Here is a 230,686-nt window from a genome sequence, read left to right as displayed (position 1 = left end):
AAAACAGTTACAGACCAAACACGATCAGGATGCGCGTATCCAGGAGGCTTATGAGAAGGTTCCTGCTCTCCGTGAAATTGATCATCAGATAAGTTCTATCAGTGTCGCCCGCGGGCGTCAGCTGTTATCCGGAGACAGTGATGCACTTAACGGCTTAAAGGAAGACATCCGCCGTTTATCAGACAAGCGTATCATGCTGCTTGTGGAGAACGGGTTTCCAAAGGATTACCTTCTCCCCCGGTATACCTGCCCCGACTGTCAGGATACGGGATTTGCAGATAATCATAAATGTCACTGTTTTAAGCAGGCAGTCATTGATATGCTGTACACCCAGTCTAATTTAAAAGAAGTATTAAGCAGAGAGAACTTCTCTAATTTTTCCTATGCTTATTATTCGGATAAACTGGTCAATCCTTCCACCGGACTGTCTTCTCTGGCAACCATGCGTCAAAATATGGCTGAATGCCAGGAATTTATCCGATCTTTTGATGTAGATTTTAAAAATTTATTCTTCTACGGGGATACCGGTGTGGGAAAAACCTTCCTCTCACACTGTATTGCAAAGGAACTGATCGACACAGCACATTCTGTAATCTATTTTTCAGCATTTGAGCTTTTTGATGTATTTGCAAAAAGTACGTTTGAAAAGGAAGAAGAAGCACAGAATATCCATCCCTATATCTTTGACTGTGATCTGCTGATCATAGACGACCTGGGTACGGAGCTGACCAATACTTTTGTCTCATCCCAGCTGTTTCTTTGTATTAACGAACGGCTTAACCGCAAAAAGTCAACGATTATTTCTACAAACCTGCCCATTAATACATTTGCAGATACTTATTCGGAACGTGTATTTTCCAGGATTACCAGTAATTATATGATGATGAAACTCTTCGGGGACGATATCCGTATACAAAAAAAATTATTCCGGGGAAAGCCTTGACCTATGAAAACTTTGTGATACACTATATGCGTAAGACAATTTCACTGAAATGTGATAAATAACGGAGGAAATATCATGCAATCAACAGAAGAACGCAATCTTGAAACCATTCCTGTCGGCTCACTTGGCATTATTCCATTAGAAAGCTGTAAGACACTGGGAGAAAAAATTAATGCTTATCTGGTAGAATGGAGAAGGGAACGCGATCACGAACATAAGAAGACTATTGCTTTTGAAGGTTATCAGAGGGAGAACTACATTATTGACACCAAAATTCCACGTTTTGGATCCGGCGAAGCTAAGGGAATTATCAAAGAGTCCGTTCGTGGTGATGATTTATATATTTTAGTAGATGTATGCAACTACAGTCTGACCTATTCTCTGTGCGGCCATACCAACCACATGTCCCCGGATGATCATTTTCAGGACTTAAAGCGCATTATTGCAGCCGTGGCTGGAAAATCCAGGCGTATCTGCGTTATTATGCCTTTCCTATATGAAAGCCGCCAGCATAAGCGTAACGGACGTGAATCACTGGACTGCGCTCTTGCTTTAAAGGAACTGGTCCGTATGGGTGTGGATAATATCATTACTTTTGACGCTCATGATCCCCGGGTTCAGAATGCGATCCCGCTGAAAGGTTTCGAAACCGTACAACCCGTTTATCAGTTTATTAAGGGCCTCTTCCGTGCCCAGCCGGGACTTAAGATTAATAAGGACTCAATGATGATTATAAGCCCGGATGAAGGCGGTATGGGACGTGCTGTCTATATGGCAAATGTTCTGGGATTAGATATGGGTATGTTCTATAAGCGAAGAGATTATACCAAGATCGTAAACGGAACGAATCCGATTGTTGAGCATGAATTCCTTGGCGCGAATGTTGAGGGAAAAGATATGGTAATCATTGATGACATGATTTCCTCCGGTGACAGTATATTAGAAGTAGCTGCAGAATTAAAAAGAAGAAAAGCCAACCGAATTTTCCTGTGCTCTACCTTTGGTCTGTTTACAAATGGACTGTCCAAATTTGATAAGGCATATGAAAATGGTCTTTTCGATCATCTTCTTACAACAAACCTTGTATATCAGACTCCGGAACTTTTACAGAAAAAATACTATGTAAACTGTGATCTGAGTAAATACCTTGCGTATATTATAGACACACTGAATCACGATGCATCGATCAGCAGTCTGTTAAATCCGATTGGACGAATCCAGAACTTTCTGGAAAAACATAACAAGTAATAAATTACAAAAATAAATATAACATATTCACACAAGGAGGTAGTATTATGCAGGCAATATTTGATGAAAGTTTAGTAACAGGCAATGAATTAATTGATGAACAGCACAAAGAACTGATTGGTAAAATCAACGATCTTGTTAAAAGCTGCGAAACAGGGAAAGAAAAAACCACAGCGGTTAAAATGCTGGATTATCTCTCAGATTATACGGATTTCCATTTCAGTGCAGAAGAAAAACTTCAGGAAGAAATCGGATATCCACAGATCAGCGAACATAAAGAACAGCATAAAGCATTCATCCAGGCAATTAAAGAACTGTACGAAATGCTTCAGGAAGAAGAAGGACCTACACCTGCATTTGTTGCAGCTGTGGATAAGAATGTTACCGAATGGCTGTTTAAACATATCAAAGGATTTGATAAAGCAGTTGCGGAGTATGCCAGAAATAACTAATATGAATTTGCAAAGTGTCTGTTAAGCTTGTATATAGCGGATACTTTGTTTTTGAAAAACGAGAATGTGAGTAGATATACAGTCAAAAAATGGGACTTGTTGGGGAGAATCCAATAGTCCCATTTTTTTTGCTATCCAGAGACTCCCTGCAAGTTAATTATATTTGGGTTTAGATGAGTAATGACGCTTTGTAAATGATAGGTAGTGTACGGAAAAGAGAAGGGGGCGAGCCAGGACATTGATTTGGAAGGCTTACCGCAGAACTGGCATTTTCTAACCTTCCCAGAGCCCTTTTTGGCGGCACGCGGGAATTCGCTCCGAAATCCTGATGCATTTCGCAGCTCACTGCCCGCTTAGTATCCGATGGGAGCCAGTCGAATACTATCCGCCAAAAAGCACTCTGGGAAGGTAAGTAAATACTCAGCTCTGCTATACGCCTTCCAAATCAATGTCCTGGCTCGCCCCCTCCTCTTTCCGAGATAGCATTCGTTGATACAAAGCTGGTTTTCTCAGCGTGGTGGGACCCTGGGGTTGTGGCATGCTGAACAATATTGGCGTTAAGCAACTGATCTTGAGAACGGGATTTGTTTTATATTCTGCAATCAGAAAAAGGAATAGACTTTCATCTTCTATTATGCATAAACTGTCAAAATATACCGCTCTACATACAATAAAGAACATCCATCTACACCCAGGGAATCTATCATGCTGAGAACGAGTAACATAAAGCAACTGAACTTATCACAGTGATTTGTTTCTTCATTCCAGAAAAAGTAGCAAACTTTCATCTCCTTTTACGCTTAAATAGCCGAAACATACTACGCTACATCCAATAAAGAACAGCCTGCCACAGCCCAGGGGTCCGACCATGCTGAGAAATTCAGCTTTGTGGCGGTAACATGAATCTCGGAAAGATGGGAGTGGGAAACTTGTATGGACGGAGGAAGCGTAGAGCAGAGCTGAGTATTTACTTACCTTTCCGGAGTGTTTTTTGGCGGATAGTATTCGACTGGCTCCCATCGGATACTAAGCGGGTACTGAACCGAGAAATGCATCAGGATTTCTCGGTGAATACCCGCGTGCCGCCAAAAAGCACTTCGGAAAGGTTAGAAAATACCAGTTCTGCGGCCAGCTGACGGAGTCCATACAAGTTTCCCACTCCCATCTTTCCGTTGCACTATCTCCATCTACAAAGCGTCCCCTTCCTCAGCGAAACCCCAATTTATTTTTGAACAAAGCATTCTTCTCTTCTTATCTCTTCCAGAATTGCTCCCTCTCTTTTATGGCAGGTAAATAACAATACCTGGCTATCACTCTTATAAAGCCATTTAAGGGTTCTTTTCAGCCGCTGTTCATCGTACATTACAAATGCATCATCAAATATCAGCGGCATTTTCTCGCCGCTTAGAAAAAGCTGAGCTGCAGCCATTCTAAGAGCAAAGTAAATCTGATCCATCGTTCCCCTGCTGACCTGTTCCAGATACAATAGTTTTTGAGGCGTATTAATTCGTACCTGCATATTAGCATCCAGATAGATGCTGGTGTAATTTCCTCCGGTTACCTCTTTTAAGATATCTGAAGCCGTATGGTTCAGCTTTCTTGCCGATTCCTTATATATCTCTCTGGAAATGTCCTGTATGGTTGATATGGCAATCTCCAGAGCCTCTATATCGTTTTGGATCCGATTGCTGTCTGCTTTCTCTGCCAGAATGTCCGCCTGGTTTTCTTTGAGATTTTCAAGCAAGACCCTCTTTTCATGCAATTCTTCCTGTATCCTTTCCAGATTCCAAACCATTTTCTGAGAGGCTTTGGACGCTCCGCTGCCGGACTGGCGGCTTTCCTGCTCCCTGTTTCTGGAATAACGATTTGTATACCAGCAATAAGCAAATAACAATACAGCGGCGATTCCCAATGCCATTTTCAGCCATAACGGTTTAAGCAGAATCCCCATCAGCACTGCAATACCTGCCGCAGTGAACAAGCAGATCTGCCGGATTTTCAGCATTTTGATTTCTTCCCTGTTTCTGGCCTCCATGCGGGCTCTTTTTTCCTGTTCCGCGAGCCCTTCTCTTGCCTCCATGCTTCGTAATTCCTGAAGTTTTATAGTACCGTCTTCCTGCTGTTTTTGCAGCCCACGGATCTCCTGTTCTACATAATCCAGTTTAATCTGCACCTGTTCCAGACGTTCACTGCGGACTTCATCCTGCTGCTTCTTTTTTACTGCGCATTCCCGCTGCTTATCTTTTAATGTTTCAATTGCTTTGACAACATTAATTTCATCATCTCCGGCGCTTTCAAAATTTGCCATATAATTTCGAAGCTCTGCCGCCAGCCCCTCATCCGTTTTACTGGAATTCTGACGAATAAATATGGTATTTCGAAATGCAGTTTCATTCAGCCCTTCCATCAGCATTTGAAGGTCTCCATGTATAATATCCAGCTCTTCCCCGTCGGACTCACAGATCAGCAGAGCCTTTTTTTCTAATTTATTAAAATTTCTTTCTATACGGAAGATCTTTCCACCGCTTTCAAACCGCATTGCACCGGCAAAATACCCCGGATTATCCCACGGCTGGCGTATGGTGTATTCATCATTCCTGGCAGCTCTCCCACGCATTTTATCAATGCCAAACAGCATTCCCCTGATAAATGCATGGATCGTGCTTTTTCCCATTTCATTTTCCCCGTAGATGATATTAATCCCCTCATGGAAAGTAATTATCTGATCCCTGAACTTTCCAAAATTTCTGATCTGCAATTCCAGAATCCGCATCATCTCACCTCGTTGTCTCTAACATCGCCTGTATTCCATAGTAAAGAGCCATGCTTTGTACTTCATCCATAGAATCTGTATTCAGGCGCTGAATATATCGTCCTACTACACTGTCAGCGTATTTCTTCCCTAATTTCGCAAAGTCGTATGCCGGTTTTGACATATCGGCGACTTCCACTATATTTCCCAGTTTTTCATAACTTTTCAGCTCATACTGAATGTCCGGATCCCGATATCCGGTAATGATTATTTTATAAATATTGTGCCCGCCCAATTTTTTCATATATGCTTGAATTTTTTCCTGCAGGGAATAATCCGTCTGCGTTTCATCTGTCTCTACCTTTAAATGAATATATTCCCTGACCGCACTTGGTATAAATCTGGCTGTAAGTGTACGTTTCCTGTATTCGCCTATCATATACCCGTGGGGCCCCGTATCATTTTTATCCAGAGGTTCCAAAGCTCCTGAGTATGCCATTCTATTTGCTTCCAGTATCTGCGGCTTATGTATATGTCCCAGGGCTACGTAATCAAATCCGGCCTGGCACAACTGCCTTTTATTAATTGGGATATGCTTTTCATCCCCGCCATGTGCCAGCAGAATCGTACACACTCCGTCATCCTCCGGTACCAGTTCATCATATAAAGCATTTGTAATTTCTCTGGTATGATAACTCAGGCCATAGACAGTGGTATTCAGATCTGGAAAATGAATCCTCTGACAATCCTGGTTTTCCAGACAAATGACGTTTTCATTCCACTTAAAACCATGGTAAAACGAATCAGGCTTCAAATAGTCATGATTTCCAATAATAAATACAACTCTTGTCTCGGTAAGGGTGGAGAAAAGATAGTTAACCTCCTTTAATTCTTTTAATAAAGGCTGTCTGTGAAAAAGGTCTCCTGCAATCAGAAGCAGGTCCGCCTGCTCTGCTTTTGCTATTCTGATAATATTACGGAAGCTGTCCCAGATCTCAGTCTTACGTTCTTCACTCCATGGATATCCCACATCCGGAACAGCACCCAGATGCACATCTGCGATATGGATAAATTTCATCCAAATTCCTCCTTTCCTATATGGAAAAGACCCTGTTGCTCCATACAGGGTCTTTTCCAATTTATTGCCGTACCAGAGCCTGTCAGACAGCGTTTTTCTTACACGCTCTAAGCCAGTGCAAGTGCCTGTTCCAAATCAGCAATGATGTCCTGGACATTCTCGATGCCCACTGAGAAACGGATCATTCCCGGTGATACACCGGCATCTTTTAACTGCTGGTCATTCATCTGTCTGTGGGTATGACTTGCAGGATGAAGAACACTGGTTCTGGCATCTGCCACGTGGGTTACGATTGCAGCCAGCTTTAAGCCATCCATAAATCTTACCGCTGCCTCTCTGCCGCCTTCCAGTTCAAAAGAGATAACGCCACAGGTTCCATTTGGCATATATTTTTTTGCAACATCATAATACTTGTCGCCGGGTAGTCCTGCATAATTTACATGAGATACTTTCTCATGGGCATTCAGATACTCTGCAACTTTCTGTGCATTATAACAATGTCTCTCCACGCGAAGAGGCAGGGTCTCTAAACCAACGTTTAACAGGAAACTGTTCATTGGTGCCGGAATGGATCCCAGATCCCGCATTACCTGTGATGTTGCCTTCATTATGTATGCACCTTTTCCAAATTTCTGTGCATAGATCACGCCGTGATAAGATTCATCCGGTGTTGTGAGACCATGATATTTGTCGCCATATGCATTCCAGTCAAAATTACCACTGTCAACAATGGCTCCGCCTACCTGCATTGCATGTCCATCCATATACTTTGTTGTAGAATGGGTAATGATATCTGCTCCCCATTCAAAAGGACGGCAGTTAACCGGTGTAGCAAATGTATTATCTACAATCAAAGGAACCTGATGTTCGTGTGCAAGTTTTGCAAATTTCTCAATATCCAGTACAACAAGTGCTGGATTCGCAATCGTTTCAGCAAATACAACTTTTGTATTCGGCTGAAATGCCTTACAAAGTTCTTCATAAGAGGAATCCGGATCTACAAAGGTGCACTCAATCCCCAGCTTTTTCATTGTAACGCCAAAGAGATTATAAGTTCCGCCGTAAATTGTGGAGGATGCAACAATATGATCTCCCGCTTCACAAATATTAAAAACTGCATAAAAATTTGCTGCTTGTCCGGAAGATGTCAGCATAGCGGCTGCGCCGCCTTCCAGATCACAAATCTTAGAAGCCACGGTATCATTGGTAGGATTTTGTAATCTGGTATAAAAATATCCCTCTTCTTCCAGTGCAAATAATCTGCCCATTTCTTCTGTTGAATCATACTTAAAAGTAGTACTCTGAACAATAGGAAGCACCCTCGGCTCCCCTTTTTTCGGTTTCCATCCAGACTGGATGCATTTAGTCTCAATTCTATAATCGCTGTTCATTCCAGGCTCTCCTATCTCTAATATAGTCGTATTATCTGTATTTTGTATAGTATAGCATATCTGGTTGAAAATAGAAATCCTGATTTTATAAAAATTGGGGGTGCTGCGGATGACCTTTTGCAGATAAAGCATGTGAACGGAACCATCCTCTTGCTCACCTAGCCCCATATATAATACATCACAACCTGCGCAGCCCCAGCCAAAAGCATTACACTGACGGGATTCATCTTAAACTTCCGCAAAAGGATTACTGCAGCGGTGAAAATCACTACCGCCTGTACTTTTAGATCGGAGAAATGAACAGAGAAACCGGCATCTCCCCAGAAAGACAAAACCAGTATAGCAAACCCTGCCGATGCAATCATGGCAACAACAGCTGGTCTTAAACTCCCTAAAATGCCCTGAAGAACTGCCATTTCACGATATTTAAAATAAACATATGCCAAGAGGGATACAATAATACAAGATGGCAGAATACAACCGATTGTAGCTACCACTGCCCCCTGGATACCTCCAATCTGCAAGCCCACGAAAGTCGCGGAATTGATTGCAATCGGTCCGGGCGTCATCTGGGATATGGTAATTAAATCTGTAAATTCTTTTACCGTAAGCCAATTGTGAATATCTACAACCTGATTTTGAATTAAGGGCATCGCCGCATAACCGCCCCCTATACTGAACATTCCAATTTGCACAAAGCTTAGAAATAGCTGTAAGTAGATCATTTGACCGCTCCCTTCTTTATGTTATACACCGCTCTGATTACACCAATTACTCCACAGATCAGAATAATCAGAATCACATTGATATTTAACAGATAGGATGCGGCAAAGGCAGCTACCATGATGAATATAGAGAGTACATTTTTTTCTTTTACAAGGTTTCCACCCATTTCAATTACCACATCAGCAATTACCGCAGCAACACCTGCCTGCATTCCGGTCAGAACCAGGTTCACAATTAAATTATTCCGAAAGGCTTCATAGAATATGGAAATCACAGATAATATCGCAAATGGCGGGAGCACAGTACCAATGATCGATACGGCTGCTCCCGCTGCTCCCGCTACCCGGTATCCTACAATAATAGCTCCATTTACTGCAATTGCTCCCGGCGCCGACTGGGCTATTGCAGTTAAATCCAGCATCTCCTGCTCATTAATCCAATGATAACCGTCCACAAATTTCTTTTTCATTAATGTGACAATTACATATCCCCCTCCAAATGTAAATGCACTCAGATAAAGCATAGACAAAAACAATTTTAACAAAATTTTCTTTTTCCCCATTTGTAAAATATCCTCCTTTTCATCATTGTTACTATAACGTAATTTACCATAATAGTAAAATAACGATATCTGATGAAAAGTATATGATTTTATAATACATTTCTACGGGAACCTTCAGGACCGCTCTATACTGTACAAAAGCTGTATCATACCAAATCCGGCAATAAATGCCGCAATACAAAAAATAAATTCTATTCCCTGGGGCACTCCCGGAAATACTTCTGCCACAGATCCTGCCACGAAGCCCAGAATAATCAGATAAGTTGCCTGAGTATGGTTTTTCATGGCATTTTCCAGCAATTTCGTAGTAAGTATAATTCCCAGAATAATACCGCTTCCAAGAGGAATTAAAAAAGCAAGATTAAAATCTCCAATAGCCATCATTGTTTTATCATAGATTCCCATCAGCAGAAGCAGATAGGATACGCTGATTCCAGGGAGGACTAATGCCACCGCTGCCACAATACCCGCTGCTGCCAGCAGCAGAACCCCCGGCATCCCCTCTCCGGTTCCCATTTGAAAAAAATCAGCTGGAAGAAGTTCAAACAACAGCACTGCAGCCAGACCAGCTGCGGGATATAAAAATACCTTCCAGGATATACTGCGTACCTCTGCTTTTTGGTATATCATAGGCACACCGCCTGCAACTACTCCGATAAAAAAATACAATAACAGCATGGGATAAGATTCGATCAGATGAAGTAATGGCTTGGCAAGCAGGATCATTCCCACTCCCGCACCAAGAGAAAAGGTTACAAGAAAAATCAGACTGTTTTTTATATCTTTAAAAAATGAACTGACAGATTCAATTAATTTATCATAAATCCCCAGGATCATGGCCATAGAACCACCGCTCACTCCCGGTACAAGCATGGTGCCTCCTACACAGAGACCTTTCAGGGCTGTCGTTAACATTATCTTTGACATAGCTTACTCCTACACATCTTTCTTTTTACTTATAATTTATTCGAAAAACGTGAATATATACATATGCCCGACAGCTCTATTGTTAAAACACGCTCTGGAGCGGCGGGCATTCACTGTGAAAGCCTGATGCATTTCCCAGTACAGTACCCGCTTAGAAACTGTGCTCTTTAGATATCGTTATTTAAAAATATGAATCGTTCCTTTATCATTCAGATTCTTTAAGAGGGAAAGCGTTATTGGCAATCCAAATAACCCAAATACTCCTAAGATCTGTGCCCCGACAAACATAGACATCAAAGTCACCAGTGGATGGAGCCCTACCTGGCTTCCTACAATCTTCGGTTCCAGAATGTTACGGATTACTGTAACTACCAGATACACGCACAGCAGCCCAATCGCCATTGTGTAATCTCCCTGTATTGCCGTCAGTACTGTCCAGGGAATCATAATTCCGCCGGTCCCCAGTACCGGAAGAATATCAAAGATCGATATTAAAAACGCAATGAGAATCGCATTGTCTATCCGCAGTATTGTAAGTCCAATGGAAAGTTCAATAAAAGTAATACACATAATCAGCGCATAAGAACGAATGCATTTAAACAGGGTATTTATAACATAATCCTTTACCTCTAATGCCAGTTTTCTTGGTTTCTCTTTTAATTGTCTTAACAGAAATCCCATAACCTTATCATAGTCAATGGTCAGAAAGAAGGTGGAAATTACAGTAAATAGTACACGTATTAAAAAACCCGGAAGCGTCGATGCATAGTTGGAAATTGCTCCGATTACTTTCATAGACAGACTTGAAATACTCTCTCCAAGTGACTTCACCAGATTCCCGGTAACTTCTTCCAGTGTGGAAATCATGGTTGGATCCAGCCTGGAAAGGGATTTCTCCAGGGAATCAATCAGATCCATTAAAGAAGGTTCAATGTCCCTGGCATAAATCTGCGGAATGTAAAAAAATAACTGCTGGATCGATGTAAACAGCCGTACTCCCAGAAGCGTAAACAGAACACCAATTACTGCATAAAACAATATAACAAGCAGAATTGCCGCTAATGTTTTATTAACCCTGCACTTCCGGTTAAGGAAATTTATTGGTTTTTTAAGTATAAATGCAAATACGAATGCCATTAGAAAGGGGGCTATATAAGACAAACCATACTTAAGCGCAACAACTACAATTGCCCCGATGATGAAACAATATATAAAATTAACAATAAATCTTTTTCTTTTTTCTATATCCATAGATTATAGATCCTTCCTCAGCTGCTTATTTTATCCGAAAATACCTGGGAGCCAGCCGGTAAACCAAAACAAGAGCCACAGCTATATAGCATATGGTAAATGCCAATACTGCCATTGTGAAACCTGTTCCGCCCGCCTCTATTTTAAGGCACATAAAACATATAAAATACATTACATTGTTAATTACCGTAAAAAATGGATTTTTAATATCCAGCCCCGTAGAATAAGGCTGAAATACATAGTACAGGAATAAATGATGTACTGTAAATAAAACTGCCAGAAGCATGATCGATACGGAAAAGGCCAGCAGATCTAGCGAAAATATACTGGTTCCACACAAAATACAAAAAATAACTGCCACTGCACTTAATGCCACACCTACAATGAGATTATACAGCGATATCCGAATCAGACGTATCTTAAAATTCTGTAGAATCGTTCCCGGCTTCCGGTAATATCCATAACGGAGCAGACTGATATCACAATTATAAAACATTGCTCTGCAGGATTTATCCCCAACTGACATACAATACATGATAAAAACAAAGCTGGGAAGTAAAACACCCAGATTCTCACTTAATTTGACAGCAGTGTTTTTATCACTTATATATAGGAAGATTCCCCCGACAAGTATAATGGCTGTTATAGCAAGCCTGAAATATATTGGTTTCACTAACTGCCTGCGATGTCTTGCAAAGAAAATTGCATTCATATATGCATATCCTTTAAGCCTCTGGAATTTAGCTACCTCTTCCCGGCTGGTTTTCAGATCTTTTTCTTTCATTTCTACTTCGGCAAATGAAGACTGCTTTGCCTGCTTCATGGCATTCGAAAACAAATACTTCAGTTCTATCGATCGTTTCAGCTTCTCTGCGTAGGCTTTATACCCCCACATAATATAATAAAAACTGACTGCGCCAAGGATAACAGCGATCAGCACGCTGACCGGATGGATGATAACCGGAGCCACTGTATGAGGCATGTTCAGGAAAAACGGAAGGTACGCTGCCGTCAGGGATAAAATAATAACTCCCCAGGCAAATCCCATATTTCTGGATAGTACAAAACCTTTTTTATCGTAGAGATATACCTGTAAAGCTTCCCCCATCATGCGGAAAGATACAAGCAGCAGCCACAGCCCCACCCCCTGAAGTATACTGCCACCTGCCATGCGGGCTGCTAAAATCAAAAATGGAAGGTAATACACGAAAAAGGGAACATATTTTGAAAGTAATGTAGCCTGCACATACCTTCCTGCATCCATCTGCATGTATTTTATACAAGTGATTTTCTGTCTTGTAACCGAAAAAACCTGGCTGTCCTGTAACGATCCCAGAATACAATTTGTAAAGAACAAAATATGCACCATCCACAGGAACCGCTCTGCCGGAGTCAATATCTGATTCTTCCCCATAAAAAGGAATGGTAATCCAATCATTACCGCTAAATAAAGACCCTTACCAACAAATTCCACAACCTGCATCAGGACTGCAATGATTACTGTCAGCACTTTTTTAGCAGAATCCATACCATAGGCATTGTCTGGAATCAGCTTTCCGATTACCCAGAGCCGCTTCAAATAATATAGAAAAACATTTACCTGCATCACAGTTTTCAAATGAAAAATGGTCTTGAATGTCTTAATCATGATCCTCCTCATCCTTTAATAACTCTATGATCCGGGTTTCAAAATCTTTACTTTTCAGCATCTCATGATCCAGCTGCTGCAATTTTCCTTCGCTCAGGACTACAAGTTCATCGCAAAGATCAGTTGCCAGCTGCAATATATGAGTAGAAAAAATAATGATGTGATCCTTCTTAATCTCACGCAGCAATTTCTTAATCTCAAGTGCGACCACTACATCAAAAGAGGTCAGCGGCTCATCCAGAAGAATTACAGGCGGCCTTGCGATAATAAAACACAGCATTTGTAATTTATTCTTCATCCCATGAGAATATCCTTTAATCAGCCTGTTTCTGTCTTCCGGATCTATTTTCACCATATCAAAATATGTATCAATCGTCATTGCGGGATCTGCTCTGTCCTGGTTAATCTCAATATAAAATTTCAGAAATTCATATCCGGTGAGAAAATCCGGCAAAACCGGTGTGGAAAATACATAACCGATATGATCTTCGGCTAATGATTCCAGCTGTCCGTCCTCCCTGTATATATTTGCTGTGCCGCTATCCGGTGAAATTTCATCGCTCAAACAGTTAAACAACGTTGTTTTTCCCGCTCCATTTCTTCCAAGCAATCCATAAATTTTCCCTTTTTCAAACCGAAAAGTACATCCTTTCAGAACCTCTTTTTCTCCAAACGATTTCCTGATCTGCTCTAACTGAAGTTCCATGCGCCCTCCTTTTCCTATCCCTCTTAGTTACTTAAATTTGGTCAAATGATAGCATGAATTAGCATTTGCTTCAACAAAATTTCCTATGTTTATAGTTTTTTAATAACTACCACAAAAAAACCGGGTGCTGCAGTTACCTGCCCACCCGGTTATCTAGTTTTTAATTGGATTGCTCTAATAATTCATCCGCAACATTTCTGGCATAATCTTCACATGCGCCGCAGCATAGGGAAACATTCGTTTCATCCTGAATTTCTTCAAAACTCGTTGCGTTTTTCGCAACTGCTTCCTCCATCTCCCCTACGGTTACGTTATAACAATTACATACTACTTTATCTTTTTTCATGAGAATATCTCCTTTATTAACTTATTAATATCAATAACTATTATCGATATATTTAATATAATATATTTTTTTTAAAATGTCCAGAGATTTCATCTATTCTTTCTAGCAAATTCTGGACTTGAGAAATTTATTTATATCTTCCAAGCTAATATCATGAATCGATCTAACCGGCTGTGGTATTGTATGCTCCACATTCGAATGATAGGCTGCCCGTTCCATCTGCCTGTGCGCATATGCATATCTGCAGATTTGCCCATAATCTACATACACCAGATAAGGGGAAAATTGAGATATTTCGCCATCTTTCTTCTGAATATACTTTTTTAATATGTTCTTTTATGATAAAATAAGAAATAACATTTTTGTTAAATTTTACAATTAAGCATTCTATATACAAGGCAGGTAAAAGTCATGAAAAGAAATAAAATACTAATAGTTGATGATATGGAAATAAACCGCGCCATTTTGTGTGAGCTCTTCCACAAAGATTATGACGTAATGGAGGCAGAAAACGGACTGACTGCGCTGAATCTGCTCCATCAGCATCAGGACAGTATTGCTATCATTCTGCTTGACATCATCATGCCTGTCATGGATGGATTTCAGGTAATGGAACATCTGCAGTCTGAAGGAATTATGAAGAAAATCCCGGTTATCCTGATCACTGCTGATACTTACCAGGAAAATGAAATAAAGGCACTGAACCTTGGTGCTTCTGATATAATATTAAAACCGTTTAATGCACATATTGTTAAAAAGCGCGTTGAAAACAGTATTGAACTATACCGGCACAAAAATCATCTGGAAGATCTTGTGGAGCATCAGACAAAAAAACTAACGGAAACCAATGATTTTATAATCGATGCCCTGAGTACTGTAATTGAATACCGCAGCATGGAATCCGGCCATCATATCCGGCGTATCCGGGTGTTAACCAAAACTCTGGCTGCCTGTGTACAGCGTATGTTCCCGGAATATATGCTGACTCCCAGGCTGATTGATACCATAGCCAGCGCTTCCGCCATGCATGACATCGGTAAAATTGCTATTCCTGATTCTATTCTTTTAAAGCCGGGCAGGCTGACTCCGGAAGAATTTGAAATCATGAAAACCCACACTACGAAAGGCTGTGAAATTCTTCAGACCTTTCAGCGAATGGATGATAAAGTTTATTTGCATTACTGCTATGATATCTGCCGCTACCACCATGAACGCTGGGACGGAAAAGGCTACCCCGATGGACTCAAAGGTGATGAAATCCCAGTCTGCGCCCAGATTGTATCCATAGCAGATGTATACGATGCACTGACCAGTGACCGCGTATACAAGCCTGCTTTTTCCCATGAGGAAGCTGTTCAAATGATATTACACGGTGAATGCGGCATCTTTTCTGCTCAGCTGATTAATTGTTTTGAACAGGTATCCGTCATTTTCAAAGAAATTAGCACCACTTACAAGGACGGCACCATACAGGATAATATTTCGGTATCTTTTCTTCCTGACATGGCTGACCTTCCCGGTACCGATATAAAAGATCCTACTATGATTGCCAAAGAATTACAGGAAGCTTCTACTGCATTGCAAAAAGAAACCCTGGAACGGGACGCCTTAATTAATGCTATCCCCGGAGGTGTGGCAAAAGTCGCTGTAGATGATGATTTTCGTATTCTGCTTGCTTCCGAAGGATTTTATAAATTGACCGGTTATACCAGAAACGAATACCACTCTGCACCGATTGAAGGAAAAGGAATCCGCCTGATTCTGGAGGAAGATATCCCGGATCTTACATTCTCCATTAAAAAGCAAATGAATGAGGGCTCCCCCATTTCTGTTCAATACCGGATTCGAAAAAAAGATGGAGGCATTGCCTGGATTGATGTCCATGGCTCTGCAGTTGAAATAGAAGACGGTTATGCTATCGTGCAGGCTGTTTTTATAGATCAGACTCTTTCAAAAAAAACGGAAAATATGCTTTTAATGAACGAAGAGCGATATCGTATCATCGTAGAACAGGCACAGGATATTATTTTTGAATGGGATATGGTGAACAGTTCCATGTATCACTCACCGGCATTTGAGAAAAAATTCAAATACGACCTTCCAATCCACAATTTCTGGAATACCATATGTACAACGGATATTGTATATGAAGACGATAAAAAACCATTTCAGGATTTTAGAGAAATACTGGCAAGCGGACAGGCTCATGCTGAACTGGAAATCCGGATAAAGATAAATTCAGGTGAATATATCTGGTGCAGAATCAAAGCTAACGTTATTTACGACCAGAACCACCATCCCATTCGAACCATTGCAACCATATCTGACGTAGATGATTATAAAAAGGAAAATGCACTGTTGGAAAATATGGCGCAAAAAGATTTGCTGACGGGCATCTACAATAAACTTACCACAGAAAAATTAATACAGGATTATCTGGCCTCAGACGGAAAGGGTTCATATCATGCTTTGTTTATTATAGATATCGACAATTTTAAAACTGTCAATGATACTTTCGGACATACCGTAGGAGATACTGTTCTTCAAATGATCAGTTCATGCCTCAGAACAAATTTCCGGACGGAAGATATTATAGGACGTGCAGGAGGCGATGAGTTTGTAGTATTCTTAAAAAATGTGCATTCTGCCTCCTTAATCTATGAAAAGGCGGAATTGCTTCAAAATGCCCTGCAGAATTTTTCCTTTTCCGCTAAAAACACCTTTCCAATTTCTATCAGCATTGGAATATCACTTTATCCACAAGACGGGTGCAAATATTCAGAGTTATTCACAACGGCGGATAAAGCACTGTATCGTTCCAAACGAAATGGAAAGAATTGTTATACTTTTTATAATGAAACATAAATATTTCTATAAGCTCAGACCTGTTATGGGATTAACTAAAAAGAGGCTGTCGGTTAATAATCTATTTAACCGGCAGTCCCTTCTCTCTTCTGAAGAACATTCTATATATCCCCGTTTTTATAAACAATCTTTCCATCAATAATCGTGTACAGCGTCTGCGTAAATATTTCCAGCGGATTCCCCGAAAAAATAACAATATCTGCATCCTTCCCCGGCTTCAGACTGCCTACCCGGTCTCCTGCTCCACAGATTCTTGCCGGATTAATCGTAATCGCCTTTAGTCCTTCTTCCATCGGCAGTCCCTGCTTGACCGAAAGCCCTGCACATAAGGGGAGGTAACGGATCATAGAAACCGGATGATCTGTTGTAATTGCAATCTGAACGCCTCTCTCCTGCAGGATTTTATCTGTTTTAAAGCTTAAATTTTCTATTTCTATTTTTGATTTGGACGTCAGATCGGGACCTACGATACAGGGATATCCGGATTCAACTATTTTTTCAGTTATCAGATGTCCTTCTGTACAATGATCCAGGGTTAAATCCAATTCATATTCTTTTGCAATACGAATTGCCGTCAGGATATCATCCGCCCTGTGCACATGTGCTTTTAACGGAATTTCTTTTCGAAAAACAGGCACCCAGGCTTCCATTTGGAAATCTTCCTCCTCTAATTCTTCTGACTCTTTTTTCAGAAAATACTGCCTTGCCTTAAATAGAGTTTCTCTCAAAAGAGAAGCAATCCCCATCCTGGTAGCAGGACATACATCCTTGTCCCCATAGTTTGTCTTGGGATTCTCACCAAACGCAATCTTCATTGCCGCTGGTGCCCGGATTATCATATCATCGATACAACGCCCATGTGTCTTGATAAATGCAAATTGACCACCTACTACATTGGAGCTGCCCGGTCCTGCCATAACAGACGTAATTCCTGCCATAATTGCCTCATGAAATGCCGGATCTAATGGATCAATTGCATCAATCGCACGAAGAGTAGGGGTGATGGGGTCCGTCATCTCGTTGCTGTCATCTCCAATCATCCCATGCTTTTCTTCCGTTATTCCAATATGACAATGCGATTCAATAATGCCGGGCAGTACCCAGCCGCCGCCTGCATCTATAATCTCATCCTCTCCGCAGAATGGAAATAAATCCTCCATACTTCCAACTTCCGCAATTTTACTGTCCTTTGTACGGACGTAACCATTTTCATATGTCTGCCCATCCATCGTATGGACTTTTCCTTTTATGATTAACAAATAATATCCCTCTTTCTAGTACCAATGCTTTTATGAAATAATGTACGTAATATATATTCTTTTGCTATTATTTGTCGTTATTCAAAAATTATCCATTTTTTTAGCAGGGTGCTGATTTGCACCCTGCTAAACGTTAATGTGATATAATACGATATTCACTTTTTATTTCATAGAAATCACTTAAGTATACACTCATTCCCAGCATCATCATGTGATAGCTGCTTTTTAAGTCCTTAAAAACGCATTATCCGCAGAAGACATAGCTTTTTTACCATTGTATTGGAGCTGGTATTTACCCAGAATGTGGGGAACTGGCATGGGCTCCGTCCCCTTCTCTTTCCGTACACTACCTGCATCTACAAAGCGTCATTACTCAGCAAAACCTCAATTTAAGAAACTGTTCGCTGTACTACTATTACTCCAAATGATAAACTTCTTCCATTCCCGACCAGAATTCCTCTTCTTTCCTATCCTCAAGAGGCTGCATCAACGGCTTCACCAGATCCCACCACTTTTGCGTTGCCGGATCGGCTGCAACTTTTTCCATATCAGCATCAAAGTTTTCTCCCACATATTCATAATATGCAAACATGTAGTCCCCTCTTTGATAAATAGAATAGTTCTGAATGTTGCATGCCTTCAAAATTTCATTTACTCCCGGAAGCGGATTTGCATGATATGCTTTGTATTGTTCCAGACCCTCCGGTTTTATTTTAATCATTTCACCAATTCTTTTCATATTTGCTGTCCCTTTCCATAACGGTTAAACAAGATTACACTTTACCCGTATATTTTCTGTGCTTCATCAAACAAAGCTTTTATGTTTGCCGGAGGCACATCAGGCATGATTGCTTCGTGGCTGGGGGAAATAATCAAACCCGTCGGAAAGATGGTCCGTAATTCTTTCACTTTACTGCGTACTTCTTCCGGTGTTCCGTTGACCAACAGATCCTGAGTATCTACACCACCGCAGAAAGAGACTTTTCCTTCAAATTTTTCTTTCAGGTTTTCCGGCTGCATTCCGGCTGCAAGTGCCTGAATGGGATGTACAATATCTACACCTGCTTCAATTAAATCAGGAATTACATCAGCGATAGAACCGCAGGAATGGTAAATGACTTTTAATCCATAGCTATGTGCCTGCTCTACCAGTTTTTTACATCCGGGTATGATAAATTCTTTGACCATTGCCGGTGAAAGCATCAGTCCGCGCTGGCTTCCCATATCATTTCCGATCAGTACTGCATTTAGTTTTCCCTTTGTCGCTTCATAGAAAATTTCATTTGCTTTCAGGTAAAAATCCACGATTTTATCATTTACCGCTTCGTAAACTTCCGGATTGGCAATCATATTCATAAGTGCTGTTTCCATTCCAAAGGACGCACATGCATCCTGAAAATGAGCTGACCACATCATGCCCAGTACTACTTTTCCCTCCGGTGCAAGTTCTACTCTGCGTCTGCACTCTTCCACATCAATATATTTTGCCGGATCCGGCCACTCAAAGAAATCCAGGTCTTCCAGGTCTTCTGCATCTTTAAAACATCCGTCTGCTGTTAAGGTACGGTCTTCGGAATCTACATTTCCATCCATATACCAGTCAAACGCTGCGTATATTGCACTTGCCGTAGGGGATTGATAAGAAACCTCCACTGCATAGAAGTCATCTCCCACCGCCAGTTTTAATTCATGCATATCTTTTACACCATAATATTCGAATAACGCCGGCTGTGCAAAAATATCCGGCATTCCAAGCCATGCCGCCGGTCTGTCTACCGGCTTTCTGTCTACCGTTGCATAAAAACGTTCTAAACTGTTCATCCTTCATTCCTCCTGAATTATACTCTCTGCGTCATAAATCGTAATTCTGCTTTAGAGCGTGTTTGATTGCTTTCTGACAGCCCTTATTATGCCTGGCTTCTTTTCTGGATGCTGTTGATAATAACTGCACCAAAGATTACAAGCCCTTTAATAACACTCTGCATATATGCATTTACACCTAATAATACCATACCATTGCTTAAGATACCAACAAATAGCAAACCTATAATGGTTCCTCCAAGCTTTCCTTCGCCGCCCATCATATTTGTTCCGCCAATGATCGCACCTGCGATGGTATCCATTTCCCAACCGTTTGCACAAGTCGGATCTCCGGAACGGACTTTCGATGTCAACAGCACGCCTGCAACACCGCAAAGCATGGATGAAATAACGAAAACCATTGTTTTTACTTTTTCAACGTTAATACCGGAAAGTCTTGCTGACTCCTGGTTTCCGCCAATGGCATAAATAGATCTTCCAAATGCAGTATATTTCATAATGTATATAAACACTGCATAAAAGATAATCATATAAACAACCAGATAAGGAACCGGACCAATGGAACCGGATGCAATTTTTCCAAAGGAATCCGGAAGTCCGGCTACCGGATAGCCTCCGGTAATAGTTTGTGCAAGACCTCTGAATGCCTGCATCAGTGCCAGTGTTACCAGGAATGAATGCAGTTTTAGCTTTGCGGTCACCCCACCGGAAATAAATCCTAATACCCCTGCCACCAAAATGGTAAGAATAATCGCAATGGGAATAGGTAATCCGGCATTCATCATCATTGCTGCACATACGGAAGCAAATGCTACGATGGAGCCAACACTTAAATCTATATTACCGGTTATAATAATCATGGTCATACCGATTGCTACTATAGACTGTATGGATATCTGTTTTACTATTGTCATTAAATTTGCCGTGGTTAAAAACTTGTCGCTGGCAACCGCCATAATAATACACATCAATATCAAAACAAAATACATAATATATTTCATTAAAAATGCTTTTATATCAAAACTTTTTGCTTTCGCATTCATCTTCCTATCCTCCTGAATTCTCCGTTAGACTGCTTTCTGGCTGGTGGCATAATCAAGCAGAACCTCTTGTGTCAAATCTTTATTTACTAACTCTCCTGTAACTTTCCCAGCCGCTAGTACCATAATGCGATTGGATACCTGCAGTACCTCCGGGAGATCAGAGGAAATCATGATGATTCCGATTCCCTGTTCCGCCAGTTCATTGATCAGCGCATAAATCTGGTTTTTGCTGCCAATGTCTATTCCTCGTGTGGGTTCGTCCATAATCAGAATCTTAGGCTCGGTAGCCAGCCATTTTGCAATAACAACCTTCTGCTGGTTTCCACCGCTCAAATCCATGGCTCTTTGATTTCCGTCACGGCACTTGATACTCAGGGATTTGATATATCCATTCATCAAGTCTACCTCTTTGTGTAAATCCAGCCCAATTCTCTTTTTTAATTTATCCAGTATGGTCATACCTACATTGGTATGCAGATCCATGTTCAGAATCAGTCCTTCTTCTTTTCTGTCTTCTGTAACAAATCCAATACCGGCTTTTTTAGCGTCTCCTGGAGATTTAATATGTATTTCTTTTCCTTCCATGAAAATTTCACCGGAATCCTTGGGGTCTGCACCGAATAATGCTCTGACAAACTCTGTTCTCCCCGCCCCTGCAAGGCCGGCAATGCCCAGAATCTCCCCTCTGTGAAGTTTCATGTTTACATTGCTGAATCTCTTTCCGGAAGAAAAATTCCTGACTTCCAGCAAGACTTCTTTGGTTGCACAATTAGCCTGTTCCGTAACAGTCATGTTCTTGCCAACCATGTTTTCAATAATCACATTTTTCGGAGCATCCTCTATATCTAAAGTTTTAATATATTTTCCATCCCTGTATACCGATATCCTGTCACAGATAACCGGCAATTCTTCCAGTCTGTGGGAGACGTAGATAATACTGATGCCTTTTTCCCGCAGCCCTTTTACAACCTTAAACATATTTTCAATATCATTATCCGACAAAGAGGCTGTGGGTTCATCCATAATCAGCACCTTTATCTCGTTGGAGAGTGCCTTCGCAATCTCAACCATCTGCTTTTGTGCCACACTCAATGTCCCTACTACAGCATCCGGCTTGATATTACACTCTAATAAATCTAAAATTTTCTGAGCCTCATCATTTATTTTTTTCCAATCAATTTGATTCACAGGACCGATTTTCTTTTTTATTAATTTACCCATGTAAATATTTTCCGCCACGGATACGGTATTTATCAAGCTAAATTCCTGATAAACAGCACTGATGCCTAATGCACGCGCTTCAAATGTGGATTTTACATTGATTTCACTGCCATCCAGATAAATTTTCCCTTCATCCTTTGAATAAGCGCCTGTAATAATTTTAATCAATGTGCTTTTCCCTGCCCCGTTTGCACCTACCAGAGCATGCACCTCTCCCTTTCTGAGTTCCAGACCGGCATTCTCTAAAGCGGTGATTCCGCCGAACTTTTTCGTAACGCCTTCTGCCTTTAATATAATGTCAGACACTTCCTTCACCTTCGCCTTCTTTTATTCTGCTTGTTAACCTGCTCCTCATGTTATCTCTGAAGCGAGTTTGAAAATTGCTTTCATCACGGTGTGATTCCTCTTTGTGATACATCCATTCCACAAAGCCAGGCATTGCTGATTGATGAAATTAATTTTCAAACAGGCTCATGACAGTCTATTCTTATTTTACTAAATCCTTATGTTCATCAATATACGTCTGGATTTCATCTGCATTGTCTTTGGTATACGTTTTCAAAGGCACCAGAGTCTCTTTGTCTATAGTCTCACCCTTTGCCGCTTTTACTGCATTTTCAACCGCTTTATATCCAATATCGTAAGGCATCTGTGTTGTGACTGCCTGTAATTTCACAGCTTCACTTTGCATATCTTTTGCAAGATCAACACTCATGTCTGTTCCCATTACAACTACTTCTGCATTTCCTGCGTTCTGGAGCGCTGCCACACATCCCAGGAGTGAAGTCTGGTTCCATGCCCAGATTAACTGCACATCCGGATTTGCGGTTAAGATCTGTTCTGTAATATCAAGACCTTCTTCCTGAAGTTCTGCATCCTGTTCTGCAACTACCTCCAGGCCTGCTGCATCTTTGATAGCATCCTTGAAACCTTTACATCGCTCAACACCAACTTCATAACTGCTGTTTCCGATGATTGCCATCTTACATCCATCCGGGAAATTTTTCTCTACATATTCCTTTACATACTCTCCTGTTTTTCCGCCCAGATCATAATTGGAGACCCCTACAAACCCTTCCGTATCTGTATTTACCGTAGTGTTCCAGTTTACTACCGGAATGGAAGCATCCTTAGCACTTTCAACCGCTGCAACCGATGCATCTACGGAAAGCGGTGAGATCACCAGTGCATCTACCTGCTGTGCCACATAAGTTGCCACATTATCGGATTCTTTGGAAACTTCATTGTCGGAACTTACGATACTGAATTTAACGCCAAGATCTTTTGCTGCTGCTTCCTGACCTGCGATAACTTCCGCAAACCATTCACCAGATGTATTCATAATAACAGAACCAATGGTCAGATCACCGTTTGCAGCTGTTTCTCCTCCGGCTTCGCCTGCACCTTCTGTGCCAGCTGCAGTATCTCCTGCCGCTTCTGTGGATGCTGCCTGACTTGAACCGGTAGCTGCTGCCTCTGTTGTACTCTTTTCCGATGCTCCACATCCTGCCAGCATTCCTGCTACCATTGCTGCACAAATTAATCCGCTTAAAAATTTCTTCTTCATTTGATATCCTCCAATTTGTTGTTTTGCTGTTTGCTACACTCATAATATAAAACAATCCCACGAAAAAATTAATTCAATTTTTTCATGGGATTGGTCGAAATTTTCACATATGGTTTATTTTTTTATTTCTAATTGGATAATTCCAGGTCTTCTCCATCCATAGGATCCTGATAACTTCCGATATTTTCTTTTGTAATTGTCTGGATCGGATCTTTATACCACGGCCTTAATTCTTCTCCGTTTGCTATATCAATGGCACAGTAAATACTATATGCACCTTCATATACCGGAGGCTGTGTTATTAGACCATAGATTTTTCCATCTTTCACCGCCTGCAGATATTCCTGGTCTTCCCCTACTCCAATCAGGACGACATCGGTTTTATCAATGGATTCAAGCGCCGCCCGGGCTCCTAATGCCATATTGCTGTCGTGGCAGAAGATTCCTTTTATATCAGGATTTTTTCGCATTAAATCAATAGTTACCAGCATTGCTTTCTCCCGGTTCCAGCTGCCGTTTCCAATGCCGATAATTTCAAACTGGGGGTGGGAATTCATCTGCTCCACAAATGTCTGGGTTCTGTATACCTGGGGATCGCTTCCCGGTGCTCCTTCAATAATTGCTATTTTTCCGCCATCTTCAAGAGCGGTAACCATCAGGTCTGCTGCCAGGGCTGCTTCTTCCGAGCTGCTGGCTCCAATGTAAGTACTGATATATTCCGAGGACATTGCATCCACTTTCATATTCAGATTAATTACGGGTATTTCCTCAGCTTTAGCCTTTTTGAGTGAAGTAAGCATTGATTTTGCATTTACGGGACAAAGTATAATTACGTCTACCTTCTGGTGGATAAACTCATCCATTTGTTCCGTCTGTATTTGTTCATTCCACTTTGCATTCCGGATATCCAGCGAGGCACCTTTTTGATCTGCAACACGGATCATAGCCTTGCTGACTGTCTTTAAATAGGCAGAATCTTCTGATGCAAGAGTGGCTCCTATCACTATTTTTGACTTCTCAGATAACTGTTTCTCTGTATCAGGATCAATATCCGTACCGGTACCTGCCCCCTCTGTTATGCCAAGCTTTCGTGTTTCGCTTTCCATTTGGGAGGAACTGTTTTCAATCTCCGCATTCTGATTAAAACTGCTGCATCCGGTAATTAAGAATAACAGGCAGATTACAAGGGATATGATAAGTTTTTTCATTTTCTCTGCCTCCTTTTAGCCAATGGTTTCTTCTATAACAGGCAATACCAGTTCCGCAGTTGTTCCTTCTCCAAGGACGCTGGTATAGCGCAGCCCATACTCTTTCCCAAAATAGAGCTGTATACGCTCATTTACGTTTTTTACTCCTATACCGGATCCGCTGCTGTTTTCAAATTTGGAATCTTTCGTCAGTATGGCCCGGCAGGTTTCTTCATTCATCCCATTTCCATCGTCCTGTATGCGGATACAGAGCTTTTCTTTCTCCCGATAAGCCAGAATATCAATCCTGCCTTTTCCTCTTTTTTTCTTAATTCCATGATATATACTGTTCTCTACAATAGGCTGCACAATTAACTTAATGGTTTTGCAATACCTGACCTCATCTTTTATTTCTATATGATAGGTAAATTTATCCGTATACCGCATACTCTGGATGACCAGATAATTGCGCACATGTTCCATTTCATCTTCTATCCGGATGAATTCATTTCCTTTATTTAATGAGATGCGGAATAACTTCGCCAGCGCTTCCGTCATAGGAACTACATCCGAATTCTTTGCCTCTGCCATCCATATAATGGAATCCAGTGTATTGTAAAGAAAATGAGGATTGATCTGCGCCTGTAATGCCTGGAGTTCGTATTTGCGCTTCTCCTCCTGTTCATTTACAACCTCACCCATGAGATTTTCAATACGGTCAAGCATCTTGTTAAAGCTTTTGGATAATGCACCTGTTTCGTTGTGATTCAGAACCTCAGCCCGCTCAGTTAAATGCCCTTCATCCGCCAGATCAATATGCCCTTTTAATCGAAGAATTGGATTTACTACTCCTTTAAGAATTCTGCTGAGTGCAACGCCCAGAATCACCATAACCAGCACAATTGCGGCAATAACGATTCCAAGGGTATCGTACATGGACTCTTTCAGCTTTCCGGTTGACGTAATGGAAAGCACTTTCCAGTCCGCCTTCTCAAAAGTGGCTGCAACCACCTGATATTCTTCCTGATCTATACGGGCAATAAAGTTGTCCTTTGCCGAGCTGTTCAGCTTTTCAAGCAGCTGGGGTGTAACCTTGTCATAATTCATAGGATATACAATCTGTCCCTGATCATTTAAAATACACAGCGCTCCTTCACCATTTGCATAGAAGGATTCAAATATTTCGGCGATTTTATTCAGATTTAAATCGATCAGAATCACTCCTAAAAAACTGCCGTCTTCGTAACTGCTGATTCTCCTGCTCAAAGAAATCGTCTGTTCCGTATTGTCTTTCAGAAATTCATGCCGCATAGGCCCAGTAATTACAGAAGTATTGGGTGTCTCTATTGCTTTCTGGTACCAGGGATAAGAATCATAATCCTGTACCACAGACCAAAATTCATAAATGCTCTTATGTAACAGGAGACTCTTTTTTCCAAAAATCATAAGAGACGTCACATCGGTTCGGCTGTTCAGGGAAGAGTTAAATACCTTGGAACTCATTTCGTAATCCTGCATACTCTTGGCATTGGTCAGATTGCTGTACCCCTCGGCATTGTCTTTTTCTGCAATCAGATAATTCTGAAGATAATAGTTATAGTTAGCCTCATTTGCTATGGATGCTATTTCATCAAAATAATTTTCCAGACGTTTGTTGGCATTTTGAAGCAGCTGCCTGGAATAAGTCACATTATCCGACTCAATTTTCTTTGTAAATATAAACAAAAACATCCCTATGAAAATCAGCATAAAGAAGATCACGACTACAAAAACCTGCAGTAATGTTTTATTCTTTATCCCCATGTAATCATAGCGATGTTTTATTTTCTTAATCATTGTTGTTTTCTCCTGCAAGACACATGCCTCCTGGAATATTTGCAATTCAGCTGTTAGAATTATCAGATTTTACCTGTGTTTACTCCGAAAATCAGAGGGCGACATACCGCAATACTTTTTAAAAGATACACTAAAATAATGTGGATTGGAAAATCCGGTCTCATAAGCAATCTCATACGTCTTTTTATCGGTATTGCGAATCAGTTCCATTGCTTTTTCCATGCGGATATTGGTAAGGTACTCCACAAAATTTATCTTTGCTTCTTTTTTGAACAGCCCGCTTAGATATCCGGTACTGACAGATACGTGTTCCGCAACAGTGCTGAGGGATAATTCCTCTTCCCCATAATGGCTGCCAATATAATCTTTGGCATTTTGGATAATCATCTGACCGCTGTTGGACTGGAGCTGCTGCAGTTCCCGGGATACTTTAATGGAAAAAGACAGCAGTTTTTTTAGAATCTCTTCGGAAGATGACATGTCCTCGAGCTCATTGTAAAGAGCAAAGCCTTCTCCCCACACATCCTTGGAGACCTGCCGTACACCGGACAATTCTTTTAAAAGGGATGTTATCATCTCTATAAATACCATTTTTATATTGGAACTGGAGAGATTTTTTGAACAAAGCAGGTCATCATAAATTCCCGCCATAGATTTCTCTATATCTTCCTTTTGTAAAAATTTAATGCTGTAGATCAAATCCTTAATTCCCTCAAAAGGATAAAAAAAAGCCTTCTCGATGTAATCAAGATCGCTGATATCATACACCTTGTTGGCGCCCAGTGAATATTTACAATCCAGTGCCGTACTGGCTTCGTGGTAAGAGTGGTACAGATCTTTTAGTTTCCTTACCTCTGACCCCAGCGCACAAGTGGTATTCACCTTCAGAACAGCAGTTACGGCCTTTTGAATAACCTGAAGCGTACTGTATGCAATAAAATGTCCGTCATCTCCAAAAGAATCCAGGTTAAATACAATGATAACCTTATTGTTATTATCATCAAAAATACAATGCTGACTGCCGATACAGTCCTGGGTAATATTCTTTTCTGTAAATACGAATAACTCAATATCGGAATTCTCTGCTTTTGTCAGATCTGCCTCAACAATTCCTACCATGTATTGCTGGGAATCAAGCGGAATCTCAAGAGACCTGATACGGTCTTCTAAATGATCCGACTGTCCATATTGGGTACAGACCATGGTATACAAAAATTTTTCCTGAAGAGCAGGCATACTTTGATGAATCTGTAATTTCATTTTTGCTATATACTGCTTTTGGGATGCCTCAATGTTCAGCTTTTTACAGATTTCTTTCATTTTTGAATAGAGCGTGGATGCCCCAACCGGCTTTAATATATAATTTTTCACTCCCAGATCTACGGATTGTTTGGCATATTCAAAATCTTCATGCCCGGTCAATACTACTACGTGTATATCTGGAAATTCTTCACTTAATGCCTTCGACAATTCCAATCCGTCCATAAAAGGCATGACAATATCCGTAAGCACCAGATGTATCTGATGCTTACGGCATATTTCAAGGGCTTCCAGGCCATCCTCCGCCTGGTAAATAGTTGTAAATCCAATAGAATCCCAGTCTATAATCGTACTTATTGCATTTCTCACCAGCGGTTCATCATCTACGATTAATAATGTATACATGCTATACGCCTCAAATTCTGTTTATTTCTGCACCAAATCCTCTGCTGCCACGTCTTCTATCTGTCCGTCCGGGTCTTCCACTGCTTCCGGCGCTTCTTCCGACGATCCGTCCGGATATTCCACTGCTTCCGGTGTTTCTTCCGTCGATCCGTCCTGGTCTTCCATTGCTTCCGGTGTTTCTTTCGTCGATCCGTCTGGGTCTCCCATTGCTTCCGGCACTTCTTCCGTCTGTTCGCTCAGGTCTTCTATCTCCTCCGGGGTTTCGGGTGCTTCTGTATTTTCCTGGGCTTCCACTTCATTCTGAAGATTTACACCGGTAAATTCATCACGGAATTTCTTCTTCAAACTGATACTCAGAACATAAATTACTGCCCCAACCAGTCCCACGCTGCCGGCATTGCCAATATTAAAAATAAAAAAAGCGATACCTGCATATCCTACAAGATCCGTTCCTGCATATTTATAATATGCTCTCTTCCGGTCTTCCGAAATCCCATCCAGCTCATGTAACAGCCTTGGCTCTACCACATCCAGCAGAACCCAGTAAATAACCAGAAAAATAGCAATTGCTCCATAAAATACGATCTGGGATACTTGCTTGCTAAATCCTACGTAGAGTAAAAATGCTACCATCGCAAGCAGCAGGACGATAGAAGCGATCGTAATTTTCTTCCTTATTTTTCTTCTTTCTTCTTTTTGCATGATTCTTCTCCTTTTTATAACATATAGAGAATATTATACATGATGTAGGAAGAAAAATATAGGACTTTTACAAAAAAGTCTGAGAAACAAAAAACATATATAAATCAAAAAGAAATCCGTCAGGAAGAACCGGATTTCTTTTTATAACTTTTTAAGCAAACTGATTCAAGTCGGCATCGTAATAGTAATCGATGTTTTCTAATTTTTTGATCAGTTCTTCTTCTTTTATGCTCAGGCTCTTACACATTTCTTCCAGAGACGGATAAAAGTCTCTTAGTTGTGTATTCACGTAGCTTAATAGTATAAATGGGTCATTTGGAATCATTTCGTACCTCTACTTGATTACTTCACCGGTCACTTTTACATGTGCAGCCAGCTGGTCATTTTCAACATCCAGCACGATAGTGTCTTCTGCGCCTACGCTGCCGGAGAGAATTAACTTCGCCGCCAGTGTCTCTACGTTCTTCTGTAAGAATCGTTTTAATGGCCTTGCCCCGTAGATTGGGTCATAACCGCCTTCTATAATATATTCTTTCGCATCATCTGTCAACTCCAGGCGGATTTCCTGGTCTGCCAGACGTTTGTTCAGATCCGCCATCATAAGGGTTACAATGCTTCCAATATCAGCTTTTGTCAGGGGCTTAAACATAATGATCTCATCCAGCCGGTTTAAGAATTCCGGACGGAAATGATTGCGCAGGTCATTCATTACCATCTCTTCGCTTTGCTCATTAACTTCGCCCTGTTCATTAATCCCTTCCAGAAGATAAGCCGAACCAATATTTGATGTCATTATTAATATGGTATTTTTGAAATCAACTGTTCTTCCCTGGGAATCGGTAATACGTCCATCATCCAGTACCTGGAGTAATACGTTGAACACATCTGGATGTGCCTTTTCAATTTCATCAAACAAGACTACCGAGTACGGTTTCCTGCGCACTGCTTCTGTCAGCTGCCCGCCCTCTTCGTATCCTACATATCCCGGAGGCGCTCCGATTAATCTGGAAACGGAGTATTTCTCCATATATTCACTCATATCGATTCGCACCATGTTCTGCTCATCGTCAAACAGGCTTGCCGCAAGGGCTTTTGCAAGTTCTGTCTTACCTACACCGGTAGGTCCCAGGAATAAGAAGGAACCAATCGGTTTTGTGGGATCCTTAATTCCTGCTTTTGAACGGATAATGGCATCGGTTACTTTGTTTACTCCGTCATCCTGTCCGATCACTCTGTGATGCAGTTCTTCATCCAGATTCAGGATCTTGCTTCGCTCACCTTCTGTCAGCTTAGCTACCGGGATTCCGGTCCATCTGGATATAATTCTGGCGATCTCCTCATCCGTAACGCTTTCACGAACCAATGCAAGCTCCTGGCTCTTTACCCGTTCTTCCTCAATACTTAACTGTTCCTGCAATTTTGGCAGTTCCCCATACTGCAGTTCAGCCGCACGATTCAGGTTATAATCCCGTTTCGCCATTTCAATTTCTTTGTTCAGATTTTCAATCTGCTCACGCAGTCCGGATAAATTTTCCACCGAATGCTTTTCATTATCCCACTGGGCTTTTTTGCTGCTGAAATTATCCCGCAGTTCCGCCAGTTCTTTTTGCAGGTTCTCTAAACGGTCCTGACTTAATTTATCTGTCTCCTTTTTCAATGCAGCTTCTTCAATTTCCATCTGCATAATTTTTCTTTGAAGCTCATCCAGCTCTGCAGGCATGGAATCCAGTTCCGTCTTAATCAAAGCACAGGCTTCATCTACCAGGTCAATGGCTTTATCCGGTAAAAAACGGTCAGATATATACCGGTGGGACAATGTTGCTGCAGCGACTAAAGAACTGTCTGTAATTTTTACTCCGTGGAAAACCTCGTAGCGCTCTTTTAATCCCCTTAAAATTGAAATGGTATCTTCTACTGTTGGCTCATCTACCATTACCGGCTGGAAACGGCGTTCCAGTGCCGCATCCTTTTCAATATACTTGCGGTATTCATCCAAAGTGGTCGCACCGATACAGTGCAGTTCTCCTCTTGCCAGCATTGGTTTTAACATGTTTCCGGCATCCATTGCACCATCAGCCTTACCGGCACCCACAATCAGATGAAGTTCATCGATAAACAGGATGATCTGTCCTTCACTTTTCTTCACTTCCTCCAGTACGGCTTTTAAACGCTCTTCAAACTCCCCGCGGTACTTGGCACCTGCAACAAGAGCTCCCATATCCAGAGAGAAGATCTTCTTATCCTTTAATCCTTCCGGAACATCCCCCCGGACGATACGCTGTGCCAGTCCTTCCACAACTGCAGTTTTACCAACACCAGGTTCTCCGATCAGCACCGGATTGTTTTTTGTCTTACGGGACAGGATACGGACTACATTCCGGATCTCACTGTCACGCCCGATTACCGGGTCCAGCTTCTGGTCTCTGGCTTTCTCTACCAGATCCTGACCGTATTTATTCAAGGTATCATAAGTTGCTTCCGGGTTATCACTGACAACTCTCTGGTTACCCCTTACCGTTGACAATGCCTGAAGGAAACGGTCTCTTGTAATCCCGTATTCCTTAAACAGCGCCTTCACGCTATCATTGGGATGTTTCAGCAATGCAAGGAACAAATGCTCCACGGATACATACTCATCTCCCATGGCTTTTGCTTCATCTTCCGCACTAATCAGGACCTTATTCAATTTCTGTCCGATAAAAAGCTGTCCGCCGGAAACTTTTGGACGCTTATTCAAAGCATTTTCCAGATTTCCAGCAAAATGTTCCTTGTTAATTTCCATCTTCTCAATTAATTTGAGAATCAGACTGTCTTCCTGATTTAATAAACTATATAGTAAGTGTTCCTGCTCTATTTCCTGATTTCCATATTCATAAGCCACTTTTTCCAGGTCATTAACTGCCTGTAAAGATTTCTGCGTAAATTTATTAATGTTCATAATCAAACCTCCTCATCACATTCATTTGCAGACAGCTGAATTTCTTTGTTTCTGTCTGTTCTATAACTACTATAACATACATTTTCAAAATTGCAAGTACTTTTTTAAATATTTATGAAGTATTTTTTGAAAAACGGTAAATGCTAAAAAGAGAAATTGAAGACTACGAATATGGGAGGTTTTAAAATGTATCCTGATAAAATCTATTATGAACCGGATGTACTGAATTATCCTCTGGGTCAGGAGTTAAAAGACAAATATGCTGCTGTACCCTGGATCGAAATAGAAAGCCACAATAAAATTGACGAACTGCGCAGTAATGAAAATTCACAGTTCGCCAATATGAAACGCCATTTAATTATCGGAACCAGAAAAACCCATAAATATGTACCGAACCAAAAAGTCTCAGATTACCTGGTCCCCTATACTTCGTCCGGCTGCAGTGCCATGTGTCTGTACTGTTATCTGGTCTGTAATTATAATAAATGCTCGTATCTGAGACTTTTTGTAAACCGGGAAAAAATGATGGAACGACTGATAAAATCCGCTTCTTCCTCTGAACAGGAATTAACCTTTGAGATTGGAAGCAACAGCGATCTTGTCCTTGAAAATACCATAACCAATAACCTGGAGTGGACCATACCCGCATTTACCGCTCAGCCAAGAGGGTATCTGACCTTTCCAACAAAGTTTGATATGGTGGATCCTCTTCTTGACCTGCCCCATAAAGGCAGGGTAATCTTCCGTATGAGCCTGAACCCCCAGGAGATTATCAGCAAAATTGAGATTGGTACTTCTTCATTAAAGCGCCGGGTCCAGGCACTAAATAAAATGTGTGATGCCGGTTATAAAGTAGGAATATTGTTTGCTCCTATTATACTCGTTGACGACTGGAAAAAAATATACACAGAGTTTTTTACACAGCTTGCCGATACGCTTTCGGATAAAGTGAAAAAAGAAGCTTTTATCGAAATTATTTTTATGACTTACAGTTTTGTTCACCGTGCAATCAATGCCGAAGCATTTCCAAGCTCACCTGATTTGTACAGTAAAGAAAACATGACCGGCAGAGGCAGAGGAAAGTACTGTTATCAGACATCTCTTCGAACGGAAGGTGAAAGTTTCCTAAGGGAACAGATTGCAGATACGTTGGGAGATATGCCGATTTTGTATGTGGTTTAGATCCAGATAGCCCTCTGCAATAATATCTTTATATATTGAAAACTCAAATCCTAAAATCCAAAAAGCTTATGCTGCATTGCACAGCATAAGCTTTTCTTTACTTCTCCAGATAATCTCTAATCAATATCATAAATACACTTGCCGTCCACGTAAATCCGGAATCCCTTAGTCCATGCCCGTCAATGGCGCTGTAATTTTCAAAAAATCCTTCAGATGCACACATATCGCAAAACCGCCGTGCGTTTAATACTGCCTCTTCTTTTCGCCCGTTTGCCATTAATGCTTCGGTCATGATATAGGCAGTTGGCGGCCATATTGCCCCCCTCCAGTATCCGTCTTCTACAAAGTAAGGACTGTCAACAGGCTCCGACGCTATACCGTAGTCCGTTATAAAGTTCTTTTCTTTCAGAAGTTCTTCCAGCATTCTTTCCCGTATCTCAGCGGGGAGTTTTTCTCCCAGAATAAGGGGAACATACAGAAGAAGGGAATCACATTCCACTGTTTTATTATCCGGTACTTTGATTGCCTTCATGTGATTATTTTCTACAAAAAGCGCTAACATCTTTTGCAGCAGTTCCTCACTTTTTTTCTTCCAGACGTCTGCTTCCTCAATGAGTCCCAGCTCTAGTGCAGTATCTGCAAGAAAATCCAGTTGGATTATCAGCCATGCCGATAGGTCTGGTGCTTTTACAGGTACTCCCAGGCGAAAAGCTGTGCTGTTGTCCCACCCGGAATCATTTCCATGATGATAGACAGGAATACCGTCTATATTCCCTCTGTAATCAAACCACCACCGAGTAAAACGTACAACCGAATCATATATTTTCCTAAGAATATCCATACCGGGTCTTTGGATTTTGAACATTCTTTTTAAGATAAATCCCTGTACCGGAGGCTTTACAAAGGTACATACATATGCTCTTGCATGAAACGCGTCGGGGTAGGATCCGTCCTTTTCCTGCATTTCAGCAATCGCCAGAAATTGGTCATACGCAAGGACCGGATCTTTGTCCATCATGGCAAGGGCATTAAATGTATAATCCCAGCTCCAAACCATATTCATTTTATTTTTCGTCATTAACATAACCGGATATTTTACATATCCTTCCGGCCTCACTACACTGTGCCAGCTAATGTAGGCAGCCAACTCCATGGAATCTTTGTATTTTTCAATGCCCGTGTGAAAATGTTTTTTAAAATCTTCGAATGCAGTTTCTACATTCTGCAGATTTTGTTCATAAGTAAGATTCTGTGGTTTGCGGTAACTTAACCCCGCCAGTGTCAATTTTATTTCGAATTCACCCGTTTTATCGGGATGAATGAGTACTTTTATATTTTCACATCTTGTTACCTCTTCGGACCACACGGAATCATCACTGATACTTCCCCTGATCATTTCTATGATAACAGATGCATCATTTCCCGCTATTTCCCAGCTTCCTGTTTCATGGTGCATCACACGGTCACACATCAAACCGAACATTTTCGTTTTTGTGATCATAATATCCGTACTGCCCTTTAAATGTACCGTATCTTCATTTTGAAAACAAATTTGATAGCCCTGTCCACCGGCGCTTACCTTTAACTGGACAGGTGTAGCTTCTATGTCTCCTGCAACCGGCACTCCCTCCTGATTCAGCATCACAATAGGGTATGTCTCCTGTTCATTAAACATGCCATAGAGAATTCGCAGAGCCAGATGATCCTGATAAACACCTTCCCCATCTCTTGGATAAGAAAATGCAAGGTAAGATCCATAGCAGCTGAATGGTACTGTATTGATATCGAAATTCATAAGTTGTCTCTCCTGATTTGTATTATTTTTCGTGTTCTTGCCCATGGTGTGATCATCCCTTTACACCGGATGCCGCTATACTTTCCTGCACCTGTTCCTGCGCAAATGCATAGAGTATAATTCCCGGAAGCACAACTACCGTGAGTGCAGCAAAGAGCTTGGTGTAATCATAGGAAAATGCTTCATTGAAAAACTGCAGTGCCAGGGGTAATGTCCTGTTTAAATCCGAAGAAGTAAGCAATGAGGCATAAAAATACTCATTCCAATTATTTAAAAACATCAATATTCCTGCTGTAGCCAGTCCACTTTTAGCCAGCGGCAGATTAATTTTCCAGAATATTCTAAAGAATCCGGCTCCCTCAATTGCCGCTGCTTCATCCAGGGACTTGGGTATTGACATGAATGTAGATTTTAAAATAAACATGGACATAGCAAGTCCTGCCGATAGGTACACCAGGGCTACTCCCCATATGTTGTCGTATAGGTTTAAGTTCATGATCAAGGAAAAGATTGGCTGTGCCTTCGACTGCGCCGGTACCAATAAGGTGATGGTAAACAATGCAAATATAAAATTTCTCCCGGGGAATTTATATTTCGCGATTACATATCCTCCCATGGCAAAAATAATAAGGGATAATCCGGTGGAGGTAATGCAGATCAACAGTGAATTCAGGGCATACCTTAAAAAATTATATTTTTCAAATAAATAGGCAAATGCATCAAAGCTGATACTGGTGGGTAGTGAAAAGGGACTCCCCAGGATCTGTGCATTTGTTTTAAATGCAGACATGATAACCCATATAATCGGAAACACAGAAACGATGATTGTAAAAATCAATATTCCATATTCAAATATCTTAACGAGAACTTTTTTTACCTGTTTCATGATGTCCCTCCTTAATATGCGCTTTCGTTCATGCGAAATGCTTTGTTTACCAGCGCCAGAATTAAAAGTCCCAATATGAACATGACTACACCGTTGGCATTGGCATATCCATATTTCATATCACTGATGGATTTTACTAATATTATAGGAAGATTCATTGTATCATCCCCCGGACCTCCCGCCGTTGTCAGGGCGATCTGTTCATACATCGCAATTCGCGATGTGATGGAACAGATGATTCCTGTGCCTATGGCATTGCGGCAAAGCGGCAGGTGGATTCTTGTAATGATCTGCCATTTCGCAGCACCGTCTACTCGTGCGGCCTCATTCAATTCCTCCGGAATCGCCATAAGGTCATTTAATACAACCAGGGTTACGATTACCGCATAAAACAGCCAGGTTAATGTAACTGCCCAAAATGCATATGGTGACTGATAAAACCACTGAACCCCAAATTCAGGATCAAATTTACGAATGATATTATTTAATATACCCATATCGTTATTAAAGATAAACTTATAGATCAATGCCCATGCTGCTGCCGATATTACATTTGGAATCATAAACACCGTTCTTGTTACCTTCCACCCAAAAGGTTTCTGGAAAAGAATAAATGCTACCAGAACACCAAATCCCACGTGCAGTGTTCCTGCTATAATTGACCAGAACAACAGGTTTTTTAGTGCAATTAGAAACGTATCACTGCCGATCATCTGCTTGTAATTATCCAGTCCTGCAAATACAGGGCTATTAAAACCATCCCACTTCGTAAAGGAAGTTACAAACACCGTTACTATGGGAGAAAGATAAAAAAATAAAAATATAAGAATTGAAGGTAATAAAAATAAATAAATCCATTTATAATTTCTTTTTTCCAATTTACTGACCTGTGCTTTTTTCATTGGACGCTTCTCCTTCTTCCCTGGTTTCACAATGCAGCCTACTTCGCTTCTTCAGCCTTTTTCGTTAATTCCTGACAAAACTGTTCCGGTGTTAAGGAATTATCCGCTAATTTAGGCAGTAGTTTTCCAAATTCAATATCTGCAACAGAGGATGGCATAACATCATAGAGGGATACTGCATACTTTGTATTGTCGGTAATACTTGCAGAAAGCTGGGATAAGATCGGCGTTTCTTCCTGTTTTTTCTGGAAATCCTCTGAATATGTAATGGAAGGTGCCACTCCTCCTTCTGCCAGCATTAATGCTTCAATCTCTTCCTGGGAATCCCGGAATTCCAAAAATGCACATGCCAGTTCTTTTTCTTCCTCTGATGCTGTATTTGCTACCCAGAATTCTCCATAGATCCTTGGATTTACCAGCGCAACATCACCCGGATAAATAGTTGCCTTCACATTTTTACCGTCAAACCCGTTACTCCACTTGTCTTTGGATGCTTCCTCAAATTCGGAGGACATCCAGGAACCATTACAGATTATAGAAGCATTGTTACTCATAAATGCATTTGCCGCATCAGCATACGCAGCGCCAATAGAATTCGAAGCCGCATTGGTCTGGAACAGTTTCTGCAATTCTGTTACTGCATTTACAATAGCCAGATCTGTATAATCATACAGTTTATCATCTGCATACTTCTGGATTAATTCTATGCCGCCTTCCTGGCTGGCTACCAGAGCAGAAAGCAGCAGTCCAGTTGTCCATCCATTATCTGCAGTCTGGAACGCGAATTTATGATCTCCCAGTGATGCCAGAAATTCTTCCATAGACATATCCTTTATATCTTTCTCTCCCTGGTATGAGCTGCTGTTATAAAATAATCCTACCGGCTTCAGAACTGCGATAGGCATGCAGACTACTTTCCCATCCACAGTACAATAATCAATGGACTCCGGTACCAGATTCTTTTTAGTATCCGGATGACTGTTCAAAAATTCACTTAAATCATAGGCCATGTCGTTGGCAACCGCTACATCTTTGAACCACTGCACATCAATTCCGCCAGATCCCGCTGAATGTACCAGCGCCGGAAGTTTCTTTTGCTGTGCCAGCTGTTTGATCTTCTCTGCATAAGATGCCTGCGGCACTTCTTCTATGTTAATCTTATATTTGCCTTCATATTTTTTATTAAACCGTTCCACTTCCGGCAGAAAAAACTTAGCACCTACATTTTCACCTGCCAGATAGGTTGGAATGGTGACTTCCACCACATCATCCGAAGAAGTTTTACTTTCCTGTAAATCCCCTGAATCGCCCGATGTACCTGTACTTCCACCACATCCGGACATTCCTAAAACCAGAACTGCTGCAGTCATTACCGAGATTACTTTTTTGAATTTCATACCTTTTCCTCCTTAAATTGATTCTTTCATGCAATTACTTTACAGTTACATTTTTACAAAAACGTTTTTGTAAATATTTATTTAAAAAGCAGGTCTTTAACCTACTTTAAAAATCTACCATCAATCATTTGCATACACACCGACAGCATAGTAATCCTGATCCGTCAAAAATGCTGCTTAAATCCTTTGTTTAAAGCCTTCTGACACTTTCACGCTCCAAGAGGGAATGGGGTACAATTACCGTTTTTTCTGTGGCATTCCCTTTTAAAATTCGATCCAGTAATTTCCCTGCTTCATATCCTTTCTGCATTACATTCTGATCGATTGTGGTAATTCTGGGCTCCACGTATCTACCGAAACTGATCCCATCATAGCCGGTAACCGAAAAATCTTCCGGAACTCTGTATCCGCAATCACGAATTGCCCTTGCAACTCCAAAAGCAGTGATATCACTCATACAGATAAATACTGATCCTGCATCTTGCCCCTTCTTTAATAACAATTCTTTGGTTTTTTCATATGCCTGGGTCTCAATAAAATTTGAATCGAGCACCGGAACGTCTTTTATGTTTATATTATTTTTCTTGAGTGCTTTACAAAATCCGCGATACCGCAGTTTGGCTACCATTGCCTGCTTTCTGCCGTAAACCAGAATCAGTTTTCTATGATTTCTGTCTATCACATACTGGGTTATTTCCTCGAATGCTCTTTCATCATCCGTGATCACGCTTCCAATCTGTTCTCCCTCCACCCGGATATCTACCGTGACACAAGGTATCTTGGAATCGCAAATGTTTTCCACATACTTATCTGTAACTTTTAAGCCAAATAATAACGCTCCAGATAAACTAAATTCCCTGCAGAACTCTTCAAAACCTTTTACCTTTTGATCCTCTGAGCTGATTGCATATGTTGCAATGGATAACTGATGCCTGTTCATATAAGTATATGCCCCTTTAATCAGCGCCATTGTAAAGTCATCCGTCTGCTTCTCATCCAATAACCCGGAAGCAATCATAGCCACGTTTTTATTATTTTTAGAAGAAAGGTTCTTGGCACTTACATTTGGTGTATAACCCAGATCTGCTGAAATTTCTTTAATTTTTTTCCTTGTCTTCTCGCTGACATCCGTATATCCATTTAAAGCTCTTGATACTGTGCCAACGGAGACTCCTGCCATTTTTGCCACATCCTTAATTGATGCTGCCATAATATCACCCTCCGCTTTCTTTCCCGAAAACGTTTTTGTTAATTCTGACTTAAGAATACGCTTTATAAATATAAAAGTCAATCTTTTTCTTATTTTTCTCTAATATACACAATATTTAGATGTGGATTTTGTACATATCTGACAGACTGGCTCATCTTTTGTTATCGAATCATCTGTCTATATTATAATTGTAAAAGTAGTTCCCTTACTTTCCATGCTCTCCGCCTGAATCTTTCCATGATGGTTTTCCACGATCGTCTGTGCAATAGAAAGACCCAGTCCGTATCCGCCTTGTTTTCTGGCTCTTGACTTATCTGCACGGTAAAATCGTTCAAATATATGATCCAGATCATCCTTTGGAATCACATCACCGGTATTGTTGACCTTCAGATAAATTTTTTCCTGTTTCTTTTCCAGGATCACACTGATTCTGCTATTTTTTTTCGCATATTTACATGCGTTGTCCAGTAAAATAGCAATCAGCTGTTTGATCTGCCCTTCATCACCTACGATATGAATGCCAGGTGTAATTTCTTCATTCAGCTCCACCCCTCGTTCGTATGCCAGCGATTCAAATGGCAGAATGCAGCTCCAGAGTGTATTGCTTAAATCAAATTCAGCAAATACTTTTGGGGTCTGTGACATATCTGAGCGAGCCAGAAAAAGCAGGTCGTTTAACAATTCTTTCATCCGGGACGCTTCCGTCTTTGTATTTTCCAGCCATCGCTCCTGATCCTTAATCCTGTCCTCACGGTGAGCCGATAAAATATTCAAATTCGCCAGGATTACCGTGAGCGGAGTTTTTAATTCATGGGATGCATCTGCAATGAACTGTCTCTGCTGCTGCCAGGCTTTTTCTACCGGGGTCAGCGCCCACTTTGCCAGAAACAGGCTGATCAGAAAAAATGCCGCAAGACCGCCCACTAAAATCAGCGCCGACACCAGTAATAAATTCCTCATGCCATTGATTTCCCTGCTGCAGTCTACAAATGCAATTTTCTCGCTCTCATCGTCCTGCCTCCGCTCATAGCGAAGTTCCTGGTTAATCAGGAAGCCCCTTTCATGCCCGTCTCTTTTGGCCGCTTCTACAGCTTCCCTGGCGGAATCCTCTGTAATACGGATACCGCTGTCATTGATATCTGCAATCTCACCGTTCTCATTTAGCTCTACTACAAATACAGGACCCATATTCATTGGTCCTTCTTTTCTTCCCGGTACGAAATCCACCCTGGGTTTCAGATTTCCTCCTTTATCCTCTAAGGCATGACTTAAAGCCTGACGGCTGTCTTTTTGATATTTCTGGTAATTTGTAAAGCAGATAACCACCAGGACCCCCACTAATATCAAAGTAACAAAAGACATATTTATAAAAATAAACTTCTTCCGCAGTTTTTTTATCATTCCCTTTGTTCCTCCAGACGGTATCCCACCTTACGTACGGTACCAATGCCCACTTTTGATCCCAGAAAACACATCTTTTTCCGTAAGAAAGAGATATATGCCTCCACATTATTATCCTCCACGTCCGATTCCGTTCCCCAGACTTTCGTAATGAGAATCTCCTTGGATGTAATAATTTTGGGGTTTGAAATCAGAATTTTCATAATTTCAAACTCTTTATATCCAAGATGTATCGATTTCCCATTACACCACAGATCATTGGCAGAGAGCACCAGCGTCAGATCCGAAAAACAGATTTCCTCCAGCAATACTTCTCCCTGCCGTCTTGACAGCGCCCTAATCCGGGCAAGCAGTTCTTCCGGAACAAACGGCTTTGTCATATAATCATCCGCGCCTCTGTCAAGTCCCGTAATCTTATCCCTCACATCATCCCGGGCAGTCAGCATAATAACCGGAGTTGCTATTTTTTTCACCCGCATCTCCTTTACAATCTCAAAACCATTTATTCCCGGAAGCATAACATCTAAGACAATAACATCATACTGTCCGCAAAGTGCGTATGCAAGACCATCATTTCCATCATAGACCACATCAGTAATATATTTCGCTTCTTCCATAATCTGTCCCAGCGCTTCTGCCAGACGGACTTCATCTTCTACAATCAGTATTCGCAAATTCAGTTCCTCACTTTCCATCACGTACATTACAATAATTATATAATGTTTCTGGAGTTCCTGCAAATAATTATAGAAGGAGAGACTGAAAATAGTCTGAAGTTAATTCATATCCCGGCTAACTTTAATCCCATGAAGCTAATCCACAGCCTGTACCCTGGACAGCTTCATGAGTCAGCCAATTCGTCAGATTCCATATTTTAAGAATAAATCATTTCTGACAGCATCATTTTCTGCTGCAAGTTTCATCAGTTCCAGATCGGCATCTCTGATCAAGATCCGGTATAACTGGTTCAATCTGTTTATACCTCTTTTTTCACCCAGGGCTTCTCCCCTTGCTTCCCCTCTTGCTTCTAATTCTTTCAACGCTGTACACATATTATATCCTCCTTGCTCTGTTTTAAATTTTCTTTTATTGCTGCCCGTTATTTTCTGTTCACCCAGAAAGAGAAACACCATATCATAAGTATCCCCATCCAGATTTGTAAATTTATCTCTGTTCATATTAACAAAAGATCTCAGTTTTTCTTCATCTCCGGCAAATCTCAGTATTTCGAATACCTCTTTCAGCCCTGTCCTGAAGTTTTCCGGATTTACATTTCCGGCATGTACCAGGTTGATATGATAATCCTGCAATAAGTGTCCGAACTTCTGCAGTTTGTCCGGTATATCAAGCATCTGATGCAGATCTCTGTTCTGATCCCAGTTTTCCTCTCCATAATAGAATACCATTGAGTAAACGGGACAAATCTTTTCCCCCTTCTTTATTCCGGATAAAAACTCACTTCCAGACTTTAAATCCCGCATTCCCTGATGGTCTTTCCTATAGTTCTTTACTTGTTCACTATAGTCTAATGCATCATACAGCATTCCTCTTACAGGCATAGCAAAATGAATCTTATCCTGAACTTCACATGCCAGCACCGCAGTCCTCCCACAAATTCTGGCTTCGAATACCACATCACGGAATCTGCCTTCTGCCTTTTTTTTCCCCGGCTGTCGGGAACCAGCAATGCCGACTCCCCATTTAACTGCCTTAATTCTCCTGGTCTTAAAATTTGTTCCCCATCGAATAATGCTCCATTATACAAATCACAAAAAACAACAGGGTCTGATAAAAAACTTTTGGTGGTTATATCTCTTTTCCTGGACATCCTTCCTCCTTTTGCACCATATCGCAAATGCAAAAAGAAGCTTTCTGATATCAGCACAATTTATACCTTTGGAATACAAGACCGGAAAATGATTGAAAATTTATTCCTGTCATCTGCATGCTCCGCTTTACGATATATTGACTAAAAAATGCCACACAAAAAGAAACATTCTGATAATACATATGCGATTATCTTAAATAAATTGGAAATTAGCCGAATCGGCTGTTAGATTTGATAATTTATAGTAACATAAAGTATTTAAAAAATCAACTGCAAAAATAACAGCCGGCAAATTATTTGCCAGCTGCTATAAAAATCTCAGTTTTCTACAGGTTATCAAGTTTAAAACTGCGGTAAATATTGCTTGTTCGCTTCAAACATCTCATCTACCATGTTCTGGATTTCATCCATGCTCAATACAGATGCTGTTAACGGATCAAATAAGATTGCATGATAAACAGCCCGCTTATCCCCATTTATACAGCCCTTGATTGCCAATTCTTCACTTCTTGCAGAAGTGTTGGTCATTACCGCCAGCTGATCCGGAAGATTTCCTACCGGATGTATGGTAAAGCCATCCGGTCCTACCGTCACAGGTACTTCCACACAGCACCCATCCGGGAGATTTTCTATATATTTTTCATTTCTGACATTCCCGTTAAAGTGAAAAACAGTTCCATCTCCAAATAATGAATTAAAGATGCAGGCTGCATACTCCTGCCCCCGTTCCAGCTCCACCTCGTCCTTCTCAAGCCATTCCTGAATGTCCTTTTTCCATTCATTCTGTCTTCTGAAATATTCATTCAGGATATATGCATGTGCTCCGGGATTCCAGCCTGTGGAATGTGTACAGTATTTTTCAATCAGATCGGGACGCTTCCGAAACCAGGGATAATATTCTGAATTATGGCCGCTGCTCTCTGTGGGGTAATAATCCAGATGTAAATACAGCTGGTTTCTCACCTGTTCTTCATTGTATATTTCATCTTTTTCCACTGCTTTCTTAATAAGTGGATAAGCATCTTCACCCTTCCACTCATATTTCAGATAAAATGCCTGATGATTAATTCCGGCACATAGATAGTCCACGTCTTCCATATCCGCACCGATCCAGTCAGCCAGCATTTTGGCTGTATGCTGCACACTGTGGCACAGACCTGTTATCTTCACATTGGTCATTTCCTGCAGATAACGACAGTTAAGTGCCATAGGATTCGTATAATTCAGTACATAGGCATCGGGACAAATCCGTTCTATATCCCGGCAGATATCCAGAAGTACAGGAGCAGAACGCAAAAAGCGGAATATGCCAGCCGGCCCCCTGGTATCGCCTACACAGATATCAACTCCATATTTTTTAGGAATCTCGATGTCTGTACGGAAAATATCCGGTCCCGCAGTAAGGACTGTGATAACCACTCCGTCTGCTCCTTTTAAAGCTTCCTCCCGGTCCGTGGTTGCAATTATGGATGCCGGATAATTACCGGCTGCTTTTATTTTATCGCATGCTTTTTTAATAAATCCAAGCTTTTCTTCATCAATATCCATCAGGCAGATACATGCATCCTTAAATGCATCATAAGTTAGAACATCTTTAACCAGCTCCCTGGTAAAATCAAAGCTGCCTGCTCCGATAAACGTTATTTTCTTCATAAATTATCCCAGTCTCCTTTATTTTAATGTGATAAATGCATCAAGTCCTGTGGGCTGGTCAGGATTTCTTCCCAAAAGAATGGATTTCTCATATGCTGCCATCTGGCATACATAAATAAATGGAATTCCCCATGCTTCAAATCGTTCAATCCCTTTCAGGCAGATATTTGCATTTACGCCAAATTCATTGCCTTCATATTGTGATACTGTTACAATCGTTCCTCCATGGGATTTCAGATCTTCAATCATGTCTCTTTGCAGTTTATCTTCATTTGGCTGTACCAGTATCACTGTCAATGTCTGCTCACCGTTTAAAACCATAGGACCATGGCGGTAATCCAGCAAATGGAAGCACTGTCCCGGAAGCATGGATATTTCAGTAAATGCAAGTGCTCCTTCCTCTGCAATTCCTATAGGCGCTCCGTCAGCCAGAACAATGGCATTACTCCATTCCTTTTTGGAAATATCATCCAATACTCCACGGCAGGCCTCTTTATATGCCTCATTGTTGTCAACTGCAGCTTTTACAGAAGATAATAATCCTTCATCTTCATTATAAAATGCGGTAAGCATCAGCATTGCAGTATATAAATTGGTAACGGTTCTCGTCTGGCATACACTTTTGTCATAGCACCAGTCCATGGTAATGTCCAGTTCGCTGTAAGGCATAATATCGTTATCATCCTTCATAGACAACGAGATTACAGGATTACCGTAATGTTCCTTGATATACTGCACGTCCCTTACAATTTCCGTTGTCTGCCCGGATCTTGACAGGGTTACGATGATACTGTCTTTGATGCATGCTTCATAATACCCCGGATTCACCAGATAGTCTCCGCCGGCTATGGCGTTGGCACCGCTTCCTTCACAGGCGCAAATCAGCTGCTGGCCGGATTTTGCAAGCATATAGCTTGATCCGCAGCCAAAGAAAACAAATTTTCTGGACGGATGTTCCGAGAAGAACTTTTTGATCTCAGCTTTTTTTTCCATCATATAATCATAAGTTTTATTAAGTGCAATATGCTGTTCCATAATTTCCTGTTCTGTTAAATACATTTTAATCTCCTCCGATTATCTATTCTCATAATATTTTGCCAGCAGTAACGCGCCCTCTGCCGGTGTCCTTTTAGGTGGTACAAGGGTAATATCAAGTGGTTTCAGATATCGTTCAAAGGGCTTTAATATCAGATCCTCCGTTTTAAATAAACCACCGGAATAGGATACTTTACACCCTTTTCCCATCTTCAGTTTTTCATGCACGCTTCTTACAATCAGCATCAGTTCATGTGCGGCATGTTCATATAAACGAACCGCTTCCATATCTCCTTCCATTGCGGCATCCTTCAGGCATACCTGCAAAGATGCAACTCTGTCCCGGTAAGGAATATAATCCGCTTCCAGGATACCGATCAGATCATAATCATGATCCAATTGAAACTTCTCTTTCATGATCTCATATAAAGCACCTTTTCGAAAACGTCCGTCAGCTTCCTTTGAAAAACATTCCATTGCCTTTCTGCCCAGCCAGTAACAGGATCCCTCATCTGAAAAGAACTCGCTCCAGCCTCCGGCTTTAGCACTTTCCCCATTTGGGTTTTTACCAAAGGCAATCGAACCTGTTCCAGCCACAATATTGATTCCGGACTCCATTTCCAGGCTTCCTGCCCAGCCTGCCTCTACATCATTTACCGTTTTTATCCGATATTTTCCAAGCCTTTCTTTCAGGGATTTTAAGATAACCTCATCCTTATTCCGGTGTTCACCATATAAGGGCATCCCAAAACAGGTATGGAATTCATCATTCTTTGCTATCTGCAGGGGGCGAATCAGATTTTCGATTCCTTCATCCAGAAGGTCAATTAACCCTCCTTCCCCGATCTGCATATAAGAAGCACTCCCTCTTAATGTGCGTGAGAGTATTTTATGATTTTCGTCAGCCAGCAGAAACTCCGTCTTTGTACCGCCTCCGTCAATGCCAATATAATATTTCATCGGATCAACCTCCTGCCTTGCTATTCTTCGTTTAATTCCAGTTCGATTACGGTATCCGGCGTGGGATCCACCGTGAAAGAAAAGCAATCCGGGGTTCCATAATTTACGAATTCACAATCCGGGAATTCCTTTGCAACCCATGGAGTCAATAGCAGCATTTCATATCCGTCAGACAATCTCCTTGCCTTTTTTATCTTGCCCTTCACTCCCGGCAGGCAGATAGCCCCTATGCTTTCTTCCATAATATGTGCATACAATTTATTTCCGTTTTGTGTATATCGTCCCCATTCAGGCTTTTCAAATTCTGACATCCGGCAGCCGTAAATACTCTCCGAATTGTCTTTCATCCATTCTCCGACTTCTTCCAGTATTTCCACTTGTTTCTTCGGAATTTCACCCATTGCATCAGGTGATATATTCACAATCATATTTCCGTTTTTACTGGTACACTCTACAAGCTTCTTAATTATCTGGGCCGAGTTCTTATAATGCTTGTCATTGGGTGTATATCCCCAGTTATTATTCAGTGTAAAACATGCTTCCCATGGAATTTCTCTACCCGACGGTGTCCGCAGCCCATAAGGGGGAATAATCATCTCAGGGCAGGCAAAATCTCCTGAAAAAATATTGGGTTCGTCCGTCATTACTGAGCCATAGCTCTCCCCATTTGCCTCCAGTCTGCCATTCATGATGATCTCCGGCTGAAGCTGTCTAACCATCTGAACCAGTTTTGTCCCCTTCCATTCTTCTCCCATGTGCCCTTCATAAGAGAAATCAAACCAAAGCAAATCTATCTTTCCATAGTTTGTCATCAGCTCTCTGACCTGGTTGTGCATATAAGTAAGATAATTATCAAAATGATGTTCTTTGCCCTTATAGGACTCATTTGCCCTGTCAGGATGATACATGTCACCATATGCAGGGTAATCCGGATGATGCCAGTCTAAAAGTGAATAGTAAAAACCAATCTTCAATCCTTCTGCCCGAAAGGCGTCCACAAATTCTCTTACCAGATCCCTGCCGCACTTTGTATTGGTGCTCTTATATTCTGTATATGCGCTGTCAAAGAGACAAAAACCTTCATGGTGCTTGGTAGTCAGTACCGCATATTTCATTCCTGCCACCTTGGCAAGTTTTGCCCACTTTACCGGGTCATACCGTTTCGGATTCCATTCATCAAAATATTTCTGATATACACTCTGGGTAATCTGCTCATCACTGTGAACCCATTCTCCTCTTCCGGGTATTGCATATAACCCCCAGTGTATGAACATTCCGAATCTATCCTGCATAAACCATTTAGTCCGTTCTTCTCTTTCTTCTATAAGTCCCATTGTTCCTCCTTAGCCTTTCACTGCTCCCGCTGTCAGAGATTTTACAAACGTCTCAGACAAACAGCAGAATATAATAATTGTCGGTACCACAGCCACGATAATAGCCGAGAACATACCATTTAAGTTTTTTGAATACGCTGTTGTAAACTGTCCCAGCAAAGCAGGAATTGTCATTTTATCCTTGCTCTTTAGCAGAATCGATGCAAAGTAAAATTCATTCCAGTTATTTAAAAAAGCCATGATACCTGCAGTCGCAAGTCCCGGTTTTGCAATTGGAACAATAATCTTAAAAAAGGTTCCCACATAACCGCATCCGTCCATTTTGGCAGCCTCTTCCATTTCCTTAGGAATGGTAAGAAAATAGCTTCTGATGATGAAAAAGGTAATTGCAATCCCAAGTCCTGAATATACGAAGATTACCCCCAGCCTGGAATCCTTCAATCCCATATTATTCAGCAGCTGGTAAATAGGAAAACTGATCGAGATCTGCGGAATAAATAAAGTTGTAGTAAACATTGCCGTAATTGCGCCTTTTAATTTAAACTGCATTCTGGCGGAAATATAAGCTGACATTCCGACTACCGTAATACTGATCAGTGTAGAAATAACGGTTATCAAAAAGCTGTTGAAAAAGTAGGTCTGTATATTTAGCTGTGTAAAAATAGTAATATAACCATCAAATATCCACTCTGTGGGCAGTGACAGACCTCCCGGATTTCGTTTAAAGGAGGATATAAACACCCAGAGAATCGGGTAAATGGAAATAAACAATACTACTGCAATGATAAAATATGTTCCAATGGAGCCCAGCAGATTCTTGATCTGAAATGGCTGTTTGCTTTTTTTGTTCATCTTCTCTCCTCCTTTCTAATCAACCTCACTGGTTCGAAATGCCCTGTTAATCAACCCTACCAGAACAATTCCCATGATAAACTGTATAACACCTGCCGTATTTCCTCTGGCAAAATTCAGCTTTGTACTTCCAAGTGCTGTCTTGTAAATATAATAACTTAAACTATATGTAGCATTATCCGGACCGCCGCCACTGATTAAAGCAATTTCATTGTAGAGCACTAACCCATAGTTTGCTGCCATGATAGCGACAGTACCAAGCATTGGGCGAAGCAGAGGCAATGTAATTTTAAGATCGATCTGGGTCTTGGATGCTCCGTCTACCCTGGCCGCTTCAAATAAGGAAGAGTCAATAGAAAAGATCTGAGTCAGCAATAGGAGGCAGGATGACCCGCCAAACAGGATAAATGCAAAGGTTACACCCCAGAATGCATACTTTTCATTCGCCAGAACACTGATATTAGATCCGGGACTGATCCAGTTGCAGATCTCTGTAATAATACCTCTGGATGGACTGTAGATATTCAGAAAGATTAAGCCGATTGCTGCTGTTGAAATGATATTCGGTATAATAAATGCATTTCTTGTAAACCGCCATCCTTTAGGCTTTCTGGCGAGAACCAGCGCTACCAGAAGAGTGAACGGAATCTGTACTACCATGGTAAGCACTACCCATTTTAAGGTATTAATCAGTGCTACCTTAAAGTTTGTATCCACGGTAAATAGTTTAATATAGTTGTCAAATAAGTGTCCCCAACCTAAAAATTCCGGATTGGTAAAATTCTTGTAATTCCATTTTGAAAAGGATGTAACAAAAATATTAACCAGCGGATATGCATATATGACTGCAAACAACAGGACACCCGGAAGCAAAAAGGCTAATATAAAGCCGTTCTTTTTTGTAAAAATAGATTTTCTTTTCTGCATGCTGTTCCCACCTTTATTCTGGTTTTCAATGCTTTAGGATGGGCTGCTGTACAATCATGACTGACCGTACAACAGCCCATTTACCTATTTCATTATTCTGCCGCTGCTAAGAAATCATTTAATTCCCCAACTACGCCGTCTACTGTTTTAGAATCATCTTTTAATCCTGCATATTTTGCCTGGATTTCGCCTTCTGCATCACCAAAGTTATTGCCAAGTCCAAGTGCCTGATAATCTGCACTCTGGCACAGCTGGCAAGCTTCTACTAAAAGTTTTGCTTCCGGAGCTGTTACTTTATTCAACAATGCATCATAATCTACTTTTGTGCTTGGTGCCATACCGATACCTTTTTCGATAATTCTGCTTGCTACTTCAGGGCTAGTCATGTATTTGATGAAATCGATACATGCTTTCGTCTGTACTTCGTCTAACTTATTAGAAACTACAAATCCGCATCCGCCTGACATGAGGGCTGCTTTTTTACCTGCTTCGTCTGTAGGGAATACTGCCGGTTTGATATTTTCTGCACCAGCTTCACAGTCTACAGATCCGCCTGCATCCCATACACCGTTGAATAACATTGCTGTTTTGCCTGCAAAGAAGTCTGAACGGTAAGCTTCGTCATCATCTCCGCCAGGTCCGAAGTTTGCTGCATCAATTTTCTGAAGTGCATTTTTCTGGATGAAATCCAATGATCCTTTAAATGCCTCATTATCAAAACTCTCTACGCTCTTTCCTTCTGCATAGAAGGTTCTGGAATCTTCACTTCTCTGTAAATTACTTGCTAACAGAATATTTGTAGGCCATCCTGCATTTAATCCGAATGGAGTAGTTCCTTTATCCACTAATTTGTCAACTGCCGTGTTAAAGTCATCCCAGGTCTGCCATTTATCCGGTGTATCCGCGCCTGCATCATTAAATAATTTTTCATTATACCAGAAGCCCACTCCTTCAATCTGTTCACGAACGGAATAGATCTTGCCGTCTTCTGTCAGGTTCTGATCATAGCAGACACCTACGCCATCTTTAAAATCCTGGTTCTCATCTAAGTATGGTTTCAAATCCAGAATCATATCTGCTCCGGCAGCTACCTCTGTAATATCCCAGCCTCCGAAATCTGCTATGTCGTAGAAGTTTCCGGCACTGATATCATTCAAAGCGGTATTGTAGATTCCTTCTGCGCCTGATTCATCTGCTTTTATAACAAAGTTATATTCATTTTTATGCGCATCCGCAAATTCCTGGTAGATAGCTCTCATCTCAGCTGCTGCTGCCCATTCTGATTCGCTCTGGTAATATCCATGAGTAAAGGTAATTGTAGGAAGATCAGCATTTGTTCCTGCTTCCTTAGTCTCTCCGGTGGTTTCTGCAGTCGTTTCTGCAGCACTGTCCTTTGTTGCTTCCTCAGTTGTTTCAGCCGCCTTAGACTCTGTCTCTGCCTTTGTCTCTTCTGCTTTTGTTGTTGTTCCTGTCTCTCCTGAACCTCCGCAGCCTGCCAATATCATGGATGCTCCCATTGCCCCAGCCAGCGTCACCGCCATAACCTTTTTCAATTTCATACTAATATCCTCCTTATGCTATATAAATATTTTTATTTGTTTCTGTTTTCTTGATAATCATAATTTACCATTTTTTTTAATGCATTTGAATAAGCATAACTCTCTAATTACATCAATTTTTTTACCTGAAAATTGCTGATTTTTTTAAAATGATGAATTTTTTACTTTATCCTATACGTTTGAGAAAGGCAGTCAAAAAATCGTAATTTTTAAAGAATCCCCGCTGCATAATGCAGCGGGGATTCTTCCTGTTATTTCTGAATTTTTGCCTTGCCAGATAATCCTTTTCCTTTTAACAGCTTCTTATAATCTGCTAATTTTGACTTTGGAACTTTTACAGTCAGCTTTGCATTTGTTTTCTTAAATGCATTCTTGCCTACACTGTTAAGTCCGGTAGTTTTTAAGGTAAGCGTTTTTAATTGGGAAGCGCCATAAAATGCATAAGAACCAATTGTTTTTACATTCGAACCAATGGTTACCTTTGTAAGCTTTGTGTTCTTTTTGAATGCATTTTTTGCAACTGCTGTTACTTTGTAAGTATCATTCCCGATCTTAACCTTAGAAGGTACACTAAATGAGCTGTATGTCTTCTTTACAGGAGCCATAAAAGTTACGGTTCTGTTCTTTGCCGAAGCATCCGTTACTTTATATTTGCCTTTTCCTGATGTGTAGGTCTTTCCTTCTGCTGCCTTGATTGCAAAAGTTTTGTTGATGGTACCATAATATTTACCCTTGCCCGTAATCGTAACAGATGCAGTTCCAGGATTTATATTATTTTTGTAAGATACGGTATAATCAGTATTTTTCTTTAATGTATTCTTACCGTAAGTTACTTTTACAGATGGTTTTAATGCTTTGCCTGTATGTGTTTTTGATGATGCAAGGCTTACTTTTGCCTTGGAAATTTTTGTACCCGGTACTGTTATCGTACAAGTTGCCTTATGTCCGTTTACGGTAGCTGCAGTGATTCTGGCTGTTCCTGCATTAACTGCTTTTACGACTCCATTCTCAACTGTTGCAACATACGTATTGTCAGACGTCCATTTAACGGTCTTATTATCCGCATTGGAAGGCTGTACTACAGCGGAAAGTGTAAGGGTTTTATTCAGTTTTACACTTGCTGTTTTCTTGTTCAGTGAAACACCGGTTGGTAGATTCTGTGGCTGTGCTTTGACTGTGATCACACATACAGCCGTTTTTCCATTGACTGATGTTGCTGTAATCTTAGCAGTTCCGGCTGCAATACCTTTTACCCATCCATTTGCGACAGTTGCCACTTCAGTTTTGTCTGATTTCCAGGTAATTGTCTTATCTGCTGCATTTGCCGGCAGTACAGAAGCAGTTAACTGAATCTGATCTCCTACTGTAAATTCAGCTGATGGAATGTTTAAGCGCACTTCTGTCGGGAGAATTACTTCAGGCTCCTCTTTTTCCTTTACGTTAATGACGCAGACTGCTGTCTTTCCATTTGCAGTTGCTGCTGTAATACGTGCCTCTCCTGCCGCTAACGCTTTTACCCTGCCATTTTCAACAGTAACGGTTCCCGGTTTATCAGAGCTCCAGGTAACAGCCTTATTAGTTGCATTGTCTGGCTTCACAACGGCATTTAATAAGAGTTCTCCTCCAACTGTTAATTCAGCTGCTGTCTTATCCAGCGTTACGCTTTCTGCCTCTACATCAGATGTCTTTGTACCGGTAACCAGAACATCCACCGTGGTGGTTGCTTCAGCCGCTGCTTCCTTTACAGCCTTAGAATCTGTTTCTTTTACTTTTAATGTTAAAGTTACAACTGTATCATTTTCCGGTCTGGTGATGCTGCCATCAATACCAATTACGTCCGGATTGCTGGAATTACTGATTACGATATCAAATCCAGTAATGACCGGGATAGATACTTTTGTATCTTCTGCTTTTACAGGTGCAATTACTTTAATATTTTCGGCAAGCTCATTTGCGGAAGGTTTCTGTGCCACTTCAAAAATATTGATTTCTGCCGCGGAACCATATCCTCCTTTTGATGCCTTATCATCGTTGCCGTCTACCTGCAGCTTGATCGCCGTAGCTTCAACTGCGTCAAATTCAGCATATTTTACATCTGCATTTGCTGCCCATACGCCCTTTGCAACCTGTTTTTCATTTCCTTCCGGATCGGTGATAATCAGAACATAATTATAAATTGTTCCGTTAGATGCTCCGGTTCTTGGTGTATAAGCAAATTTGTTAATTGTTTTTGTTCCGTTTAAGTCAATTTTAATCCAGTGAGGATGTAATTCAGGTTTATCGGTCCAGCTTGTATGCCACATTGTGTCCTGCTTACCGTCCAGTACGTTGGAAGCAGGTCCTTCTCCACCTGATTTTGACTGTTCGCTGTTGGCTGTAGCCGTCATTCCTGTACGGTCTAATTTTACGGAAGCCGCATAATTAACGGTAACAGTTGCGATACCCTTTGCCTGGTAAGCAGACTGGGCGATAATCTGAGCTACACCTGCTTTATGAGCTGTAACGGTACCGTTTGATGCAACCGTTGCAACATTTTCATTTGTGGAAGTCCAGGTAATGCTGCTGTCAGACGGGTCTTCCGGTGCTATGGATGCTTCCAGTTTCGCAGAATCCCCTGCACTAAGAGACAACTCTGTTTTGTTTAAGTTTACTTCCGTTACTTTTCGGTCAATTACATTTACTTCGCATTCTTTATAAACACTGCCAGAAATAGCTGCACGTAATACGGTTTTTCCTTCTTTTAGTCCGGTTACGGTTCCTTTGTTGTCTACAGAAGCAATCTCAGGATCGGCGATTGTCCATGTTAACTGTTTATTTCCTGCATTCTGCGGCAATACCGTTGCCTTTACAACTGCTGTCCGGTTACGGATTACATCAACTTTATCAGTTGATAATTCCACACTTGTTGCCGGCACTTTTTCATCGCCTGTTACAATATTGAATTCCACAATACCATTGTGGCTGACCGTAATCACCCATTCATCGGTTGTGCCTTCTTTTTGTGCAACCGTATATTTGTATGGTCTTACATAATTATCTTCTGCAAAACTTCTGTCTGCCGGAGATTCTGTTACAAAGTTTACTTTCGGTTCTACTGCATTTTTAACGGTAATAACGGTGTCACGAAGCTGTGTATCCAGCCCTGTTCCATTCTTCATGCGCTCACACATCTGCCATACATAATTATAGCAGCCCTGATCGCTTAATCCTCCGGGGATTGTACCATCCCAGAGTTCTGTTTTATCCAGGCGGTAGTTGCTTAAGTATACATTTAAAGATCCCGGATTTTCTTTTATAATACCAAATACATGGGGTTCGCCGGCTATCTTTACACTTTCAGCTCCATTGATTGCGGTTGTAAATTCTGTGTACTGGCTTACGTTTTTGTCTTCTGAGGAATTCATCCAGTACCAGGTATCTCCATAGGTTTCACAGTATGCGGTTCCTTCTGATTTCTGAACCGGGTATACCGTATCAAGTGCAGACTTCAGTCCTGCTTTGCCAAGATTTTCCCTTACTACCAGATCATAGCCTGACAGTTCTTCTTCCGGACAATTTGATGGTACATAAGGTACGATTCCATATTGTCCTGTGCTTGGATACAGATTTGAATAAGTAGTATTATAATTAAAGTTATTCCAGTTTTCTGCCCCTACAACAATTGCTTTTGTTCTTTCCAGCATCTCTTCTTTTGTAGGAATTTTTACTTCTTTGCTTACCAGTTTCTCCAGGAACGGAATCATGGAATACTGATATGTGGGTGTACGCATGCCTTTTGTAGCATTTGAATACCACTGTGCTTCTGATTTAAAGCAGGTTGCACCCTGGCTTACTGCACGCACAACGTCCTGCGTATACATATTTTCCGGCCATGTCAGACACTGTTTCCATGCATCTCCGCCGCTGCCTGCATCAAAGAGTGCACCGTTGCTGTCTAACTGCCAATGCCACCAGTCGGAGGCGATTCCCCAGTTCTCGCAGTAGTCTGTCATCCACAGGCCCTTAAACAGAGCATCTGTATTTGCTGCCTCACTGCCGTAAGACTCTTTTGTCATCAGAGAGATATACTCTTTGTATTCCCGCATAAGACCGGACAGTTTTTCATCCTGAGTCAGCCAGTCATACAACACACCGTTTGTACCAAAAATATTGGTATCGGTCCACATCATGCATACGCCGTGGGATACCCCTAAACGGATCATATCCATAACATAGCTGCGGTTGTCACCTGCAAAACGGTTATACATCTCGGCTGCATTAAATCCAACCAGGTATTCATTGTTCGTTGCCAGCTCATTCCAGAACGATAATGGAATGGTTGTATTTACATTTGTTTCTCCATTTGCAATCTGAACTGCACATGGAATCTTATTTTCATTACATAATTCAACATTCTTTTTAATCCAATCCCTTACTGCATCTGTGCTGTTTAAGCTTCTCTCTGCAATTAACAGGATTACTGTATTATCCTTCAATTCATCAGGAACGGTATTATACAGCATTACCGGACTGTCGACACGTTCATCCCCATAGTAGTTCTTGTTTGCGTCTAAGCCGTCTTTTTTTGGTGCATCATCACTCCAATAGTAATTCTCCAGATACATCGGATGGTCATTGCTGACCTCAAATCGGATTTCACCTCTTTGAAGCTCACCAACCGTTACGGATAATTCACCTTTTGCGCCCGATTTTGTTTCTGCAACAATAGTTGTGGTTCCATCCTTAACCCCTGTAACAATGCCTGTTGGATCAATAACTGCAATTTCCGGATCCTGAGATGTATATTTTACAATGCGGTCGGTAGCATTTTCCGGTACGAAAGCAGTGCTTACCGTTGCTTCTTCACCTACTGAAATGCTTGTTTTATCCATTGACAGATTTAAGGAAACTGCGTCTACTAATTCCGGTTCTTCATAGTTTTTATTCTGGGTCAGAGCTTTCATGACTTCCATGTAGTCATTTTCTGTATACCCGATACGCCAGATCCTGGTATCCTGGCTTCCAACCTGAAGAGACACTGTTCCATCAGGAGCCAAAACGGTCTTGCCTGTAGTATTTGCCTGCAGTGCACTGTACCAGATTCTAAATTTCCCACCAGTAGGGCTGTCTGACTGATTATCATAATAGAAGGTAGAACGGTAAATCTGGAAATCATCCCAGGTACCTGATTTTCCTGCCCTTAATACCGGCTGTGTTCCTGCCTGCTCCCAGTTGACACCATCTCTTGACTTGGTCAGGTATAATACGGATCCATCGGGATTAGATGTAGAGAAGCACTGGGACAGTCCCCAATATTCCTGTAGCTCAGGGATATACTGAATATCCTGATGCCATGGCCAAAGCTGTCTGCCATTCTCATCTTTTCCAAGGAAATTATTCACTTTTTGTGGTTCAGACCAGTTTATTCCATCCTCAGACCATCTCATTTCGATGAACTTTCCAGACTGGTTGTATCCCGCATCACCCGAGTTCTGTGCCCACATTGTATATATGCCGCGGAAATCGTCATAGGTAAATGTTGGGGAAAGCATACCATAACGGTCTTTTTCGCTGATTGCAGGAATGAAATCCTTATCTCCTGTTTCCATTCTTACTACAGTATCAGCTGTTGTGGCAATATTGCCGTCTTTGTCGTAAGGAACTCCCCAGTTAATTCCATCATAAGATATTCTCAGACGAATCTGACAGTTCTGATCTTTTAATTCGTCATCAGTACCGCCGCCGTCATCTGCCCAGTTCCAGTATGCAAGTAAACGGTCATTGACAGAGTCGTATAACAGATCTGCATCACAGTTATGAAATCTGGTTGATGGCGGTTCCGGTTCAATTGGATTGGAGATTCCTTCCGGTTCTACCCATGTCTGTCCATCTTCAGATGCTACGATATATGGATTTTCATACTGTGAAGTAATCATTGTGTTTGGTGTGTAAATCATCCAGTATTTATAACCGTTCCACGGTTGGTCAAATACCTGGATATCAGGATGTGTCACCTGTCCGCCAATGTGCTTTAAGCTTCCATCGTCGTTTTTATTGGAATCCAGATCCTGGAAATGAGTTGGCATATCTAAATAAACTTCTGCATTTTCAAATGCATTTGCTTCATATGGTTTTGGTTCTGTATTGAAATTATAACCCATTACCTGTAATTCAGCGATATGGTTTGTTGTACCTTTGTTGGAACCAGACATATACACACGGACATATTGTCCCATGGTTCCTGCCGGAACTTCGAATGATTTTCCACTCTGGGTTTCTCCATAAGTGTCATCACTGCCTGCACCAAGTCCGTGTTTGTCTGCTTTATCTGAATTATAAATAAAAGTTGGATTACTAAAGTCTGCGTTTTCGGAAACTGCAATTACAGTACCATTATATACTCTGCCATCTGCCCAGTATCTAAACATATTGATCTGGGTAAGTTCATAAACATTCCCTAAATCTACCTGCAGATAACGGGAAGTATTATCCCCATCCTGTCCGAAATCACAATAGTTAGAATCTGATGTAGGTCCAATGATTCCATCTACAGCCATTGATCCCGGTCTGCTGGAATTTACTTCAGAGTCTGAGTTATCCGCTGTTTTCTTAACAGTAACAGTTTTATTTAAAGCCACATTAGACGGTTCCGGATAAGCCATTTCAAAGCTGGCATCTGCCCAGTTTCCCCAGTCATTATAAGGCTCTTTAACCATTTTAGCTTCCAGTTTTAGTTCTTTATTCTCTGATGTTATAGCAACATTAACTTCCTGAGCCTCATCAGATGCATCAACTACTCCGCTGTCAAATACTACGACATCATCCAGATATACTTTAAACTGGATATCACAGCCTTCTCCGTCTACATATTCCATTGCTGAATAATCAACGCCTGCCAGGGTGTGGAAAGAAGTGTAGCCTTTGTCTTCCAGATCATAAACGATAGAAGAATCCGTCTGAACTCCAATTCCTTTATCAAAAGACTTCTCTGCTCCGTTTACCAATAATTTCATCTGCTGCTGTAAATGATTCAGGTCCTTTGTGGGAGTGTCTTTTTCTCCTGTTGCACCTACTGCATTTGCAGCACTCTTCCAATCCATATCAGACAAGTACATTGTTTTTGTCTTTACTACGGTATTTTCCTGGATACCCTCAACTGTAACCGTAATATCGTCCTGGATATTTGCAATTGTATATACACCGAGCTCATCTTTTCCCAAAGCTGCACCGCCGTTTGCTTTAACAATCGGTACGGATTCATTATAAGCTTCGTCTATAATAAGCTTAAAACTGACAGAACCATTATAGTCTACCGTTGTACTTCCTTCACTCTGAATCTCAACACTGTATCCCTGTGGGTTTTCCGGGAATTTTACTTCATACTGTGCTTTATGTACGCCTTCAATGGTGATTACCTGATCTTCAGTAATGTTCTCAATGGTATAAACACTGTCAGCTGCCTCCAGACTTACTCCATTTGCTTTTACCGCACTGGTTGCACTGTAACCATTATCGGAGTCAATCAGTACCTGAAAACGGAAAGAACCGCCTTCTTCCACTGTCGTCGGGTCATTTTCATAAGGTATTACCTGATATCCATTTCCCTGTGGAATTGTCACCTGATAAGAATTCACATCCGGATTCTCTGTATGGGGAGTTCCCCAGACCTGCAATTCATTGATGTGGTTTGTAGTACCGTTTTGGCTGCCAAATACATATACGCGTACTGCCTGTGCCTTTGTACCGTCCGGTACTGGGAATTCATGTCCGGAGGCAGTCTCTGCGTAGCGTTCATCTCCTCCTGCCCCAAATCCATGTACATTTGACCTGTCTGAATTATATATGACTGCTTCATCTGTGAAATCGCCGCTCTCAGATGTGGTAATTACTGTTGCATCGTAAGTTCTGCTGTCTTTCCAGTATCTCCACATATTGACTCTGCTTAAATCATACAGACCTCCAAGGTCCACCTGCATATACAGGGCTGCTTTATCGCCGTCTTTACCGAAATCGCAATAGTTGTACTCTCCTGTATCGTCAATAATACCATCTACCGCCATGGTAGCTGGTCTTTGGGGATTTCGATAATCCTCCGGCAGTTCTGTTCCATCGCTCTTATGTAATGTAACTGTTTTTTCCAGCGCCGCATTTTCTTCTGTTGCAGTCTCAGCAGCTTGTACATCAATCGGAATCTGCACTGCTGTTAATATCATACACAATGTCAGAATCCACGCCATAATACGTTTCATTGATATTAATCTTTTACTGTTCATTTTGTTACCTCCCAATCTTTTTCATGTTAGCGGGTTGTCGCGTTTAAGAAAAACACCTCCCTTTCTTTTATCTCCTGTAAAATGTAAAATTTTTCCGCTCTACCCTATTTCAAAATCCTATCATGCGGCCTAATTTATTACAATAAACAAAGCTATCCATTTCTTTCATTTTTTTTACTGCGACACCCACATTTTTAAATATTTTTAAAATTATTGCTATTTTTTGACTAATCATCATAAAATGATTTGATTCTGGTAAAAAAAACTATAGAGATTCTTATGACTTTGTTTTAATATTTACAGACTTGCTATAGCTTCCATATACTTTTTTACCTTTATATACTTTGTAAGCCTTTACTTTGTATGAATATACTTTTCCTTTTTTGACCTTCTTATCCGTAAAGTATAGTTTCTTTGCATTTACCTGCGCAGCCTTTACCCATGTTTTCCCTTTCTTTTTCATAACAACATATCCGGATGCGCCAGACACTTTGTTCCATTTTACCACTACATTATTTTTAGAAGCTTTTGCCTTTGCGGTCACCGTTTGCGGCACAACTTTTTTAGTGGCTGTTTTGTATTTACTATAGGTCGTCTTTCCATTTACTTTCTTAAAAGCTTTTACTTCAAATACATATTTCTTACCGGGAGTACCTTTCTTATAAGTATAAGTGATTATGCGGTTGTTCTTAATGGTCTTCTCCGTACTCCACTTTTTGCCTGTCTTTACACGGATTACATATCCGTCCGCATCTGCTACCGTTTTCCAGGATAATTTAATCTCTTTTGATTTATAGGATACTGCTTTTACGGCAACCTTAACTGCCGCTACTTTCTTTGCTGACTCTGCTGCCAGCTTATCTGCATCTATTTTTAAATTTTTAATTGCATTTGTTAATGCTGATACCAGATCATTTACCTGCTGCTGTGTGGCATCTGTTTTGTTTGATAACTCCTGAGCTTTTACTATTGCATTTTGCAGGGCTTTGTAGGATTCATCCGTATAGTTTCCTTGTCTGATCCCTTTTGCCTCAGCTATTTTTGCATTTAATGCCGTTTTGGATACCACCGCCGGTTTTTCTTTTAATCTGGCTATTGCACTTTCTAACCTGCTTAACTGTGCATTTACTTCCTCCTGTGTGGCATCTGTTTTGTTCCATACCGCCTGGGATTTTCCGATCTCTTCCTGAAGAGCTTTGTAGGATTCATCCGTATAGTTCCCCTGTCTGATCCCTTTAGCTTCTGCTATTTTGGAATTTAACTTTGCTTTATCAACCTGGGGTACTTCTGCCGTGTTCGTGTCAATTGTCAGATCTACCCAGCCATTTCCGGATACAGTAATCATAGCCGTACCTGCAGCGGCATCATATTCCACAACCGGTTCCTGATACTGATCCTTTAAGCCATTAGTTACATTTACCTCCGGCTCACTTTCCAGTCCAACCAGTTCAAAGGTTGTATCTCTGAAGGTATCATCGTCCGGATTTGGAATATACTCATCCCGTATCCAGTCCTGAAGTTTGGTATTGTGGTCCGTATCCCAGCGGTCCGTCACCGTGGTGCCGTATCCTTCCCAGATACTGTCTTTATCCACACGATAATTGTTCAGTTTAATCTGAAGCTCACCATCCTGATCATCCAGGATCACATAAGTATGCGGTGTCATTGTAATATCTACGGATTTATTACCTTCTAACGGAAGTTTTGCATTTTGCACCCCATCCACATTCACATTACTGTTGTATAAATACCAGGTATCATTCAATAGCTGTCCAAATGCCGTACCGGTATACTGTTCCGGATATTTTTCTTCAAAATATGCTTTTTTCGCATCTTTATTCGCAAGCTGTGCACTGGATTGATTCAATATCTCAATATCGCCGAATACTGCTTTTACAGTTTTTTCATCTACTGCCTCCGGGACTGCAGGTATTAATCCATATCGACCCGTAGTCTGGGTTGGCAGTGTGGCATCTTCCCAGTTCAAACCTTTTTGCAGTAAGTTTCCTGCACTCTTTAAAGAACTTAATTTTCCATAGAACACTGCTTTTGTATCAGCAAGCACTTCCTCTTTACCTGGTGCCGGATTCTTAATCGCATAGCGCATGAACTCTGCAATTACATTTTCAAAGCAAGGTGAATTCTGGTTATAAGAACCATATACATACGCCGGGTGCTCAAAGTTGTAGACACATCCGCCATTTGTATAGATACTCATCATTTCGATACCAAGCAGTGCTTCCGGTTCGGTTGCAACCGGTCTTGCTTCTTCCCCACCCGGATTATAAGAATACTGACCATCAAATAATTTACCAAATCCTTTTTCATACCATTTCCAGGTATCAGCCAGACCGCCCCATTGTGCACAAATTCCGGTTAGCCAGAGGCCCTGCATATAGCTGGCTGTTCCTGCATTGGAGTTAGTACCGGCAGGCGTGTTCTTCCAGGTGAAAATAAAATTATTACCGTAAAGTTTCAATGCTTCATTAAATTTCTCATTTGCTATTACATTTTCAATAACACCCTCCTGGTGCTCGCTCCATACAAAATATCCGCCGTTTTCAGCTGCAACCCGCAGATAATCGGCACCCATAGTAGCAACCTTATTGTAGTCAGTCCAATAATTTTCAGTGGACATAATTCCTTTTAACACACTGTGCTGTTTGAACATCCGGTCAATCCACTCAGCATCCAGATTCGCTGTTCCCGTCCAGTAATTCTGCTGGCCTGCCGTAGCTACCACCATCATTACCGGGATGTTATTTTCCTGGGCAATTGCCAGCTGCTGCTCATAAAACGCTTTTGCCGTGTGGGAATCACTTTCATTTAAGCCAATCTTGCCACCCAGATGAATTTCAATGACTGCGTTTTCTTTTAAATCTTCCGGAACCTGTTTCCAGCGTGAAACCAGATCATCTCCCCAATCCAGGGTACTTCCTGATTCACTGTAAGACTTTCCGTACAGCGGCATAATAAGCAGAGGATTTTCATTATTTACCTCTATTCTTTTTTCCACTTCCGGTCTGCTTCCCGTTAATTTGTACATGGCATCTGCATAGTTTGCAGATGTATATCCTATATCCCAGTGAGACTGGCCTTCCGCCAATGCAGCATACCAGATATGGAATGTTCCGTTTCCTTTTGCCCCACCTGGCTCATACCAGAAAGTAGAACGGTATATCTGTCCTGCATCCCAGGTCCCGGGTGCCCCTACTGTAATTAAAGCTTTTTCAGATACCGGCTCCCAATGAATACCATCTTTGGATTTCGAGAAACGCAGGGAAGAATTATCCGGTCCGCTTCCTGCCGGAAATGCCTGCTGAAGTGCCCAATATTCCTGAAATTCCTCTACCCACTGGATATCCTGGTGCCATGGATACATCTGCAGCCCGTCTTCATTTACTCCAAGAAAATTCTCCACGTAAGTCTTATCCGACCAATTGCTGATCCCGTCTTGGGATGTCCGATACCATACTTTGTTATTCTGTTTGTTTTCATATCCTACATCTCCGGCATCATTTGCCCACATTTTGTAGATTTTTTCTGTTTTATCATATACTACGGTTGGAGAAAGGTCTGAATATCTTTCGCCTTCTGTGGCAATGGCGCAGCCGTGATCCGTTGGTCCAGTCTTCAAAACACCAGTTTCGTCTTCCACTCCCCAGTTAATCCCATCATAAGAAACACGGTATCTGATTTCAGAACGATGTGTTTTACCATTAACCGCCTCATCCTGTGCCCATTCCCAGTACATAATCAACCGGTCATTTACCGGGTCATATACAATATCGGTATCACAGTTATGTTCATTTTGATTTTCTATTTCACTGTCATAGCGCGGCTGTACAGGGTTCCGGGCAGGAAACTCCCAGTTTACGCCATCGTTGGATGCAGCTATACAGGGATTTTCAAAATAGGAACTTCCCGGTTTATTCGGTGTATATGCCATCCAGTATTTATACCCATTCCACGGCTCATCAAACACCGTAACATCCGGGTGGGTTACCTGATCATTCGTGCCCGGTCCCTGTAGCTTCAGCGGATTAACTGCATTTGGGAAAATCTTGCTGTCATCCGGCTTTTCCGGTAAGATTTCATCTCCAAATACGTAAGCATTCACCTTTAATTCTACAATGTGATTTGTTACGCCTGATGTCCCATTAACACCATATGTATAAACTCTGATATACCTTGCTTTTGTATTTTCCGGTACCGGAAATATCTTGCCACTTTCTGTTTCTGCATAGAGCATATCACTTCCTGCTCCCAGGTGATGTATTTCTCCCGTCGTATCCGAGTTATAGATAACTGCTGCATTTTCAAAGTTCTCATCCTCAGATACTACAATTGCAGTAGCTGCATAAGTTCTGCCATCTTTCCAGTATCTCCACAGTTGTATATCGGACAGTAAATAGCTCCCTTTTAAATCTACCTCCATATAGAGTGACTCCCTTACGGCTCCGCTATTTGCCTGATCTCCAAAATCAAAATAACTGGAGCTGTCAATAACACCGTCAACGGCCTTAGAACTGTTAACTGATGAATCCGGATTAACAGGAGCCTCCGAATTATCTGATGTCTTTCGTGCCACTACCGTTTTTTTGAATGCAACATTTTCGGGTTCCGGCAGTGTCTGATAAAATTTTGCATCTGCCCAATTGGCGTGATCAGACCAAGTTTCCGTTACTTTATCCGCGTATAATGTTAAAGTTTTGGCTGTATCGGGTATGTTAACAGAAATCTTAACCGCATTCGAAAGCGGATCCAGTACACCGGTTTCTGATACAATCTTGTCATCAATTTTCACCCTGAATTTTACGTCGCAGACTTCCCCCGGAATGTTTTCTTTCTGGCTGTAGTCTACACCCACGTAAGTTTCAAACTTTGTATATCCCTTTCCCTCCAGATCGTACACAATGGTGGAATCTGTCTGTGTTCCAATCCCCTTGTCAAATTCTGTTACCGTTCCATCCACTTTTAGCGTAATTTTTCCGCCGCCAAAGGACTTATCCTTTCTGGTAGGCAGCTCGCTATCTACTGTATGATTTTCTGACTTCCATTGCAGGTCTGACAGATACACAATCCGGTTTGCTGGATCCTGGGCATCTTCCAGAATTTCAGTTACCCTTGCCTTTCCGTTCCTATCTGACGCTTTCTTTGTCCCTTGCGTCTGTATTTCTTTCATGTGTGTTTCTTCTGCCGGTTCTTCTTTTGTCTGTACTTCTTCTGTCTGCGCATCTTCTGTCTGCATTTCTTCTGTCTGCGCATCTTCTGTCTGCATTTCTTCTGTCTGTACTTCTTTTGTCTGCGCATCTTCTGTCTGCATTTCTTTTGTCTGTACTTCTTCTGTCTGTACAATACCGCTGTCTTTTGTATCTTCCATCAAAACCTCTGCTGTCTCTTCCCCGGTTAACTTCTGCTCCCTTTCTTCGGTTGTCTGCTCCTGGTTCCGGATAGCCTGTTCCTCTGTCAAATACCCCGTTTGCCCTTTCACTAATCTGGTTCCTGTGCCGCTTTCTGCCGCAGCGCTCAATGGTGAAGCGAGACACATACAGGATGCGGTTAAAAGTGCCACTAGTTTTTTTGCCCTAAACTTCATATAAATCCTCCTCCTTATAACTCTTTTATTAATTATAAATTGAGGAGGTAGTTAAATGAATGCGATTATCTGCCCCCTTTCATCACATTTTTGACCACTCCCACCGCAAGATATTACAAATTACTAATTTTTTACTTTTTTCATCGAATTTTTGCCTGAAATTACCATATAATACGTTTTTTTAATTTTTAATTGCATTTGACTAAATGACGGATATAATAAAGATGTAAAGAATTCACATACCTGTAACATGGACGTTCTATCATTATGACTGATCCATACGAAAGGAACATGTGAATATGAAAATTTTAAAAAGAACCCTGATTTTTATGCTTTGCCTTTTCTTAACTGCCGCACTGCTTGCCGGATATGCATTTAAGATAGAACCCTTTATGGTGTTCACCCATTACTATGACCTGAATGCTCCCGACAGAAAGATCACACAAGTTATCCGTGTGGTACAGTTATCCGATATCCAGGTAAACGCCTCTTATACAGAAAATAAACTTGAAGAACTTGTGGACAAGGTTAATGATCTTTCACCGGATGTCATTGTCTTTACCGGGGACTTGTTTGATAACTTTTCAAAATATAAGGCTGTAGATGCCGTTACTTCGGCACTGTCAGCCCTGAATGCGTCATATGGTAAATATGCTGTCTGGGGAAATCGTGACTATGGCGGCGGTGCCTCCCGGGTTTATGCAGATATTATGTCGAATTCCGGCTTTACACTGCTGAAAAATGAAGGTATCACCGTAACTACCACAAAGGGGCATGAATTATTCATCGGCGGTCTGGACGATGCCCTGCTTGGATTTCCAGATATATCTACTACTTTGCGCTACATGGAAGATGATCCTGATTATCGGATCATTTTGCTGCACGAACCGGATATTGCAGACCGTTTTGAGGCTGGCTCTGCCAATCTGCTTCTGGCGGGGCACAGTCACGGCGGCCAGGTAAAACTACCATTTATCAAAAGCCCGGTTACATCACTTGCTGAAAAATATACATCCGGATTTTATGATATCGATAACAATATGAAACTCTATGTAAATACCGGTATTGGGACTTCTCATATTCCGGCACGATTTATGGTGCCTCCCGAAATTGCGGTATTCAATATTGGACTATAAAGCTTGCGCTATCAGGAGGATAATTATGAAAATATTAATCGCAGAAGACGAAAAAGATATGCAGAAGATCATGAAACTCTATCTTACCGGAGCAGGTCATGAAGTTGCTGCCGTTTCCGATGGACGGGAGGCTTTTGATCTATTGTGCAAAGAAAAATTCGACCTTTTGATTTCTGACTGGATGATGCCTGTCATGGACGGGATTGCCCTGTGCAAGGCTGTGCGTGAATATCATATGCCCATAAGAATTATAATGCTCACAGCGAAGGGGGAGATTTCTGACGAAATTGCAGGTCTGACTTATGGTGCAGACGACTATATACGCAAACCTTTTGAGCCAAAGATCCTGCTCCTTCGGATTGAAAAACTTTTTCAGCTGGGAAAACTGCTTACCTGCGGCAGCCTTACCTTAAATCCGGACACCAGAATCGTAAAAATACGGCAGGAAGAAATAAAACTAACCAAAAAAGAATACGAACTCCTTTACACCTTTTTCCTGAACCAGGGCATGATTCTATCCAGAGAACAATTACTTTCCAGCGTTTGGGGAATGGACTATTATGGCGATGAACGCACCCTGGATACCCATATACGGAGACTTCGCAATAAAATAGGAGAAAAGTATATCACTACCCACATCGGTATCGGATACATGTTGGAGAATCAAAATGAGTAAACTTGCCAAAAAATTTCTATTGAGTATTTCAGCCGTTTTAATTGTCGTTGTATTAATATCAGTCGTTGTAAATTCACAGTTTATCGGAAGATATTATATCTATGAAAGAAAGTCAGAAATCAATGAAATTTGTAATACACTTATGCAAAATGCAGAATCATTAGACGAAGCCATTGCCGCACTGGAAGAATCCAGGGATGTAGTAATTGCCCGCGTAGACAATACCTCTGATATTGATGTATTAAATGAACGCCTCCGCAATGCGTTTCTGGATAAAGGTCTGGGGCTGGACCGTTACTGGCTTTGGGATCAGGATTACCTGAATACAATGGCAAACGGGAGACAACTGCGCATCTACAACCAATCCAAGCTGCATTACAGTATACTTGTAGAATACTTGAATTTAGAGGAAACCTTTGCAGGAGTAGCTATCATCATTCCAAATATCAGCGAGATCGTCTCATTGATCAATGGCATTACCTTATGTATCTTTTTAGCCGCAGTAATTATTATGATGATTCTTATCTATTTTCTGGTTAAGAAAATTACTACTCCCCTTTCAGAGATCAGCGCACTGACAAAGGATATTTCCAACCAGAATTTCAGTCAGATAGAAATCAGGACAAACGATGAGCTGGAAGACCTTGCCAGCAGCATCAATGACATGAGCTGCAAACTAAAAGAATCCCAGGAAGCTCTGATTGAAAAAAACCGACAGATGGAAGCTCTACTTGGCAATGTATCCCATGATCTGAAGACACCGGTGGCCCTGATTAAAGCTTATACCTGCGGCATTAAAGACGGCATTGATGACGGCACTTTCTTGGACACGGTTATCCGCCAGAATGAAAAAATGGAAAGGCTCATTGAAGGACTTCTTGATTTATCCCGCATCCGGCAAAAAGACTATCCCAAAGAATCTGTAGAGATCAGCAGTATGCTCACCGGAATGATCGAAGAATATCAGCTGGAGTTAGAAAACAAGCAGCTCACTCTGCAAGCAGACATCCTGCCGGATGTAGTTATCACTGCAAGTCTGGAAGGAATTACTGCCATATTTTCCAATCTGATCTCTAATGCGGTAAAATATACTTCCAACAGCCATATAAACATACGGTTATATGAGGAATACGGCAGGATTATTTTTCAGACCTCCAACGGTGTAGCCCACAACCACAATATTCTTTTGGAAAGAATCTGGGATCCGTTCTATGTTGCCGAGAAATCCCGGAATAAAGAGCTGTCCGGTACCGGACTTGGACTTTCCATTGTAAGTGCAGCTGCCCAGAAACAGGGTTTTGCATATAACTGCCAGATTGATGATGGGGTAATTACTTTCACGATACGCTTTTAATGCTAAGTTATTTGTAATTTATTTGAATCTAAAAAAGTGCTCTCTTGTCCATAAAGAGAGCACTTTTTATTAAGACACCCTAAGACATATCTGCTATAATAAAAAATCATGACCATCACGAAAGGGGGCATTACTATGAGTGATAAAAACGATATTGTTGTGGAGATTGTATCCTACATTGAATCCCATCTGCAGGAAAAAATCCATCTTGACGATATTTCACAGAATATGAACTATTCAAAATACTATCTGAACCGCATATTTTCCAGTGTGGTAGGCTGCACCATGCATAAATATATCCAGAGACGCAGACTGACAGAAGCTGCCAGACTTTTAGCAGAGACCGACATTCCCATTGCAGAGATTTCCTGTAAAGCGGGTTATGATTCCCAACAGGCTTTTACACTGGCGTTCCGGCAATTATATCAATGTACTCCCCAGACCTGCCGGAGCCTTCACATTTTTACACCCAGGCAGGAGCGATTTGAGCTTTTCCAGGAATTTTGTCCGGCAATTCAGGTATTCGCAGACAATTCTGCAAAAGGATACAATACCATTACCAGCTTTTGTATACAACTGTCTGAAGTCAGGGGGATTGCAGCATGATTATACCTTATGTAGTTGAACAGACCAGTCGCGGTGAACGCAGTTTTGACATTTACTCCCGCCTGCTGGATGACCGGATTATTTTTCTGGGTGAAGAAGTCACCGATGCTTCTGCCAGTCTGGTTACCAGTCAGCTTCTGTATCTGGAAGGCCAGGATCCGGGTAAGGATATCCAGTTATACATTAACAGTCCGGGTGGTTCCGTATCTGCAGGATTTGCAATTTACGATACCATGAATTATATCAAATGCGATGTTTCCACCATCTGTATCGGAATGGCTGCAAGCTTTGGAGCATTTTTATTGGCAGGCGGTGCAAAGGGCAAGCGTTTTGCCTTGCCAAATTCAGAAATTATGATTCACCAGCCTTCCTCCGGCGGCATAAAAGGCCAGACCAGTGACATTAAAATTCTTTCTGACTATTTGCAGAAGAGTAAGCAGCGTCTTAACCGGATTCTGGCTGAAAATTCGGGCCGCACTATAGAAGAAATTGAGCGTGATACAGACCGGGATAATTTTATGAGTGCTGAAGAGGCAAAAGCCTACGGACTGATTGATCATATATACGTCAATCGGGTTTCAGAAATATAAATAAAATGTGAAGAAAATCATAAGATTACTCTTAAAGTCTTGATTTTGGGCAATGATAAGAATAAGATCTTATTAAAACCAGAATTATACCAAAGGAGATTGAAATATGCCAGGATTTACTTTACATTACTTATTTGGAGTGGATACTTATCGGTTGCTTTCCCCGGGCATCCTGCAAAATACCATTCATGCTCATACCGCTGCATACTGTCTTGGACTTCAGGGACCGGATATTTTTTTCTACTATCCTGCAGCCTACCTAAGAAAAGAAAATATCGGTTCCCTCATGCATGAAGAACACGCAAGAGAACTTTTTCAAACAATGTTAGATTATAGAGAACATCTGAAAGAAGAAGAAGAGAAAAATATCATTACTGCCTATTTAGCAGGATTTCTGGGGCATTACACACTGGACGGCCTGTTTCATCCCTACGTGTATGCCCGTACAGAATATCAGGTTGGAAGGAAAAACGGCAACCAGTATTATGCAAAACATTTTGAACTGGAATCCTGCTTTGATATTTTATATCTGGAGAAGAGAAAAGGGCTGCAGCCGGGTCAGTTTTACCAATCCCGTACCATCGCCCTTTCAGCCGCTGAACAATCTGCCATATCAGCATTGATCAGCCAGGTTGCACGAAAGGTCTACAAACAGAACTATTCTTCCAGAAATATCTCCCATGCCATATCCTGTATGCGGATGGGCACTTCTCTTCTGCATGATTCAACAGGTCTTAAAAAGAAGTTCTGGCATTGGTTTGAGACCCATATTTTTGGATATGAATGGTTCTCTCCAATGATTCAGACACCCCATGAGATGGATCCCGCCAAAGTGCTGAATGAACAGAAGGAAGACTGGGAAAATCCCTGGAACACCAGTCTGATTTCTCAGGATTCCGTGGAAGATCTATTAAATAAAGCCGTCAGTGCATACCATAAAACACTGATTCTGCTGGAACACAAAATCAGCAGCATACCAGGCAGTCAGGAACGTCTGCTTGCAAATATCGGGAACCGCTCATTCCACAGTGGACTGGAAAATACCTGATAGATGATCATTTCAGCTTAAATTTGGCTTTTGCTGATTGCTGATTAAGGACGTCTTGTGGATTGTGGATGGGAATTGTGTACAAAAGGAAGGGGGTCCGGCTTGCTATAGTGCAGTCACCGGATCTTCTGTCATTGTTCCCCTTACAGAATTCGCTTTTTCCAGATTAATTCAGATTAACTTTATGATACTTCTTATACTGCTCCACCAGTTCCCCGATACTGCTCTGATCCGTAAAATCAACTGCTTTCCCGTAAGTAGCTATAAATTCTCTGTCCTCTGATGTTTTCTCATTTTCCGGTTTCTTAACTATCATGTTATTCATCATTTTCATCATCAATTTATGTACTGACGTCAATTTACTATAATCCATATATCCGCGAAAATGATACAGCTTAGCCTGCTTCATCAGCTCTTTCGGTAATGCTTTCTCCATCCCCTCCCGAATATGTTTTACATTTTCTTCAACTTTTGTATTTGCAAGACCGCAGGTAAATAAAATGATATTTTTCCCTTTAATCCTCTCATAATTTTTTCCAATCAGGGAAATCCCTGCAATACCACCTGCATAAATTCCTCCACCGTAAATGACCGTATCATATTCCATCATTTTTTCTGGTGCTATCTTCCTTCTTTCAAATAAATCAGCACCCAAAGCTTCTGCAATCCATTCTGCATATTTTTTTGCTGCTCCATATTTTGACTGATAAATTACTACAACCTCACTCATAGTTAACCTCCTCCTATTTGCTATCTATCCTCTACGAGTATATGTTACTTTACTTAAAAAAGCATCAAATGCTAAATCCAGCATCTTTCTTATCTCTACATCATCCAACTGCACTGACCCCGTAACCAGCATGGAAGAAATTCCATGGGTATAAATCAGCATATTCATATGTAATGCTTTTGCACACTCCGGCGTAATATCAAATTCCTCTGCAATTCTATCCGTAACCTTTTTATTGCTGCGCTTTTCATATATATCCTCAAAACTGTTCAAATTGTCCTGTTTCATCATAAATAGCAGCCAAAACAGATGGGGTTCTTTTCTGGCAAATTTAATCTGGCAATATCCTACACTCCTGAAGAATTCCTTCGGATCAGCATTTCTGGCAATAAAGTCTCCATAAAAAACCACTGCCTTATGAAACAAATCCTTTTTTAATTCCTCCATATTCTTATAATAACTGTAGATCGGCTGAACCGAACAACCTATCCGCTCAGCTATCTCCTTTGTAATTACACGTTCAAATCCCTGCTCTCTTGTTAATGTAAAAGCAGTATCCAGTATCATTTCTTTTGTTATTCTCTGTTTTGGCATTTTTTCCTCCTGTGTGCCAGTCATACACTATCTATGTGTAATATAATAATATTTATATAATATACTTTATATAAATATTATTATATATTTTTCCTTGCATTCTGTCAACAAATTTTACCTTACCTGCTGATTATTTTAATAAAAAATGCAGAAGCAGAACTTGAAAATTTCCAAATTCTTCTTCTGCGTATCCTTTTATTCACTCCGGTATAATCTGATCTTTGACGCTAATTCCCTTGCTGCCACACTGCTGGATGCACTCCCTGCATAGACTCTGTTCATTTGATCCATCATCAATTCCTCTATAATTGTATCCACGATTAGTGGGTGTTTTAATTCCACAGCTATTTTTTTAAACTCTTCCAGTTCTGCTTCATCAGCTTGTTTAAACGTAATAATCTGATCTTCTTCATCCCCCTCCACCATTGCTTCCACATCAGACTCTACAGGCTTCAAGTCTTGAAAAGTTTGCCTAATCACAGGAAATCCTTCCCCTAACTCTAGACTCTGCATTTTTTTCGACAGCAAAGTCCTGATAAATTCTTTTGCTTCATCCATATGCTCAGATGCTGCATGAATACCTACCATGTCATAAGGTGTATATAGTGACTTTATCGTTTTTACCTGAGCTTCATATTTACCCTGAAAAGTTACAGGTAATGATAAATCCATAACGCTTTTCATCTCCTCTATGGCAACTCTGTATTTTCCAGTATTAGAGGGAAATCCTAACCGAAACATATTTTTATCTTCTTCTCTCCCCTCTTCCCTGCTCTTTGCACCTGTCTTACGTACCAGCTTCATTACTACATTTATATATTGTTCAAGGTCTTGTTCCCCAAATGAAGCAGCCTTGAGATCGTTATAATACATATAGAAAATATTTTGTGCAATTTTTTCATAAATATCACTTTCTATAATTTGATCTGCATCCGAACGATTCAGATATTTTTCCAGACTGTCTAAAGATTCCATTTGCCTGATTGCATCTTCATTACCAATTAAAAGAGGCACCCCAAATCTGGATGAAATGGAAAATATTCTGCCCTTATTATCTTTTTGCAAGCTTAAATTATCCAGTAACCCTAATTCTCCTTCCATTTCATCTGCTATAACAGACAAATCCAAAAGCGCACCCTTTGCTACATAAGCATCGGCCGGAAGTCCGTCAAGTATAATCAAATCCGGCCCTTTTTCACCCGCCAAGACTTCTGTATTTATAATTCTTATCGTATCTGACAGGGTCGTACGATCTTTGGTTTCTCCATAATCCTGGTATTCTATTTTCACATCCGGATTCTTCTTTTCAAATTCAGTAATCGCCTGCTGTATTGTATTACTTTTTGCCAATCCCGCCATTTTAAGTATTGTGGGATCTTCCTTTCGCTGCTTCTTGTCATAGTTATAGTATTTTAAAGATGCATTACCAGATTTCTGAAACATCACATAAAAGCTACTATTATCCCCTATTTCAAAAGAAACCGTCTCCTGATCTAACTTAAGAGCCGGCATTTCATCCCCTTCTATGATTGTTTCCACGATACTGCCGTCAGCCATAATATGATGAATCCCCTCATCATTCAAAAAGAAAAAATCTTGCCCGCCGCCTTCCTTCAGATAACTGCGTCCCGCCAATTCTCCAACCTTTATTTCATTTTTCTTTTCCCCTGTTTCTATATCATATAAACAAAATCCCGTTCCTGTATCATTAACGGATAGAAATAGCTCGGGACATACACCAATATTTTTCGTTACATTCACTCCTAATTCCCACTTATCAAACCTTCTGATCTTTTCTCCTTCCCGATCGTATAAAACTGCTCCTTTTTCTGAATTATAAGAAATAATGATCCTCCCATCTTCCAGACTTTTTATCCCGTTAGGATATACAGGTTGCTGCTCTGATCCGTCTTTCTTAAGATCCGCAATAAAAACTTCTTCTATCGTATTGCCCTGCTGTTTAGCAATATGAGGTAAATAATCATCATCAAAGTAAAGCATATAAATATTTCCATCCAAACCGCTCTCAATAATTCTTGGTTCATATGTTACATTTTTAAAAAACTCTGTCAATCCGCTTTCACTTTTCTTTTTCCAGCTATGGTCTTTCAATAATTCATAAATATGATAATCACCAGATTCTTTCTCCCTGGAGTACAGATACATTTGGCTTTTCTTCACTTTCACAAATGATATTGCCTTCTCCCTATCCTGATCAAATGGCAGTTCAATATCGTCCTCCATGTACCCCTTACCATTAAATTTCTCACTGACTTTCTTTTGACTGCATCCTGTTCCAATAATCATGAATAAGAAAACTAAAATTGCCATCAAACAAATTTTTTTCATATGTGCGCCCCTTCCTTTCGTGTTCAAATCTATACTAACACGAATATCTCGAAGAAACTTCTAAAATGCCATGGACTTCTTTATAATTTATTAAAGATTACTCCGCTCAGCTGTGCTATAATAATTAAAATTTATACCATATTAAGGAGTGTTGTCATGCGTATTCTACTAATTGAAGATGATAAAGATCTTTGTAATCTTATACAGCTCCACTTTTTACAGGCACAATATGAAGCAGATATCTGCTACAACGGCGATGACGCTTTATTTCACATACAAAATACTTATTATGATATCCTTGTACTTGACCGAATGATCCCCGAAATAGATGGACTTTCCCTATTGAAAATTATACGGGGACAAAATATCCAGACTCCCGTTATCATAATTACCGCACTGGAAAAGCTGCAGGATAAGATCTGCGGTCTGGACGCAGGCGCTGATGATTATATAACAAAACCATTTGAAATATCCGAATTGATGGCGCGTATCCGGGCTATATCAAGGCGTCCGGGAATTCTTCACTCCGCTGTAACCCTGAACTATAAAGATCTTGTTCTGGATGTAGAAAAACAAACTCTATCATCCGCGTCACTATCTGTCTCCCTGTCCCACAAGGAAACCCGCCTATTGGAAGTTTTTATAAAAAATGCTGAATTAACTCTCCAACGGGATTATTTGCTTAATTCTGTCTGGGGGGCTGATTCCGATGTGGACGAAAGTAATTTAGATAATTACATCTATTTTCTAAGAAAAAGATTATCTAAAATAGAAGCAGAAACCAGTATTAAAACCATGCACGGAATCGGGTATTATTTGGCATCCACAAAATAGCACCTCCGACAGATCCGGGTTGATTGAACCATTATGCATACTCTAAAGTTTACGAAAGGATCTGACTGACATATGATATTTCCTAATGTTCAAAAAAAATTAACTATCCTGTATGTACTGACTTCCGGAATTATTCTTACTGCGGCGCTTGCCATAACAGCTGTATTATATACAAAATTCCTATATCAAAAACAGACAGAGACTTTTCAGGCAAATATTTTTCATGTAGTCTCCACTTTACAGAACGGTTCTGCTGTTTCAGATTCCTGGCTGGACGAACTAAGTTACCGTGAAAATCTGCTGATTCATATTGAAGAAAATGGAACACCTCTGCTTTATAATACCTCTGACAAGTTACACGCAGGTCAGAAAACTCTGATTCAGACTGCCAAAGATTATATCAGAGAAAATTATCTTACCTCTATAACAGGCTCTTCCTATCAAAGTCCATTGTTTAAGGTGACCGGAGCTGGTCAAGGTACTTTCCTTTGTGCCTACATTTCCTTATCTAACAATCGTCATTATCAGGATATTTATCTGTTAAATGATATATCTCATTTAAAATCAGATGGCTTTACACTCCTATTTTATTTACTGCTAATTGAATTTGTGAGCTGTATTTGCCTGTTCTACCTTGGACACCGGTTCGTCCGCCTTGCTCTGACGCCTGTGCGCGAGAATCAAAAACTACAAAATGACTTTATAGCCGCTGCTTCCCATGAACTTCGTTCACCCGTAATGCTAATTCAAAATGCTGCTTCATCTGCACAGCAGTTCCACGATCAAACAGACTACTTTCATAATCTTATTCAACAGGAATGTATGAGAATGTCTTCTCTAATTCAGGATCTTTTAACCCTTACCATTTCACCGTCTGATACAGAAGAAGTCTTCATAGAATATGACCCTGATACATTGCTTCTGGAAATCTATGAAAAGTATCTGACTCTGTGTAAAGCCAAAAACCTTCACCTTCGCTTGGAATCTGCCGATTATCTCACTGACAGTCCCACAAGTATCCCCGGATATCTATCCCAGGTTATTCGTATATTTCTCGACAATGCAATAGCCTACTCACCAAGTGGAGAGACTGTTACATTACAGATGTCCGTTAACAAAAATGACATTTACTTTTCAGTTATTGATCATGGCTGCGGTATCGCAGATGAAGATAAAAAGAAGGTCTGCCAGAGATTCTATCAGGGTGACATATCACGTAGCAGCAAAGAACATTTTGGGCTTGGTTTAAGTATTGCACAAAAATATACCACCTCCCTGAGGGGCAAAATTTTATTAGAAGATACCCCCGGAGGCGGATGTACTTTTATTCTAAAATGCTCCTACACTATCTCTCCGTAATACTAATTGATTCTATCGCCACACTGCCGCCCCGCACTACTTCAATTGCAGAAAATTCTTTTGCAGCAAGCTTAACCAGATCGTTATTGCGCTCCTCCGTCTGTACACATTCCAGTACCAGACGGTCTTTGTTCATATCTACTGCCTTGACGCCAAAGACTTCCGCCATACGAAAGGCTTCATTTTTATCCTGTTCACCTGCCGTGTGGATTTTCAGATACATCAGTTCCTTCATATGAATCGGAACATTTGTAAAATCAACAACTTTTATAACTTCTACACATCTGTTCAGCTGTTTCTTAATCTGCTCAAAGGTAGCATCATCACTGTCCACACAGATTGTCATTCTGGACACTGTATTATCTTCCGTCTCTCCCACCGTCAAACTATGCAGATTATAAGATTTTCCGGAAAACAGTCCTGATATCCTAGCCAGCACACCCACATCATTTTCCACATATAACGATATCCATCTTTTCTTCATTTAACTATTCCTCCTTTAACATTCCATTACCATATCGTGAATTGCATTTCCACCCGGCACCATAGGCAATACCAGTTCATCCCGTTCAATAATAAATTCGATGATCGTCGGACTGTTCTGGTTCCTCTCAGCCTCTATAAATGCAGCCTCTATTTCATTTTCATCAAATACACGGATTCCTTTCGCTCCATAACTGTCAGCCAGTTTTACAAAATCCGGAGAGTATACAGGACATCCGTTGGTCTTACAGCCTTCACAGCTGCTTCCACAGCTTCTTCTTCGTTTCATGCAGGTACTTGCATAGCGTTTATCGTAAAATAACTGCTGCCACTGTCTTACCATTCCCAGGTAACTATTGTTAAAAATACAGATTGTAAGCGGTATTTCACAGGTTACGGCTGTTGCCAATTCCTGAATATTCATCTGCACACCACCATCTCCCGATACACAGATTACCTGTCTCTTCGGATTTCCCAGTTTTGCCCCTATTGCTGCCGGCAGGCCATATCCCATAGTCCCTAGTCCGCCGGACGTTAAAAGCCTGGTCTGTTGGTTCATTTCCAGAAACTGTGTTACCCACATCTGGTGCTGCCCAACATCTGTTACAATAATCCCGTCTTTTCCCCGTTTATTAATAACCTCAATGATTTTATCCGGTGAAAGTCCTTTGTGAGTACTTCTGGCAATCGGAAATTCCGCTTTCCATTCCCTGATTCGTCCTATCCACTCTGTTCTTTCACAATCCTCTGCCTTTTCCAGCATTGCTTCCATTGCCAGTTTCGCATCCGCTACAATTGGAACATCTACATGAATATTTCTGGATATGGAAGCCGCCTCAATATCTACATGGATTATCGTTGCTTCCGGTGCAAATTCACTGATTTTTCCCGTGATCCGGTCGTTAAACCTGGTTCCTATGGAGAACAGCAGGTCGCACTCGCTAATTGCCATATTCGAAGCATAAGAACCATGCATTCCAATATTCCCAATATAATAATCATGATCCGTAGGTATTGCCCCCTTTCCCATAATCGTAGTAATTACCGGAACATGAACCTTCTCCACCAATTCTTCCAATGCGCCTTGCGCACCTGCAATTGGAACACCGCCACCAATTAAGAACACAGGGCGTCTGGCGCTCTTTAACATCTCCAGAGCCTTTTTAATCTGACCTTTGTGTACAGATAAATTAGGCTTATATCCCCTGATAGAAACAGGTTCATCAAAGCAGTCTTCAAATATCTCATTTTGAATATCCTTTGGGAAATCAACAACTACCGGTCCCGGTTTTCCTGTTCTGGCAATATAAAAAGCTTCTTTTATGATCCGTACCAGATCTTTTCTCTCCCTGACTGTAACCGCATATTTGCAGATACTTCTGGTAATTCCAACGATATCTACTTCCTGAAAAGCATCATTTCCAATTAAGTGGGTCGGCACCTGGCCGGTAAAGCATACCAGCGGTACACTGTCATAATTAGCCGTTGCAATCCCGGTAACCAGATTTGTTGCCCCCGGACCGCTGGTAACAAGGCAAACTCCAACTTTCCCCGTAGATCTGGCATAACCATCTGCAGCATGGATCAGCCCCTGCTCATGTCTCGGAAGAATTACTTCTATGTCTCTCTGATCATAAAGGGCATCAAAAATATCAATTGCATAACCGCCCGGATAACCAAATAACATATCAACCCCTTCCCGTTTTAATGCTTCAATAAAAGCCTGCGTTCCTTTTCTTTCCATTGCATTTCCTCCTTTACAAATTCCATTGATACATTCCGGCAATAAAAAAGCCCTAAGCTAATAAAATTAGCTTAGGGCGAATACGCTGTGATCCGTGTTACCACCTAAATTCAAAGAATAATCTTTGCACTCTGCCAGTACGGATAATCCTCCATCTGACATGATAACTTCTCATTTCAGTACGGAAAAATCGATACTGCTTTCCCTGTAACGGAGGAAAATTCCGTTGAAGCCTACTTAGGTAATCCTGTTCAGTTCACTGCTCAAAGGCTACTTCCATACTTCCTTGTTAAAGATTCGCACCAACCATCTTTTCTCTGGAACTCAGTGAGTATGTACTCCTCCTCATCATTGCATTTGTCATTTTATATTATATGCATTTCTGATATTTTTTATTATAACTGGGATACTCGCTGATTGTCAATACTTTTTTTCAGACAGTTTTCTTTCTCACCCTACTCAAACATCGCGACTGCATTCTGCAGTTCTGCAATAATTTCAATATGCTGTGGACACTGAGCCTCACATGCTCCGCATTGCAGGCAATCCGATGCCTTGTTTCCGCCGCCTGTTACAAAACCGTATTCATTTTTTGCATCCTGCAGGTTCTTAAATGTCGCATTTTTATTCATTGCCTTAAAAATCTCCGGTATCGGAATCTGTTGTGGACAGACTTCCATGCAGTACTGGCAGTTTGTACATGGAATCAGCGGCATATTTTTCAGCTTCGCTGTGACTTCATCAATCACCTTCTGATCTTCCGTTGTGATTTTCTCAAACTCAGCCATAAAGCTTAAATTATCTTCCATCTGCTCCATATTTGACATTCCGCTTAATACCGTAATAACGCCTTCCAGAGAAGCCGCAAAACGCAGCGCCCAGGATGCTACGGAATGTTCCGGTCTTGCTTCTTTAAATATTTCGTCCAACTCAGGAGTCAGTGATGCCAGTGTTCCTCCCTTAACCGGCTCCATAATGATTACCGGTTTGTTATGTTTTCTTGCCACTTCATAACATTTCTTTGCCTGAATAATGCTGTCGTCCCAATCACAATAATTGATCTGAAGCTGTACAAATTCTGCATCCGGATGTTTTTGTAATATTTCATCCAGACAATCTGCCGTATCATGAAAAGAAAATCCATAATGTTTGATCAGGCCTTTTTCTTTCTGCTCTTTTACAAACTCCCATGCTTCATATTCTTCATACTTTACGGCCTTATTCCGATCAATTGCATGTAAAAGGTAAAAATCAAAATAACCTGCTCCGGTACGTTCTAACTGGGTGTTAAAGATTTTAGCTACATCTTCTTTTGCATTTACCAGCCATACCGGGAGCTTCGTAGCCAGCTGATAGCTGTCCCTGGGATATCTGCTGGTTAAGGATGCTTTTACTGCTTCTTCTGAATGTCCGTCCAGGTATGGATATGCGGTATCAAAATATGTAAATCCCTTTTCCATATACAGATCAACCATTTTTTTAGTCTGTTCCACATCAATCGTGTTGTCTTCCAACATTGGCAGGCGCATCATCCCAAACCCCAATTTCTTAATCTCAGATCCTAAAAATTTTTCACTCATTACATAATCCTCCTTTATATTTGATATACAGTGTCTTATTATTCTGCTTCATAGATGCATTGATATATTTCTTTTAGCGGTACCCCCTGCTGCATCGCCAGTTTTTTAGCACTTTCATACTCCGGATAAATTCTTTCTTCTGCTCCTGCAGTCACCTTTTTTACTTCCAGTTCTCCATATCTCGTAGGAATAACCTCTTTTGCTCTAGGCAAAACAGTTCGGCTCTCTAATCTTTTACGTAAGCCGATAGTAGTGGTATGCAAAAATATAATCTCTTCTATTTTCTTCATATCTTCCGGAACACAAATTGCAGTCATGCGGTATGCCGGTCTGTTCTTCTTCATATATATTGGTGTAAAAAACACATCCAATGCTCCCTGTTCAAAAAGCCGTTCCATAACATATCCCAGGAATTCTCCTGTGCAGTCATCCAGATTCGTTTCCAGGACTAGTACCTGATCATCTTTATCCTGAAATCTCCCATCCACATTCACGATCTCACCCAGGCTGACCTTTAGAAGATTTGGTATTTCAAGATCCTTCGTACCGGCACCCCAACCGATTTTTTGGACATTCATTTCCGGCATATTTCCATAAGAAGATGCCAGTTCTGCTATGATTGCAGCCCCGGTGGGTGTCACAAGCTCGGTATTAATGTCAATCTGCCTGGTAATCGCATCGCTGGCTGCAAAAATTTCAGATACTGCCGGAACGGGAACCGCAAGTTTCCCATGCTGGCAATGAATAAACCCGCTGCCATCCTGAATAATAGATGCACACACCATATCCGGTCTGAGCATATCAATTAAAATCGCAGTTCCTACAATATCCACAATGGAGTCTACTGCCCCAACTTCATGAAAATGGACTTCTTCCAGTTTCCTGTTATGTACTTTCGCTTCTGCTTTTGCCACCCGTAAAAAAATGCGTTTCGACAGATCCTTTGCGCCTGACGTAATTCCGCTTTCTTCTATGATACGATTAATATCCATTAAGTTCCGATGTTCATGATGATGCCCCTGTGGATGGTGCTGATGTTCATGAATTTCATGACCTTCACGAACTTCATGTTCCAAATGTACTTTTACATAATTACCCGTTATTCCGTTTTTTACCGCCTTATTAAAACTTATTTTATATCCATCCACATGGAGCTTTTCCAGTTCTTGCAAAAATACCTGTCTGTCTAATCCCAGATCCAGGAGCGCTCCAAGAGTCATATCTCCGCTTATTCCCGAAAAACAGTCGAAAAATAAGATTCTTTTCTTCTGCATCTATTCTTTTCCTCCCAGACTATTTATACTGTGCGCCATATAACCCGCACCAAATCCGTTGTCAATATTTACCACGCTGATTCCACTGGCACAGCTGTTCAGCATTGCCAGGAGAGGGGCAACACCGCCGAAATTTGCTCCGTATCCAACAGAAGTAGGCACCGCAATAACAGGCTTATCCGTCAGCCCGCCTACAACAGAAGCCAGCGCCCCTTCCATTCCGGCTACAGCGATCACTACATTTGCCCTGGCAAGAACATCCAGTTTCGACAAAAGCCTGTGTATTCCGGCAACACCTACATCATAGATTTCTTCTACATGATTCCCCAGAAAACGTGCTGTTATGGCTGCCTCTTTGGCAACCGGAAGATCGGATGTTCCGGCACATGCCACTACCACCACGCCTTTATTCATAGAAACAGCTTCCCTATTATATTGGATAATCCTGGCTTCTTCATCATATTCCATATCCGGGCATACTATTTTAACTGCCTCATACTTTTCCGCTGAGCATCTCGTCCCCAGGATATTTCCGACCTGATGTGCGATCATATTTTCCACGATTCCTGCTATCTGCTCACTGGTTTTTCCCTCGCAGTAAATAACCTCAGATACTCCAGTCCTGATCTTTCTCTGATAATCAATCATTGCATACCCAAGGTCATCAACAGTTTCTTCTTTCATCCGTTTTTCTGCTTCGGCAACTGAAATTTCATGTGCATTTAACTTTTCTAATATTTCCTTTACTTCCACGTTCACACCAACTTTCCAACCCGCATGTATCCGAACTGTAGCTATACAGACTTTATACTGCTTTTCCTCTTACAAATCAAAACTTCCGCTGCGGAATCCTTCCAGATCCAGCGTTACATAATCAAATCCGCATGCCTTAACCTTGTTCACAAAGTCCTTATGTTCCAGAAGGCATTTAAAATCCTCTTTTGCAACTTCAACCCGTGCAATCCTGTCATGTACCCGTATTCTGCCTGAATCTATCCCCAGCTCCTTAAGACAGCGTTCCGCATCCTCCGCCTGTTTTAATTTTTCCGCTGTCAACTGCGTACCATAAGGAAAACGCGAAGCCAGACAGGCATTAGACGGTTTATTCCAGGTGATAATCCCCAGTTCTCTGCTTACATTCCTGATATCCTGTTTTGTAAATCCACACTCATAAAGCAGGGAACAGATCCCCAGCTCTTGGGCTGCTGCTGCACCAGGCCGATATACCTTAGCATCATCCAGATTCTTCCCATCCAATACAACTTCATACCCCTGGGTTTTAGCCATTTCGATAATCTTCGACATTAAGTTCTTTTTACAATAATAACATCTCTTCTTATCATTCCCGGCAAATTCAGGCACCGTGAATACATCCATTGCAAGAATTTCATACTGCACATCTTTGTCTTTTAACAGCTGAACCGCTTCCTGATAATCAGCTTGAGCCAGCATAGCTCCACTGCATAATACAGCAAGCACATTTTCTTTTCCTAACGTTTCTCTTGCTACAGACATCAAAAAATTAGAGTCCACTCCGCCTGAATATGCAATTGCTACTTTCTTTAATTCTTTCAGCCTTTTCTTTAATAATTCCAGTTTATCCATGTATGCCTTTCCGATACTTGTAACCCGATCTGTATATTCATTCTATTGTATCATATTTGCGGGTTTCAGACCATATTTACATAATATTTGCACAACTCTGTTTTATATAGAGTAGCACTTAAAGTTTGCTTTAAGTCAAGTACTTTTTCACTTAACCTTTCACTTAACGTTTTCCGTTCATTCTTTTCATTTTATCTATTTGCACCGCTACGAATAACGCATTCTCTTTCGCTTCCTGTAAAGATGTAAGGAGCCTGTCACATGCGGTTATAATGTCGTCATCCTGCCTTGGTGTATTGATTATCTCCCGGATATTGGTATCGGGGTTCATTGTCAGGGCTTTTAGCATTCTTAATATAGAAGACAGAGAATAATTTGCACAGCGGAGAGAACGTATTATTTTTAACCGCTGCAAATCTTCCGATGTATACACCCGATATCCATTTTCCAGCCGTTTAACAGAAAACAGCCCATTTAGTTCCCAATTTCTAAGGGTATCAATTGTAACGTGAAGATAATCAGCCGTCTCTTTTCTTGTAAATAAAATATCCTTTTCATCCGAATCTGCACCTAAACTGGATAATAACTTTTGTGTAATCTGTATTGCCTCTTCCGCATTTTTTATCTCTGTTTCCACCTGTTTCATATAAATTCGGGTTAATTCCGCTGCTTTTTCATAATCTCCAGCCGCAGATATCTTAATGATTTCCACCGCCTTTTTACGCAGCCCATTCTGCAGTACCTCTGCCTGAAGAGCCGCCCTTGCTAACTTCAGCTGTTCCACATGCAGATCCGTGAATACCCGATACCCATTACTTAACCTTTGCGGTTTGGGGATCAGACTGCATTTCTCGTATAATCGTACCGTATTCACATGTATTCCAAACATTCTGGCGATATCGGCAGTCTTGTATGTGTTCAAATTTCTATACCTCCATTCTGTCATCTTAAATTTGGGTTAGCTGAGGAAGGGACGCTTTGTAGATGTAGGTAGTATGCGGAAAGATGGGTGTGGGAAACTGGCATGGCCTCCGTCAGCTGGCCGCAGAACTGGTATTTTCTAACCTTTCCGAAGCGCTTTTTGGCGGCACGCGGGTATTCACCGAGAAATCCTGATGCATTTCTCGGTTCAGTACCCGCTTAGTATCCGATGGGAGCCAGTCGAATACTATCCGCCAAAAAACACTTCGGAAAGGTAAGTAAATACTCAGCTCTGCTCTACGCTTCCTCCGCCCATACCAGTTTCCCACACCCATCTTTCCGAGATTCAGTTTACTGTCACAAAGCTGGTTTTCTCAGCAGATTGGAACCCCTGGGCTGTGGCAGGATGTTCTGTATTGGATGCTGCGCTATGTTTCGACTGTTTGTGTAAAAGAAGATGGAAGTTTAATGCATCAGGATTTCGGAGCGAATGCCCGCGTGCCGCCAAAAAGTGCTCCGGGAAGGTTAGAAAATGCCAGTTCTGTGGTAAGCCTTCCAAACCAATGTCCCGGTCCGCCACCTTCTCTTTCCCTACAATACCTACATCTACAAAGCGTGATTAATCAGCTAGACCCCATATCACAAACCTGCAGGGATGGATCTCATCTTCCACAAAGTGTGAAGCACATCTGCCAGTAAGCAATTTTATCCCCCCTTAGGATTCCCAGTGTAGCGGAGAAACACCAGAAAAGCAAGCTTTATTGTTCTTCCCGGTCACGATCACGGCAGCTATCTGATTTTGGTATTTCAGACCAGGTGGTACGGTATGATTTAGACAAAATGATTCCGGTTGCAGAAGACGGATGCTTCATTACTTCTTCCGGCGTCCCCTGAACAACTATCCGTCCGCCATAATATCCGCCTTCGGGGCCAAGGTCGATCACCCAGTCAGATGCAAGAATCACTTCCGGATTATGTTCAACCACAATTACACTGCTGCCCATCTGAACCAATCGCTGAAATACTACAATCAGACGGTTTGCATCCTGCGGGTGCAGTCCACAGGTAGGTTCATCAAACAGATACAATACACTTTCACCGGTCTGCTTTGCCAATTCTCTTGCCAGTTTTAACCGCTGGGCTTCTCCACCGGAGAGCGTAGTTGCTGATTGCCCAAGCCCAAGGTATCCCAGGCCTACATCCTGCAGTACTATCAGTTTCTTCATTATTTCTTTTTCCTGCTCAAACAAGGCTGCGGCTTCATCAATACTAAGCTCCAGAACCTGCGCAATACTAAGTCCCCTGTACTTTACATTTAATACCTGCTTTTGATATCTATTTCCCCTGCAAACCGGACAGACTACTTCAACATCCGGAAGAAAATTCATGGAAATTGACAACTTTCCGGCACCCTGACAATTTTCACACCGCCCGCCGGGTACATTATAGGAAAAATGTTTTGCCTGTAATCCTCTATTTTGTTTCCTTGCAATTGCAGCATATAAATTCCGGATATCCGAAAAAATATCGGTATAAGTAGCCGCATTAGAACGCGGAGAACGTCCGATTGATGTCTGTCCAATGGTAATCACATTTTCTAAATGCTCTAGACCGCTGACGTTACTCTTCTGTTTTCTTTTTGGCTGATGGGCATATGCTTCTGCCGCTTCTGCCAGTTCTCCAAAGATCAGGCTGGATTTACCTGCACCTGAAACACCTGTTACCGTAATAAATTTCCCCAGAGGAATTTCTACATTCAAATCTTTCAGGTTATTTGTATTTGCATTTTTAATCACTACATATTTCCCATTTCCGGGAGATTTTAGAGATACCCGGTTATAACCTGTACCGCTTAAATATTTTCCGGTAACCGATTGTGAACAGTTCTTAAGATCTGACACATTTCCGGCCGCAACAATCTGCCCGCCTTCTCTTCCTGCACCAGGTCCAAAATCAATGATATGATCTGCAGCCTGTATAATATCAAGGTCATGTTCGATAACGATCACAGTATTGCCCATATCCCGAAGCCTGTTCAGTGCATCAATGATTTTAGAAGTATCCCGGCTGTGAAGCCCGGTGGATGGTTCGTCTAACACATAAAGGACTCCTGTTAAACTGCTTCCCAGAATAGAGGCAAGCTTGATTCTCTGGGCTTCCCCTGCTGAAAGGGATACACTGGGCTGGTTCAGGGACAGATATCCGGCGCCCACTTCTATTATACGCTCTATGCGGTGCAGCAAGTTATCCAGAACCTGCCCGACAACCGCTCTGGCATCCGCTCTTTCATCCGCACTAAGATCCCGGTCAAGCTGCTTCAGCCAGTCTGCAGTATCCGTAAGCGGCATTGAAAGTGCCTCTATAATATTTACACCGGCAACCCTTACATCCAGAATCTCCTTCCGGAAACGGATGCCGCCGCACTCCGGACACTCCTGTTGTATTAAGAACTTTTCAATGCGCTGCTTCGCACTATATGAATTCTTTTCCTCATAGCGGCGCATCAGATTCGTAATGACTCCCTCATAGCGTCCCTCAGGAACCGTTTTCGGAGGTTTTATGTCTGGAAAATGCCGTGTAAACTGTTTGCTTAATGCACCGTAAAGAAGTAAATCCATTGCAGTTTCGCTATACTCAGAGATGGGAGCAGACAGGTTAAATTCAAATCCATAATATTGGGCTGCATTCGCAATTGATGCCCCGTATCGGTCAATATATACCTGATCCCAGCCATGGATGGCAAACTCTTTTATACTCTTTGACCGGTCAATTAAAAGATTAATATCCGGTATGCTTACAATACCGATTCCTTTACATGCAGGACATGCTCCTGACGGCTTATTAAAGGAAAAATGGCTTGCCGTAAGTTCTGGGATTCCTTTTCCACAGTGAGGGCAGGGCATCATCTGCTCATACATTTCCGCAGATTCTTCCGCCTGATCCGGAAGCTCTGCATAGATAGCCCCCGTTTCTTCCCCATAATTTGGGGTAATGGTTTTACCGCAGTGTTTACAGTTTCTTTCCCCTAATTTTGAAAACAGTACTCTCAGATATGGGGAAATCTCCGTAACCGTACCAACAGTCGAGCGCGGGTTACGGTTCGTATTTTTCTGATTAATGGAAATTGCAGGAGATAAGCCTTCAATTTTATCCACCATAGGTTTTGATCCAATCTCCATGGTCATCCCCATAGACTCCATATATTGTCTTTGGCATTCCCTCTGCAGAGTTTCCATTGCCAGTGTTGATTTACCACTGCCGGATAATCCCGTAAAAACAACCAGCTTATTTTTGGGTATTTCAAGGCTGATATTTTTTAAATTATTCTGTCGCGCACCTTTAATCCTGATATTCATATAATCTGCTCCTTTCGCATTCACCTGTTCAAAACATCGGTCATGCTTTTTATACCACATATCAAAACCCTGGTGTTATAGTGTAGGGTTCTAATTCGTTCAATGAAGCAAAAGAACGAGTCATTCTGACATAAAATAAGAGACAGCCCGGCTGGTTTCCCAAGCCGTCTGTCTCTGCTGATTATTAGAACTGCTACATCTGTTTCAGAATAAATTTTTTACCCTCCGGTATCAAAATCTCTTCTTTTAAATCATACACCACATTGCTGATTACATACTCGCCGTCATTTACATAGACCTCAATCAGATTCCGGTCCACAAGGATATTCAGTCTGGCATTTTCTTTCAGTATTGGTGTTTCAAAGGCAAGCCTGCAGTCACGGATGTCTTCATAGACTTTCTCCCGGTTTGTGCATATTTTATTACCCTTCCTGTATATTTCATAGCCTCCCAGGGATATGGATTCCCCGTCATCCAGCTCAATTTTTAACTGGTACGGTTTTCCCTCCTCTACTTCTCCAACCTCAGGGATTTCCTTTACAAATGCTTTTTCCACATTTGGATGCATCCGGAAATATATATGACCGTTCCTGCGTTCCACTACCCGGGGTGTACACATCATTCCGATCCAGGGCTTTACCTCCGCAACCGGTTTGGGCATTCTCATCCATCCAACGACTACTCTGCGCCCCTCTTCATCTACCGTACTCTGGGGTGCATAGAGATCAAGTCCATAATCTGCAAACTGATACTCCTCTGCCATCGTAAGGATACCTGTCTGCTCATCAAAATCTGCTGCTGCACAGATAGCATGGTTCTGTTCTTTTGCGCCGTCTTTCAGAAAACCCATCGGCGAAAAACAAACTACCCAGCCTTCATCTGTCTTATACAGATCCGGACATTCCCACATCCATCCGAAATTATCTGCTTTAGACGTATAGCTGTTCAGATACTCCCAGTTTTCTTTATCACTGCTTCTGTAAAACAGCAGAATTCCTTTTTTTTCATCCAGGGTGCTTCCAAGAACCATATAATAATGATCCCCGCTTTTCCATACCTTAGGGTCTCTTGTATGAGTACGGTGCCCAAGAGATGCATCCATGATCGGCGGAATAATCAGTTTCTTATCTTTATTATTATCAAAGTGTATCCCATCCTCTGACGTGATCATCAGCTGGGAAGACTCAAACTGTTCATTTACGCAGTGATGGATATCTTCTTTTGTTATTTCCTCATACCGCACACCCGTATAATAAATATAAAGCTTTCCATCCTCCTGGACTGCACTTCCGGAAAAACAGCCGTTGCTGTCCCAGTATTTGCTTGGATAAAGGGCTATTTCCTGATGTGTCCAGGTTACAAGGTCATCACTTACCGCATGCCCCCAGTGCATGGTTGCCCAAGCGGGTGCATAGGGAAAATACTGATAAAACAAATGATATTTCCCTTTATAATAGATAAAGCCATTGGGATCATTGATCCAGTTTCCCGGCGCCTTTAAATGTAATTTATGTTCTGTCATATTTATACCTCCTGCATATCGCAGGCCTGCCTGCGATACTGCCTTAACAAGTAGTTTGATAGTGCTTTTCTTCAAACTTACCTTCCTATTTTAAATAATTCTCTTCCGTCTGCTTATCAAAGAAATGAAATTTTGTAGGTTCCAATACAAAAGTAATCTTTTCTCCAATACCGCTGACTTCGTATTTAGAAACCCGTGCAACAGAGGTAATGCCCCCAAAGCTAAAATAAAGATTGTTTTCATTTCCCATAACTTCTTTGTTTTCTACAACAGAAGTCTGTTTATCTGATTTGTAAATTTCCAGGTTGTGCGGATCCAGCTTTATATCCTCACCGCGAATTCCTAAAATCATTTCTCCCTGGCGCCCGTTTAGTTTCTTCAGGACACCTTCGGGGAGTGTAATCTTATTTTTATCTTTGAATTCCACGCTGCTGCCACTTACGGTAACCTCATAGAAATTCATTTGGGGAGAGCCGATAAATCCCGCTACAAATTTATTTACCGGATGCTCATACAATTCCATAGGTGCACCTACCTGCTGAATTAAGCCATCCTTCATGATGACTATACGGTCCGCCATAGTCATAGCCTCTATCTGGTCATGGGTCACATAGATGGTGGTGGTTCCCAGTGTCCGGTGAAGCTTGCTGATTTCATTTCTCATACTCACACGCAGTTTGGCATCCAGATTGGAAAGGGGCTCATCCATGAGAAATACCTTCTGATTCTTCACAATTGCCCTTCCAAGAGCAACCCGCTGCCTCTGTCCGCCGGAGAGATTCTTTGGCTTTCTGTATCGGTACTCTTCCAGCCCCAGAATATCAATTGCCCAGTTCACTTTCCTGTTGATCTCATCTGCGGGCACTTTCATATTTTTTAATCCGTATCCTATATTCTTCTCTACTGTCATATGTGGATAAAGAGCATAATTCTGGAATACCATAGCGATTCCACGATCTCTTGGCGCTGTTTCATTCACCTTTTTTCCATCGATAAACAGTTCTCCCCTGGAGATATCCTCAAATCCGGCAATCATCCGAAGTGTAGTAGATTTTCCACAGCCGGAAGGTCCGACAAATGCTATAAATTCTTTTTCTTTAATTTCCAGATTAAAATCTGTAACCGCATTTTTATCCGTACTTGCATATTTTTTACTAATATTTTTAAATTCTATAAAGCTCATACTATCATCCTTCCTTCGTGCCTGTGTGTGTAACTCCTTCTACAATCTGCTTGGAGAAACAGGCATATATAATAATGACCGGTATCGTAATCAGGGTTATGACTGCCAGCGTCTGCCCCATGGTTGTATTTTCATTGGCAGTAATGGAATTCAGCCCAATCTGTGCAGTAAGCAGGTCACTGGACGTAAATACCAGTGATGGCCAGAGGTAGTCATTCCAAACATTCAGAAATGTAAAAACACTGACTGTAGCCACAACTGTTTTTGACATAGGCAGAACCATTGTAAAGAAATATTTCACCGGACTGCATAAGTCCAGCTGCGCTGCTTCATATACATCATCCGGCAGGCTTAGAAAAACCTGGCGGAACAGGAAAATATTAAATGGATTTACGATCATGGGGAGTATATATCCGATCACTGTATTTAGCAGCCCCGTTTTTGCAATAATTAAAAAGTGGATCGTAATAATTGTCTCGGTGGGAATAATCATCAGCATCATAATCACCAATACCCAGCGTTCCCGAAACGGAAAATCTATTTTCGCCAGAGCATACCCTGCAAGGCCATTTACGATAATCCCCAATATGATCAGAACCGCAGCATAAAACAGGGTGTTTCCCATGTACCTCAGAAAAGCCGTATTTGTGATAATCGTTATATAGTTATCAAAAAAGCTGCTGCTTAATGCGGGCGGAATAAATGCCGACATGGCATTCATGTCTGCCGCAATGGCTGCATCCGGCTTGAAAGAATTAGCAAGCATCCATACCACCGGAAATAAGAAGAAAATAGATAAAATAAGCATCAGGATAACCAAAACCCAGTTAATTGATTTTTGTTTTTTTGTTAACATGTTTTTCCTCCTTATCCCGCGTCAAAATTGTCTGAACAATGGTCAGAATGACCACAAAAATCACAAATACAATTGCCATGGTGGATGCCAGCCCCATTTCCCAGTTAACCGTACCAGTCTCATAAATATCATAGACCAGCGTATACGTAGAATGGGATGGCCCGCCTCCTGTCATTACCATTGGCTGAACAATCATTTTAAAAGCACCGATGGTAATGGTGATGAATACAAATACACAAATGGGTTTCAGTTCCGGCAGCGTAATATCCCTGAATTTCTGCCATCCGCTGGCATGATCCATCTCTGCTGCTTCGTAAAGTCCCGGATTAATTGCCTGAAGTCCTCCCAGAAAAATGATCATCTGATATCCCACACCCTGCCAGATACTCATAAAAGCAATGGAGGGAAGTGCCTGCTTATCACTGTAAATAAAGGGCTGTGCAGATATACCCAGGTTCGCAAGCACCGTATTTAAAATGCCTTCCGGATTATAGATCTGCATCCACAATGTAGAAACAACCGCAAGAGACATAACAACCGGTATAAAAAATGCAACCTTAAAATACTTTTTACAATGTGTAACTTTGTTAATCAGCAGCGCCAGAATAAGCGCTCCGCCTCCCTGGAGAGGCACGATAATAAACACAAACTTTACGGTATTAAGAAACGCCTTAAGAAACAGTTCATCCTTAAAAATCGTAATATAATTTTCCAGGCCCACAAAATGTGTAAGATCCGGATTCAATGCAAAATAATCGGTAAAACTGAAAACCAGTGTCAGCAGCATAGGAAGAAACAAAAAGATGGTAAGCAGTACGAGGGCCGGTCCAAAGAATGCCATTCCTAAAAGCGAATTAGATTTTTTTCTCCTCATTATTCTCTTGTATAACGCTTTAACTTGGCGTTAATCCTTTCTATAGATTTATCCAGTTCCGCTTTTGCATCCTTTCCATTCAGTGCAGCTCCTTCCAGAACCTGCTGAAAAGAAGTACTTACCTGCGGATATACCGGTGTCTTGGGTCTTGGATGTCCATATTTATTCAGCTGCTCATATAGAGCCTTGTAATTCTCATCTTCCGAAAAAAGAGAAATCTGCTCAAATGCCCCATAAGTGGATGGCAGCCCTTTTGTCTGTTCATGGAGAAGAATGCCGCTGTCTACACCACTCATCCATTTTACCAGCTCGGTTGCTCCTTCCAGATCATGGGTGGAAGCAGATGCTGCATATGCCCAGGAGCCTGTGGGCGTATATCTTCCTCCATCCCAGTTTTCTCCCACAATATAAGGCGCCACTCCCAGTTTGATATCCGGATAGTTCTCATAGACGGTATTTACTTCCCATGCACCGTCAAACTTAAACGCTGCACGCCCTGTTTCAAACAGCTTATCAATTGGCGTTTTTGACATATAGCCATTCTCTACAATTCCCCGGAAGAAATCCACGGCTTCCACATTTTTATCGGAATTGAAAATACCAGCCACGCCCAGTCCATCCTCACTTACAAAGTCTCCTTCATTGGCCCAAAAGAACGGCGCATAATAATAAATACTCGCTTCTCCAACCGGAAACGTCATATCCAGACAGTATCCGTTCTTTTCTTTCATAACCGGATCGAGCTTTTCACAGATCTCCATAAACTCATTCCAGGTCCAGGGATCATCAGCGGAAGGAATATTTATTCCGGCATTTTCCAGAATATCCTTGTTGTAATACAGACCTACACTGGATTCCATGGCTCCCAGTGTGTACAGCTTATCGTTATAGGTTCCCTGCTCAAGTATCGAATCCAGATAGACCGCCCTTTCTTCCTCTGACAGCTCCGCCAGGGGCTGGATTATACCATTTGCCGCATAAGCCGCCACATTGGGTCCGTCTACCGTAAGCACATCCGGAAGTCCGCCGGACATAACAGATGCATTTACCTTGTCAGAATATCCCCCTCCGCTGTCATTTCTGGGAATGAATTCAATATCTGCAAAATATTTTCCATCATACTTTTCATTAAATCTTTTCACGGACTCCGCATAGGCATCCCCTTCCGGCGTGTCCTCAATTGTATGTACCCATATGGAAAGATAGCTTTCTCCTTCCTCATATCCGGCAATATCGCCCGGCTTTACCTCTTTTTGCCGGCACCCTGCCAGGCAGCTTGCGGCAAGGAAAAATAGTGCCGCATATTTCCATGACTTTCTCATGTGCTCCTCCTTTACTTCAAAACCTATGCTTCTAAATCTTTGCTACTAAATCTTTGCTACTAAATCTTTGCTACTAAATCTTTGCTTTGTAACCGGTAATGTTACCGGTTAAGTTACCGGTTACTTTTATTATCTAAAGAGTATCACAACTCTATATTTGCGTCAATTCCTTTTTCTATTTTTGTGAATACTGTCTTTATTTCAAGGCAGTATTTTGTAATAAATTCACAAAAATAACCGGTTACTTTCACTCATTGCCAATTTGACATTGCCTGCAGAACATATTTTTGTTATACTTATCTGAAAAATACTTTTACCTGGCTGATTGGAACGGTCTTACAAGTGTATTATTTTTAGACATGCCCGGATAGTTCATAAAATCAGAACCTTGACAAAGGAGTTTCTATGGGGAAAAAAAACAAAGTAACTTTTAATGATATTGCAAATTATACTAACTTTTCAAAAACAACCATTTCCAGGTATTTTAACAACCCGGACTCACTGACTGAAGAAAACCAGAAAATAATTGCAGACGCTCTGTTAGCTCTGGATTATAAAGAAAATAAGGTGGCGCGGATCCTGGCAAGCGGGAGTACCGAGTTTGTAGGCATTATTATTCCAAACCTGTATCTTCACTACTATTCTGAGATGCTGAACCAGATTCTTTCATCTTATCAGGAATATGGCTATAAATTTCTTGTATTTGTTGGAAATGATGATGCGGAAGTTGAACGCAATTATATCAAAGAATTGATGGCATACCAGATTGAGGGACTGATTATCTTAAGCCATACTATCCCATCCAGAGAACTGTCAGAATACCACATCCCGATTGTGGCAATTGAGCGTGAAGACCAGTATATTTCCAGCATTAATACAGATAACTATATGGGAGCTGTCCAGGCAACCAGCCTGCTGATTAAAAATAACTGCAATGTCTTAATCCATATTAACAGCGATGTACCCAGCTATATTCCGGCATACGGAAGGATTAAGGGATTCCAGGATATCTGCAAAGAAGGAAAAATGCTGAATGAGATTATCTACTGCGATCTGGGATCTACTTTCGAAGCAAGCAATGCGAAGCTTACAGAAATTTATGAAGACCTTGAAAAACGATACCCCAATCAAAAAAAGGGCATTTTTATGCCCAACGATACCCATGCCAATGTTCTGCTCAATATTATTATCCGGAAGAAAGGCTCCCTGGGCAATGACTACCGGATTGTGGGGTTTGATGATTCTCCCATTTCCAAAGAAGCCATTATCCCCATTACAACGGTAGGCCAGCAAATCAGCCTGCTTGCCGAGGAAGCTGTTAAACTGCTGGTATCCCAGATGTCCGAACGTAAAAAACGGCGCCCGAACATTTCCACGGAACCCGTACACAAAAAAATCCCTCCTGTGCTTGTACGGAGAGATACTACTGATCATGACATCTTATAGTACCTGCAACGCACACTTTTAGCTGCAAAAAAAGGAGCCACTATTGTAGTGATAGATACTTACCAAAAATCACAGCATATCACAACCTACGGTTGTGTTGCTGTGATTTTTTGAAAAAGTTTAGAATTTATAACCCTCATGGGTTCCAATTATGCTAAGAAAACCAGTTCTGCCCCCAACCGGCAGAGCTGCTATTCTATTATTTCATAGCTTCACTTACAACTGCAGCTTCTGCCTGTGCTCTCTGTATATCATCCGCCTTTTCCAATCCTTCTACTGTGATATTGCGGTTCACTTTAGCATCATAGGTATCGGCTCTCATGATTTCGCCCAGGTCTATTCCCACCGTCTCTTTCATGGACTCAAAAAGCTTTGCCATAACTGCGGGAACATTTCCGGCTACTGAATCAACTCCGCTTCCTTCTCCTCCTCCAATAATAGTAATCTTATCAATCTGGCTCAGAGGTTCTGCAATTTTACCAGCAATTTCCGGAAGTACCTGAATCAGCATCTGTGCCATAGCCGCATTGTTATACTTCTGATAAGCTTCCGCACGTTTTTCCATCGCCTCTGCTTCCGCAAGTCCTTTTGCCCGAATTGCTTCCGCCTCTGCTTCACCGACCCTTTGAATACCCTGCGCTTCCTGCTCCTTAGAATATCTGTCCGCTTCCGCCTTTGATTTCTGTGCTTCTGCTTCCTTTTGAACTTCAAATTTCTTTGCTTCTGCTTCTTTTTGACGTTCAAATAATTCGGCTTCTGCTTTCTGCTGACGTTCATATCTGTCCGCTTCCGCTTTTTTCCTGATCTGGGCATCCAGTGACTGTTCCATAACTTCTGCTTCTTTTTGCTTCAGAAGAATGATCTTCTCTTCCTTCGCAATATCCGCATCTGCCGCTGTAACACCAATTGTTTTCCTCTGCTGCTCTTTCTGAATCTCATAAGCGGCATCTGCTTCTGCACGCTTCGTATCTGCATTTTTCTGAAGTGCCGATTTCTGTATGTCCAGTTCATTATTTTTAATGGCAATTTCCCTGTCAGAATTGATCTTCGCATCATTTGCCTGTTTGTCGGCTTCGGCCTTTGCCACTGCTATTTCTTTTTCTGCTTCTGCTTTTGCAATGGCTGCTTTTTTCTTAATCTGTGAAATATTATCAATACCAAGGTCATCGATAACCCCATTATTATCCGTAAAATTCTGCACATTGAAGCTTACAATGTCAAGTCCCATGGCTGCCAGATCCGGTTCCGCATTTTCTTTTACCAGATTTGCAAACTTTTGCCGGTCACCAACCATTTCTTCCAGCCTCATTCTGCCTACAATCTCACGCATATTTCCTTCCAGAACTTCTCTTGCCACCTGGGCTATGTACTGCGTGTTCTGATTCAGGAAGTTCTCCGCTGCCAGCCCCAGACGCTGATTTTCGCTGCTGATTTTAACATTTACGGCAGCATCTACCTGGATATTAATATAATCTGCGGTAGGTACGGAACTGGAAGTTTTAACATCGATTGGTATCAGTTTTAAGCTTAATTTATCAAGTCGTTCCAGCACCGGAATCTTAATACTTGCTTTTCCTATTATAATCTTTTTACGAAGTCCGGAAATAATAAATGCGGTATCCGGCGGAGCTTTTACATATCCTGTTACCAACACTAAAATAAGTAAAACTAATACCACAATCAAACCAATGAAAATCCCAATGTTGTCCATAATCATATTCATATTTTTTCTCCTTTATCCTATTTGCTATGAATCATTATTAGTTTGAAATGCTCTTTTTCATTGCAACTTTTCACCTCCTTATTCATGCTCAGAGCACTTCCGGAAATTTGAGTATGCTGCATTTTATGGTTCGGGGTAAAGAAAAAGACCCCTATTGCAACAACTCATGCTACAATAAAAGTCTCGCACATTTCATTCGATACGGATGTTTTACATCGACCTGACGATTTCGAATCACCTTACGGTGTTGGCTACTCCCTTTTATTAAGATCAATATAACACCATTTCCATATATTGTCAATAATTTAACAAGGAATTTTTCCTCTTTAAAGTGTACCTCTAAATGCCCCATTATCTTCTTAAGGAACGGATATATTCTTTTGCTGCTTTATCAACCTGCAGTGATTCTGTTATTTTCTGAAGCGCCTTATTATAGGTCCAGTTATCCAATTCATTCTCTTTCAGATATTCCATAACCTGTATGGGAAACTTCACATAGTAAATGGAAATTGCCCAGGCGACAGCCATTCTGACGTAATATCCTTCATGCTTAATGGCATCAAATGCTGATAATGCCCCTTTCAGATATGCTTCCTCTACAAAATAATCTAAAAGCATGACAATCCCAAACCGTAGCTCATATTCATTTTGGCTTCTCAGATACTTTTCCAGAAACAACCTCATTTCTTCTCTGTATTCTTTCGTTATCTTGAGGCCGGCGCAAAAACTGTCACATACTGACCAGTTATCTATCTTACCCACAAAACAATCAATTCTGGGTAAAAGTTCTAAAAGGTCCATACGGGCATAGCCTATCACCATTCCCTGAAGCATTATCTCTTCATAGCTGTCGTCAAGTGCTTCCTCCAGATAAGCCCTCCAATCCTCTTTTACAATCGTCTTTGCGATTTTCCGAAGAATTGGCAGGCGGACACCATATACATTTTCCACTCCCGGCATAAGCCTCATGGTAAAATCTCTGAATTTATCCTCAGATAACATTTGCAGCTGTTCCTTTATCCATACGTTTGATACCATATTTACTCCTCTCATCCTCCGTAAAATTTTACTACCAGAATTGCCCATCCTATGATATATTATTTTTATTGTACTACACAGGAGGAAATCTAAATTATGAAGAAAAAATATCACAACCTGCTCTTTCGAATCTCATATTACATGGAATTATTTCTGGCTGTTTTAATCACCGCTGCTATTCTTATTCTAAGCCTTCATTTAATACCGGATGTAGTCCATATGGCTACGAATGCTCAGTTTGACAACTTTAATAAATTTCTTTCCACCGCCCTGAGTCTGGTGGTCGGAATCGAATTTGTGAAAATGCTTTGTAAACATACGCCCGAAACACTGATTGAAGTACTGATGTTTGCCACTGCCCGGCAGATGGTTGTAGAACATATGTCTTTATTTGAAACGATTGTCGGTATTGTCGCTATCGGTGTACTCTTTTTTATTAAAAAGTTTCTGCTCACTAATTTTGATACCGGAAAGGATCAACCGGACTCTTCCGTTACCAACCACACGAATCAGAATCCGGAATAATCATATATCATTGATACAAAACAACTCCAGAATGGACTTTCGAACATTCTGGAAATTGTTCTATCATTCCTGGAGTTGTACGTTTTATTGTATACTTTATTGTATTAATGATTGCTTTCCTTCCAATTCTTATTAGGATATATCAATGGTAATTTACAATAATCCTAATTTTTGCAGTCCATACCAGATCCCGTCTTCATTCACGGCTTTGGTCACAAAATCAGCTGCCTTCTTCAGTGGTTCTATTGCATTTCCCATGGCTATGCCACAACCTGCCGCATGAATCATTTCCATATCATTCATGCTGTCTCCAAATGCGATCACATCATCCCATCCCAATTGATAATGAGTAAGAAGGGCCTCGATTCCAACAGCCTTGGATGTATTTTTATCCACAATATCTGCACCTACATTTCCCGAAAACATAGGGAATTTTAACAATGGAAATGCCTTTTCTAATTTCTGAACCTGCTCCAGTGTGCCAAACACAGCCAGCGCATGCAGGGACGCATCTAATAATTTTCCGGGATCTCCAAATTTTCTGTCACAGCTTCCAAATACCTGAACTTCTCTTTCAATCACACGCTCTTTGTTCACAAAATAGCCGATATCACCCAGGTTATAACCGATACAGATATGATGCTCTTCTGCAAATTCCAGGAGTTCTTTCACAATACTTTTCTCCATGAAATGCTCATATATCTTTTCATTTCCGATCGTTACCTTCAGTCCGTTAGCATGAACAATTGCATCCGGATGGACCAGTTCCGCCAGGGGACGGCTGAATTCATTTTCCATGTCCCTTCCGGAAGCAAGCACGATAATATGTCCCTCTGCTCTCAGATGATCCAAAGCCTTCATCGCAGATTCCGGTATACTATATGTTGCATGATCTAAAAGAGTCATATCCATATCAAAACAAACTAATTTTTTCATATTTATACCCATTGCATATTGCAGGCTTACCTGCAATACTTCCATTCTTTTTTCTTTCAACTATTTTCGGCGCAGATTCCATGTGAAGCGGGGTGTGCAGATGGCGGAATGATTTTAAGATACATTCTAATGTGTCTGATTACACTTCTCCCAGTCTGACATCTCTCACTTTGCTTACATCTGTATCTCTGATTTTTTTACGCAATGGCAGAATACATGCCGGGGAAACGGACAATTCATCAATTCCCATGCTTAAAAAAGTCTCTGTCAATTCCATATCCGCACCTAACTCACCGCAAATGCCGATCCAGATTCCATTTTTATGGGCATTGTCTGCTGCCATTTTAATCAGGCGGAGCAGCGCTTTGTGATGTGGGTAATAAAATTTATCCAGATTCGCATTCTGTCTGTCTACTGCGGTCGTATACTGTGTGAGATCATTGGTTCCCACACTGAAGAAATCCACCTCCCTAGCCAGTTCATCACTGATAATCGCTGCTGCCGGTGTCTCGATCATAATTCCAAGCTGTGTATCTTTATTATACGGGATCCCTGCTTCATCCAGTTCTGCTTTCACTTCTGCAACAATCTCTTTGATTTCCAGGACTTCTTCTACTGCTACGATCATTGGGAACATAATAGCAATATTGCCAAATGCCGATGCACGGAAAAGAGCACGAAGCTGCGTTTTAAAAATATCATGCTGTGTAAGGCAGATACGGATTGCCCGGTACCCAAGTGCCGGATTCTCTTCTTTCGGAAGATTAAAATAATCAATCTGCTTGTCCGCCCCGATATCCAGGGTCCGGATAACAACCATCTTCCCCGCCATGGTCTCCGCTACATATCGATATACTTTAAACTGTTCTTCTTCCGTAGGGTAATTATCACTCTCCAGATACAAGAATTCGCTTCTGAACAATCCGATGCCGCCTGCATCATTTTGCATCACAGCACCAATGTCAGATGCATTGCCGATGTTAGCATATACTTTAATCTTCTGACCGTCCAGCGTAATATTCTCTTCGCCTTTTAGCTGCTGCAAAAGCTCCTGTTTACCTTGATATTCTTTCTGCTTTTCCTGATATTTCGTAAGCGTCTCTTCATCCGGGTCAACATAAATGAGACCTTCTGCTCCGTCTACGATTCCCAGTTTTCCTTCATATTCTTCTGACAAACCGCTCCCTGCTCCGATAATTGCAGGAATATTCATGGTTCTGGCAAGAATCGCGGTATGGGAGTTGGTAGATCCACCCTGGGTAATAAAGGATAGCACTTTATCTTTTTCCAGCTGCACCGTTTCACTGGGAGCCAGATCGTCTGCTGCTAATATTACCGGCTTATCCGTCACCAGCCCGCTGTTCTCATTTCCGGAAAGGATAGAGACTACACGTTCCGAGATGTCTTTTACATCGGCAGCACGGCCTCTCATATACTCATCATCCATAGATGCAAACATCTGTGAAAAATTATCTCCGGTTGCAGCTACGGCATATTCTGCATTCACCTGCTGCGTTGTAATCATATTGGTAATAGCTTCCACATAGTCTAAATCATCCAGCATCATCTGATGTACCTGGAAAATCATTGCATTCCCTTCGCCCACTTCCTGGACTGCCTTGTCATACAGTTCACCCAGCTGTTCAATTGCTTTATCCTTCGCAGATTCAAAACGCTGGATTTCGGAACTTGTATCTTCCACTCTCTTACGCTGAACCTGTCCCTCTGCTCTTTTATAAAAGGCTATCTCACCGATGGCAATGCCGCCAAAAACGCCTTTTCCCTGCAATGTTACCATAAACATGACCTCCCTTATTCTTCAGACACCATCATTTTAATGTTTATTTTCAAAAATGTGGTATCGATACCTATGCCACCATATTAACATATTTAAACTGATTAATCCATAAAAACCTAAACCGGGGCCAAGTTTTCAAAGGATTACACAAAAATAGGATAAAAGGGGATATTTTTTCTGCTTTTCCGCATACTAATTGAAAAGCAAACTATACTTTTCATATAAAAATCAGGAGGAATCCCTATGAAAGATAACAAAACGAACAATGAAATTATCGATGATTATGACTATCTGGGCAATTCCGCTTCTTCCATGGACTGTACCGGTCTGATCCCCTCCGCTCCTCAGAGCAAGGCTGAATTGGATTCTTATGAAGAAGTTTATCATTTCGAACCGCCAAAAATGAAAGCCAGACATGAAGAAAAAGACTCACTGGAATAATTCCTGAGTCTTTTTCTAATATAAGCTATCCAAATACCCTTGCAAGGGTTGAAATCACCGCCTGCAGGTCTGTAATTGCTTTATTTAATTTATCAAAATCTATCTTATCCATATTTTCTGCTGCCTGAGTCACTACCTGATCACTATTATCCGCCAAACGGCTAATTTTATCTATCATGGATGGAATATCTGCATCAGTCAGCTGACGCGATATTTCATCCAGATTCCCGGATGCTGTTTCCACTTTATTTATAATCGTCTTTACTCTGGGTGCCGCAACTGCAATAAAAAGAATCACTGCCGCCAGAAAAAAAGCCAGAGTTGCCGCAATGAAACGCAGGTAAGTCCTTTGCCTCCTAAGGCAGTTTTTTTCTACTTCTAGTGCAGTTAATATCTCCCTGTTTGTTTTCTCCTCCACTGCAAACCTCCCCGACAGTTTCCTTTAAAATAATTTATGCGGGATTCAAAAACAAAATGCCCAATTTATAATTTCTTCTTTCTTGTAAGAAATACACCGCTTGTCAGTGCCGTAAAAGGGGCTACCGTAACCAATCCAAAGCTCCCTACAATGGTATCCAGTATCTCGGATGATACATATTTATAGTTTAAAATATTGTCTATGGGGGTTCCCTGGGCCATAAACACCATCAATAATGCTACACAGCCGCCTGAGTAAGCCAAAAGCAGCGTAGTTGTCATGGTTCCCATGGCTGCTCTTCCTACTGCCATTCCTGACTGCATTGCTTCTTTCCATCCGATATCCGGCTTTTTCTGGATTACTTCATTAACGGCAGATGTGATATCTACCGCCAGATCCATAACCGCTCCTGACGACCCGATGAAGATACTTGCCATAAATATCTGAGTAAGATTCAGATTCTCGTACCCACTGTATAAGAGGCTCTCTGAATTAGGCATAATAGCACCATGGATTTTAAAAGCATCTGTAAAAATCAGTCCCATTATACAGGTAGTTATAATGCCCAGGAAGGAACCGCTGACCGCTGCAAAAGCCTTCCGGTCAAATCCATAAACCAGCGTGATAATAATAAACGTCAGTGACAGCACAATGACCAGTCCCACCATTACCGGCTGCATACCTTTTAGATACATAGGAACCAGTAATTTCCATATCATCAATATTGTAAGTCCAAAAGATAATACTGCCCGAATTCCTGTCTTACCTGCAAATATAATTAATAGCACCACAAAGCATCCGGCTAGTATCAGTTCCTTATTCAGTCGATAGTGGTCTATCAGGTTTACGGAAAGAATTTCATCTCCTTTGTGGCTGATTACCACAAGCGCCTTATCCCCGGGACGAAAAATTTTATCTGCTTCCAGAGAGCCGTTCAGCATATTAAAGCCCTCTGCCTCTAATCCTTTAAATTCTCCTCCCAGAAAACGGACCGTACATCTTTGTTCTCCTGATTTGATCAGTCCGGTACTGATTATTTTACTGTCATCGGTATTCAGAACTTCCGCCGCACAGCGCTCTGTCCCTTTATAAATGACTGCATCTTCAAATCCGGTAGGTAAAAAAAACAGTACTGCCATCAGCGCCAGACAGAATATGACCGGCAGCTGGTAGCAAACTGTTTCTCGGGTAAACTTCAGTTTTCGCATTTTGGGAAACAATTACTTAACTCCTGTAAGCTGTGCGAGATTTTTAAATATATCTGTGTTATCATAATACCCTTCGAATTTTTCCTGCCCTGCTCCTTGTGCATATACCGGTACCGGAAGTCCTGTATGTGCATAAGATGCAAAATTAATACCTGATTTATTATTAAGAATATGTGTAATGGTTACCGATAATGGCTCATAAGTTCCATATAAAATATATTCTTCCTGAGACATCCCATCCTTCTTTGCCGTTCCTGTTTCCAGTGTTCTCTTATAAGCATCTTCCAGGCGGGAATATTCATAATCTGTTAAAACCAGTTTGGAATCTTCTGTTGCATCAGCATCATCTTTTGCCATTAAGCCAAAGTTTGCTTTTATATCTTTTAACACTTCCTTAAACTCTGTTTTATTTTCTTTGTATTTTGCAACATAGTCAGAGTCGAATTTCGCATAGGATATTTTCTGGTTTGTCAGGTTTGTCAGATAAGTATCGTAATCTGTTCCTGCATATCCGATTGTTAATCCACCGGTTTCATGGTCACCGGTTACCAGAATGAGTGTATCGTCCGGATGTTTCTTATAAAATTCTACTGCTGCTTCCACCGAGTCACTTAAGGCTTCTGTATCGTTGATGGCAGATCCTGCATCATTTGCATGACATGCCCAGTCAATCTTACCACCTTCAACCATTATAAAGAATCCAGTATCATTGTTCAGAACGTCAATTCCTTTCTGCACATAGTCTTTTAATGAAAGTTCGTCTTTTACTGCATCCAGGTCATAAGACATTGCATCTGCATCTGCCAGATGTTCTGCTATTACAAGTGATTTTCCATCTTCTGCTTTTAACTTCTTTACTTCTTCCTGGGTTTTAATTACCTTATAACCTGCGTCTTCTGCCAGTTTATAAGCATCTGTCTGATCTTCTTTTTCTCCTGTCGGGTCAAGCAGTGCCCCTCCTGCAAAATAATCAAAGTTACTGTCTACCAGCTCTTTTGCAATATCATAATAGTTGTTTCTGGAAGCCTGATGAGCATAAAAAGCTGCCGGAGTAGCATGGTTTAAATTAACCGTCGTCACAATACCTACCTTATAATCTTTTTGCTTTTTTAATTTTTCAGAAATCGCCTCAAACTTCTTTGTCATGGTTGTATCCATGTTAATGGTTCCGCTGTAGGTTTTATTTCCCGTGGAAATAGAAGTAGCTGTTGACGCAGAATCCGGAGCAAAAGAAGTGCTGTCATAGGTCTGTGCTGTCCCAGCTACCGGAAAATTCATAAATGACAATGCTTTTGCCTCAATTTCGCCTTTATTTTCTGTCGTTCCCAGATAATCTGCCGTTGCCTGGATTTGAGGATAACTCATACCATCGCCTATAAATAAGAAAATGTACTTTGGTGTCTTAATCTCTGCATTCTCTGCTGCCTTACTGTCTGCTTTCGTTTCAGATTCAGCTGCCTTTGTCTCTTTCTCTGTCTGTGCCGTTGTTTCGGTAGCATGTCCTGTTACCGAAGGAACTGCCGTAATTGTTGGGACTGCCAATGCCATAGCTAACATCACTGCACTGATTTTCTTCAATTTCATAATCTTTTTCTCCTCTTTTTGCTTGATTATTTACTTACATGAATAATCTATCAGAGAAGTGTAAGGAGCGGTTTTGTGCCTTGTAAAGAATTGGTAAAAATAAAGCGGGCTTTGTAAAATTGATTTAACAGTGTTTATACTGCGGCAAAGAGTTTGTTAAGGATTACTATTACGAATAGATTGGGGGGGAAGTGAGAAAGGGACGCTTTGTAGATAGATGCCGTGCGTGGAAAGAGAAGGGGGTGGACCATGACAGGCGTTTGGAAGGCTTACTGCAATGTTTAAAAATTCATTACCGCAGATCCTGTTCGTAATGATATATTTGTGATAGAATAAAAATTATTGTACCATAGGAGGATCAGGAAATGTATTTTTATATGCCAACAAAAATTTATTGTGAAAGTAATTGTGTCTGGAACCATGCTAAGGATTTGTCAACCCTCGGCAAAAAAGCTCTTATTGTAACCGGAAGACGCTCTTCAAAAGAAAACGGATCCCTGGCTGATATTCAGGATGCTCTCTCAAAGGAAGGAATATCTTATGAGATATTTGACCGTATTGAAGAAAATCCTTCCATTGAAACCGTTATGGAAGCACGGGACTTCGGAAATGAGTCTGGTGCTGACTTTGTCATTGGAATAGGCGGCGGTTCACCGCTGGACGCAGCCAAAGCTATTTCCCTTATGATGAAACAAATAGATAAAACAGAAGATTATCTGTATGAGAAAGGCTCAGATGATGCTTATCCCGTGGTATCTGTTCCTACTACATGTGGTACGGGATCAGAAGCGACTCCTTATGCCATACTAACCATTCACAGGAAGCGGACAAAATCCAGCATATCTCATCGTATCTTCCCGGTTTTGGCTCTGTGCGATCCTAACTATTTAAAGAACCTTCCACCTACCGTACTTGCATCTACATCAATCGATGCTTTGGGACATTTTATGGAAAGCTATATCAATAACAATGCAACTTTCTACAGTAAAATGCTCTGTAAAGAAGGGATGCATCTCTGGTCTTCTGTTAAAGATGTCCTTCTGGGTAAGCCGGCATGTGATGCTGACTATGAATCACTGTTAAATGCTTCTACACTTGCAGGCATGGCAATTACCCATACCGGAACTTCACTTCCCCACGGACTCAGTTACTATCCAACCTATGAGACAGGCGTACCTCACGGAAAAGCCGTTGGCTCCTTCCTCCCTGCTTACTTAAGGGCTGCAAAGAGTTATCAAAGCGAAATCCTGTCACTTTTAAATTTCCCGGACACAGACGCATTTACTTCTTATGTCAATCAAGTTTTAGGCAGCGTTATGATCAGCGATGACCTCAAAAAAGCCGCCGTGAATGGCATGTTATCCAATCAGGGGAAACTGGCAAATTGCCCATTTCCTGTAGACGAAGATGTTATGTGGGGGATGTTTGAGTAAATCATACTTATGTATATCTATGGTATATTATTACTTACTATTACGAATAGATAAAATAAAACGACAAGTATTCTGTGTGTACCGAATGCTTGCCTTTTTATTTTTATATATTCAGCCATGTTCCTACCCTTTCGTAAGATTGTCGGGAGTAAGCTTGTATCTTTGACATCCCCTACTTTCCCTTCCTTCCCTTACCCACAGCAATCCACACCAGATGAATCAGAAATCCCCCCAGTATAATTGCTGCCATATAAACCACAATCACAAGTGTATTTGGCAAAAAACCTTTCAGATCTCGAAATACAACCTGGGAAAATTGCCTGTATGGATTGATATAAAACATGTCGATCTCATTTGTGAACAGTTTCGATACTACTGTATTGATTATTTCAGCAATAACTGCAGTGATGACGAATATTTTTATAACGCCAAAATAGTCACGCACTGTCAATTTTGAAGAATATCGAATTCCTGTGTAAATGCCCAGTGTAATTAATGCCAGATGCCAGCAGATGGAGTGCAGTGTCAGTATGAAAAGGGGATAGCACATGCCGGAGGTGTCTGCAAATGCAAATATGCCTCCCAACAGATTGATATCCATTAAAAAATGGATGTATGCTTTTTTATTTTTGAGAAAGGGCAGAATCAGGCATAAATACATAGGCAGGCTGCATAACTGAAACGGGAAATACCGCCAGCTGTAGCTTCCAGCATTTATTACGGTTATCAGCAAAATCTGTTTGATGCACTCTGAAATGAAGAAACAGACACCAAACCAGAAGATGATTTTGCAGCTTTGATCAAACTTCTTCTTTATCTGCATTCTATCACCCCGCCTTATATCTTCCATCCCTTAATTCTATTAATCGGTTGACAAGATTATTATACTCTCTATCTGATTCCTGGTCTACGTCATGAATCGACAATATTTTTAACAATTCCGTAAAAAAAGAGCAAAGACGGAAAATCATCTTTGCTCTAAAACGTTCCTCATACACTATTAAGATAAATTACAAGAGGCTCTCTTTCACTTAAATCCTCTTTTTACGAAATATCATCACAGCTCCACCTAAAAATACAATGCTTAATCCTGCTGTAACTCCCACCGCTGCCATTGCATCTGCAATCTGGTATTCTGAAACAAGCATTCCTACATTATTTGAAATCAGGAGTATCGGATTATATTTTTGTAGAACCGGCAGCATATTTAACATAAATAAGATTACAACAACTGCACCTACCCCCATAAGGCTGGTATAACTGTTCTTGCCTACTGTAGAAATCAGGAGCAGGAGTGTCAGCAGAAATATACCAAACAGCCATAAACACAAAACTGCAAACCAAAGATGATAAATATCATTCTGTTGAAATAAATACTCCGTATATCCATACGTTGTGACAAAACAAAGCGCCAGGCATATCGTCCAGATGAACGCCGCGGATGTGAATTTTGCCATAATGACAGCATTTCTGGAAAGGCCTTTGGTAAGGATATTGATCAATGTTCCTTTCGACAGTTCACTGGATAGAATCCCGCTGAATACCAATATCAGAGCAATGAGTCCCATAGAGGTATTATTTTTGAAAAACTGCATATACGAATCCATTGCCGTTGGATCCGGCATTGTAATCTTCATGCCTTCAACAGCAAAATTTTCTAACAGCAGCGGTGTCAGTTTCGCAGTCAGGGGATTCATCATTCCAAATATAAAAAATACGATTATGAGGATGAAAAGACGATAGGTTCTAAGCTGCTCCAACCACTCTTTTTTCAGAAAAGCTATATATCCTTTCATTTCACCACCTCCATAAATAAGGTTTCCAGATTTGGTTCCTGCACCTCGTATTTCAGAACCTGTATCTGCTCTTTTAAAATCAGGGCTAATATTTGAAATCCACTCTTCTGCACATCCTGTACCCGAATTGTTAAGGATAGACGGGACCGGTTAACATCCGTGATTCCTTCTGTCAGCCTAAGCATGCCCTGAACCTTTTTGGCATCTTCCTCATTCATTAATTCCAGAATCATTTCATCTCTCTTATGGCCGGATTTTAATTCTTCCAGACCTCCGCAAAGAGCCAGCTCTCCGTCATGCAAAACTGCAACCCGGTCACAGATGCGCTCTACATCAGATAAAATATGTGTGGAGAACACCACCGTCATCTGGGATTTAACTACCGATAATATATCCAGTATTTCTTTTCTCCCAACGGGGTCCAATGCCGACGTAGGTTCATCACACAGCAGCAGTTTAGGGTCATTTAATAATGCCTGCGCAATTCCCAGACGCTGTTTCATTCCCCTGGAATAACCGCCGATTTTCTGCTTTACATCTTTTAATCCTACGATTTCCAATAATTCCCCGCTCTTCTCCAGAATCTTCTTGGCCGGCATTCCTGACACTTCGCCGCAGAGTTTCAGATATTCTTTTGCCCTCATATAATTATAAAACTCCGGTACATCAGGCAGATAACCGATCATGCGGTTTGTTTTTGTTTCTCCATAGGAAACCCGGTTTGGCTATCCGTATCTCTCCTGCATCCGGCTGCAGCAGTCCCAGAATCATTTTCATTGTGGTTGTTTTCCCGGCACCATTTTCCCCAAGGAATCCAAACACACTATGCTCGGGTACCTGAAAGCTGAGATCCCTAATGACTGCATGGCCGTTAAAACTTTTCTTTAAGTTTTTAACCTCTAAAATGTCCATTATTCTTCACCTCTGCCTATGGTAAAATACAATATTGGTCCGATAAACTGAACAATTAGTACAACAACTGCCCATATGACCTTATTTCCAAAACGGTAGTGGGGATGTCGCAGCACATGGATAAGCGCTGTGATTGCCAGTGCCAGCTCTGCTATAATTACCGGTATCAAAAACGGCAGAAACTCCATTAATTCTTTCATGTTATTCTCCTCCTGACCGGAGCATTCCTGATACGGCTCCGGATATCGCGTAAAGATAAACTAGTTACGATTGTTTTAAAAGCTTTAATCTCAGCTGATGAACAATATGTTTAAATTCATCTGTTTCAAAAAGAGGTGCAAGCCGGGGATTCTTTTCTACTGATTCCATCAGACTGTCCTTTACTACAGACTCACACCTTGGCATATTCGTACCCAGCCCCAGCATATCAAACCAATTTTCCATCTGATCAAAATACTTGTTTCCCTGAAGCTTCAGCGGAAATATATCTCCGGTGAAAATATCCGTGTATTTCTGAAGCATAACCAGTGCTTTCTGCTCCTGTCCATGGGATGCATATGCTTCTGCAGCCAGAAGATACATCGGTGCCAGACCTCCCGGGTGCATCTCCAGAAGCCCCATTGATTCTGCAATCTGAGTAAAACTATGCATCCACATATCCACCTTTTCTTCACGGTCTGCATATTCGATTATCAGATTTCCAAATCCTGCAAGCGCCAGCAGAATATTCTGATATATCATCGTTTGAAGTACTTCTATTGCCTTATCCTTCTTCCCCAGGCGGTCCAATGCAGATGCCAGGATGACTTCCGGTGAAGCCTTTGGCCGGTTGCAGTCTTCTAATAAAATCATTGCTGCACTTGGGTTATCTAAGTACAATTCACAGCCTGCCTCCATATAAACAGATACTCCGAGCAGATACTCATCATTGGTTTCTTCTCTTACATGAATCATAAGATCTCTTACCATTACCAGTACCTCCTGGCTTTTTTCCGGTGAGTCCGCCAACATATTATGATTGACCAGCAAACTCCCCATCTCCACCAGAAGGGCAGGGCAGGCATAGTATTTTTTAATAATCTTTTCACACTCTGCTAACACTTTATCAAATGGCTTTTCTGAAAAATCCTTGCATAACTTTACATACAATCTGCGTATATCCTCCTTCACCATCTGGGGTTTATAGTCAATCAGGTCATCTATACTAATATTAAAATAAGCGGCTAAAAGGGGAAGTAATGTAATATCCGGATAACTCTGTCCGGTTTCCCATTTTGATATGGCTGCTTTTGACACGCCCAAATATCCTGCAAGCTCATCCTGGGTGATTCCTTTTTCCTTTCTTTTCCCAACCAGGATAGACGCGATATTAATTTCTCTCATAAAAATCACCTCCATACACGTAGTATAATGGAGGTGATTCAAAATTACAATGGATATGAAGTTGTCAAATTTTTCATTAGTCAACCATTAGTTGACTCCCGATAGCCAAACTCCCGTGATAACTGTTCCCTTACTCCCAAAACCTTTTCCGCCAGCTCGTCAATTCTGGCATCTGTCATTTTTATGGCTGGTGCCGAAATACTAAATGCATTCTTAACTTTTCCCCGGTAGTCGAAAATGCAGGCCGCAATACAGCGCACACCGATTTCATTTTCCTCATTATCCAGGGCATATCCCCGTTCACGGATTTTCTTTAATTCATCCATGAGATCTTCTAATGAAATAATGGTATATTCTGTCTTCTTTTCAATGATACTGTTTTCCCATATAAACTTCACTTCCTCTTCCGGAAGCTGTGCTAAAATGGCTTTTCCCACCCCGGAGGAATACATTGGCCTGGATAACCCTATCTGAGATGCCATCCGGATCGCACTGTCATTCCGTATGATAGGTGTCACCTTGTCTATATATACGACCTCGCAGCCTCTGCACTCTACCAGATGCACCGTCTCCCTGCACTCATTTGCCAGCTTCTCCAGATAAGGGTGTGCAATTGTCACCTCGTCCATGCCGGCAAGGGCCCTGCTGGATATTTCCATTAATTTATAAGTAAGGCGGTATTTATTATTCTCATCCTGGGCTACGTATCCCATGCAAATCAAAGACAACAACAATCTGTGGACCGTACTCTTATGAAGTCCGATACGGGTACTCAAATCAACCAGTCCAATTGGCCCCGTTCCGGCTAACGTTTCCAGCACCATAAATATTCGGTCCGCTGACTGTATAGGGTTTTTCTGTTCTTCACTCATGATATCCTCCATTCGCTGCAGGCATACTGCAGATACTATCAATGTTTATATTAAATCTTTACTTCAAGATTCAGACTTTATGGACTACTTGAGCGTGTCTTAAAATTCATTTCATCAATAAGCACTCCCTAAAAAACGGATCGTACCTCTTGATAAAATCAATTTTAAAACACGCTCTAATATATTTTAACATTAATGATATGGGTTCGCAATATAAAAGTTATTTACCTATTGACATTTCAAGTGATTCTGGCTAAAATTATTTTAACGGTTTTATTTTGTAAAACTATGTTTTACATTATGAAACATTGAAGTTTAAATAGAAAATATATGATAAATTTAGCAAGGGGGATTACAAGATGTTATGTGAGAATTTTTCTGAAGTAAAAAAAGATTTTGATTTACTGGCACTGGGTGAGCTGCTGCTGAGACTTTCGCCGCTTGGAAATGAACGCCTTTCCAGAGGTGATACGTTTTTAAAACAAATGGGAGGCGCAGAATTAAATGTGGTTTCAGGGGCATCTCTTCTGGGGCTTCGAACAGGAATTATATCAAAGCTCCCCTCAAACACCATTGGTTCCTTTGCTAAGAATCACGTGCGTTTCTGCGGAGTCAGTGATGATTATCTGACTTATGACGAAAGCAGAGATGCCAGACTTGGTATTTATTATTATGAATACGGAGCATACCCACGCAAGCCCGGTATTGTTTACGACAGGATGAACACCTCTATAAATAAAATTTCCATTGATGATTATCCGGATTCTTTATATCAGTCCACCCGTTGCTTTCACACCAGCGGGATCACTCTGGCACTTAGCGAAGGTACCTGCCGTACTGCCATTGAAATGATGAAGCGGTTCAAAGCAGCCGGCTCTCTGATCTCTTTTGATGTGAATTTCCGTGCCAACCTGTGGAGTGGTTCCCAGGCCAGAGACTGTATAGAACAGATCCTGCCATACGTTGATATATTCTTTTGTTCGGAGGATACTGCCAAGCTTACATTTTTAAAAGAAGGTTCCATCAGGGATATTATGAAATCCTTTACCAGGGACTATCCAATTTCCATCGTCGCATCTACCCAGCGTATTGTACACAGTCCGAAAATTCACACTTTTGGGTCTGTGATCTATAACGCTAAGGAGGATGCATATTACGAAGAAAAACCTTATGAAAACATTGAGGTTGTAGACAGAATTGGCAGTGGCGATGCGTATATCTCCGGTGTACTTTATGGACTTTTAGCCCACAGCTTCGACTGCCGGGCTGCTCTTGAATACGGAAATGCTACCAGCTCCACCAAAAATACGATTCCAGGCGATCTTCCATCTTCTGACCTGGCTGAGATAGAACGAATTATTCAGGGACATCATTCCTCCATCCAGACGGAAATGGATCGCTAGAGCGTATTCGAAACACCCTGTTCCGGAAGCCATTTTCCCTTCCAGGCGTACAAGATTACTCCGAGCATGGCAAAGACCCAGGAAACCGGATATCCCCAGAGTACTGTTTCCAGATCCGGATAAAATAAAACCATGATATTTACCCACAACATCCTGATTCCTACCATACTTCCTACCATCAGAAGCATAGATGTTACTGCTTTGCCTGCTCCCCGAAACACGCCTGTCATTACCTGTGCTACGGTCAGTGTTACGTAAAAAGGTGCCACCGTCCGCAGCATCAGGTAACCATTCTGGTTTACCGCTACATCTGATGAAAATACCCGAAGGGGAATTTGCCCGAATAACAACAGCAGTATTGTGACAGCCACGGTGTATGTGAGACCGATCATCAGCGTATTTGCTGCACCTTTTTTCACACGTTCCCGTTTACCGGCGCCTACATTCTGCCCGGTAAAGGTCATTGCCGCCATTCCAAAGCTCATGATTGGAAGTATTACAAAACCATCTATTTTCATATAAGAACTGCAGCCTGCCATTGCATCTGCTCCGAAGCTGTTAATATTCGCCTGAACAACTACATTGGAGAAAGATATAATGGCATTTTGTATACCACTAGGAATTCCCATCATTAACACGCGTTTCAGCATGATTCTGCTGATACCAAGTTTCTTCAGATGCAGGCGGTAGATATCATCATCCCGCATTAAAGCACGAACAACCATAAATGCAGATACAACCTGGGATATAACAGTTGCCCAAGCAGTTCCTGCAACTCCCATATGAAATACCACTACAAAAATAATATCCAGGATAATATTGACTACCGATGAAACACACAAATAATATAAGGGACGTTTTGAATCCCCCACACCTCTTAAAATACCCGCCCCCATATTGTAAAGTATGTTAAATACGGAACCACAGAAGAAAATGCGCAGATATGTGATTGATTTGTCCATGACCTCCTGCGGGGTTCCCATAGCAACTAATATCTGAGGGGATAAAACGACTCCCACTCCGGTCAGAACGATTCCGCCAATGATACTGATGGTAATAGAAGTATGTACGGCCTCCTGCATTCCCTTTTCCGCCCTTGCCCCATAGTACTGGGAGATTACTACTCCGGCACCCGTTGCGATTCCCATAAATAATCCCACAATTAAATTGATTAAAGAATTGCTGGAACCAACTGCTGCAAGCGCTTCTTTCCCAATGAAATTCCCCGCGATGATAGAATCCACTGTATTATATAACTGCTGAAACAGATTCCCAATTAGAAGCGGAATGGAAAACAGAAGAATTCCTTTTATAATTTTTCCCTCTGTCATATCTTGTTTACTGGATTTTATTGCACTTTTCAATTTTCAAACTCCCTTCCCATAAAAAAACTACCGCGTAAGCAGCAGTTTTTCGCCATTTTATCTAGGAAACATTTATCTTTTCACCAAGGTCTTCAGTAGTAAGCAGACCATTTACCAAAATAAAATGCTCCGGCATTCTGCCTTCTGTCATCCATTTCAATTCCAGCCCCAGCAAATCTTTTGTTGTCTTACCCACATCCCCTCCCAGAGATTCTATAGAATAGCGCATTTGACCGGGCTTACAGCAAGGTTCCCCTTTTAAGCGGAGGCATTCTTTGCAGTAATCACAGTTCCCTGCTGAAAGACTTTTACTTCCCGGGTATTTATCTTCCAGGCTGTGCATCATTATTGACAGTTTCTTTTTTTCGCTGCTCAATTCATTCTTTAGGAACCCTTTTAATGTTTCCTGGGTATGGGAACACTTTGTCTCCTCTTCCGGTATGATGATTCTGGTACCAATTACATATAGATAATTAAATTTATTCCAGTAATCTTTCACATCAAAGTCGTATGGGGGACATGACCACTTTTTCCCGTAGTCCGGACAGGCCTTGCAGCATTCTAAAAACTTTTCAATGTCCACATAATCCCTCAGATATTCCTGTACCGTTATCCTGTTGGACAACTGCTCCGTCGTATAATTCATCTTCCATCCTCCCTTTCACTGCTATATCATGGGTGGTTAAATTCCCGGACATTTCCTGCCTGCTATTTTATACCCGGGGATTCCTTACCTGGTTATTTACTTTTCAATTCCTGATAAAGTCGCGCTATAGGAAGTCCCACAACGTTGTTATAATCTCCGTCAATTTTTTTAATATAGATTGCCGCCCGGCCCTGAATACCATAAGCGCCCGCTTTATCCATTGGTTCTCCGGTTGCAATATAAGCTTTGATTTCCTCATCTGTCATTGGGTACATAATTACATCGGTTCTTTCTGAAAACGTTGTAACCTTTCTTGTCCCGGACTGTATTTCAATCAGGGTAACGCCGGTATATACCTGATGGGTATTTCCCTGCAGAGTCTTAAGCATTTCCTCTGCCGCTGTTACATCTTGCGGCTTTCCCAGAATTCTGCCACTAACAGCCACTATGGTATCTGCACCAATGATGACTGTGTCTTCTTCTATCTGTGCTGCCACTGCTTCTGCTTTCATTGCGGAGAGTTCCTCAACAATTTCATCCGGCATGGATTTATCTGTAATCTCATCCGTATCACTTGTAATAACCGTAAACTGATACCCGGCCTGAGCCAGCAGTTCCTTCCGTCTGGGAGAAGCAGATGCCAAAATTATGTTCTTCATAATAACTCCTGTCTGCTGCCCTGCAGCTTAAAAATTAATACCATTCCAGCCCCAGTCCTTAATTCCTTCATAAGTTATATAAGTTCTTTCTGCCGGAATCTGCAATTCCTCTGACAGCAAATTACAAATAGCCTCTGTCATTTTCTCACAGTAATCTCTCTCCACCTGTCCAAAAACTTCCACCTTTACATAAGCTGTGGCTGCCTCCTGATTTCCTTTAAAATACATCTGGCAATTATCCTCCAGATCAACCATCAGCCAGCTTTCCGTCTTTCCCGGAATGATTTCAATAATTTTACCAAACTTACTTTTTAATGTCTCCGACTGCGCCTCTGTCATGGAAACGGATACTCTTGTTTTTATATATGGCATAATAATACCCTCCTTTTCTATACAATAAATCAAGTATGCAATAATCTCATTATATACGATTATCCCTGCACTGCAACAGAAAATCTTTCATTTTTAGGAAAATTTCCTCCCGGTTGTCTTTGGTTACTTCTAAAAGAACCACCTTTTTATGCTGTTTAATCTGATCCAGCCAAGTACCTTCAAATCCTTTTCTCACTACACCGGTAACCGGTGTCTGTAAATTCAGTATCTCCAGTATTTTCTCTTTGAACTTCTCTGCCATGCCCTCGAAACGTCCGCACTCATCCATTATAATACAATCTGCATCTGGCCTGACGCTTCCCAGAATTTCTATACCCAGCCGTTCAATCACCCTGGTTCTTATCCGGGGGATCCCATCCTGAAACTGTACAATCACATTTTCTTCTTTCCATACCTGCGGCCCGGATGCCGGAACCATATACAGTGACCGGTTCTGATCTTCCCGGTTGTCACCAAAACAAGTGATGAATCCACCATATGCCACTCCTGATTCTTCCAACGCACGCCTGATAATCGTCGTTTTCCCTACCTGAATATCTCCTGTTAAAAACAAATGACACCTATTTTCCATGTACACAATACCTCACAGCATCGGGATTGGCATCTTCCAGCTGAATCAATCTCTTTGCATTTTCTACATATTTCATCATTAAATGCGTCAGATATGCCTCATCCAGCGGAAAGTCGGGTATCTCTTCTGCTGAAGATAAACTTTTTCCCTGGCCATGCCAATAAACACGCTGTATATTCCGAAAAGTTATCTGGAGCTGCTTTATATACTGATGCAAAATCACTCTCTTTGGTTCATCGATTTCCCCTGACTGTACTATGAAAATCATCTGTTCCGCTTCCGCAGACATTTTCCACATTATGTCCAGCATTTTACGATAGAAATCCACATTTACTTCTTCCACCGGTTTCGCCAGATACTGTTTCACCTGATCCGCAACCAGGTAAAAATGGGTCAGGGCTTCGCTGGTTACCCCATAATCTATTACACGCTGTGTACTGATATCCAGAATTGACAGATAGGAATTCTGAATCCGGAAAAGTTCCCGGACATTCCCTCTGAATTGTCCTTTTAAACTGGTTGGAAATAAGAAACGGTTGACCAGCAGTACAATGAACACTGCCAATATCAGATAGGCGATACGCAGTTCCACTGCGGTAGCCCCGTTCATCGTAATCGAAGCCATAAAAAGTGCAAAACTGGTAGAGAACACAGCCTGTATACGGGTTCCCGGAGTAGTACAGTACATCAGTGTTACCATCAGTGTTGCAAATATAAAATGCCATACGATACCCGAAAAATAAGATACGGTAAAAAACACAAGAATACAACCCAGGAATGTGCCAATCAATCGGTTCTTAACCCGATAGGCACTATCTTCATACATTGGCTGTATCATTAAAAAAGCATTAAGCGGAATCCAGTAGGCATGATTAATATTCGTCAGCTGACTGATTAAGAAACTAACCATGATTACAATAGACAACCGCAATGCAAATCTTACCTCAAAAGCATCCAGACGCATTTTCTGCCTGTGTTTCTGAAAAATATAAAAATCTTTTGGAAGCTTCCAGGATTTTCGAAAAGAAGGCTTTTCATTTCTGGCTGCACCATCCAGAATGAGCACCAGCAAGTGTAAAAAGTTCCGAAAAAAAATATAGAAAAAACCATCTGTCTGATTCTCACCAACCTCATTTAACAGGTTGCTGGCCTCCTGAATCAGTGTTTCATTATCCTCTTTGTTAAAAGAGTTCTGAACCTTATCAAGGTAATCTGCCAGCCGGCAGAGGATTCCATCATACTCTTCCCGGTGTTTCCCGCATTCCTCTTCATAATTTGAAATAAAATACGCCGACCTCTGGAATAAAAGGGCAAACATATAATGCAGTTTGCTCTCCCCCTGCATCTCAAATGCCAATTGCCGCCCATCGTATGCGAGCTTATGCAAAGAACTCTGAATATCCAATATTTCCTTCTGCATATGTTCATCCTGGCTTCCTTTGGTTATCAATCGAAACTGACATGCCAGCAGGTCCATACCCTTTCTCGCTGCCCGGTAATCCTGCGGCCTTCGGTGAAGCAAAGAATAGAGAGCCAGTGCACCGCTTAAAACGGTCAATGAGTAAAGCATTACTCCAAGTAATGGCAGGATCCCGTCCCAGCCTACCGGTGCCAGCTGTAAAAATACAAATGCCATGGCATATGTAAAATATCCCTTCTGGTTAAACTGTGTCGTCTGGAGATAAACGAGAAGAAAGGGTACTACAAAATTCAATATGATACACAGGGGTATATTTAAGGTCGCAAAAAATGCCAGGATACACAGAAGAAACATCTCCAAAACAAGCCCGCATACGCCCCTTATTGAAAAATTCTTTTGCCGCCGGATCTGAAACGCAGTAGTCAGAAAAGACACAATGATGGAATATCTCGTTCCAAATAAAAAGATAACGGAATAAAAAAGAAATAAAAAAAATAAGATAACAGGCAGAGCTGTATCCCATTTTTTCTTAAACAAAAAAATATTATTTTTCATTGCTGAAAACATTATAATCACTCCACTTCAAATACTTATTATACTCCTGTATTTGAAAAAGCGCTATAGGGAATATGCTTAAGCAAAGGGTTGATCTAATCTGTTTTCATACGCATTATTTTCCCGAAGCATCTTATTCCACATGATATGATCTACTCCGGTTTTACAAAGAAACTGATAAAATCTGCATTGAGATTTCGTAAGCTTATAGGGTTTTTCCAATCTTTGTACTGTTTCTTTGTGTAATGTTCCTGTCTCCTGGAAATAACTTCCCAGCTTTTCCAGATTCTTAAATAATTTGCGATTCATAAAATCAGGCACCATGGACGTACCTGCCGCACCACATCTGGCTGCAGTTCCAAGATATTTCATATGCAGCCTTTTCGCCTGTTGTTTCATACAGCGTCTGGCATAATCAGCATGGGCTGAACCTGCAAATCCCATTTGTACGATGCATCCCAGAGATTTATTCTCTGTATTCTGTACATTTAGTTTCTCAAATAGTTTCATTACCGGTCCCGGCATTGCATGTACATAAAGGGGCATTACAATCAAGACTGTGTCAAATTTTTTTATTTTCTCTGCAATTACTTCCGGATTTTCTTTTTGTATACAGCTCACCATGGGTATTTCTTTCATGCCCTTTACGAACTGCGTTATAAATATTCCTGTATTTCCTTTTTCTCCATGAGGAGAACCATTTATAATGAGAAGTTTCATCTTATCTGCCCTCCTTATATTCGGAAATCATGCCAATACATTTAATTTTCCAGTGAAATTGGACGCAGACTCTTTTGAAATATTCAATGAACAGCTTCCGATCCTCAATTGATGTAAACGTATCCTGATAATAGATTTCTATTACAGGCGTTTTATCATATCTGGCAACATGCATTGCTTCGCCGGAAGTATATTCAATATAAGGAAGAACGGAAACTATCATACGGTCCAGCAGCGTTTTCAAATTGCCGCTGGCAAAACCGCAGGACTCTTTTAACAAAAAAACTGCCCGGTCTGCTCTAAAAAAAGCATGATAAAAATCATCCAGATCCTTTTGTACACATCTTCCCGGGGTTTTCAGCCAGCAGGCCCAGCAGCCAAGGCAATCCCTGATCATAACCCTGTTAAGATCCAGTATATAGGTATCTGATTCCTTTCCCTTTGCCGGTGTGTGGAAATCATCCCACTCCTGGCAATCTTTAATTATAACTGTTTTCATTATATTTTCACCTGAGCTCATCTGAGCTTTCCAATCTTAATGATACAGTTACTATAATGCTGGTGGTTACCACCAGGTCAATACTTTATAAATTTATAATTGTATTAATTTATGGTTTTATGAATTTATGTTTTATGAATTTATCGGAATCCAGCACTCACAATAATTTCTGGGATTCAGACTTCCCACAACACAGATTCTCGTCCTGATATATACAACCCCTTTCATCTCCAGTTGATTCTCACAAGCCCATCCATTAACCAAATGATACATTCTTCCCATGGTATCATAATCATCCATACCTGATTCTACCACTGTATAAATGCTCTTTCCGGATATCAGGTATTGTTTCTCAGGGTCCTTTTTCCCCTCTGCCGGTTTTATAATCCTCATTTTGGATTCTTTGTATCCATTTTCATCAAAAGTAACTTCCCTGATCATATTGCTGATAATATCTTCTCTTTTTAAATCAATATTTGGAACTACATGCTCCGTATAATCGGAAAATGCAGACATGTAATCAATCGAATCCACAATTTCGTATAAAGGCAGTTCACAAATGCCGTATTGATGAAGATGTCCGGATAAATTCTTTATAAACAACTGATCCTGTGCCAACCGTTCTTCCATTAACTTCAAGCGCTCTATCTCTTCTTTTAGCTGACATTGCTTCCTGGAAAAAATCTCATGAACCTGTGAAATATCATCCTGATTAATCAGTTCCTTAATCTCTCCGATGGCAAAGCCATGTTTCTTGTAATAATCAATAGCCATCAAGCGGAAAATATCCAGGATCGTAAATTCCCGATAACTGCTTTTTCTGTCTTTATTAGGACAGATCAGCCCCTGTTTTTCATAATACCGAAGTGTCTCTCTCGTGATTCCCAGGCTGTTATAGAGTACTCCCGGGTTATAAACATGGCCGATCCGTTCCATTTCGGGCTGGTCAATTGCAGTAAAACTTTGCTCGATCAATTTTTTTCTGTCCATGAATACCTCCTGTGACGATTCCAATAGGTCAATGATATTACTACTGTATCACAGGTTATCCGTAATTCCAAGACATGGTGTCATTTACTTATATACACTCTTTCATCACTTCATAGCTTCCATTTCGCAGAATTTTGTCCAAATATCCTGCCACGGCATCTTCAAACCCTTTGATATCCGTCAGATCTTCACCCCAGAATTTCGTATTTCTGCAAACTGCATTTGCCAGCATTTTTGCGTTGTCGTTACGATGTTCATAAAAGAACTCCAGTACTTCCCTGTCATCCCGGATCAGATATCTGTCTTCTCCTCTGACTGCTTGCAAACCATTTTCGGTCAGATGACTGCCACGATAGAACGCGATGTAAAATGCGAAGGATGCTGTAATGCATACAGGCAGCTTCCCGAACTTTTCTACATATCCTTTCAGGGATGGCATGACTCTGGCCTTCCACTTGGATGTAGAGTTCAGGGATATATCCAGAAGTGCATGGTCCACAAAAGGATTATTAAATCTTTCTGTTACAGCTGCTGCAAATTCTTCCAGTTCTTTTTGTGGAAGTGATAACGTTGGTATAATTTCATCATAAATAGTCTGATTCATAAATTTACAAATGGTCTGGTCATTCATACAATCCCGTACAATATTCTGTCCTGCCAGGTATGCCCCCAGAACCATTGAAGTATGAGCACCGTTTAAGATACGCACTTTACGCTGTTTGTATGGTTTATGGTCATCGCAGATAATGACGGGAAGCCCTGCCTTTTCAAACGGGAGTTCTTCTTTCAGGCTCTGTGGCCCTTCAATGACCCAGAAACCAAATACTTCTCCCGTGTCGATTAAGTTATCTTCATAGCCCATTTCTTCACACAGCGCCTGTGCTTCATTTTTGGGATAACCAGTTACGATACGGTCTACCAATGTGGAACAGAATATGTTTTCAGACTTGATCCACTGGGTAAATGTTTCCCCAAGATTCCACTGGTCTGCATACTGAAGGACGCACTTCTCCAGTTCTTTTCCGTTATTATCAATCAATTCACAAGATAAGATGATGAAACCTTTTCCTTTTTCCGTCCCGTAATTCAGAAAACGCTGGTATAAGAACTGTGTTAGCTTTCCCGGATAGCTGGATGCGGGACTGTCGGTAAACCGGCAGGCCGGATCATAGACGATCCCTGCTTCTGTAGTATTGCATGTGATAAAGCGCAGATCAGGATTCTTGGCACATTCCAGTACCGCATCAAACTCTTCATAGGAATTCAGACATCTGCTGACACAGGAAATCACTCTTTTATCATTTACTTTCTGACCATTTTCAAATCCACGCAGAAACAGGGTGTATAATCCTTCCTGCTCATTTATTCTTTCCGAAAGCCATGGAGATGAAATTGGTTGGCAAAGTACTACTTTTGACTGAAACCCTGCTTTTTCATTCATCATATCAATCCAGTAATCCACAAAAGCACGCATAAAATTGCCTTCGCCAAATTGTAAAACTCTTTCCGGCGCCTGCTCCAGCAGATACCCCTCATACCCCTGTTCTTTTAGTACCTCATAGCTTAATTTTTTCATATTTTATATCCAACCCTTCCTAATTATAATTTAATAAACATGCTATTTATAATTGAATACACATCAATTTTGCTTACGTTGTATCTGTACTGCCGGTTCATCCTGCTTATCATTACAGGGTAACACCCTGTTTAAATATTGCCATATCGTGAAATCCTGCTTTTTCCGACTTTACCTGTTTTCCGGAAGCTACATCCAATACATAGCAGAATAATTCTTCAGCCATTTCATCCAATGTCTTCCCTTCTGCCAATTTGCCGCAGTTAAAGTCGATCCAGTTGTCCTTTCTGGTACTCAGATCTGTGTTGCTCGATATTTTTACCGTCGGTACCGGCGATGCAAACGGAGTTCCTCTACCGGTAGTAAACAGAACAATGTGCGCGCCGCCTGCCGCCAGTGCCGTAGACGCTACCAGATCATTTCCCGGAGCACTGAGCAGGTTCAGCCCTTTTTCTTCCACTGTCTCACCATATGCCAGAACTCCCGTAACCGCTGCTTTTCCACTCTTTTGTGTACAGCCCAGGGATTTATCTTCTAAAGTGGAAATTCCTCCTTTTTTATTTCCTGGAGAAGGATTTTCATAAATTGTCTGATTGTGGCTGGTGAAATAATTCTTAAAGTCATTGATCAGATCTACTGTCTGATGAAATAACTGCTGATTCTTACAGCGGTTCATCAGAAGTGTTTCCGCACCGAACATCTCCGGCACCTCTGTTAAGATCGTGGTTCCTCCTTTTGCAATCAGCATATCGGAAAAAGCCCCAACTACCGGGTTTGCTGTAATTCCGGACAAGCCATCCGAACCACCGCATTTCATACCTATGACCAGTTCCCCGGCATCTATTTTTTCTCTGCTGTCACGTCCGGCATATTCTGCTATTTCTTCTATTAATGACAGCGACTCCTGGATTTCATCTTCACAGTCCTGAGCCACCAGAAACCGCACTCTGTCCTTATCAAACTCTCCAATATATTTCTTCAGTTCATCAATATTGGAATTTTCGCATCCAAGTCCAAGAACCAGGACCCCTCCTGCATTTGGATGATTAACCAGATCAGCCAGAATTTTTCTGGTGTTTTCCTGATCTTCTCCCATTTGGGAACAGCCGTAAGGGTGCGGAAAAGCAGCAACCGCATCAATGGTTCCCTGTACATATTTCTGGGCTTTTTGTTCAATTGCATTCGCCACATTATTTACACAGCCTACCGTTGGGATAATCCAGATTTCATTTCTGATTCCAACTTTTCCGTTTTTACGCCTATACCCCTCAAAACTGGCACCTGTTCCGACCGGCATATCTGTTGGTACTTTTTCATAGGTATATTCCAGCAGTTCACCCAGCCCGGTCTGAATGTTATGAGTATGTACCCATGCGCCCGCTTCAATTGCATCCTTTGCTATACCAATTGGACTTCCATACTTTATCACCCTGCTACCTTTGCTCATCTGTTTCAGTGCAAATTTATGACCTTGCATGATATCCTCATTTAGAATCACTTCTACCCCATCTATGATGCAAGCCATCCCTTTCTTGAGGGGTTTTAATGCAACAGCTACCGTGTCACTCTGATGAATTCTGATATAATCCTGCATAATACCTTCCTTTCCTTCACTGTTTCTGACTTTTCTTATTCTTCATCCTAATTCCATGTCTTAATGATGTAAGTACTTACATTTAACTTACATCAAATAAACTTTTGTGTCAACAACATTTTTTATTTTTTAAAATATATCTTGATTTTATAGTATTAAACTATTATAATGACTTTAATTCCATTTTGTAAGCATTTACATTATTCTCAGGAAATCGAGGTAGCCCAGATGAACATCTATGATATTTCAAAAAAAGCCGGTGTATCCATTGCTACCGTATCCCGCGTGTTAAATGGAAACGAGAAAGTCAGTGCAAATACCCGTCAAAAAGTCTTAAGAGTAATGGAAGAGGAAAGTTACAGTCCAAATGCCTTTGCAAGGGGGCTGGGTCTCAATACCATGAAAACTATTGGTATTCTCTGTGCAGATTCTTCTGATGCCTATCTTGCAAGTGCCGTTTATTATCTGGAACAGGAACTTCGGCGTTTCGGCTATGATGCACTGCTGTGCTGCACCGGATATGACCTGGATCAGAAAAAGAAATATCTTGAGATATTGCTTTCCAAGCGGGTAGATGCCATTATTTTAGCAGGCTCTACTTTTGTAGAACAGGCAGATAAAAACAATGAATATCTCCGCTTTGCTGCCAGAAAAGTCCCGCTTATTCTGCTAAACGGACATTTAGATGCTCCCGGAATTTACAGTTCCCTCTGTGACGATACCGCAGCAGTTGCGGGTGCCACAGAGAGGTTCCTGGTCAGCGGAAGGAATAAGCTGCTCTTTCTCTACCGGTCCCAATCTTACAGTGGACGTCGAAAGCTGGCGGGTTTTCTAAGCGCACATAGCAAAAGAAACATACACGTGGAAAATTCACAAATGATCTGCTTTAACGGTTCCATACAGGATATCAAAGAACGGCTGCTCACTCATTATGCAAACTGTTTTCCATTTAACGCCGTAATCACCTCCGATGATGAACTTGCTATCGGCGTGCTGAAATTTGCTAAAGCTGCAGGACTTTCCATTCCCCGGGATCTGTCTATCATTGGATATAACAATTCAAAAATTGGAATCTGCTGTGATCCGGAACTGACTACGATTGACAATAAACTGGAGTTTTCTTGCAATCATGCGGTCTCTGTTTTAATGAGCGTTTTAGATGGCAAGAAAGTACCTGCTAAAACGGTCATTACCGCTGAAATCATTTTGCGGCAATCCACAGATGATCACTTTTAATTCAAACCCTTAAGGAGGATTTTAACTATGAAACAATTTATGGACAAAGAATTTTTACTTTCAACACCCACTGCCAGCAGACTTTTTCATGAATATGCAGATACTTGTCCTGTGCTGGATTATCATTGCCACATTAACCCCAGGGAAATAGCAGAAGATAAACAATTTTCCAACATAACAGAAGTATGGCTGGGCGGAGATCATTATAAGTGGCGCCAAATGCGTTCCAATGGAATTGATGAATACTACATAACAGGCGACGCATCTCCCCGGGAAAAATTCCAGAAGTGGGCGGAAACGTTGGAAAAAGCAATTGGCAATCCTCTTTACCACTGGAGTCATCTGGAACTTCAGCGCTATTTTGGATATACCGGCATCTTAAACCGGGATACGGCAGAAGAAGTCTGGAATCTCTGCAATCAGAAATTACAGGATCCTTCTATGTCCGTCCGTAATATTATTAAAATGTCGAATGTAACTCTGATCTGTACAACGGATGATCCCATTGATACGCTGGAATGGCATAAGATGATCAAAGAAGACAGCAGTTTTGATGTTGCAGTCCTTCCGGCATGGCGCCCGGATAAGGCTATGAACATAGAAAAAGCAGACTTTACAGAATATCTTGCTAAACTTGCAACAGCAAGCGGCACACAAATTAAAGATTTTGCTTCCCTGAAGGATGCGCTCAGAAACCGGATGGATTTCTTCCATAATAATGGCTGTCTGGTATCTGACCACGCTTTGGAATTTGTTTACTACAGCCCGGCTGATGAATCCGAGATAGAAGCCATCCTGAAAAAGAGACTTTCCGGAAATACCGTTACAAGAGAGGAAGAATTAAAGTTTAAAACGGCATTTATGCTTTTTGCAGGACGGGAATATCATCGCCTTGGGTGGGCTATGCAATTGCATTTTGGATGCAAAAGAGATAACAACTCCTTAAGCTTTCGCAAGCTTGGACCGGATACCGGATATGACTGCATTAACAACTATGCTCCTTCTGCTTTGGCTGCGGATTACCTTAATGCCCTCATCTGCACAGACCAGCTTCCAAAAACGATCCTGTACTCCCTGAATCCAAATGATAATGCCTATATTGACGCTATCCTGGGATGCTTTCAGGACTCTTGTGCTATTGGGAAAATGCAGCATGGCAGTGCATGGTGGTTCAATGATCACAAACAGGGCATGACCGACCAGATGATTTCCCTTGCAAATCTTGGATTGTTAAGCAACTTTATTGGGATGCTTACGGATTCCCGCAGCTTTTTATCCTACACCCGTCATGAATATTTCCGCCGCATCCTGTGTGATCTGATTGGAGGCTGGGTAGAAAATGGAGAATATCCGGAAGATTATCAGGCATTAGGAGAAATCGTTAAGGGGATTTCATATAATAATGCAGTGCGGTATTTTGGATTTGATTTAGAAAATACACAGGAATCATAACTTAATTTACAGAAATTTTCCCGGGCGGCGAACAAAATCATTTGACTTAAAGTATGCTTTAAGTATTATAATTTATTTAACACAGCTTCTGTGCCCGCCTGGCAAATCATAATTCTGGTGCGCATCTGGAAGCAATAACGTTATCAGGAGGTAATCTATGGGAAAATCCAAGGTATATTTTACAAACTTACATACCAGAAACAATGACAATCTACAGCAAAAACTTGCACGTCTGATTAAAAAGGCAGGCATTGGCGATATTGATTTTAACAAAAAATATGCGGCAATTAAAATTCATTTCGGCGAGCCGGGGAATCTGGCTTATCTACGTCCAAACTACGCAAAGACCGTAGTGGATGTGATTAAGGAACTGGGTGGTAAACCGTTTCTCACAGACTGCAATACCCTTTATGTGGGGGGACGCAAAAATGCCCTGGACCATATCCAGAGCGCTTATGAAAACGGATTTTCTCCTTTTTCCACCGGATGCCATATCTTAATCGGTGACGGATTAAAGGGAACAGACGAGACCCTGGTTCCTGTAGAGGGCGGCGAATATGTGAAGGAAGCAAAAATCGGGCATGCTATTATGGATGCGGATATTTTCATCACACTGACACATTTTAAAGGCCATGAAGCTACCGGCTTCGGCGGAACTTTGAAAAATATAGGGATGGGATGCGGATCCCGTGCCGGTAAAATGGAAATGCACAGTGCCGGCAAACCATTTATTAAAACAGATGAATGTATCGGATGCGGCATGTGCAGCAAGATCTGTGCTCACGATGCAGCCGTTGTCACAGATAAAAAGGCTTCCATTAACCATGATAAATGTGTAGGATGCGGCAGATGTATCGGTGTCTGTCCCCAGGATGCCGTTAAAGCAGCCTCAGATGAATCCAACGATATTTTAAACCGTAAAATCGCAGAATACAGTAAAGCAGTGGTAAGCAAAAGACCGCAGTTCCACATCAGTCTTGTCATGGATGTTTCACCGTATTGTGACTGTCACGGCGAAAATGACATACCAATCGTTCCGGACGTGGGCATGTTCGCTTCTTTTGATCCGGTTGCACTGGATGTTGCCTGCGCAGATGCAGTAAATAAACAGCCTGTAATTCCCGGAAGCCTTTTGGATAAAAGCACAGACCACTCTCATGACCACTTTCATGCCGTTAGCCCGGATACTGACTGGAAAGTTGGTATTGAGCATGCCGTTAAGATTGGGCTTGGGAATAAAGAATATGAATTAATTGAATTAAAATAAAAGTAGGCACAGGGTATGATAAGTACCCCCCATTGCACCAACGGCAGATATCAGGATTTAAGCAGCAAGATAAATTAGAAATATGACACCCTGTTCCAGTCTGTCAAAGCGCTGTTCCCTCGGAAAAACAGCGCTTTTATTTATTTACATAATTTATTATCTAATCCACCATATGATCCCCATTCCAATCAGCACAATGCCCAGAATCCTGCCTATAAGAATACTCTTCTTTACGCCTGTCAGCTGTATCGTCTGAGGCGTACAGAAGGGAAACAGGGTTATGGCTGCCCCCAGAATTACAATCATCAGGCAGACGACCCATTCCCCCAGAATAAACGATGCAAAAGTACAAAGGATCATAGGTACAAATATCAATACCAGAAACAGTTTTTCATACTTCTTCGCAAAGCTTAGAAAATTTTCGCAATCCTCTTTACACTTTTCACCACAAAAAGTACAGGTAAGCCCATCTATTTTTTCAATAACAGCATTTTCTATCCCTTCGGGAATTTTTTTATTGCAGTACATACACTTCATAGTTCAAACCACTCCTTTTTCAAAGAACTTTTCCGTTATGTACTTAGAATAGCTCATACTTCCGCTGATTGCAATCCCCTGTTTACTTTTGAGTTGGTGTGGTATCAGGATTCATCTGGATTCTGTCTGATTCACTGACACCGCCACATCCAAATGGTACAAATGAATACCTCTGTGTCCAGGTAGTCTCCTGGGTGATATCGGGATTTACAATCTTATCCTCATATCCATAAATTCCTTTAAAGGTATTTGGTCCAACATAATTATTCTCACCCTTCATGTGATGATGGGGTCCAAGCAGATTCCGGTTCGTTCCAAGAAGCAGTACTTCTACCTGATTCTCTCCATCCACAAGCATCTCTGTAAGATCTGTCTCATAGGGTTCCATATATAGCAGTTTGTCTTTGCCATTGCAGCTGACTTTTACTGCTGCAGCGTCTACCCTGTTCAGACAAATCCACTGATGCATACCTGCTTTCTTTTTAATGGTTGTTCTGAACTTAAGATTTCCCCTGTAAAACCACAGACCCTGGGGGGTCACATCTGCGCTTCCATTTAATTTTCGATAGTCTGACAGTATAAATCTTTCCGGGTCTGCGGTCCAATGTGTTGCTTGTCGCCAGTACCGTCCCTGGATATCTACTGAAAAATCTCCTTTTATATATATCGCCTCCGGTTCCACGGGATAATAAAAACGATTTACCTCTGTCTCAAACAGCCCTTCTACATCCTTTATATTATTCCCGGGCAAATAATATCTCAGAGTAATGGTATTCCAGCCCTCTGTCACATATTCGCCCAGTTCATATTCGTGGATTTTACGGTCCAGATACCAGCCTCCCCGACAGCTTGTAATGGATGCTTCATTACACCAGATACCGGTACAATCATCATCCTCTAAAGCTGCTATAAGTGGTGACTTGTTGCTTCTTCCATTAAAAAATCGATATTTGATATAGATCTCCCGGGCGTTTTCTCTGTTAATATGCTGATACAGCAGCGGATGCATTTGTACCACCTGCATCTCTTCGGAATAATGCTGTCCATCCAAGGAAAAGGACGCATAGTCCAGTGTCAGGGTATTCTCTCTGTCAGGTTCCCAGGTACCATCCAGCCGGTTCATAGATATTTCCTGATCTTCCTGACAGCTGCCTATTCCATCCTGTAATTCCATCAATACTGATTGATACCCGCAAAGCTTCAGTGATACCAGCGTCTCATCTTCTCCCCGGACAACAGCAAGCTGCGTTTTCTCTCCGGTTTCCGGATTCACTGTAAATGCGCTGCACTGACCTGCAACCTGTACGGTCAGTTCCCTGCTGCTGTCAACATATCGGTTCCACACATATACATAATCAGAAACATTCCGTTTTACAGCCACATGGAGACCATGGGCAAGATAGAAACCATTCTTCTCCAATACGGCTATCTTACGCTTATAATGAAGGGCTGCAAAACATTTCTGCCAAAAATTTCTGCTGTTCTGAATGACATAGCACTCATGTATCCAGCTGCCTTCCCCCTGTAATCCCGGAACCTGGCTGGTAAATAAGACAGTCCCACCGTTTTCATGAAATTTCTGAAGAAGTTTCCAGGTATATTCCTCTAAGATTTCTGCCTTTGGAACAATCACATATCGATATGCACAATTTCCGATTAAAAATCTGTCACCTTCTACACTTCCACAGTCATGGATTACCTCCTCATCTCCCAGGTCAAATCCCACCTGTATATCAAGCAGATTCTCCAAAAGTTTTCGATAAGAGGCTGCATATTCTTCCTCTATGGCGTTTTGTTTCCCGTGATATAAATACATGGTTTTCAGCGGTGTGAGTACCACCAAATCTTCTGTCCATATCCCCTTTCCCATATAGGCACCAATCCCCTCCATCCACTTTGCCACGTGATAAAATTCCTCCCACCATGGTTCCTGGTAAGAGTAAAATGCAGGATAATCCCTTTTTCGGATTCCTTTGATAGAATGAGGACCAATATGCAGAACCGGGACATTAATTCCTGCCGCTGCCTGCCAGCCCCAGATATGACACATCTGCTCAAAGCTAATATTCCATCCTGCACAGCCAAAAGTTTCTGAAAGTACTTTTTTTCTGCCATACTGCTTTGCTGCACTGGTTACCTGTTTTGTCAGAAGAACAGGCGTAATCCGCCTCCCTAAATGGTCAATCCCAGGCATCTGCATGTATTTATATTTCGGCATGACCCCTGCTGTACTGCTCATCTGATGTATAAAGCTGTCTTCCCCTGGAAAATGCCCGGTAAATATAACTCCATTTTTTTCACACCAGTCATAGATCTGACCTGCAAAATTCTGCTGCATCATCTCCTGTACGGTATCCCAGTAATCTTTTCTGTATTGGTCCGTAAAATCTGTATTCTCTTCAAAAAGATACATATTCCTTAAGAAGGAATACCCATTGCGCTTCTGGAAATATGCTTCCAGCTCCTCACTGTAAGGCAGTCCCTGAAAACTATACTGTGGCTCGTCTGTAAAGAATCCGGGAACAACCGTTCCAAAATACTCTCCCAGTTCCTTTTTATATCGTTCATGTGTTACCTCTATGAACTTTTTTGTCACTTTCTCAGACAGTAGATCTACATAGTCCGGTTCTGTCATATAACAGAAGAACAGCTCACTTTCCGATTCTTCTGCCGGTTCATAACCCTCAATTGATTTACGGAAGGATGCAAGGAAATGACTTTTCACAACCTCTTCTCTATTTCTTGTTGCTGCTAAATACTTTGCCTGGTATTCGACGCCGCATCCATTGACAAGTCCCCCTGCAAATCCGCTGGGCCAACCATCCTCATCATAAATCCAGGCTTCCATCTGTAGCTGCTTTGCTTTTTCAGCTGCTGTTCGGCAGGCACGGAACCATTCGTCAGATAGATATGGTGTAATAAGACCCGCTCGGGAATGCATAAAAAATCCTTTTAGACCCTGATCATAAAACTCCTGGATTCTCTGGCAGATGCTTTCATCATCCATTTCCTCATTCCATGCCCAGAAGCTTAAGGGAGCATAAGCGTTTAAATCCAGTTCCGGTAATTGTTGTCGTTCCATTCTTTTTCCTCCTTGTGTCTTATTCCTTAACTGCTCCGCCGGTGAGCCCTGCCACAATCTGATTTGAGAACAGGAAGTAAAGCACCACTACAGGAACAAGGGTAATTACAACGGCGGCAAATGCATAATTCCAGTTTTTCAGAAAACTCTCCATATATTTATAAACACCCAGGGTAAGCGTTCTCACATTTGCCTTACCCAAAAATACCAGCGGCATATAAAAATCGTTCCAAATCGTAACCGAGTTAATTAGTGCAATGGTTGCCAGCACTGGTTTACAAATCGGCAGTATAATTCTCCAATAGATTGTAAATTCTCCTGCTCCGTCCAGTCTGGCTGACTCCTCCAACGCCTCCGGTATGGTGCTGAAAAATTTGGAAAAGACAAACACGGGAAAGGACATTCCTGCACCGTACAGCAATATTAATCCCAACAGATTATTTAAGAGACCAAGACTTCGCAAAATAATAAACAGTGGAAGAAGCCCCAGTTGTATAGGAAACATCAGGCCAAGCATAAAATAGGTCTGTACTGCACCTTTCATTTTAAATTTATAACGTGAAAGACCGTATGCGGTCATAGAAGCCAGAAAAATTAATAGGGAAATTCCACCCACGGTTAATATGATACTATTCATGAAATATCTCAAAAAATGATCCTGCGTCAATACCCTTTTGAAGCTATCCAACGTAAATTCCGCAGGTATACCAAAAGTATTTTTAATCAGTTCCCCTTTTGACTTAAAAGAATTTAAAACTGTAATTCCAATAACTAAAATTGTGCTTAATGTTACAATAAAGAGCATTACGGAAAAGATGCCTCTGACCGTTTTTTCTCCTGCTGACCGGATAATTTTCTTTTCTTTATTCATTTTCCACCTCCTAATACTCGTATTCTACTTTAGACAGCAGCCTATTCTGAATCATGGATACTGTGAAAATGATGAAGAACATGACCACACTGATTGCTGATCCAAATCCCATATTCGACTGACCATTCAATGCACTGCCGAAGGTGTAACGGTAAAATACCATATTTACAAAATCCAGGGAATTATTTACTCCTCCGGTAGCACCACCCAGGATATATGGAAGGTCAAAAATACCCAGTGCCCAGATTGTACTCATTATGATATTCGTAGCACAGGACGGAATGGACAGTGGTATCACAATTTTATACAGACGCTGCCAGTCATTACATCCATCAATCATGCTTGCCTCAATAACAGAGTCCGGAATATCCTGCATGTTCGCATAGAATATCATCATACCGGTACCGATCCCCTGCCACATAATTACGATTACCATCAAGGTAAACGCAAGTTTGGGGTTGCCAAACCAACTGCTTTTTTCAAGCCCCACAGAAGTCAGCATTTTATTCATAAAGCCGATATTAGGATCAAATAGTATAGTAGCAAAGAAACTGACTATGGTTGTACTGATTACATAGGGAAGAAACAGCATGAAACGATAGTATTTATGGCCTTTGATTTTAATGTATAAAAGATATGCAAGTCCAAACTGGATGGGTGTTATAATAACCAGAACTACAACCATATATTTGATATTATTTTTCAGAGCGTGAAAGAAAGTAGGTGAAATCCGGGAGTCCGTAAGAAGTACCCGAAAGTTTTCCAGTCCGGTAAACTTCATTTCCCCTAGCCCTGACCATTCATGTAAGCTGATAAACATAGCAAAAAATATTGGTACAATGATGAATACCGTATACATAATAAATCCCGGGGCTATGAATCCAATATACGGTCTTTTTTTCCTAATTTTATTCTTCATATTTATACCCATTGCATATTACAGGCTTACCTGCAATACTGCCACAAAAAACAGGTGAAAGAATCACAGTGTGGCTGCCTTTCCGTTTTAAAATTTTCTTTCACCGTTCCTCCTAAAAAGGATGCCCAAAGAATGATTCTTGGACATCCTCGAGAGCGTGTTGCAAATTGCTTTCTGACCGCTGCGCGTCACAGTTTGTGGGAGATTTGTCCCGAAGGAAGGGCACGCAGCGGGCTACGTAACCTGAATCGGGGACAAATATGCCGCAAAGCGGGGCGCTTTTTAAGTGATATTACTGCATGACTTCTCCAAGATTATCCAACAATTCCTGGACCGTCATAGCTTTCGATGCTACTTTTACGGAATCTTCCTCCCATACACTGGTAGCAGATGCACCCTCTTTATTATATTTTGACAAATTTGACTGCCAACTGGTAAACGTTTCATCACAATCAGAAATTTCTTTAGCCACTTCATTAGAAGATTCAATTTTAGGGCTTCCGGAAACACTTCCCAGGGTTTGTACCCAATTGGTCTGCGCTTCCAGAGTAGCACAGTAGTTTAAGAATGCCATTGCGGCCTCTTTATTTTCTGTGCCGCTGTATGCAGAGAATCCATTAGCAAAGGTTCCTACCATACCTGAGGTGCCTTCTTCACTTGGAATCTGGAATGCTCCCAGATTTAAATCCGGATTATTTTCCTGAAAAGACGTGGTACTCCAGGAGCCTCCCACAAACATTGCTGCTTCTCCCGTAGTAAATGCCAGACTGGAACCATCATCATCTACTCCCAGCCATCCGTCTCCAAAATAGCCCTTGTCTGCCCATTCAAGCATTTTATTCAGAATATTCCCGAACCGTTCATCATTTGCTTTTGAACTGTAATCAGCTAATCCTCTGGTGTATTCCGGTTCTAAAGCAGATCCCATTGGCTCTACAAAAAACAGGAGCGGCCAACTTGTCATACCGGATAAGGAAATTGGGATTTTACCGCCCTCATCCAGGGCAGCCAGCAATTTTTCATATTCGCTGAATGTTTTCGGTACCTCTAAGCCAAGTTCATTGAAGATATCCTTATTGTAATAACAGGTTCTGGTATCAAATGTCATCCACGGTACGGAATAACGCTTACCGCCTATGGTTGCCAGGCCATAAGAAGATTCCTCCAGATCACCCATGTCAACAGCATCTGTAATATCCATAATTGCTCCCTGGGACACATATTCTGCCATCTGGGCCGTAGCTGTTCCATTTGTCCAGAAAATATCCGGTGCCTCACCTGCCTGAATTGACGTAGCCAGCAGGCTGTAATACTGATCGCTGGGTTTCACCTCATATTCTACCTCAACATCCGGATACTTCTCATTAAAGCCCTCAATCAACTGGTCTAAGGCATTTTCAAAATCCGTACTGTGTTCCCAGATAATAAGCTTCCCTGAAATATCAGCTCCTGCACTTTTCTCTGTATCTGCACTTTGTCCTGTTTCCGTATTCGCCTCTGTTTCTGTTCCTTTCTCTGTCTGTCCCTGTTCCACTGTTTCTGCTGCCAAAGTCTCCTTAGCAGTCTCCTGTACTTTTTCTGTTTCACCCTTACCGCAACCACCAAGCATGGTTCCAATCAGCGCTGCACTGAGCAGTCCGCATAAAATTTTTCTGTACTTCATTTTCTATCCCTCCATTTTTTTGTGCTCCGGAACTTTTGATAATTCTATTATAAATTTTTATACAAAATAAGACAATGAACATTCTTTTTCAAAAAGTTCATTGTCTTATCCCTCTTTTAACACAGTTGTTTATTTTCGTACAAAAAAATTCACAATCTCACACTGGATTCACTTTTTTAAACCATTTCTGTATTCACGGATCGTAATACCCGTAATTTTCTTGAACAAACGGATCATATAATTCACATTATGAAACCCGGTAAGCTCCGAAATTGCCTCCAGAGAATAGGACCCGCTATGAAGATACTCTTTAACTTCTCCTATTCGTTTCTCATTGATATAGTTTATAAAGGTAGTGCCTGTATACTTTTTAAACATCTGGCAGAAATAGTTAACACTCATATAAAACCGCCCTGACACCTCAGCCAGCGTCATCTGCTCTTTAAAATGTTCATCGATATATCTTAAAACTTTAGGAAAATCATCTGATTGATCCAATTTTTTTAAAATTGCTGTTATAAATCTGCCTATATGATCTATGGTAATATTCTTAAGAACCTTCATGCTGTATACGTCATATAATTCCTGATAGCTTAGATCATATTCCATGAATGCCTCTTTTTCCCCTTCTAAATGATAAAATTTTATCACATCACTTAACAAAACATGGAAGCTTTTCAGTATTGTTTCCTTTATACTCTCCGGCAATACTTTACGTATCCTGCACTGTACCAGATAGTCTTCCAGTTGTTCAATGAACCTTCTCATCCCATCCTCACTTATCAGACTTTCTATATCCAGCTGCAGATCCAGATAACACTTCTCTGATGGAATATCTGCAAATATTTCCCGTTTATCATAGAAACGGTATTCAAGATTTTTAAGCGCTGTCTCATAATTTTCCTTCATCTGTCTTTGGTCATCAAACAGCCCGCTGATTCCCATAGCCAAGGACCGGTTCACATATAGCCTGGTATTCTGCTCCAACCTGTAATAGACACCGGATACCCTTTCCAGCCGGTTGCTATCCTCCATATCCTTCATAAATTGGAAGATTAGAAACATCCTGCCCTGACGATCCCGCAAAAGAGTGGCACATTTCGTCTGAGCTACCGCATCGTCCAGGACCTGAAACAGCATGTCCTCATCCAGATTCTGCGTTTTCTCTCTGCCGGAATCATCATATTCTTCCCAAAGCTTCAATGCCGCAATCTGATACATTACCTCCTCGCAAGAAGGTTCTCTATCCGGCCATATCCCAGGTTTTTCCTTTTGGGACAAAGACACTGCCGGAGCTTCACTGCCGGTCTCACTCTGTTTCTTTTTATAGATTTCCCGAAGCTCATTGACCAGAATATCCTCACATACCTCCTGCTTGAGCATGTATTTATCCGCGCCCAGATCCATGGCATCCCGTACATATTCAAAGTTTTCATGGCAGCTTATAATAACAATGCCGCAGTTATAATTACATGCCTTTAGCGCTTTGATATATTCCAGTCCACTCATCTGTGCCATCTCAATATCAGTCAGAACGATATCCACTTCATCCCGTTCCATATATGCCAAAGCTTCCTTCGCCGTTGCAAAAGTACCTTTTACCTCAATATCCTCGTATCCTTCCAGATAAGTCTTTATTCCTAAACGAACCAGTACCTCATCATCAACAATCATTACTTTCATTTCTGAATCCCCCCTGCTTCTCAACCGGCAGCAGATAGCTGACCTTGGTTCCTTTTCCAATCACACTCTCGATCGTCATACCAAAAGGTTCTCCATACTCTAGTTTAAGCATCTGCTGTACATTTTCCAGTCCGATTCTCGTGTGCCTGGTATCCGGATCTCTTTTTTCCTTTAATTGCCCTACCTCAAATCCCACTCCATTATCTGTAATTTCCACATGCAGATACTTATCCTGATAAACCCTGATGCAAATCATTCCAATTTTTTCTGATTGATTCAATCCATGAATAATTGCATTTTCTACAATTGGCTGTAATAGAAATCTTTTTATCTGCAGATCCATGGTATCTTCATCCGCCCGGATCATCAAGTCGAAATTTAAAAATCGGGCTTTTTGTATGTTGGCATAATTTTGCAGAAGCTCCATTTCATCCCTGATCGTATTATTTTCATCTGTCCTTTTTGACATATTCATAAAGATCTGAATCAATGATTCTATCATCTGTCTTATATTTTCCTGCTTGTTAATCACCGCAATCCATTTAATTGTGTTCAGTGAATTATAGATAAAATGAGGACTCATCTGCATCATCAGCGCCTGCATTTTGAACTCATTTTTTTCTTTTTCCTCTTCTTTTACATCCTCCATGAGGTGTTTCACTTCCTGAACCATGGTATTAAAATGATCTGTCAGCTTTTTCATCTCACCTGTTTCATGACTGTCCAACTGAATATTCAAATCACCTCTGGCAAACTGGTCCACTCCATAGGTAAGATTATTTACCGGAAGAAAAATCTGTTTTTTCAGTATCCTGAAAATTAATACCATAAACAGCAGTATCACGCACAATGACCCCCAGAACACACTGGCAATGCCCTGAAATTCCTGTAGAATCGTACTTTGGGGCATAACACTTAAAACTACGTATTTTGTATCATAGGATGTTCGGAACACCAGCAAACTTTTTTCACCTGCTATTTTCTCAGTGGTATGATTGTTCTTTTTGATACTTTTCTTATAAATCTGCGCTATTTCTCCTACCATATTCGGATCTTCTTCCGGCGACCAGACGAGTGTTCCATCTGTCAGCATAAGAAAATTTCGGGACCCACTTAGAAAATCCGTCCTTTTAAATATATTTTTCATCAAAGCTCCACTCATATAGAACCAAAGGACTCCTGCTTCTTCTTTGTCTTCGTTATAAAGCACTCTTCCTGCTATTAGTATTTCCCGTCCACGTCCGGAATAGGGGTGCACATTTTCCATGGGCAGCCAGACAAACCTCCCATTTCCCGCAGATACCTTTTCATGATATTTTTCACAGACTGCTTCCTGTTCGATAAATTTTTTACCTGTCACATACGTTTGATCCGGCCCTTCCCATATGGCAGTCAGAAGACCACTGTTTGTATTAATCAGATTATCCAGCACTTTATGTACCCTTTCCCTGGCAAATACATTATCTTCATTTTCATATCCATTGTAGTAAACCGACATCGACAGGTTTTGATACCCGGAGCAGATGTCATCCAACTGCTCCTGCATGGAATATAAATTATTTGTCTGATTTTCAATGGACATTTTATAAGCATAGTTGGAAATAGTTCTATAAAAAATGATGAAAAGCAATAGAAACGGGATAATAACCAGACATAGAAAGCTGATTGTAATCCGGTTTCTTATAGATAAGTTACGAAACCTCCCCATTCAGAAACCCCCTTTTGACAGCATTATTTCTTTCAATATAACTTGAATCTTCAATAATTACAAGAGAATATATGACTGTCTTCGGTGAAATTTCTAAAGCTATCCGACTTGTTTAATCGGGTGAGCTGAGTAAAGAACGCTTTGCGAATGGGGATTGTGTACTCTATGCTTTTTGCATCGCATTTTGCGGGAAATCCAGTCTGTTCACCCGGTCCATAGCTTCTCCTATCTGCCTGGTAGTAAACCCTTCGCCATGAACTTCATTAGATTCCATTACGATTAAAAACGATTTCGGATCTGCAGCTTTTACGGCTTTCTGAACAAAATACATTTCTTTATTATTGCAGGCACATAAGACGACCTGGCGCTCATCCTGCTTGTAGCCTCCCATTGCATTCATAATAGTAGAACCTCTGCCGCAGCACTCTTCTATCACCTCTGTAACCTCTTTTCCATGGTCGGTAACGACGATTGCCAGCTTTCCGGCATTGATTCCGTACATTACTTTGTCTACAGCCAGGGCAAAGATGAAGTTAATGATCATACCATAGATAATTCCATCTACATCTTTGAAAATAATACCGCCTGCCAATATAATTCCCACATCAGTTAAAAATGCAATTCTTCCAAGAGGCAGATAGGGCTTCAAAGCTTTCACCGCCATGATAATGAAGTCCGCACCTCCCGTAGAAGAGTTTGCCATATAAATAATTGCATATCCAAAACCACCGAAAACTCCGGTGCAGATAGCTGCCAAAAGCCTGCTTCCCTGATATACAGGCAGTAAAGGACCAATAAAATCGATCATCAGTGAAGAAATGACCATACAACGCAGTGACCGGAAGAAAAATCCTTTTCCCAGTAAACGGTAACAGATCAATGCAACCGGAATATTCAGTACTATCGTAGTTGCTCCAACCGGCAGATCAAACAGACGGTATAATATAATGGATATACCGGAAAATCCGGTCATTGGAAAGTTCGCGTGTAATGCAAAATTGTAGATGCCTATAGCGATTAAAAGACTTCCCAAAAGTTCGATCCCTATAGTTTTAAAAGTTGATTTTGTGAAAATTTTCTCTCTCATTTCAGAAACCCTCCTAAATTTAATATAATTTACAACGAAAAAAAGCCATTGCGAAATATAATAATATAATTCGCAATGGCTCTTGTCTATTACACAATATCATAGGATTCCGGATCTGTCAACACCAAAACCCAATCTCCATGACCCTCTCCTTTAAAAGGAGGATGAAATTCCATTTGCTTTTGATTCATCTTTTCATTCATCAATTGTCCTGCAAAACTGTATACCCCAGTTTCCGGATCCATCCAGTAGGTATCTAAATTATTAGGATAGGCAGATAAATCCAGCGTAAAAGGTTTCCCCAGATAAGAATAGCAGATTATAAAATCTTTTCCGGCAAATACACTGACTCTCTCGTACTTTTCTCCCTGACCGGATACCAGAAGATGACTCGCGGGAACACCATTTTGATAATCCACCTGTTCCATCAGATTTTTCAAATGCTTCATCTGGGAAGATCCTGCGTTATGTATTGCTTCTTTCCATTCCTGTTTCACCCCGAATGCCCCTTCTCCGTCTTTTTTTGTATAGAACTGCATAATGCTGTTATCCCCGTAAGTGTGCCCAAATGCACCTTCTAATACAGACCAGTAAGCGTATCTGCGGACATCCCAGGACTGCCAGTATCCCTGGGTTTTATCATGTAACCCCTGCAGTACCTGTTCATAAGACGGCTCTCCGTCAATGGTCGGTTTTATTGGAATCAGGCTATGGTCACGTTTTACATATTTCCAATTGTCTTCCCCGTAATTATCCGGGTTCTTTCCATTATCATCCCAGGACTGCATCACAAGCTGGTCATATCTGCGGTGCCCCGACTGGAACATATTAAAATCCAGCCATTCTTCTTTGTGAAACCAAATGGAGGATGAAGTCCTTCCAAAGGGATGAAACGCTACAAGCTGTCCCTTACACCCCTGTTTCAGTCTTGAACCAATTCTGCAGAATACTTCCGGCGCTGCTTCCCCTTTCACATCTCCTCCTACCAGCCAGATAATATTGGGTCTGCTGCCAAATCGATCAATTAAAAAGTCCAGGTAGGCATCAGCATTTTCCAGGTTCAGATAGCCTCTTGCCACATTTCCTCCCCATGCAGGAAGCAATGCCATATACAGGCCAAGTTCCTCCGCCATATCAACCATTGCTTCTGTTCTTTTCCAGTAATTCCCCTCCAGATCGCAGACTGCGAAATCTTCATTTACAAGGGCATTACTTCCATCAATGTTCTTCTGCGGCCACTCATGAATCAAAGTGGTCTGGATTACGTTATATCCCTTTTCTTTACGGTTTCTCAGATATCTCCAGGCTTCCTCCTCCGTTAAGTGGCTGAACATCAGCCAGGCTGTATCTCCAAGCCAAAAAAAAGGTGATTCGCCATTTGCCAGATATCTTCCGTTGCTGCTTACGCATAAGGTCCCTTTATCCCAGGGTTTCTTATTATCAATCATAGCTTTTCTCCTGCTTCTTCATTTTTATCGCACATTATAATTATTAATAGTATATCAGACAACTTTGTAAAGTTCTAATAATTTTGTTAGTATTCCGTTACGGTTTCTATTATACTAATTAGAAAACACTACCTGAATTAGCCGCAATTCACACCCGGCTTTGCGGCATAGGAGGCTGCCATGTATATTATGAGCTACTCAAAAGACGAGACACAATCCCTCTATTTAGCTTCCAGCGAAGATATGTTTCACTGGAAAGATTTAAATAACGGAGCACCTGTCCTGGATCTGAAAGACCAGGGTAAAATTATCCGGGACCCTTATTGGTTTACGGATAATCAGGGACTTTTCCATGTACTTTTCACAGATAACTGGAACAGCACGACCATCGGCCATGCCGTATCACGGGATCTGCACAGCTTTGAAATGGAAAGCTTTATTCCTGTCATGGGAGATAACAGCGACGTTGCCAACTGCTGGGCTCCTGAAGTATTTATGGACCATGAAACCAACGAATACGTACTGATCTGGTCATCCAGTTTTTATTCCAGGAACACAGACAAACGTATCTCGAATCGAATTTTCAGCTGCCGCACAGTTGATTTTAAAAGCTTTAGCAAACCGCGCAAATTTTTTGATCCCGGACATCAGGTCATTGATGCTACGGTTACTTTCAAAAACGGAATCTATTATATGGCTTTTAAAGACGAACGGGGACATAACAGTCCCGACTCTCCCTACTGCGCCATACGTACTGCTATTTCTACCAAAGCAAACGGACCTTATTACAATATATCTGCCCTGCTGACACCCTGGCGAAGCGAAGGTCCGATCCTGGTTCAGCATAATTCTGATTTTTATATGTTCTACGATTCCTTTGGTGACCAATGTTACCGGGGGATCAGAAGCAGCGACTTTGAGAACTGGACTGATATTTCAGACCAGATGGAATTCCCCGAAAATTGTAAACACGTATGCATTCGTGAATACAAAATGTAAAATGCAAAGCCTATCCTTTTTAAGGGCAGGCTTTTTGTCTGTTATTTTTATACATGCTGGGCGTTACCCGGTAAGTTTCTTTAAATTGCCTGGAAAAGTAGGAGAAGTTGTAGTACCCTGTCTCCACTGCCACTGCTCCTACCGGAAGGTTGGTATTATCGAACAGCCTTTTGGCTTCTTTTAGTCGCAGCATATTAATATATTGGTTCAGGGATATTCCGTTTTCCCTTTTAAATATGTGTGAAAGATAGGTAGGATTGAAATAAAGAGCGGCTGCGACATCATCTCTTTTAAAATCTTCGGAAAGATGTTCCATTACATATGCCTCTACCTTTTTTATCATTGCAGCATTCATCTATCGGATACACTCCATTATATCGGATACTTTGACCACATTTCCTGTCTTCATAGCCTGCTCCATAGCAGCCATAACCGCCAGCGTATGTATTCCTTCCTGTAAATCCGGCTTGGGTGTTATGCCCCTGTTCATATCTGATGCAAAATGTTCCATGTAATTCTGATATTCACCTGCATGGTGGCTTTCATTTTCAAACCGGAAATAATATCCATGCTTATCTGCGAATTCCTGCAATTTAGCTGTTTTTTGAACCGGCTCGAAATTAGTGTAATATTTCAGCTTCGGATAGCCTGCCCGGCTGATTCCTTTGGAGCCGCGGATGGTGCAGCTGATGGATTGCTCTACGGCGCTTCCAAGCGTTGGTGCAGCATAGGCTCCGGTTACACTGGCAAATCTGCCGTCTTTGTTTTTTAAGATAAACTTTAACGTATCGGGCACATCAAGACCATAGGATCTGGTATTCTCACTGACTACACCCAAACCATACACCTCTTCGATTTCCGGCAGATACCACACCGCAAGATCTACTGCATGTATCATAAAATTATACATCCAGGAAAATCCCTGCTGATGGCTCCAGGCACGTTCCAGAAACCATCTGGAATCGCTGATGTAGTGGGTTTCAATTGTCTCCACTTCTCCGTGTTTTCCGGCTTCATAGTCCCTTCTCTGCCGCAGAGCCGGCTCAAAATACCGGGAACTCTGTCCCACAAATACAGCCTTGTTCGTCTCTTTTTGTACCCGGATCAATTCTTTTGCTTCATCCAGATTAATCATCAAAGGTTTGGTACAGATAACATGCTTTCCGGCTAACAGAGCCATTTTAATATGTCTTGCATGCAGCTGGTCCGGCGTATAGATTCCGATAACATCAATCTTCGGATCTTTTAGCATCTCTTCATAACTGGTGGTGTATTTATCAATTCCAAACTCCTGACAACGCTCTTTGCACAACTCTTCATTTAAATCACAGATATTTCCCAGTTCCCACATCTTGCTGTTTAATACTGCGGATATGACACTTCTGCCTTCGCCTAATCCTAAGACACCCATTGTAAATATATGATCCATGTTCCAACCCTCCTGTTTGCTTTTTCTTAGCATAACAAAACATGGGGATAATTGCTTGTAACATGTTTGAAAATTCTTGCACTATCTTTGGATTTATGTACAAAATGAATTTTTGATTTTTGCTTTCTCTATTAAAATATAAGTCTTATATCTAATAGGATTTGCAATAGAATGACTGTATCCCAATATTATAGTTCCATATTTGAACTAGTCGAATAATTCTTCATATATTAAGTTGCTTTATAATCACTATTTTTAAATCCCTTAAATACTACTATACATATTATATTTTATAAGTTATAATATATATGCTGTTGACTCTTTCCAGCAGGAAGGAGGTGCTCCTATGCAATACATATTAAGCTTTTTAATATCCGTGATAGCAGGTATTATTTGCTACTATATTTGCAAATGGTTAGATGGAAATAACAGCAACAGCTAACTAAAAAATCCCTCGCAGAAAGGACCTGCGGGGGATTTCTTTGTGCAACTACGCACATACATATTAGCTTTTTAACTGATTTTATCATAGCGCAGATAAACAGATTTGTCAACCCTCCGTTTTACATTTTACTTTACCGTAATCTTACATTTTGCACTCTTACCATTGCTGCTTTTAACGGTAATGGTTGTTGTCCCATTCTTTTTTGCCTTTACCAGACCCTTGGAAGTGACTTTTGCTACTTTTTTGTTGGAACTGGTCCATTCCAGCTTTTCTGTTGCAGTAACCGGATATCTTACGGCTTTCAGAGCGAGGGATTTTCCTTTTGGGATCTTCAGCTTCTTATCCAGCTTGATGCTCTTCGTGACTACTTTCCCGGTCTGTACTTTGACATTCAGTTTCACCTTACCGCATAAAGTACTTGTTACGGTGATATAAGTACTTCCCTTTTTCTTTCCGGTGATAGATAATTTACCTTTTTTCACCTTTACGGATACCAGTTTTTTATTACCGGACTTGGCTGACCGTATCTTCTCACCAGCCGGGGAAGAAGAGCTTATCTTTACTGCAGTGGTTGTTTTTTTCACCTGTAAGGTGATGGCTCTGGCATTTAATTTAATTACAGGCGCCTTTACTGTTATAGTACAGCTTGCTTTCTTTCCTCCGTCTGCAGTACATACAGTAACCACTGCTGTTCCCGGTTTTCCTGCCAGGATTATACCGTTCCCGTTCACAGAAGCTACCGACTTATTGGATGAAGTCCAGGAAACTGCCTTGTTGGATGCATTGGAAGGAGTGATAACTGCCGTCAGCGTCACTTTTGATTTTACCTTCATGGTGAATACTTTTTTATTTAGCTGCACTCCCTGCACGGAGATCTTCTCAGGTACCGGAACTTCCTTCTTTGGCTCCAGCTTCGCAATTGCATTTTTAAGCGCTGCCGCGGCCTGGTCTGTTTCACTTTGGGAAGCATCTGCTTTATTCATTACCGCTTCTGCTTTCGCCAGAGCTTCCTTCATCACTTTTACAGAAGCTTCTGTATACTTGGCAGTGTCTGTCTTCTTTGCATTTTGAATCAGTTCTTTCAACGCTGTCTTATCTGCTGCCTCTTTAACGCTGATATAGACGACTGCCTTGATATTCTTATAGGCAGGATCCAGTTCTTCTTCGGCAGTCATATTGAAGAGCAGCGTCCCATCGAAAGCCACATTTATACTTTTGACTACGGTATGGCGGCAAGGGTCAAACAGTCCTCCGGCACCGGGTTTGCCTGCATGTGGGTCCGGATATGGACGCGCATGGTAGACAAGTGCCAGGTTCCCATATTCATCCAGAACCACGGAATTATGTCCTCCGCCGACGTGCCGGCCTCCTCCGATGGATCCGTCTGCCGTATCATAGGAACTGAGTACCGGATAATTAATATTGGTCCAGCTGTCCGGATTCATGATGTCACTGCCTTTATCCGCCATCATCAGACCAAGGGTGTAAAATTTATCAACCGTAGCCGCCGAATAGCTGATATAAACTTTATCTCCATAAGAGAACAGATACGGTCCTTCTACGACTAACTGGTCATTTCCCTCCGGATTATTTACTGTAATGGAACCTTCATAGACGCCGTACTCCCAGGGCCACTGACCGGATTTAATTAACTGCGGACTTCCCTCGGGCTGAGGAATCACACCTTCACCGCCCTTTGCCTTTATGACATAAAGATTTGCAGCACTTGGTATTATATAGTACCCCTGTCCCCCTTCATCTTCATAATAAGAGACATCAAAGGATGCATTTGCCGGAGCCGGGAGGTTCATTTCGATTGGCGTCCCCCACTGGTCAGCATTCAGCATTCCGCCGTTCTTCATCTGCTCTGCGCTTCCCTCGTAAGGAATAAGTATGGACCTGCTGCACCATCCCCAATCGGTGTCATTTTTAATTCCTGCAGTACCAAAATCATGTGCTCCTACGATACAATACCATTTTCCATTGATTTTATGGAATTCAGGCGCCCAGATAAAGGAACCCCATCGATCACCAATTTTTGATTCCATAATGTAATGCTCATTAGCTGTTTTCAGTCCTTCTATTGTCTTTGCACGCCGGATATCCAGCTTTCTGTAGGAATTATTACGTGCATCACTTTCGTTATTCCAGTTCATGTTTTTCTCATAATAGGAACCGGTTGAATAGTAATAACCGTCATCTTCATTATAAAAGATATGGGGATCGGCACGTTCCTCAATAAATGGATATGCATAGGAATCCTGCTGTACTTCTCCGGATATTTCATAGGTTCCTGCCTGTCCGTTTGCGATCTTATCCAGATCCTGCTGATTCCATTTTACCCCCAGGTTCTTAGTGCTTCCATCGCTGTAGTCTGCGGTCACCGTTTCCGGCAGTGTTACCTTGTCTCCGGTATTTGCCCGGATAACAACGGACTCAACTCCTGTATTGCGGATGGTTTCGTATTTCTTTGTGAATGCCTTATATTCTTCCCTGTCTGCTTCAAATATGGCAGACTGTTCCATCACTGCATTTTCCGGAACTGCTGCAGACAGCGCTGCCTTTTCATAGTCTGCTTCTTCTGTTATGACAGGTGTGGATCCTGCATTCAGATTACTCAGCATACTTACATAAGAAGTGCCCTGCTCATCCTTCCAGAATATTTTATAGCATTCTGACATGGAATCATAAACCACATCCGGATCCTGTACTTCCTTACCTTCCGTATTCAGAACCAGATACCTTTCGTTTTCAAAGCTTGTGGTTTCCCTGGTATCCCAGATATAAATTCCATCCTTCTTATTATTTCCCGATGCTGCTGCCCCCAGACTTCCGTCTTGATAGCGGAACAATACCGGTGAACCCATCTGATTGTCCGGATTTGTTTTCTGGTCTTTATCCCATTTTACATATAATACCGCCTTGCCTTTATTCAATGGCATAAACTCATCGGAAACCTGATCCCGCGCTGCCAGGAATAATGCATCGGAACGTCTGCTGTCGGATGCAGCCAGAAGATCTCCTTCTCCTGTATAAAGGTTCCCGCCCTTTACTACGTAGCTTAAAATCTGCCCTCCTTCTGCCATAACTGTCGCCTGTTTTGTGATCACGGTATCCCCAATCACAGCTTTTACCATAATCTCCTTGTTTTCCTGATCTCCGGCGGGGCGGTGAACAGTACCGTCTGCATCGATTACGCCCTTTGGTTCACTTGACCAGATGACTGCCTCTCCATTTACTTCCGTCTGCATATTGCAGGAGATATACTTAGGAATACTCAGTGCGGTCCGGTAACGCCCTGCTGCTGCATCTTTCTCAGATGCTATTGTCAGTTCATATACGGATTCTTCTGCGTACGCACCGCTGCTGATCACTGCTGTCAGCGTCACCGTCGTTTCATCCTTTTGGAAGTGTACCGTTCCGTTTTCTTCTACTACAGCAGGCTGGCCGGATTTCCATTTAACGGTGCATTCTCCTGCCTGAACAGGAAGGTCCAGGTTCCCGGTCACAGATAATCCATTCCCTATTTTCAAGGATGCCCTTGCCTCTTTTACTTGTTTAACCGGCAGGGAATTCTGATATAAATCTGAAACTTCTGACATATTGAATTCTCTGCTGTAGATTCTCAGGTCACAGAAATTTCCTGCGAAGGTATCATCTGCATACTCCGATGCCCCAATATATGCCGACAGTTTTTCTCCGAAGTCAGCTACTGTCTTGTTATGGATTTCTGATGTTCCTACTTTCTTTCCATTCAAATATCCGGTTATCCGGTCTTTTGTAATTGTCACCGTATAGTAAGCCCACTGGTTCATATAATCCAAAGTACTGATACTGTTCTGGCTGGAGTTATTGATTCCCACCTCTGTAGTCCATGGATTCGCCGTGCTGCCGGCAGCCGGATCTGTAAATACCGCCTTATAATAACCATCCGTATTACAGGGATTCAAAATAAAATAATCCGCCGGATAAATTCCTGTCTTCTTTTTTCCGCTAAAGGAAAATACAGCTGTATTCATTTTCGTATTCTTATTTTTGATCCACATGGAGATGGTTGTACTGTTTTGTCCGTCAAACAGCCCTACCGGCAGTGTCACATAATTTTTATCGGACTTTGCTCCCCCATCAAGGCACAGTACACCATCTGTAAAATGTGTTCCTTTACCACCCATCACGGCATCTTTTTGTTTGCCGGAAGCATCTTTACCGTCATCTTCCAGTTTGTAATGCGCCAGCAGGTCTTTGCTGATATCTAATTCCGGATCATCTCCTCCCAGCTCTTTAGCACTTAAAACCCGGTTATAAACTTTGACATTATCAAAGGATCCCTTAAAATAAGGATCGTTACTATAAAAAGATTTGCCCAGATATGCCAGCAGATTCGATCCCAGATCACTGACAGAACGCACGTAATCCCGTTTGTCAGCCAGAACACCATCAATATACAGCGACATGCTGTGACCGTTCATTACGATTGCAACCTTACTCCCCTTGCCCTGGTAAGAACCATTGGTCTGAACATCCCGCTCTTTCCCGTTACCCTGAGTGGTTATGGCATTTCGGATATTCCCGGGTTTGGTTCGGAGGAACATATACTTGCTGCTGTCCTGTCCCACGCCGAATGTAAAGAAGAAGTTACTTGTGATCTCCGGCTTTACATCCATTTCTATCGTCATTTCATCGCAACCGTCAAAAAGCCCTCTGGGGAATTCTGCATAGGTTCCGCTGCTGCCGTCCAGATATAATACATGCCCTTTTTCAGCATCCTTTTTGAAAACTGCATTACCATATGTCTTGCCGTGGTTTCCATTTCCGGAAACATCAGTAATTGTGCCATCTGATTTTTCTTCAAAATTATATTCCAAAACTGGCTCTTCCTGTTGTCCCATGTTTGATTTTACAATCCACTTTTCCTGCAAGGCATCGAATTCTTCCTGCGTTACCGGAATCACAGTCCCGTGCTTTGCGCCGGTAGGCATCAGATAGGTGTCATCCTTCATGAGATGCAGACTGTTTTCTGCACCAATATCCTCTGAAATAAAAGGTATATAGCCTCTTTTTGCCCCTCCATATTCATCAACCAGGGCACACCATTTATTTTCATTCAGAAATCGGAACATTGTAGGACCTTCATAATAGCCTTTGTAACTTTCCAGCTCTGTGTTCTTTATTTTTTTAAATACAGATCCTCTGTTTTTTTCTCCATCCCCATAGCTGAGTAACTGATCCGCAGATTCCAGCGTAACATATGCCTCCCTGTCATCCTTAATCAGGCGGTAATATTTCTGCCCCACCTTTAAAATGGAAGCATCTATATTGCCATTGGGGTCATCCGAATAAACTTCAGGTTCGGTGAATGTATAAAAGTCCCTGGTCTTTGCAACATAAATTCTGCTCTTTTCATACTGGTCTGTTTTCACGGAACTGGACCAGTAAACCAGATATTCCCCGGTTATTTCATCATAAATTGCTTCCGGTGCCCATACGTGGTCTGCCTGTATGGAACTTCCCACATCTACTGCCCGGTGGTTTGTCCAGTTTACCAGATCCCTAGATTCCCAGATGATCAGGTCTTTGCTTCCATCTCTGGAAGTCCACCACTGGTTTCCATACCTGCCATTTCGGATATCCAGATCTGTAGCGATCAGATAAAAACGGTCACCTTCCGCAGAACGGATAATATAAGGATCCCGGACGCTTTTATCTCCCAGCGCAGAAGTTAATACCGGATTATTTTCATTCAGATCACTCCAGGTAATTCCATCTTTGCTAAGAGCAAAGTAAATCTGCTGGTCATCCATCCTGGATTCATCTCCGCTGAAATATGCATACAGATATCCCACATAATCCTTAGCTGCTTCTTTTGCTTTAACTGTCACGTTAAATGTCTTCGTATCCTCAAAAGTCCCATACCGGATCACCGCACGCAGGGTAACTTTCTGATCCTTACTACCTCTTGTCACCGTTCCGGCAGGTGTAGCCGCATAAGCTTTATTTTCAGAAGATACTGCAGAAATTACTTCTTCTTTATCAGAAATCCAGGTGATCTGCGAACCATTTTTTCCCTCAGATGAAAGGGTCAGATTTCCTTTTACAATATTTTCTGTTACGCCATTCAGCGTCAGCGCCTCCTTATCGGCAGCAACGATCCTTTGATCTTCCGGCACATCCCCTTCTTCTACAATAATGGTTCCTGCAACCGAACGGTATTCCTCTTTTAATTCCCGGTCAACGGTCATATCCAGTACAGGAGTCCCATCAGCTGCCCAGTGAACACGTCTTGCACTGGCACTCCTGGTCCCTCCATTTGGTTTCATGTGATATACAAATAAGTCATTGCCATCTTCATCTACGGTAAAAGCGCTGTGGCCCGGTCCGCCCTCCCCTGCAACACTTTCCGCCTGCAATATGGGGTATCCGGTCTCCTTCCAGCTTGCCGCATCCAGCAGGTCACTTTCCGCAGCTGCAGTTAACAGCCCCACGCAATAGGTATTGCTGACGCTGGAACCTGAAAAAGTCATATACACAGTTCCATCCCTTTGAATCACATAAGGACCTTCATCAACGGTGGCATCAAAACGGTCCCATCCATACTGGGGACGCAGTATGCACATAGGATCGCTGGTCAGCTGATATGGATTTTCTTTATCAATGGCTGCAATATAGAGATCGGATGTTCCAAATCCCCTGTCACTTGTCATCTCACGCTGTGCCCAGCACACATAGGAAATTCCGTTCACTTCAAAATAAGTCATATCCAGTGTAATACCGTCTTCATAGAGATAGCTTCCATCCTGTTTACGGACTCTGACGGCCTCTTTCCAGTCATTCTTATTCGTCGGATTTCCGCCTTCTTTTAATTCCATAATACTGGATTGTACCTGCTTCCAATCATCACCAACGGCAAGGAAAATGTATAACTTACCGTTTATTTCATGGAGTTCCGGAGCCCATCTTGGTTTTCTCACATTTGGGATCAGTTCATGATCTGTGGCACCAAACAGTCCCAGTGGTGTATCGGCTTCCCGGATGTTAATCTGGGACTGGTTTGCCGTTTCCCCGGTTGCTATAAAATAATACTTTCCATTATAGAAATAGATGTCCGGATCAGCTCTTCCATTCAAAACCGGATATTTGGTCAATTTGGCTGTGCCGTTTATCTGATAGGTGCCCGCTTTGTTAAAATTAATTGACTTTAAGCTGTTGGCATCCCAATTCACTTTAATCTCTTTTTCTGTTCCGTCACTATATTTAGCCTTGATAACGGAAGCAATATCATCCTTTGTAAGTTCCTGGCCTGCCTTTGTGGCAAACTGAAATTTTTGTTCTTCTATTCCTGTATTTTCAATTGGAAGCAGTTTAGCAGTAAGCCCTTGTGCCTCAGACATGGTTACCGGAAGGATATTGCATGGTACAGCTCCCGCAATTTGAGCAGATACTGCTATGTTCTCCCTGCCTGTTATTTCTTCCGGTGCACTGATCTCTACAAAGTCTGCCGTGGTGCTGCAGTACAACCTGCCGTCAGAACCCTTCCATGTGATCCGATATACTTTATTTACACCGTCGTACTCACACCTGGGTTCCGTAACTGCAAGTTCCGTATGTAAGGAAATCAGTCCATAATCTTCATATTCCATAAGATCATCCGTTGTATAAAGTAAAATCTTTCCTTTTGCATTTTTGTCACCTGCAGCATCAGTGCGCACAGCGGTTACGCCTATTTTTCCGTCCGCCATACGAAACAGATACGGACTGCGCAGACGCTTTGTGGTTCCTGCAATGGTGTTTGCTGCCTTTTCTTCCAGATCAGCTTTTGGATAAAGGATACCCGTATTGTAATTTAAAGAAGTATACTCACCTCCATCCGCACTGTAAGCCAGATGCATACTGTCAGTTAATTCCGTATTGCCGTTTCGGGTATAGCTCATAACGTAATTTGCGGTTTTTTCCATTACCAAAACCACAAATTCTTTATATGCCAGCTGATCGCCCTTTGCAATAGCTGCTTTCAGCTCTAACTGCATGTTCTGATCCTGAGCCGTAATTGTACCATCACCGGCTATCACCGACGGATCGCTACATTCCCAGCTTACAGTAATTCCATCACCCAGACTTGTGGGCAGCACGGTTTTATCCGTGATGGCATACGGCACATTTACCCGGCTCATGGCCTCCGCCAATACTCCGTCTGCTGCTATTACGGTTACCTCAAATTCTTTTGACACCGTTTCCCCATTTCGCATAAGTACTGCCGTAAGGGTTACATTCTGTAAGGTGTCTGACAATGTCACTTTTCCTGTATGGTCTATTACCGTGGGATCGGATGATTCCCAGGTAATAGACACATCATTTCCCACGGTTTCCGGAAGCGTAAGATTGGCAATCACTTTGGAGGTATCTCCAAGAGTGAGGCCTTCCTTTGCTTCCAGCAGTTCATTTCTGTTAAATGCAGTTTCATACAAACCGTTAACTTCCGTATCCCCTAGACATTTCCCATAAATACGCAGGTCACGGAAGGAACCTTTAAACAAAGGATCCTCCAGATACTCTGACTTGCCGATGAGGGATACCAGTCCTTCTCCAAAATCAGATACACTTCTTGTCAGGCTGGCAGTACCGATATGCTCTCCATTCAGATATGCAGTCAGTGTTTTGCCATTCCCACCTTCTCCTGCCGTATCGAGAACCACCGTATAATAAGCCCACTGGTTCATATATTCAGTTGTGGAAACCGTATTACTGATTCCGGCTTCCGTATTGTAAGGTGCCGATTCATTAATAGAATCCGTCAATACCGCTTTATAGGTACCTTTGGGATTACAGGGATTCAGTAATAAATAATTGACGGGCAAAACCCCTTTTGCTTTTGTCCCAAAGAAGAAAGCAGCGTAATTTCCTTTTGTATCATTATTTTTAATCCACATGGAAATCGTTAACTGATCCTGATGATCAAAAATCCCCTGGGGCAGCGATACATAATCGTTACTGTTTGACTTTCCTCCGGGTAAATTCAAAGATTCCCCCGTAAACGTCACCCCTTCTCCCAGTACTGCTCCATGATATTCATTCCCGGACACATCAAGGGCATCCGTTTCCAATGGATAATGGGCAATTAACTCCTGGTCTGCCTGGAAAACTTCCTCTGCCCTTACGTCCGGCATACTTAGCTGCGGCAATGCAGTCACCGCCATAATGCCTGCCATTGCCCCTGCTATTATTCTGCTGACTATATTTTTCTTTTTCATAAACAATTCTCTCCTGATAAAAGCTTTACACACCAAAATTTGTCCATAGATTAGGTAATGAATGGAATCAGCAGTGTGAAAGTGATTTTCTTTCACACTTTATCTCACATGAACCTTGCATTTTGCTTTCTTACCATTGCTGCTGATAGCGGTAATCGTTACATCCCCTTTCTTTATTGCCTTTACTACCCCTTTGGATGTAACTTCCGCAATCTTTCTATTGGAGCTTTTCCATGTGATTTTACTGGTTGCAGTTACAGGTGATTTTACCGCTTTCAGCGTCAGCCTTTTCCCTTTCTTTATAGTGACTTTTTTATCTAAGGTTAATTTGGTTACGTTTACTTTCTTTTTCACCGTTATTTTAACTTTAGCTGTACCGCCGTTGGTGGTGGTTACCGTCACATAAGATGTTCCTGTCTTTTTGCCTTTTATCGTGAGCTTTCCATTTTTAACAGACACGGATGCTATATTTTTCTTACTGCTTTTTGCCGACTTTATCTTTTCTCCGGACGGCACTGATGATTTCAGTCGTACAGCCGTAGTAGATTTCTTTGCCTGCAGCGAAAGTCTGCTGTAGGTAAGTTTGATAACCGGCTTTTTCACTACTACTTTACATACTGCTTTTTTGCCACCGTCAGCAGTAGTTACCGTAATATAAGCCGTACCGGGCTTTTTGGCTGTGATTTTTCCATTTTGTTCTACCGTCACTTTTCCACTGTCTGAGGTGCTCCATAACACCTTTTTATTAGCTGCATTTTCCGGTGAAACGTTAGCAGTAAGAACCATATTTTCTTTTAGCGTCATGGTTAAGGACTGTTTATTTAATGTGACACTTTTTACAGCGACAGGCTGGGGCTTAGTATCCGGATCCGGTTTTACTTCCGGAACTTTTACCAATGCAGCCCGGGCAGTCTGAAGATTTAAAAGTGCGGTATCTACTGTTTCCTGGTCAGCGCTTTCTAAGCCCAGCACTTCTTTTGCATAAGACAGCGCATCCGCATACTTCGCCCAGCTCTCTTTGGTATAGCTGTCTTTCTGGCCTTCTCCGATTGCCTGGTTTATTTCAGCCTGCAATTGATCTTTATTTACTATTTCCGGCTCATCCTCTTTCATTTGAACAGATGCCACACCTTCCATTGTAGGAGTGATTGTCATATATCCGTCTTCATCAAAGAAGATTTCATCGATACAAGTCTCCCGGTGTTTTCCAAGTCCATCGGAGTCCAGGAAAATATCCAGCGGTGTATAGAAACGATGGTAGGACATAAAATAGCGATCCTGGCCTTTGCCGTCTTTTACATGAAGGACGGATTGATGAGCACTGCCCAGTATTCCTTTTTCCGTATCTTTTTGCAGTAAGGTTCCACGAAGACTGATTGCACTGTCCAGCGTGTCTGAGACACCATAATTTACATGGTAATTCGGACTGTTTGCATCATCACAGGACCATGTCCAGTGATATTTACCGCCTGCTTTAGTAATTACCACAGACTCCCGGAAATCTCTGAGATTATTAATCTGCTTTAAGGTTCCTTCTTTCACACTCATCATGTCATCGTTCAGTTCTACAATCGCCGCATTTCCATTGCCGAATGTCATATAGACTTTCCCGTCATCATCTGTAAAGATGGAAGGATCGATCGCCTGGCCCATGCTTACCCCCGCATCTTTGCACATCTGTACTGTAACGAGTGCCTCCCCCTTATCGGTATAAGGTCCCTGGGGATGATCCGCCTGTGCAACACCGATGGCAGACTGCCCATTTGGAAACTTCGCACAGTAATAGAAATAATATTTCCCGTTTCTTTCTTCAATGGTTGGCGCCCATGCACTTCCCACTGACCACGGTGATGCTGCAATCTGCACTCCTTTGTCATTCAAACCAGGTTTATCATTTTCCACATCCATAATGATGCCTTCATCCACCCAGTCCACCATATCAGTTGAAGAAAATGCATGGAAGGCCGTTCCGCTCCAGGAGGGGTATCCATCTGTTGTCGGGAATATCCAGAATTTTCCGTCCATATAATCAATGTCTGGATCTGCATACTGTCCTGGCAGTACCGGGTTATTGGATACCACCGGTGTTTTTATCGTCCATTCCTCTGCCTTATCTCCTTTTTTTACCGTTATCACACAATCCCGGCTCAAATCCAGGGTACCGCCGTTTTCCCATTCCCGGCTGCCATTCCAAATGCTTACTTCTTCTCTTGTAAATGTCAGGGTTACAGGTACCTTTGTAAGGTCGCATCCTTTTCTCACGTAGGATGTAATCACTTTATTTTCAATGTCCACTTCGGTACGAACAGCGCTGTGATCATCGGTGCCACGGTAAGTAAGTGCCGTATCCCGGTCCGGTGCAGTTCCTACCAGACCATCTGCAACAAGACCTACACCTGCCTCTTCTGCAATTTCATCTGCCGACAGTGCTCTGTTGTAAATGGCTATATTGTCAAATCCTCCTTTGAAATTCCGGTCTGCACTATAGAAAGATTTTCCAAGATAACTTTTCAGATTCTTCCCTAATTCAGTAACTGAAGTAGTTAGATTCTTGTTTTCACCTGCCAGGATGCCATCTACGTAAACGCGCATCGTATTCTTATCTATAACTGCCTTCACATTGTGCCACTGCTTCACAGCTGCTCCGGCCAGTGTGTGGGATACAGCAGATTCATTGCCATATGAAGAGCGGGTAATTGCACTTCTCAAAGTATTTCCTCTCATTCTCAGGAAATAGTACCGATCCGTATCCTGTCCAAATGCAAAGGTAAAGAAATTCCCGTCCGACAGTTCCGTCATGACATCCATAGAAATTGTCATCTTATTCCGTCCGTCAAAAAATCCATCCGGTAGTTGTGCCCATGCGTTTGTTCCTCCATCCAGATAAAGATAATTCTGATTTCCTTCCCCTGGATCAGCATATGCTTTTACTGTTGCACCGCTTCCATAAATAAGGTCGTTTTTCTCCTCAAATGTGTACTGCAAAACAGGATCTTCCTGTTCTTCTTCGGTATTTTCTTCTGCATCATCCGTATAGGCTTTCATAAGAGCTGCATACTCATCATCTGTAACAGTAAGAATCGTCCCATGACGCTTTTTTAAACTGTCAAAATTAATATCGGTGGCCGCCGTCCAGCTCTGGGTACTCATATCCCCGAGATTAGTTGAACGAAATGGAAGATACCCCTTTCCTTCTGCATACTGATCGCACATTAACCCCCATGTATCCACCGGATTGCCATCTGCATTATTCAGGCGGTCATCCTCGCAATATTTAAAAAATTCTGGTCCCTCTAACTTTCCACCACTGTAATTATTATTATTGAAAATGTTACTTAAGGTGCCGATTATTTCCCAGCCATCATAAATGGACTTACTCTTCTCTATGGTAATCTGCCCATCACCGGAAGCACGATAATATGTATCCCCGTCTTTGATCATAGTTGTATCAATTATCGAATGATTTTCTCTGCTGATCCACAATTGTGGTTCTGTAAAGGTATAGAAGTCCCTGGTTTTTGCATAGTACATTTTCATAGGATCGCCGCCGACTTCCGCTGCCATCTCGGAAGATGCCGTTGCCCAGTATACTACATACTCTCCGGTATTATCATCATAAATCGCCTCAGGAGCCCAGGCACATCCCCCTCCGGGAATTTTAGATGCAACATCTGCAAGTCTTGGCTCACTCCAGTTTACTAAATCTGTGGATTCCCAGATAACCAGTTTCGTGCTGCCCTTTGTAGTGGCCTGTGCGTTTCCCCAGCCGCCCCTGTTCTTTATGCTCAGGTCTGTCGCCAGAAGATAGAACTTGTCGCCTTCGGGAGATCGTATCAGATATGGATCACGGACACCCTTATCTCCAATATCAGAAGTCAGAACCGGCTTTCTATTATTTAGATCTCTCCAATGGCTTCCGTCTTTACTTGCTGCAAAATAGATCTGCTCATCACTGGTGCTGCTCTCAGATCCGGTAAAATGAGCAAAAACATAAGAAGTATCTTTTCCCCGTTCTTCCGGTTGTTTTTTTACGGTAAAAGTGAAATCCTTTGTTTCCGCATAAGTCATGCCATTATAGGAAAATCCGGCTGTTACGGTTACTGCTGTATCCTGATCTTCCGGTCTGGTTACAACACCCGCCGGTATCACACTGCCATCTGCTGCCTTCCCTTTGGCTACGGTTACAATACTCTTATATTCATCTGCTGTGGTCCAGCTTATATTACATCCATTTTCAGTCTGTGACGGCAGCGTAATATTTCCATACACTTCTGTGTAAGGCAGTTCAAGGGATTCATAGGCTTCCGGGAAGAGGGAATCTGACCCTTTTACCGTGATATGAAATTCCTTCACGGCAGTGCTATTTCCATAAGACGCTTCAGCGTTCAATGTCACCTGGACATCCTCTTGTGGAACTGATACAAGCTTTCCGTCATCACTTACAATTGAATCATCGGAAGAAGTCCACTCAATACTGCTTCCATTAACGCTTCCCGTATCCGGTAATGCAATGTCCCCACTCATAACCCCGGGTAATGTTATGGCATCCAGATCCTCTTTTGCCAATCCTTCCTCAGAAGTATCCCGAATCGTAGAATAGACATCAAATTGGGTTAATGTACCTTTAAATGCATCATCGGGCGTATACAAAGATTTTCCGATATATCCGCAGAAATCATCCCCGGTTCCTTCCTTTAATAGCTTTTGAATGGAGTAACCGGTGTCCAGCACTTCTTTTTCTTCTCCATTCACAATCAGTTTCACAGTCCCGTTTTCAAAATCCAGCCGTACCGTAGAATATTGGTCAGCCACAATCCGCTGATTCTGTTTAAACAGGAGCTCATTGCTGGCATCTTTTATGCCGGCACGCAAAGTTCCGTCCCCCTGCATAGGATTTAAAAAAACGTAATTTTTTACATTTGGCCACTTATCTTCCTTTGTACCCAAACACCAAAGCCAATGGCCAGCCTTTACCGATGTCTTAAAAGTTGCTTCTATTGCAAAAGATTCTTTCTGAATCAGCCCGGAAGGAATTTCAACGTATTTTCCCTTGTCACCGGAAAATTTCAAAATCTGATCCTGATTCTCCTCTGCAGCGAAATCACCATCCTCAAAACCTACCAGTTGAGCATCATTTCCAAATCCACTGGAATCCGTCAGTTTGCCATCTGCATGCCCCATGTCATAAGATGCAACCAGTACTCTTTCTTCTGCCGCCTCCAAACCAGTATCTTCTGCAGATACTCCCATTGATGGAATCACTGATAATACCATGCTGAAGCTCAGCAAAAATGCCATTATTTTTTTCTTCATGTGTTACCTCCCTCATAGTTAGAATTTAATATTTTCCATAAATATGAATAGGCGCAGTATTCAAATTTATACATTTAAGTATATCAGATTCACTTTTTAATAAAACGGAGGTTCTTATCAAGATGCTAAGATTTCTTAGCTAATCGGTCGTATTGGGAGATCGGGGATGATTGAGAGTTTTAATAAATTTGTACGTATTGTATTAGATAAAATTAGATTATAATGTGAAAATACAGCATTTGCAGATAGAAACCATCAGGTGTTTTTGTAATTTTTATACACAATATGTTGTTTTAATACTTTCCAGCGGAAAGGGGATGCTTCTATGCAATACATATTGAGCATTCTTATGTCTGTAATAGCCGGCATTATATGCTATTATATTTGCAAATGGTTAGATGAAAATAACAGAAGCCACTAACCAGAAAATCCCCCTGCTCACTATAAATAAACTTATGAATCATTACTTGAAATAGAAACTTCCTGATGGTTTATTATATTGGGGTTTAGCTGAGGAATGACGCTTTTTAAATGTAGGTAGTGTACGGAAAGATGAGTGTGGGAAAATGGCATCTTTCCGAGATTCATGTTACCGCCACAAAGCTGAATTTCTCAGCATGGTCGGACCCCTGGGCTGTGGCAGGCTGTTCTTTATTGGATGTAGCGTAGTATGTTTCGGCTATTTAAGCGTAAAAGGAGATGGAAGTTTGCTACTTTTTCTGGAATGAAGAAACAAATCACTGTGATAAGTTCAGTTGCTTTATGTTACTCGTTCTCAGCATGATAGATTCCCTGGGTGTAGATGGATGTTCTTTATTGGATGTAGAGCGGTATATTTTGTCAGTTTATGCATAATAGAAGATGAAAGTCTATTCCTTTTTCTGATTGCAGAATATAAAACAAATCCCGTTCTCAAGATCAGTTGCTTAACGCCAATATTGTTCAGCATGCCACAACCCCAGGGTCCCACCACTCTGAGAAAACCAGCTTTGTATCAACGAATGCTATCCCGGAAAGAGAAGGGGGCGAGCCAGGACATTGATTTGGAAGGCGTATAGCAGAGCTGAGTATTTACTTACCTTCCCAGAGTGCTTTTTGGCGGATACAATTCGACCAGTACTGCATTGCAAAATGCAGTACTTCTCCCATCGGATTGTAAGCGGGCAGTGAGCTGCGAAATGCATCAGGATTTCGGAGCGAATGCCCGCGTGCCGCCAAAAAGGGCTCCGGGAAGGTTAGAAAATGCCAGTTCTGCGGTAAGCCTTCCAAATCAATGTCCTGGCTCGCCCCCTTCTCTTTCCGTACACTACCTATCATTTACAAAGCGTCATTACTCAACTAAACCCCAATTCAAAAACTGTTCGCTGTAGTACTAGAGCATGTTTTAAAATTGCTTTCAGACAGACCATACAATGAGTCAATATTATACAAGAGATTTTTCTTCCTCTATGTTATACTTGAATCGAAAAGGAGGTTTTTATAGTGTCTGAGAAACGTACAATACGGTATGACCGTGATTTAAATCTGGAAGCATATCATTTCAAAGGGATTATGCAGAAGTTCCCAAACCATTTCCATGAGCATTATGTAATCGGCTTTATTGAAAAAGGGAGCCGCCGCCTGACCTGTAAGAACAGGGAATATAATATAGAAACCGGAGACATTATTCTTTTGAATCCGCTTGAAAATCACATCTGTGAGCAAATTGATAACGGTGTGCTTGATTTCCGCTGCATTAATATTCTTCCGGACGCTATGCAAAAAGCTGCTTACGAAATCACCGGAAAAGATTCTTTACCACATTTCGGAGTAAATGTTGTTTATCGCAGTGACCATGTGAAACCATTACACAAGCTTCATCAGATCATTATGGAGCAGCAGCCGGATTTTGAAAAGGAAGAACTTTTCTTCTTTTTATTAGAACAGCTGATTGAGCTTTATGCGGAACCGTTTTATAAACAACCGCCAAATAAGAACAGTCCGGCTATACAGACTGTCTTTGATTACATAAGCGGACATTATGCGGAACATATCCGCCTGGATGAACTGGCAAGCCTGGCAGGTATGAATAAATATACTTTACTGCGAGCCTTTACCAGACTCAGAGGTATAACCCCATATCGTTACCTTGAAACAGTCCGGGTAAATGAAGCAAAAAAATTGCTGGAACAGGGCATAGAACCAATTGAAGCTGCCATGCAGACCGGATTTGTGGATCAGAGCCATTTTTCAAATTTTTTCAAAGACTTTATCGGTCTTACTCCAAAACAATATCAGAATATATTTAAGGATAATCCCAGACCCGGAAAGGAATATTATGAAACAAAATAAAAATATTACAGGACATCTTGCAGCAGTGCTTACCATTCTGATCTGGGGAACAACCTTTATTTCCACCAAAGTACTTTTAAGGGAGTTTACACCCATTGAGATATTATTTTTTCGGTTCAGCATTGGATTTATCGCCCTGTTACTTATTTCTCCCAAACGATTCCATCCAAAGGAAAAGAAACAGGAGTGGCTGTTTGCCGGAGCCGGCTTGTGCGGTGTAACACTATATTTTCTTCTGGAAAACATCGCCCTGACCTATACGCAGGCATCTAACGTAGGTGTGATTATTTCCATTGCTCCTTTTTTTACTGCTTTATTTTCACATTGGTTTTTAAAAGGGGAATCACTGAAGCCTAATTTCTTTATTGGATTTTTAGCCGCCATAAGCGGTATTATTCTAATCAGTTTTAACGGAAGCTCAAATCTGCAATTGAATCCCACCGGGGACATACTGGCTATACTTGCTGCTTTTGTATGGGCTGCCTATTCCATCCTGACCAAAAAGATCAGCACATTTGGCTATGGCACGGTACAGACAACAAGAAGGATTTTCTTTTATGGCATTTTGTTTATGATCCCTGCCCTGTTTATCTTTGATTTCCGCCTGGGTCTGGATCGTTTCACCCAGCCGCTACACCTATTTAATATATTATTCCTGGGACTTGGTGCTTCTGCACTCTGTTTTGTAACATGGAATTTTGCAGTAAAAATACTTGGCGCTGTGAATACCAGCATCTATATCTATATGGTTCCGGTAATCACCGTTGTAACTTCTGTAATTGTCCTTGATGAAAAAATTACAGGAATGGCTCTTGCAGGTACGCTGCTTACTTTGGCAGGCCTCCTGATCTCAGAAAGTAAGATATCATTCCGGAACAGTAAAAAACAGAATAAAATTTCAGATCCTTTATGAAAAATAACTATCAATAAAATTTAAATAGAAACAGAAAAAGATACGGCTCTTCAGAATTAAAAACCGTATCTTTTTCTTTATTCAAAAATGGTATTGATAGAGATTTTTCCCATTCAGTTTACGTTACATTCCCAAATAGCGGGTGAATTCCAATTATATTATTTATAATAATACAGTCTGCACACTTCATCTCCCTTAGCAATACTTTTCAATAACTTTAATTTTCCGCCATAAGCCTCCCCAATCCCATGATCACCGCACATGGCTATATCGCATAAATCTGCAATCTCCTCATCTGTACAGCCAGCCTTCTGCCAGGCCTTGACCAATGGACAGTAATGAAAATCAATTGCCAGGACCTTATCTGTGCTTTTCCTTATCTTCATCTCGAATACCCACTGGGCAGGTTTTGTAAACAGCGTTTTTCGCAATCCGGTCAGACTGTTCGTCCCGCCGGTTTTTATTAAATCATTTCCCTGTGATAAACCGCACCGCTTAATTGCCGCACTTCCAAAATCTTTCCATTCAAGCCCCCGCTTACCCGCTTCATCACAAAGCAGATAAAGCCATGCTGCTCTTTGCTCCAGCTGCCCTCTGACCGCCTGTATAATAGGGTTTTTAATGGACGGCTCATTGGTTACGATGCTGTGTCGGCTTCTCGGCTTGTTTTCCTTCTGTTCTGCCATCTCTTTTACGGTCTGTTCTGTCATCTGATCTGCCATCTGATCTGTCATCTGATCTGCCATCTGATCTGCCATCTGATCAGCCATCTGTTCTGCCATCTGATCTGCCATTTTATCTGCCATTTTATCTGTCATATCCTCCGCCATTCTGAATACCTCCTCCGATTTATGTGTATATCTGCTCAAATTTCTTTATATATTATCTTAACACACTCTTGCCCGATTAAAAATCATTAATTTTTTGATATTTCAAATTAGACTGTTCATTGGACTCCAGCTTGAATTCAAAATAATATACGTGTTAACGCGTTAACATGCAGCTGTTAGAAAGCAGTTTTGAACCCCCTTCAGATACAGAAAATCCCCCTTAACAGATCTTCTCTGCCAAGGGGAATCTTATTTATTGCTATTCTATTTTACCTTAACTGTTTTTACCGTACTCCATTTACTATACACCTTTTTGCCCATAGAATTTGTTGTATATCCTCTTGCCCTTACATAATATGTCTTTTTCTTCAGGCCTTTGATTGTATAAGAAGTATTCTTGGTAGTTTTCGTTGCCGGCTTACCCTTGAAGGTCTTCTTTAAGGAATATTGAATCTGATATCCGGCTGCCGCTTTATCTTTTGTCAATGTTACTTTTATTCTGCCCTTAGTACTTTTCGCAGACTTAATCTTCGCTCTTCTGCCAACCAGAGTTAATGCATTGGAATCCTTCTTTGCATTGTTTCTGGCATCTGCAATTGCTTTATCTGCTGCCGCCTGTGCTGCCTGAGCCGCTTTCATTGCACTTTCAGCTGCCCTTTGGGCTTTTTCTGCCGCCAGCCTGGCTTCTTCCGCATCTTTTTTCTTTTGCGCTGCATCAGCTGCCGCTTTCTCAGCTTCTTCCTTTGCTTTTTTGGCTTCCTGCGCTGATTCTGCTGCTGCTTTTGCTGCCGCTTCCGCTGCTGCTTTCGCTGCTAATGCATCTGCTCTTGCTGATTCTGCTGCTGTTTTTGCTGCTATGGCTTCCGCTTTTGCTGATTCTGCTGCTGTTTTCGCTGCTATGGCTTCCGCTTTTGCTGCTTCCGCAACTGCTTTTGCTGACTCCGCTGCGGTTTTCGCTGCAGCTGCATCATTTTTAGCCTTTACCGCTGTATCTCTTGCTGCTTCTGCTGCCACCTTTGCAGCAACTGCATCGTCTTTTGCCGATTCCGCTGCTTTTTTTGCGGTCTCCGCTGCTTTTGCTGCTGTCTCAGCTGCACCCTGGGCTGTTTTCGCTTCGTTTTTTGCTGTTTCGGCTGCACTTTGAGCTGCTACTGCCTTTTCTTTTGCTTCTTCTGCCTTTTTCTGGGCTGCTTCAACATTAGTCTGGGCTGCTGCTGCTTTTACCTGAGCATCCTCTGCTTTTTTCTGTGCTGCCTCTGCTGCAAGTCTCGCTGTCTCTGATTTTCCTGCCTCTGCCAATGCCTTATCTGCTTCGGTTTTTGCTCTGTCTGCCTCCGTTTTAGCTTTATCCGCTTCGGTCTTTGCTTTGACTGCTTCATCTGCCGCTTTCGCTGCTTCCGTTGTAGCTGTATCTGCCGAAGCTGCTGCCGCTTCCGCATCTGTTTTTGCTTTTATGGCATCTTCTTTTGCTGCATCCGCTGATTCCTGAGCTTCTTTTGCTGCTTTAATAGCTGCCTGCTTTGCTTCTTCTACAACGTCGGTCACTTCATTATTCAAACCTTCTATTGCTTTCTTAAGATCATTAATGACACCGTCACGCTCCGGGAATGTAAGGCTTGCATATTCCACCCTTTCTTCCGCTATCACAATTGCATTTTGAAGTGCTGCAAAGCTTTCATCTGTATATATTTTAGGATCATTCTTGTATGCCTTCGCTTCCTCAATTGCAGTTTCCAGCGGTTCGCGTTCATCACACAGATTGAACGGCAGCAGTGCATCCATTGCTCTGTTTAAAGCTTCTGCTGCATTGTCGATCTCGCTCTGTGCAGGAACTTTCGGATCGTTGTCATTTACTTTTCTGGAATCCGCTTCTATTGCCTTGAAATTATTCCAAGATTTACGGGTATACTCGGTATACTCATGCTCATCCCATAACTTATCGCTGGTGTTTACCGGATTAACCTTTTCATTTGCAGTGTTCAGAGCTTCTTCCAAAGCTGCTCTCTCCAGCATTACCAGTGATTTCATTGCATTATCAATTGCGAAAATATGGTCTGCAGTTTCTTTGTCCGTATAAACGCTGCCGTCTTTATAAGCCCGGGCATCGGATATCTTACTGCTCAGAACACCAAAACTTTCCGGCGTATAATCTGCTTCCGCCAAAGATCCTGCTTCCGTTAATTTCTCCTGAAGCTTTGAGATATCCACAGCAACTGCTTCTAAGTTGTCAATAGCTTCCTCAAGGGATGCGATTGTACTTTCCAGCTGATCTGCTGTTGTATCTACACTTTGATATACCGCTGCTGCTGCTGTCAGTACTTCATTTATTGCTGCTATGCTCTCATCCGTGTACATTCCGGAGCTGATCCTGTCCGTTACGTCAGTGATTTTTTGAAACAGCGGAGTTTTATCTACACCTGCATTTTCTTCGGAAGCAGGAATATAGAAATAAGTTGTATATGCCGGAACACCAGCAAAATAGTGCGGAACAAAAGTTTTTGGTGCTGCATCTCCTCCCGTAGTTCCAGGCACCACATTCACGCTTAAACTAGGTACATTTCGGGTTGGCACTTCTCCTGACGTGCCGCCTGTCATGGTCTCCGGCGCATTTATGGTAACGTTTGTACCTTCTCCTGTTGTAAGATAGGAGTCAAGTTCAATTCTGGACAGACTGGCTACATCCGTTGATGCCATAACCAGCGGTCCGTTCATAAGGGAACCGTACCACTCGGAATCACATTTACCTGGCAGGTAATCAACATTAAAGCCAAAAGGCATGGTGACTACGATTTCATCCGTGGATGACCAGGATCTCACACCAGTGGAAACATAGGAACTTGGCTCATAACTCTCTGCCAGAGAGGTTCCGTTGAGTTTAATATCGAAATCTTTTGTTGCCCAATAAGGAACACGGAATTTCATTTCGAATTCCTTTGTTTCCGCACCAGGTGTTACCATAAATGTAGATTGCTCAGACGGGAATACGCAGGACTGCTGGATTGTCACATCCTGTTCCTCCCACCTCGCTGTGGTAGGCATATACAGTCCAACATAGAAGGTCTGCTCATCTGCTGAGGTGAAATAAGCAGCTTCCTGGTATTTAACGTGATTCTCAGTCCCGGTGCCGGAACAGCAGGTGTTACCGGGATTGGTTGCATTGCCGGTACTTCTTTTTCTGGTGCTGTTCGGATAAATAGAATATCCGTAGGATACCTGGTTGGATTTACTGCCTGGTACAATGGATCCTATGATCTGGTTATAAAGCAGACGCTCGTAGTAGTCCATATATTTCGCATCGTCCGGATTATAAGTATTAAGATCCTTGGTTAGCTTAAGCATATTGTAAGCTGCACAGGTCTCACAGATTTTGTCTGAGTTATTGGTATTGACAACCCCAATCTGATTGTATGTGCCCGCAAACTTCTCTTCATTACTGTTGTTGCCTCCCACACCGCCGATGGTGAAGGAATAGCGTCCAATTATATAATCCCAGAAATTTTCTGCTATATTGTAATATTTGGCATCATTGCTTCCCTTAAAGTTCCAGAGTGCTCCGATGATCTGTGGTATATGCTGGTTACAATGCAAGGTTCTGATAGAGTCTCTGTTATCCGCAAGGGATGAGAAGAACGGGATATTGCCCGTATCACTGCTGGCTCCATTATTATCAAAGCACATGGAAGCTTCCAGCAGTTTCGCAGAATCATCTTCATTACCCTGGGCCTTCATAATATCGGAAAGTCTTGCCAATGTTTCATTCACACCGCCAAATTCTCCTGCAATGTATAAAGCCCACATACTGTCACGGTATCCTGGTGAGTTAGCGTCCGGCCGTGTCCCAGCTTTTGTGCAGTAATGGAGTCTGTTCCATACCCACATCCCCATATCCTTTGCAATGGCAAGGGCTTTATCTGCCACTGCCTGCTCTTCAGTACTTCCGCCGTCCAGAGCATAATAGATGTCAACGAGTCCTGCAAGCTGCTTATGCAGGGAGTAATAAGGTGCCCAAACGCCGTAGTTCTCCATGTTTCCATCATAAGGAGCGTAGTTCTCTATGAGTATAAGATGTTCTGGCTGAATTGCATTAATATATCCGTAACCAAATAACGAAGGATCTCTGGGTGCCGTTGCATCATCCATTAAACGGACATTTGTCATTGCCTTTACTTCACTGTCCGTCGAGTATCTGTCACGCGCTTCCCTGAATCTGTCTTCTGTAGGCAGTTTGACAAATGTCATCTCCTGCATCTCACGCATTTCATCCGTCATTCTTTTCATTCTGCTCATAAGCTGGGACTTTTCATCATCGGTTGCACCGGATGCGTAAGCAAATGCAAGTCCGGACAGGTAATGCCCATAACCGTGTCCTTTCAGCTTTGTTGTTCGGGAATCCCATCCGCCTGGTGCCGCGTAACCCTCCGTACTAAGTCCGAAAGTCTCCCGGTAATTATAAAGCATACGGGTTACGTCTACCCCCAATATGTATTCTATCTGATTGTCTCTGTTTAATGTCAGCCTGTTAGCCTCACCATCAGGGTCATCTTCAAGGGTCACTTCATTCAATGGTAAAGTTTGCACAAGCGGATTGTTTGACGGTACAATAGCCTCTCCATCCACAACCGTGATTTCCGCAGTAACCTGATATCCGTTTGTAATAGCATTATCACCCAGCACATTTCCGTTCATGGTATAGGTATGTCCAACCGGATATTCTGCCTGTGCGGTCTGCGCTGCAGTGGTATAGCCTTCCCAGCTGACCCTTCGCTGTTCAGATTCTCCGTTGCTATAGAGTACCTTTACAAAGTTTGGCAGTTTAGGAGCATCACCCACCGGACATTCAATTATGATCGGCTCGCAGGATACAATTGATCTGCCTGCCCCCGGATATGCCGGAATCGTAACTTCCCAATCACGTGTGACAGATGCACTCCCAAAGGTAGCCGTAGCGGTTAGTTTAACCTTTGCATCCGCTTCTCCTGATGGTGGTCTGAGAACATTTCCATCTGTCCATAAGTATTTAGAATTTTCTGTATTCCATGTAAATACAGATCCAAACCGACCCTCCTGGGGGAACGTAAAGTTTGTTGTTCTGTCCGTAACGCTTCCGATGTCGATGGCTTCCAAATCCGTTGTGGCGATTTTCTCGTCATCCATATCAGCAAATACAGAGAATTCAAATTGTTTTGTTGCGATGAAATCTCCATTTTCCGCAGTAGCTGTGATCTGGCCTGTGGCATCGGGTTCACCATTTGCCGGGCGGGTCACTTTACCATCATTGCCTAAAGCGGGATCCGTAGATTCTGACCAGGTGATCGTACTTCCGTTAGATCCAACTGACGGAAGCTCTACATCACTCAGAAGTTCCATAAGGAAGTCTTCCTGGATCTCGGCTAAATCTGCTACAGCAGGATCCACATAACCGAATACTTCCCACTCGCTTATACCGATGCCGGGTGCTGTGCCGGAATTTCTTTCCGCCTTTATACTCAACCGTACCCCTTTTGTAATAATCGGGCTGTCCAGATTAACTACATTCCATTTGGTATTGGCTCCCCAGCGTTTTGGTGACGGCCATGGCTTATTGGCTTCCGCACCGCCTTCACCGGTAAATGCTGCCGAATTACCATCGGTTCCAACGGAACCATAGTCAACCCATTCATCATTTACCAAATACTGAAGGTTACAATCCCTGGCCCAGCGAACGCCTCCATCTGTGTAAATCCACCACATAACCCGCATGGATTCCAACACTTGCGGCTGATTCCATGTATACTGAATCCAAACCGGATTATCCGGATTACCGTATTGGGTCCCCCATGTGTTCCATACAGATCCGGTACTGCCGCTTGCAAGTTTCCCGTTGTTTGCATTTGCTGCCACCGAACTTCCGTTGGCGTATGCCGCTTCTACCTTTGCGGAAAGTGCAATATTACCATCTTCAGCGCCATATGGATCAAGCCTCTCAAGATCCTGAGGTACAGCTGACAGCTCATTTAGATACGGTGAAGCTGCTGCGGGCAAAACCACGCTGCTGATCATGGATAAAATAATCAGTAATGAAACAATCATATTTGTTCTTTTCTTACGTAAACTTTTTGTGCTTTTTCTTAACATTATTTCTCCCTTCTCCATTAAACAACACAATTAATGATTGCGAAAGCCTGTTTTTCTTATTACCCGGCTCACCTCCTGACCTTTTATACTTTTACACCGGAATTCTAAAAGATGTCACGCTATCCCGGTATTTGTTAACACAGCCATGCAAACCTGATTACACGTCTACGGAAACAATCTTTCATCATAGAAAAACCAATAATGTCCCTATTGTTAACGCCTAATATAAAATATTGCATTTATTTTAAATTAGGAACATTTTTTTACGTAAAAAGTAATAATATGACTAAATATTTTTTTCATAACCAAACTGTTTCATCATTTATTTTATTCTATCAAATATTTCAAAAGAATGCGTTCGATATTTTTTGATAAAAGTGCGATATTTTTCCTTTTTTACATTTTTTATCAAGCTATCCTCAAATACATCATATATTTGGTTACTTCACGCTTACTATATTTTATTTTTTACATATATTAATCTAATTTTCAAAATTCATAAGTATTTTTTATTAATTTTTTTAATATTTTGCACATAAAAATGCCAGAGTACTGGTCACGCCTCAGCCTCTGGCATTAATCTGTTGAAATAAGATTCCATTATACTTCTTCATTCTAACCATTACAATCTCAATACTTATCTTAATATGTTGAATGCTGTTCCATGCATTCCTTTAGCTCCACAAATCGATTCATATGTCCATCCACTTTTCTGCTGGCTTCTAAAATTTCATCCGACGTAAGATTCCTCCCTTCTTCAATCAGACGCTCCAGCTTTTTACTGTCCATTTCCATTGCGTACTTGTACCAATTCTTTTGAATATTCTGTAACCATCTCTTCATACGTTTATCTCCTTTATAATGCTGATAGTGTGTGAGTAGTTCTAATAGAGTTAGTATAACACATCTGCCATGTCGAAGTCTGTCGAAACAAGTGCGAAAATCCGGTTTTTTTCTAATATTTTGTAAAAAAAAGCAGCAGACAAAACCATATCTTTGGTTTTATCTGCTGTTTGCTTACACTATTCTTTTTTATTACTGATCATCGAACAAGTAAGGATTTATTGTTTTGCTTCCTTTACCAGAACTTCAATTACATGGAAGATTCTATCCTGCTCTTTTGGGGCTAACTCTTTCATGATATCTACAAAAGCGGAAGCTTTGATTTCAGCGCCTCTGTCTAAAACATCTGACAGCAGCATATCTGAGGTCACCTCCAGTGCATTTGCAATCCGTACAAAAGTTTCCAGACGTGGTATTTTAACGCCTCGTTCGATGGCACTCATATAGCTGCTGCTGAGTCCTGTCCTTTCTGCAAGCTCTTCCTGCTTCATGCCTCTTTCTTCTCTGCACCTTTGTATTCTTTTTCCAATTCGATTCATTTATTCCTGCCTCATTTGTAATATATAGTATTCTATATCCCTGGAAAATCCTTACATTTATAAGAAAAATCCTTTCCCTGATATACTGATATTATATACCTGATGCACACTTTTGACAAGAAACTCTATTCCGAAAGCATATCAATATATTCTTCTGCAAATTTTGAAGCTACAGCTCCATCCGCCGTTGCAGTCACGATTTGTCTAAGGGGTTTCGTCCTTACATCGCCTACCGCAAATACTCCCGGCAGATTGGTCCTGGTTGTCTCATCTGCCACAATATATCCCCCGCTATCCAGGTCTGTCTGACCTTTAAACATATCTGTATTTGGAATTCTTCCTATGGCAACAAACACACCGTCACATGCCACTTTGATGTTGTCCCCGCTTTCTGTATCTTCTACTACTACACCGGTTACTTTCTGATCATAGAGTATTTCTTTTACTTTTGCATTCCAGATAAATTCTATATTTAAGCTCTGTTTTAAAGCAGACAAATAACTTTTAGAAGCTCTTAACTGATCTCTGCGGTGAACCAGATAAACCTTATTGCAAATCTTGGATAAAAACAGTGCGTCTGCTACAGCAGTATTGCCTCCGCCTACCACCACAACTGTCTTATTGCGGTAGAACATTCCATCGCAGGTAGCGCAATATGCAACGCCCCTGCCTTTTAGTTTCTGTTCTTCTTCCAATCCCATTTCTCTTGGATTTGCTCCCGTTGCCAATATGACTGTCCGGGCTAATAGATCTCCTTCACTGGTATGAATTACTTTGGGCTGCGCATTTAGATCCACGGACTCTACTTCTGTAAATAAAGATTCTACTCCAAACCGCTCGGCTCCCTGACGCATCTTTTCTCCCAGTTCATATCCATCTACACCTTCTTCAAAACCGGGATAATTATCCACCTGGCTTGTTGTAGCCATCTGGCCGCCTGCCGAAAGCTTCTCTATTACAAGTGTTTTTAAATTTGCCCTTGCGCTATATAATGCGGCAGTATAACCACCTGGTCCTCCGCCAATTATAATCACATCTAATATCTTCTGTTCCATGCTGGTCACTCCTCTCCTACTCTTTCGTAATCCCCAGTTCCTTCATCCAGCCTTCTATCTGAGACTTAGCCGTAGGTGCTACCAGCGGTTCGCCTGCTGCCTTTCCATTTTGGAATGCAATCAGTGTCGGTATCGTCATAACATCAAATTTCTCTGCCAGTTCCGGTTCATCATCAATATTGAGCTTACCAACTTTTAAAATATTCTGATATTCTTCTGCAATCTGATCAACTGAGGGTGCAATTCTTTTGCAATAGCCGCACCACGGTGCCCAGAAGTCTACTACCGTAATTTTACCTTCTTCTATTTCTCTGTTAAAATTTTCCTTTGTTAATAATGTTCCAGCCATTTGTATTACCTCCACTTTCTGTTTATCTGCTTGTTTTTAATTTATTTCTTATCGACATCCATTGCATTTTCTATGGAATTTTTATCCTTAGGTGCCGGTTCCCAGAATCCAACCGCAAGAATCAATCCGATTATCCCTCCAAAGACCATACTTTTCATAGGGTCTGAAGTAATGGCACAGGTACCGCTGATGCACCCGATCTGCCAGTAATATAGATATCCGGCAGCTATGCCTCCCAATATAAAAATCAGAGGTTTTATAAATCTTTTCATCGTTTTCCTGTCAAATCCCATAGTTGCCTCCTTTGTATATCCATATATATGGATCACAATTTTTTATCTGTAACTTTTTTAGTTTCATTTATACTGTAATTATAATGGTTACAGTATGGTTTGTCAATATATTTTCTAAATTTATTTATTTCCAGATTCAGACAAGAAAAAAGCCTGCGGATTCCAAAACCTTTTCGGATTGTTCCACAGACTTTTTTGAAGTATTTCTTTGTTTCTTCGTATTTCTTTGTTTCTTAATATTTCCGGTTGGGAAGTTCCTTTGCCGCCGTCTCAGAAGGATAAATTCCTTCTTCTACATATTGAAGTTTATCGACGGACTCTCCGCTCATAATTTTTTTTGCAATTTCCGCCACCCGGGGACCATGCAGAGGATTACATTCTATGGAAACGTTTAATTTTCCTTTTATCATAGCCTCAAATGCTGCTTTCACTGCATCAAAAGATACGATGGCAATGTCTTTACCGGGCTTCTTGCCTATCTCTTCTATTGCTTCAATTGCTCCAAATGCCATATTGTCATTCTGGGCTATCACCACATCAATATCCGGATTCTTCTGAAGACAGTATTCCATCGCTTTTTTGCCCTTAGTCTGAATAAAATCTCCCAGCTGCTCAGATACGATCTCATAGTTCTGATATTTTTTGATTGCTTCGTTAAATCCCTTGGTACGGCCTATTTCGGCAGTCGATCCTATTGTACCTTTTAAGATTGCAATCTGATGGTGATCACTTCCCTCACCTCGTGCTTCCATATATTTTACCAGCCAATCCGCTGCGGCACGTCCCTCCTTCTCAAAATCAGACCCGACCCAGCATGTATACAGAGAATCATCCTTTACATTAATCATTCGGTCTACGACAATTACCGGTATCCCTGCATCCTTTGCCTCTTCCAGCACAGTATCCCAGCCATCTTCCGTGACAGGTGCAATCACAATGACATCTACCTCCTGTGAAATAAAATCCCGGACTGCTTTGGTCTGGTTCTGCTGCTTTTGCTGTGCATCGGAGATCAGAAGGCGGAAACCATTTTCCACACTCAATGCTTCTTTCATCGATTCCGTATTGGCAATTCTCCAGTCAGATTCCGCTCCGATCTGGGCAAACCCTACTGTTATCAAGTTTTTTTCTTCGGCAGATATTGTTTCTCTGTGATTCTTTGTTATAGTGCAGCCTGCCAGGAGTATACTTGCTATTGTAATACAAAGTATCCATATTTTTTTCTTTTCCATTTTCCTACCGATCCTATTTTGCAACAAACTAGTTTATACCACACTTTTCATTCGATAATCTTTGGGGGTACATCCTACTTCTTTCTTAAATATGTAATAAAAATAATGCGCATCCCGATATCCCAGCCTGCTGCCTATATCCGACGTCTTCATACTGCTGCACCTGAGCATCTCTTTTGCTTTATTAAGCCTGGTCTGTGTTAAATACTCTACAAAAGTCTTGCCCTCCACCTGCCTGAAGACTCTGCTAAAGTGATTAGGGCTTACATTCACATAGGCAGCAACTGCATTCAGGGAAATCTTCTCATCACCATAATGCTCATTGATATAATCTTTCGCATCTTCGATCCAGCCTTCTAACCGGCTTTTGGACATCTGGTCACGCGATTCAATGCAGAGATCCACAATTTTTATAAGATAATTTCTGGTCAGCTCCCGGGAACTGATATTCGTAAGAAGATCGCCTACTTTTGTATGATGTTCTTTTAAGCGCTCTTCCTTGTTCCCAATTTTTTTCAGAAACCGGAGGGCTGCAAAATTCGTATCCAATACTATATATTGGCGAAAGATCATAGAATCCATGTTTGCTTTCCCTATACTTTCGATATAGGTATCTATAAAGTCTGCCACCTCCTGTTGTGAGCCGTTTTTGAGAAAGTCTTCCAGGATATCCTTGTCCATCCTGCCCAGGTCAATCTCATCCATATTCATCCGCATTCCCTGATCTTTGTCTATATCCTGAAGCTCTGCGCTGAATACCACATTCTTTGTCTGGTCAAACAACCTGTACGCAAATGCCTTATTTGCCTGATAATAGCATTTTGTTATATCCCGCAGCCTTGTAAAGCATTGCCCTATCCCGGCAAAATACCGGTATCCGGTCCACGTCAGGGTAACCTGATCCAACGTTTTAAGGATTTTGTTTACGACGCATTTCAGCTCATCCCGGTCTTTTCCCTTGACAAGAATTGCCCCGCCTTCTGATTCCCGGTTAAAGTATACTGCCTTGCACTGCTTTTCCTCCAGCTTCTCTGCTATTATATTCATGATGTCCTGTTCGCTTAATTCTACCTGTACATCTGTTTTCTCCTTCCAGCACTGAAACAGGATTATATTATACTCCTTGGCTGCAAGGTCAATCTCAAGCTGCAGCCCTCTGGATATAATTTCCGATACAGAACACCTGTCGGATATCATATCGTTAAATAACTGGTTCTTTTTCAGTATTCTTTTTTTCTCACGTTCCATTTCATAAAGTTCAATATACTTTCTCTTCTGTTTTTCTATTTCGATCTGTTCTCTGACCTGAATCATGATATTCAAAAGCTTTCTGGCATCCACAGGCTTTGACAGATAATCAACAATACCGATTTTCAGTGCCCTGTTGGCATAGACAAAATGCTCAAATCCGCTAATGATAATAATCTTAATCTGCGGCATTTCCCTTTTCACTAATTCACTAAGTTCCAGTCCGTCCATAAACGGCATCATAATGTCTGTAATCAGCAGATCCGGCTTCGTTTCCTGGATCATCGGATACGCTAATTCGCCGTCACCGGCCTCTCCAACCAGACACAGTCCATTTGCCTCCCAGTCAATCCTGCGCTTGATCCCTTCCCGGATGACAGTTTCGTCTTCCACTATAAAAACTTTTATCATAATAATTCTCCCTTTTTCCTAATCCACAGCTTTGCTGCACACAGGTATCTTGAAATAAACCTCTGTACCAACGCCGTACTCACTTGTGATATGTATTTTACACTCCTCTCCGTAAATGAGGCTTAGCCTTTCATTGACATTTAAAAGTCCAAACCCACTCTTACTGTCAGAGAGCTGTTCTCCTTTAAGCTCGTTCTCCAACCTGTTTAATTCCTCCGGACTCATACCCCGTCCGGTATCTTTTACGGAAAAGTGAATATAGTCTCCTATACGGTATCCTTTTACACTGAGCTTCCCTTTTCCTCTTTTGTTCTTAATCCCATGATAAAGGGCATTTTCTACAATGGGCTGCAGGCAGATCTTCAGAATATAATTACATCGTATCTCCTGATCCATCTCAACCTCGTAGTCCAGAATATCCTGATACCGGAACTGCTGGATCATCAGGTAGCTTCTTACATGTGATTCCTCCTCAGCCAGGGTAATAAACTCCTGCCCCTTGCTTAATGTAGTACGGAAGAAGATGGAAAGCTGGTCCACCATCTGCACTACCTGTTCATTTTGCTCATCTTCTGCAAGCCAGATAATGGTATCCAGGGTGTTATATAAGAAATGCGGATTTATCTGCGCCTGCAGTAATTTCAGCTCCGTCTTCCTCAGGTGGATCTGTTCATTGCGAACATCCTCCACAAGGCTTCCTATTTTCTTAACCATAATATTAAAGCTGTTTCCAAGCACCTCCATCTCTTCCATAGGATCAATCCTTACCTGAATATCAAAATTTCCTTTTGCAACCTCTTTCGTGCTGTCACATAACTCCCGGACCGGACGTTCAATACTTTTTGATATACGGTTTGTAAGTATTAAAACCAAAAAAATAATGGCAAAACCAATAATAACACAGTATTGAATGGATGTCCCGATCTGAACTTCCAGCTCCGTTTTCACCACTTTTGCATGTTCCGCTTCATATCTGATATAATCTGACATTTTTTCATCTACCAGCTCTGTAAACTGGTAAATATCTTTGTCTAATATCTCCGTGTTATCTTTCCTGCCCAAAACAGGTTCATTTTTCTCTATATTCTCCATTGTGTTTTTTAATTGTTTTAAAAGACGGAGAATTGCATCGATCCTGTCTACGCTGTTTTCTGTTGTGGCAGTCTCCTTCAGCTTTTCCAGAATAATTTTTGCCTGATTTATATCCTCATATGGCTTAACCTCTTCAAATGTAACCGCACCTGCTACGATCCGGTACATTTTATAATCCAGTTCTGAGCGGAAATCGGAGTTAAATTCCGTAGCCGCTGCCATATTGTTAATCACCGCACTGTATTTTTCATTATAAGAAACCATCAGCAGAATCATCCAAATAATTAATATAATAAATGGTATAATAATGCCGCTCCTTAGAATCATCAGCTTTCTTCGTATAGAACATCTGTCAAACCGGGACTCCACATCCTTCCAACCCATTTGTACCTGTCTCCCTCTGCCGCTTTTATCTGAAACAATTCTGATAAAACCCTGTTATTTAATATTTTATAATTGACAAAAAGGGCCTATCAGATATTCTGTCAAGAATTTTTCTGTATCAGACCCGAAATGCTTTCCTTATATACTTATTATAAGAATAATGTTTTTTATGATCAATGGGTTTTCTTATCAAAAAAGTACGAAAATGTATCATTTATCTGATCTCCTTTCTCTGCACTTTAATCCGATAATCTTTAGGCGTACAGCCCTCCATTTTTTTAAACAGATAATAGAAGTAGTGAGAATCTTTATAACCGACTTCATAACCAACATCTGAAATTCTGATATTGGTGGAGCGCAGCAATTCTTTTGCCCTTTCAATACGAATATCCGTAAGGTACTCTACAAAAGTAATCCCGGTTTCCTGGCTGAAAATACGGCTGAAATGGTTGGGACTTACATTTACCCTGGCAGCTGTTGTATTCAAGGATATATCCTCATCGTTATAATGAATCCTGATAAACTCTTTGGCACACTCTACCATATCAGCATATTTGTTTACAGCCGCCAGTTCTCTCAGGTTCATACAGTTTTCAAAACTTTGTATAATATACTGCTTTGTTTTACCAAGTGAACGGGTAAACATCATGATATCACCGAATTCAGGAAACCTTTTCTGAAGATCCTCCCTGGTGCGCCCAATGCTTTCTAAGAACTGAACAATCTGAAAATTAATATCCAATATAATATACTGCCGGAACATTAATGAATCCATATTGTTTTCTCCAAGGCTCCGGATAAATTTTTCCACAAACAGCTCAATGTCGCTTTTTAAACCGCTTTTTAAAAAATTCAATGCAACTTTACTATCCATATGATTTGAAGCTACATCCATCAAGCTGAATGGTTTTTCTTTTTCCAAATCCCCTGCATGAATGTCACCTCCATAAAGTACCTTATTTCCTAAGGTAAGAAACCGGTAGGTATACGCTCTGTTTGCATATTGATAACTAAGTGCAATATCTTTAAGATCCAGCACGTTTTTCCCAATTCCGATAAAATAATGCAGCTTATGGCTTGCATCCGTCTCCTTTGAAATAATCCGTATGCATTTGGATATCGTCTGATCTACTTCCTTGGGCGTCTTACCTGTAATTAATAATGCCGCACCTTCTGCCAAATGATCAAAATAAATCAGATTTTTATCCTTCTCAAACGCTTCCATCAGGAATGCTTCCACCTGCATATAGTCCTGGCGATATTCCATATGGTATTCATAACTGGATGCAGAGATTTTGTATAGTAAAAAATTATAAGCACCTGCTTCCAGATCCAGTCCCAGGCTTTCTCCTTTCTGCTTCAATTCGTAAGCAGTACCCTTACCGCTTAACAGTTCATTATAAAACTGATATTTTAATATTTCATAATCTTTCTCCGCTTCTTTCTCGTATTGTTCCAGAAATAGTGTCTGTGCCCTCTCCTCTTCTAAATCCTCTTTCATTTCCAACAGTGACTGCAGCAGTCTTGCACTGGTCACCGGCTTTAAGAGATACTCTGCTACCCCAAGCCTGATTGCCTGCTTTGCATATGAAAAATCATCATACCCGCTCAAAATAAGTATTTTCATCTCCGGGAACTCTTCTTTTACCAATCTGCATAATTCCAACCCATCCATAAAAGGCATTTTAATATCTGTTATGAGAATATCCGGCCTTATCTTTCGTATCATTGAAAGTGCCTTTTCTCCATCCTCTGCCTCACCGGAAAAGAGAAAGCCGTTTTCTTCCCACTTCACCCTCCTTTTAATACCCTCCCGAATAGTCATTTCGTCTTCTGCCAGAAATACTTTAATCATATTGTCCTCCGTCCTTAGCATATTTCCACACTATTGACCGTACTACTCCCTGGTTTGTATTCTGCAGGCTCTGCAGATATGACTCACGGTACAGCATAGTATATTATCGTAATAATAACCATCAAAAGCAATAGTGTTCACATGATCTTTGTATCTTTATACAATATTAATTATAAAAAGGGCCGTCTTGAAAAGCCATATTTATGCTTTTATTGACAGCCCTGCTTTTATTTATGTTTTCATTTTTAATGCTGCCTACCCAGCAATACCCTCATTATTTTTTCAATTTCATTCTTGCAAATATAGATTGTAAAACTATAAAGAAGCAAAGTAATGCAGATAATACGATTCTTACCCACCAGCTGGACAGTGTTCCCTGGGTTGTGATCAAGCTGGATATGGAACCTTTGATTAATACGCCGAACAGTGTTCCAAATGGTGTTCCAACACCTCCGCTCAGCAGAGTACCTCCGATTACGGCAGATGAGATGGCATCCATTTCCAGCCCTTTTGCCTGCTCCACAAATCCTGCGCAGCTGTTGAGGCAGAAGAGAAATCCTCCAATGCCAGCCAAAAGTCCATTCAATATATATGCACACAGTTTGGTCTTACGAACATTGATACCCATCATTAGGGCGCTTTGCTGATTACCTCCGATTGCATATAACTTACGTCCAAACTTTGTATATTTCATAATAATAATTACAACAATGAGAATGATCAGGGCTATGACCACCGTGGGGTATATGTACGCCGCCTGGAAGACGCCTTTCTTACTCACAGTACCAAAAGGCATGTTTATTTTATAATTTGCCCAATTTAAAAACACTTCATTTTTAATAGAAATCATATCTGTACTGACTATAGCTGTCAGACCGCGTCCAAAAAACATACCAGCCAGCGTGACGATAAATGGCTGAATGTCCAGAAAAGAGATTAAAAATCCCTGAATCACGCCATATGCCAGGCCTATCACCAGTGCAAGCAATACAGCAGTATAAGCACTTGCGCCATTATTCTCCATCTGATTGGCAGCCACCATACACACCAGCGCTGTCACAGAACCTACGGAAATATCAATTCCTCCTGTGATCATTACAATAGTCTGACCCATTGCAATTACCAGAAGCCCTGCATTTGAAATAAACAGGTTCAGAAACATCTGCGGTTTCGCAAATCCTTTATCATTAAAGATAATCATACCAGCGGCATACATGATCACGAACAACAGTATCGTAATCATAAGGAGGAAACTGTTTCCATTCAGTTTTTTCTTATTATTTAAACTTTTCATTACTGATTCCCTCCTTGTGCAGCTAATTTTTTTGCGTCCTTTTTAGCAGTAAGATTTTTGAAGAATTTTTTAAATACCTCACTCTGCAGTGTAACAATGATAACAACTACAACGGCTTTGTAAACCGGCAGCTGGTCAGCAGATACATTCATTGCATAAAGTGTTGTAGTCAGAGCCTGAATGGTATAAGCACCAATTACGGATCCCATCAGACTGAACTTTCCGCCGCTCAAGATATTACCGCCAAGAGCAACAGCAAGAATAGCATCCATTTCCAGATTTAAACCAATATTATTTGCATCAGCAGAATAAATTCGGCTGGATGCAGCAATTCCGGCAATTCCTGCAAGCAGACCACACAGCACATAAGCAAGAAACTTAATCATTTTAGAATTGAGCCCCACCAGACGGGAAGCAGCTCCATTAATACCTACGCACTCAATATATAAGCCTAACGCTGTTTTCTTTAAAACAAGGTTGATTATGATGATTACAATAATTGCAATGAATATAGGTGTTGGAATTGGGCACTTGCCGATATATCCCCCTAATACCTTGTAAGATTCCACGCGGACATAAGTTATCTGTCCCTGGGTAATCAGCTGCGCAATACCTCTGCCTGCTGTATACAATATCAATGTTGCAACCATAGGCTGTATATTCAGATGTGCAACCAGAAAACCATTAAAGGATCCACAGATCATGGCTACAATTAATGCTGCCAGTATTGCAATAATCAAAGGATTCTGAAAAGTATTGGTGGAAACTTCGCCGCCGGACAGAATCTGACAGCAGACAGCTCCTGCCACTGCCATGGTGGCGCCAACGCTGATATCCTGACCTCCGCTGGCTGCGGTAACTAAAGTCATGCCGACTGCCAGAATTACCAGCTCTGACGCACGATTGATAACATCAATAATATATCCGTACAGTACACCGTTGTTAAGAGAAATTTTGAAGAAGCTGGGGGTTGTAATCACATTAACCAGTAATACAACCAGCAGACATACAATCGGCATGAACAGACGCATCCTGGTAACTTTTCTAAAGTCTATTTTCTGTTTCATGTTATTCCTCACCTCCTGCAATTGCTTTCATAATACCTTCCTGTGTCATTTCATCCCCGCTGATCTCGCCTACTTTCTTACCATCTCTAAGTACGCCCATGCGGGAACAGGTACGGATCATTTCTTCTACTTCTGAAGAAATAAATGTTACCGCCATTCCTTCATCTGCAAGTTTCAGTACCAATTTCTGAATCTCTGTCTTCGTTCCGATATCAATACCTCTTGTAGGTTCATCCAGAATCAGGAATTCCGGGTTGGTCAGAAGCCATCTGCCGATAATTACCTTCTGCTGGTTTCCTCCGGAGAGACTCTTGATCGGAGTTTCACGGCTTGCAGTCTTAACCTGGAGCATGTCAATGTATTTATCTGCCGCTTCTTCCATCTCTTTACGGCTCATTGGTTTGAACATGCCGCGTTTTGCCTGAAGAGCAATAATTATATTTTCACGTACCGATAAATCCGCAATGATTCCTTCCTTCTTACGATCCTCCGGCAGATATGCCATTCCAAGCTTCATTGCATCTATCGGAGCATGGATTTTGACTTCTTTTCCATTTACCATAAGTTTTCCGGAATCTGCTTTATCCGCACCATAGATTGCCCTTACAAGTTCCGATCTTCCTGAGCCCAGCAGGCCTGTCAGTCCGATTACTTCACCTTTATGTATATCAATGTCAAACGGCTTGATTGTTCCCGTATGGCCCAGCTTTTCGGTACTGATTACCGGTACGCCTGCTTTTGCTTTTGACTGCTCCCGGTCTCCTTTGATATCAGCCAGATCATCAAAATCTTTACCCATCATCTTTGCTACCAGCATAACCCTGGGAAGCTCTTTGACCTCATATTCTCCTACCAGTTCCCCATTTCGTAAAACGGTAATGCGGTCACATACCGCGTAAACCTGCTCCAGAAAATGTGTTACGAAGACGATGCCGACTCCTTCTCCTCTTAGCTTTCTCATTAGGATAAACAGCTTTTCAACCTCATCATCATCCAGCGAAGATGTGGGTTCATCCAGTATCAGCACACGGCATTTCATGTCTACTGCACGGGCAATTGCGATCATCTGCTGTATTGCAATGGAACACTCTTCCAGTTTCTGTGATGGCGCTACCTGGATGTCCAGACTCTCCAGCAGTTTACCTGACATCTGGTTCATCTTGTTCCAATCGATAAGCCCCATTTTCCTGGGTTCCCTTCCAATGAAAAGATTTTCCGCTACGGATAAATTGGGACAGAGGTTTACTTCCTGGTATACCGTGCTGATCCCGTTATTCTGTGCATCCTGGGGAGAGTGGTTTTTGACTGGCTTGCCTTCCATCTTTACCTCTCCCTCATCAAATTCGTATACACCTGTCAATACTTTAATCAAGGTTGATTTTCCGGCACCGTTCTCACCCATCAGTGCATGGATTTCACCGGTTCTCAATGTAAAATCAACATTCTGCAATGCTTTTACGCCGGGAAAAGTCTTATAGATGCCACGCATAGTCAAAACTTCATTCTGCTTCATTCTTCCTCTACACCTGCTTTCCTATTACTGTTTTACATAAATCAAAAACCCCGCCGCAAGCGACAGGGTTTTTAACCCTCGCGGCAGTCGCCAAATGGATCCGCAAGCGCATCCGATTGGCTCGTTGCTCGCGTAAATAAGGCGCAGCAGCTTATCCGTATTCCGAATTATTCTGCCACGCCCTGTTCAAGATCCTAGTGCCGCACCAGAACTTATCCTATGCAGTACCGGTCATGAATCCGCAATTTAAATTTTTTAGTATGCACGGCTATCAAGCACTTCCTGGGTCATAACAGTAACCGGATAATCGGTTCCGTCAACATTAATAGATGTTACTTCGCTTGGATTTGCAAAAATTTCTTCATCTACATACTGTTCTTTCTCTACATTTTCTCCTGCTTCCAGTTTCTGAATGATTTCTTCAACACGTGGTCCGTGTAATGGGTTACATTCTGTGTTGCACACGATTTTGCCGGATAAAGTATCTGTCAGACCAGCATTTGTTGAGTCAAAGGACATTACCAGAATATCTCCGTCAACGCCTACTGTCTTACCAGCTGCTTCAATTGCATCAATTGCTCCAAATGCTTCATTATCATTTTCACAATATACTACATTGATGTTGTCGTACTGTTTCAGCATGGACTCCATAACTTCCTGTCCTTTTGCCTGTGTAAATTCACCAGTCTGAGCTGCCAGAAGGTTCCATCCGTTTGCTTCTACTGCATCAGCAAGTCCTTTTGTACGTCCGATCTGTGCGGAAGCTCCGATTGTTCCCTGGATATCTACGATATTAATTTCTTTCATGCCTTTAGCATCTGCATATGCTTTTAACCATGCGGAAGCTTTTTTACCTTCTAATTCAAAGTTAGAACCTACCCATGCTGTATACAGGCTGTCATCGGATACATCTACCATACGGTCAACAATGATTACCGGAATTGCTGCATCTTTTGCTTCCTGAAGTACTGTGTCCCATCCTGTTTCGGTTACCGGTGCCAGTACAATATAATCTACTTCCTGCTGGATAAAGTTACGGATTGCCGTAATCTGATTTTCCTGTTTTTGCTGTGCATCATCAAAGATCAGTTCATAACCGTTATCTTTGCTGAATGTTGATTTCATTGATTCTGAGTTTGCTGTACGCCAGTCAGATTCTGCACCAACCTGTGAAAAACCAACTGTAACATTACCGCCCTCGTCGCTTCCTCCGTCTGTAGTATCTGCTGCTTCTGTTGTTGCTGCTGCTTCTGTCGTTGCTGCTTCTGTTGTTGCTGCTGCATCTGTAACTGCATCTGTCGCTGCTGCTGTTGCTGCCGCTTCTGTTTCTTTAGCACTGCTTCCGCATCCTGCTGCCATGGAAGCTACCATTGCTGTACAGAGTAAAACGCTGATTACTTTTCTTTTCATTAATAAATCCTCCTTAGATTATGTAAAAGTTGATTTCTTTAACCATCTTTATCATAGTCTATTTTGAAAAAATTTTATACGGACGGACTTTTGTGTTTTGTAATGTATTTTTCGTATTATCTGATCTTCCTTTGGTTTTTGTAAGAAATTTTTTTTAAATGTTCGAAATTTTTTGAAGTAAATTTATTTCCGGTACTTTTTTTCCTCTCAACCGGTATTCCTTCGGCGAACATTTTTGAGTCTTTTTAAATATGTAATTAAAGTAATGGGAATCCTTATAACCGACCTGATATCCGATTTCGGAAGTCTTCTGGTTAGAGCACATCAGCAGCTCCTTTGCCTTATCCATGCGCACTTCTGTCAGGTATTCTACAAATGTCATTCCTGACTCCTGGCTGAATACCGAGCTGAAATAGCTGGGGCTCATATTCACATGAGATGCCAGTCTGTTCAGTGACATATCCTCCTGCATGTAATTTTCTGTAATATAAGACTTTGCCTTTAGCAGAATATCCGAATATTTACGCCCGGATGCGTTATCCCTCAGCAGAAGTACATTTTCCAAAAGTTCCCGTATATACTGCTTTGTAGTATCTAATCCCACAATATGTTCGCTCAATCCTTTGATCTCGCCGCAATTTTCTACCAGTTCTTCTTTGCTCAGCTGAATTTCTTCCCCAAATGCGATTGCACTGAAATAGATATCCATGCAGATATACTGACGCATCATTAAGGATTTCAGGTTGTCCTGACTGGTATTTCCAAAATACCCCTTTATAAAACTCTGCACCTCATCCAGTGTCCCATTTCGCAAAAACTGTCGGATCATTTTTCTGGAGTCCTCCACAGAATATATATTAAACAGATCAATATCTGCAACCGCCCCGGGTATATAACTGTCCTCATATACTACCCTGTTCCAGTTTTCCACAAAGCGGCTTGAAAATATCTTGTCCGCTTCATTATAAGAAATTCTCAGTTCCCGAAGCCTTGATACCATCTTCCCCACCCCTGCATAGTATTCCAGATTTTCATATCCACTGATCAGTTCCACCAGATAATGACAGAACTCAGAAATCTTTTCATTTAATTCCTCACTGCTGTCACCCTTTATCAGAAAGGCCAGCCCCTCCGCACCTCTCTCATATACAAATACATGGCTTTGGGTTTCTACATATCTCTGGATTTTTTCCGAAACCTCCACTACTCCCTCGGAATATTCTGCCTCATGCTCCTTTTTCCGTATTTTGAACAGAATCATATTATATTTTTCCGCACTCAGCTCCATGCCCAGCTGACGCCCCTGTTCCAGCGCTGCAGACATTGGCACCTGTTCTGTTACAAGCATGGTGAAGAAACACTGTATATTTCTTCTTACATTTTCCTCCATCTCTTTTGAATACTTTTCCAGCAGCATACGTTCCTCCCGCTCTTTTTCAATAATTTCAGCTACCTCTTTTATTGCTACAAGCAGCCGCTTTGAGGATATTGGCTTCAGCAGATATTCCTGTACCCCCATTTTAATCGCTTCCTGGGCGTAGCCAAATTCACCGTATCCGCTTAATATGATGACTTTTGTATCCGGCAGATCACGAAGAACTGCCTTACTCAATTCAAATCCGTCCATAAAGGGCATCTTAATATCTGTGATCAGAATATCCGGTTTGTTTTTTATGATCATCGGATAAGCCAATTCACCATCCGATGCTTCCCCTACAAAAGAAAGCCCTTCCTGTTCCCATTGGATACCTTTTTTGATACCGTTTCGAATTACAATTTCATCTTCTACTAAAAATACCTTGATCATATTTGCCACTCCCTATTCATACTTTTTTTAATTATTCTTCTATATAATAGTAATGCCAAAAATAAATGGAAAAAGAAACGGGATTTCTTATTAATAAGGTGGGATTTTTTATCGTTATAAAAAACGCTGTTCAGCAAAAGGATTTTAACCCCGAATCTAATACGGGATTAAAATCCTTTTTTCATTTCCTATTTAATGGTTATACTTTTGATTTTAGAATATGCTCCATAGACTTTCTTTCCATTAATGGTCCGGTAAGCCCTGATTTTTACATAGTATTTCTTACCACTCTTTAATCCTTTTACAGAAGCAGATACCACTTTTTGTTTCTTAACTGCCGCTTTTTTCTTGAATCCTTTGGATTTATACTGAGACATATAAACCTCGTATCCGGATGCCCCGCTTATTTTCTTCCAGCTGATATTTGCTCTGCCCTTTTTTGCGGACTTCACTTTTATGGATGGTACTTTTAGAAGAGATGCTTTCACGGCTGCACTGTTAGCACTGCTGTAAGCACCCTCGGATGCCACCGCCTGTACTTTATAATAATAAGTCTTTCCGGCAGTTACTTTGCGGTCCGTATAAGAGGAGGAAGTAACCGTCTTGATTTTTCGGTAACCGCTTTTTGCTTTTGTGGAGCGGTATAAATTGTATTTTACTGCTTTTGACGATTTACTCCAGCTTACTTTTACTTTTTCCGCACCTGACTGAACTGCTTTTACTTTTCCCGGTGCTGCAAGCTTAACGGTAACCGTCATGGATGCTTTCACTCCTGATCCATCCTGTGCCATCACAGTGATTACGGATTTTCCGGGCTCTTTTGCCAGGATACTATTTCCATTGACGGCCACTGATTTTGTATTGGAAGAACTGTATGTTACTTTTTTATTGCTTGCATTTTCCGGTGAAATCAATGCCTGAAGTGCAAAGCTTTCTCCCACTGTTACTGTTTTCGATGTTGGATTCAACGCAATACCCTTAACCGGAACTGGCTTAATTGCCGGAGCTTTTACGATCACGGATAAGGATACTTTCACACCGGAACCATCTTCTGCCGAAACAGTTATGATGGCATTGCCTGGTGCAGCCGCTGTTATTTTATTTCCGCTTACCGCTGCAACTTTTTCATTATCCGACTGATACTTCAGACTCTTATTGGCTGCATTTTCCGGAAGCACTTTCACATCGATCAGGGTACTTTCACCTGTGATCATGGTTTTCTGGCTCCATCCGGGCAGAATCTGACTCACCAGCACTGCCTCTTCCACATTTTTTCTTTCAATTATAACTGTATAATCTTTTAAGGTCACATGATCCTCTGCATATACCCGCAGCGCAGCTTCTGTTTTGTCTCCCTCCAGTGTGATTTTCTGAAGTGCAGAATCATTGACAAGGATGTCATTTATATAGAGCAGTCCATAGGTATCAGCCAGTTTAGCAGTAAATCCAACCTCCTGTGTCTCTTCTGGTACAGTAATCACACAGCTGTCTTCCTTCATTTCCACAGTTCCCACATTGGGAGTCAGGGAAACCAGATATGCATTCTGGCTGTAACTGGTTGCAATATACATCTCTTCTACTAACCGGGCTGAAGCCTCATTTGCCGATCCTTCAAACTTCAGCGGCACTACATCATAAGTCTTCCGGGTGCCCGTTGCAGTATCATCTACCGTAATAGACTGTGCTTTTTTCACTGCATCTTCCGGGATTTCTATCTTCATTTCATAGACAGCATCTTTTCCGGAATAATTTAGTTTTTCATTGTAAATGACCAGATCCCCGGCTGTAATCTTTAATGTTTTTCCATTATCAATCTTTGCTAACTGGCATAAAATGTAGTTGGTCTTTTCTTTGTTGACAATCATCCGGTACGTGAAGAATCCACCCGGTACTGCATAACGTGTTGTCATACCATTTAACGCATTATCACTTCCCCCAACAGAACCTGCTCCATTGTTATCATCCAATTGGTGTATATTGTCGTTTTCGTACTGTCCGTAACCAGCCTTAATAACATCTATTTTTGCCTGGTTTGCACGGCCTTCTTCTTTTTGTTTTAATATAGCCGCCTGCTGATCCTCCGCACTGCTGTCTGCACCTGTAAAATACCAGTAGATTCCATACCGCTGTGTGTGCTGGAGATAATGGGTAGAGAAGGTCAGATCGTGATCCGTTCCTTCTAGTTTAAACGACAGCTTTCCGTCTTCTCCCACTGTCTTAACCAGATATTGATTTATATTTTCCATAAATTCATCTACCGTATATTTTTCAATATCTATGGTCTCTGTTCCCAGAACTGCTCTTTTTCCGTCTTTGGGGCTGGCTGATTCTGAACCGACTACTTTTGTCTTTGGAATAGAAACTGCTACTCCGCAGGTGGTCAGATCCATTTTATCATCTGTGCCAAGTTCTGCACTTAATACCACCGGACCATATTTAAATGCGAATGCTCTTTCATCATCCGGCAGTGTAAATGCCCTGACCTCCATTGGAAGCTGTACACTTACTGTGTCGCCGTCTTTCCATGTACGGTCAATGCAGAGATAACCTCCGGCAGTTTCTGCTTTCTGATCTACTCCATTCACTTTTACAACAGGCGTTCCCGCAACCCATGAGGGAACAGAAAGGCGTAAGTTCAAATCAGCCTTATCAGCTCCGTTTAATAAGGATATGGTAAATTCTGAGGTATCTGTCTCAGGGATAGCCGTTTTCTGAGTCAGTTTTACATTCTTCTCATCCCAGGTTAATTCAGAACTCAGATACTGATTAACAAAAAGGGTATGATCTTTATAAAAATAAATACTGTCCCCAAGCTTTGTAAAATTCTCCATTCCGCTTCCTGTACAGCACCAGAACTGGTTATTATTGATATTGGTATCTGCATATACCTTGAAATATCCGGCTGCCATTGGCTGGAAATAGGTAGTCATCCCCGTTTCCGGATTTATGGAGGACATAATGGCATTCAGGAAAGTGTTCTCGTAATAATCGGAGTATTTTTTATTTCCTGTTATCTTGAATAATTCCCTGGTCATTTTAAGCATGTTGTAAGTATTGCAGGTCTCACAGTTACACTGGGTCCGCTCCGCATCCAGGATATTGTCTGCGCCGAAGTGTTCCCACTCACTGTTGCCTCCTGTAATATAGGTATGTCGCTCAATTACCATATCCCAGAATGCTTCTGCGTATTGCAGGTAACTGGAAGCATCCTGTTTTTCTCCATTGATTGTTTTCCCATCCAGCGCGCGGTAGCGGTTTAATGCTCCCAGGAATTTGGGTATGGTAGTATTGGCATGTTTTCCATTTAATATATTTGGTGTTCCGGCAAGTACATTTTCAAATAAGGTGTCTTCATCAAACATATGAGCAGCTTTGGCATGCTCTTCCTTACCGGTACATTTGTAAAGTTCATAGAGACAGTCATTCATGCCTCCGTATTCAATGTTCAGCACCCGGCGCTGCGTGGCTGCATCCCACTTGCTGGTTCTGTTGTAAATCCAGTCTCCAAGGGATGATGCCGTCTTCAGGGCCTTTTCATCTCCGGTGAATTTATAAACGTCTACCAGTCCTGCAAGTATTTTATGCATGGTATACCATGGTACCCAGTTTGCACCGCCTGTTTTTCCTTCCATAATATCAAACTGTTTTTCAATATTGCTGCGGTCTTCAATCTGCGCACCAAATATGAAACCTGTTCCTATAGCATTCTGGCATTTCTCCAGTTCCTGAATTAAGTAAGCAAGACGGTCTTTCATCCAGGTTCTGTCTTCTTCGCTGTCCGCTGTCAGATATGCCTGTGCACATGCTGTCAGGTAATGTCCCAGGGTATGCCCGCCGATATAGCTGTCTTCCCATCCGATGTAAGTCTGTTTATTCTGCGTACTTAATCCTGCCGTCTCCCGGAATCTGGACAGCAGCCTGTCCGCATCAAATTCCTTTAAAAAAGCAATATCTTTGTCGGTAACCTGGTCATAGTAATCATTTGTTACATCTACAGCTTCCAATGGAAATTCTTCAATTCCGGTGATGTCCGTTTCTGCCAGAACAAGAAAACGGAACGATTTATCTTTCGTAAGATTTCCAAGTGTCAGGGTTGCCTTTAAGATTACCTCTGCGTCCTTTTCTCCTGCCTGAGGCCTGTTCACCGTACCATCTGTGGAAATCACATTGGTATTACTGCTTTCCCACTGTATACTGCTTCCGTTCAGTCCCATCTTCGGCAATTCCAGGAATTCTTTTGTAAGTTCTCCTTCTTTTAACTTTAATGCCTTCTGGTCTTCGGCAATCCGGTCCTCATCTGTCATATCCAGATTTTTATCCGCATAATTCTGCCAAACCTCCTGATCGCTCATGGCATAATTATAGACATCAAAATAAGAAATTGTTCCGATGTATCCCGGATCGTTTCCATAGAGTGACAATCCCATATATCCAATAGCATCCTCAGGATTTTTTACACCATTTTTTAAAATATCTGTCAGGTTATATCCGTGTTTTGTAGTTCCCGCAAGCTTACCGTTGAGATAAAGTTTCGCAGTCTGGTCTTCGCTGAATACCATGGCAGCCGTTGTATCTTCGCCTGGTTTTATTGCACCGCCGATATTCACGGACTGCTCGCTTTTGCCATTTGCTTTTAAGGTAAAGGCAACCTCTCCGCCGGCTCTGATCGGATTCAAAAAGACGTAATTATTCACATCTTTTGTTCCCAGATTAAAAACCCAGGCAAAGTCCATCTGTGACGTATTGAATTTCATTTCAATAGTAATACTTTCATCTCCATCTTCGATAATGCCGGAAGGAATCTTAACATACTGGTTTTTATTTCCCGTAAACTTAAGCTTCTTTTCCCCATCTTCATCTGTTGTTACATTGCTTTCATTCATTCCGGCCAGGGGTGCATTGCATCTGCCCTGTTTGTCTACCAGCATACCGTCCTGTACCGTCATATCATAGCTTACATACAACTGGTTTTCTGTCAGCGCCGGAACATTCAGCGTAAATTCCTTTGTTTTCGTCACATCCCCATATGTGACAGAAGCTGTCAGGATTACCTGGGCATCTTCTTCTCCGGGATTCGGGCGAACCACCTGTCCCTGGTTGGAAATGACTTCTTCCCTGCTGCTGTTCCAGGTTATGGCACTTCCATTTCTTCCGGCATCCGGAAGCGTTACATCATGAACCAGCGTATCCGTATTTACAAACGGATTTAACAATGCCAGATCTTTATCCACGATTTCTTCATCGGTATAAATTCCCCCGTAGCGGTGGTACAATGCAGAAACTTCTTCTGAATCGGCACAGTGGCTGTAGATTTCAAAATCATCAAATGCCAGTTTTGCAAATCCACCGTTGTATTTTGGAGAATTAAATCCCAGATATTTATAATCTGAATCATTTCCGTTAATTTTATTTCCTTTGTTATTATATGTCAGTTCCTGTGGAATCCCATTGCGGTAAATACAGGCTGCTCCTGTCTCACTGTCATAAGTCACTGTGACATATACCCACTCATCCACCGGGAAAAATTGATCCCTGTCATCCTCTACCGATATCTCCATAGGCTGTCCACCACCTACCGAAGTTCCAACAGACAACTTCAGCGGTACTGTATCGCTCAGGCTGGACAGATACCATCCTTCTCCTGCGTAATTACCGTTGGGCTTTGCCCACATAATAATATGCTCGCCCTTGCCCAGTGCTTCAGGAGCTTTTACCCAGAATGCCGCAGTCAGCATAGACGGCTGCAGGGACGCGCTGTTCCCCAGATTCAGATAAGTTTTCCCATCTAACTGCAGTGCATTTCCATTCATTCCTTCTATGTAATTTTCAGATCCGGTCAATGCTATCGGAAGATCTTTTCCGGATGTATCCGAAACGTTCCCGTCAAACTTTAACTGAAGTTCCAGATCCGCATCCTGAATTGGCTCACTGGTGTAGATCCGAATCCAGTTAACATTAATTGTCTTCCCTTTTACTTCATCTGATTTACGCACATCCACACTCAGATAGCCATTTTCATCTGCCGTTGCTTCACCTTTCACTACGGCATTGCCACTCTTGGGAATGTTACCGCTGCTTCCGATATGCTGCTCTGATTCTTCCCCTCTGTTTGCGTAGACTTCTACCGGGCTGGAATTCCCCCAGTTATTGCCTACTCCAACTTCCACATCATAGGTCTTGCCTGCCTGAAGTTCAAATTTATAATCTACGTAAAGCTCTTTGATTCCATTTTCATTTTGGTTTCTTCCGTAACGGAAACTGAGTTCCTTAGAAACACCATCTTGTGCCAGCTGCTCATTTGCCCATGTAAGTTTCGTATAGACACCCGTGACCGGATATGTCTCTTCTGAAACTTCTCCTGCGGGATCATCTATCCCCCACATTCTGCCTGTGCCGGGATCTTCTCCAAAGACCTGATCCGTAACTGTATTCCATGCTCCGAACTCATCCCCATCTGATACCGTAGTCACATCATGATCACCTGCATCAACAAAATAAAGTAATGTCTTCTTCGCCTCTTCCTGTGTTCCAGACTCTTCTGCATTTGCCTGCATTGGCGCCACGCTGCCGAGAACCATCGTAACAGCCAAAAAACCGCTTAGTAACTTTTTCCATAAAACCTGCTTTTTCCTCATTGTAATCTCCTCTCCAGTTTTGTTAATGGCTGATTCCGCTGAATCAGTTTGCCATTTCTTTGCCCGGGTATGTTTGAAACTGCTCTCTGTCCGCAAACTGGTACATGCAGATCACGGAAATGAATTTTACACACGCTCCGGATTCCCTCGCTTTCTTAGTAATGGTTTAAGTATATTTTATGGATGGAAATATTCAATGTTCATTTTTATCAAATGGGTTGGATTATTTATCTTATTTTGTTATGGCGGCATTTTATAAATGCGCACAAAAAAAGCCGGAACGCAATTTTTTCGATTATTAATTGCTTTCCGGCTCCTATGAATCAAATTGTTACTATGCTATTTCATCTGCGTTATTACTCTTCCACCACCAGATTATCCTGTGATGCCTTATATGGTGTCCGAATCAGCCACTCAAATGGATCGTAATAATTTAATCCAACTGCTTCCATCATCTCCATTACATCCTGCCTGTTCTTCGGTGGCGTCCTCTGTATTATAAATGCCGGGACATGGTTTACCCTGTAATATTTACGATATCTGCAATCCATATCAATCCCCGGAATCCCCAGAAATGCTCCCGGTTCCTCTTCTGCCAGTTTATCAATTGTTTCCCAGTATGGCTCTATAATATACTGAAACTCCTCATTCCAGAAATGCTCATAAGTTATTCTGGCAACAGGTATTTTATTTTCTTTCCATACCGCCTTTATATCTGCGATTCTGCTATAATCCGGCTCTTCCAAAATGGGTGTAGTTACTTCGTTTAATGGAACTGCATCAATAACATCCTTCTGCAACATCTATTCTACCTCTTTATGAAATATATGTTTATAACGATATCTTAACATTAATTTGTAAAAATCTTTTCTATTCTCACTGATAAATGCAGTTTCATCAATACATTTATCTATTTTCTTAAAATCGATTTTATCTGTGATTTTCTTTTCTGCTTCCTTACAGCCTACAAAATCTCCATTATTTATTACGTCATAATAAGATGACTTTTTCCCATCCAGAAGAATCTGTGATGTAGGAAAATGGTAAGTTCTTTTATCCATTTCCTCCTGACTATTCAAAATCCTGTCAAGCTCTTCATCCCGAAGCCGTGGAAAAAGAGAGGACCCGTTGTCATAAATTGGTGCCAGCCTGTAACTTGTAACTCCTTTTAAGAACCCCCAATTATAGCCATGTCTGTCAAAATTTGCAATCAATGCATCTACGATAAACATCTCCCAGAATCTTCGTATTAACTCTTGTCTCACAATAACTTTTGTATGCTGTTCCAAAAGATATTCAATTTCTCTATAACTATATACCGTATGTTTTTCTCTCTCCGTATCAAAAGAAGAATCTCCTGTAGATGAAAATTCCACTAATGTTTCCCCTGTTCCAGCAGTAAAATCCTTTATAGCCACAACCTCCTGTCCTTTATAGATACCTAATAGTGTATCATGCACATCCAGGCCTGTTGTTTTAATAATATGGCTGGCGAGATACTCAGAAATATGGCTATAAGAAGGCTGACCGTTTACTACTTTCCTAAACTTCAACATATACGCCTCATCATGATACACAATTCCGGTCTTTTTTTCACTCCCGGAATATAATATCCCGCTTAAAGTGCAATCACTAAAATCAATCATTTATTCGTTCCCCATATCTCTTCTTTTCATTTATGACAAACAGGAAACATGTAAACACGCTCCCCTCCGGACGATCCCCGCCATAGTTCCAACTTTTCTACAGTGATAAAAAACTTTCAGCTTTTTAATTTCCTTCATTTATAATCTCCTCAATGGATAAAAACGGAACTTCTTCAAATAAATTTTCAAGTTCTCCGTGAATTTCAAGTGCGATCGCTATCTTCGTTAAAGAAATCAATGATATTTCCCCTTCTTGCTCAAACCGCTTCACAGAACCTAAGCTTACTCCTGATTTTTCACTCAATTTTTTCTGTGATATTTTTCTCCGCTTTCGGATTCTGCGTATTCTTTCCGCAATAAGTTTATTAATTTCTCCGGGTGATTTTTGATTGAAATGATATATATTCATAGCTAATATTTTATCCCATTTCTGATATTTTATCAAGTATTAGATAATATATTAGCCATCTTTTGCTTTCTCTCTATTTCGGTTCCACCAATACATGAAATCCATCCGTCCCCAGATAATTTTTCTGCATAAGCTGCAGTACTTCCTCTGCCGGCATAACCATATTATTAACCGCTGGCAAATAAATATCAACATTCTGAAACGCGATATAATTGCTCCTGTCTTTTCTTACCGAATGAATATCTGTCATGCCAATATTATATTTTTTAATGGTTAGAAACATCAGCCAGAATCGAATTACATCATAGTCATCCAGCGGACGCATGTCTTCTATCATATGTGGCACATTATTATAGACGTAGCCGGTTATAACAGCCGCGGTAACGAACGCCCTGATATCGCTAAAATCATTTTCCTCCAAAACCGCAATGGACGCAAATACAGATTCAACAATGTACTTAGATAACCGTTCCGTCACAACATAGTCACAAAAATTTCCCTCCAGGCAGCCAGTCAGAATTTCCATGACTTGTTTCAGATAACTGCTTCGGTCATTCGCTAATGCTGCAAAATTCTTTTTATTTGCCGCACATCTTTTAAAACCCCGGGTCTTTATCTGGGTAACCATCTCAATATCCCTTATGGTATCCGTAACGGTAATCGGCGAAAAGAAAGCGGATATCATACTCTCTTTCGCTAATGCAATACCGCTGCTGCCGGAGATTCTCTCCAACCTGCCAAACAGTTCGGATGAATAACGGCTTTCACCCGCTACTTGTTCTGCTGATTTATTTTCATAGCCAATCTGATAGGACACGTTATTATAACAATGTATCTGTTTATGATGGGTATGTCCGAAAATATTCCAGCTGTTTTCTGCCTTAAGACCGGTCAAAGAACTCCACCAGCAGTCTGTATCTTCCCTTGTGAAATCAAACATTGGAAAATGTGTAAGAATCAAAACCTTTTCTTCCGCAGATACGACCTCATTTGCAAACGCAACCCAGTTACCATGAAATTCCTTTATCTGTTCCGGGTGAAAACCTTTTACCATACACGCATCCGGCAATTCCGTAAATTGCTCCAGTGGGATGTCACCTCCCACCCTTCGTCTGAAACTTGTCCATCCGGTATCGCCAATAACACAGAGATCATCATAATAATATTTTCTGCCCGTTATCAGCAGCCTGAAATACTGATTTTCCTTTGTTGCAGTATCAAATAAAGCAATCAGCTCCTGATAGCTTTTTGGGGACTGACTCCAGTAGTCATGATTTCCCAGGACGCAAAATCCCCTGATTTTATTCTTCTCCAGCTCCTTTATAAATCCCAGAGTCTTTCTATAGTCGTTAAAGTAATCCCCTGCCAGACATAACAGACAATTTCCGTAGTTTTCTTTTATAAATGATAGAAACTCTTCCTTTAATCTATCTGCTGCTTCCAGATTAAATTCCTGATTGGTAAAATCAAAGTGCAGATCAGATATAAATACTATGGGACGATACGACAACCCTATTTTTTCATTTTCCACTCCTTAATCTCCTCCAGCCGTGCTTTGATCTCTTTTTCCGTTCCCTGCCCGGTGGGCTCATAATAAGTACGATCCTTCAGACTGTCCGGCAGGCACTGCATCCTTGTCAGTTTCTCCTCTGTATCATGAGCATACTCATAATCTTTCCCATAATTCAGATCTTTCATCAGCTCTGTAACGCCATTTCTGATCTGCAGCGGTACCGGTTCGGCAGGAAGCTCACGGATATCTCTTTTGACAGCATTGCACGCAGCATATATTTTGTTCGATTTCGGAGCCATTGCAAGGTAAACGACAGCATGGGACAGGTTGACATCGCACTCCGGCATTCCGTTAAAATGGCAGGCCTGATATGCCGCCACTGCCACCTGCAGGGCATTACTGTCAGCCATGCCGATATCCTCACTGGCAAAACGGATCAGGCGTCTCGCCACATACAGAGGGCTCTCGCCCCCTTCCAGCATTCTCATAAGCCAATAAACAGCTGCATCCGGATCACTGTTGCGCATGGATTTATGGAGCGCCGAAATAATATTATAGTGTTCCTCCCCCGTCTTATCATACAGGAGTGATTTCTTCGTGATACACTGCTCCATAACCTGATCGGTCACAGTGACCTGCTCCGCACTCATCTCACCGTTTAAAATCGCCATCTCCAAAGTATTGAGGGCAGTTCTGGCATCTCCGTCGGCAAATCCTGCGATTGCCCGCAAATGATGTTCTTCAATAGCGACCTTCTGATTCCCAAACCCCATGGGATTGCTCAGCGCATTATGCAGCAACTGCACCAGATCTGATTCTACCAGCCCCTTTAAGACAAATACCTTGCATCGGGACAGAAGCGCCGCGTTAACTTCAAAGGACGGATTTTCCGTCGTTGCACCGATCAGCGTGATACTGCCCTGTTCAACGTATGGAAGAAAAGCATCCTGCTGAGCCTTGTTAAAGCGGTGTATCTCATCCACGAACAAAACCGTACGAATTCCCATCTTCCGGCTGGCCTCAGCCTTAATCATTACCTCTTTAATTTCCTTGATACCACTGGTCACAGCACTGAAATTAATAAAATCTGCTTTTGTCCGTCCTGCAATAATACGTGCCAATGTGGTTTTCCCAACCCCCGGAGGCCCCCAGAATATCATCGAAGATACCTGATCCTGTTCGATCAGCCTCCGCAGGACTTTTCCTTCCCCCAGCAGATGCCGCTGGCCCTGGAACTCTTCCAGTTTTTCCGGCCGCAGACGGCTTGCCAGAGGATTATATTTTTCTCTGTCATCAAAAAGTGTCATTTGCTCCATGATCTTTTACTCCTTTGGATGAATTTTACGTTCCTGCCTGTGATGTCTGTTATCATTCATTATAATTCACCGAACATACATTCGTCAATCTTAACTTCAGCAGAATTCCAGTTTACCCACAGAATTTATGACAATAAGAACCTCGAATTGGGGGGCGCAAAATTTGGAGGGTGCAAAATTAATCTCCCCGGTAATATTTCATACCAGGGAGATGCTTATCTGATGCTTATCTGATTTTTATTTGATCTTATCTGATTCTTATTAAACTTTAAAATTATGCACTCTTAGCCCACTCCGTACATGTCTTCACTGTATCTGCCGGATTTATCGCCCAGGCATCCGCCCCTACAATGTCACATACTTTTCCTGTTACCGGAGCCCCGCCGATAATTACTTTTGCCTGATCCCTCAGACCTTCTTTTTCCAATGCATCAACAACTGCTTTCATAGAATCAATTGCCAGTGTCAGTACTCCGCTCAATCCAATAATCTGGATATTATCCTCTTTCATTCTGCGGATAATTTCTTCTGCCCCTACATCAATTCCCAGATCTACTACCTCAAAACCGCCGGCTTCCAGCATGGCCTTAACAATGTTTTTCCCAATATCATGCAGGTCCCCTTCCACAGTACATAAAATCATTTTGCCGGCTTTTTCAGTAGAAGCTGCTGCTAATGCAGGCTTGATAATATCCATTGCTTCTGTCATCAGTTCACCGGAAAAGATTAGGTCGGATACAAAATACTCATTGGATTCGAACCGCTCTCCAACCACATTCATTCCTTCCTGGCAAGCCTTCATTGCTTCCGGGGCTTCTTCACCGCCATCTGCCATGACCTGTTCTAATATTTCCAGTACAACATCCTCCTCTAAATCAGCCATTGCATTTTTTAAACTATCATAATCAAACATAACATACCTCCTGTTCCCGCTTTGTTTTTCCTCAGTTTTATTATATCTTCTCAATACGATTCATTTTGTTATATGGAATATTCTACTTTCCCAATCCATTTACTGTTGTCTTCTGATTTACTCGCATAACAGATAGACATAACGCAGTATCTCATCCTCCAGATCCATTACAATATCCTTAGCACTCTCTGGCGTATATGGATTCATCTCCAGATACTTCTCCCAGCTGCGGTAATATTTACTCTCAAACGGAGCAAGCTCAGAATGTACATAGTCTTCCTTATTAAACTGGAGACCAGCCTGACCGCCTGGATTCTGATATACTCCGTATTCCCTTACCGTTTCACAAACTGCAATCAGATTTTCCAGATTGATATCATTATAGGTAAGTGCTCCCTTATCAAATCCAAAAATGAATTTGCCGCCCGGCATCATGATATCCAGGAATTCTTTTACATAGTCAATACATTCCTGTTTGGTACCCGTCCGAAGCAGCGATAACGGGAACAGACCGGAAATGATATGTTTATTGCCAATCTTTTCTTTCACAAGCTTTGCATCTCCCATTTCAAAGGAGAGATAAGTATCCGTAGGCAGTTCATACAGATAATCCAGATAACGCATCCAGTCATGCTCACAAAATGCATTGATATGGAGTCCCAGAGATGCATAATCATTTGCCTGGCGTAAGAATGGCTCCCACCATAATTTCACAAAATCTTTTTCCTTCATATAAGTAGCCAGATGAAGCGGGAAGAATACATGCCCGTAATTGGAAATCTGTTTCGGAAGACCTGCCTTGTAGTTCAGCGTATATACTGCATTCACTGCATCCAGAACTTTATCCGGCCTTCTTCGGATATCCATACACATCGCACTCAAGCTTCTCATATTGTCAGTCAATATATCCAGAGGCGCATAACACATGGAAGTAAATACCGGACTCATACCATATAATCCGTATTTTTGAATCAGTTTCCCCATCATAGCACCATTCTGCATCATAAACCGGTCCTTTGATGCCAGACCCTGATAGAGCGCCATCATTGACCGCCCCGGGTCCTTTATGAAATCAAGCCCGTTGTAATTTCTGGGCAATACCTTTTCAATGATACAGTCATATGGGTTTTTGATAAATTCATCGTACTCTTCCGGCAAAAGCCCAACCGTATTGGGGTGCTGCATAAGACCAGCCTTATTCATCTTAAAATTATTGGAGTCCAATGCCTGATAAGCGATCGGCATACGGATTGTTCCGCCATACATGCAGACATCCGATGGAACCAGACGGCATAATTCGTCTGCTGCCTTCTCTAATAATTCCGGATGCCAGATTGCCTCTTTTCCGTCTATGCCTGCGTAACCCGCTATTACTTCCAGGCCCAGATTTACTTTGATTGGTACTCTTTTGGGAATTTTATTATCAAATACATCATGAAATATCTGATTCCGTTCCGCTCTTAATTCCTCCGTATTATTCATATAGAACCTCCTGTCATTACCTGTTAATAGTTTATTTTAAAAACGGCTGTTCAAACTGCCTCCTTTCCTCCGCTATTTACAAATGATCTCCCAGCCATCCATCTCTACCTCTATTTTGCAGCTTTTGCTCTTTTTGCATTTAACTCTTCCCTTACCTTATCCATCTTCGCCGGGGTAAGTCCATAGAAGAACATCAGCACCGTACTGATAATCAAAAATGCTGCCGGCATTCCCATTGCCATAAACCGAATACCCGTTACTACCTGAGTGCTTGGTTCTGTTCCGCCTACATAGCCTACGATGGACAGACCGAAGCCTGCGATTGCCGTACTGAAAACTGCTGCAATCTTAATAGACAGCTGGAACAGGGAAAAATATACACCACGGGCGTTTCTCCCGGTTTTCCACTCACAATAATCAACGGTATCCGCATACATATTGATATTTACAACATTCGGCCAGGAATATCCCAGATAACCGACTGAAATCATAATAATAATGAATGTAATATTGCTGCTAAAAACTATTGAAATCAGCATACAGATGGATAAAATCATATTGCCCACCATATAAGCCTTTTTCTTGGATAAAAACTTGGTTATAAGCGGAACGCTGGTAGCCCCAACTAATGCCAATATGTTTACAATACCAAAAAATGTAGAAGTTGCATCCTTATTTTTCGCTACGTATTGGAAGAAATAAGGGAACATCGCATAGGTCATCAGCAGACTTAGAATTCTCGTAATATCTGCAAAGAACAACAACAGCAGATTCCGGTCATGGAATACAAGGCTTACCATCTGTCCTACTTTCAGTTTCTCCTGGGCTCCCGCATTCACTTTTACCGGCTCATTCTGAATATCTTTTCCCTTTGAGGCATAGATCAGATTCATATAACATAAGAAGCAGATCAGTCCAACCAGAAATGCTGTCCAGGTGAATCCAGCTACATTTTCTTCTCCATGACCGAAAAATACAATAAGTGGCAGAATGAAAAATCCCGCAAAGATTTTACCAATGGCACCACCCTGTCCACGGAAAGTGGACAAATGTACACGTTCCTTCGGGTCATCCGTAAGAGAAGAGCTTAATGAAGTATAGCCTGTATAAGCAATATTCGTAGCGATACAAAATGCCGCATATATAATGCACGCTGTAATTGCTTTAGGAACCATATCCATAGAATTGTTTGTGAACATAATCCCATTGAGCAGCAAAATCAATGGAGCGCCTATCAGAACCCATGATCTGTACTTGCCCCAGCGCAGATTACTCTTTTCGATTGCCGCACCGATAATCGGCGGACTGATACTGTCTATAATCCTGCCAACCATCATCAGGGTACCTGCTGCTGCCGCAGTGATACCTGCATAATCCGTATAGAACATTAGTAAAAAAGTGTTTGACATTGTAACCATAAACATAAAACCATAATCAGCCAGACCATAGGAGACTTTTAAATACGTTCCAAGCTTTTTTCCCTGCTCATTCATTGCAATACCTCCATCCCTTTTTTTGTTTCCGCTAAACACCCGCATTTAATTTTGTATTTTTTCGCTTCTATACAATTTTTATTATAACATCTATTCCATTTTTTGTCTATATCTTACAATGTATTTAAAAATTTTTGTAAATTTTTATCTATTCTTACAAGTGTTTTTTATGATAAACTGATAAAAAAGCGGCAGGTGATTCTATGCAGTATACAAAAGGAATACAAACACAGGAGCATATTTTCCAGATTGGAAAGGAACTGATGTATAAAAACGGATATAAAAATACCACCATCAGTATGATCGTGGATGCAGCAGATGTTCCTCATGGACTTGTAAATTATTATTATAAAAAACCGGACTTTGCAGCCAGGCTGTATCTGGAATATTTTTCATCCATTGACCGGTTACTAAACGCTCTCGTACCGACCCACATTGAAAATGAGCTGCAATTTCATATTCTCCAAATGAAGATTGCACTCACTCAGATTTTTAAAGATGCAAAAGCAAAAGCTTTCTACTATGAAGTCAGCAGGCTGAATCTGGCTCCCAAAGAATTGCATGACAGTATACGAAGCCTGCAGGTTTCTGCCTTACATCATTTAAATACTGTCATGAATCCGGAAGATTATTATCTCTGTGCTATTGCAGAATACGGCGCGCACAAAGTACTGCTGGACCAACTGGCAGAATTTAAGGAAACCGATGACCGGTTTGAGCGCATTGTTGAGCTGATCTCTACCATATCCGTACGGATAGCCGGGCTGGATCCGCTGATTATAGAAAAGAATATTTTGACCACCAGAACTTTGTTTGATCAACTGGATTATTCGAATATACATATGTTCTGAGCGTATCTTAAAACTGGCTCCCATATCGGAGACTCCCATCATGCTGGAAAACCAGCTTTATATCACAGCATTGCATCCTAAAAAGAGCAGCGGGCAATCTTCTGTTATTGCCGCCTCCTGCTCTTTCCAAATATGCTCCTGACCTTCAAAGCTTCTGGTAACAGCCAGACCCAGCTTATTTTCCAACCCCCTCCCCCAATTTTATATGATAGTATCTCCATACCCTCACTGGCTGTGCCGGCAGTAGATGGAATACAACCCCCAATTTTATATAATAATATCCCCATACCGCTCCGACAGCAGCTGAAAATGTTCTTTTTCAATCCTGATTTTACCTTTTCTAATACATAGATAGTTATTTTCCTCTAAGGAAGCCACCATCCGATACAACGTTCTCAGGTTCATATGAAGCCTTTCAGCCAGCACCGCTCTTGTAAGGGTACATGTATATGGAATCTGGTGGCACGCCTGTAAATAGAGGTAATGTCCCAGAATATCCTTTGAGTTAAATAAATTTCCTTTTTCAGCACACGCCATATTGGCAGCCGTGATATTTCCCATCACAGTCAGAGTCTGAAAGCACAGCCTGCTGTTATTCTGGATAATACGGATAAACCGCTCTACCGGAATACGGTAAACAATACATTTGCACTCAGCCAGCACATAAGCAGTATAATAGTTGATATTATTCAGATACTCTACAAGTCCCAGAATATCAAGGGGCTTAAGATATTCTATAACGTTATTTTCATTCCATGAGATCTGATTCCAGACAGACGCCCTGCCGCTGATCAGGAAATAAAAGTAATCCAGGGGATCTTTCTGGCTCAGTATAGCTTCATTTTTTTCAAAAATCAGGAGATCTTCTTTGGATGCCATTCCAGACAGCGAGATAAGCGGGTTCTGTTGGTTATATTTTTGATCCAGAATAATTTCCAGTATCCGTTCTGAATTATAAATCATGTTTTTATTACTCCTTTCGTCAAAATCTCAAAAAAACTGACACTTGTCATTTTTATTATTGTAAAGCCGTGGTAAATTAATGTCAAGTTAGAAAAAGTTTTGTGGTAATTCCACAAAATATATCCGGATATCTTTAACTAAAATAAAAAAAGAATAGGAGCAGCGAGATGAAAACGAGATATAAGGTGATTGGTTTTTTGGCATTTGCCATGTATTTTCTCACAGGCGCAACTTGTGTACTGGTGGGCAGCAGTCTTCCCCAGCTGGTTGAAATGTATGGGATGACATTAGAAAAGGTCGTTTTGCTGGGGTCGGCTTATGCACTGGGAAGAGTTTTAACTGTATATATTACAGGTAGAATGACAGAGAAGCTGGGACCGGTAAAGGTACTGGCCGCAGGCATTATCCTGACAGCGAGCTTCCTGCTGGGAATCCCGTTAATCGTTAATTTTTATGCAGGTATGGTATTTGCATTCCTGGGCGGAGTCGGCATGGGAACCCAGGACGCAGTATGCCCCGTATTATTAAGTGTTGTATTTAAGAAAAATTATGCAAGCTCCCTGAGCGGAGGACAAGGGCTGTTTGGCCTTGGAACCTTTGTGACACCATTTTTAATCGGAGTACTTTTGACAGGGAAACTGCCCTTCTACTGGTGCTATTTTGTACTGACAGGAGTAGCTGTCATTATGCTGGCATGCATTCCCTTTGCCAAAATTGAAGAAACTGTGCAGGGGGAAGGTGCAGATGAACACATCGAACCTCTCTATGTAAAAAAGACCTGGACTGCATATGCCGGTATCTTTACCGTAGTTGCTGCATTTAGTGCAGTTTCCAGTACTCTGGGACTGTATATATCCAGCTTTGCACAGAGTATGGGAAGCTCAGAAGCTTCCGGGGCATTTATGCTCACTGTGTATAATGTGGGATGTGTCATCGGAGGGTTTGTATTTGTATGGGTGCTGAAATACATCAAAAGCCAGACCGTCCTGTTAATAAACTGTATCGGAGCATTTGCCGCAATTGCAGTCTCCATGATCGTAAATACTACACAGTTTTATTATATCGGATTATTTATAACGGGCTTGTTCCTGGGCGTCCTTTTCAGTGTCATCGTAGCCATAGCAACGCGCATTAATTCCAAACGGGTAAGCGTGGCAAGCTCTTTGGTGGCAACCGCAAGCGGCATTGCTGATTTTCTGACACCGGTGATTACAGGAATGGTTATATCCAGACTGGGAATCGGGTTCTCATTTAAATTTACGTTAATTATGCTGGCAGTCTGCATTGCATCTGCAGCAGTTTTAAAGCTGATTACATCAGAGGATAAAGAAAAAGTAACTGTACAATAGATTTATGTATATCAGATACTACACATAAGTATCAGGCACTATTTAAAATATCAGAAAATATAAGGAGATTATCATTATGGACCAGAAGAAAAAAATAATCATTGACACAGATTGCGGATCAGACGATGCAATGGCGATTGCCATGGCACTCAACGATCCTGCATACGAAATTGTAATGATTTCAACCGTTTCCGGAAATGTAAATGCTGTTCAGGCTACGATAAATACACTGACTACTATTGAATATGCAGAAACCTATGAGCCGCCGGTATATCAGGGCGCAGATAAAATGCTCTTAAAAGAGCTGGTATACGCACACGAAACACATGGAAACGACGGTATGGGGGACATTGGACTTGTACCCGAGAGATTAAAAGTTCAGGATGGAAACGGAATATTAGAGATGCTTGCGTGTTTAAGAGACAGCGAACCTGGGGAAATTGATATTATAGCGCTGGGACCACTGACCAATCTCGCAATTGCGATCCGTCTGGATTATGAGGCAATGCAGAAGGCAGGCCGCATCGTCATTATGGGAACGGCAGGACTCGGCGCAGGTAATGTGACGCCAACGGCAGAATTTAATATCTGGCAGGATGCAGAAGCCGCAAAAATTGTTACGGAATCCGGGCTTAAAGAAATCATATATGTTGGCTGGGATGCATGCCTTGGCGATTGTATGCTGAACCCCCGGGAGATCGAAAAAATCAGAAATGGAAGCAAACTGGGGAAATTTGCAATTGACTGCAACAAAAATCTGATGGAGATGAACATTGAACGATTTGGAGATGCCTATCTGGATATGGCTGATCCTTCCGCAATGGCAGCTGCGCTCTACCCGGAGTGTATTGAGAAATGCGATAAATACTTCTGTGAGGTAGATACATCCAACGGACCAAGCTACGGTACTGTTCTGGTTGATGTAAATTATTTCTCAGGAAAAGAACCAAATGTATACATCTGCAGCAAGCTGTATGCGGATAAGTATAAAAACTACATTTACAAGACATTAAAAGTAGAATAAGCATCCCCTCAAAGAGAATCACAAAATACACATCTTACGGGGCCAGGGAAAAGCTGTAAAACAATGTAAACACAAGGGGAAACCCCAATAAACCCATAAGGAGGAGGATAAGGATGAGCAGGAAAACCAGTTCTATCAAAGATGATTTTACCATACTGGCGCAGTTAATGATACCGGTATGTGTCGCAGTAAACTTTGTGGGTGGACAGCTTGCAGCGATCTTAAAGCTCCCTGTATATCTGGATGCAATCGGAACCTTTTTCATCGCTATGCTCTGCGGCCCCTGGGTATCGGCTGTCACCGGAATGCTGTCCAACATTGTTGCCGGGATTGCCAATCCTTCTAATTTTCCCTTTCTCCCTGTGGGTGTCATAATTGGTATCACGGCTGGCTTTTTAGCTAAAAAAAGAATGTTCACCGTGTGGTGGAAATGGATTATTTCCATTCTTATTTTGTCAGCCGTGTCCATTCTGGCAGCCGCTCCGGTGGTAGTTCTTCTATACGGAGGAATTACAGGGGGCGGTACATCCATTATCACGGCTGTAGCAATGGCAGCCGGGGCGAATATCTGGACTGCATTTTTCGGAACAGAAGGCATCTTTACCGTGTTGGACCGGATCATCTCCTTTATCATCTGCTGGCTTGTCTTAAGAGTGATACCAAAAAGGACTCTCATCAAGTTCCTCTGCGGACAATACTACATCAAAGAAACGTAACAGAATCCATATAGTACTGCTGTACCCTGACCGGATTATGGGTCAGTATCTGCTAAAATATTCCTCTGTATCAACAGCGTATTAAATTATATAATACAAGCGCATGATCATTGAAAGGATCATATGCCTGCAAAGAGAAGGATGGTCTATTATGGAAAAAACATACAGAGAAAGAATACAGATTTACAAATCTAATAAGCTTGCAGCATTATATCCGGCTTCCAAGCTGCGAATTGCCGTACTGTATATCGTCTGCACATATATCATCAGTACTTTAAAATTCACAGACGTCCTGCTGCCTCTTTTGCTGCTGCCGGAATTTCTGACTGTATTAATCTTATGTAAGTTAAGCGGGGTAATGAAAGAAAGCTGGAAGGCATTGAAAACAATTACATTTATTGCATTATTTATCTTATTAGTACAAACCTTCTTTGTCCCCGGGGGCGAACTGGTCTGCCGGCTGGGCTTGCTTACAATATATGAAACGGGACTTCAGACAGGCATATCCTTATCTTTTATGATACTTAATATTGCCGGTATTTTTGTATGGATCTTTCAGACCACAGAGAACAGAGAGATCGCAAGCGTGCTTGAGGATTCTGGCATGAACTATAAAGCAGTCTTTGTATTTACCTCCACACTGCAGATGATAGAAGTATTGGAAAAAAACAGTAAAATAATTATGAATGCGCAGAAAGCAAGAGGTGTGGAGACGGAAGGGAATATCTTAATCCGTGCAAAAGCATTTGTTCCGGTGCTGATCCCTTTAATCCTGAACTCGGTAATTGGAACCGAAGAACGGGTGCTGACACTGGAAGCCAGGGGATTTTCCATGCCTGGCAAGAGAACCCATTTGTTTCAGGTACAAAGAAGCGGATATGAGAAGATTGCTGAGGTTATAGCCGCCGTTATAACATGCAGCATACTGGCGGGGAGGATTTGTTTATGGATACTATAATCGAAATGAGGGGTGTAACTTATTATTACCCCCTGACCAAGACACCCGCTGTCAGCGGACTTAATCTCAGGATTGAGCGGGGAAAAGTATATGGTGTGATTGGGGAAAATGGTTCCGGCAAAACGACGTTCTGTGCTCTGGTTCGTGGTTTTGCTCCCGGTTTTTATCAGGGGGAGCTTGCCGGAAAAGTACTGGTTGAAGGAAAAGACATCGCAGAATATGGCGGTGATCTTGCGTCTAAGATCGGCTATGTATTCCAGAATCCGTTTAATCAGTTAAGCGGAGTGAAAAGCACGGTATTCGAAGAAGTTGGATATGGACTTGAAAATTTCGGCATTAGGCCTGATGAAATGGAACAGAGAATAGTGGATGCAATGAAGCTGACAGAAATTGAAGAACTGGCAGAAAAAAATCCGCTTGAACTTTCCGGAGGACAAATCCAGCGAGTGGCACTTGCCTCCGTACTCGTACTGGACCCTGATATTCTGATAGCAGACGAACCCACAAGCCAGCTTGATCCGGAAGCAACAGAAAGCGTATTTGCAATTATTCATGCCTTAAAGCAAAAAAAGAAAACGGTCATACTAGTTGAACATAAGATGGATCTCGTCGCAGAATATGCAGACGAGGTACTTGTATTTCATAAGGGGCGCCTGGCTGCATCCGGAGAGACAGCAAAGCTTCTGTCTGACATGTCACTTCTTAAGTCGGGTGTTTTGCTGCCTCAGGCTGCGAGACTTGGAAACCTTTTAAAAGAGATGGGTTTTCCACTTGACCGGATTCCGGTAACAGAGGAACAGGCAGTAAATCTGATACAGAGGACATTTCGGGAGAGGGGCGGCATATGAGCGAAATTATTCTAAATAAAGTGAACTATACTTATCCCAATGGCAGTCTGGCAGCAGATGATATCAGTCTCCACATAAAAAGCGGGGAAAACGCAGCCGTCATTGGTAAGAATGGTGCCGGTAAAACTACACTTGCAAAAATGCTGAACGGGCTGCTCAAACCGCAGCAGGGCGATGTATTTATAGGCAATCGGAATACCAAAGACTACACTACGGCTCAAATTTCCAAATTAGCTGGCTATGTATTTCAAAATCCTGACGAACAGATTTTTCATGCAACCGTGGAAAAAGAAGTAGCTTTTGCTCCCAAAAGAATGAAATTAAAAAAGGAAGATATCATAAGACGCACACAAGAGGCATTGAAACGCACCAAACTGGAAGAATACAGAGAAGAAAACCCTTATAATCTCCCGCTGTCTCTGAGAAAATTTGTGACGATAGCGGCAGTCTTAGCAATGGAGCCTGACATATATATCTTAGACGAGCCGACAGCCGGGCAGGACATGGAAGGAAACCGTAAGCTTACAGAAATTCTGCGGTATCTGCACAGTAAAGGAAAGACAGTGATTACAATCACCCACGACATGGAATTTGTGGCAGAAAACTGTAAAAAAATAATTGTCATGGCTAACAACAAAATTATCCGTACCGGTTCTCCTGAAGAAATATTCCGGGATATGGAAGTAATGAAAGAAGCAAACCTAAAGCCGCCGTCTGTCACCAGAATTTGCACACAACTGGGTTTCCCAGGCCCCATACACACCAGAGATGCCGCGGAGCTGATTCTAAAGCACTGGCAGAATTTGCAGCAAGACCCGAATTTTACAATATCCACATAACTATTTAAAACGCAGCGCTAAAAAGTCGCAGGCTATACAAAAACCCCGTAAGATACAAATTCCTACGGAGTTTTGTAATGCTGCTTTTTCTAAAGAAGCTCTCTTAGAATGTAAGCCGGCGTACAGCTCCATGCATGGCAGTAACTGTTCACCATGGAAGATCCATATGGTGATTCCTCCGGATTTTCCGGATTATACATTTCCCAGAAAGTATCTGCTCCCTGGTTCACCATTCCGCCCCAATAGTAAGTCATGTAATCCATTGCCTTATCTTTTTCACCGCAGAGCAGAAGTGCTTCTACGAAATGATGGTTCATATATGGTGTTACCATTCCTTTTTCGGGATGCATTCTGATAATCCGATTGATCAGTGCACGGCTTTCATCCATAGGAAGAACCCCTGCCAGAATCATCCACACCTGGCTGGCATATGAAATCTGTCTGTCTTTTCCGCTTATAAACACCTGGGACTCTTCATCCCAAAGACATTTTTTCGCGCCTTCGATACAGCGGTTTCTTTCCTGTTCCAGTTCCATTTCCATCCGGTCTTTTCCCAGAATTTCAGTTAGTTCAATTGCCGCATTTAACGTATAGATGTAAATTGCCTGTGCACTTGCCTGTTTATTCAGTCCATCTGTCCAGTCTACAAAACACCAGAATCCTTCATCGTCCTGTATCACATAATTTTCATCCAGGCGTTTTCTGGATAGCTCAATCTGGCGGTATGCGCTGTCCCAAAGTTCCTCCACAACCGCAAGCTCACCGGAAGCATGATAATAGTCCTTTAAGATAGAAACAAAGAACAGCGAATAATCAAATAAAAATGTATCATCAACAAGATATTCCGGTTCTGTAAACAGGCAGGCCCCGATCGCCCCATCTTCTCTGGTAAGCCCGGCGAACAAATACATACAGCGCTTTACAAGACCTAAGTTTTTGAAAGTTGCATAATTAGCCAATGCCTGAAGCCTTAAATCTCCAATCCACAGTCTTCTATCCCTCTTGGGACCGTCTTCAAATACATCCTGCATACAGTTTTGCAGGGTACGCAGGCTCACCTGATCCATCCGGCTGATCTGGTCACTGACACCTGGCAGTTTCGGCAAGGCATCCATATCTACAGAAGCAACGGCTCTGCAGGATGCATCCTCAATTACCACCTGGAACTTCATAGAAGTATCTATAGCATAGATTTCTAAGTAGCGAAAAGCATAACGACGAGGCAGTGTAATTTCCTGGGGCAGTACATCTAAATGCAGAAATTCTTCCTGTATCCAGCTTCTGCTGATCCATCCGTCATATTCTGAGGAATCTTCTGTCAGTTCCTTTGCTATTTCTCCGAATTTCAGTCTGAGATAAGCCGGCGCATCCTGCGGGCTGCCTACACTTTTTAATCTCATGGTAAAGTAGCCTACCTGATGATCCCCGAAATCAAGTACAATAGAGTCTCCTTTTTTAAGAGCAATGTTTCCCATTTCACTCACATCTGCCCGGTGTTCTGTCTGTCCATTTTCTTTAACCGTTACAATATCTGCTGGTTTTATGATTTTTTCAATTAATTCAGGACTGTATTTCATCGCCTTGTCCACAAATTTCTGATTTACTTTACGCTTCATTTCTAAGTCTATGCTTACTGCCGCCATCTTTATGACCTCCTGTAATCTGCGGTGCTTCCCGATTCATTCCGGAGCACCCATAATCTGAAACTTTCGTCTGCTGTGGGTTTCTTTATATTATATCTGATTTTAACACCACAGCCTCAAACTTCCAATGGTCTAATTTATGGACTTGACTTGATATTTTTTAAGATATGATTTTTCTTCTTCTAAATTCTCCCGGAGTCATTTCGAATTCCTTCTTAAACAGCCTGGAAAAGTGCTCCGGATTTGGATAACCGATCATTTCACAAATAGTCATAATACTCAGGTCTGTATGTTCCAGAGCATAGCATGCCTTCTCCAGTCGGATATTTTTTAAGATCTCTACAAAGTTCTGCCCCGTATTCTCCTTAATCAATTTACTGAAATGGGGGACACTGAAATTAAAATGTTCCGCCGCTGATTTCAGGGTTATCCCGGCATAGTGATTCTGGAAATAATTCAGAACCTCCAGCATATCCAGATTCTTATGATTTGTATTCAGAAAACTTTCCATATGATTTTCATGGTTCCGGAGCAAAAGGCAAAAAAACGTCATGACTTGATTTTTCATAATTGTTTCAAAATACTTTACCCGCTCTTCATATTCCATATATAAATCTTCCACCAGAGAACGTATTCCCTCATCTTTACCGGTATGGAACAACAGATAATTATTCTCCGTCTTATCATAAAGAATATGGGCAAAGAATTGAGACAACACATTCTTTCCGGTGAAAATATCAAAAAATACTTCGTGGAAAGTACTTGCCTTAAGCATAATATTAATAACAATACTGTCATCGAATACTGCGATGCTGTGTTTTGTTTTGGGGGGCAGGATGCAGACATCCCCCTCACTGCATGCATATTTCACATTTTGTATCGTATTTTCACAGGTTCCCTCGTATACATAGAATATCTCATAAAATTCATGCTCATGAATGTACTCCGGGGAATACCGGTAGTGTTTCTGGATTACAATATGGTCCGATGAAGTTCCAAAAAGTTCATTTTCATTTAAATAGTTCAGCCATTTTCCATGTATAGCCGGAACATACAGTTCATGTTCCCTGATATACTCCCGGTTTATCCTGGCTACAAAATCTTCAAATCCATCCGGCCGCAAATGTTCTTCTTCGTACAGATTTTTATAGAATACCTCATCCTCATGATATGCTTTTATAAATTCCTTGAAATGTTCCTTACAGATCTTCATATATCTTATAGATCCTCTCTGTTTACAAATGTCTAGGGGCTAACCCGATTATATGATAAACCTGTGGTATTTGCAAATCAAACCGGCTTATGGAAATTTACTGTCAATTAAAAAAAGCGGTTCCCGATATTTTCGGGAATCCGCTCCTTTTCCACTGCTCTGAAAATCTTATTTATTCTTATTTACAATCCTTGTCTCATAAGTACCGTCTGCTATATCTATAAAACGTACAAACAGAGAAACCTTATTATCCTCATTCAGGCTTGTCCATAATGTATTGGTAAATGTATCTATCTCATCCGGAATTGCCACTAATTTGGGCTCTCCTTCGAAGCTTGGAAGTGGATCGCCATCACACTGGTAGGTGTGGATAAAATGTCCTTCTCCTGCTACACAGTTTTCATATGCAAAGGTATAACGGTTACAGGATTCCGGATTTCCATTGTCACTTTTCAAAATTGACATCGCATAGTTATATTTTCCGTTCTCTAAATGCATGATTCCGGAAATACGAGGTGTGTAATTAGGCGCATCCGGCTCAAACTCTCTGCTGCGAAGAGACTGCTCAAATGTCATCTGTCTGTCCATTCCCTCATAGATGGTATCCGTCTGATCCCCATTGGTCACGATGGTTTTATTGCCCAGTACACGAACCGGTGCATAGATAATCAGGCTTGGATCGGTGAGCTTGGATGGGTCAAATGCCTGTGTACGGATTCCTTCACCATCTTCTACAAATATACGGTTTCTGCTGTTTTCGCTTCTGCCCATGATAAAGTAAGCTGTCACTGCTTTGGTTCCATCTGCTGATCTGCCGATTACAATTCCTCTTCCCGGATATGTGTTCTGCTGCAAATCCTGTTCAATTGAAATCATCTTCATTATCTTTTCTCCTTTGCTCTGCATGTTTTGTTTTATATGTTATTTTTACCACTGATTTCATTATATACTATTTTGCCGTTCTGTCGATACATATTTTTAAAATTTCATGTGATTCCAGGGGTGTTTTATTTTTACATTCCTGCCGCAAAGAGGATGTACCAATTGATGAATGGAATATTGAATCAGGCTTTGATCGTTTATATTATATTTTATTATCTTGACACTTTCTTCCTGAAAGCATATAATAAAACAATAATAATTACTATTACTAGTATTTTACTAGTTATAACAAATCGAAAAATCTGCCTGCTTTTATTTCATATTTTGATCTGTCATTATCAAATTCCGCATATTTATATACAAAATGTGCCGGATATCATGAAGTCTGGGAATATTTGAAATGTCAGAGGTTACACTAATATTTCAGATATGACTCATAAAACAGGAGTCTTCGAGCATCTATCATCAGGGAGGATTGTCATGAACATATTAAATGGGTATATCGGAACATATTATTCAGAAAAAAGTCCGGGAATTTTTCATTTTCAATTTAATACAATTACAGGAGAGCTAACGGATCCATCCTTATTTTATCCGGCAAGAAACGCAAAATGTGCCGCTCTTTGGGAAAACTCTCTGGCTGTGCCATTGGAAAAAGACGGCAAGGCAGGGGTCTGTCTTTTGGATACCGCTTCAGAACCCCCCTTTATGCAGGGAAAAACAGAGTTATCTGCGGAACACAAAAAGGTATGCATGGAGTTATTGGCAGAGCATAAAACGGCATGCTTTCTATATCAGGACAGCTCATGTATTTACACAGCCAATTATCATGAAGGCACTGTCTGCATTTACCAAAAAGAGACGGAAGGCCTTATCCTTTATAAAAAAATTGAAATTGCACCTCTGGCGGGCTGCCATCAAATACTTTTCCATAGCCATTATATGCTGGTTCCCTGTCTGGAAATGGATGAAATACGTATCTTTGATGCATCCACTGACTATCAGACTGCCGGTACCATAAGTTTTCCGAAAGGCAGCGGACCCAGACACGGCATATTCAATATGAGCCATAACCGGTTGTATGTAGTCAGTGAACGCAGTAATGAATTGTTTACCTTTGCTTTGAGCGATGATTTGGATTTCCGGCTTTTGTCACAGATTTCAGTTCTGAACCCGGAAAGCCACAGCGACAGTGAGAACGCATCTGCAGCAATCCGCCTCTCACCGGATGAGCATTTTCTATATGTTTCCGTCCGGGGGGCTGACATGATTACGGTAATATCCCTTACCAGTGAGTTTCCTAAGGCAATTCAATATGCTTCCTGTCAGGGCAGCCATCCCAGGGATTTTATTCTTTCACCTAATGGTCGCTACCTTATAACGGTTAACCGTACTTCAAATGAAATGGTATGTCTGTGCAGAAACAGCATTACCGGATTTCTGGAGGATGTCTGTTCCAGAGTTCCCATAGCCGAAGGAGTTGGCATTATTTTAGAAGCAGAAACACTATCAAAAACAAAAAGCAGATGATCCGGTTAAATATCAGATTTACGCTAAATGATGCGGGTATTTTGGGATATATCCTAAATCCGCTGAACATGAATTTCATATAGCTGAAGGAAAATGTAAAATAGAAAGGATGCCACAGGGTTTATCCTTCAGTATAACTAAATGTGGCAGTATTGCAGGGAACATGCAATGCTTAAGGTATACAGAATGAAAAAATTAGATATAGGAATTATAGGATTAGCAGTTATGGGCAGAAGCCTGGCACTTAACATGGCGGACCATGGTTTTATGGTTGGCGGGTATAACAGAAGCAGGGAGGTAACAGATACACTTATACAAGACCACCCACATGAAAATTTTACACCTTATTATGATTTGAAAGAGATGGTCGGGGCATTGGCAGCTCCCAGAAAAATTATGCTGATGATACAGGCGGGAAAACCCGTAGATCTTGTAATTGAACAATTAATCCCTTTACTTCAGCCGGGTGACATTATAATGGATGGTGGAAATTCATTTTTTGAAGATACCAGGAGACGGTACACTTTATTAGAAGAAAAAGGAATTCATTACTACGGTGTAGGCATTTCCGGCGGTGAAAAAGGAGCGCGTTTCGGTCCGTCCATTATGCCGGGTGGAAACAGGGATACTTACGATGAAATCAAGCCTGTCCTGGAAGCAATTGCCGCCCGTGCAAAAGGAGAACCCTGCTGCAGTTACATGGGACCTGATGGTGCGGGACACTATGTAAAAATGGTTCATAACGGTATTGAATATGCGGATATGCAGCTGATTGCAGAATCATATCTTCTGCTGAAACATGCGGGCGGATACGATAATCAGGCAATTGGGGACATATTCGCACAGTGGAATCAGGGCGAGCTGCAAAGCTATCTGATCGGTATCACAGCAGACATCTTCCATGAAAAAGATGATTTCCAGGAAGGCGAACTTCTGGATTATATTCTGGACAGTGCCCAGCAGAAAGGCACAGGAAGATGGGCAAGTATTGAAGCTTTAAAACAGGGCGTTGATATTTCCATGATTACAGCCGCATGCAACGCAAGAATTATGTCGAATCGTATAGAGGAACGGAAAGAAGCCGGCGAACGCCTCCATGGACCGTCTGTATCTGCTTCGAAACAACATGATGAATACTTCGGGGAAATTGTCCGGGAAGGACTCTACGCTGCCAAGATAGCAGCTTACGCCCAGGGTTTTTCCATGCTAAAAGATGCTTCTTCCCTATATGACTGGAATCTGGATTTCGGTAATATTGCAGCAATTTTCCGGGCAGGCTGCATTATTCAGGCGGAATTCCTAAACGATATTACTCTTGCTTTTCGTAAAAACCCGCAATTAGATAATCTGATCCTGGATGACTTTTTCTTATCCAGAATTGATCATAACTTAAAAAGCCTCAGAACTGCGGTAATTACCGGAATCAACAATGGCATTCCCATGCCTGCAATGGCCAATGCACTCTCCTATATCGATGCCTTTCGTGGCGATGCAGTAGGGGCAAACCTGATTCAGGCACAACGGGACTGCTTTGGTGCCCACACTTACAAGCGGATCGACAGAGATGGCAGCTTCCATCACGATTGGGGGAAATTATCATGAATCAAAATCTGACATTTACAATATTCGGCGGAACAGGTGATCTGACATTTCGTAAGCTTTTACCGGCTCTTTATAATATGTGTGTTTCCGGGCGCCTTGGTGCAGACGACCGGATTGTAATTATCGGAAGACGCAGTTACAGCGATGATGATTACAGGGCAATTGCCCGGGACTGGGTATCTAAATTCTCCAGACTTCCTTATACAGAAGAGGATTTTGCCGGATTTGCATCCAGAATCCATTATTACCAGATGGATTTTTCGGATAAGGAAGCATATGAAGGACTAAACCGTTATTATCAGGAACATCTGCTTTATTCCCATATCTTCTATTTTGCCGTAGCCCCCCGCTTCTTTGGTATTATTGTAGAAGGACTGACCGGCGTAGACGGTGCGGAAAACGGCAAGGTGATCATTGAAAAACCTTTCGGTGAAAATCTGGCTGCTGCTGATGCACTGAATCAAAAAATGGAGGCATTTTTTTCTCCTGATCATATTTACCGCATTGATCATTATCTGGGTAAAGAAATGGTACGTAATATCCAGACAATACGCTTTACCAACCCTATCTTCAGCAATCTCTGGAGTGCAGAGCATATTGAATGCATCCAGATATCTGCACTGGAAGATGTAGGCGTTGAGACAAGAGGCGGCTATTATGATTCCAGCGGAGCACTAAAAGATATGGTCCAGAACCATCTATTTCAGATATTATCCATCGTAGCCATGGAGCAGCCGGAACAATTTTCCGGTTCGGAAATGCACGCGGAACAGATTAAAGTTCTACGGTCTCTGCGGCCTGTTAAAGCAAAAAATATTAAAGATTCCCTGCTCCTGGGGCAATACGAAGGATATCTGGAAGAAAAAAATGTTGATCCCAACTCCACTACAGAGACTTATGCTGCTCTGCGCCTTTTTGTAGAGAATAAACGCTGGAAAAACATGCCTTTTTATATCCGTACCGGAAAAAAACTGGGACACAGGGAAATGGATGTGGCAATTGTTTTTCGCCGCTCTTCACCTGAGATAGCGCCAAATATTTTAAATATAAAAATCCAGCCGACAGAAGGCGTATATCTCCAGTTTAATATCAAAAACCCAGGTGATACGGATGAGATCGTTCAGACCAAAATGGATTTCTGCCAGAGCTGTCTGGATATTTTCCGGATCAATACACCGGAAGCTTATGAACGTATGCTGGACGCGTGCATGCAGGGTGAACGCTCCTGGTTCTCACAGTGGGATCAGATCGAAACAAGCTGGAAATTTATTGAGAATATACGTAAAGTTTACTATAAGCAAAACCTTCCCGTATATCCTTATACACCAGAAACCAACGGTCCCACAGAGGCTGACGAATTCCTGAATCACTATAACCATGAATGGTTTGAATAGGAGGGCTGACACCTCCATTATTACCCGGTTGTATAAATCATATTTTTAAAATCCGCCACTGCTTTTTTCTGCGTCTTTAAATCTTTCGTAATGAAATAACTTTGGATTACAGGCGCAGCAAAATCCAGCAGCGGAATTTCTCTTAACCTTTGATCCTCAAGATACTGCCCCACAAAACTGCGGGGCAGAAAACTGTATCCGATACCATCCAGCAGATATGGGAGCAATTTTGTACTTTTATCAATTTCAAATGGAAACGGGTTCTTTTTCGGGAATATATCCCGCATAAAATTGCCCCCCTCACCTAATACAAAATCACAGTAGAGATAATACAGATTCTGCAGTATGTCCCTGGTAATACCTCTCTCATTTTCTGTATTATTCCACGAAGTTACCAGTACCAGTTCATCAGTTTGAAATGGAATGCAGGTAAATCCGGTTCTCTCTGTGGGTACAAAGGTAAAAATCACATCCAAAGTCCCATCCTGCAGCATCCTGATCAGCTTATTGGAGTGGTCAATAATTACTTTTACCGAAATGTCAGGACACTCCCTTAATATCCTCGACATGCATTTAGTTAAATGGCAGTCGTACACTGTATTAACCGTCCCTATGCGCAGGTGTTCCGCAAAGCTGTGCAGCATCCCCAGTTCCATAACTGCCGTATGTTCCAGCTCCACAATACGTTTGGCATATGGAAGAAACCGCCTCCCCTCTTCTGTCAGTTCCACAGACTTCTTCTGCCTGATAAACAGCTTTTTCCCCAGTTCCTTTTCCAATTCCATAATGCGGTTAGTTACAGTGGACTGAACAATATAATACTGGTCTGCCGTCTGGGTAAAATTTTTAAGTTCCGACAGAGTGAGAAATGTTTTTAAATTTTCAATATTCAACGGTTTTCTGTTCTCCTTTACTATCGATATTATCGATTATTTTCTCCATAAAGATTCATTATACAAATCATAAAGAAAACGTTATAATAAGTCAAGATAAAGTTCTTTTATCGTTAACATACATTAACCTGAACACAATTTCAAACAACAAACACGCTCTAATCAAAACAATAAATACAAAAAATACATGGGGGTAACAGCATGCAAAAGATTTACACAAAAGTAACTGATCAGACACATTTTTTTGAAAATCAGAATCCGGTAGAATTAGCAGCCGCTTACGGCACACCGGTTTACGTATATAATGAAAGAATTTTAAGAGAGCGCTGCCGTAATCTTAAAAACATGGTCACCTATCCAAAATTCGTAGTGGATTTTTCTGCAAAGGCAAACAGCAATCCTGCTCTTCTCCAGATTGTAAGGTCGGAAGGCCTGGAAGTAGATGCCATGTCACCGGGAGAGATTTATATTGAAAAACTGGCCGGTTTTACTTCAGACGAAATATTCTATATCGGCAATAATGTATCCGATGAGGAAATGCAGTATGCCATCTCAGAAGGTGTTCTGGTAAGCGTGGATTCCATCAGCCAGTTAGAACGCTATGGACGCCTGGCACCAGGAAGCCGTGTGGCAATCCGTTTTAACCCCGGGGTCGGTGCAGGACACCATGAAAAAGTAGTAACCGCAGGAAAGAAAACAAAATTCGGTGTGGACCCGGTATTTATACCTCAGGTAAAAGAAATATTGGAGAGATTTCAGCTTACTCTTGCAGGTATCAACCAGCATATCGGCTCACTTTTTATGACCGGAGACGCTTTCGTCAAAAGTCTGGGTTCTTTATTTGCAATAGCAAAACAATTCCCGGAGCTGGAATTTATAGATATGGGCGGCGGCTTTGGCATCCCATATAAGAAAGAAGATGGAGAAGCACCTCTGGATCTGAAAGAGCTGGGCATGAAAATTGATGAAGCATTATTTAAATTCAGCGAACAATATGGAAGACAGCTTACTTTCCGCATCGAACCAGGCCGTTATATCAGTGCCGAATGCGGTGTGCTCTTGAGTGAGGTTCATTCCATAAAATATAATTATAATAATAAATATGTTGGCTGTGATACCGGATTTAATGTACTGTCACGACCTATTTTATACGATTCATATCATGGTGTGGAGATTTATCGTGGAAGCGATACACCTTCTGAACGGGAAGAAGCCGTAACCATTGTGGGCAATATCTGCGAAAGCGGTGATATTCTGGCAAAAGACAGGCACCTGCCGGAAATCCAGGAAGGTGACATTCTTGGCATTCTGGATGCAGGCGCTTATGGGTATGTTATGAGTTCTAACTATAACAACCGCCTCCGGACGGCTGAAATCTTAATACGGGAAAGCGGTGAAGTGGTAGTAATCAGGGAACGTGAGACTTTGGATGACTTGAAGAATCATCTGGTATTACTATAAGCTTACTCATAAACTGTATATAAAAATGAAAATGACTGCATCAGCTTCTTTAGCTGGTGCAGTCAGACTTTTATTTAGCCAGTATATTATCCTGTTCCCGGAGGCACATGCTGCGAAGTCCCCGCAGCATACCTATTTGATTAAGTTTCTCTACTTTTTCATCATCCAGACTGTAGGATCGTATACCGCGCTTCCGTTCCCGCTGTGCATTGATCGAGTACCCCAATCGGTAACCTCCATTACTTGAAGCATAATCCTGAGCAATTCCAAAATCCCCCGAAACAGTACTGCCTTTTTACATCCGGAGAATCTCATGCTTCCCTGCCAGTCTCCGTATTCCATGTAATAGATGTGAATAAAGAAAAAATACCCCATTTATAAAATTACAATTTACTGCTCCTTTTTTATTACTGCTTTTAAAAACTGATCATTAATTTTTACTGCAACTGCTTCCTCTTCTTCCACACCCGGTAAGCTATATATTCCTCCATAATACCAATCCATTCTCTGTTGCCTGGAAAGCCGCCCCGGTACCGTTTCTATTTCCATAAGATCTGCCCTGGGAATTGCCCGCCCGGTGTTGTTATCAAATATATAATGCTCCCCTGAATTCCCCAGGTATTTTCCATCTGATGCTTCTGGCATCTGGATATCTGTGATCTCATAGATCTGGTTCCCCCTTAACAACTCCCTGCAGTTCCGGGAATTCACTTTCCAGTCATCCGCACCTTCTGCCTCGGTCCTTTCAAAAGAAATAATCCTGGATTTCTGCTCATCATCCGGATGAGTGACAGCCTTATGAAATCCATTTCCCACATCAATCACTACATCATCTTCCGTCTGGCTATCTTTCAACTGAAATACATTCAAAAATGTGACCATACAATCCGAATTTTCAGGCAGTTCCTTTCCCAGATCTGCCATATCCGTCAAATTTTCTTCTATCTCTTTTTCCAGAACAACCTGGTTCTGATCATTTAGATATACATATTTCTGTATATAGCCAATCCAGTCCCCCAGCTGATCCCGCCCTAACGTATCCTCCAGAATGGTATATTCTTTATTACCCATATAAAACCTGGACGCATCCTCCTCATTAACTGTACACTGCTCTTTTCCTTCCCGGTTTCTTTTAACTGCTTCTTTAAGCAAACCGCATCCTGCCGCAGATATACATAATACCGCTGCAACTGCTGCAGCCATCCATATTTTTATTCCTTTTTTCATGTTTTCCTTCCTCTCTGTATTTCATGATACACGTTCCTGCAATATCCAGTAGTTCATCACACTGCTGATTTATGGACTACTGGAACCTTGGTGAAAATTCAGACTCTATAAACTAAATTCTTTATCTGTTTCACTTTTATATCATGATCATAACAATAAAATATAAGGAATCTATAAATTTATTTCTGCAAATCTAATTTCCTACTGATTTCCAATGAATTACAAATATTTCTTGCATCTTAAAATGAACTGTGCTATGATACATCCGAACGAAGGTGTTCAGATAATACATACGTGTTATCTGAACACCTTTTTTATTTATAAATGCGACATTACACTAAATCTATCTGTTAGGAGGTCTTTCTATGAATACTGGTGATACTGCTTTTCTTTTAATTTCAGCCGCTTTGGTCTTCCTTATGACACCGGGGCTGGCATTTTTCTACGGCGGGCTGGTGCGGCGCAAAAATGTATGTAATACCATGATGGCATGCGTTTCTATAATGGGGCTGTCCATTGTCATGTGGATTTTATTTGGCTACTCCCTCTCCTTTGGCGGAAATCATCTTGGCATTATCGGTGATTTCAGATGGTTTTCCTTTCAAGGGGTGGGAATGGATGCCGGTCCATATTCCGATACTCTGCCCCATCTGGTATTTGCTGCATTTCAGATGATGTTTGCCATGATCACTCCTGCTCTGATTACAGGTGCCCTGGTTGGGCGTATGCGGTTTAAAGCTCTCTTCCTGTTTATATGCCTATGGTCTGTCATCGTCTATTATCCGTTAGCCCATATGGTCTGGGGCGAAGGCGGTTTCCTTTCAGCTATTGGCTCCATTGATTTTGCCGGCGGTAACGTAGTTCACATCAGTTCCGGAGTCAGCGCACTTCTTCTTGCACTCTTCCTTGGAAGAAGGCGTGGATACGAGACCACTTCATACCGGATACACAATATTCCATTTGTGGTTCTTGGTGCATCACTGCTCTGGTTTGGATGGTTTGGATTTAATGCTGGAAGCGCTCTTGGTGCAAATGGATTGGCTGCTCATGCATTTATAACCTCTGCACTATCTGCAGCAACTGCTCTATTATCCTGGATGCTGATCGATGTGATAAAAGAAGGTAAGCCAACCATCGTAGGTGCATCCACCGGCCTTGTGGTAGGTTTGGTAGCAATCACACCGGGTGCCGGGTTCGTCCCCGTCTGGTCTGCATTTATAATTGGCGGACTGGTCAGCCCAATCTGCTATGTTACCGTAACTTTTATTAAAAAGCACCTGAAAGCAGATGATGCCCTGGATGCTTTTGGATGCCATGGAATAGGCGGAATATGGGGCGGTATTGCAACCGGCCTGTTTGCCAGAAGCTCCATTAACAGTACGGCAAAATGGGATGGTCTGGTATTTGGGGATACCCGCCTGTTCATGGCACAGATCACTGGCATTCTGATATCCATTGCCGTTGCGGCAGCAGGAACCTTAATCTGTGTGGGAATTGTAAAACTGTTCACACCACTTCGGGTAACTCCCAAGGAGGAACAGCTTGGTCTTGATATTTCAGAACACGGCGAAAGCGCTTATCCATCTTTCAATGGATTTGATTAAGAAACAGGAGGATTCATTCATGATTATTAAAATAGAAGCAATCGTACGGGAAGAAAAATTTGAAGATGTAAAGGAAGCTCTGGATGCAATTCAGGTAAATGGGATCACCATTTCCCAGGTCATGGGCTGCGGTGTACAGCGCGGATACAAAGAAATCGTACGTGGAACCCAGGTAGATCTGATGATGCAGCCTAAAATTAAATTCGAAATTGTAGTATCTTCAGAAGAATGGGAGGAAAAGGTAATAAATGCCATTCAAAAAGCCGCCTTTACAGGAGAAGTGGGCGATGGAAAGATATTCAGTTATGAAATCCGAAGTGCAATGAAAATCCGTACCTGTGAAACAGGCTATGAGGCGCTGCAGTCAGATAATTAATATAAAAAGCGTGTAAGAAAAGTAAGACCAAACTTCTTTTCAAACACGCTTATATTAGAATTTCAAGAACTGTTTTACCGGTACTCCGCATACCGGACATCTTACTATTTCATCTGTTTCTTCCATTATAAATCCGCAAACCGGGCATACATAAAAGTTTTAATTCTATCTCTGCAGCTTCTGTACTACATGTCTCTATCAAATTCCCACTCTTCTTTTAAAATTCCATATTCATACGTATCCTGCCATATTGGTTTCCCATTTACATCAGACTTAAAGAAAATATTCTTAACCAAAAATCCTTCCCTTCGCATTCCAAGACGTTCCATCAGTTTCCAGGACTGCTGATTTCCCGGATTACACTTAGCCACCACGCGGCGGACTCCCCAATTCTGAAACCCTTCTTCCAGCAGTGCCTTTGCCGCCTCTGCCGCATATCCCCGCCCCTGGTACTTATTATTGAATACATACCCAATCTCCCAGGTATCAAACTTTCCTCTTTCAAAATAAAGGTTCCCGATCATTTTCCCGTTTTCCTGGAGACACACTGCCCAAAATGCCTTGCTGACCGAACGGATTCTGGCCTCCTCCTGGCACTTCTCCCTGGAAAAAACCTCATATGGTTCATAATACACAACTTCTTCATCCGCCAGATATTCATACAGGTCCTCCCAGTCACTTTCCAGAAATCTACGGATGATCAGACGTTTCGTTTTCAATTCCTTCATAAATTCCTCCCTGCTGCCATTGAATCTGTCAGTTCAAGTCTGATTGCTTTTCTTATACTCCTATATTATGAAAATCCGGAATAAAACTCTTCAATATAAATTCTATGGGGACATTATAGCCTATCATTCAAAAAATAACAAGTAAAAGCAGGTGTAGTTTACCTGCCGTATTATACCTGTGCCTCTGCTTTTCCATCGTTTTTCCAAATCGTCAAAAAATGGCAGCGCCCAGATGGGCGCCGCCATTATATAGCTATATAATCTTATTATTTCTGAATAAGCAATGGAATATCGGTCAATTTTTCCATACCATTTTCCAGGATCAGGTATCCGTCCTCGAAACGCATCCCCGGAATATCAGCCTCAAATAATGGAATATCAACGGAAATAACCATGTCTTTCTCTATCATTACACTGCTGGACGGTCCCAGTATCGGCGGTTCAAACTCTATAACCCCCATACTATGAAGCCCGGAATACATAAAGTTTTTCTCATACCCCGCCTCCTTCATGACCTGTCTTCCCATTGCTTCCACCATACTTCCTATTTTTCCCGGAAGCAGGTTTTCGGCACATACCTCCTGCGCCCGAATCGCTGCATCAACAGCCGCTTTTACCTTTTCTCCTGGATTTCCAACGAGTATTGTTCTTCCACAGGCCCCATGATAGCCTTCATACCGGGGTGCCAGTGTGATAATAACAACATCATTTTCTTCAATCCTGCGATTCGTCGTGCGTGCTAAAATATGCCTGGTATTTTGTCCGGAAGCAACAATCGGATCAATCCCATATCCTTCACATCCCATTTTACGCATTACGTATTCAGCCTCCGCAGCCACTTCACGCTCTGTAATACCCGGCCGCACTGCCGCAACCGCCGCCTGCATACCTGCTGTTGCAATTTCATAAGCTTTTCGTATCACTGCGATCTCTGCCTGGGACTTCACACCTCTCATCGGCTCCAGAAGTTTATCTGCATCCACCAGTTTTGCTGACTGGAAAGCACTTTCAACCGCCTCATAGAGTTCCGCCCCCATATAAAGCTTTCCGGCAATCCCAACTCTTTCGGGACTTTTCAGCACACACTGCTTCACAATCTGCTCCAAGGGCTCGACCACAGAAAATGGATAGTCTTCATCCTCAGCAGAAAATTCAGATAAAACTTTGATATTCTGAATTGCAGAAATCTCTTTTGCATACCCTTCCGTTTCCGGTCCGGTTAAAATGACCGGGTCACTGTCTGCCAAAAACATCAACAGCACATTTTCAAAATGGGTTGGTAAATCCGCATAATATCTGGCATATGCATTGCCATGTGTGGCTCTGTCATCACTATAAGTCAGGATTACATCCAATTGATGATCTTTCATTATCTTCTGAACCTTCTCCCAACGTTTGTGATATTCTTCCCTTGGTATTCTGACTGCTTCCTGCTGCATACTGATTTTCTCCTTTTCACCTTCGATACCTGGCATTGTATATTTAACCGCATACTTGATTGTGTACACCTGATTATTTGCAGTTTTACTCTAACCATAAAATATTATTTAATATTATTATACCTGTATTATTTCAGATGTCATCCTGTTATCTTGTGTAAAAGTATCACTTTCTTGGGCTGCTATCTAATTCAGTTCCGTCTGTTTTAATCCCAGAGCCATGACCCTTCCGAGTATAAGAAATCTTTCTTTTAATCCACAATGTCAAATAGTTCATCCAGCCGGCTAATCTCATATGTTGCCAGGGCACTTTTACCTCCGATGATACAGGAATGTATCCCCAGATTCACAGCCCCCTGAATATCACTTGCTTCACTGTCACCGATTAACAGGGCAGCTGACTGATCAAAACCGGGAATATGAGCCTTTACATATTCCATGAACTCAATCTGCGGTTTCTGGTATCCCACTTCTTCACTGATAAAATATGCCTCAAAGAAAGGATACAGTCCGCTTGCATGAAGTCTGGCATACTGGGTGGTAGCCACCCCATTTGATACTACATACAAACGGTGGTTCTCACTCAAATGTTTCACGGCTTCTAAAGCACCCTCTTTCATCATTGCCCCATTTGCCAGCTCATCTTGATATTCCTCTTCAAAGCTATCCGCAATCCCCTTGATTCCCAGTTCCTGAAAAGTTAGCCGGAAGCGCTTATCCAGTACTTCCTCCCTTGTAACATTTCCAAACTCATACTCATGCCACATATGATGGTTAATCCTGGAATAACACTCCATCAATTCCTTAGTGAATTCAATATTGTACCGCTCAAATATTACATGGAGTGCTCTTTGCTCACATGCTTTAAAATCAAATAAAGTTTCATCCAGGTCGAACAGTAAATCTTGGTAATGCATTGGATACCTCCTTCTATTTTTCCACAAACGTGGCTATACTTGCCATAACTTCTTCCGGTATATGCTTCTCTCCCTGATAATTAGCTGCTCCGTCCTCATATTTACCGGGCATAAATACATGAGTTAAGCCAGGGAAGGATTGAAATTCCCAGTTAGCTTTTTCCTTAAAATGTTCCTCCCATATTTTAAAGTCATCCATTGTAACCTGATAATCTTCTTCCCCCTGCAAAACGAGAACAGGCATGGTCATCTTCTCTGCCTCCTTGACACTGTCGAAATCAAAAATACTTTTCATGTATTTAACCGATTGTCCCATTATCTTTTCATCAGCTCCCAGAGAGTCAATATTTTTCATCTTGTCAATTTCTTTAAACATATTCTCATAAGATTTAGTTACCTCTTCTGTAGGATTCTTCTCCAGACTTTGAAGATATTTACACTGTCTCTCTATCGTCTCTGCAAATCCTCTTGCCGGAGCTGCCATCATAATACATCCATCCGGCGACGCTGCTTCTGCAATTGCCGGCATCATCTGTCCGCCCTGGCTATGTCCTACCACATACACTTTTGTGATCCCCTTTTGTTCTCTTAGCATTTTAACGGCAGCCACCGCATCATTAACCGTTTCGTCATATACCGTAAAATCCGGATCGGCTGCAAGCTCTTTTCCGTATACATAACTGATCTTATCATAGCGGTAAGATGCCACACCCTTCTGGGCAAGCCCCCATGCCAGATCACGGAACGGCTTGAGCTGTCCCAGTGACTCATCCTTATCAGACGAACCAGAGCCGTGGACAAATACCACGGCTGCATATTCGGTCTTATTTTCCGGCTGGGTAAAGATTCCAGGCAATTCCCATCCATCTTTTACTTTTAAATTCATCGCAGTCTCTTTTACGCCTTCCGGCATGGATGTTTCTTCCGAAGCTTCCTTATACTCTCCTGTATGGATTCCGCCGATTTTACCTTCTTTATTGAAACTGATCACCATATTCCAGGGTTGAGTTTCAAAATCACATGGAACCTCTACATTCGTATACTGTGACCGGCTGCTGACCCATGCCTCTTTCATTTCATTTAACTTCCCGGATGCGGCAATTGCCGGTGCTAAAGACTGTTCCAGCTGTCCATTACCCAAAACTTCTTTTAACTGGTCTTCAAACTGATAATCCGATTTTATCTTCTCATAATCTCCGGCTACAATATCATTTGCAAATGCCTTTGCCTGTTCCAGCAGTTTTCCTTCATCCTCACTTGCTCCGGCAGAATCGCTCTGTTCCCCATTCCCGGTTTCCTTTGCAGCCTCACTCGATGCCTCTGATCCGGTATTTACTGCTGTTTCTTTTACGGATTCTGTTTCAGCTTTGCTCTCTTTTGTTTCCTGCGTTGTTTCCCCGGTACTTCCCTGGGTACTTCCCTGAGTACTAACCTGGGTCACCGTTTCACTTTGTGCCGTACTGCTTTTGTCCTGTCCGCAGCCAGCTATTGCCAGCGCTATTCCTAATACCATGACTACTAATTTAGCTCTCTTCTTCATAATATCCTCCTATCTGTACGCGTTTATATACCAACATGATCTATCCCCCGGTAAAATCAGCTTATGCCCTTACTACTGACCTTCATACTGATCTCCATCCTGAGTTGGCTTCATTATAGCACAGCCCCCATAAAGCTCAATAGCAGGTGCATAATATACCGTTTTTGGTGATTGAAATACAGATAGAAAATTTAGCTATATGACTGTATAATTATTATATTGGGAAGTAAAAAGAAAATCAATCATTTAATACAGAAGATATAGAAGATTTATAAAATTTGTAGTTGACGTATAAATTGGGATTTGGTAGAATATAATAGTTAAGAGATGCGGCGACATAGCCAAGTGGTAAGGCATGGGTCTGCAACACCCTGATCACCAGTTCAAATCTGGTTGTCGCCTCTTAATTTTCCCGGAAATCATGAATTTCCGGGCTTTTTTTATCTCTGAATGATAAACAAACCATCTGCCGGGTGCAGCATCATAAACTTAAATTTTCATTGATACTGCCCCCAGATACTCATGGCTGTTTATGGAATAAAAAAAAATCCTTTCCCAATCTACGTAATCGTCATATTGATGACATCATAATTATTCTCCGTTAATTCCCGGAATGCATGTCCGAACTGTTTACTATTCCTGGCATGTATGCTTTCCCTTATGTCATGTGATATACTTGACCAATGGAGGACTGGTTCTTCACCGCTTTCCTCTATACGCAGAATACTTCCATTTAATAAAAGCAACGTGATTTTACTGTAAATTTCGCGTATCGCAGCAAGTGGACAATGATGAACTACCGCCTGCAATCCCGCACTAAGCGTTGCAACCAGAGATCTTTTTTCATCTGATATGGATATTGCTTCCCCAATGGAATCCAATAATCTCTCCGGGATATAAGGAAATACACACTGAAAAACGGGTTCGCTTGTTATAATCAGCAGTTGCATGGCTTCCAGAAAAGTTTTCAATTTATATTCCAGCATTAACCCCTTCACATTATACAGCGTTTCGGGTTCTCCATGAGCAATTGCCCTGGTTCCTACGCCATTCATTGTTTTTGCTACGCCCAGTTTATTCAGTAAGCCGATGGTACGGCGCATCGTGATTTCTGATACATGATAAACATCTGCTAATGCTGAAGTGCCAGGCAGTAGTTCCCCAATCGGATAGTCCCCCTGATTAATTTTACATATCATGTCAATTGCAATGATATCGCAGTATCTGGTTCGTCCTTTACGAGGCTCCCAACAAAAGGATTCCTGACCCGCATTTTCCAGGTTCGCTGCGAATACTTCTAAGCAGTTCTCTATTTTATTAAATAATTTTTCAATTAATTGTTCTACCTTTTGTTTTACCAGACTCCTGTTTCCCTTTTGAAACTCAAATATGCACTGAACATATTTCTCATTTATATCCTGCAAAAACAAAACCGTTTCACTTTTTCCGCAATGGGTATAAAGTACGTCCGTAAAGGAACTTTCGGCAAAAATAAGGACATCATAGTAAAGGCTGAATGCTGTTTGATTTATGAGCGCATGCAAACATTTTTCAAATTGCTGATACAAATGCCTGTCAACAAAAACACCTCCATAAATAAATGTCTCTGAAATGTCTGGGTATAACTTTTCAATATGATACAAACTCTGATAACAGATAACCGGTAAAATTAACTTGAGACTTCTACTTAAGTCAAGTAATGCAGCAGTACGTTTTTTAAAAGTATCACTTTCAAGATAATTTTCATATGGTTTCGATAATATAGAGGTGGCTTTACCACGGTTAAGTTTTATAAAACCATCATTTTCAAGCATTTTGAGAGCCCGCTGTGCAGGGCAATACGAAACCTGATAGCGTTTTGCAATATCCCGGGCTGATGGAAAATGCTCACCGTCATCAAAAAAACCCAGTTGTATCTGCCCCGCAAGTATGCGATAAATAGTTTGTTCCTGACTGTTAGGGTTATGCATCATGTACTTCCTTTCCACAATTTTTCCAGTGTATAAAATAACATAACATGTATATATAATAACACATATAACTGAATTTCGGATTTGTTTTTATAATTATATCTATACTCTCAAATATAATGAATGCAAAAAGCTCTAGAAAGTATTCTTTCTAGAGCTTCTAAAGAGGCGACAACCAGATTTGAACTGGTGATCAGGGTGTTGCAGACCCATGCCTTACCACTTGGCTATGTCGCCGTATCTATTATCTATTATATTCATCCCGATGATCAAATATTCCTAAAAATAATTTAATCAAATCAAATGACTCCAAGGGGATTTGAACCCCTGTTACCGCCGTGAAAGGGCGGTGTCTTAACCGCTTGACCATGGAGCCTTGCTTTACTTGCCTTTTATCCTTTTAAATACTTAGCCATTTTGTTAAGTACTTAGCTCCCCGAGTTGGGCTCGAACCAACAACCCTTCGGTTAACAGCCGAATGCTCTACCATTGAGCTATCGAGGATTATACTGCTTTTTGGAAAAGCCATATACCTTCAAAACCACATACAGAAATTCATCAAATTATCATCCGTTCTTGCATTACCAACTTCGTTGATCATATCAACTTTATTGACATTATCCTAAACCTTATGGATAAGCCTTCGACCTATTAGTATTAGTCAGCTCCATACATTACTGCACTTCCACCTCTAACCTATCCACCTCGTCGTCTTCAAGGGGTCTTACCGCTTATGCGGGGGATATCTCATCTTGAGGGGGGCTTCACGCTTAGATGCCTTCAGCGTTTATCCCTTCCCGACTTGGCTACCCGGCCATGCTCTTGGTAGAACAACCGGTACACCAGAGGTCAGTCCAACCCGGTCCTCTCGTACTAAGGTCAGCTCCTCTCAAATATCCTGCGCCCACGCCGGATAGGGACCGAACTGTCTCACGACGTTCTGAACCCAGCTCGCGTACCGCTTTAATGGGCGAACAGCCCAACCCTTGGGACCTACTACAGCCCCAGGATGCGATGAGCCGACATCGAGGTGCCAAACCACTCCGTCGATGTGAACTCTTGGGAGTGATAAGCCTGTTATCCCCAGGGTAGCTTTTATCCGTTGAGCGATGGCAATCCCACTTTATACCACCGGATCACTAAGTCCTACTTTCGTACCTGCTCCACCCGTCGGTGTCACAGTCAAGCCTTCTTCTGCCTTTGCACTCTGCGAATGGTTTCCAACCATTCTGAGAAGACCTTTGAGCGCCTCCGATACCCTTTCGGAGGCGACCGCCCCAGTCAAACTCCCCGCCTGACATTGTCCCACCACCGGATCACGGTGGCTGGTTAGAAATCCAATACTGCAAGGGTGGTATCCCAACAATGACTCCTTCACAACTGGCGTTGTGAATTCTTAGTCTCCCACCTATCCTGTACATGCAATACCGAATCCCAGTATCAAGCTGGAGTAAAGCTCCATGGGGTCTTTCCGTCCTGGCGCAGGTAACCAGCATCTTCACTGGTATTTCAATTTCACCGGATGCATTGTCGAGACAGTGCTCAAATCATTACGCCTTTCGTGCGGGTCGGAACTTACCCGACAAGGAATTTCGCTACCTTAGGACCGTTATAGTTACGGCCGCCGTTTACTGGGGCTTAAATTCAATGCTTCGCTTGCGCTGACATCTCCTCTTAACCTTCCAGCACCGGGCAGGCGTCAGCCCATATACTTCACCTTGCGGTTTTGCATAGACCTGTGTTTTTGCTAAACAGTTGCTTGAGCCTATTCTCTGCGGCCTCTTTCGAGGCACCCCTTCTCCCGAAGTTACGGGGTCATTTTGCCGAGTTCCTTAACAATGCTTCTTCCGTCGGCCTTAGGATTCTCTCCTCATCCACCTGTGTCGGTTTACGGTACGGGTATAATATAAACAATAGCGGCTTTTCTTGACAGCTGGCTCACACACTTCGCTACTTTAGTTCGCTCCACGTCACGTCTTCGGATTGTAGTACGGATTTGCCTTTACTACTCCTACCCCGCTTGTACCGGTTTTTCCATTCCCGGATTGTGCTTTCCATCTGTGTCCCCACAGTTCTGTTATACTATAGTACAGGAATCTCAACCTGTTGTCCATCGACTACGTCTTTCGACCTCGCCTTAGGCCCCGACTTACCCAGAGCAGATCAGCTTTACTCTGGAAACCTTGGATATTCGGCCGGAAGGATTCTCACCTTCCTCTCGCTACTCATTCCAGCATTCTCTCTTCTTAACAATCCACTGCTCCTTACGGTACAGCTTCGTCTCAGTTAAGAATGCTCCTCTACCAATGACTATGTCATTCCTCAGCTTCGGTGTTGTGTTTCAGCCCCGGACATTTTCGGCGCAGGACCTCTCGACTAGTGAGCTATTACGCACTCTTTTAATGTATGGCTGCTTCTGAGCCAACATCCTAGTTGTCTTCGAAATCCCACATCCTTTTCCACTTAACACACACTTTGGGACCTTAGCTGGAGGTCTGGGCTCTTTCCCTTTTGACTGCCCAACTTATCTCGTGCAGTCTGACTCCCATACATCATCTATACGGCATTCGGAGTTTGATATTCTTTGGTAAGCTTTGACGCCCCCTAGGAAATTCAGTGCTCTACCTCCGTTAGACTAATATGAGGCTAGCCCTAAAGCTATTTCGAGGAGAACCAGCTATCTCCGGGTTCGATTGGAATTTCTCCCCTATCCACACCTCATCGCCACCCTTTTCAACGGATGTGCGTTCGGTCCTCCATTACCTTTTACGGTAACTTCAACCTGGACATGGATAGATCACCCGGTTTCGGGTCTACTCTGACTGACTCTTTCGCCCTGTTAAGACTTGGTTTCCCTCCGGCTCCACACCTTGAGTGCTTAACCTTGCCAGCCAGCGTAACTCGCTGGACCGTTCTACAAAAAGTATGCGGTTCCACATATAAAGTGGTTCCACAGCTTGTAAACACAGGGTTTCAGGTTCTTTTTCACTCCCCTCCCGGGGTTCTTTTCACCTTTCCTTCACAGTACTATGCACTATCGGTCACTAAGTAGTATTTAGCCTTGGGGGGTGGTCCCCCCGACTTCCCACAAGGTTTCTCGTGTCTCGTGGTACTTTGGATACTGCCTGCTCTCTTCTGGTTTCAAATACGGGGCTTTCACCCTCTCTGGCCGGATTTCCCAAAACCGTTCTTTTACCATTCAAGTCACGTTATGCAGTCCATAACCCCGGAATGCACGCATTCCGGTTTAGGCTCCTCCCATTTCGCTCGCCGCTACTTTGGGAATCGAGTTTTCTTTCTTTTCCTCCGGGTACTTAGATGTTTCAGTTCCCCGGGTTCCCTTCCATACGTTATGTATTGGCGTATGGATACTTGAGGTTTGCTCAAGTGGGTTTCCCCATTCAGATATCTCCGGATCGTAGGATATTTGCTCCTCCCCGAAGCTTTTCGCAGCTTATCACGTCTTTCATCGGCTCTTAGTGCCAAGGCATCCACCCTGCGCTCTTGTTCGCTTAACCATTTTTTCACCTCACATAGCGTTGT

171 protein-coding genes, 4 tRNA genes, 1 rRNA gene, 3 pseudogenes and 1 other annotated feature (1 of these 180 only partly in view) are annotated in these 230,686 nt (G+C 41.6%); of the genes and pseudogenes, 40 read left to right on the top strand and 139 right to left on the bottom strand.

All coding sequences use genetic code 11. The features are described 5' to 3' along the window. The 3 genes from CD03_RS0125210 to CD03_RS0125200 form a co-directional block, all read left to right on the top strand. Positions 1-943, top strand: the 3' portion of a protein-coding gene (locus tag CD03_RS0125210) for an ATP-binding protein (RefSeq protein WP_027295988.1). It extends 50 nt beyond the left edge of the window; 943 of the gene's 993 nt are visible here — the last part of the coding sequence; its start codon lies beyond the left edge, outside the window; its stop codon occupies positions 941-943. Positions 944-1,018: 75 nt separating this feature from the next. Then, the gene (locus CD03_RS0125205; protein WP_027295987.1) at positions 1,019-2,191 is read left to right on the top strand and encodes a ribose-phosphate pyrophosphokinase; all 1,173 of its coding nucleotides are present in this window, start codon (positions 1,019-1,021) and stop codon (positions 2,189-2,191) included. Between the two features lie 47 nt (positions 2,192-2,238). Beyond that, positions 2,239-2,643 (top strand): bacteriohemerythrin, encoded by a 405-nt coding sequence (locus tag CD03_RS0125200; RefSeq protein ID WP_027295986.1) that lies wholly within the window; start codon positions 2,239-2,241, stop codon positions 2,641-2,643. A gap of 1,222 nt (positions 2,644-3,865) precedes the next feature. Here CD03_RS0125200 and CD03_RS0125185 read toward each other — a convergent pair. The 10 genes from CD03_RS0125185 to CD03_RS0125140 all read right to left on the bottom strand — a co-directional run bounded on the left by CD03_RS0125185 (position 3,866) and on the right by CD03_RS0125140 (position 14,030). Further along, on the bottom strand, positions 3,866-5,419 hold the full coding sequence (locus CD03_RS0125185; RefSeq protein WP_044289651.1) for an ATP-binding protein: 1,554 nt from the start codon (positions 5,417-5,419) through the stop codon (positions 3,866-3,868). A 1-nt stretch (position 5,420) separates the two neighbouring features. After that, positions 5,421-6,473 carry a metallophosphoesterase family protein gene (locus CD03_RS0125180; RefSeq protein WP_027295983.1) on the bottom strand — a complete coding sequence of 351 codons (1,053 nt, stop codon included), beginning with the start codon at positions 6,471-6,473 and terminating at the stop codon, positions 5,421-5,423. Between the two features lie 107 nt (positions 6,474-6,580). Next, positions 6,581-7,864 carry an O-acetylhomoserine aminocarboxypropyltransferase/cysteine synthase family protein gene (locus CD03_RS0125175; protein WP_027295982.1) on the bottom strand — a complete coding sequence of 428 codons (1,284 nt, stop codon included), beginning with the start codon at positions 7,862-7,864 and terminating at the stop codon, positions 6,581-6,583. Between the two features lie 158 nt (positions 7,865-8,022). Continuing rightward, on the bottom strand, positions 8,023-8,589 hold the full coding sequence (locus tag CD03_RS0125170) for a chromate transporter (protein ID WP_027295981.1): 567 nt from the start codon (positions 8,587-8,589) through the stop codon (positions 8,023-8,025). Next, entirely contained in the window at positions 8,586-9,152 is a 567-nt protein-coding gene (locus tag CD03_RS0125165; RefSeq protein WP_044289650.1) for a chromate transporter, read from the bottom strand. Before CD03_RS0125165 ends, CD03_RS0125170 begins: the two co-directional genes overlap by 4 nt. Positions 9,153-9,266: 114 nt before the next feature. Continuing rightward, a complete protein-coding gene (locus CD03_RS0125160) occupies positions 9,267-10,079 on the bottom strand; it encodes a DUF368 domain-containing protein (protein WP_027295979.1) in 813 nt (270 codons plus the stop codon). A 177-nt stretch (positions 10,080-10,256) separates the two neighbouring features. Further along, positions 10,257-11,330, bottom strand: a complete 1,074-nt coding sequence (gene ytvI, locus CD03_RS0125155; RefSeq protein ID WP_027295978.1) for a sporulation integral membrane protein YtvI — start codon at positions 11,328-11,330, stop codon at positions 10,257-10,259. Positions 11,331-11,355: 25 nt separating this feature from the next. Beyond that, positions 11,356-12,978 (bottom strand): hypothetical protein, encoded by a 1,623-nt coding sequence (locus CD03_RS0125150; protein WP_027295977.1) that lies wholly within the window; start codon positions 12,976-12,978, stop codon positions 11,356-11,358. Next, a complete protein-coding gene (locus CD03_RS0125145; RefSeq protein ID WP_027295976.1) occupies positions 12,971-13,684 on the bottom strand; it encodes an ABC transporter ATP-binding protein in 714 nt (237 codons plus the stop codon). The genes CD03_RS0125150 and CD03_RS0125145 overlap by 8 nt, the downstream gene beginning before the upstream one ends. A 160-nt stretch (positions 13,685-13,844) precedes the next feature. After that, positions 13,845-14,030 (bottom strand): (2Fe-2S)-binding protein, encoded by a 186-nt coding sequence (locus CD03_RS0125140; RefSeq protein ID WP_027295975.1) that lies wholly within the window; start codon positions 14,028-14,030, stop codon positions 13,845-13,847. Positions 14,031-14,441: 411 nt separating this feature from the next. Between CD03_RS0125140 and CD03_RS40195 the strand changes: the two are divergent. Continuing rightward, positions 14,442-15,500 (top strand): annotated as a pseudogene (locus CD03_RS40195) (HD domain-containing phosphohydrolase); the annotation flags it as partial. Between the two features lie 33 nt (positions 15,501-15,533). Further along, positions 15,534-16,895, top strand: coding sequence for a sensor domain-containing diguanylate cyclase (locus tag CD03_RS40190; protein WP_442969748.1), 1,362 nt, complete (start codon positions 15,534-15,536; stop codon positions 16,893-16,895). Positions 16,896-16,996: 101 nt separating this feature from the next. On the opposite strand, the gene CD03_RS0125130 is transcribed toward CD03_RS40190, so the two are convergent. The 12 genes from CD03_RS0125130 to clpB all read right to left on the bottom strand — a co-directional run bounded on the left by CD03_RS0125130 (position 16,997) and on the right by clpB (position 32,134). Then, positions 16,997-18,154, bottom strand: a complete 1,158-nt coding sequence (locus CD03_RS0125130) for an amidohydrolase (protein WP_027295974.1) — start codon at positions 18,152-18,154, stop codon at positions 16,997-16,999. A 415-nt stretch (positions 18,155-18,569) separates the two neighbouring features. Next, positions 18,570-18,893 (bottom strand): L-rhamnose mutarotase, encoded by a 324-nt coding sequence (locus CD03_RS0125125; protein WP_027295973.1) that lies wholly within the window; start codon positions 18,891-18,893, stop codon positions 18,570-18,572. Positions 18,894-18,934: 41 nt separating this feature from the next. Continuing rightward, positions 18,935-19,975, bottom strand: a complete 1,041-nt coding sequence (locus tag CD03_RS0125120) for a uroporphyrinogen decarboxylase family protein (RefSeq protein WP_027295972.1) — start codon at positions 19,973-19,975, stop codon at positions 18,935-18,937. Positions 19,976-20,061: 86 nt separating this feature from the next. After that, positions 20,062-21,018 carry an ABC transporter permease gene (locus CD03_RS0125115; RefSeq protein ID WP_052377972.1) on the bottom strand — a complete coding sequence of 319 codons (957 nt, stop codon included), beginning with the start codon at positions 21,016-21,018 and terminating at the stop codon, positions 20,062-20,064. A 24-nt stretch (positions 21,019-21,042) separates the two neighbouring features. Then, positions 21,043-22,554 (bottom strand): sugar ABC transporter ATP-binding protein, encoded by a 1,512-nt coding sequence (locus CD03_RS0125110; RefSeq protein WP_052377971.1) that lies wholly within the window; start codon positions 22,552-22,554, stop codon positions 21,043-21,045. A 172-nt stretch (positions 22,555-22,726) separates the two neighbouring features. After that, entirely contained in the window at positions 22,727-23,806 is a 1,080-nt protein-coding gene (locus CD03_RS0125105; protein WP_027295969.1) for a substrate-binding domain-containing protein, read from the bottom strand. Between the two features lie 128 nt (positions 23,807-23,934). Continuing rightward, positions 23,935-25,014, bottom strand: a complete 1,080-nt coding sequence (locus CD03_RS0125100) for a sugar ABC transporter substrate-binding protein (protein WP_027295968.1) — start codon at positions 25,012-25,014, stop codon at positions 23,935-23,937. Between the two features lie 15 nt (positions 25,015-25,029). After that, a complete protein-coding gene (locus tag CD03_RS0125095) occupies positions 25,030-26,829 on the bottom strand; it encodes a sensor histidine kinase (RefSeq protein ID WP_141728546.1) in 1,800 nt (599 codons plus the stop codon). 69 nt (positions 26,830-26,898) lie between these two features. After that, positions 26,899-28,494 (bottom strand): response regulator, encoded by a 1,596-nt coding sequence (locus tag CD03_RS0125090; RefSeq protein WP_027295966.1) that lies wholly within the window; start codon positions 28,492-28,494, stop codon positions 26,899-26,901. 21 nt (positions 28,495-28,515) lie between these two features. After that, complete coding sequence (locus tag CD03_RS0125085; protein ID WP_027295965.1) at positions 28,516-29,196, bottom strand: hypothetical protein; 681 nt, start codon at positions 29,194-29,196, stop codon at positions 28,516-28,518. A 151-nt stretch (positions 29,197-29,347) separates the two neighbouring features. Next, positions 29,348-29,521, bottom strand: a complete 174-nt coding sequence (locus CD03_RS0125080) for a DUF4250 domain-containing protein (protein ID WP_027295964.1) — start codon at positions 29,519-29,521, stop codon at positions 29,348-29,350. 9 nt (positions 29,522-29,530) lie between these two features. Continuing rightward, the gene (gene clpB / locus CD03_RS0125075; protein WP_027295963.1) at positions 29,531-32,134 is read right to left on the bottom strand and encodes an ATP-dependent chaperone ClpB; all 2,604 of its coding nucleotides are present in this window, start codon (positions 32,132-32,134) and stop codon (positions 29,531-29,533) included. 186 nt (positions 32,135-32,320) lie between these two features. Between clpB and CD03_RS0125070 the strand changes: the two genes are divergently transcribed. Further along, positions 32,321-33,316, top strand: coding sequence for an SPL family radical SAM protein (locus CD03_RS0125070; protein ID WP_027295962.1), 996 nt, complete (start codon positions 32,321-32,323; stop codon positions 33,314-33,316). Positions 33,317-33,413: 97 nt separating this feature from the next. Here the strand turns inward: CD03_RS0125070 and CD03_RS0125065 are convergent, their stop codons facing one another. The 18 genes from CD03_RS0125065 to CD03_RS0124980 form a co-directional block, all read right to left on the bottom strand. Continuing rightward, on the bottom strand, positions 33,414-35,111 hold the full coding sequence (locus tag CD03_RS0125065) for an amylo-alpha-1,6-glucosidase (protein WP_027295961.1): 1,698 nt from the start codon (positions 35,109-35,111) through the stop codon (positions 33,414-33,416). A gap of 52 nt (positions 35,112-35,163) precedes the next feature. Further along, positions 35,164-35,997, bottom strand: coding sequence for a carbohydrate ABC transporter permease (locus CD03_RS0125060; RefSeq protein ID WP_027295960.1), 834 nt, complete (start codon positions 35,995-35,997; stop codon positions 35,164-35,166). Positions 35,998-36,008: 11 nt separating this feature from the next. Continuing rightward, positions 36,009-36,899: a carbohydrate ABC transporter permease gene (locus CD03_RS0125055; RefSeq protein ID WP_027295959.1), complete on the bottom strand. Its 891-nt coding sequence runs from the start codon at positions 36,897-36,899 to the stop codon at positions 36,009-36,011. Between the two features lie 38 nt (positions 36,900-36,937). Continuing rightward, complete coding sequence (locus tag CD03_RS0125050) at positions 36,938-38,296, bottom strand: ABC transporter substrate-binding protein (protein WP_027295958.1); 1,359 nt, start codon at positions 38,294-38,296, stop codon at positions 36,938-36,940. A 190-nt stretch (positions 38,297-38,486) separates the two neighbouring features. Further along, entirely contained in the window at positions 38,487-39,506 is a 1,020-nt protein-coding gene (locus tag CD03_RS0125045; RefSeq protein WP_044289649.1) for a LacI family DNA-binding transcriptional regulator, read from the bottom strand. 177 nt (positions 39,507-39,683) lie between these two features. Beyond that, positions 39,684-40,907 (bottom strand): sensor histidine kinase, encoded by a 1,224-nt coding sequence (locus CD03_RS0125040; RefSeq protein WP_027295956.1) that lies wholly within the window; start codon positions 40,905-40,907, stop codon positions 39,684-39,686. After that, a complete protein-coding gene (locus CD03_RS0125035) occupies positions 40,904-41,611 on the bottom strand; it encodes a response regulator transcription factor (protein WP_330373641.1) in 708 nt (235 codons plus the stop codon). The genes CD03_RS0125040 and CD03_RS0125035 overlap by 4 nt, the downstream gene beginning before the upstream one ends. 156 nt (positions 41,612-41,767) lie before the next feature. Then, complete coding sequence (locus tag CD03_RS0125030; protein ID WP_027295954.1) at positions 41,768-42,505, bottom strand: hypothetical protein; 738 nt, start codon at positions 42,503-42,505, stop codon at positions 41,768-41,770. Next, on the bottom strand, positions 42,457-42,735 hold the full coding sequence (locus CD03_RS0125025; RefSeq protein ID WP_027295953.1) for a hypothetical protein: 279 nt from the start codon (positions 42,733-42,735) through the stop codon (positions 42,457-42,459). Before CD03_RS0125025 ends, CD03_RS0125030 begins: the two co-directional genes overlap by 49 nt. A gap of 342 nt (positions 42,736-43,077) precedes the next feature. Further along, positions 43,078-44,388: an alpha-galactosidase gene (gene melA / locus CD03_RS0125020; protein WP_027295952.1), complete on the bottom strand. Its 1,311-nt coding sequence runs from the start codon at positions 44,386-44,388 to the stop codon at positions 43,078-43,080. 18 nt (positions 44,389-44,406) lie between these two features. Beyond that, positions 44,407-45,447, bottom strand: coding sequence for an SIS domain-containing protein (locus CD03_RS0125015; protein WP_027295951.1), 1,041 nt, complete (start codon positions 45,445-45,447; stop codon positions 44,407-44,409). A gap of 15 nt (positions 45,448-45,462) precedes the next feature. After that, positions 45,463-46,383, bottom strand: coding sequence for an N-acetylglucosamine kinase (locus CD03_RS0125010; RefSeq protein WP_027295950.1), 921 nt, complete (start codon positions 46,381-46,383; stop codon positions 45,463-45,465). Between the two features lie 20 nt (positions 46,384-46,403). Further along, on the bottom strand, positions 46,404-47,717 hold the full coding sequence (locus CD03_RS0125005) for an alpha-L-fucosidase (protein ID WP_027295949.1): 1,314 nt from the start codon (positions 47,715-47,717) through the stop codon (positions 46,404-46,406). Positions 47,718-47,726: 9 nt separating this feature from the next. Further along, positions 47,727-48,569 carry a carbohydrate ABC transporter permease gene (locus tag CD03_RS0125000; protein WP_044289648.1) on the bottom strand — a complete coding sequence of 281 codons (843 nt, stop codon included), beginning with the start codon at positions 48,567-48,569 and terminating at the stop codon, positions 47,727-47,729. A 15-nt stretch (positions 48,570-48,584) separates the two neighbouring features. Beyond that, the gene (locus CD03_RS0124995) at positions 48,585-49,496 is read right to left on the bottom strand and encodes a carbohydrate ABC transporter permease (RefSeq protein WP_027295947.1); all 912 of its coding nucleotides are present in this window, start codon (positions 49,494-49,496) and stop codon (positions 48,585-48,587) included. Positions 49,497-49,588: 92 nt separating this feature from the next. Further along, positions 49,589-51,055, bottom strand: a complete 1,467-nt coding sequence (locus tag CD03_RS0124990) for an ABC transporter substrate-binding protein (protein ID WP_027295946.1) — start codon at positions 51,053-51,055, stop codon at positions 49,589-49,591. Between the two features lie 251 nt (positions 51,056-51,306). Further along, the gene (locus CD03_RS0124985) at positions 51,307-59,307 is read right to left on the bottom strand and encodes an Ig-like domain-containing protein (RefSeq protein ID WP_027295945.1); all 8,001 of its coding nucleotides are present in this window, start codon (positions 59,305-59,307) and stop codon (positions 51,307-51,309) included. A 277-nt stretch (positions 59,308-59,584) separates the two neighbouring features. Next, positions 59,585-64,906 (bottom strand): glycoside hydrolase family 98 domain-containing protein, encoded by a 5,322-nt coding sequence (locus CD03_RS0124980; protein ID WP_027295944.1) that lies wholly within the window; start codon positions 64,904-64,906, stop codon positions 59,585-59,587. A gap of 299 nt (positions 64,907-65,205) precedes the next feature. Between CD03_RS0124980 and CD03_RS0124975 the strand changes: the two genes are divergently transcribed. The 6 genes from CD03_RS0124975 (at position 65,206) to CD03_RS0124950 (ending at position 70,316) form a co-directional block, all read left to right on the top strand. Further along, complete coding sequence (locus CD03_RS0124975; protein ID WP_027295943.1) at positions 65,206-66,042, top strand: metallophosphoesterase; 837 nt, start codon at positions 65,206-65,208, stop codon at positions 66,040-66,042. Positions 66,043-66,067: 25 nt separating this feature from the next. Beyond that, positions 66,068-66,718 (top strand): response regulator transcription factor, encoded by a 651-nt coding sequence (locus CD03_RS0124970; protein WP_027295942.1) that lies wholly within the window; start codon positions 66,068-66,070, stop codon positions 66,716-66,718. Next, complete coding sequence (locus CD03_RS0124965; RefSeq protein ID WP_027295941.1) at positions 66,711-68,072, top strand: sensor histidine kinase; 1,362 nt, start codon at positions 66,711-66,713, stop codon at positions 68,070-68,072. Before CD03_RS0124970 ends, CD03_RS0124965 begins: the two co-directional genes overlap by 8 nt. 135 nt (positions 68,073-68,207) lie before the next feature. Then, positions 68,208-68,678: a helix-turn-helix transcriptional regulator gene (locus tag CD03_RS0124960; RefSeq protein ID WP_027295940.1), complete on the top strand. Its 471-nt coding sequence runs from the start codon at positions 68,208-68,210 to the stop codon at positions 68,676-68,678. After that, positions 68,675-69,268 (top strand): ATP-dependent Clp protease proteolytic subunit, encoded by a 594-nt coding sequence (locus CD03_RS0124955; RefSeq protein ID WP_027295939.1) that lies wholly within the window; start codon positions 68,675-68,677, stop codon positions 69,266-69,268. Before CD03_RS0124960 ends, CD03_RS0124955 begins: the two co-directional genes overlap by 4 nt. Positions 69,269-69,374: 106 nt before the next feature. Further along, positions 69,375-70,316, top strand: coding sequence for a zinc dependent phospholipase C family protein (locus CD03_RS0124950; protein ID WP_027295938.1), 942 nt, complete (start codon positions 69,375-69,377; stop codon positions 70,314-70,316). A 166-nt stretch (positions 70,317-70,482) separates the two neighbouring features. Here the strand turns inward: CD03_RS0124950 and CD03_RS0124945 are convergent, their stop codons facing one another. From CD03_RS0124945 to CD03_RS0124935, 3 genes are all read right to left on the bottom strand, one after another. Then, the gene (locus CD03_RS0124945) at positions 70,483-71,046 is read right to left on the bottom strand and encodes a flavodoxin domain-containing protein (protein WP_027295937.1); all 564 of its coding nucleotides are present in this window, start codon (positions 71,044-71,046) and stop codon (positions 70,483-70,485) included. Between the two features lie 24 nt (positions 71,047-71,070). Continuing rightward, positions 71,071-71,640, bottom strand: a complete 570-nt coding sequence (locus CD03_RS0124940) for a TetR/AcrR family transcriptional regulator (protein ID WP_027295936.1) — start codon at positions 71,638-71,640, stop codon at positions 71,071-71,073. Between the two features lie 195 nt (positions 71,641-71,835). Continuing rightward, entirely contained in the window at positions 71,836-73,971 is a 2,136-nt protein-coding gene (locus tag CD03_RS0124935) for an extracellular solute-binding protein (protein ID WP_197041695.1), read from the bottom strand. A 174-nt stretch (positions 73,972-74,145) separates the two neighbouring features. On the opposite strand from CD03_RS0124935, the gene CD03_RS0124930 reads away from it, so the two are divergent. Together CD03_RS0124930 and CD03_RS0124925 are read left to right on the top strand one after the other, a co-directional pair. Then, on the top strand, positions 74,146-74,823 hold the full coding sequence (locus CD03_RS0124930) for a response regulator transcription factor (RefSeq protein WP_027295934.1): 678 nt from the start codon (positions 74,146-74,148) through the stop codon (positions 74,821-74,823). A 72-nt stretch (positions 74,824-74,895) separates the two neighbouring features. Continuing rightward, on the top strand, positions 74,896-76,182 hold the full coding sequence (locus CD03_RS0124925; RefSeq protein ID WP_027295933.1) for a sensor histidine kinase: 1,287 nt from the start codon (positions 74,896-74,898) through the stop codon (positions 76,180-76,182). Here CD03_RS0124925 and ilvN read toward each other — a convergent pair. The 13 genes from ilvN to CD03_RS0124855 all read right to left on the bottom strand — a co-directional run bounded on the left by ilvN (position 76,169) and on the right by CD03_RS0124855 (position 92,902). Then, positions 76,169-76,666 carry an acetolactate synthase small subunit gene (gene ilvN / locus CD03_RS0124920; protein ID WP_027295932.1) on the bottom strand — a complete coding sequence of 166 codons (498 nt, stop codon included), beginning with the start codon at positions 76,664-76,666 and terminating at the stop codon, positions 76,169-76,171. The genes CD03_RS0124925 and ilvN overlap by 14 nt on opposite strands. A 15-nt stretch (positions 76,667-76,681) precedes the next feature. Continuing rightward, entirely contained in the window at positions 76,682-78,409 is a 1,728-nt protein-coding gene (ilvB, locus tag CD03_RS0124915) for a biosynthetic-type acetolactate synthase large subunit (RefSeq protein WP_027295931.1), read from the bottom strand. 69 nt (positions 78,410-78,478) lie between these two features. Beyond that, positions 78,479-78,770, bottom strand: a binding site (T-box leader). 94 nt (positions 78,771-78,864) lie between these two features. Further along, positions 78,865-79,989 carry an aldo/keto reductase gene (locus CD03_RS0124910; RefSeq protein WP_027295930.1) on the bottom strand — a complete coding sequence of 375 codons (1,125 nt, stop codon included), beginning with the start codon at positions 79,987-79,989 and terminating at the stop codon, positions 78,865-78,867. A gap of 38 nt (positions 79,990-80,027) precedes the next feature. After that, positions 80,028-81,263 carry a nickel pincer cofactor biosynthesis protein LarC gene (larC, locus tag CD03_RS0124905; RefSeq protein WP_044289647.1) on the bottom strand — a complete coding sequence of 412 codons (1,236 nt, stop codon included), beginning with the start codon at positions 81,261-81,263 and terminating at the stop codon, positions 80,028-80,030. Then, a complete protein-coding gene (larB, locus tag CD03_RS0124900; protein ID WP_027295928.1) occupies positions 81,264-82,022 on the bottom strand; it encodes a nickel pincer cofactor biosynthesis protein LarB in 759 nt (252 codons plus the stop codon). 63 nt (positions 82,023-82,085) lie between these two features. After that, positions 82,086-82,868 carry an ATP-dependent sacrificial sulfur transferase LarE gene (larE, locus tag CD03_RS0124895; protein ID WP_044289646.1) on the bottom strand — a complete coding sequence of 261 codons (783 nt, stop codon included), beginning with the start codon at positions 82,866-82,868 and terminating at the stop codon, positions 82,086-82,088. Positions 82,869-83,031: 163 nt separating this feature from the next. Further along, positions 83,032-83,790 (bottom strand): MerR family transcriptional regulator, encoded by a 759-nt coding sequence (locus CD03_RS0124890; RefSeq protein WP_027295926.1) that lies wholly within the window; start codon positions 83,788-83,790, stop codon positions 83,032-83,034. Positions 83,791-84,547: 757 nt separating this feature from the next. After that, entirely contained in the window at positions 84,548-87,145 is a 2,598-nt protein-coding gene (uvrA, locus tag CD03_RS34785) for an excinuclease ABC subunit UvrA (protein WP_044290344.1), read from the bottom strand. Positions 87,146-87,338: 193 nt separating this feature from the next. Beyond that, positions 87,339-88,667, bottom strand: coding sequence for a glycoside hydrolase family 32 protein (locus CD03_RS0124875; protein ID WP_027295925.1), 1,329 nt, complete (start codon positions 88,665-88,667; stop codon positions 87,339-87,341). 85 nt (positions 88,668-88,752) lie between these two features. Further along, positions 88,753-89,850 (bottom strand): ABC transporter ATP-binding protein, encoded by a 1,098-nt coding sequence (locus CD03_RS0124870; RefSeq protein ID WP_027295924.1) that lies wholly within the window; start codon positions 89,848-89,850, stop codon positions 88,753-88,755. 4 nt (positions 89,851-89,854) lie between these two features. Next, positions 89,855-90,706 carry a carbohydrate ABC transporter permease gene (locus CD03_RS0124865; protein ID WP_027295923.1) on the bottom strand — a complete coding sequence of 284 codons (852 nt, stop codon included), beginning with the start codon at positions 90,704-90,706 and terminating at the stop codon, positions 89,855-89,857. Next, positions 90,678-91,580 (bottom strand): carbohydrate ABC transporter permease, encoded by a 903-nt coding sequence (locus tag CD03_RS0124860; protein WP_044289645.1) that lies wholly within the window; start codon positions 91,578-91,580, stop codon positions 90,678-90,680. Before CD03_RS0124860 ends, CD03_RS0124865 begins: the two co-directional genes overlap by 29 nt. Next, entirely contained in the window at positions 91,580-92,902 is a 1,323-nt protein-coding gene (locus CD03_RS0124855) for an ABC transporter substrate-binding protein (RefSeq protein WP_027295921.1), read from the bottom strand. Before CD03_RS0124855 ends, CD03_RS0124860 begins: the two co-directional genes overlap by 1 nt. 405 nt (positions 92,903-93,307) lie before the next feature. On the opposite strand from CD03_RS0124855, the gene CD03_RS0124850 reads away from it, so the two are divergent. Beyond that, positions 93,308-94,348, top strand: a complete 1,041-nt coding sequence (locus CD03_RS0124850; protein ID WP_027295920.1) for a LacI family DNA-binding transcriptional regulator — start codon at positions 93,308-93,310, stop codon at positions 94,346-94,348. A 199-nt stretch (positions 94,349-94,547) separates the two neighbouring features. On the opposite strand, the gene CD03_RS0124845 is transcribed toward CD03_RS0124850, so the two are convergent. Both CD03_RS0124845 and CD03_RS0124840 read right to left on the bottom strand, forming a co-directional pair. Next, complete coding sequence (locus CD03_RS0124845; RefSeq protein WP_044290341.1) at positions 94,548-96,065, bottom strand: SPFH domain-containing protein; 1,518 nt, start codon at positions 96,063-96,065, stop codon at positions 94,548-94,550. A 357-nt stretch (positions 96,066-96,422) separates the two neighbouring features. Further along, the gene (locus tag CD03_RS0124840) at positions 96,423-97,124 is read right to left on the bottom strand and encodes a DNA alkylation repair protein (protein WP_027295918.1); all 702 of its coding nucleotides are present in this window, start codon (positions 97,122-97,124) and stop codon (positions 96,423-96,425) included. 81 nt (positions 97,125-97,205) lie between these two features. Here CD03_RS0124840 and CD03_RS34780 point away from each other — a divergent pair, with 81 nt between their 5' ends. After that, entirely contained in the window at positions 97,206-97,634 is a 429-nt protein-coding gene (locus tag CD03_RS34780; RefSeq protein ID WP_044289643.1) for a hypothetical protein, read from the top strand. Positions 97,635-97,787: 153 nt separating this feature from the next. Here CD03_RS34780 and CD03_RS0124830 read toward each other — a convergent pair whose 3' ends face one another. Both CD03_RS0124830 and ptsP read right to left on the bottom strand, forming a co-directional pair. After that, positions 97,788-98,615, bottom strand: a complete 828-nt coding sequence (locus tag CD03_RS0124830) for a Cof-type HAD-IIB family hydrolase (RefSeq protein ID WP_052377970.1) — start codon at positions 98,613-98,615, stop codon at positions 97,788-97,790. A gap of 94 nt (positions 98,616-98,709) precedes the next feature. Then, entirely contained in the window at positions 98,710-100,368 is a 1,659-nt protein-coding gene (gene ptsP, locus CD03_RS0124825) for a phosphoenolpyruvate--protein phosphotransferase (RefSeq protein ID WP_027295916.1), read from the bottom strand. 243 nt (positions 100,369-100,611) lie between these two features. Between ptsP and CD03_RS0124820 the strand changes: the two genes are divergently transcribed. Beyond that, positions 100,612-100,809, top strand: a complete 198-nt coding sequence (locus CD03_RS0124820) for a hypothetical protein (RefSeq protein ID WP_027295915.1) — start codon at positions 100,612-100,614, stop codon at positions 100,807-100,809. A gap of 25 nt (positions 100,810-100,834) precedes the next feature. On the opposite strand, the gene CD03_RS36490 is transcribed toward CD03_RS0124820, so the two are convergent. The 3 genes from CD03_RS36490 to CD03_RS0124805 form a co-directional block, all read right to left on the bottom strand. Then, positions 100,835-101,227: a hypothetical protein gene (locus tag CD03_RS36490; protein WP_052377969.1), complete on the bottom strand. Its 393-nt coding sequence runs from the start codon at positions 101,225-101,227 to the stop codon at positions 100,835-100,837. A 65-nt stretch (positions 101,228-101,292) separates the two neighbouring features. Then, complete coding sequence (locus CD03_RS0124810; protein ID WP_330373639.1) at positions 101,293-102,447, bottom strand: YibE/F family protein; 1,155 nt, start codon at positions 102,445-102,447, stop codon at positions 101,293-101,295. Next, entirely contained in the window at positions 102,448-104,019 is a 1,572-nt protein-coding gene (locus CD03_RS0124805) for an alkaline phosphatase (protein WP_027295913.1), read from the bottom strand. It abuts the gene before it with no gap. 365 nt (positions 104,020-104,384) lie between these two features. Between CD03_RS0124805 and CD03_RS0124800 the strand changes: the two genes are divergently transcribed. Then, positions 104,385-105,452 (top strand): iron-containing alcohol dehydrogenase family protein, encoded by a 1,068-nt coding sequence (locus CD03_RS0124800; RefSeq protein WP_027295912.1) that lies wholly within the window; start codon positions 104,385-104,387, stop codon positions 105,450-105,452. 172 nt (positions 105,453-105,624) lie between these two features. On the opposite strand, the gene CD03_RS34770 is transcribed toward CD03_RS0124800, so the two are convergent. The 7 genes from CD03_RS34770 to CD03_RS0124770 all read right to left on the bottom strand — a co-directional run bounded on the left by CD03_RS34770 (position 105,625) and on the right by CD03_RS0124770 (position 110,415). Beyond that, positions 105,625-106,275, bottom strand: coding sequence for a TMEM164 family acyltransferase (locus CD03_RS34770; RefSeq protein WP_052377968.1), 651 nt, complete (start codon positions 106,273-106,275; stop codon positions 105,625-105,627). Between the two features lie 208 nt (positions 106,276-106,483). Next, positions 106,484-107,248 carry an ABC transporter permease subunit gene (locus tag CD03_RS0124790; protein ID WP_027295911.1) on the bottom strand — a complete coding sequence of 255 codons (765 nt, stop codon included), beginning with the start codon at positions 107,246-107,248 and terminating at the stop codon, positions 106,484-106,486. Beyond that, positions 107,245-107,934: an ABC transporter ATP-binding protein gene (locus CD03_RS34765; RefSeq protein ID WP_330377368.1), complete on the bottom strand. Its 690-nt coding sequence runs from the start codon at positions 107,932-107,934 to the stop codon at positions 107,245-107,247. The genes CD03_RS0124790 and CD03_RS34765 overlap by 4 nt, the downstream gene beginning before the upstream one ends. Further along, positions 107,915-108,160: an ATP-binding cassette domain-containing protein gene (locus CD03_RS39210; RefSeq protein ID WP_330377367.1), complete on the bottom strand. Its 246-nt coding sequence runs from the start codon at positions 108,158-108,160 to the stop codon at positions 107,915-107,917. Before CD03_RS39210 ends, CD03_RS34765 begins: the two co-directional genes overlap by 20 nt. Then, on the bottom strand, positions 108,160-108,360 hold the full coding sequence (locus tag CD03_RS0124780) for a PLD nuclease N-terminal domain-containing protein (RefSeq protein WP_027295910.1): 201 nt from the start codon (positions 108,358-108,360) through the stop codon (positions 108,160-108,162). Before CD03_RS0124780 ends, CD03_RS39210 begins: the two co-directional genes overlap by 1 nt. 64 nt (positions 108,361-108,424) lie before the next feature. Continuing rightward, complete coding sequence (locus CD03_RS0124775; RefSeq protein ID WP_027295909.1) at positions 108,425-109,543, bottom strand: helix-turn-helix domain-containing protein; 1,119 nt, start codon at positions 109,541-109,543, stop codon at positions 108,425-108,427. A gap of 80 nt (positions 109,544-109,623) precedes the next feature. Continuing rightward, a complete protein-coding gene (locus tag CD03_RS0124770; RefSeq protein ID WP_027295908.1) occupies positions 109,624-110,415 on the bottom strand; it encodes an IclR family transcriptional regulator in 792 nt (263 codons plus the stop codon). Positions 110,416-110,774: 359 nt separating this feature from the next. On the opposite strand from CD03_RS0124770, the gene CD03_RS0124765 reads away from it, so the two are divergent. Next, a complete protein-coding gene (locus CD03_RS0124765) occupies positions 110,775-111,818 on the top strand; it encodes a sugar kinase (RefSeq protein ID WP_027295907.1) in 1,044 nt (347 codons plus the stop codon). Here CD03_RS0124765 and CD03_RS0124760 read toward each other — a convergent pair. From CD03_RS0124760 to CD03_RS0124710, 11 genes are all read right to left on the bottom strand, one after another. Further along, a complete protein-coding gene (locus CD03_RS0124760) occupies positions 111,815-113,182 on the bottom strand; it encodes an MATE family efflux transporter (protein WP_330373638.1) in 1,368 nt (455 codons plus the stop codon). The two genes, CD03_RS0124765 and CD03_RS0124760, sit on opposite strands and share 4 nt — an antisense overlap. A 61-nt stretch (positions 113,183-113,243) precedes the next feature. Next, the gene (locus CD03_RS34760; protein ID WP_044289641.1) at positions 113,244-113,828 is read right to left on the bottom strand and encodes a DUF2284 domain-containing protein; all 585 of its coding nucleotides are present in this window, start codon (positions 113,826-113,828) and stop codon (positions 113,244-113,246) included. Between the two features lie 92 nt (positions 113,829-113,920). After that, positions 113,921-114,487 (bottom strand): Maf family protein, encoded by a 567-nt coding sequence (locus CD03_RS0124750; RefSeq protein ID WP_027295905.1) that lies wholly within the window; start codon positions 114,485-114,487, stop codon positions 113,921-113,923. Positions 114,488-114,514: 27 nt separating this feature from the next. Beyond that, positions 114,515-114,859 (bottom strand): phenylpyruvate tautomerase MIF-related protein, encoded by a 345-nt coding sequence (locus tag CD03_RS0124745; protein ID WP_027295904.1) that lies wholly within the window; start codon positions 114,857-114,859, stop codon positions 114,515-114,517. Positions 114,860-114,908: 49 nt separating this feature from the next. Beyond that, positions 114,909-115,451 (bottom strand): nucleoside-triphosphatase, encoded by a 543-nt coding sequence (locus CD03_RS0124740; protein ID WP_044289640.1) that lies wholly within the window; start codon positions 115,449-115,451, stop codon positions 114,909-114,911. Then, the gene (locus CD03_RS34755; RefSeq protein ID WP_052377967.1) at positions 115,441-117,438 is read right to left on the bottom strand and encodes an FUSC family protein; all 1,998 of its coding nucleotides are present in this window, start codon (positions 117,436-117,438) and stop codon (positions 115,441-115,443) included. The genes CD03_RS0124740 and CD03_RS34755 overlap by 11 nt, the downstream gene beginning before the upstream one ends. 66 nt (positions 117,439-117,504) lie before the next feature. Beyond that, complete coding sequence (locus CD03_RS0124730; protein WP_027295902.1) at positions 117,505-118,146, bottom strand: NAD(P)H-dependent oxidoreductase; 642 nt, start codon at positions 118,144-118,146, stop codon at positions 117,505-117,507. 1 nt (position 118,147) lies between these two features. Next, positions 118,148-118,645 (bottom strand): hypothetical protein, encoded by a 498-nt coding sequence (locus CD03_RS0124725; protein WP_027295901.1) that lies wholly within the window; start codon positions 118,643-118,645, stop codon positions 118,148-118,150. A 132-nt stretch (positions 118,646-118,777) separates the two neighbouring features. Then, entirely contained in the window at positions 118,778-119,635 is an 858-nt protein-coding gene (locus CD03_RS34750) for a helix-turn-helix domain-containing protein (protein WP_052377966.1), read from the bottom strand. Between the two features lie 88 nt (positions 119,636-119,723). Continuing rightward, positions 119,724-121,211 (bottom strand): tagaturonate reductase, encoded by a 1,488-nt coding sequence (locus CD03_RS0124715; protein WP_027295900.1) that lies wholly within the window; start codon positions 121,209-121,211, stop codon positions 119,724-119,726. A gap of 112 nt (positions 121,212-121,323) precedes the next feature. Then, positions 121,324-122,805 carry a UxaA family hydrolase gene (locus tag CD03_RS0124710; protein ID WP_027295899.1) on the bottom strand — a complete coding sequence of 494 codons (1,482 nt, stop codon included), beginning with the start codon at positions 122,803-122,805 and terminating at the stop codon, positions 121,324-121,326. Between the two features lie 228 nt (positions 122,806-123,033). Here CD03_RS0124710 and CD03_RS0124705 point away from each other — a divergent pair, with 228 nt between their 5' ends. The 3 genes from CD03_RS0124705 to CD03_RS0124695 all read left to right on the top strand — a co-directional run bounded on the left by CD03_RS0124705 (position 123,034) and on the right by CD03_RS0124695 (position 126,760). Next, entirely contained in the window at positions 123,034-124,041 is a 1,008-nt protein-coding gene (locus CD03_RS0124705) for a LacI family DNA-binding transcriptional regulator (protein WP_027295898.1), read from the top strand. A gap of 27 nt (positions 124,042-124,068) precedes the next feature. Further along, positions 124,069-125,493 (top strand): glucuronate isomerase, encoded by a 1,425-nt coding sequence (gene uxaC, locus CD03_RS0124700; protein WP_027295897.1) that lies wholly within the window; start codon positions 124,069-124,071, stop codon positions 125,491-125,493. A 157-nt stretch (positions 125,494-125,650) separates the two neighbouring features. Further along, the gene (locus CD03_RS0124695; protein ID WP_027295896.1) at positions 125,651-126,760 is read left to right on the top strand and encodes a DUF362 domain-containing protein; all 1,110 of its coding nucleotides are present in this window, start codon (positions 125,651-125,653) and stop codon (positions 126,758-126,760) included. 156 nt (positions 126,761-126,916) lie between these two features. Here CD03_RS0124695 and CD03_RS36485 read toward each other — a convergent pair whose 3' ends face one another. The 10 genes and pseudogenes from CD03_RS36485 to CD03_RS34730 all read right to left on the bottom strand — a co-directional run bounded on the left by CD03_RS36485 (position 126,917) and on the right by CD03_RS34730 (position 139,758). Next, positions 126,917-127,297, bottom strand: coding sequence for a hypothetical protein (locus CD03_RS36485; protein WP_052377965.1), 381 nt, complete (start codon positions 127,295-127,297; stop codon positions 126,917-126,919). 82 nt (positions 127,298-127,379) lie between these two features. Beyond that, positions 127,380-130,379: a glycosyl hydrolase gene (locus CD03_RS0124685; RefSeq protein ID WP_027295895.1), complete on the bottom strand. Its 3,000-nt coding sequence runs from the start codon at positions 130,377-130,379 to the stop codon at positions 127,380-127,382. Between the two features lie 19 nt (positions 130,380-130,398). After that, positions 130,399-131,250, bottom strand: a complete 852-nt coding sequence (locus tag CD03_RS34740) for a carbohydrate ABC transporter permease (RefSeq protein ID WP_052377964.1) — start codon at positions 131,248-131,250, stop codon at positions 130,399-130,401. 10 nt (positions 131,251-131,260) lie between these two features. Further along, positions 131,261-132,169 (bottom strand): carbohydrate ABC transporter permease, encoded by a 909-nt coding sequence (locus tag CD03_RS0124675; protein ID WP_044293600.1) that lies wholly within the window; start codon positions 132,167-132,169, stop codon positions 131,261-131,263. Positions 132,170-132,281: 112 nt separating this feature from the next. Then, positions 132,282-132,434, bottom strand: a pseudogene (locus CD03_RS39650) (DUF6783 domain-containing protein); the annotation flags it as partial. 27 nt (positions 132,435-132,461) lie between these two features. Further along, entirely contained in the window at positions 132,462-133,832 is a 1,371-nt protein-coding gene (locus tag CD03_RS0124670) for an ABC transporter substrate-binding protein (protein ID WP_027295893.1), read from the bottom strand. Positions 133,833-134,000: 168 nt separating this feature from the next. Then, positions 134,001-135,515: a response regulator transcription factor gene (locus tag CD03_RS0124665; protein ID WP_027295892.1), complete on the bottom strand. Its 1,515-nt coding sequence runs from the start codon at positions 135,513-135,515 to the stop codon at positions 134,001-134,003. After that, positions 135,496-137,223 (bottom strand): cache domain-containing sensor histidine kinase, encoded by a 1,728-nt coding sequence (locus CD03_RS0124660; RefSeq protein WP_027295891.1) that lies wholly within the window; start codon positions 137,221-137,223, stop codon positions 135,496-135,498. Before CD03_RS0124660 ends, CD03_RS0124665 begins: the two co-directional genes overlap by 20 nt. 163 nt (positions 137,224-137,386) lie before the next feature. Beyond that, positions 137,387-138,310 (bottom strand): YitT family protein, encoded by a 924-nt coding sequence (locus CD03_RS34735; protein WP_044289637.1) that lies wholly within the window; start codon positions 138,308-138,310, stop codon positions 137,387-137,389. Between the two features lie 89 nt (positions 138,311-138,399). Then, the gene (locus CD03_RS34730) at positions 138,400-139,758 is read right to left on the bottom strand and encodes a glycoside hydrolase family 140 protein (protein ID WP_044289636.1); all 1,359 of its coding nucleotides are present in this window, start codon (positions 139,756-139,758) and stop codon (positions 138,400-138,402) included. A 189-nt stretch (positions 139,759-139,947) separates the two neighbouring features. Between CD03_RS34730 and CD03_RS34725 the strand changes: the two genes are divergently transcribed. Next, entirely contained in the window at positions 139,948-140,757 is an 810-nt protein-coding gene (locus CD03_RS34725) for a glycoside hydrolase family 43 protein (protein ID WP_161597304.1), read from the top strand. 19 nt (positions 140,758-140,776) lie between these two features. On the opposite strand, the gene CD03_RS0124640 is transcribed toward CD03_RS34725, so the two are convergent. The 4 genes from CD03_RS0124640 to CD03_RS36480 form a co-directional block, all read right to left on the bottom strand. Next, positions 140,777-141,100, bottom strand: coding sequence for a helix-turn-helix domain-containing protein (locus CD03_RS0124640; protein WP_160295771.1), 324 nt, complete (start codon positions 141,098-141,100; stop codon positions 140,777-140,779). A 12-nt stretch (positions 141,101-141,112) separates the two neighbouring features. After that, positions 141,113-142,186, bottom strand: coding sequence for a Gfo/Idh/MocA family protein (locus CD03_RS0124635; RefSeq protein ID WP_027295889.1), 1,074 nt, complete (start codon positions 142,184-142,186; stop codon positions 141,113-141,115). Positions 142,187-142,756: 570 nt separating this feature from the next. Continuing rightward, on the bottom strand, positions 142,757-151,876 hold the full coding sequence (locus tag CD03_RS0124625) for a family 43 glycosylhydrolase (RefSeq protein WP_027295888.1): 9,120 nt from the start codon (positions 151,874-151,876) through the stop codon (positions 142,757-142,759). A 99-nt stretch (positions 151,877-151,975) separates the two neighbouring features. Continuing rightward, complete coding sequence (locus tag CD03_RS36480) at positions 151,976-157,189, bottom strand: family 43 glycosylhydrolase (RefSeq protein WP_052377962.1); 5,214 nt, start codon at positions 157,187-157,189, stop codon at positions 151,976-151,978. A gap of 540 nt (positions 157,190-157,729) precedes the next feature. Here CD03_RS36480 and CD03_RS39045 point away from each other — a divergent pair. Further along, positions 157,730-157,858 (top strand): hypothetical protein, encoded by a 129-nt coding sequence (locus tag CD03_RS39045; RefSeq protein WP_255348118.1) that lies wholly within the window; start codon positions 157,730-157,732, stop codon positions 157,856-157,858. Between the two features lie 402 nt (positions 157,859-158,260). Here the strand turns inward: CD03_RS39045 and CD03_RS0124605 are convergent, their stop codons facing one another. Continuing rightward, positions 158,261-158,506 carry a hypothetical protein gene (locus CD03_RS0124605; RefSeq protein WP_027295886.1) on the bottom strand — a complete coding sequence of 82 codons (246 nt, stop codon included), beginning with the start codon at positions 158,504-158,506 and terminating at the stop codon, positions 158,261-158,263. Positions 158,507-158,671: 165 nt separating this feature from the next. Here CD03_RS0124605 and CD03_RS0124600 point away from each other — a divergent pair, with 165 nt between their 5' ends. Then, a complete protein-coding gene (locus CD03_RS0124600) occupies positions 158,672-159,520 on the top strand; it encodes a helix-turn-helix domain-containing protein (protein WP_081820370.1) in 849 nt (282 codons plus the stop codon). Continuing rightward, positions 159,507-160,433: a DMT family transporter gene (locus tag CD03_RS0124595; RefSeq protein WP_027295884.1), complete on the top strand. Its 927-nt coding sequence runs from the start codon at positions 159,507-159,509 to the stop codon at positions 160,431-160,433. The genes CD03_RS0124600 and CD03_RS0124595 overlap by 14 nt, the downstream gene beginning before the upstream one ends. Positions 160,434-160,591: 158 nt before the next feature. Here the strand turns inward: CD03_RS0124595 and CD03_RS0124590 are convergent, their stop codons facing one another. From CD03_RS0124590 to CD03_RS0124455, 25 genes are all read right to left on the bottom strand, one after another. Beyond that, positions 160,592-161,263, bottom strand: coding sequence for an L-2-amino-thiazoline-4-carboxylic acid hydrolase (locus CD03_RS0124590; RefSeq protein ID WP_242849153.1), 672 nt, complete (start codon positions 161,261-161,263; stop codon positions 160,592-160,594). A 264-nt stretch (positions 161,264-161,527) separates the two neighbouring features. Next, positions 161,528-167,377 (bottom strand): beta-L-arabinofuranosidase domain-containing protein, encoded by a 5,850-nt coding sequence (locus CD03_RS36475; RefSeq protein ID WP_052377961.1) that lies wholly within the window; start codon positions 167,375-167,377, stop codon positions 161,528-161,530. Positions 167,378-168,019: 642 nt separating this feature from the next. Further along, positions 168,020-168,220, bottom strand: a complete 201-nt coding sequence (locus tag CD03_RS0124575) for a Spo0E family sporulation regulatory protein-aspartic acid phosphatase (RefSeq protein ID WP_027295882.1) — start codon at positions 168,218-168,220, stop codon at positions 168,020-168,022. A 218-nt stretch (positions 168,221-168,438) separates the two neighbouring features. Then, complete coding sequence (locus CD03_RS0124570) at positions 168,439-168,759, bottom strand: helix-turn-helix domain-containing protein (RefSeq protein WP_027295881.1); 321 nt, start codon at positions 168,757-168,759, stop codon at positions 168,439-168,441. Between the two features lie 125 nt (positions 168,760-168,884). After that, entirely contained in the window at positions 168,885-169,814 is a 930-nt protein-coding gene (trxB, locus tag CD03_RS0124565; protein WP_027295880.1) for a thioredoxin-disulfide reductase, read from the bottom strand. A gap of 16 nt (positions 169,815-169,830) precedes the next feature. Continuing rightward, positions 169,831-170,163 carry a thioredoxin gene (trxA, locus tag CD03_RS0124560; protein ID WP_027295879.1) on the bottom strand — a complete coding sequence of 111 codons (333 nt, stop codon included), beginning with the start codon at positions 170,161-170,163 and terminating at the stop codon, positions 169,831-169,833. Positions 170,164-170,204: 41 nt separating this feature from the next. After that, positions 170,205-170,456, bottom strand: a complete 252-nt coding sequence (locus tag CD03_RS38345) for a DUF6132 family protein (RefSeq protein WP_052377960.1) — start codon at positions 170,454-170,456, stop codon at positions 170,205-170,207. Between the two features lie 233 nt (positions 170,457-170,689). Further along, positions 170,690-171,688 (bottom strand): ABC transporter substrate-binding protein, encoded by a 999-nt coding sequence (locus tag CD03_RS0124550; RefSeq protein WP_052377959.1) that lies wholly within the window; start codon positions 171,686-171,688, stop codon positions 170,690-170,692. 33 nt (positions 171,689-171,721) lie between these two features. Then, entirely contained in the window at positions 171,722-173,347 is a 1,626-nt protein-coding gene (locus CD03_RS0124545) for a response regulator (RefSeq protein ID WP_027295877.1), read from the bottom strand. Positions 173,348-173,365: 18 nt separating this feature from the next. Beyond that, on the bottom strand, positions 173,366-174,823 hold the full coding sequence (locus CD03_RS0124540) for a sensor histidine kinase (protein ID WP_027295876.1): 1,458 nt from the start codon (positions 174,821-174,823) through the stop codon (positions 173,366-173,368). Between the two features lie 214 nt (positions 174,824-175,037). Next, positions 175,038-176,678, bottom strand: coding sequence for a helix-turn-helix domain-containing protein (locus tag CD03_RS0124530; protein WP_027295875.1), 1,641 nt, complete (start codon positions 176,676-176,678; stop codon positions 175,038-175,040). Positions 176,679-176,952: 274 nt separating this feature from the next. After that, a complete protein-coding gene (locus tag CD03_RS0124525) occupies positions 176,953-177,972 on the bottom strand; it encodes an ABC transporter permease subunit (protein ID WP_027295874.1) in 1,020 nt (339 codons plus the stop codon). After that, the gene (locus CD03_RS0124520) at positions 177,972-179,039 is read right to left on the bottom strand and encodes an ABC transporter permease (protein WP_027295873.1); all 1,068 of its coding nucleotides are present in this window, start codon (positions 179,037-179,039) and stop codon (positions 177,972-177,974) included. Before CD03_RS0124520 ends, CD03_RS0124525 begins: the two co-directional genes overlap by 1 nt. A gap of 1 nt (position 179,040) precedes the next feature. Further along, on the bottom strand, positions 179,041-180,552 hold the full coding sequence (locus tag CD03_RS0124515; protein ID WP_027295872.1) for a sugar ABC transporter ATP-binding protein: 1,512 nt from the start codon (positions 180,550-180,552) through the stop codon (positions 179,041-179,043). A gap of 255 nt (positions 180,553-180,807) precedes the next feature. Then, entirely contained in the window at positions 180,808-181,962 is a 1,155-nt protein-coding gene (locus CD03_RS0124510; RefSeq protein ID WP_027295871.1) for an ABC transporter substrate-binding protein, read from the bottom strand. Positions 181,963-182,116: 154 nt separating this feature from the next. Beyond that, entirely contained in the window at positions 182,117-183,769 is a 1,653-nt protein-coding gene (locus CD03_RS34700; RefSeq protein WP_044289634.1) for a response regulator, read from the bottom strand. A gap of 188 nt (positions 183,770-183,957) precedes the next feature. Beyond that, complete coding sequence (locus tag CD03_RS36470; protein ID WP_052377958.1) at positions 183,958-190,404, bottom strand: beta-L-arabinofuranosidase domain-containing protein; 6,447 nt, start codon at positions 190,402-190,404, stop codon at positions 183,958-183,960. Positions 190,405-190,760: 356 nt separating this feature from the next. Beyond that, positions 190,761-191,207: a hypothetical protein gene (locus CD03_RS34690; protein WP_052377957.1), complete on the bottom strand. Its 447-nt coding sequence runs from the start codon at positions 191,205-191,207 to the stop codon at positions 190,761-190,763. Continuing rightward, positions 191,208-192,050 carry a HipA domain-containing protein gene (locus CD03_RS34685; RefSeq protein WP_044289633.1) on the bottom strand — a complete coding sequence of 281 codons (843 nt, stop codon included), beginning with the start codon at positions 192,048-192,050 and terminating at the stop codon, positions 191,208-191,210. A gap of 124 nt (positions 192,051-192,174) precedes the next feature. Then, positions 192,175-192,459 (bottom strand): helix-turn-helix domain-containing protein, encoded by a 285-nt coding sequence (locus CD03_RS0124480; RefSeq protein ID WP_027295870.1) that lies wholly within the window; start codon positions 192,457-192,459, stop codon positions 192,175-192,177. 73 nt (positions 192,460-192,532) lie between these two features. Beyond that, positions 192,533-193,990 (bottom strand): metallophosphoesterase, encoded by a 1,458-nt coding sequence (locus CD03_RS0124475; protein WP_027295869.1) that lies wholly within the window; start codon positions 193,988-193,990, stop codon positions 192,533-192,535. Continuing rightward, positions 193,972-195,288: a replication-associated recombination protein A gene (locus tag CD03_RS0124470; RefSeq protein ID WP_027295868.1), complete on the bottom strand. Its 1,317-nt coding sequence runs from the start codon at positions 195,286-195,288 to the stop codon at positions 193,972-193,974. The genes CD03_RS0124475 and CD03_RS0124470 overlap by 19 nt, the downstream gene beginning before the upstream one ends. A gap of 274 nt (positions 195,289-195,562) precedes the next feature. Next, a complete protein-coding gene (locus tag CD03_RS0124465) occupies positions 195,563-196,201 on the bottom strand; it encodes a cobalamin B12-binding domain-containing protein (RefSeq protein ID WP_027295867.1) in 639 nt (212 codons plus the stop codon). Between the two features lie 117 nt (positions 196,202-196,318). Beyond that, on the bottom strand, positions 196,319-197,683 hold the full coding sequence (locus tag CD03_RS0124460) for a uroporphyrinogen decarboxylase (RefSeq protein WP_027295866.1): 1,365 nt from the start codon (positions 197,681-197,683) through the stop codon (positions 196,319-196,321). Between the two features lie 110 nt (positions 197,684-197,793). After that, on the bottom strand, positions 197,794-199,176 hold the full coding sequence (locus tag CD03_RS0124455; protein WP_027295865.1) for an MFS transporter: 1,383 nt from the start codon (positions 199,174-199,176) through the stop codon (positions 197,794-197,796). Between the two features lie 203 nt (positions 199,177-199,379). Here CD03_RS0124455 and CD03_RS0124450 point away from each other — a divergent pair, with 203 nt between their 5' ends. Next, positions 199,380-200,027 carry a TetR/AcrR family transcriptional regulator gene (locus CD03_RS0124450; RefSeq protein WP_027295864.1) on the top strand — a complete coding sequence of 216 codons (648 nt, stop codon included), beginning with the start codon at positions 199,380-199,382 and terminating at the stop codon, positions 200,025-200,027. 57 nt (positions 200,028-200,084) lie between these two features. On the opposite strand, the gene CD03_RS39040 is transcribed toward CD03_RS0124450, so the two are convergent. Both CD03_RS39040 and CD03_RS0124440 read right to left on the bottom strand, forming a co-directional pair. Beyond that, on the bottom strand, positions 200,085-200,213 hold the full coding sequence (locus CD03_RS39040; protein WP_255348116.1) for a hypothetical protein: 129 nt from the start codon (positions 200,211-200,213) through the stop codon (positions 200,085-200,087). An 81-nt stretch (positions 200,214-200,294) separates the two neighbouring features. Further along, positions 200,295-200,990 carry a Crp/Fnr family transcriptional regulator gene (locus CD03_RS0124440; protein ID WP_027295863.1) on the bottom strand — a complete coding sequence of 232 codons (696 nt, stop codon included), beginning with the start codon at positions 200,988-200,990 and terminating at the stop codon, positions 200,295-200,297. 167 nt (positions 200,991-201,157) lie between these two features. Here CD03_RS0124440 and CD03_RS0124435 point away from each other — a divergent pair, with 167 nt between their 5' ends. The 6 genes from CD03_RS0124435 (at position 201,158) to CD03_RS0124410 (ending at position 206,724) form a co-directional block, all read left to right on the top strand. Then, complete coding sequence (locus CD03_RS0124435; RefSeq protein ID WP_027295862.1) at positions 201,158-202,339, top strand: MFS transporter; 1,182 nt, start codon at positions 201,158-201,160, stop codon at positions 202,337-202,339. Between the two features lie 76 nt (positions 202,340-202,415). Next, a complete protein-coding gene (locus CD03_RS0124430; protein ID WP_027295861.1) occupies positions 202,416-203,363 on the top strand; it encodes a nucleoside hydrolase in 948 nt (315 codons plus the stop codon). Between the two features lie 113 nt (positions 203,364-203,476). Further along, a complete protein-coding gene (locus CD03_RS0124425; protein WP_027295860.1) occupies positions 203,477-204,079 on the top strand; it encodes an ECF transporter S component in 603 nt (200 codons plus the stop codon). Between the two features lie 151 nt (positions 204,080-204,230). Then, positions 204,231-205,037 carry an energy-coupling factor transporter transmembrane component T gene (locus tag CD03_RS34680; RefSeq protein WP_052377956.1) on the top strand — a complete coding sequence of 269 codons (807 nt, stop codon included), beginning with the start codon at positions 204,231-204,233 and terminating at the stop codon, positions 205,035-205,037. Continuing rightward, positions 205,025-205,885 carry an energy-coupling factor ABC transporter ATP-binding protein gene (locus tag CD03_RS0124415; RefSeq protein ID WP_027295859.1) on the top strand — a complete coding sequence of 287 codons (861 nt, stop codon included), beginning with the start codon at positions 205,025-205,027 and terminating at the stop codon, positions 205,883-205,885. The genes CD03_RS34680 and CD03_RS0124415 overlap by 13 nt, the downstream gene beginning before the upstream one ends. Next, positions 205,882-206,724: an energy-coupling factor ABC transporter ATP-binding protein gene (locus CD03_RS0124410; RefSeq protein WP_027295858.1), complete on the top strand. Its 843-nt coding sequence runs from the start codon at positions 205,882-205,884 to the stop codon at positions 206,722-206,724. Before CD03_RS0124415 ends, CD03_RS0124410 begins: the two co-directional genes overlap by 4 nt. 89 nt (positions 206,725-206,813) lie before the next feature. Here the strand turns inward: CD03_RS0124410 and CD03_RS0124405 are convergent, their stop codons facing one another. The 3 genes from CD03_RS0124405 to CD03_RS0124395 form a co-directional block, all read right to left on the bottom strand. Beyond that, positions 206,814-208,367, bottom strand: coding sequence for an alpha-L-rhamnosidase-related protein (locus CD03_RS0124405; protein WP_027295857.1), 1,554 nt, complete (start codon positions 208,365-208,367; stop codon positions 206,814-206,816). 160 nt (positions 208,368-208,527) lie between these two features. Beyond that, positions 208,528-209,580 (bottom strand): AraC family transcriptional regulator, encoded by a 1,053-nt coding sequence (locus CD03_RS36465; RefSeq protein ID WP_027295856.1) that lies wholly within the window; start codon positions 209,578-209,580, stop codon positions 208,528-208,530. A gap of 168 nt (positions 209,581-209,748) precedes the next feature. After that, positions 209,749-210,462 carry an IMP cyclohydrolase gene (locus tag CD03_RS0124395; protein ID WP_027295855.1) on the bottom strand — a complete coding sequence of 238 codons (714 nt, stop codon included), beginning with the start codon at positions 210,460-210,462 and terminating at the stop codon, positions 209,749-209,751. A 480-nt stretch (positions 210,463-210,942) separates the two neighbouring features. On the opposite strand from CD03_RS0124395, the gene CD03_RS0124385 reads away from it, so the two are divergent. The 3 genes from CD03_RS0124385 (at position 210,943) to zwf (ending at position 214,988) form a co-directional block, all read left to right on the top strand. Beyond that, entirely contained in the window at positions 210,943-211,992 is a 1,050-nt protein-coding gene (locus CD03_RS0124385) for a lactonase family protein (RefSeq protein ID WP_027295853.1), read from the top strand. Between the two features lie 186 nt (positions 211,993-212,178). Continuing rightward, entirely contained in the window at positions 212,179-213,594 is a 1,416-nt protein-coding gene (gene gndA, locus CD03_RS0124380; protein WP_027295852.1) for an NADP-dependent phosphogluconate dehydrogenase, read from the top strand. Continuing rightward, positions 213,591-214,988 carry a glucose-6-phosphate dehydrogenase gene (zwf, locus tag CD03_RS0124375; RefSeq protein WP_027295851.1) on the top strand — a complete coding sequence of 466 codons (1,398 nt, stop codon included), beginning with the start codon at positions 213,591-213,593 and terminating at the stop codon, positions 214,986-214,988. The genes gndA and zwf overlap by 4 nt, the downstream gene beginning before the upstream one ends. A gap of 20 nt (positions 214,989-215,008) precedes the next feature. Here the strand turns inward: zwf and CD03_RS0124370 are convergent, their stop codons facing one another. Next, entirely contained in the window at positions 215,009-215,881 is an 873-nt protein-coding gene (locus CD03_RS0124370) for a LysR family transcriptional regulator (RefSeq protein ID WP_027295850.1), read from the bottom strand. A 201-nt stretch (positions 215,882-216,082) separates the two neighbouring features. Here CD03_RS0124370 and lysA point away from each other — a divergent pair, with 201 nt between their 5' ends. Further along, a complete protein-coding gene (lysA, locus tag CD03_RS0124365; RefSeq protein ID WP_027295849.1) occupies positions 216,083-217,342 on the top strand; it encodes a diaminopimelate decarboxylase in 1,260 nt (419 codons plus the stop codon). 70 nt (positions 217,343-217,412) lie between these two features. Here lysA and CD03_RS38055 read toward each other — a convergent pair whose 3' ends face one another. Beyond that, positions 217,413-217,568 (bottom strand): hypothetical protein, encoded by a 156-nt coding sequence (locus CD03_RS38055; RefSeq protein WP_156043026.1) that lies wholly within the window; start codon positions 217,566-217,568, stop codon positions 217,413-217,415. A 164-nt stretch (positions 217,569-217,732) separates the two neighbouring features. Beyond that, positions 217,733-218,569, bottom strand: coding sequence for a NisI/SpaI family lantibiotic immunity lipoprotein (locus CD03_RS0124355; protein WP_027295847.1), 837 nt, complete (start codon positions 218,567-218,569; stop codon positions 217,733-217,735). A gap of 365 nt (positions 218,570-218,934) precedes the next feature. On the opposite strand from CD03_RS0124355, the gene CD03_RS0124350 reads away from it, so the two are divergent. Continuing rightward, entirely contained in the window at positions 218,935-220,173 is a 1,239-nt protein-coding gene (locus CD03_RS0124350) for an ammonium transporter (protein ID WP_027295846.1), read from the top strand. Between the two features lie 19 nt (positions 220,174-220,192). Further along, complete coding sequence (locus tag CD03_RS0124345) at positions 220,193-220,549, top strand: P-II family nitrogen regulator (protein ID WP_081820366.1); 357 nt, start codon at positions 220,193-220,195, stop codon at positions 220,547-220,549. Positions 220,550-220,603: 54 nt separating this feature from the next. On the opposite strand, the pseudogene CD03_RS39645 reads toward CD03_RS0124345, so the two are convergent. From CD03_RS39645 to CD03_RS0124325, 5 genes and pseudogenes are all read right to left on the bottom strand, one after another. Next, positions 220,604-220,690, bottom strand: a pseudogene (locus CD03_RS39645) (rubredoxin-like domain-containing protein); the annotation flags it as partial. 44 nt (positions 220,691-220,734) lie between these two features. After that, positions 220,735-221,277 (bottom strand): GNAT family N-acetyltransferase, encoded by a 543-nt coding sequence (locus tag CD03_RS0124340; protein WP_027295844.1) that lies wholly within the window; start codon positions 221,275-221,277, stop codon positions 220,735-220,737. Positions 221,278-221,543: 266 nt separating this feature from the next. Continuing rightward, the gene (locus CD03_RS0124335; RefSeq protein WP_081820365.1) at positions 221,544-222,752 is read right to left on the bottom strand and encodes a M24 family metallopeptidase; all 1,209 of its coding nucleotides are present in this window, start codon (positions 222,750-222,752) and stop codon (positions 221,544-221,546) included. Between the two features lie 215 nt (positions 222,753-222,967). After that, positions 222,968-223,633 carry a YjjG family noncanonical pyrimidine nucleotidase gene (locus CD03_RS0124330; protein ID WP_027295842.1) on the bottom strand — a complete coding sequence of 222 codons (666 nt, stop codon included), beginning with the start codon at positions 223,631-223,633 and terminating at the stop codon, positions 222,968-222,970. A gap of 13 nt (positions 223,634-223,646) precedes the next feature. Beyond that, a complete protein-coding gene (locus CD03_RS0124325; RefSeq protein WP_027295841.1) occupies positions 223,647-225,173 on the bottom strand; it encodes an alpha/beta hydrolase in 1,527 nt (508 codons plus the stop codon). Positions 225,174-225,504: 331 nt separating this feature from the next. Here CD03_RS0124325 and CD03_RS0124320 point away from each other — a divergent pair. Further along, positions 225,505-225,575 (top strand) — tRNA-Cys (locus tag CD03_RS0124320). Positions 225,576-225,733: 158 nt separating this feature from the next. Here CD03_RS0124320 and CD03_RS34670 read toward each other — a convergent pair. From CD03_RS34670 to CD03_RS0124295, 5 genes are all read right to left on the bottom strand, one after another. Next, complete coding sequence (locus tag CD03_RS34670) at positions 225,734-227,146, bottom strand: GntR family transcriptional regulator (protein WP_156043024.1); 1,413 nt, start codon at positions 227,144-227,146, stop codon at positions 225,734-225,736. 163 nt (positions 227,147-227,309) lie between these two features. Next, positions 227,310-227,380: transfer RNA gene (locus CD03_RS0124310), tRNA-Cys, on the bottom strand. Positions 227,381-227,447: 67 nt separating this feature from the next. Continuing rightward, a tRNA-Glu gene (locus tag CD03_RS0124305) sits at positions 227,448-227,519 on the bottom strand. Positions 227,520-227,575: 56 nt separating this feature from the next. Next, a tRNA-Asn gene (locus tag CD03_RS0124300) sits at positions 227,576-227,647 on the bottom strand. A 127-nt stretch (positions 227,648-227,774) separates the two neighbouring features. Next, positions 227,775-230,661: ribosomal RNA gene (locus CD03_RS0124295) — 23S ribosomal RNA — on the bottom strand. Positions 230,662-230,686 lie beyond the last annotated feature (25 nt).

It is taken from the genome of Robinsoniella sp. KNHs210, assembly GCF_000686105.1.
GTDB classification, from domain to species: Bacteria; Bacillota; Clostridia; order Lachnospirales; family Lachnospiraceae; genus Robinsoniella; species Robinsoniella peoriensis.
Note: the sequence above shows the minus strand (reverse complement) of the source record. Positions and strands in the feature narration are given on the sequence as shown.

Bases quoted from the DNA above. Each gene is read 5' to 3' on its own strand.
- CD03_RS0124765 (WP_027295907.1), top strand. From the start codon at position 110,775: ATGTTATGTGAGAATTTTTCTGAAGTAAAAAAAGATTTTGATTTACTG.
- CD03_RS0124805 (WP_027295913.1), bottom strand. From the start codon at position 104,019: ATGAAATTGAAGAAAATCAGTGCAGTGATGTTAGCTATGGCATTGGCA.
- CD03_RS34730 (WP_044289636.1), bottom strand. From the start codon at position 139,758: ATGATTGATAATAAGAAACCCTGGGATAAAGGGACCTTATGCGTAAGC.
- CD03_RS0124935 (WP_197041695.1), bottom strand. From the start codon at position 73,971: ATGGCAATTTTAGTTTTCTTATTCATGATTATTGGAACAGGATGCAGT.
- trxA (WP_027295879.1), bottom strand. From the start codon at position 170,163: ATGGCTGGAACATTATTAACAAAGGAAAATTTTAACAGAGAAATAGAA.
- larE (WP_044289646.1), bottom strand. From the start codon at position 82,868: ATGGATAAACTGGAATTATTAAAGAAAAGGCTGAAAGAATTAAAGAAA.
- CD03_RS36470 (WP_052377958.1), bottom strand. From the start codon at position 190,404: ATGAGGAAAAAGCAGGTTTTATGGAAAAAGTTACTAAGCGGTTTTTTG.
- ytvI (WP_027295978.1), bottom strand. From the start codon at position 11,330: ATGGATATAGAAAAAAGAAAAAGATTTATTGTTAATTTTATATATTGT.
- CD03_RS0124570 (WP_027295881.1), bottom strand. From the start codon at position 168,759: ATGAATCGAATTGGAAAAAGAATACAAAGGTGCAGAGAAGAAAGAGGC.
- CD03_RS0124830 (WP_052377970.1), bottom strand. From the start codon at position 98,615: ATGGAAGTATTGCAGGTAAGCCTGCAATATGCAATGGGTATAAATATG.
- CD03_RS0124510 (WP_027295871.1), bottom strand. From the start codon at position 181,962: ATGAAAAGAAAAGTAATCAGCGTTTTACTCTGTACAGCAATGGTAGCT.
- CD03_RS0124950 (WP_027295938.1), top strand. From the start codon at position 69,375: ATGCCAGGATTTACTTTACATTACTTATTTGGAGTGGATACTTATCGG.
- CD03_RS0125050 (WP_027295958.1), bottom strand. From the start codon at position 38,296: ATGAAATTCAAAAAAGTAATCTCGGTAATGACTGCAGCAGTTCTGGTT.
- CD03_RS0125175 (WP_027295982.1), bottom strand. From the start codon at position 7,864: ATGAACAGCGATTATAGAATTGAGACTAAATGCATCCAGTCTGGATGG.
- CD03_RS36465 (WP_027295856.1), bottom strand. From the start codon at position 209,580: ATGAAGATCTGTAAGGAACATTTCAAGGAATTTATAAAAGCATATCAT.
- CD03_RS0125115 (WP_052377972.1), bottom strand. From the start codon at position 21,018: ATGAATGCGAAAGCAAAAAGTTTTGATATAAAAGCATTTTTAATGAAA.
- uxaC (WP_027295897.1), top strand. From the start codon at position 124,069: ATGAAACAATTTATGGACAAAGAATTTTTACTTTCAACACCCACTGCC.
- CD03_RS0124725 (WP_027295901.1), bottom strand. From the start codon at position 118,645: ATGAAAACAGTTATAATTAAAGATTGCCAGGAGTGGGATGATTTCCAC.
- CD03_RS34750 (WP_052377966.1), bottom strand. From the start codon at position 119,635: ATGGACAGAAAAAAATTGATCGAGCAAAGTTTTACTGCAATTGACCAG.
- CD03_RS0124930 (WP_027295934.1), top strand. From the start codon at position 74,146: ATGCGTATTCTACTAATTGAAGATGATAAAGATCTTTGTAATCTTATA.
- uvrA (WP_044290344.1), bottom strand. From the start codon at position 87,145: ATGAATATCAGGATTAAAGGTGCGCGACAGAATAATTTAAAAAATATC.
- CD03_RS0124395 (WP_027295855.1), bottom strand. From the start codon at position 210,462: ATGAAGATGATTTCAATTGAACAGGATTTGCAGCAGAACACATATCCG.
- CD03_RS0124855 (WP_027295921.1), bottom strand. From the start codon at position 92,902: ATGAGAAAGTCATGGAAATATGCGGCACTATTTTTCCTTGCCGCAAGC.
- CD03_RS0125160 (WP_027295979.1), bottom strand. From the start codon at position 10,079: ATGTCAAAGATAATGTTAACGACAGCCCTGAAAGGTCTCTGTGTAGGA.
- CD03_RS0124975 (WP_027295943.1), top strand. From the start codon at position 65,206: ATGAAAATTTTAAAAAGAACCCTGATTTTTATGCTTTGCCTTTTCTTA.
- CD03_RS36485 (WP_052377965.1), bottom strand. From the start codon at position 127,297: ATGAAGTGTATGTACTGCAATAAAAAAATTCCCGAAGGGATAGAAAAT.
- CD03_RS0124770 (WP_027295908.1), bottom strand. From the start codon at position 110,415: ATGAGTGAAGAACAGAAAAACCCTATACAGTCAGCGGACCGAATATTT.
- ptsP (WP_027295916.1), bottom strand. From the start codon at position 100,368: ATGGTAACATTGCAGGGAAAAGGCGTTTTTGGCGGCATTGCCATCGGT.
- CD03_RS0125185 (WP_044289651.1), bottom strand. From the start codon at position 5,419: ATGATGCGGATTCTGGAATTGCAGATCAGAAATTTTGGAAAGTTCAGG.
- CD03_RS0125045 (WP_044289649.1), bottom strand. From the start codon at position 39,506: ATGGCAGCATCAATTAAGGATGTGGCAAAAATGGCAGGAGTCTCCGTT.
- CD03_RS0125060 (WP_027295960.1), bottom strand. From the start codon at position 35,997: ATGAAACAGGTAAAAAAAGTTCTCGTTAAGATATTTGAATATGGAATA.
- CD03_RS0124350 (WP_027295846.1), top strand. From the start codon at position 218,935: ATGAATACTGGTGATACTGCTTTTCTTTTAATTTCAGCCGCTTTGGTC.
- CD03_RS0124970 (WP_027295942.1), top strand. From the start codon at position 66,068: ATGAAAATATTAATCGCAGAAGACGAAAAAGATATGCAGAAGATCATG.
- CD03_RS0125070 (WP_027295962.1), top strand. From the start codon at position 32,321: ATGTATCCTGATAAAATCTATTATGAACCGGATGTACTGAATTATCCT.
- CD03_RS36480 (WP_052377962.1), bottom strand. From the start codon at position 157,189: ATGAAGAAAAAAATAATGGCATTTTTGCTGAGCTTCAGCATGGTATTA.
- CD03_RS0124660 (WP_027295891.1), bottom strand. From the start codon at position 137,223: ATGGGGAGGTTTCGTAACTTATCTATAAGAAACCGGATTACAATCAGC.
- CD03_RS0124340 (WP_027295844.1), bottom strand. From the start codon at position 221,277: ATGAAGGAATTGAAAACGAAACGTCTGATCATCCGTAGATTTCTGGAA.
- CD03_RS0125205 (WP_027295987.1), top strand. From the start codon at position 1,019: ATGCAATCAACAGAAGAACGCAATCTTGAAACCATTCCTGTCGGCTCA.
- CD03_RS0125015 (WP_027295951.1), bottom strand. From the start codon at position 45,447: ATGTATTTAACAGAACAGGAAATTATGGAACAGCATATTGCACTTAAT.
- CD03_RS0124635 (WP_027295889.1), bottom strand. From the start codon at position 142,186: ATGGATCATATATTTACAATGGGTGTCTTAGGATTAGGCGAAGGCAGA.
- CD03_RS34760 (WP_044289641.1), bottom strand. From the start codon at position 113,828: ATGAATTATACGACGGAGCAGTTGTCCAACAGGATAACGGTACAGGAA.
- CD03_RS0124625 (WP_027295888.1), bottom strand. From the start codon at position 151,876: ATGAAAAAGAAAAATATAGTCAGCAGAATAATAGCAGGGGCAATGGCA.
- CD03_RS0124430 (WP_027295861.1), top strand. From the start codon at position 202,416: ATGGACCAGAAGAAAAAAATAATCATTGACACAGATTGCGGATCAGAC.
- CD03_RS0124675 (WP_044293600.1), bottom strand. From the start codon at position 132,169: ATGAAGAATAAAATTAGGAAAAAAAGACCGTATATTGGATTCATAGCC.
- CD03_RS0124715 (WP_027295900.1), bottom strand. From the start codon at position 121,211: ATGAAAAAATTAAGCTATGAGGTACTAAAAGAACAGGGGTATGAGGGG.
- CD03_RS0124740 (WP_044289640.1), bottom strand. From the start codon at position 115,451: ATGGAAAATAGGTGTCATTTGTTTTTAACAGGAGATATTCAGGTAGGG.
- CD03_RS0125010 (WP_027295950.1), bottom strand. From the start codon at position 46,383: ATGAAATATTATATTGGCATTGACGGAGGCGGTACAAAGACGGAGTTT.
- gndA (WP_027295852.1), top strand. From the start codon at position 212,179: ATGAAAAAATTAGATATAGGAATTATAGGATTAGCAGTTATGGGCAGA.
- CD03_RS0125025 (WP_027295953.1), bottom strand. From the start codon at position 42,735: ATGTCCAGGAAAAGAGATATAACCACCAAAAGTTTTTTATCAGACCCT.
- CD03_RS0124640 (WP_160295771.1), bottom strand. From the start codon at position 141,100: ATGATAAAAAAGGTAGAGGCATATGTAATGGAACATCTTTCCGAAGAT.
- CD03_RS34700 (WP_044289634.1), bottom strand. From the start codon at position 183,769: ATGATCAAGGTATTTTTAGTAGAAGATGAAATTGTAATTCGAAACGGT.
- CD03_RS34765 (WP_330377368.1), bottom strand. From the start codon at position 107,934: ATGATCGGTTATCTGCCTGATGTACCGGAGTTTTATAATTATATGAGG.
- CD03_RS0125200 (WP_027295986.1), top strand. From the start codon at position 2,239: ATGCAGGCAATATTTGATGAAAGTTTAGTAACAGGCAATGAATTAATT.
- CD03_RS0124450 (WP_027295864.1), top strand. From the start codon at position 199,380: ATGCAGTATACAAAAGGAATACAAACACAGGAGCATATTTTCCAGATT.
- CD03_RS0124575 (WP_027295882.1), bottom strand. From the start codon at position 168,220: ATGAAGAGATGGTTACAGAATATTCAAAAGAATTGGTACAAGTACGCA.
- CD03_RS0124540 (WP_027295876.1), bottom strand. From the start codon at position 174,823: ATGGGTTGGAAGGATGTGGAGTCCCGGTTTGACAGATGTTCTATACGA.
- melA (WP_027295952.1), bottom strand. From the start codon at position 44,388: ATGAAGAAAATAACGTTTATCGGAGCAGGCAGCTTTGATTTTACCAGG.
- CD03_RS0125055 (WP_027295959.1), bottom strand. From the start codon at position 36,899: ATGAAAAAAGCACAGGTCAGTAAATTGGAAAAAAGAAATTATAAATGG.
- CD03_RS0124865 (WP_027295923.1), bottom strand. From the start codon at position 90,706: ATGTTAACAAAAAAACAAAAATCAATTAACTGGGTTTTGGTTATCCTG.
- CD03_RS34680 (WP_052377956.1), top strand. From the start codon at position 204,231: ATGGAAAAAACATACAGAGAAAGAATACAGATTTACAAATCTAATAAG.
- CD03_RS34690 (WP_052377957.1), bottom strand. From the start codon at position 191,207: ATGTTGCAGAAGGATGTTATTGATGCAGTTCCATTAAACGAAGTAACT.
- CD03_RS0125040 (WP_027295956.1), bottom strand. From the start codon at position 40,907: ATGATAAAAAAACTGCGGAAGAAGTTTATTTTTATAAATATGTCTTTT.
- CD03_RS0124995 (WP_027295947.1), bottom strand. From the start codon at position 49,496: ATGCAGAAAAGAAAATCTATTTTTACAAAAAAGAACGGCTTTATATTA.
- CD03_RS0124335 (WP_081820365.1), bottom strand. From the start codon at position 222,752: ATGCCAGGTATCGAAGGTGAAAAGGAGAAAATCAGTATGCAGCAGGAA.
- CD03_RS0124870 (WP_027295924.1), bottom strand. From the start codon at position 89,850: ATGAGCTTTATAGAATTTAAAAATATTAGTAAAAAATATGCAAGTACG.
- CD03_RS0124670 (WP_027295893.1), bottom strand. From the start codon at position 133,832: ATGAAGTACAGAAAAATTTTATGCGGACTGCTCAGTGCAGCGCTGATT.
- CD03_RS0124550 (WP_052377959.1), bottom strand. From the start codon at position 171,688: ATGGAAAAGAAAAAAATATGGATACTTTGTATTACAATAGCAAGTATA.
- larC (WP_044289647.1), bottom strand. From the start codon at position 81,263: ATGCAGAAGAAAAGAATCTTATTTTTCGACTGTTTTTCGGGAATAAGC.
- CD03_RS0124910 (WP_027295930.1), bottom strand. From the start codon at position 79,989: ATGAGTGAAAAATTTTTAGGATCTGAGATTAAGAAATTGGGGTTTGGG.
- CD03_RS0124780 (WP_027295910.1), bottom strand. From the start codon at position 108,360: ATGAAAGAATTAATGGAGTTTCTGCCGTTTTTGATACCGGTAATTATA.
- CD03_RS0124695 (WP_027295896.1), top strand. From the start codon at position 125,651: ATGGGAAAATCCAAGGTATATTTTACAAACTTACATACCAGAAACAAT.
- CD03_RS0124960 (WP_027295940.1), top strand. From the start codon at position 68,208: ATGAGTGATAAAAACGATATTGTTGTGGAGATTGTATCCTACATTGAA.
- CD03_RS0124750 (WP_027295905.1), bottom strand. From the start codon at position 114,487: ATGAAGAACATAATTTTGGCATCTGCTTCTCCCAGACGGAAGGAACTG.
- trxB (WP_027295880.1), bottom strand. From the start codon at position 169,814: ATGGAACAGAAGATATTAGATGTGATTATAATTGGCGGAGGACCAGGT.
- CD03_RS0124545 (WP_027295877.1), bottom strand. From the start codon at position 173,347: ATGATAAAAGTTTTTATAGTGGAAGACGAAACTGTCATCCGGGAAGGG.
- CD03_RS0124665 (WP_027295892.1), bottom strand. From the start codon at position 135,515: ATGAAAGTAATGATTGTTGATGATGAGGTACTGGTTCGTTTAGGAATA.
- CD03_RS0125145 (WP_027295976.1), bottom strand. From the start codon at position 13,684: ATGGAACTTCAGTTAGAGCAGATCAGGAAATCGTTTGGAGAAAAAGAG.
- CD03_RS0125005 (WP_027295949.1), bottom strand. From the start codon at position 47,717: ATGGGACTTATAGAAGAAAGAGAAGAACGGACTAAATGGTTTATGCAG.
- CD03_RS0124745 (WP_027295904.1), bottom strand. From the start codon at position 114,859: ATGCCATATATAAAAACAAGAGTATCCGTTTCCATGACAGAGGCGCAG.
- CD03_RS0124410 (WP_027295858.1), top strand. From the start codon at position 205,882: ATGAGCGAAATTATTCTAAATAAAGTGAACTATACTTATCCCAATGGC.
- CD03_RS0124425 (WP_027295860.1), top strand. From the start codon at position 203,477: ATGAGCAGGAAAACCAGTTCTATCAAAGATGATTTTACCATACTGGCG.
- CD03_RS0124840 (WP_027295918.1), bottom strand. From the start codon at position 97,124: ATGAGAGGAGTAAATATGGTATCAAACGTATGGATAAAGGAACAGCTG.
- CD03_RS39210 (WP_330377367.1), bottom strand. From the start codon at position 108,160: ATGGACATTTTAGAGGTTAAAAACTTAAAGAAAAGTTTTAACGGCCAT.
- CD03_RS0125120 (WP_027295972.1), bottom strand. From the start codon at position 19,975: ATGAACAGTTTAGAACGTTTTTATGCAACGGTAGACAGAAAGCCGGTA.
- CD03_RS34670 (WP_156043024.1), bottom strand. From the start codon at position 227,146: ATGATGCATAACCCTAACAGTCAGGAACAAACTATTTATCGCATACTT.
- CD03_RS0124925 (WP_027295933.1), top strand. From the start codon at position 74,896: ATGATATTTCCTAATGTTCAAAAAAAATTAACTATCCTGTATGTACTG.
- CD03_RS0125165 (WP_044289650.1), bottom strand. From the start codon at position 9,152: ATGGGGAAAAAGAAAATTTTGTTAAAATTGTTTTTGTCTATGCTTTAT.
- CD03_RS0125035 (WP_330373641.1), bottom strand. From the start codon at position 41,611: ATGTACGTGATGGAAAGTGAGGAACTGAATTTGCGAATACTGATTGTA.
- CD03_RS0124945 (WP_027295937.1), bottom strand. From the start codon at position 71,046: ATGAGTGAGGTTGTAGTAATTTATCAGTCAAAATATGGAGCAGCAAAA.
- CD03_RS0124415 (WP_027295859.1), top strand. From the start codon at position 205,025: ATGGATACTATAATCGAAATGAGGGGTGTAACTTATTATTACCCCCTG.
- CD03_RS34735 (WP_044289637.1), bottom strand. From the start codon at position 138,310: ATGAGAGAGAAAATTTTCACAAAATCAACTTTTAAAACTATAGGGATC.
- CD03_RS0124965 (WP_027295941.1), top strand. From the start codon at position 66,711: ATGAGTAAACTTGCCAAAAAATTTCTATTGAGTATTTCAGCCGTTTTA.
- CD03_RS0125140 (WP_027295975.1), bottom strand. From the start codon at position 14,030: ATGAAAAAAGATAAAGTAGTATGTAATTGTTATAACGTAACCGTAGGG.
- CD03_RS0124980 (WP_027295944.1), bottom strand. From the start codon at position 64,906: ATGAAGTTTAGGGCAAAAAAACTAGTGGCACTTTTAACCGCATCCTGT.
- CD03_RS34770 (WP_052377968.1), bottom strand. From the start codon at position 106,275: ATGCAGATAAAGAAGAAGTTTGATCAAAGCTGCAAAATCATCTTCTGG.
- CD03_RS0124710 (WP_027295899.1), bottom strand. From the start codon at position 122,805: ATGCAGGATTATATCAGAATTCATCAGAGTGACACGGTAGCTGTTGCA.
- CD03_RS0124440 (WP_027295863.1), bottom strand. From the start codon at position 200,990: ATGATTTATAATTCAGAACGGATACTGGAAATTATTCTGGATCAAAAA.
- CD03_RS0124955 (WP_027295939.1), top strand. From the start codon at position 68,675: ATGATTATACCTTATGTAGTTGAACAGACCAGTCGCGGTGAACGCAGT.
- CD03_RS0124990 (WP_027295946.1), bottom strand. From the start codon at position 51,055: ATGAAATTGAAAAAGGTTATGGCGGTGACGCTGGCTGGGGCAATGGGA.
- CD03_RS0125090 (WP_027295966.1), bottom strand. From the start codon at position 28,494: ATGTATACATTATTAATCGTAGATGATGAACCGCTGGTGAGAAATGCA.
- CD03_RS36475 (WP_052377961.1), bottom strand. From the start codon at position 167,377: ATGTTAAGAAAAAGCACAAAAAGTTTACGTAAGAAAAGAACAAATATG.
- CD03_RS34755 (WP_052377967.1), bottom strand. From the start codon at position 117,438: ATGTTTTCAGCAATGAAAAATAATATTTTTTTGTTTAAGAAAAAATGG.
- CD03_RS0124730 (WP_027295902.1), bottom strand. From the start codon at position 118,146: ATGAAACTTCTCATTATAAATGGTTCTCCTCATGGAGAAAAAGGAAAT.
- CD03_RS0124465 (WP_027295867.1), bottom strand. From the start codon at position 196,201: ATGTTTGATTATGATAGTTTAAAAAATGCAATGGCTGATTTAGAGGAG.
- CD03_RS0125065 (WP_027295961.1), bottom strand. From the start codon at position 35,111: ATGAATTTCGATATCAATACAGTACCATTCAGCTGCTATGGATCTTAC.
- CD03_RS0124800 (WP_027295912.1), top strand. From the start codon at position 104,385: ATGTATTTTTATATGCCAACAAAAATTTATTGTGAAAGTAATTGTGTC.
- CD03_RS0124385 (WP_027295853.1), top strand. From the start codon at position 210,943: ATGAACATATTAAATGGGTATATCGGAACATATTATTCAGAAAAAAGT.
- CD03_RS0124455 (WP_027295865.1), bottom strand. From the start codon at position 199,176: ATGAATGAGCAGGGAAAAAAGCTTGGAACGTATTTAAAAGTCTCCTAT.
- CD03_RS0124860 (WP_044289645.1), bottom strand. From the start codon at position 91,580: ATGAGGAGAAAAAAATCTAATTCGCTTTTAGGAATGGCATTCTTTGGA.
- CD03_RS0125170 (WP_027295981.1), bottom strand. From the start codon at position 8,589: ATGATCTACTTACAGCTATTTCTAAGCTTTGTGCAAATTGGAATGTTC.
- CD03_RS0124460 (WP_027295866.1), bottom strand. From the start codon at position 197,683: ATGAATAATACGGAGGAATTAAGAGCGGAACGGAATCAGATATTTCAT.
- CD03_RS0125125 (WP_027295973.1), bottom strand. From the start codon at position 18,893: ATGAAAAGAATTGGTGAAATGATTAAAATAAAACCGGAGGGTCTGGAA.
- CD03_RS40190 (WP_442969748.1), top strand. From the start codon at position 15,534: ATGGCTGACCTTCCCGGTACCGATATAAAAGATCCTACTATGATTGCC.
- CD03_RS0125080 (WP_027295964.1), bottom strand. From the start codon at position 29,521: ATGATTCCAAATGACCCATTTATACTATTAAGCTACGTGAATACACAA.
- CD03_RS0125180 (WP_027295983.1), bottom strand. From the start codon at position 6,473: ATGAAATTTATCCATATCGCAGATGTGCATCTGGGTGCTGTTCCGGAT.
- CD03_RS0125000 (WP_044289648.1), bottom strand. From the start codon at position 48,569: ATGAACAAAAAAAGCAAACAGCCATTTCAGATCAAGAATCTGCTGGGC.
- CD03_RS0124470 (WP_027295868.1), bottom strand. From the start codon at position 195,288: ATGGAGCAAATGACACTTTTTGATGACAGAGAAAAATATAATCCTCTG.
- CD03_RS38345 (WP_052377960.1), bottom strand. From the start codon at position 170,456: ATGGGATTTGACAGGAAAACGATGAAAAGATTTATAAAACCTCTGATT.
- CD03_RS0124605 (WP_027295886.1), bottom strand. From the start codon at position 158,506: ATGATAGGTAGTGTACGGAAAGAGAAGGGGGCGAGCCAGGACATTGAT.
- ilvB (WP_027295931.1), bottom strand. From the start codon at position 78,409: ATGGAAAGAAAAGGAACGCAGGCTTTTATTGAAGCATTAAAACGGGAA.
- CD03_RS0124820 (WP_027295915.1), top strand. From the start codon at position 100,612: ATGAAAGATAACAAAACGAACAATGAAATTATCGATGATTATGACTAT.
- CD03_RS0124590 (WP_242849153.1), bottom strand. From the start codon at position 161,263: ATGGCGGAGGATATGACAGATAAAATGGCAGATAAAATGGCAGATCAG.
- CD03_RS0124435 (WP_027295862.1), top strand. From the start codon at position 201,158: ATGAAAACGAGATATAAGGTGATTGGTTTTTTGGCATTTGCCATGTAT.
- CD03_RS34685 (WP_044289633.1), bottom strand. From the start codon at position 192,050: ATGATTGATTTTAGTGATTGCACTTTAAGCGGGATATTATATTCCGGG.
- CD03_RS0124330 (WP_027295842.1), bottom strand. From the start codon at position 223,633: ATGCATTACCAAGATTTACTGTTCGACCTGGATGAAACTTTATTTGAT.
- CD03_RS0124595 (WP_027295884.1), top strand. From the start codon at position 159,507: ATGAAACAAAATAAAAATATTACAGGACATCTTGCAGCAGTGCTTACC.
- CD03_RS0124985 (WP_027295945.1), bottom strand. From the start codon at position 59,307: ATGAACAGTAAAAGATTAATATCAATGAAACGTATTATGGCGTGGATT.
- zwf (WP_027295851.1), top strand. From the start codon at position 213,591: ATGAATCAAAATCTGACATTTACAATATTCGGCGGAACAGGTGATCTG.
- clpB (WP_027295963.1), bottom strand. From the start codon at position 32,134: ATGAACATTAATAAATTTACGCAGAAATCTTTACAGGCAGTTAATGAC.
- ilvN (WP_027295932.1), bottom strand. From the start codon at position 76,666: ATGAAGAAAAGATGGATATCGTTATATGTGGAAAATGATGTGGGTGTG.
- CD03_RS0124405 (WP_027295857.1), bottom strand. From the start codon at position 208,367: ATGGCGGCAGTAAGCATAGACTTAGAAATGAAGCGTAAAGTAAATCAG.
- CD03_RS0124480 (WP_027295870.1), bottom strand. From the start codon at position 192,459: ATGAATATATATCATTTCAATCAAAAATCACCCGGAGAAATTAATAAA.
- CD03_RS0124775 (WP_027295909.1), bottom strand. From the start codon at position 109,543: ATGAGAGAAATTAATATCGCGTCTATCCTGGTTGGGAAAAGAAAGGAA.
- CD03_RS0124850 (WP_027295920.1), top strand. From the start codon at position 93,308: ATGGGGAAAAAAAACAAAGTAACTTTTAATGATATTGCAAATTATACT.
- CD03_RS0125085 (WP_027295965.1), bottom strand. From the start codon at position 29,196: ATGCAAAAAGAAGAAAGAAGAAAAATAAGGAAGAAAATTACGATCGCT.
- CD03_RS0124530 (WP_027295875.1), bottom strand. From the start codon at position 176,678: ATGATTAAAGTATTTCTGGCAGAAGACGAAATGACTATTCGGGAGGGT.
- CD03_RS0124325 (WP_027295841.1), bottom strand. From the start codon at position 225,173: ATGAAGAAGAGAGCTAAATTAGTAGTCATGGTATTAGGAATAGCGCTG.
- CD03_RS0124525 (WP_027295874.1), bottom strand. From the start codon at position 177,972: ATGAAAAGTTTAAATAATAAGAAAAAACTGAATGGAAACAGTTTCCTC.
- CD03_RS0124345 (WP_081820366.1), top strand. From the start codon at position 220,193: ATGATTATTAAAATAGAAGCAATCGTACGGGAAGAAAAATTTGAAGAT.
- CD03_RS34725 (WP_161597304.1), top strand. From the start codon at position 139,948: ATGAGCTACTCAAAAGACGAGACACAATCCCTCTATTTAGCTTCCAGC.
- CD03_RS0124520 (WP_027295873.1), bottom strand. From the start codon at position 179,039: ATGAAACAGAAAATAGACTTTAGAAAAGTTACCAGGATGCGTCTGTTC.
- CD03_RS0125150 (WP_027295977.1), bottom strand. From the start codon at position 12,978: ATGATTAAGACATTCAAGACCATTTTTCATTTGAAAACTGTGATGCAG.
- CD03_RS0125105 (WP_027295969.1), bottom strand. From the start codon at position 23,806: ATGAAGAAGAAATTTTTAAGCGGATTAATTTGTGCAGCAATGGTAGCA.
- CD03_RS0125100 (WP_027295968.1), bottom strand. From the start codon at position 25,014: ATGAAAAAACTTATCATATCCCTTGTAATCTGCCTGTTATTCTTAATT.
- CD03_RS0124515 (WP_027295872.1), bottom strand. From the start codon at position 180,552: ATGAAGCAGAATGAAGTTTTGACTATGCGTGGCATCTATAAGACTTTT.
- CD03_RS34740 (WP_052377964.1), bottom strand. From the start codon at position 131,250: ATGAATAAAGAAAAGAAAATTATCCGGTCAGCAGGAGAAAAAACGGTC.
- CD03_RS0125095 (WP_141728546.1), bottom strand. From the start codon at position 26,829: ATGATTAAGAAAATAAAACATCGCTATGATTACATGGGGATAAAGAAT.
- CD03_RS0124685 (WP_027295895.1), bottom strand. From the start codon at position 130,379: ATGGAACGACAACAATTACCGGAACTGGATTTAAACGCTTATGCTCCC.
- CD03_RS0124790 (WP_027295911.1), bottom strand. From the start codon at position 107,248: ATGAAAGGATATATAGCTTTTCTGAAAAAAGAGTGGTTGGAGCAGCTT.
- lysA (WP_027295849.1), top strand. From the start codon at position 216,083: ATGCAAAAGATTTACACAAAAGTAACTGATCAGACACATTTTTTTGAA.
- CD03_RS0124875 (WP_027295925.1), bottom strand. From the start codon at position 88,667: ATGACAGAACATAAATTACATTTAAAGGCGCCGGGAAACTGGATCAAT.
- CD03_RS34780 (WP_044289643.1), top strand. From the start codon at position 97,206: ATGAAGAAAAAATATCACAACCTGCTCTTTCGAATCTCATATTACATG.
- CD03_RS0124845 (WP_044290341.1), bottom strand. From the start codon at position 96,065: ATGATTATGGACAACATTGGGATTTTCATTGGTTTGATTGTGGTATTA.
- CD03_RS0124940 (WP_027295936.1), bottom strand. From the start codon at position 71,640: ATGCCAAAACAGAGAATAACAAAAGAAATGATACTGGATACTGCTTTT.
- CD03_RS0124705 (WP_027295898.1), top strand. From the start codon at position 123,034: ATGAACATCTATGATATTTCAAAAAAAGCCGGTGTATCCATTGCTACC.
- CD03_RS0124355 (WP_027295847.1), bottom strand. From the start codon at position 218,569: ATGAAAAAAGGAATAAAAATATGGATGGCTGCAGCAGTTGCAGCGGTA.